The 224420-nt window shown below is 66.1% G+C and carries 206 protein-coding genes, 10 tRNA genes, 1 other RNA gene and 8 pseudogenes (2 of these 225 cut by a window edge); 125 read left to right on the forward strand and 100 right to left on the reverse strand.

The genetic code is table 11. From position 1 onward, the window contains the following. Positions 1-422, forward strand: the final stretch of a protein-coding gene (gene hrpA / locus QE444_RS11955) for an ATP-dependent RNA helicase HrpA (protein WP_309738702.1). Its footprint begins 3604 nt before the window's first position; only the last 422 of its 4026 coding nucleotides appear in the window; its start codon lies off the left edge, out of view; its stop codon occupies positions 420-422. A gap of 232 nt (positions 423-654) precedes the next feature. Here hrpA and QE444_RS11960 read toward each other — a convergent pair whose 3' ends face one another. After that, positions 655-1488 (reverse strand): DUF1206 domain-containing protein, encoded by an 834-nt coding sequence (locus QE444_RS11960; protein WP_309738704.1) that lies wholly within the window; start codon positions 1486-1488, stop codon positions 655-657. Positions 1489-1629: 141 nt separating this feature from the next. Between QE444_RS11960 and QE444_RS11965 the strand changes: the two genes are divergently transcribed. Continuing rightward, entirely contained in the window at positions 1630-2103 is a 474-nt protein-coding gene (locus QE444_RS11965; protein WP_309738706.1) for a GreA/GreB family elongation factor, read from the forward strand. Between the two features lie 418 nt (positions 2104-2521). Here the strand turns inward: QE444_RS11965 and QE444_RS11970 are convergent, their stop codons facing one another. From QE444_RS11970 to QE444_RS12005, 8 genes are all read right to left on the reverse strand, one after another. After that, the gene (locus QE444_RS11970; protein WP_285388492.1) at positions 2522-2809 is read right to left on the reverse strand and encodes a hypothetical protein; all 288 of its coding nucleotides are present in this window, start codon (positions 2807-2809) and stop codon (positions 2522-2524) included. Between the two features lie 14 nt (positions 2810-2823). Then, entirely contained in the window at positions 2824-3849 is a 1026-nt protein-coding gene (locus QE444_RS11975) for a TerC family protein (protein ID WP_309738710.1), read from the reverse strand. Between the two features lie 143 nt (positions 3850-3992). Then, a complete protein-coding gene (locus tag QE444_RS11980) occupies positions 3993-4424 on the reverse strand; it encodes a DUF4440 domain-containing protein (RefSeq protein ID WP_187979026.1) in 432 nt (143 codons plus the stop codon). Between the two features lie 163 nt (positions 4425-4587). Beyond that, the gene (locus QE444_RS11985) at positions 4588-4899 is read right to left on the reverse strand and encodes a DUF6482 family protein (protein ID WP_309738713.1); all 312 of its coding nucleotides are present in this window, start codon (positions 4897-4899) and stop codon (positions 4588-4590) included. A 125-nt stretch (positions 4900-5024) separates the two neighbouring features. After that, positions 5025-6077, reverse strand: coding sequence for a lipocalin-like domain-containing protein (locus QE444_RS11990; protein ID WP_280307086.1), 1053 nt, complete (start codon positions 6075-6077; stop codon positions 5025-5027). After that, positions 6067-8526 (reverse strand): FtsX-like permease family protein, encoded by a 2460-nt coding sequence (locus tag QE444_RS11995; protein WP_280307088.1) that lies wholly within the window; start codon positions 8524-8526, stop codon positions 6067-6069. The genes QE444_RS11990 and QE444_RS11995 overlap by 11 nt, the downstream gene beginning before the upstream one ends. Next, on the reverse strand, positions 8523-9197 hold the full coding sequence (locus QE444_RS12000; RefSeq protein ID WP_285388480.1) for an ABC transporter ATP-binding protein: 675 nt from the start codon (positions 9195-9197) through the stop codon (positions 8523-8525). Before QE444_RS12000 ends, QE444_RS11995 begins: the two co-directional genes overlap by 4 nt. A 63-nt stretch (positions 9198-9260) precedes the next feature. After that, the gene (locus tag QE444_RS12005) at positions 9261-9551 is read right to left on the reverse strand and encodes a hypothetical protein (RefSeq protein ID WP_187979031.1); all 291 of its coding nucleotides are present in this window, start codon (positions 9549-9551) and stop codon (positions 9261-9263) included. 255 nt (positions 9552-9806) lie between these two features. On the opposite strand from QE444_RS12005, the gene QE444_RS12010 reads away from it, so the two are divergent. The 3 genes from QE444_RS12010 to QE444_RS12020 all read left to right on the forward strand — a co-directional run bounded on the left by QE444_RS12010 (position 9807) and on the right by QE444_RS12020 (position 11572). Next, complete coding sequence (locus QE444_RS12010; RefSeq protein ID WP_280307091.1) at positions 9807-10580, forward strand: FKBP-type peptidyl-prolyl cis-trans isomerase; 774 nt, start codon at positions 9807-9809, stop codon at positions 10578-10580. Between the two features lie 150 nt (positions 10581-10730). Beyond that, complete coding sequence (locus QE444_RS12015) at positions 10731-11195, forward strand: YkvA family protein (RefSeq protein ID WP_280307093.1); 465 nt, start codon at positions 10731-10733, stop codon at positions 11193-11195. 5 nt (positions 11196-11200) lie between these two features. Next, complete coding sequence (locus QE444_RS12020; protein WP_133859354.1) at positions 11201-11572, forward strand: hypothetical protein; 372 nt, start codon at positions 11201-11203, stop codon at positions 11570-11572. 3 nt (positions 11573-11575) lie between these two features. Here the strand turns inward: QE444_RS12020 and QE444_RS12025 are convergent. Together QE444_RS12025 and QE444_RS12030 are read right to left on the reverse strand one after the other, a co-directional pair. After that, positions 11576-13322, reverse strand: a pseudogene (locus tag QE444_RS12025) (EAL domain-containing protein). Between the two features lie 92 nt (positions 13323-13414). Beyond that, positions 13415-15496, reverse strand: a complete 2082-nt coding sequence (locus tag QE444_RS12030) for a carboxy terminal-processing peptidase (protein ID WP_187979032.1) — start codon at positions 15494-15496, stop codon at positions 13415-13417. Between the two features lie 237 nt (positions 15497-15733). Here QE444_RS12030 and QE444_RS12035 point away from each other — a divergent pair, with 237 nt between their 5' ends. Further along, the gene (locus QE444_RS12035) at positions 15734-16696 is read left to right on the forward strand and encodes an NAD(P)H-quinone oxidoreductase (protein ID WP_187979033.1); all 963 of its coding nucleotides are present in this window, start codon (positions 15734-15736) and stop codon (positions 16694-16696) included. Between the two features lie 173 nt (positions 16697-16869). Here QE444_RS12035 and QE444_RS12040 read toward each other — a convergent pair whose 3' ends face one another. The 6 genes from QE444_RS12040 to QE444_RS12065 are packed head-to-tail and all read right to left on the reverse strand — an operon-like array spanning position 16870 to position 21971. Next, positions 16870-17523: an HAD family hydrolase gene (locus tag QE444_RS12040; RefSeq protein WP_309738724.1), complete on the reverse strand. Its 654-nt coding sequence runs from the start codon at positions 17521-17523 to the stop codon at positions 16870-16872. Next, entirely contained in the window at positions 17520-18509 is a 990-nt protein-coding gene (locus QE444_RS12045) for an ABC transporter ATP-binding protein (RefSeq protein ID WP_273862839.1), read from the reverse strand. The genes QE444_RS12040 and QE444_RS12045 overlap by 4 nt, the downstream gene beginning before the upstream one ends. After that, entirely contained in the window at positions 18506-19291 is a 786-nt protein-coding gene (locus QE444_RS12050; RefSeq protein ID WP_133859349.1) for an ABC transporter permease, read from the reverse strand. The genes QE444_RS12045 and QE444_RS12050 overlap by 4 nt, the downstream gene beginning before the upstream one ends. Next, positions 19278-20111: an ABC transporter permease subunit gene (locus QE444_RS12055; RefSeq protein ID WP_133859348.1), complete on the reverse strand. Its 834-nt coding sequence runs from the start codon at positions 20109-20111 to the stop codon at positions 19278-19280. Before QE444_RS12055 ends, QE444_RS12050 begins: the two co-directional genes overlap by 14 nt. Next, positions 20108-20905: an alkaline phosphatase family protein gene (locus tag QE444_RS12060; RefSeq protein ID WP_309738730.1), complete on the reverse strand. Its 798-nt coding sequence runs from the start codon at positions 20903-20905 to the stop codon at positions 20108-20110. Before QE444_RS12060 ends, QE444_RS12055 begins: the two co-directional genes overlap by 4 nt. A 4-nt stretch (positions 20906-20909) precedes the next feature. Continuing rightward, positions 20910-21971 carry an ABC transporter substrate-binding protein gene (locus tag QE444_RS12065; protein WP_187979036.1) on the reverse strand — a complete coding sequence of 354 codons (1062 nt, stop codon included), beginning with the start codon at positions 21969-21971 and terminating at the stop codon, positions 20910-20912. A gap of 182 nt (positions 21972-22153) precedes the next feature. Here QE444_RS12065 and QE444_RS12070 point away from each other — a divergent pair, with 182 nt between their 5' ends. Then, positions 22154-22891 carry a UTRA domain-containing protein gene (locus QE444_RS12070; RefSeq protein WP_187979037.1) on the forward strand — a complete coding sequence of 246 codons (738 nt, stop codon included), beginning with the start codon at positions 22154-22156 and terminating at the stop codon, positions 22889-22891. 7 nt (positions 22892-22898) lie between these two features. Here QE444_RS12070 and QE444_RS12075 read toward each other — a convergent pair whose 3' ends face one another. The 6 genes from QE444_RS12075 to minC all read right to left on the reverse strand — a co-directional run bounded on the left by QE444_RS12075 (position 22899) and on the right by minC (position 27604). Further along, positions 22899-24188, reverse strand: a complete 1290-nt coding sequence (locus tag QE444_RS12075; RefSeq protein WP_309738734.1) for a M18 family aminopeptidase — start codon at positions 24186-24188, stop codon at positions 22899-22901. A gap of 88 nt (positions 24189-24276) precedes the next feature. Further along, positions 24277-24855: a trans-aconitate 2-methyltransferase gene (locus tag QE444_RS12080; RefSeq protein ID WP_133859344.1), complete on the reverse strand. Its 579-nt coding sequence runs from the start codon at positions 24853-24855 to the stop codon at positions 24277-24279. A gap of 45 nt (positions 24856-24900) precedes the next feature. Beyond that, positions 24901-25536 (reverse strand): RluA family pseudouridine synthase, encoded by a 636-nt coding sequence (locus QE444_RS12085; protein ID WP_187979040.1) that lies wholly within the window; start codon positions 25534-25536, stop codon positions 24901-24903. 117 nt (positions 25537-25653) lie between these two features. Beyond that, positions 25654-25908, reverse strand: coding sequence for a cell division topological specificity factor MinE (minE, locus tag QE444_RS12090; protein WP_017642793.1), 255 nt, complete (start codon positions 25906-25908; stop codon positions 25654-25656). Next, the gene (gene minD / locus QE444_RS12095; protein WP_133859342.1) at positions 25905-26723 is read right to left on the reverse strand and encodes a septum site-determining protein MinD; all 819 of its coding nucleotides are present in this window, start codon (positions 26721-26723) and stop codon (positions 25905-25907) included. The genes minE and minD overlap by 4 nt, the downstream gene beginning before the upstream one ends. Positions 26724-26857: 134 nt before the next feature. Next, positions 26858-27604, reverse strand: coding sequence for a septum site-determining protein MinC (minC, locus tag QE444_RS12100; protein WP_133859341.1), 747 nt, complete (start codon positions 27602-27604; stop codon positions 26858-26860). Positions 27605-27755: 151 nt separating this feature from the next. On the opposite strand from minC, the gene QE444_RS12105 reads away from it, so the two are divergent. After that, positions 27756-28691: a lipid A biosynthesis lauroyl acyltransferase gene (locus tag QE444_RS12105; protein ID WP_187979041.1), complete on the forward strand. Its 936-nt coding sequence runs from the start codon at positions 27756-27758 to the stop codon at positions 28689-28691. Further along, positions 28692-29828, forward strand: a complete 1137-nt coding sequence (locus tag QE444_RS12110) for a patatin-like phospholipase family protein (RefSeq protein WP_285388462.1) — start codon at positions 28692-28694, stop codon at positions 29826-29828. Between the two features lie 3 nt (positions 29829-29831). Here QE444_RS12110 and QE444_RS12115 read toward each other — a convergent pair whose 3' ends face one another. Then, on the reverse strand, positions 29832-30548 hold the full coding sequence (locus QE444_RS12115; RefSeq protein ID WP_252977306.1) for a VacJ family lipoprotein: 717 nt from the start codon (positions 30546-30548) through the stop codon (positions 29832-29834). Between the two features lie 97 nt (positions 30549-30645). Further along, entirely contained in the window at positions 30646-31956 is a 1311-nt protein-coding gene (locus QE444_RS12120) for an alpha/beta fold hydrolase (RefSeq protein WP_133859337.1), read from the reverse strand. A 269-nt stretch (positions 31957-32225) separates the two neighbouring features. Between QE444_RS12120 and QE444_RS12125 the strand changes: the two genes are divergently transcribed. Beyond that, positions 32226-33071: a glycine betaine ABC transporter substrate-binding protein gene (locus QE444_RS12125; protein WP_371099721.1), complete on the forward strand. Its 846-nt coding sequence runs from the start codon at positions 32226-32228 to the stop codon at positions 33069-33071. A gap of 42 nt (positions 33072-33113) precedes the next feature. On the opposite strand, the gene folD is transcribed toward QE444_RS12125, so the two are convergent. Continuing rightward, positions 33114-33968 carry a bifunctional methylenetetrahydrofolate dehydrogenase/methenyltetrahydrofolate cyclohydrolase FolD gene (gene folD, locus QE444_RS12130; protein ID WP_133859336.1) on the reverse strand — a complete coding sequence of 285 codons (855 nt, stop codon included), beginning with the start codon at positions 33966-33968 and terminating at the stop codon, positions 33114-33116. 247 nt (positions 33969-34215) lie between these two features. Here folD and QE444_RS12135 point away from each other — a divergent pair. From QE444_RS12135 to QE444_RS12145, 3 genes are all read left to right on the forward strand, one after another. Further along, positions 34216-34292, forward strand: a tRNA-Arg gene (locus tag QE444_RS12135). A 35-nt stretch (positions 34293-34327) separates the two neighbouring features. Then, positions 34328-34403, forward strand: a tRNA-His gene (locus QE444_RS12140). Positions 34404-34454: 51 nt separating this feature from the next. Continuing rightward, positions 34455-34539 (forward strand) — tRNA-Leu (locus tag QE444_RS12145). 95 nt (positions 34540-34634) lie between these two features. Here QE444_RS12145 and QE444_RS12150 read toward each other — a convergent pair. From QE444_RS12150 to QE444_RS12160, 3 genes are all read right to left on the reverse strand, one after another. Further along, positions 34635-34820 (reverse strand): hypothetical protein, encoded by a 186-nt coding sequence (locus tag QE444_RS12150; RefSeq protein WP_133859335.1) that lies wholly within the window; start codon positions 34818-34820, stop codon positions 34635-34637. A gap of 178 nt (positions 34821-34998) precedes the next feature. Further along, on the reverse strand, positions 34999-35127 hold the full coding sequence (locus tag QE444_RS12155) for a hypothetical protein (RefSeq protein WP_260175664.1): 129 nt from the start codon (positions 35125-35127) through the stop codon (positions 34999-35001). Positions 35128-35202: 75 nt separating this feature from the next. Beyond that, positions 35203-35406 (reverse strand): hypothetical protein, encoded by a 204-nt coding sequence (locus QE444_RS12160; RefSeq protein ID WP_133859334.1) that lies wholly within the window; start codon positions 35404-35406, stop codon positions 35203-35205. A gap of 166 nt (positions 35407-35572) precedes the next feature. On the opposite strand from QE444_RS12160, the gene QE444_RS12165 reads away from it, so the two are divergent. The 7 genes and pseudogenes from QE444_RS12165 to QE444_RS23610 form a co-directional block, all read left to right on the forward strand. Beyond that, positions 35573-35935, forward strand: a complete 363-nt coding sequence (locus QE444_RS12165; protein ID WP_187979044.1) for a hypothetical protein — start codon at positions 35573-35575, stop codon at positions 35933-35935. 117 nt (positions 35936-36052) lie between these two features. Continuing rightward, entirely contained in the window at positions 36053-36838 is a 786-nt protein-coding gene (locus QE444_RS12170; protein ID WP_133859332.1) for a sulfite exporter TauE/SafE family protein, read from the forward strand. 141 nt (positions 36839-36979) lie between these two features. Beyond that, positions 36980-38842: pseudogene (locus tag QE444_RS12175) on the forward strand (PAS domain S-box protein); the annotation flags it as partial. Positions 38843-39007: 165 nt separating this feature from the next. Further along, positions 39008-39454 (forward strand): annotated as a pseudogene (locus tag QE444_RS23600) (methyl-accepting chemotaxis protein); the annotation flags it as partial. Next, complete coding sequence (locus tag QE444_RS12180; RefSeq protein ID WP_309738747.1) at positions 39451-40917, forward strand: chemotaxis protein CheW; 1467 nt, start codon at positions 39451-39453, stop codon at positions 40915-40917. The pseudogene QE444_RS23600 and the gene QE444_RS12180, both read left to right, overlap by 4 nt. A gap of 250 nt (positions 40918-41167) precedes the next feature. Then, a pseudogene (locus QE444_RS23605) lies at positions 41168-41938 on the forward strand (PAS domain-containing protein); the annotation flags it as partial. A gap of 105 nt (positions 41939-42043) precedes the next feature. Beyond that, positions 42044-42481: pseudogene (locus QE444_RS23610) on the forward strand (methyl-accepting chemotaxis protein); the annotation flags it as partial. On the opposite strand, the gene QE444_RS12190 reads toward QE444_RS23610, so the two are convergent. Together QE444_RS12190 and QE444_RS12195 are read right to left on the reverse strand one after the other, a co-directional pair. Further along, a complete protein-coding gene (locus tag QE444_RS12190; RefSeq protein ID WP_280307120.1) occupies positions 42478-43089 on the reverse strand; it encodes a histidine phosphatase family protein in 612 nt (203 codons plus the stop codon). The pseudogene QE444_RS23610 and the gene QE444_RS12190 sit on opposite strands and share 4 nt — an antisense overlap. Positions 43090-43094: 5 nt before the next feature. Then, the gene (locus QE444_RS12195) at positions 43095-44264 is read right to left on the reverse strand and encodes a GAF domain-containing protein (protein WP_187979048.1); all 1170 of its coding nucleotides are present in this window, start codon (positions 44262-44264) and stop codon (positions 43095-43097) included. A gap of 595 nt (positions 44265-44859) precedes the next feature. Here QE444_RS12195 and tyrS point away from each other — a divergent pair. From tyrS to QE444_RS12240, 9 genes are all read left to right on the forward strand, one after another. After that, entirely contained in the window at positions 44860-46104 is a 1245-nt protein-coding gene (gene tyrS / locus QE444_RS12200) for a tyrosine--tRNA ligase (protein ID WP_273862853.1), read from the forward strand. 10 nt (positions 46105-46114) lie between these two features. Then, a complete protein-coding gene (locus QE444_RS12205; protein ID WP_309738754.1) occupies positions 46115-46792 on the forward strand; it encodes an SDR family oxidoreductase in 678 nt (225 codons plus the stop codon). Between the two features lie 98 nt (positions 46793-46890). Next, positions 46891-47658, forward strand: coding sequence for an SDR family NAD(P)-dependent oxidoreductase (locus QE444_RS12210; protein WP_187979051.1), 768 nt, complete (start codon positions 46891-46893; stop codon positions 47656-47658). A 10-nt stretch (positions 47659-47668) separates the two neighbouring features. Then, positions 47669-48853, forward strand: coding sequence for an acetyl-CoA C-acyltransferase (locus tag QE444_RS12215; RefSeq protein ID WP_273862855.1), 1185 nt, complete (start codon positions 47669-47671; stop codon positions 48851-48853). Positions 48854-48867: 14 nt separating this feature from the next. Then, the gene (locus QE444_RS12220; RefSeq protein ID WP_158891100.1) at positions 48868-49653 is read left to right on the forward strand and encodes an enoyl-CoA hydratase; all 786 of its coding nucleotides are present in this window, start codon (positions 48868-48870) and stop codon (positions 49651-49653) included. Positions 49654-49718: 65 nt separating this feature from the next. Continuing rightward, entirely contained in the window at positions 49719-50621 is a 903-nt protein-coding gene (locus tag QE444_RS12225; RefSeq protein ID WP_273862857.1) for a LysR substrate-binding domain-containing protein, read from the forward strand. A gap of 183 nt (positions 50622-50804) precedes the next feature. After that, positions 50805-52112: an MFS transporter gene (locus tag QE444_RS12230; protein ID WP_280307129.1), complete on the forward strand. Its 1308-nt coding sequence runs from the start codon at positions 50805-50807 to the stop codon at positions 52110-52112. Continuing rightward, positions 52109-53362 (forward strand): amidohydrolase family protein, encoded by a 1254-nt coding sequence (locus QE444_RS12235; RefSeq protein ID WP_280307130.1) that lies wholly within the window; start codon positions 52109-52111, stop codon positions 53360-53362. Before QE444_RS12230 ends, QE444_RS12235 begins: the two co-directional genes overlap by 4 nt. A gap of 61 nt (positions 53363-53423) precedes the next feature. Beyond that, entirely contained in the window at positions 53424-53825 is a 402-nt protein-coding gene (locus tag QE444_RS12240; protein ID WP_187979057.1) for an ester cyclase, read from the forward strand. Here the strand turns inward: QE444_RS12240 and QE444_RS12245 are convergent. From QE444_RS12245 to QE444_RS12265, 5 genes are read right to left on the reverse strand one after another with little or no spacing between them, the layout of a single operon-like run. Beyond that, on the reverse strand, positions 53822-54841 hold the full coding sequence (locus QE444_RS12245; protein WP_273862860.1) for an AraC family transcriptional regulator: 1020 nt from the start codon (positions 54839-54841) through the stop codon (positions 53822-53824). The genes QE444_RS12240 and QE444_RS12245 overlap by 4 nt on opposite strands. Then, on the reverse strand, positions 54838-56220 hold the full coding sequence (lpdA, locus tag QE444_RS12250; protein WP_309738761.1) for a dihydrolipoyl dehydrogenase: 1383 nt from the start codon (positions 56218-56220) through the stop codon (positions 54838-54840). The genes QE444_RS12245 and lpdA overlap by 4 nt, the downstream gene beginning before the upstream one ends. A gap of 2 nt (positions 56221-56222) precedes the next feature. Next, entirely contained in the window at positions 56223-57509 is a 1287-nt protein-coding gene (locus tag QE444_RS12255) for a dihydrolipoamide acetyltransferase family protein (RefSeq protein WP_309738763.1), read from the reverse strand. A 1-nt stretch (position 57510) separates the two neighbouring features. After that, positions 57511-58569 (reverse strand): alpha-ketoacid dehydrogenase subunit beta, encoded by a 1059-nt coding sequence (locus QE444_RS12260; protein WP_187979061.1) that lies wholly within the window; start codon positions 58567-58569, stop codon positions 57511-57513. A gap of 4 nt (positions 58570-58573) precedes the next feature. After that, positions 58574-59806, reverse strand: a complete 1233-nt coding sequence (locus QE444_RS12265; protein WP_187979062.1) for a thiamine pyrophosphate-dependent enzyme — start codon at positions 59804-59806, stop codon at positions 58574-58576. 223 nt (positions 59807-60029) lie between these two features. Between QE444_RS12265 and QE444_RS12270 the strand changes: the two genes are divergently transcribed. Continuing rightward, complete coding sequence (locus QE444_RS12270) at positions 60030-60491, forward strand: Lrp/AsnC family transcriptional regulator (RefSeq protein WP_027597697.1); 462 nt, start codon at positions 60030-60032, stop codon at positions 60489-60491. Positions 60492-60506: 15 nt separating this feature from the next. Here QE444_RS12270 and QE444_RS12275 read toward each other — a convergent pair whose 3' ends face one another. Both QE444_RS12275 and QE444_RS12280 read right to left on the reverse strand, forming a co-directional pair. Beyond that, the gene (locus QE444_RS12275; protein WP_273862864.1) at positions 60507-60719 is read right to left on the reverse strand and encodes a hypothetical protein; all 213 of its coding nucleotides are present in this window, start codon (positions 60717-60719) and stop codon (positions 60507-60509) included. Between the two features lie 65 nt (positions 60720-60784). After that, positions 60785-61192 carry a response regulator gene (locus QE444_RS12280; protein WP_158891078.1) on the reverse strand — a complete coding sequence of 136 codons (408 nt, stop codon included), beginning with the start codon at positions 61190-61192 and terminating at the stop codon, positions 60785-60787. A gap of 398 nt (positions 61193-61590) precedes the next feature. Between QE444_RS12280 and QE444_RS12285 the strand changes: the two genes are divergently transcribed. Then, entirely contained in the window at positions 61591-63351 is a 1761-nt protein-coding gene (locus tag QE444_RS12285; RefSeq protein ID WP_187979064.1) for a glycoside hydrolase family 5 protein, read from the forward strand. Between the two features lie 62 nt (positions 63352-63413). On the opposite strand, the gene QE444_RS12290 is transcribed toward QE444_RS12285, so the two are convergent. The 7 genes from QE444_RS12290 to QE444_RS12320 form a co-directional block, all read right to left on the reverse strand. Then, positions 63414-63965 carry an ATP-dependent Clp protease proteolytic subunit gene (locus QE444_RS12290; protein WP_187979065.1) on the reverse strand — a complete coding sequence of 184 codons (552 nt, stop codon included), beginning with the start codon at positions 63963-63965 and terminating at the stop codon, positions 63414-63416. A gap of 148 nt (positions 63966-64113) precedes the next feature. Beyond that, a complete protein-coding gene (locus tag QE444_RS12295) occupies positions 64114-64914 on the reverse strand; it encodes a universal stress protein (RefSeq protein ID WP_158891073.1) in 801 nt (266 codons plus the stop codon). A gap of 138 nt (positions 64915-65052) precedes the next feature. Next, positions 65053-66204: an acyl-CoA dehydrogenase family protein gene (locus QE444_RS12300; protein WP_187979066.1), complete on the reverse strand. Its 1152-nt coding sequence runs from the start codon at positions 66202-66204 to the stop codon at positions 65053-65055. Positions 66205-66215: 11 nt separating this feature from the next. Then, a complete protein-coding gene (locus QE444_RS12305; protein WP_309738774.1) occupies positions 66216-67268 on the reverse strand; it encodes an enoyl-CoA hydratase/isomerase family protein in 1053 nt (350 codons plus the stop codon). After that, positions 67265-68161, reverse strand: a complete 897-nt coding sequence (gene mmsB / locus QE444_RS12310) for a 3-hydroxyisobutyrate dehydrogenase (protein ID WP_309738776.1) — start codon at positions 68159-68161, stop codon at positions 67265-67267. The genes QE444_RS12305 and mmsB overlap by 4 nt, the downstream gene beginning before the upstream one ends. A 13-nt stretch (positions 68162-68174) precedes the next feature. Beyond that, positions 68175-69689, reverse strand: coding sequence for a CoA-acylating methylmalonate-semialdehyde dehydrogenase (locus QE444_RS12315; protein WP_133859308.1), 1515 nt, complete (start codon positions 69687-69689; stop codon positions 68175-68177). Further along, positions 69686-71419 carry an AMP-binding protein gene (locus QE444_RS12320; protein WP_309738779.1) on the reverse strand — a complete coding sequence of 578 codons (1734 nt, stop codon included), beginning with the start codon at positions 71417-71419 and terminating at the stop codon, positions 69686-69688. The genes QE444_RS12315 and QE444_RS12320 overlap by 4 nt, the downstream gene beginning before the upstream one ends. Before the next feature lie 208 nt (positions 71420-71627). Between QE444_RS12320 and QE444_RS12325 the strand changes: the two genes are divergently transcribed. Both QE444_RS12325 and QE444_RS12330 read left to right on the forward strand, forming a co-directional pair. Beyond that, positions 71628-72584 carry a LysR family transcriptional regulator gene (locus QE444_RS12325; protein ID WP_309738782.1) on the forward strand — a complete coding sequence of 319 codons (957 nt, stop codon included), beginning with the start codon at positions 71628-71630 and terminating at the stop codon, positions 72582-72584. Positions 72585-72682: 98 nt separating this feature from the next. After that, positions 72683-73129, forward strand: a complete 447-nt coding sequence (locus QE444_RS12330) for a hypothetical protein (protein WP_178083865.1) — start codon at positions 72683-72685, stop codon at positions 73127-73129. Positions 73130-73154: 25 nt separating this feature from the next. Here QE444_RS12330 and QE444_RS12335 read toward each other — a convergent pair whose 3' ends face one another. Next, the gene (locus QE444_RS12335) at positions 73155-74105 is read right to left on the reverse strand and encodes a 2-hydroxyacid dehydrogenase (RefSeq protein ID WP_187979072.1); all 951 of its coding nucleotides are present in this window, start codon (positions 74103-74105) and stop codon (positions 73155-73157) included. A gap of 55 nt (positions 74106-74160) precedes the next feature. Further along, positions 74161-75468: an Nramp family divalent metal transporter gene (locus QE444_RS12340; protein ID WP_187979073.1), complete on the reverse strand. Its 1308-nt coding sequence runs from the start codon at positions 75466-75468 to the stop codon at positions 74161-74163. Between the two features lie 281 nt (positions 75469-75749). Here QE444_RS12340 and tig point away from each other — a divergent pair, with 281 nt between their 5' ends. From tig to QE444_RS12365, 5 genes are all read left to right on the forward strand, one after another. Beyond that, entirely contained in the window at positions 75750-77060 is a 1311-nt protein-coding gene (tig, locus tag QE444_RS12345) for a trigger factor (RefSeq protein WP_187979074.1), read from the forward strand. A gap of 90 nt (positions 77061-77150) precedes the next feature. After that, a complete protein-coding gene (gene clpP / locus QE444_RS12350; RefSeq protein WP_007162222.1) occupies positions 77151-77792 on the forward strand; it encodes an ATP-dependent Clp endopeptidase proteolytic subunit ClpP in 642 nt (213 codons plus the stop codon). A 109-nt stretch (positions 77793-77901) separates the two neighbouring features. Further along, positions 77902-79182 carry an ATP-dependent Clp protease ATP-binding subunit ClpX gene (clpX, locus tag QE444_RS12355; RefSeq protein WP_133859302.1) on the forward strand — a complete coding sequence of 427 codons (1281 nt, stop codon included), beginning with the start codon at positions 77902-77904 and terminating at the stop codon, positions 79180-79182. Positions 79183-79308: 126 nt separating this feature from the next. Next, positions 79309-81705 (forward strand): endopeptidase La, encoded by a 2397-nt coding sequence (gene lon / locus QE444_RS12360; protein ID WP_133859301.1) that lies wholly within the window; start codon positions 79309-79311, stop codon positions 81703-81705. Positions 81706-81879: 174 nt separating this feature from the next. After that, positions 81880-83736: a SurA N-terminal domain-containing protein gene (locus QE444_RS12365; RefSeq protein ID WP_309738797.1), complete on the forward strand. Its 1857-nt coding sequence runs from the start codon at positions 81880-81882 to the stop codon at positions 83734-83736. Positions 83737-83836: 100 nt separating this feature from the next. Here the strand turns inward: QE444_RS12365 and cysK are convergent, their stop codons facing one another. After that, entirely contained in the window at positions 83837-84811 is a 975-nt protein-coding gene (cysK, locus tag QE444_RS12370; protein ID WP_309738799.1) for a cysteine synthase A, read from the reverse strand. Between the two features lie 110 nt (positions 84812-84921). Between cysK and QE444_RS12375 the strand changes: the two genes are divergently transcribed. Next, on the forward strand, positions 84922-85755 hold the full coding sequence (locus QE444_RS12375) for a MoxR family ATPase (protein ID WP_309738801.1): 834 nt from the start codon (positions 84922-84924) through the stop codon (positions 85753-85755). An 8-nt stretch (positions 85756-85763) separates the two neighbouring features. Next, complete coding sequence (locus QE444_RS12380; RefSeq protein WP_280307155.1) at positions 85764-86939, forward strand: VWA domain-containing protein; 1176 nt, start codon at positions 85764-85766, stop codon at positions 86937-86939. A 39-nt stretch (positions 86940-86978) separates the two neighbouring features. Here QE444_RS12380 and htpX read toward each other — a convergent pair whose 3' ends face one another. Next, a complete protein-coding gene (htpX, locus tag QE444_RS12385; protein WP_309738804.1) occupies positions 86979-87857 on the reverse strand; it encodes a protease HtpX in 879 nt (292 codons plus the stop codon). Between the two features lie 193 nt (positions 87858-88050). Beyond that, positions 88051-89262 (reverse strand): pyridoxal phosphate-dependent aminotransferase, encoded by a 1212-nt coding sequence (locus tag QE444_RS12390; protein ID WP_133859296.1) that lies wholly within the window; start codon positions 89260-89262, stop codon positions 88051-88053. A 155-nt stretch (positions 89263-89417) separates the two neighbouring features. Here QE444_RS12390 and msrB point away from each other — a divergent pair, with 155 nt between their 5' ends. From msrB to QE444_RS12410, 4 genes are all read left to right on the forward strand, one after another. Continuing rightward, positions 89418-89819, forward strand: a complete 402-nt coding sequence (msrB, locus tag QE444_RS12395; RefSeq protein WP_309738808.1) for a peptide-methionine (R)-S-oxide reductase MsrB — start codon at positions 89418-89420, stop codon at positions 89817-89819. Next, positions 89816-90301, forward strand: coding sequence for a glutathione peroxidase (locus tag QE444_RS12400; protein ID WP_208690860.1), 486 nt, complete (start codon positions 89816-89818; stop codon positions 90299-90301). The genes msrB and QE444_RS12400 overlap by 4 nt, the downstream gene beginning before the upstream one ends. 105 nt (positions 90302-90406) lie before the next feature. Further along, positions 90407-91294: an ATP-binding protein gene (locus tag QE444_RS12405; RefSeq protein ID WP_280307159.1), complete on the forward strand. Its 888-nt coding sequence runs from the start codon at positions 90407-90409 to the stop codon at positions 91292-91294. Next, positions 91291-91779: a GAF domain-containing protein gene (locus QE444_RS12410; RefSeq protein ID WP_280307160.1), complete on the forward strand. Its 489-nt coding sequence runs from the start codon at positions 91291-91293 to the stop codon at positions 91777-91779. The genes QE444_RS12405 and QE444_RS12410 overlap by 4 nt, the downstream gene beginning before the upstream one ends. 25 nt (positions 91780-91804) lie before the next feature. Here the strand turns inward: QE444_RS12410 and QE444_RS12415 are convergent, their stop codons facing one another. Then, the gene (locus QE444_RS12415) at positions 91805-92572 is read right to left on the reverse strand and encodes a hypothetical protein (RefSeq protein WP_252977105.1); all 768 of its coding nucleotides are present in this window, start codon (positions 92570-92572) and stop codon (positions 91805-91807) included. Between the two features lie 171 nt (positions 92573-92743). Between QE444_RS12415 and QE444_RS12420 the strand changes: the two genes are divergently transcribed. The 6 genes from QE444_RS12420 to QE444_RS12445 all read left to right on the forward strand — a co-directional run bounded on the left by QE444_RS12420 (position 92744) and on the right by QE444_RS12445 (position 93341). Further along, positions 92744-92819: transfer RNA gene (locus QE444_RS12420), tRNA-Glu, on the forward strand. Positions 92820-92825: 6 nt separating this feature from the next. Beyond that, positions 92826-92901, forward strand: a tRNA-Gly gene (locus QE444_RS12425). Between the two features lie 64 nt (positions 92902-92965). Next, positions 92966-93041, forward strand: a tRNA-Glu gene (locus QE444_RS12430). Between the two features lie 4 nt (positions 93042-93045). Continuing rightward, positions 93046-93121: transfer RNA gene (locus QE444_RS12435), tRNA-Gly, on the forward strand. Between the two features lie 64 nt (positions 93122-93185). Next, positions 93186-93261: transfer RNA gene (locus QE444_RS12440), tRNA-Glu, on the forward strand. Between the two features lie 4 nt (positions 93262-93265). Further along, a tRNA-Gly gene (locus QE444_RS12445) sits at positions 93266-93341 on the forward strand. 91 nt (positions 93342-93432) lie between these two features. On the opposite strand, the gene QE444_RS12450 is transcribed toward QE444_RS12445, so the two are convergent. After that, entirely contained in the window at positions 93433-94428 is a 996-nt protein-coding gene (locus tag QE444_RS12450) for a sulfate ABC transporter substrate-binding protein (RefSeq protein ID WP_158896928.1), read from the reverse strand. A gap of 167 nt (positions 94429-94595) precedes the next feature. Here QE444_RS12450 and smc point away from each other — a divergent pair, with 167 nt between their 5' ends. The 11 genes from smc to QE444_RS12505 all read left to right on the forward strand — a co-directional run bounded on the left by smc (position 94596) and on the right by QE444_RS12505 (position 109904). Beyond that, entirely contained in the window at positions 94596-98081 is a 3486-nt protein-coding gene (smc, locus tag QE444_RS12455) for a chromosome segregation protein SMC (RefSeq protein ID WP_309738814.1), read from the forward strand. A 205-nt stretch (positions 98082-98286) separates the two neighbouring features. Then, positions 98287-99186, forward strand: a complete 900-nt coding sequence (zipA, locus tag QE444_RS12460) for a cell division protein ZipA (protein ID WP_273861674.1) — start codon at positions 98287-98289, stop codon at positions 99184-99186. Positions 99187-99300: 114 nt separating this feature from the next. Next, positions 99301-101685, forward strand: a complete 2385-nt coding sequence (ligA, locus tag QE444_RS12465) for an NAD-dependent DNA ligase LigA (RefSeq protein WP_309738818.1) — start codon at positions 99301-99303, stop codon at positions 101683-101685. 286 nt (positions 101686-101971) lie between these two features. Then, positions 101972-102068: signal recognition particle sRNA small type (ffs, locus tag QE444_RS12470), an RNA gene on the forward strand. A 186-nt stretch (positions 102069-102254) separates the two neighbouring features. Beyond that, the gene (locus tag QE444_RS12475) at positions 102255-102536 is read left to right on the forward strand and encodes a hypothetical protein (protein WP_273861676.1); all 282 of its coding nucleotides are present in this window, start codon (positions 102255-102257) and stop codon (positions 102534-102536) included. A gap of 178 nt (positions 102537-102714) precedes the next feature. Continuing rightward, positions 102715-104706, forward strand: a complete 1992-nt coding sequence (gene dnaX / locus QE444_RS12480; RefSeq protein WP_273861677.1) for a DNA polymerase III subunit gamma/tau — start codon at positions 102715-102717, stop codon at positions 104704-104706. Positions 104707-104739: 33 nt separating this feature from the next. Beyond that, complete coding sequence (locus QE444_RS12485) at positions 104740-105066, forward strand: YbaB/EbfC family nucleoid-associated protein (protein ID WP_007162246.1); 327 nt, start codon at positions 104740-104742, stop codon at positions 105064-105066. A 206-nt stretch (positions 105067-105272) separates the two neighbouring features. Next, entirely contained in the window at positions 105273-105872 is a 600-nt protein-coding gene (gene recR, locus QE444_RS12490) for a recombination mediator RecR (protein ID WP_309738828.1), read from the forward strand. Positions 105873-105970: 98 nt separating this feature from the next. Further along, a complete protein-coding gene (locus tag QE444_RS12495; protein ID WP_273861678.1) occupies positions 105971-106480 on the forward strand; it encodes a sigma-70 family RNA polymerase sigma factor in 510 nt (169 codons plus the stop codon). Next, positions 106477-107409 (forward strand): DUF4880 domain-containing protein, encoded by a 933-nt coding sequence (locus tag QE444_RS12500; RefSeq protein ID WP_309738831.1) that lies wholly within the window; start codon positions 106477-106479, stop codon positions 107407-107409. Before QE444_RS12495 ends, QE444_RS12500 begins: the two co-directional genes overlap by 4 nt. 77 nt (positions 107410-107486) lie before the next feature. After that, on the forward strand, positions 107487-109904 hold the full coding sequence (locus QE444_RS12505; RefSeq protein WP_405046423.1) for a TonB-dependent siderophore receptor: 2418 nt from the start codon (positions 107487-107489) through the stop codon (positions 109902-109904). A gap of 44 nt (positions 109905-109948) precedes the next feature. On the opposite strand, the gene fnr is transcribed toward QE444_RS12505, so the two are convergent. Next, entirely contained in the window at positions 109949-110680 is a 732-nt protein-coding gene (gene fnr / locus QE444_RS12510) for a fumarate/nitrate reduction transcriptional regulator Fnr (protein ID WP_007162251.1), read from the reverse strand. 63 nt (positions 110681-110743) lie between these two features. After that, positions 110744-112126 carry an oxygen-independent coproporphyrinogen III oxidase gene (hemN, locus tag QE444_RS12515; RefSeq protein ID WP_309738834.1) on the reverse strand — a complete coding sequence of 461 codons (1383 nt, stop codon included), beginning with the start codon at positions 112124-112126 and terminating at the stop codon, positions 110744-110746. Between the two features lie 112 nt (positions 112127-112238). Between hemN and QE444_RS12520 the strand changes: the two genes are divergently transcribed. Then, positions 112239-112886, forward strand: a complete 648-nt coding sequence (locus QE444_RS12520) for an alpha/beta family hydrolase (protein ID WP_309738836.1) — start codon at positions 112239-112241, stop codon at positions 112884-112886. On the opposite strand, the gene QE444_RS12525 is transcribed toward QE444_RS12520, so the two are convergent. Both QE444_RS12525 and QE444_RS12530 read right to left on the reverse strand, forming a co-directional pair. Beyond that, positions 112883-114451: a rhodanese-related sulfurtransferase gene (locus QE444_RS12525; protein ID WP_309738837.1), complete on the reverse strand. Its 1569-nt coding sequence runs from the start codon at positions 114449-114451 to the stop codon at positions 112883-112885. The genes QE444_RS12520 and QE444_RS12525 overlap by 4 nt on opposite strands. After that, positions 114448-115050, reverse strand: a complete 603-nt coding sequence (locus QE444_RS12530; RefSeq protein ID WP_273861682.1) for a cysteine dioxygenase — start codon at positions 115048-115050, stop codon at positions 114448-114450. The genes QE444_RS12525 and QE444_RS12530 overlap by 4 nt, the downstream gene beginning before the upstream one ends. A 251-nt stretch (positions 115051-115301) precedes the next feature. On the opposite strand from QE444_RS12530, the gene QE444_RS12535 reads away from it, so the two are divergent. The 7 genes from QE444_RS12535 (at position 115302) to QE444_RS12565 (ending at position 121877) form a co-directional block, all read left to right on the forward strand. Then, positions 115302-116081, forward strand: a complete 780-nt coding sequence (locus tag QE444_RS12535) for a class II aldolase/adducin family protein (protein WP_285388059.1) — start codon at positions 115302-115304, stop codon at positions 116079-116081. Further along, entirely contained in the window at positions 116078-117031 is a 954-nt protein-coding gene (locus QE444_RS12540; protein WP_187979096.1) for an ABC transporter substrate-binding protein, read from the forward strand. The genes QE444_RS12535 and QE444_RS12540 overlap by 4 nt, the downstream gene beginning before the upstream one ends. Before the next feature lie 5 nt (positions 117032-117036). Continuing rightward, complete coding sequence (locus QE444_RS12545) at positions 117037-118002, forward strand: ABC transporter substrate-binding protein (protein WP_309741983.1); 966 nt, start codon at positions 117037-117039, stop codon at positions 118000-118002. 203 nt (positions 118003-118205) lie between these two features. Beyond that, on the forward strand, positions 118206-119234 hold the full coding sequence (locus QE444_RS12550) for an ABC transporter substrate-binding protein (RefSeq protein WP_309738841.1): 1029 nt from the start codon (positions 118206-118208) through the stop codon (positions 119232-119234). A gap of 63 nt (positions 119235-119297) precedes the next feature. Then, a complete protein-coding gene (locus QE444_RS12555; RefSeq protein WP_309738842.1) occupies positions 119298-120140 on the forward strand; it encodes a MetQ/NlpA family ABC transporter substrate-binding protein in 843 nt (280 codons plus the stop codon). Beyond that, on the forward strand, positions 120137-121231 hold the full coding sequence (locus QE444_RS12560; RefSeq protein WP_309738844.1) for an ATP-binding cassette domain-containing protein: 1095 nt from the start codon (positions 120137-120139) through the stop codon (positions 121229-121231). The genes QE444_RS12555 and QE444_RS12560 overlap by 4 nt, the downstream gene beginning before the upstream one ends. Continuing rightward, the gene (locus tag QE444_RS12565; RefSeq protein ID WP_187979101.1) at positions 121224-121877 is read left to right on the forward strand and encodes a methionine ABC transporter permease; all 654 of its coding nucleotides are present in this window, start codon (positions 121224-121226) and stop codon (positions 121875-121877) included. Before QE444_RS12560 ends, QE444_RS12565 begins: the two co-directional genes overlap by 8 nt. Positions 121878-122036: 159 nt before the next feature. Here QE444_RS12565 and QE444_RS12570 read toward each other — a convergent pair whose 3' ends face one another. After that, the gene (locus QE444_RS12570) at positions 122037-123050 is read right to left on the reverse strand and encodes a GntR family transcriptional regulator (protein WP_309738848.1); all 1014 of its coding nucleotides are present in this window, start codon (positions 123048-123050) and stop codon (positions 122037-122039) included. 286 nt (positions 123051-123336) lie between these two features. On the opposite strand from QE444_RS12570, the gene QE444_RS12575 reads away from it, so the two are divergent. The 10 genes from QE444_RS12575 to QE444_RS12620 all read left to right on the forward strand — a co-directional run bounded on the left by QE444_RS12575 (position 123337) and on the right by QE444_RS12620 (position 133088). Beyond that, positions 123337-124692 (forward strand): amidase, encoded by a 1356-nt coding sequence (locus QE444_RS12575; protein WP_309738849.1) that lies wholly within the window; start codon positions 123337-123339, stop codon positions 124690-124692. Between the two features lie 73 nt (positions 124693-124765). Continuing rightward, positions 124766-125647, forward strand: coding sequence for a polysaccharide deacetylase (locus tag QE444_RS12580; RefSeq protein ID WP_133859270.1), 882 nt, complete (start codon positions 124766-124768; stop codon positions 125645-125647). A gap of 25 nt (positions 125648-125672) precedes the next feature. Then, on the forward strand, positions 125673-127031 hold the full coding sequence (locus QE444_RS12585; RefSeq protein ID WP_133859269.1) for an MFS transporter: 1359 nt from the start codon (positions 125673-125675) through the stop codon (positions 127029-127031). An 11-nt stretch (positions 127032-127042) separates the two neighbouring features. Then, complete coding sequence (locus QE444_RS12590) at positions 127043-127813, forward strand: SDR family NAD(P)-dependent oxidoreductase (RefSeq protein ID WP_133859268.1); 771 nt, start codon at positions 127043-127045, stop codon at positions 127811-127813. A 10-nt stretch (positions 127814-127823) separates the two neighbouring features. Further along, positions 127824-128573, forward strand: coding sequence for an SDR family NAD(P)-dependent oxidoreductase (locus QE444_RS12595; RefSeq protein WP_285388037.1), 750 nt, complete (start codon positions 127824-127826; stop codon positions 128571-128573). A gap of 9 nt (positions 128574-128582) precedes the next feature. After that, on the forward strand, positions 128583-128882 hold the full coding sequence (locus tag QE444_RS12600; protein WP_158897133.1) for a hypothetical protein: 300 nt from the start codon (positions 128583-128585) through the stop codon (positions 128880-128882). Next, complete coding sequence (locus QE444_RS12605; protein WP_309738856.1) at positions 128879-129868, forward strand: GTP-binding protein; 990 nt, start codon at positions 128879-128881, stop codon at positions 129866-129868. The genes QE444_RS12600 and QE444_RS12605 overlap by 4 nt, the downstream gene beginning before the upstream one ends. Continuing rightward, on the forward strand, positions 129865-131049 hold the full coding sequence (locus tag QE444_RS12610; RefSeq protein WP_309738859.1) for a signal peptide prediction: 1185 nt from the start codon (positions 129865-129867) through the stop codon (positions 131047-131049). Before QE444_RS12605 ends, QE444_RS12610 begins: the two co-directional genes overlap by 4 nt. 226 nt (positions 131050-131275) lie before the next feature. Further along, positions 131276-132367, forward strand: coding sequence for a dimethylsulfone monooxygenase SfnG (sfnG, locus tag QE444_RS12615; protein WP_285387996.1), 1092 nt, complete (start codon positions 131276-131278; stop codon positions 132365-132367). 118 nt (positions 132368-132485) lie between these two features. Beyond that, on the forward strand, positions 132486-133088 hold the full coding sequence (locus QE444_RS12620) for a class I SAM-dependent methyltransferase (protein ID WP_309738861.1): 603 nt from the start codon (positions 132486-132488) through the stop codon (positions 133086-133088). A 41-nt stretch (positions 133089-133129) separates the two neighbouring features. On the opposite strand, the gene QE444_RS12625 is transcribed toward QE444_RS12620, so the two are convergent. After that, the gene (locus tag QE444_RS12625) at positions 133130-133915 is read right to left on the reverse strand and encodes a MetQ/NlpA family ABC transporter substrate-binding protein (protein ID WP_309738863.1); all 786 of its coding nucleotides are present in this window, start codon (positions 133913-133915) and stop codon (positions 133130-133132) included. Between the two features lie 17 nt (positions 133916-133932). Continuing rightward, positions 133933-135300 (reverse strand): LLM class flavin-dependent oxidoreductase, encoded by a 1368-nt coding sequence (locus QE444_RS12630; protein WP_309738865.1) that lies wholly within the window; start codon positions 135298-135300, stop codon positions 133933-133935. Positions 135301-135560: 260 nt separating this feature from the next. Here QE444_RS12630 and QE444_RS12635 point away from each other — a divergent pair, with 260 nt between their 5' ends. The 7 genes from QE444_RS12635 to QE444_RS12665 all read left to right on the forward strand — a co-directional run bounded on the left by QE444_RS12635 (position 135561) and on the right by QE444_RS12665 (position 142239). After that, entirely contained in the window at positions 135561-136535 is a 975-nt protein-coding gene (locus tag QE444_RS12635; protein WP_309738867.1) for an aliphatic sulfonate ABC transporter substrate-binding protein, read from the forward strand. A gap of 371 nt (positions 136536-136906) precedes the next feature. Continuing rightward, entirely contained in the window at positions 136907-138277 is a 1371-nt protein-coding gene (locus QE444_RS12640) for an NAD-dependent succinate-semialdehyde dehydrogenase (protein ID WP_309738868.1), read from the forward strand. Between the two features lie 15 nt (positions 138278-138292). Further along, positions 138293-138712 (forward strand): cupin domain-containing protein, encoded by a 420-nt coding sequence (locus tag QE444_RS12645; protein ID WP_273861698.1) that lies wholly within the window; start codon positions 138293-138295, stop codon positions 138710-138712. A gap of 9 nt (positions 138713-138721) precedes the next feature. Beyond that, complete coding sequence (locus QE444_RS12650; protein ID WP_064309049.1) at positions 138722-138907, forward strand: tautomerase family protein; 186 nt, start codon at positions 138722-138724, stop codon at positions 138905-138907. A gap of 155 nt (positions 138908-139062) precedes the next feature. Continuing rightward, a complete protein-coding gene (locus QE444_RS12655) occupies positions 139063-140106 on the forward strand; it encodes a lactonase family protein (protein ID WP_280307201.1) in 1044 nt (347 codons plus the stop codon). Positions 140107-140169: 63 nt separating this feature from the next. Beyond that, positions 140170-141486, forward strand: a complete 1317-nt coding sequence (locus QE444_RS12660) for an MFS transporter (RefSeq protein WP_285387983.1) — start codon at positions 140170-140172, stop codon at positions 141484-141486. Positions 141487-141504: 18 nt separating this feature from the next. After that, positions 141505-142239: an ABC transporter substrate-binding protein gene (locus QE444_RS12665; protein ID WP_187979112.1), complete on the forward strand. Its 735-nt coding sequence runs from the start codon at positions 141505-141507 to the stop codon at positions 142237-142239. Positions 142240-142329: 90 nt separating this feature from the next. Here QE444_RS12665 and QE444_RS12670 read toward each other — a convergent pair whose 3' ends face one another. From QE444_RS12670 to acnA (QE444_RS12705), 8 genes are all read right to left on the reverse strand, one after another. After that, positions 142330-143391, reverse strand: a complete 1062-nt coding sequence (locus QE444_RS12670) for an AbrB family transcriptional regulator (protein WP_208691075.1) — start codon at positions 143389-143391, stop codon at positions 142330-142332. Positions 143392-143420: 29 nt separating this feature from the next. Next, positions 143421-144317, reverse strand: a complete 897-nt coding sequence (locus QE444_RS12675) for a LysR family transcriptional regulator (RefSeq protein ID WP_187979114.1) — start codon at positions 144315-144317, stop codon at positions 143421-143423. An 18-nt stretch (positions 144318-144335) separates the two neighbouring features. Then, entirely contained in the window at positions 144336-145607 is a 1272-nt protein-coding gene (otnK, locus tag QE444_RS12680) for a 3-oxo-tetronate kinase (protein WP_309738875.1), read from the reverse strand. 68 nt (positions 145608-145675) lie between these two features. Continuing rightward, positions 145676-146746, reverse strand: a complete 1071-nt coding sequence (locus QE444_RS12685; RefSeq protein ID WP_309738877.1) for an isocitrate/isopropylmalate dehydrogenase family protein — start codon at positions 146744-146746, stop codon at positions 145676-145678. Between the two features lie 225 nt (positions 146747-146971). Continuing rightward, positions 146972-147892: a GntR family transcriptional regulator gene (locus tag QE444_RS12690; protein ID WP_183630291.1), complete on the reverse strand. Its 921-nt coding sequence runs from the start codon at positions 147890-147892 to the stop codon at positions 146972-146974. Between the two features lie 141 nt (positions 147893-148033). Further along, positions 148034-149371, reverse strand: coding sequence for a citrate:proton symporter (locus QE444_RS12695; protein ID WP_309738879.1), 1338 nt, complete (start codon positions 149369-149371; stop codon positions 148034-148036). A 68-nt stretch (positions 149372-149439) separates the two neighbouring features. Next, entirely contained in the window at positions 149440-150183 is a 744-nt protein-coding gene (phbB, locus tag QE444_RS12700) for an acetoacetyl-CoA reductase (RefSeq protein WP_187979117.1), read from the reverse strand. 159 nt (positions 150184-150342) lie between these two features. After that, on the reverse strand, positions 150343-153030 hold the full coding sequence (gene acnA, locus QE444_RS12705) for an aconitate hydratase AcnA (RefSeq protein ID WP_309738882.1): 2688 nt from the start codon (positions 153028-153030) through the stop codon (positions 150343-150345). 232 nt (positions 153031-153262) lie between these two features. Between acnA (QE444_RS12705) and QE444_RS12710 the strand changes: the two genes are divergently transcribed. The 12 genes from QE444_RS12710 to QE444_RS12765 all read left to right on the forward strand — a co-directional run bounded on the left by QE444_RS12710 (position 153263) and on the right by QE444_RS12765 (position 165305). After that, complete coding sequence (locus QE444_RS12710) at positions 153263-153946, forward strand: TerC family protein (protein ID WP_187979119.1); 684 nt, start codon at positions 153263-153265, stop codon at positions 153944-153946. A 30-nt stretch (positions 153947-153976) separates the two neighbouring features. Further along, the gene (rraA, locus tag QE444_RS12715; protein WP_309738884.1) at positions 153977-154450 is read left to right on the forward strand and encodes a ribonuclease E activity regulator RraA; all 474 of its coding nucleotides are present in this window, start codon (positions 153977-153979) and stop codon (positions 154448-154450) included. 57 nt (positions 154451-154507) lie between these two features. Next, the gene (locus tag QE444_RS12720; RefSeq protein ID WP_187979121.1) at positions 154508-155173 is read left to right on the forward strand and encodes an aspartate/glutamate racemase family protein; all 666 of its coding nucleotides are present in this window, start codon (positions 154508-154510) and stop codon (positions 155171-155173) included. A 136-nt stretch (positions 155174-155309) separates the two neighbouring features. Then, positions 155310-156317 (forward strand): ABC transporter substrate-binding protein, encoded by a 1008-nt coding sequence (locus QE444_RS12725; protein WP_309738887.1) that lies wholly within the window; start codon positions 155310-155312, stop codon positions 156315-156317. Between the two features lie 26 nt (positions 156318-156343). Beyond that, positions 156344-157225 (forward strand): TauD/TfdA family dioxygenase, encoded by an 882-nt coding sequence (locus QE444_RS12730; RefSeq protein WP_309738889.1) that lies wholly within the window; start codon positions 156344-156346, stop codon positions 157223-157225. Between the two features lie 158 nt (positions 157226-157383). Then, positions 157384-158265 (forward strand): ABC transporter ATP-binding protein, encoded by an 882-nt coding sequence (locus QE444_RS12735; RefSeq protein WP_183630282.1) that lies wholly within the window; start codon positions 157384-157386, stop codon positions 158263-158265. Positions 158266-158280: 15 nt separating this feature from the next. Continuing rightward, positions 158281-159147: an ABC transporter permease gene (locus tag QE444_RS12740; protein ID WP_158896882.1), complete on the forward strand. Its 867-nt coding sequence runs from the start codon at positions 158281-158283 to the stop codon at positions 159145-159147. A gap of 532 nt (positions 159148-159679) precedes the next feature. Beyond that, complete coding sequence (locus QE444_RS12745) at positions 159680-160768, forward strand: LLM class flavin-dependent oxidoreductase (protein WP_309738892.1); 1089 nt, start codon at positions 159680-159682, stop codon at positions 160766-160768. A 70-nt stretch (positions 160769-160838) separates the two neighbouring features. Further along, complete coding sequence (locus tag QE444_RS12750; RefSeq protein WP_309738894.1) at positions 160839-161786, forward strand: ABC transporter substrate-binding protein; 948 nt, start codon at positions 160839-160841, stop codon at positions 161784-161786. After that, entirely contained in the window at positions 161783-163108 is a 1326-nt protein-coding gene (locus tag QE444_RS12755) for an LLM class flavin-dependent oxidoreductase (protein ID WP_309738896.1), read from the forward strand. Before QE444_RS12750 ends, QE444_RS12755 begins: the two co-directional genes overlap by 4 nt. Then, positions 163109-164290, forward strand: coding sequence for an acyl-CoA dehydrogenase family protein (locus QE444_RS12760; protein WP_309738898.1), 1182 nt, complete (start codon positions 163109-163111; stop codon positions 164288-164290). It begins immediately after the preceding gene. 121 nt (positions 164291-164411) lie between these two features. Beyond that, positions 164412-165305 carry a LysR family transcriptional regulator gene (locus tag QE444_RS12765; protein WP_280307219.1) on the forward strand — a complete coding sequence of 298 codons (894 nt, stop codon included), beginning with the start codon at positions 164412-164414 and terminating at the stop codon, positions 165303-165305. Between the two features lie 48 nt (positions 165306-165353). Here the strand turns inward: QE444_RS12765 and acnA (QE444_RS12770) are convergent. After that, positions 165354-168054 (reverse strand): annotated as a pseudogene (gene acnA / locus QE444_RS12770) (aconitate hydratase AcnA). A gap of 197 nt (positions 168055-168251) precedes the next feature. Between acnA (QE444_RS12770) and rlmM the strand changes: the two are divergent. Together rlmM and tusA are read left to right on the forward strand one after the other, a co-directional pair. Continuing rightward, a complete protein-coding gene (gene rlmM, locus QE444_RS12775) occupies positions 168252-169313 on the forward strand; it encodes a 23S rRNA (cytidine(2498)-2'-O)-methyltransferase RlmM (protein WP_285387952.1) in 1062 nt (353 codons plus the stop codon). Positions 169314-169369: 56 nt separating this feature from the next. Beyond that, a complete protein-coding gene (gene tusA, locus QE444_RS12780) occupies positions 169370-169609 on the forward strand; it encodes a sulfurtransferase TusA (protein WP_027597771.1) in 240 nt (79 codons plus the stop codon). Positions 169610-169865: 256 nt separating this feature from the next. Here tusA and QE444_RS12785 read toward each other — a convergent pair whose 3' ends face one another. From QE444_RS12785 to QE444_RS12795, 3 genes are all read right to left on the reverse strand, one after another. Further along, positions 169866-170516 (reverse strand): SGNH/GDSL hydrolase family protein, encoded by a 651-nt coding sequence (locus QE444_RS12785; RefSeq protein WP_187979131.1) that lies wholly within the window; start codon positions 170514-170516, stop codon positions 169866-169868. Between the two features lie 85 nt (positions 170517-170601). After that, a complete protein-coding gene (locus tag QE444_RS12790; RefSeq protein ID WP_309738906.1) occupies positions 170602-172755 on the reverse strand; it encodes a mechanosensitive ion channel family protein in 2154 nt (717 codons plus the stop codon). Positions 172756-172825: 70 nt separating this feature from the next. Next, complete coding sequence (locus QE444_RS12795) at positions 172826-174202, reverse strand: MATE family efflux transporter (RefSeq protein WP_273861720.1); 1377 nt, start codon at positions 174200-174202, stop codon at positions 172826-172828. A 130-nt stretch (positions 174203-174332) separates the two neighbouring features. Between QE444_RS12795 and pdxB the strand changes: the two genes are divergently transcribed. Beyond that, positions 174333-175496: a 4-phosphoerythronate dehydrogenase PdxB gene (gene pdxB, locus QE444_RS12800; RefSeq protein WP_309738909.1), complete on the forward strand. Its 1164-nt coding sequence runs from the start codon at positions 174333-174335 to the stop codon at positions 175494-175496. Positions 175497-175604: 108 nt separating this feature from the next. On the opposite strand, the gene QE444_RS12805 is transcribed toward pdxB, so the two are convergent. Together QE444_RS12805 and QE444_RS12810 are read right to left on the reverse strand one after the other, a co-directional pair. Next, positions 175605-175886: a pyrimidine/purine nucleoside phosphorylase gene (locus tag QE444_RS12805; protein ID WP_027597776.1), complete on the reverse strand. Its 282-nt coding sequence runs from the start codon at positions 175884-175886 to the stop codon at positions 175605-175607. A gap of 81 nt (positions 175887-175967) precedes the next feature. Continuing rightward, complete coding sequence (locus tag QE444_RS12810; RefSeq protein ID WP_309738912.1) at positions 175968-176519, reverse strand: exonuclease domain-containing protein; 552 nt, start codon at positions 176517-176519, stop codon at positions 175968-175970. 186 nt (positions 176520-176705) lie between these two features. Between QE444_RS12810 and QE444_RS12815 the strand changes: the two genes are divergently transcribed. Further along, positions 176706-176960, forward strand: a complete 255-nt coding sequence (locus QE444_RS12815) for a YkgJ family cysteine cluster protein (RefSeq protein ID WP_027597778.1) — start codon at positions 176706-176708, stop codon at positions 176958-176960. Positions 176961-177010: 50 nt separating this feature from the next. Continuing rightward, complete coding sequence (locus QE444_RS12820) at positions 177011-177610, forward strand: START domain-containing protein (protein WP_007162268.1); 600 nt, start codon at positions 177011-177013, stop codon at positions 177608-177610. Between the two features lie 165 nt (positions 177611-177775). Here the strand turns inward: QE444_RS12820 and msrQ are convergent, their stop codons facing one another. Together msrQ and msrP are read right to left on the reverse strand one after the other, a co-directional pair. Next, positions 177776-178387, reverse strand: coding sequence for a protein-methionine-sulfoxide reductase heme-binding subunit MsrQ (gene msrQ / locus QE444_RS12825; protein ID WP_273861722.1), 612 nt, complete (start codon positions 178385-178387; stop codon positions 177776-177778). Continuing rightward, a complete protein-coding gene (msrP, locus tag QE444_RS12830) occupies positions 178387-179397 on the reverse strand; it encodes a protein-methionine-sulfoxide reductase catalytic subunit MsrP (RefSeq protein ID WP_183630263.1) in 1011 nt (336 codons plus the stop codon). Before msrP ends, msrQ begins: the two co-directional genes overlap by 1 nt. A 213-nt stretch (positions 179398-179610) precedes the next feature. Here msrP and QE444_RS12835 point away from each other — a divergent pair, with 213 nt between their 5' ends. From QE444_RS12835 to QE444_RS12855, 6 genes and pseudogenes are all read left to right on the forward strand, one after another. After that, on the forward strand, positions 179611-180819 hold the full coding sequence (locus QE444_RS12835; protein WP_309738918.1) for a dihydroxyacetone kinase subunit DhaK: 1209 nt from the start codon (positions 179611-179613) through the stop codon (positions 180817-180819). 4 nt (positions 180820-180823) lie between these two features. Next, a complete protein-coding gene (locus QE444_RS12840; RefSeq protein ID WP_309738920.1) occupies positions 180824-181309 on the forward strand; it encodes a DAK2 domain-containing protein in 486 nt (161 codons plus the stop codon). Between the two features lie 349 nt (positions 181310-181658). Further along, positions 181659-181988, forward strand: a pseudogene (locus QE444_RS23615) (PAS domain-containing protein); the annotation flags it as partial. A gap of 93 nt (positions 181989-182081) precedes the next feature. Next, complete coding sequence (locus tag QE444_RS12845; protein ID WP_405046469.1) at positions 182082-183224, forward strand: methyl-accepting chemotaxis protein; 1143 nt, start codon at positions 182082-182084, stop codon at positions 183222-183224. A gap of 60 nt (positions 183225-183284) precedes the next feature. Then, complete coding sequence (locus tag QE444_RS12850; protein ID WP_187979139.1) at positions 183285-183896, forward strand: tRNA-uridine aminocarboxypropyltransferase; 612 nt, start codon at positions 183285-183287, stop codon at positions 183894-183896. A gap of 57 nt (positions 183897-183953) precedes the next feature. Beyond that, positions 183954-184130 carry a hypothetical protein gene (locus QE444_RS12855; RefSeq protein WP_187979140.1) on the forward strand — a complete coding sequence of 59 codons (177 nt, stop codon included), beginning with the start codon at positions 183954-183956 and terminating at the stop codon, positions 184128-184130. Between the two features lie 67 nt (positions 184131-184197). Here the strand turns inward: QE444_RS12855 and QE444_RS12860 are convergent, their stop codons facing one another. Both QE444_RS12860 and QE444_RS12865 read right to left on the reverse strand, forming a co-directional pair. Continuing rightward, the gene (locus QE444_RS12860) at positions 184198-184596 is read right to left on the reverse strand and encodes a YbaN family protein (protein ID WP_133859233.1); all 399 of its coding nucleotides are present in this window, start codon (positions 184594-184596) and stop codon (positions 184198-184200) included. A gap of 3 nt (positions 184597-184599) precedes the next feature. Continuing rightward, the gene (locus QE444_RS12865; protein ID WP_133859232.1) at positions 184600-185184 is read right to left on the reverse strand and encodes a YecA family protein; all 585 of its coding nucleotides are present in this window, start codon (positions 185182-185184) and stop codon (positions 184600-184602) included. Positions 185185-185346: 162 nt separating this feature from the next. Here QE444_RS12865 and recQ point away from each other — a divergent pair. The 3 genes and pseudogenes from recQ to QE444_RS12880 all read left to right on the forward strand — a co-directional run bounded on the left by recQ (position 185347) and on the right by QE444_RS12880 (position 190445). Further along, positions 185347-187486, forward strand: a pseudogene (recQ, locus tag QE444_RS12870) (DNA helicase RecQ). A 73-nt stretch (positions 187487-187559) separates the two neighbouring features. Next, positions 187560-187997, forward strand: coding sequence for a MarR family transcriptional regulator (locus QE444_RS12875; protein ID WP_007162293.1), 438 nt, complete (start codon positions 187560-187562; stop codon positions 187995-187997). Between the two features lie 240 nt (positions 187998-188237). Next, a complete protein-coding gene (locus QE444_RS12880; RefSeq protein ID WP_309738928.1) occupies positions 188238-190445 on the forward strand; it encodes a FimV/HubP family polar landmark protein in 2208 nt (735 codons plus the stop codon). Here QE444_RS12880 and QE444_RS12885 read toward each other — a convergent pair whose 3' ends face one another. Then, the gene (locus tag QE444_RS12885) at positions 190446-192644 is read right to left on the reverse strand and encodes a patatin-like phospholipase family protein (RefSeq protein WP_309738930.1); all 2199 of its coding nucleotides are present in this window, start codon (positions 192642-192644) and stop codon (positions 190446-190448) included. A 71-nt stretch (positions 192645-192715) separates the two neighbouring features. On the opposite strand from QE444_RS12885, the gene QE444_RS12890 reads away from it, so the two are divergent. Further along, positions 192716-193036, forward strand: coding sequence for a SelT/SelW/SelH family protein (locus QE444_RS12890; RefSeq protein WP_133859228.1), 321 nt, complete (start codon positions 192716-192718; stop codon positions 193034-193036). 2 nt (positions 193037-193038) lie between these two features. Here QE444_RS12890 and cspD read toward each other — a convergent pair whose 3' ends face one another. Then, positions 193039-193314 carry a cold shock domain-containing protein CspD gene (gene cspD, locus QE444_RS12895; RefSeq protein WP_133859227.1) on the reverse strand — a complete coding sequence of 92 codons (276 nt, stop codon included), beginning with the start codon at positions 193312-193314 and terminating at the stop codon, positions 193039-193041. Between the two features lie 221 nt (positions 193315-193535). Between cspD and clpS the strand changes: the two genes are divergently transcribed. Both clpS and clpA read left to right on the forward strand, forming a co-directional pair. Further along, positions 193536-193892 carry an ATP-dependent Clp protease adapter ClpS gene (clpS, locus tag QE444_RS12900; protein ID WP_007162298.1) on the forward strand — a complete coding sequence of 119 codons (357 nt, stop codon included), beginning with the start codon at positions 193536-193538 and terminating at the stop codon, positions 193890-193892. A 48-nt stretch (positions 193893-193940) separates the two neighbouring features. After that, positions 193941-196211 (forward strand): ATP-dependent Clp protease ATP-binding subunit ClpA, encoded by a 2271-nt coding sequence (gene clpA / locus QE444_RS12905; RefSeq protein ID WP_133859226.1) that lies wholly within the window; start codon positions 193941-193943, stop codon positions 196209-196211. 71 nt (positions 196212-196282) lie between these two features. On the opposite strand, the gene infA is transcribed toward clpA, so the two are convergent. The 3 genes from infA to aat all read right to left on the reverse strand — a co-directional run bounded on the left by infA (position 196283) and on the right by aat (position 198028). Then, positions 196283-196501, reverse strand: coding sequence for a translation initiation factor IF-1 (gene infA, locus QE444_RS12910; protein WP_002553999.1), 219 nt, complete (start codon positions 196499-196501; stop codon positions 196283-196285). A gap of 94 nt (positions 196502-196595) precedes the next feature. Next, a complete protein-coding gene (locus QE444_RS12915; protein ID WP_133859225.1) occupies positions 196596-197303 on the reverse strand; it encodes an arginyltransferase in 708 nt (235 codons plus the stop codon). Between the two features lie 35 nt (positions 197304-197338). Beyond that, positions 197339-198028, reverse strand: coding sequence for a leucyl/phenylalanyl-tRNA--protein transferase (gene aat, locus QE444_RS12920; protein ID WP_158895064.1), 690 nt, complete (start codon positions 198026-198028; stop codon positions 197339-197341). Between the two features lie 256 nt (positions 198029-198284). Here aat and QE444_RS12925 point away from each other — a divergent pair, with 256 nt between their 5' ends. Genes QE444_RS12925 through cysG form a run of 5 tightly spaced genes read left to right on the forward strand, consistent with a single transcriptional unit; the run spans position 198285 to position 205466 of the window. After that, positions 198285-200768, forward strand: a complete 2484-nt coding sequence (locus QE444_RS12925) for a DNA translocase FtsK (RefSeq protein WP_187979144.1) — start codon at positions 198285-198287, stop codon at positions 200766-200768. 17 nt (positions 200769-200785) lie between these two features. After that, complete coding sequence (gene lolA, locus QE444_RS12930) at positions 200786-201409, forward strand: outer membrane lipoprotein chaperone LolA (RefSeq protein ID WP_007162303.1); 624 nt, start codon at positions 200786-200788, stop codon at positions 201407-201409. Positions 201410-201418: 9 nt separating this feature from the next. After that, on the forward strand, positions 201419-202747 hold the full coding sequence (locus QE444_RS12935; protein WP_285387913.1) for a replication-associated recombination protein A: 1329 nt from the start codon (positions 201419-201421) through the stop codon (positions 202745-202747). 47 nt (positions 202748-202794) lie between these two features. Continuing rightward, positions 202795-204072 (forward strand): serine--tRNA ligase, encoded by a 1278-nt coding sequence (gene serS / locus QE444_RS12940; protein WP_017641767.1) that lies wholly within the window; start codon positions 202795-202797, stop codon positions 204070-204072. After that, on the forward strand, positions 204072-205466 hold the full coding sequence (gene cysG, locus QE444_RS12945) for a siroheme synthase CysG (protein WP_309738939.1): 1395 nt from the start codon (positions 204072-204074) through the stop codon (positions 205464-205466). Before serS ends, cysG begins: the two co-directional genes overlap by 1 nt. A 2-nt stretch (positions 205467-205468) precedes the next feature. Here the strand turns inward: cysG and QE444_RS12950 are convergent, their stop codons facing one another. From QE444_RS12950 to QE444_RS12980, 7 genes are all read right to left on the reverse strand, one after another. Then, complete coding sequence (locus tag QE444_RS12950; protein WP_309738940.1) at positions 205469-206470, reverse strand: glutathione S-transferase family protein; 1002 nt, start codon at positions 206468-206470, stop codon at positions 205469-205471. A gap of 65 nt (positions 206471-206535) precedes the next feature. Then, complete coding sequence (locus tag QE444_RS12955) at positions 206536-207519, reverse strand: glycosyl transferase family protein (protein ID WP_285387904.1); 984 nt, start codon at positions 207517-207519, stop codon at positions 206536-206538. Continuing rightward, positions 207516-207830 carry a TusE/DsrC/DsvC family sulfur relay protein gene (locus QE444_RS12960; protein WP_309738944.1) on the reverse strand — a complete coding sequence of 105 codons (315 nt, stop codon included), beginning with the start codon at positions 207828-207830 and terminating at the stop codon, positions 207516-207518. Before QE444_RS12960 ends, QE444_RS12955 begins: the two co-directional genes overlap by 4 nt. 2 nt (positions 207831-207832) lie before the next feature. Then, positions 207833-208132 carry a sulfurtransferase complex subunit TusB gene (tusB, locus tag QE444_RS12965; RefSeq protein ID WP_273861734.1) on the reverse strand — a complete coding sequence of 100 codons (300 nt, stop codon included), beginning with the start codon at positions 208130-208132 and terminating at the stop codon, positions 207833-207835. Continuing rightward, complete coding sequence (tusC, locus tag QE444_RS12970) at positions 208129-208485, reverse strand: sulfurtransferase complex subunit TusC (protein ID WP_309738946.1); 357 nt, start codon at positions 208483-208485, stop codon at positions 208129-208131. Before tusC ends, tusB begins: the two co-directional genes overlap by 4 nt. A 1-nt stretch (position 208486) precedes the next feature. Next, complete coding sequence (tusD, locus tag QE444_RS12975) at positions 208487-208882, reverse strand: sulfurtransferase complex subunit TusD (RefSeq protein WP_187979153.1); 396 nt, start codon at positions 208880-208882, stop codon at positions 208487-208489. Positions 208883-208931: 49 nt separating this feature from the next. Continuing rightward, complete coding sequence (locus QE444_RS12980; RefSeq protein WP_133859212.1) at positions 208932-209600, reverse strand: Bax inhibitor-1/YccA family protein; 669 nt, start codon at positions 209598-209600, stop codon at positions 208932-208934. A gap of 127 nt (positions 209601-209727) precedes the next feature. On the opposite strand from QE444_RS12980, the gene QE444_RS12985 reads away from it, so the two are divergent. Then, positions 209728-209815: transfer RNA gene (locus QE444_RS12985), tRNA-Ser, on the forward strand. A 438-nt stretch (positions 209816-210253) separates the two neighbouring features. On the opposite strand, the gene QE444_RS12990 is transcribed toward QE444_RS12985, so the two are convergent. The 11 genes from QE444_RS12990 to QE444_RS13040 all read right to left on the reverse strand — a co-directional run bounded on the left by QE444_RS12990 (position 210254) and on the right by QE444_RS13040 (position 219831). Beyond that, complete coding sequence (locus tag QE444_RS12990; RefSeq protein WP_285387872.1) at positions 210254-210475, reverse strand: hypothetical protein; 222 nt, start codon at positions 210473-210475, stop codon at positions 210254-210256. A gap of 289 nt (positions 210476-210764) precedes the next feature. Next, on the reverse strand, positions 210765-210914 hold the full coding sequence (locus QE444_RS12995) for a hypothetical protein (RefSeq protein ID WP_183630230.1): 150 nt from the start codon (positions 210912-210914) through the stop codon (positions 210765-210767). Positions 210915-211264: 350 nt separating this feature from the next. Then, a complete protein-coding gene (locus QE444_RS13000; protein ID WP_309738952.1) occupies positions 211265-211846 on the reverse strand; it encodes a hypothetical protein in 582 nt (193 codons plus the stop codon). A gap of 267 nt (positions 211847-212113) precedes the next feature. Beyond that, positions 212114-212350, reverse strand: a complete 237-nt coding sequence (locus QE444_RS13005; protein ID WP_309738954.1) for a hypothetical protein — start codon at positions 212348-212350, stop codon at positions 212114-212116. Positions 212351-212489: 139 nt separating this feature from the next. Beyond that, on the reverse strand, positions 212490-213395 hold the full coding sequence (gene folE2, locus QE444_RS13010; RefSeq protein WP_309738955.1) for a GTP cyclohydrolase FolE2: 906 nt from the start codon (positions 213393-213395) through the stop codon (positions 212490-212492). Positions 213396-213409: 14 nt separating this feature from the next. After that, positions 213410-214639, reverse strand: a complete 1230-nt coding sequence (gene zigA, locus QE444_RS13015; RefSeq protein WP_309738957.1) for a zinc metallochaperone GTPase ZigA — start codon at positions 214637-214639, stop codon at positions 213410-213412. A gap of 201 nt (positions 214640-214840) precedes the next feature. After that, positions 214841-215575: an SDR family oxidoreductase gene (locus QE444_RS13020; RefSeq protein ID WP_309738959.1), complete on the reverse strand. Its 735-nt coding sequence runs from the start codon at positions 215573-215575 to the stop codon at positions 214841-214843. A gap of 147 nt (positions 215576-215722) precedes the next feature. After that, positions 215723-216676 (reverse strand): LysR family transcriptional regulator, encoded by a 954-nt coding sequence (locus tag QE444_RS13025; protein WP_187979157.1) that lies wholly within the window; start codon positions 216674-216676, stop codon positions 215723-215725. Positions 216677-216768: 92 nt separating this feature from the next. Then, positions 216769-218289, reverse strand: a complete 1521-nt coding sequence (locus QE444_RS13030) for a tripartite tricarboxylate transporter permease (protein ID WP_309738961.1) — start codon at positions 218287-218289, stop codon at positions 216769-216771. Then, a complete protein-coding gene (locus QE444_RS13035) occupies positions 218286-218804 on the reverse strand; it encodes a tripartite tricarboxylate transporter TctB family protein (RefSeq protein WP_309738963.1) in 519 nt (172 codons plus the stop codon). The genes QE444_RS13030 and QE444_RS13035 overlap by 4 nt, the downstream gene beginning before the upstream one ends. Positions 218805-218832: 28 nt before the next feature. Further along, positions 218833-219831, reverse strand: a complete 999-nt coding sequence (locus QE444_RS13040) for a tripartite tricarboxylate transporter substrate binding protein (RefSeq protein ID WP_309738966.1) — start codon at positions 219829-219831, stop codon at positions 218833-218835. Positions 219832-220123: 292 nt separating this feature from the next. On the opposite strand from QE444_RS13040, the gene QE444_RS13045 reads away from it, so the two are divergent. From QE444_RS13045 to QE444_RS13060, 4 genes are all read left to right on the forward strand, one after another. Continuing rightward, the gene (locus tag QE444_RS13045) at positions 220124-221443 is read left to right on the forward strand and encodes an MFS transporter (RefSeq protein WP_309738968.1); all 1320 of its coding nucleotides are present in this window, start codon (positions 220124-220126) and stop codon (positions 221441-221443) included. Further along, entirely contained in the window at positions 221436-222386 is a 951-nt protein-coding gene (locus QE444_RS13050; RefSeq protein WP_273862517.1) for an amidohydrolase, read from the forward strand. Before QE444_RS13045 ends, QE444_RS13050 begins: the two co-directional genes overlap by 8 nt. Further along, entirely contained in the window at positions 222383-223396 is a 1014-nt protein-coding gene (locus tag QE444_RS13055; RefSeq protein ID WP_309738971.1) for a 4-hydroxythreonine-4-phosphate dehydrogenase PdxA, read from the forward strand. Before QE444_RS13050 ends, QE444_RS13055 begins: the two co-directional genes overlap by 4 nt. A gap of 92 nt (positions 223397-223488) precedes the next feature. Next, positions 223489-224420: the 5' portion of an L-rhamnonate dehydratase gene (locus QE444_RS13060; protein ID WP_285387842.1), read on the forward strand. The gene runs 244 nt beyond the window's last position; 932 of the gene's 1176 nt are visible here — the first part of the coding sequence; the start codon lies at positions 223489-223491; the stop codon falls past the right edge of the window.

Genomic DNA, 224420 nt, shown 5'->3' on the forward strand with positions numbered 1-224420 from the left:
AGCTCTGGCATGGCCTGCAGAAGAAATTCAAGGGTCGCATCGACCTGGCCCAGGCGGTGGCCCTCAACGACATCAAGGCGCAGCTGGGTAGCTTGGTCTATCCCGGGTTCGTCCGCGATACGCCGCTGGAATGGCTCAAGGAGTATCCACGCTACCTGAAGGCCATCGAGCAGCGCTTCGACAAGCTCGGCGGCCAGGTGCAGCGCGATCGCGTCTGGAGCGGCGAGCTGGCCGGTCTCTGGGAGCAGTATCGCGCCCGCGCCGCCAAGCATGGTCAGGAGGGCAAGCGCGACGCCAACCTAGAGCTCTATCGCTGGATGCTGGAAGAGTATCGGGTGTCGCTCTGGGCCCAGCAGCTGGGCACGCGGATGCCGGTGTCGGACAAGCGGCTGAACAAACAGTGGAGCCAGGTGGAGGCCTAGCGGTCATCCATCGGCGCCGCTCGGAAGATGTTCGAGCGATCATCCGTAGATCTCTGAGCCGCGCTGTCTGGGCGGCAACCTGGTGGTACGGCTGGCCGCGTGGCGGAGCGTCTCCCAGCATGGGTTGGCGCCCGCCGCCCGTCTTTCGCTCACTGTCCGGACGACTACTAGATGCTCTGGACGGACAGCCACCCAGCCACTGGCCCGCGATGTATGAACGTCTGGTGCGGGCCTAGCGTGGCAGCACCTGGCGCAGCGAGCCGCCCACATCCGGCAGGTCCATCTCGATACGCCGCCACCAGGCTTCCGCGAAGCTGTAGAAGGCAAAGGCAATCAGGCCCAGGCCTACCACCGACAACACCAGTCCGCCGAAGGGTAGATTCTGCAGGCCGTTCAGGGCGTCCTTCATGCCCGGCGGATGCAGCGCCTGGTAGCGCGAACCGCTGACCACCAGCAGGACGGCGATCTCGACGAAGGCCACGCCCCGAGCGATCAGGCCGAAGCGACCGATGGGCCGAATCAGGCGCAGCTGTTCGGGACTGGCTTGGAGATAACGTTCGAAGCTGGCCTTCCAGCCCTTCACGAAATGGGCGAGGCCCACCCCCAGGGGGATCAGTGCGGCGACGTAGACCAGCAGATTGGAATAGCGCCAGCCGAGGATCATCTGCAGCAGGTCGTTGGTTTCCCCACCCGAACCACCGCTCTGGCGCAGACCGCTGATCAGCAGCCCCAGGGCGAAGAAGGCCAGGGCGCCATAGGTGATGCCGCCCACCAGCAGGCCGGCGCGGATCACCAGGCCCTTGGGCTTGCTGCCATGGTCATCGACATCGCGGATGGCCTGGAGAATACGCCAGGCCGCGAAGGCGATCAGACCGATCACCACCAGGCCGACCAGAAAGTGTCCGAAGGGCTGGGCGAGCAGGGCTTCCAGGCTGTCGTGGCTGTCCGCCGGCTGGCCGGAGCCGCGTGCGGCGAGCAGCGCCAGGACGCCGATGATGAGATAGACGAGGCCACGAGCGGCGTAGCCGCCGCGAGCCAGCAAGGTAAGTCCGGTACGAGTGTGCATCTGTTATGCCCTGTTACATTCTGCCTTGTACTGACCGGTGGCCCGCGTGCGGGTTCTAATGGCCGGACGGACGTTCTCCGGGGACTGGCAGCGAGCGGGTTTTGGCCTTAGGCTCGCACCCTTTGCTCCGGCGACCGGTTCATGGACAAAGCGCGACTGCTTCCCCTCATTCTTCAGGCCCTGGAAGCCGACCGCGAGGTCATCAGCCAGCAACTGGCGGCCAGTCACGAGGCGGCCACCCACAGCGAAAGCAAGGCTGAGAACAAGTACGACACCCGCGGTCTGGAAGCGGCCTATCTGGCGGATGGCCAACGCCGTCGCCTGCACGAGATCGAGCTGGCCCTGGCGGCCTACCGGGCGCTGACACCCGTGGCCATGAACGACGGCATTCGCGTCGGTGCCCTGGTCGAGTTGACCACCGCGACGGCCAGCCGCTGGATGTTCCTCGGCCCGGATGCAGCGGGACTCAAGGTCAGGCTGGATGGCCACGATGTCCTGGTGATCTCGCCCCACGCACCCTTGGGTCAGGCATTGCTGGGGCGGGAGGAGGGCGATGAGGTGGCGGTGACGGTGGAAGGCAAGGTGCACCGGCAGGAGGTCCTGGCGGTGTATTAGCGTAGGACAGAGGTAACGTCCTGTCTCCATCGTGGCCTTGGCCCGCGCCTGTGGACTGGGCAATGGCGGCGGATCGCGAGCGTGCCGGTGCCGATGGAGATGAATGCCCGCCCGGATAGCTCCCTCTCCCCTCGGGAGAGTGTTGGGGTGAGGGTGCCTTCGCCACGAAGCCCCGGTGGAAAAGGCTACGCCGTTTTCCACGCTACGATCCCATGTGGTGCCGTTGATGGTAATCGCGGCCATGGGCCGCTCCTACAGACCTCGCTTAGGGGCGTCGACCATGTTGTGCGATTAGGGCAGTGCTCCAACCCTTCAGGTTAGCTGTAGGAGCGGCCGCATCGGCGGACCGCCATGGCCGCGATCAAGAGACGTTGAGGTCCGCCGTGATTCCAGGATTGCCGCCAGGGCGATCCCTCTCTCAGGTCTCCACTCCCTCCACCGGCCGGTTGGCCCTGGGCGGTGCCGCCTCTTCCTTTTCCGACTTCGGCCGATGCTGATCCAGCCAGGCGCGGCCCTGATTCTGGGCCTCGTCGACCTTCTTGTTCAGCTCGTCGAGCGTTCCACCGAGGGTTTCCCGCGCCTGTTCGCGAGCGGCTTCCTCCACCTTGGTGGCGAAGCTGTCCGCGGCCTTCTCGGCACTGTCGCAACCGCCGAGACCAAGTAGCAGGAGAATGCCGGCGAGTCCGAGGATGGCTCTGGTAGTCATGGTCGTCCGCTCCTTCACGAAGGCCTGTTCAGGGAGTCGCGCGGCTCATGACCGGCAGCGGTGGGCTTGGCCTCGCTGCGGGTCTTGTACAGCGACACCAGCACGCCACCGGCCAGCAGGCCCAGGGTCACGCTCAGGGAGATCGCCGGGGGGATCTTGCCGATGATGCCCACCAGGAAGATCTTGCAGCCGATGAACACCAGCACCAGCGCCAGGGCGTACTTGAGATAGGCGAAGCGATGGATCATCGCCGCCAGGGCGAAGTACAGGGCGCGCAGGCCAAGGATGGCGAAGACGTTGGAGGTGTAGACGATGAAGGGATCCTGGGTGATGGCGAAGATCGCCGGCACGCTGTCCACCGCGAACACCAGGTCGGCGCACTCGATCACGATCAGCGCCAGGAACATCGGCGTCACCCAGAGCACCGTCTTGCCGCTGGCATCGGGCTGGCGCACGAAGAAATGCTGGCCGTGCAGCTCGTCGGTCACGCGCAGCTTCTTGCGCAGGAATTTGATGAAGAAGTTGTCGTCGAGCTTGGGCTCTTCGTCCACCTTGGCGAACAGCATCTTGACCCCGGTGATTACCAGGAAGGCGCCAAAGACATAGAGGATCCAGTCGAACTGATGGATCAGGGCGGCGCCCAGGCCGATCATGATGGCGCGCAGCACGATCACCCCGAGAATGCCCCAGAACAGCACCCGGTGCTGGTATTCCCGCGGGATGGCGAAGAAGCCGAAGATCACCGCCATGAGGAAGACGTTGTCCATGGACAGCGACTTCTCGATCAGGAACCCGGTGACGTAGTCGAGGCTGGCATCGGCGCCCTTGAGCTGCCAGACGAAGAGGGCGAACAGCAGGCCCGCGGTGATGTAGCCCGCGGACAGCAGCAGGCTTTCCTTGACCTCGATGGGCTTGTTCTCCTTGTGGAGGACACCCAGGTCGAAGGCCAGCAGGGCGATGACGACGGCGAAGAAGGTCAGCCACATCCAGGTGGCGGTGCCGAGGAAGTCGGCGAAGAAGAATGCATGCAGGGCGTTCATGAGCCCCTCCTTAGTCAAGTTTCAAGACTATGACTCGACATGGCGGCACATACCGTCAGAGGGGCCCGGGTCACCAGGACAGGATTTCGAACTCGCGCACATTCGGCAAGGCTTGCAGTTTTACAAAATGCAACCGCTCTGGATCAGGCCTCTCGGGAGGAATGGTGGCCGGTGATCAGCCAGCGGCCGTCGATCTGCTCGAAGGTGAAGAGAAAGCGTGCGGGCACACTGATGACCTGCTCGCCATCGCGATAGTGGAAGACATAGAGGCCGCCGACCACCACGGTGCTGAGTTTGCTGCTGACCCTCTTCTTGAAGATCTCCACGTCGCACACCAGCCCCTCATTGGCGAGGAAATTGCGGAAATATTCCCGCCGGCTGTCCTCGCAGTCCCGCACCTCGTTGGAAAGCGTCGGCACCAGGATGGCGTCGGGCGCATAGAGCGCAAGAATGGCTTCCACATCGCGGGTGGCGACGGTCGCCGCCCAGGTGTGCAGGGCAGCCTTGGCGCCGGCGAGGCAGGCGATCTCTTCGTTGGAGCGAGCAGGCGCGTGGGCAGGACTGGCAACGGACACGGCGTCATCCTCAGGCGAACTTGATATTGTTATAGTATAACAATGTGTATTGGGCGAGTATTTGCCAAGGCCAGATCGTTGGAAGATGACGCCGGTCGGCGAGATCCGGGTCATGACGGGGCGGCGTCGCCGTCGGTAGCCGGCGACGGCGGAGGAATGCGGCTCAGCGATTCTCGACCTTCGAGCGCAGCGGGATCTCTTCGCGGGAATCGGTCTCGCTCACCGGCTGGCCGACCATCTCTTCATAGACCGCTGGCTGGGCGATGAACAGGCGCACCTCCTTGACGTCGTCGAGGATACGCCGGGCTTCTTCCACCGAGGCCACGTGCAGGGTCGCGCCCTTGTCATCGGCGACCGGTACCGAGGTGCCTTCCACCAAGGCATGGATGACGTAGGAGCCGCCTTCCATGGACACCAGGTTGACTTCCTTGACCGCGCCGGCCTTGACCTGCTGATTCAGCTCTTTGACATTCATCGACACACCTCGGTTATCACGCTAACGAGCCCTGCGCGGCGGCAGGGGGAGTTAGGGATTCGAGGCGAGGGCAGGGCTGGGAGTTCCGATGCGAGAGGCGGCCAGGGCGCGTTTTGCGGCTTTTTTCAGTACCCCGTCATTTCCAGATAGCCCACCCCCTTGGCGCTGCCCTCCACCCTTACCGGACCTTCCCAGTAGGGCGTGCCCAGGGCCATCCAGGCATCGGGGTTGACCGCCGCGATATGCAGATCGAGCTGCTGCCCCGGCAGGGTGATGGACCAGCGTACCGGCACCTCGCGTCCGGCGACCCTGTGGGTGGACTCCGGCGCCAGGCGGATATCGCCGGGATGTAGGGGCTGGTTGTGGCCGTCGGCACCGATCAGGTTGCCGAATAGATAGTGCTGGCCGTCGGCCTGGCGCAGGCGATAGAGCATCAGTTGGCGACCGTCGTCCAGGTGCAGGGAAAACCAGTCCCAGCCGAGCTGGTCCGCGGCCAGGTGCTGGCTGCTCCATTCGCGATCCAGCCAGGCCAGGCCCTTGACCGGCACACGCCGGCCTTCGATCTCCAATTCGCCCTGGGCCTGGAAGAACGGCTGGCTGTAGTAGTAGGACGCCTGGCCACTGGCGGATTTGCGACTCACCCCGCCTTCGCCCTGGAGCACCAGCGGGCCGCTGGCGGCGAGATTCAGCCGGTAGGCGAAGCCCGGACCCTGGGCCCGAACCTCGGCGCGTCCGTTCAGGTCTCCGCTCAGCCGCCAGTCGTCGATCCAGGCGGAAAAGGGCGCGGCGGTCACCCCGGCCTGGCCGATGCCGCCGCGACCCTGGGTCTGGGCGGAAAACTGGCGGGTCTCGCTGGTAAGGCCGGCATGGCCCAGCCAGAGGTTGCCGTTGCTCCAGCCGGGCTGGTCGGCGCCGGGGCGCAGGGCGCTGCGGAACAGCGTCCATTGCACGCCGTATTGATGGCCCTCGGCATCGCTGAGGTTGGCCGTGACGTACCACCATTCGATGCGGAAATCCGGGTGGGCGCCGTGATCGGCCGGAAAGCTGAAGACCTTGCCGGGCACCACCGCGGCGAAGTTCTCGCTGCCCTGGCCGAGGCCGGCGAAGCCTGCGGACGGCGGCTGCTCGTCGCAACCGGTGAGCAGCAGGAATGCGACCAGCAGGACCCTAGCGTTCATTACCGAGTTCTCGCAGCAGATCCAGCGGTTGACTGCGCTGCAGCCGAAGCAGGGGCCAGGCGGCCGCCAGCAGGGTTGCCAGCAGGGCAATGGCGGAGAGCGCCAACAGCTGGCCCGGAAAGACCTGCAGCGGCAATCGCCAGCCAAAGGCCTGGACGTTCACCACCGCCACCAGGCACCAGGCGAGCAGGATGCCCAACGGGATGGCCAGTGCCAGGGTCAGCAGGGCGAGCCCCAGCAACTGGCCCAGACTGAGCAGGATCAGCCGCGGACGCTCGATGCCCAGCGCCCAGAGTGGCGCGAGCTGGCCGAGACGGCGTTGCGCCTGGCCGAGCAGGGCGATGAACAGGGCAAGACCGGCCACCGCCAGGGTCAGGGCATTGAGCGCCGCGGTGGCGCTGAAGGTGCGCTCGAAGACCTGGTCGGCATAACGCCGCAGCTGACCCTGATCGATGGAGTGACTGGCGTCCAGCCCGAAGCGCTGCTGCAGCTCGCTGCGCAGGGCCTCCACCTGCGCCGGCGCCATGCGGACGACGATGCGCACTAGGGCGGCATCCGGCCACAGCGCCCGCAGGCGAGCCTGAGGCAGCAGCAGGTGGCCGCGCGGATTGCCATAGTCGGCATAGGTGGCGAGCACCGGGGCGGACCAGCGACCCTGGCTGCCCTGCAGCTCCAGCCGTTGCCCCTTGACCACCCCCAGGCGGCGGGCCAGTTGCTCGCTGAGCATCAGGCCATCACCGGCGAAGAACGGCGTCCAGGCCTCGTCGCCGGCATCGAGCAGCGGCCAGTGTCGCCGATAGAGATCGGCGTCGAGGATACCGCTCAGGGTAGATGGCTGGCCTTGAATACCCGTCTCCCGTTCGTACACCGGCAGTACCGCGCGCACGCTGGATTGGCGGGGCAGCCAGTCGAGCAGGGTCGCCGCCTGGGCAGCGTCCTGCGGGCGCAGATAGAGTTCGGCGGCCAGGCGCTGGTCGAGCCAGCCATCGAAGGTGCGGCGAAAACCCTCGGTCATGCTGCCGGCGCCGACATTGGCCGCCAGGGCCAGCAACAACGCCATCAGCGCCTGGGACAGTCCGGGCAACTGTTGTCGGGCGTCGGCCAGGAACCAGCGCGAAAGTGGCCTCCGTGCCCGCTTCAGCAGGAGATCCAGCAGGGCGCTCAGCAGCGGGGGCAACGCCAGCGCGGCAGCCAGCAGGAGGCAACCCAGCAGGGCCAGGCCGCTGGCCAGGCTGTTGCCGCCCAGCCAGAGGACCAGCGCCGCCAGGCCCACCAGCAGGGCACCCAGCGCCTGGCGACGCAGCCAGCGGCCATGGGCAGCGCGCCAGGCCTCGCCCTGGGCCAGGGCCAGCAGCGGTAGCCGCGCCGCGCGCCACAGACCATCGGCACCGGCCAGCAGGGCTCCACCCAGGCTGAGGCCGAGGCCGGCCAGCCACCAGGCCGGACTCAGGGTCAGGCTGCCGGCGATTTCGGCGCCGTAGAGGCCGCGCAGGCTGGCCGCCACATCGGGTAGCAACAGCGCCGCCAGAAGGTACCCGCTGGCAACCCCCAGGGCGCCCGCCCCCAGGGCGATCAGCGCCAGCTCCAGGGTCAGCGCCAGTACCAGGGTCGCGGCCGACAGGCCACAGGCGCGCAGGGTACGCAGTAGGGCCCGGCGCTGTTCCAGCGCCAGACCGGTCGCGGCATGGACAATGAACAGGCCGACGGCAAAGGCCAGCAGGCCGAGTGCCAGCAGGTTAAGGTGGAAGCTGTCGGTCAGGCGGTCCAGTTCGGCGCCCTGGTCATTCTCCACCCGTTGCAGGCTGACCCCGTCCAGGGTGGGCAGGGCACGTTGGAAGGTCTTTGGCAGGATCAGCCGGGAAAGCTGGTCTGGCGCGTCCAGCAGGCGCTGAGCCTGGCCGATGTCCATTACCAGGGTACCGGGCGCCAGGCCGGGGCGCGGCTGCAACGGTGGCAGCACCAGGCCATCGGCGCGATGCAGCACCGCGCCGGCCTGCAGCCGCCATTCACGCAGCGTCTCTGGCGCGATCCAGGTGGTCCCGGTCGGACCGAGGAAGTCGAACAGGGCCTCTGGCGGTGCGCTGGCCGTCACGCCGCGATCGCTGGGCAGACTGACCGGTTCGATGCCCAGCAGTGGCAGGGCGCCCTCGCGCTCGGCCAGGGTCAGGCGCCCCTGTAGGACGGGCGACACCGGCCAGCCCTGGCGGCGCAGTTCAACGAACAGCGCCTGGGGCAAGCGCTTGCCGTCGGGGGCTTCAAGACTCGACTGGTCGGCGCCGAAGAGGGCGCTGGCCTGGGCATAGCTCTGGCGGGCCTGGGCGTTGAGCGCCAGCACTCCGGTCAGCAGTGCGGTCGCCAGCCACAGGCCGGCGACCAGGCCGGCGAGTTGCAGGGGATGCCGCCGCCAGTGACTGACCAGGCTGTGCAGACTCCAGTAGAGCAGCCTCATGATGGGCCCACGGCTGCGCCGCCGAGACGTCCGCGTTCCAGTTGCAGGGTGCGATCGAGATGACTGGCGATACGCGCGCTGTGGGTCACCATCAGCAGGCTGCTGCCGGTCTCGGCCACCAGTTCCAGCAACAGGGCGAGGGCCTGGTCGCCACTGGCTTCGTCGAGATTGCCGGTGGGTTCATCGGCGAGCAGCAGGGGTGGCCGGGAGGCGAGCGCCCGCCCCAGGGCCACGCGCTGCTGCTGGCCGCCGGAGAGCTGTTCCGGATAGCGTTCCAGCAGGGTGGCCAGGCCCAGGCGTTCGGCCAGCTCGGCTTGCCAGCGCGGATCATGGCGGCCGGCCAGCCGGGCCTGGAAGGCGAGATTGTCGGCCACGGTCAGACTGGCGATCAGATTGAATTGCTGGAAGATCAGCCCGATGCCCTCGCGGCGCCAGGTGGCGAGGTCACGCTCGTTGAGGCTGGCGAGTGCCTGGCCCGCGGCCTGGATATCGCCTCGGTCAGGCCGGTCGAGACCGGCGACCAGATGCAGCAGGGTGCTCTTGCCACTGCCGGATTCGCCCATGAGCGCCAGACTCGCGCCCCGCGCCAGGCTCAGGTCCACGCCGCGCAGGACCGGCAGCGGCCCCTGGGGCGTGGGATAACTCTTGTGCAGATCGGTGATGGTCAGCATCGCGCCTCCAGCGCCGGTCGTGGTCTGCAATCGACCGGGCGCGGGCGGTGACGTTCAGCGCGGTCAGCGGCGCTTGGCCTTGCCCTTGCCAGCTTTTTCGTCTTCCTCGCGCTGCAGGCGTTCGCACTTGCGCACCATGTTCAGGTAGTACACGGCGCTGCCGGCGAACAGGATGATGGGCAGCGCCAGGGACATTTCCAGCAGGCTGCCGGGGAAGGCGCTGGGCACCCAGTGGTGATAGAGCAGGATGCCGATCGCCAGCAGCACCGAGTACAGCAGGCCGTAGCCGCCGGCCTTGCGCGATTCGCGGGCGAGGTCGAGGGGCGGGCGATTCAGATCGTTGGGCTCGAACATGGAGGTCTCTGGCAGGCACTGAAGAAGGCGCTAGTCTAGCGCCTGGACTCGCGCCGGTCGCCACTGCTCGGGCACCCCGGACAAGACGTCGCAGGGATTGCCCGCCGCTCGTTCACGCGATGTTCAGGCAGACCTAAGCTTGAAATCTTATCCTTTGCAGCCATTTAGAGGCCTGACGATGGCAAGCGAGCAGGTCTCCTTGTAAGCTCGATCAGTTATTTGAACGCGCACAATGCGCACGGATAAGGAATCAACATGAAACAGTATCGGTTGGCAGCAGCGGTGGCCCTGGTGGGTCTGGTTCTGGGCGGCTGCGACTCCAAGCCCAAGGTCGAGCTGGAAAGCCCGGCCCAGAAGGCGTCCTACGGCATCGGCCTGAACATGGGCAAGAGCCTGGCCCAGGAAGGTATCGATGACCTGGATCCCAAGGCCGTCGCCCTGGGTATCGAGGACGCCGTTGGCAAGAAGGACCAGAAGCTGACCGATCAGCAGCTGACCGAAGCCTTCGCCGCCCTGCAGAAGCGTGCCGAAGAGAAGATGACCAAGGTCAGCGAAGACAACGCCAAGGCCGGCAAGAAGTTTCTTGAAGAGAACGGCAAGAAGCCTGGTGTGATCACCACCGCCTCCGGCCTGCAGTACGAAGTGGTCAAGAAGGCCGACGGCCCGCAGCCCAAGCCCACCGACGTGGTCACCGTGCACTACGAGGGCAAGCTGGTCGACGGTACCGTGTTCGACAGCTCCATCAAGCGTGGCACCCCGATCGACCTGCCGGTCAACGGCGTGATTCCGGGTTGGGTCGAGGCGCTACAACTGATGCATGTCGGCGAGAAGATCAAGCTGTACATCCCCTCCGAGCTGGCCTACGGCGCCCAGAGCCCGAGCCCGGCGATCCCGGCCAACTCGGTGCTGGTGTTCGACCTGGAACTGCTCGGCATCAAGGACGCCGCTGCTGCCGACGCCGAAGACGCCCCGGTCGCTCCGGCTGCCGATGCGCCGGCCGCTGCCGAAAAGGCCCCGGCCAAGAAGTAAGCCGCTCCTGCTGTATCAGACGCCCTGCCTTGCAGGGCGTTTTACGTTGGGCGGCGGGAAACCCTGACGCAGCGGTGCGATCAAAGCTGGGGTGAAAAGCCCTGCGCCAAATGGGTTGCTGCCCTCCGTTCTCCATTGCTCGAGGTGTCCATGAAGCCGCCGAAGAATTTTGATCGCTATCTGGGTATCGCCCAGCGCCTGCTGATCCGTGGCCGCCTGCCGGCGCTGCTGCTCGGCGTCGCGCGCAAGACCAGCAAGCGTGGACTCAAGCTGGGCGAAGCCCGTGAGACCCTGGGGCTGTTCCATCAGTTGCTGCTGGCCTGGTGGCGCGGCGAGTATCGCGGGGTCAGCCGCAAGACGCTGCTGACCGTAGCCGGCGGCCTGGTCTATTTCCTGCTGCCTATTGACCTCATTCCCGACTGGGTGCCCATGTTCGGTCTGCTCGACGACCTCGCCGTGCTGGCCTGGGTCGGCAAGGCCTGCAGCGACGAGCTGGATGGCTTCCTAGCCTGGCGCGCCAACCGTACCGCAAGTCAGCAGGCGGCTCTGGCCGCGCTGCCCGACCGACACGAACGGCCGGCGGCGGGTGTCGCCCTCGATCAGCTGCGGGACTGAATGGCTTGAGCGTACGCATCAGTCGCCAGCACTGGCTGGCCTTGCTGGATGAACTGGAAAGTGCGCGGCGCAGCCGCAGCCTGCTGACCTATCGCTCGGTGATCGAACGGCTGGGGCTGCCCCAGCCGGCGATGGTGACTCTGACCACCGCTCTGGAGTATTTGGCGGCCCTCGACCGTCGCGAGGGCCGGCCCCTGCGCAGTGCGCTGGTGGTGAGCCAGAGCGGGACGCGCATCCCTCGTGAAGGTTTCTTCGACTGCGCCCTGCGCCTGGGTGCCCTGGACGGCTCGCCGCCGGTGAGCGATGCAGTCAGCTGGCACGCGGCCGAGGTGACCCGGGTATTCGACCACCGCTATCCCGACCATCGCCTTGAATAGGGTTCAAGCCCGCATCAGGTGCAGGCTGTAGCCGGGCACCCTCTTGGCGTTGCGCTTGGCTTCCGAGGCAAGGCCGGCCAGGCCGCTGGCATCCACCCGCTTGCCGGCCTCCTTGTCCAGCTCCACGACCCCCAGTGACAGCGACAGCAGCGGATACTCGCGGCGGCGGCCGTCTCTGTCGTAGGCGAGAAAGCAGCCGGCTTCCAGGTGCTCGCTGCGATAGAAATGCCGGCAGCGCTCCTGGAAGCCCGCCATCAGGCCGTTGAGTCGCTGTCGCCAGTCCGAGGAACCCAGCACCACCAGAAAGTCGTCGCCACCGATATGGCCGACGAAGTCCTGCTGCGGATCCAGGCGTTCGGAGAGGGTCTGCGCCAGCGAGAGCAGCACCTCGTCGCCCTTGGCGTAGCCATAGAGATCGTTGAAGGGCTTGAAGCCATCGATGTCGACGTAGCACACCACGGCTTCGCGCTGCTGATCCAGCAAGCGCGTGAGGCACTGCTGGATGGGCACGTTGCCGGGCAGCTGGGTGAGGGGGTTGGCGTGCTTGGCCTGCTGGATGCGCTGCTCGGTAATCAGCCGCAGGACATCCATCACCCGACCGACCCCGACATAGCGACCGCCCTCGGTAATGATGAAATCCTCTTCGATGCGCTGGCGTGCCCGCGCGGTGAGCAGCCGGCTGACCTGCTGCAGCGACTGGTTGGTTTCGGTGGCCAGGAAATCCTGGCTCATCAGCCGGGCGATGGGCTTGCGCGCGAACACTTCGTGGGCGAAGGGCTTGAGCAGCGCCGAACTCAGCTCGTGGTGATGGACGATGCCCACCGGGCGATCGTCCTCGTCCACCACCGCCAGGGTATTGAGGCTGGGTTGCAGGCGGAAGCGCTCCAGTACCTCGGGGATCAGCATGTCCTGGCCGACCGCGACCTGCTCGACCCTGAGGCTGGCGACGGTGGTCGCTTCCTCGGCGAAATCGGAACTGCGGGTGGTGATCACCGGCAGCAGGGTCTGGATCTCGCGCGGCGGGGCCGCCGTCGGGCGGCCCAGCAGATAGCCCTGCACCAGGTCGATGCCCATGCTAGCCAGGGTCGACAGCTCTTCGTGGGTCTCGATGCCCTCGGCGATCACCTGGGCCCGGGAGGCTTCGGCCATCTTCAGGATGGAGCCGACGAATTCGCGTTTCACCGCATCGCGGTGGATGGATTCGATGAAATGCCGATCGATCTTGACGAAGTCCGGGCGCAACTCCGACCAGCGCCGGAGGCTGGAATAGCCCGCGCCCAGATCATCGAGGGCGATGGAGAAGCCCATGGCGCGGTAGTGGTGCAGGGCGGTGGCCAGCAGCGCGAAGTCATCGATGGGCGCCTGTTCGGTCAGCTCGATCACCACCTGGGCCGGTGAGAGCCCCAGGCGCTGCAGCAGCTTGAGGGTCTGCCCCGACTGATGCGCCGGCTCCAGCAGGGTTTCCGGGCAGACATTGAGAAACAGCAGGCCATCCAGGGCCAGTTCGCGAAAGGTCTGGCAGGACTGCTGGCGGGCGGCGATTTTCCAGTTCGGACAGGCGACCGGCCTGGCGCGCGGTGGCGTAGAGGGGCAGGGGGGATTGCAGCGGAGTATTGGAGGCGCCGCGGATGAGCGCCTCGTAGCCGAGGATGCGTCGCTCGCTCAAGGACACTATGGGTTGAAAGAGCGAATGCAGCTCGCGGTTGGCGAGAATGCGATCCAACACCCCAGCCTGGTCGTTAAGCGTCATGGTTAGCCTGTAGAAACCCAGAAACGAAAATGCCCGGGGGTCGCACTTGGCGACCCCCGGGCATTTCACGACAGAGATATGACGCTTTGATGTCAGCGCTTGGGTGGTGTCTGACTCAGGTCGAGATAGTCCAGCAGTACATGACCCGACTCCATCAGGTAGGCGTCGTCCTGCGGCTTGGTCTTGTCGTCGTCGATCGCCGGGTTGTCCTCGTCGATCTTCTTCAGCTCCTTGAGCGGGGCTTCACCCTTGCCCTGGCGCCGCTGGTTTTCCATGGCCAGCTGGCGATTGTCCAGGGCGGTCTGCTCGGCCCGGCGCTTCTGCTCGTTGAGGCTGACGGTGGTGTCCGCCGCCAGCTCCTGGGCCAGCTTCAGGCGCTCGCCAGCGAAGATGAAGTCGGGATCCTTCTGCACCCGCACGTCATGGCGCTTGACCAGTTCCGGCAGGTAGTTGGCGAAGGGATTGCTCAGGCCGGTCACCGCCGGGGCGATGGTATCCCAGGGCATGGAATCGGGCAGGGCGCTCTCGCCGATCTGCTTGGTGTCCACCACCGCCGGGTAATCGATGTCCGGCAGGACGCCCTGATGCTGGGTGCTCTGGCCGGAGACGCGATAGAACTTGGCGATGGTCAGCTTCAGCTCGCCATGGTTCAGCGGCTGGATGGTCTGCACGGTGCCCTTGCCGAAGGTCTGGCCACCGACGATCAGCGCGCGGTGATAGTCCTGCATGGCGCCGGCGAAGATCTCCGAGGCCGAAGCGGACAGGCGATTGACCAGCACGGTCAGGGGGCCCTTGTAGAAGGCGCCGCCTTCGTCGTCGGCCAGCACCTCGACCTTGCCGTCGCCATTGCGCACCAGCACGGTGGGACCCTGGTCGATGAACAGCCCGGTCAGCTCGGTGGCTTCCTGCAGCGAGCCACCACCGTTGTTGCGCAGGTCGAGGACGATGCCGTCGACCTTTTCCTTCTGCAGCTCACCGATGAGCTTCTTCACGTCACGCGTGGTGCTTTTGTAGTTCGGATCGCCCGCGCGATAGGCCTTGAAGTCCAGGTAGAACGCCGGCACGTCGATCACGCCGAGCTTGTAGTGCTTGCCCTCGTGGGGCACGTCGATCACGTGCTTCTGCGCCGCCTGCTCTTCGAGCTTGACCGCTTCGCGGGTGATGGTGACGATCTTGGTCTTCTGGTCGTTCGGCGCATTGCTCGCCGGGATGATCTCCAGGCGCACCTTGGAGTTCTTGGGCCCGCGGATCAGCTTGACCACCTCGTCGAGGCGCCAGCCGATGACATCGACCATTTCGCCGTCACCCTGGGCGACGCCGACGATCTTGTCGGCCGGAGCGATCTGCTTGGACTTGTCGGCAGGGCCGGCCGGGACCAGGCGCAGGATCTGCACGTAGTCGTTGTCGTTCTGCAGCACTGCGCCGATGCCTTCCAGCGACAGGCTCATGTTGATGTCGAAGTTCTCCGCGCTTTCCGGCGAGAGATACTGGGTGTGCGGGTCGTAGGACTCGGCGAAGGCATTGATGTAGGTCTGGAAGACATCTTCGCCACGGGTCTGGTTGAGGCGCGCCAGCTGATTCTTGTACCTCTTGGTCAGCTGCTGCTGGATCTGCTGGTCGGTCTTGCCGGACAGCCGCAGGCGCAGCACCTCGTCCTTGAGCTTGCGATGCCAGAGATCGTCCAGCGCGGCGGTGTCCGCCGGCCAGGCCGCCTTCTCGCGATTGGTGTTGAAGGACTCGTCGACACTGAAGTCGAGCTTGCCGATGCCGGCGTTGAGCAGGCCCAGCCCATAGTTCAGCCGCTCGGTCATGCGCTGGGCATAACGGCGGTAGATGGCGAAGCCCGGTTCGAGATTGCCCTGCTTGAGGTAGTCGTCGAAACGGGTGCGCGAGGCATCGAATTCGCGGATGTCGGCGGCATTGAAATATAGCCGGCCGGGATCAAGCATCTTCAGATAGCTGTCGTAGATCTTGATCGACTGGGCATCGTTGAGCGGCGGCTTGCTGTAGTGGTGCCGCTTGAGCAGTTCGACGATGTTGAGGCTGGCGATAACCTGGTCGCGGTCGGGTTGCAGTTTCTCGGCGCCTACCGGCGCGTTGGGCTTGGCGAAGAGGGGCGTTGCGCTGACGCCAAGCAGGACAACGAGGGCGGTACGGGACAAGAGCTGCTTCATGTGTATTCGACTAATGCACGGAAAGGAATAGGCTATAGGCCCTTCCCGGCCCGGGCGGTTCCGCGGCCAGGGGAAGTATGACGGGCGCTGACGAAAGTCGTCTGACGGCGGTCTGAAGGGTAGCGGCGATCGGAGGGGAAGGCTGTGACAGCCCCGCGTCTTCCGGTCCGCTCGACTCCCGCAGAACCCGCCGGCGCAGGCGCTTTTCGTCAAAGCCTGAGCCACTATGGAGGCACCGTGAACGCATTGCAAGGTATCGAAGGGCAACTGGAATGGCAGTCACTGAGCGCTCGCGCTCTGGCGCCAGGGGAAATTCGCATCAAGGTGGCGGCCGCCGGCCTCAACCGTGCCGACCTGCTGCAACTGGCCGGCAACTATCCGCCGCCACCCGGCGCGCCGGCGACCCTGGGCCTCGAATGCGCCGGGGTGGTCAGCGAGACCACCGCGGATTCGCGCTGGCAGGTGGGTGATCGCGTCTGCGCACTCCTGGCCGGCGGCGGCATGGCCAGCGAGGTGGTTGTGGATGGGCGCCAGGCCGCTTCCGTGCCGGAAGGCCTGTCGTTGGTCGAGGCCGCGGCGCTGCCCGAGGTCTGGGCGACCGCCTGGAGCAACCTGTTCGACTTGGCCGCCCTGCAGCCGGGTGAAAAGGTGCTGCTGCATGCCGGTGCCAGCGGCGTTGGCTCGGCCGCCATCCAGCTGTGCAAGGCCTTTGGCAATCCCTGCTGGGTCAGCGTTGGTTCCCAGGATCGTCTGGCGCACTGCGAGCGCCTCGGCGCCGAGGGCGGGGTGCTGCGCAAGACCGATTTGGAAGGCCTGCGCGATTTCGCGCCCTTCCACGTCATCCTCGATCCGGTGGGGGCGAACTATGCGTCGCTCAACCTGGACCTACTGGGCCAGGATGGACGCTGGGTGCTGATCGGCCTCATGGGCGGTCGTCAGGCCGAGATGGATCTGGGCAAGGTACTGGGCAAGCGCATCCGCATCATCGGTTCGACCCTGCGCAATCGATCCGTGGAGTTCAAGGCCAAGACCATGAGATCCCTGGAAGCCAGGGTCTGGCCGCTGTTCGCCGAAGGCAAGCTGAACGTCAACCTGGAACGCCGCTTCGCCGCCCAGAACGCCGAAGCCGCCTTTGCCGCCCTGGAAAGCAACGAGGTGAACGGCAAGGTGGTGCTGGTGCTGGACGAGGGGTTGGAGTAGCACCCACGGCCAGGGTTATCGCGGCCATGGCGGTCCGCCGCTACGGTCGCTCCTACAGATCGAGTCCGCTGTAGGCGCAACTGTCTTCATCGCGGCCATGGGCCGCTCCTACGAGGGGCGATGCTTCTGTAGGAGCGGCCCATGGCCGCGATAACATAAGTGTCTTACTGACTCTACCGCCAGCTGAGGATCGGCCAGCCGGCCTGTGCCGCGCGCTCGCGCAATACCGGATCCGGGTTGACCACGTGCGGCTTGCCCACCGCTTCGAGCAGCGGCAGGTCGTTGCGGGAGTCGGAGTAGAAGCTGGCGTTAGCCAGCAGGCTGCAGTCGCCGCCGAGCAATTCCAGCAGCCGGGTCAGCTTGCCTTCGCGAAAGGTCATGACCCCTTCCACCTGGCCGCTGTAGACGCCGTGGCTGACCTGCAGGTCGATGGCCAGCACCTCTTCCACGCCCAGCCGCTCGGCGATGGGCTCCACCAGATGCACCCCGGAAGCCGAGACGATGATCACGCGGTCGCCGGCGGCGCGGTGGGCGGCGATGCACTTCATGGCGTCGCTGAAGATCAGCGGTTCGATGACGTCCTCGACCCAGGGACCGACCTCGAAATCCACTTCTTCGGGCGTGCGGCCCACCAGGGGTTCGAGGTGGAAAGCCATGTAGTCTTCCATGGCCAGTTCGCCCTGGGCGTAGGCCGCCATCAGCTCGCTGTCGCGCCGCACGAATGACTCGCGGTCGACCCAGCCGAGCACGCCCATCTGCTGGCTCCAGAGACTGGAACAGTCACCGTCGATAAGGGTTTCGTCGAGATCGAAAATCGCCAGGGTCATGCCACTTCTCTCAGGCTGTCGGAATCGACGGCCAGGGTGACGGCTGTGCCGTTCGCCTGCAAGGCCGACGGGCCATGGTTGAGAACGTCGACATTGAGTTCGCAGGCTTCGGTGGCGATCCGGTAGCGGATCACGTTGCCCAGCAGGCTGTGACTGACGATGCGGCCGCTGAAACCACCGGCGACGCCGAGCCTTATGGCCTCGGGACGAATCGCCACCTGTCCCTGGAAGGTCTGGCCGAACAGCCGGCTGGCCTGGTCGGCGCTGAGCAGGTTGTAGTTGCCGATGAAGCCGGCGGCAAAGGCATCCACCGGCGCGGTGTAGAGGGTCTCGGCATCGCCACTCTGGACGATGCGCCCGTCGCGCATCAGCACGATGCGATCGGACAGGGTGAGAGCCTCTTCCTGGTCATGGGTGACGAACACCGTGGTCAGCCCCAGCTCCTGCTGGATGGCGCGGATCTGCTCACGCAGGTGGCGGCGGATACGGGCATCCAGCGCCGAGAGGGGTTCGTCCAGGAGCAGCAGCCGTGGCCGCACGATCAGCGAGCGCGCCAGGGCCACCCGCTGGCACTGGCCACCGGAGAGCTGGTGTGGATAGCGTGTGGCGAAGCCTTGCAGTTCTACCAGGTTCAGGACCTCCTGCACGCGCTGCTGCACCTCATCCCGTGCCAGGCGCTGCATGCGCAGGCCGAAGGCAACGTTCTGCTCCACCGTCATGTTGGGAAACAGCGCATAGCTCTGGAACACCATGGCGATGCCGCGGCGCTGCGGTGGCAACTGGGTGATGTCCTGGTCGGCCAGCATGATGGCGCCACGGTCGACCTCGGTGAGCCCGGCCAGGCAGCGCAGCAGGGTGGACTTGCCGCAGCCCGAGGGGCCGAGCAGGGTCACCAGTTCGCCCTGTTCGGCATGGAATTCGATGTCGGTGAACAGGGTGTTGGCGCCGTAGCGCTTGTGCAGTCCCTTGACCGCGAGATAGCTCATGTCCGCTCCCGATTCAGGCGATTGGCGATCCAGGTCAGCAGCAGGACCGCGAGGAAATAGGAGATCACCAAGGCGCTGGTCAGGTGGCCACTGCCGTTGCGCAGGTTGTAGAGGTAGATCTGCAGCGTCTCGTAGCGCGTTCCCACCAGCAGGTTGGCGAAGACGAATTCGCCGATGAGAAAGGAAAAGGACAGGAACAGCGCCACCATCAGCCCGGTCCGCAGATTGGGCAGCACCACCAGCAGGGCGGCGCGCCAGGAGCTGGCGCCGAGCAGGTGGGCGGCGTCCATCAGGTCGCGCAGATTCAGCGCCTGGAGGTTGTTGCTGATGGCGCGGTACATGAAGGGCAGGGCGATGGTGAAGTAGCAGAACACCAGGATCCAAGGCGTGCCGGTCAGCGGCAACGGACCACTTGCGTAGAGCTGCAACAGACCAACCGCCGAGACCACCGGCGGTACGGCGAAGGGCAGCAGGATCAGCACGTTCATCAGCGCATCCAGCCGTGGAAAGTGATAGGCGACGGCGAACATGGCCGGCAGGATCAGCACGCAGGACAGGGCCAGGGCGCCAAAGCAGATCGCCAGGGAACGACCGAAGGCGGCGAGAAAGCGCGGCTCGCTCCACAGCTGCAGGTACCACTTGAAGGTGAAGCCCGCCGGCAGCAGGGTCGCCGACCACTGGGTGGCCAGGGAATAGAGGAGGGTCGCGGCCAGGGGCGTGAACAGGATCAGGAACAGGACCCAGACCACTGTCCGATGATAGAGGCGCTCAGTTCTGGACATGCCGACTCCGCCGTAGCAGCCACTGGTGGACGAGGGTGATCAGGGTCATGAAGGCCACCAGCAGCATGGCCAGCGCCGCGGCCAGGTTGGGCTCCAGATAGATGTCGCCGGAAACCAGGGCGGCGATGCGCACCGGTACCACGTTGAAGTTGCCGGTTGTGAGCGCATAGACCGTGGCGTAGGCGCCCAGGGCGTTGGCCAGCAGGATGATGAAGGTGCCGACCAGCGCCGGGCTGAGCACCGGCAGGCCGATGTGCCGCCAGTATTGCCAGGTGCCGGCGCCGAGCAGCGCCGCCGCGTCGCGCCAGTCCTGCTTGAGGGCTTCGAAGGCCGGGAACAGCAGCAACACCCCCAGGGGAATCTGGAAGTAGGTGTAGATGAGGATCAGTCCGCCCTTGGTGTAGAGGTTGAAGCCTTCGATCAGTCCGAATTGCTTGAGCGCCAGGGTCAGGCAACCGTTGATGCCCAGCAGGATGATGAAGGCGAAGGCCAGCGGCACCCCGGCGAAGTTGCTGGTCATGTTGGTGAAGGCCACCACGAAGCCGCGCAGCCGCGAGTCGACCCGGGTCAGCGAATAGGCGCCGAGCAGGGCGATGAGCAGACCGCAGACGCTGGACCAGAGCGAAATTTCCAGGGAGAAGCGGATGGCCTGCAGGTAAAAGGGCGAGCCGAGGATTTCGGCGTAGTTGCCCAGGCCCCAGCCACTTTCGCTGGAATTGAAGCTGTTGAAGGCGATCCAGGCCAGGGGCGCCAGCTGGAAGGCGCCGAACACCAGCAGGAAAGGCAGGATCAGCAGCAGGGCGAGCCAGGGCCGCTTCATGCCAGCAACTCCCGGCATAGCGGCTTGTCGTGGGCAAGACCCAGCAGCGTGCAGACGGTGCCGCAGATCTCCACCTGGCGCGGTGTGGCCTCGCCCAGGGAGAAGCCCGCGCCGAAGACGAACAGGGGCACCTCGCGTTCTTCCGGAAGCGTCCCGCCGTGACTGCGGTCGTCGTTCATGCCGTGGTCGGCGGTCACCAGCACCTGGTAGCCGGCGTCCAGCCAGGCGGGCAGGTAGTGGGACAGCAGGCCGTCGGCGCGGCGCGCGGCATTGCGGTATTCGGGGCTGGAGAGGCCGTGCCGGTGGCCGGCATCGTCGATGTTCATCGGATGGACCAGGAGGATGTCCGGCGCCTGGGTCAGGCGCAGGTGCTCGGCGTCGTCGAACAGATGGGAATCCGGGTAGTGGTCGGCGTAATAGAAGTGGCCGTGCTGGATCGGCAGGGCGGTGTCGCTGACATGCCTGTCCCGCGCTCGATCAAAGGGGCTGCGGTTGTAGAGTTCGCTGACCCAGTGATAGGCCGCCGCCGCCGTGGTGAGGCCGGCGGCCTGGGCCAGATGGAAGAGGCTGATCTGGTTGGACAGCCGATCCACGCCATTGTGGACGATGCCGCTGCTCACCGGGGGTACCCCGGTGAGCAGGCATTCGTAGAGCGGGCGGGAGAGCGAGGGCAACTCGCATTCCAACCGGTAGAGGCGACCCCGGCCAGCCAGGCAGAGCGCCTGGAGAAAGCCGAGTCCGTGTTCGGCGACCCTCAGGGCGAGTCCGTCCAGCACGACCAGGATGACCTTCATGACGTCACTGCTGCATGTTGATCAGAACGTGTTCCTGCCAGAGCCGCGGTAGGCGCTTGGAGGTTTCCTCCCAGGCCTTGGCGTCGGCGATGGGCCGGGCCTTGGCGTATTGCGCCTGGGGCAGCAGCTTGGCCTGGACGTCGGCCGGCAGGGTCAGGTGCTCGGCGCGGATCGGCCGGGCATAGCCCTGGGCCAGGTTGATCTGGCCGGCGTCGGAGAAGATGTACTCGCGGGCCAGTTTGGCGGCGTTGGGGTGCTTGGCGTACTTGTTGATGATGGTGGTGTAGCCGGAGGTCACCGAGCCATCGGAGGGGATCAGCACCTCGAAGCGAGTGCGATCGATCTGGTCGCGATAGCTCAGGGCGTTGAAGTCCCACACCACCCCGACTTCCACTTCACCCTTCTCGAGGTTGGCCACCACCGGGTTGGTGAAGGCCAGGCGACCCTGCTTGGCCAGCTTGGCGAAGAAGTCCAGCGCCGGCTTGATGTTCTTTTCGTCGCCGCCGTTGGCATAGGCCGCTGCCAGTACGCCACTCACCGCCTGGGAGGCGGCGCTGACGTCGCCGATGGTGACCTTGTAGTTGCCCTTGAGGAGATCGGCCCAGGAGTGGGGGACGTCCTTGACGGTCTGCTTGTTGACGATGAAGGCGATGGTGCCGGTGTAGGCCAGCGCCCAGTGACCGTCGCTGTCCTTGGCCCAGCTCGGTACCTGGTCCCAGGTGCTCGGCTTGTAGGGCTGGGTAACGCCCTTCTGCACGGCGATGGGGCCGAAGGAAGCACCGACGTCACCGATGTCGGCGGAGGCGTTCTCGCCTTCGGCGGCGAACTTGGCGATCTCCTGGGCGGAGCTCATGTCGGTATCCTGATGCTTGAGCCCATATTTCTGCTCAAGGTCCTGCCAGGTACCTTTCCAGTTTGCCCAGGTATCGGGCATGCCGACGCTGTTCACCTCGCCTTCCTTGCGGGCGGCGGCTTCGAGGGATTTGAGGTCGACGGTATCGGCGAAGGCGGTACCGGCCTGTAGCGCAACGGCAGTGGCCAACAAGGAAGCAAGCAGACGGGTCATACGGGTGCTCCAGGTGTTAGGGCTTGGTCTAGGTCAGCAAGACACAGGCCAATCTAGGACCGGGGTATGACGATTTGATGGCAATGCGCCCTGTTTCACCGCTGGCACGGGCGCTGCAGTCGTCACCAAGCCGTCATCTGGCCGTCTTAGTCTCCCAACAAACCCTAGTCGAGGCACTCCGGGTGCACCAATCCGAAACTGGTCTAGTCCAAAGAAGTGCGCCGGGTGCCGGTGCCATCCGCCAGGCATTGCAGGAGCAGATCGCCCATGGCCTGCTGCCGGCCATGGAGCGCCTGCCCTCCGAGCGCCAGCTGAGCGAGCTGTTCGCCACCACCCGTATCACCCTGCGCGAAGCCCTGCTGCAGCTGGAGGCCCTGGGGCTGATCTATCGCGAAGAACGCCGGGGCTGGTTCGTCGCCCCGCCACGGCTGGCCTACAACCCCCTGGCACGGACCCATTTCCACGCCATGGTGGAAGCCCAGGGACGGGTACCGGCGACCGAGGTCGTGGCGGCGCGGCAGATGCTGGCGTCCGCGGAGATCTGTCGCCTGCTGGAGTTGCCGGCGCTGTCCAGTGTCTATCAGATCCGCCGGGTGCGTCGGGTGGACGGCCGGCTGGTGCTCTATGTCGAGCACTACCTCAATGCCGCCTATTTCCCGGGCTTGCTGGAGCACGATCTGCAGCGCTCCCTCACCGAGTTGTATCTCGACCGCTACGACATTCGCTACGGCGAGGTGCGCTTCGAGATCCTGCCGACGGCGCTGCTGCCGGAGGCGGCCCAGGCGCTGCGGGTGGCGCAGGGCAGTCCGGCGCTGCACATCACCCGCATCAACCACGACCAGCAGGGGCGACTGATCGATTGCGACCTGGAATTCTGGCGGCACGACGCCATCCAGGTCAGGGTCGAAGTACCGGACTAGGCTGGCTTCAGAGCGGCAGTTCGCTGCTCGCATAGAAGGCCGTCAGCACCTTGATCAGATGGCCCAGGTCATGGCTGCCGGCCAGTTCGCGGATGGAGTGCATGGCGAAGGTGGGCAGGCCGATGTCCACGGTGCGCACCCCCAGCTGCCCGGCGGTGATGGGGCCGATCGTGGAACCGCACCCCATGTCGCTGCGCACCACGAAGCTCTGTACCGGCACCGCTTCGCGCTGGCAGAGGTCGCGGAAGAAGGCCGCGGTTTCGCTGCTGGTGGCATAGCGCTGGTTGGCATTCACCTTGATCACCGGGCCGCCGTTCAGTTTCGGGCCATGGTTGCCATCGTGCTTGTCGGCATAGTTGGGGTGCACGCCATGGGCGTTGTCGGCCGAGATCAGCAGCGAGCGCTGCAGGGTGCGGGTAAAGGCATCCCCGGCGGGCAGCAGGCGTTGCAGCACCTGTCCGAGGAAGGGACCGTCGGCGCCGCAGCAGGAGGTGGAGCCCACTTCCTCGTGATCGGTGCAGACCAGCACGGCGTTCTCGTCGCCCTCGTCGGCCAGCAGGGCTGCCAGGCCGGCATAGCAGGACAGCAGGTTGTCCAGACGAGCGGCGGCGATGAAGTCGTCATCCAGCCCGATCAGGGCGGCGGGCTGGACATCATAGAAGCTCAGTTCGAAATCCAGCACCTCGGCTTGGTCTATGCCGTGTTCCTGCTGCAGGCGCGCGGCCAGCAGGGCGCGGAAGTCGCGCCGCTCGCCGGCAGGCACCTGGGCCAGGATCGGTGGCAGCTCGTTCTGGGCATTGATGGCCCAGCCCTGATTGGCTTCGCGATTGAGGTGGATGGCCAAATTGGGAATGATCGCCAGCGGCTTGCGAAAGTCGATCAGCCGACTCTGCACCCGGCCCTCGGCACGATAGGTTACCCGGCCCGCCAGGGACAGGTCGCGGTCGAACCAGGGCGCCATCAGCATGCCGCCGTAGACCTCGACGCCCAGTTGCCAGAACCCCTGCCGCTGTAGCTCCGGCTGCGGCTTGACCTTGAGGCAGGGACTGTCGGTATGGGCGCCGACCAGGCGCAGGCCGCGTTCCAGCGGTTGGGCACCCAGGCGCACGGCGATCAGCGACGAATCGTTGCGGGTGACGTAGTAGCGGCCACCCGGCTGCACGGACCAGCTTTCTCGCTCGTCCAGGCGTTGGTAGCCGGCGGCTTCGAGACGGCGCGCGAGGGTTGCGGTGGCGTGGAAGGGCGTGGGCGAAGTGGAGAGGAAATCGATGAGGCCTTGGATCTGATCGGTACGCATGGACGACTCCGGACGACAAGGCGTCCAGTCTAGGTTCTGGACCCAGGGGAGTCGAGCGTAGCGCCCAGGGCGGACGGCAGCTCAGGGCTCAGCGGCGCTGCAGCACCAGGTGATGGATATGCCAGTGCTTGGGCCGCCCGACCGCGGTATGGCCGTCCTCCTCCTCCTCCCGCTGCAGGAGGACTTGCCAGTCCCGCAGCAGCTGTTGCAGGACCGCGGCGTCGACGACCGTCACCCCCTTGCTGGCCCAGCTGTCCCGCTCGCCGAACAACTGGCCGCAGAACAGCCCACCCGGGCGCACCGCCGCGGTGATCCCGGTCCAGAGCAGCGGGAAGCGCGCTGGCTCGCAAAAGGGCAGGGCGAAGCTGGAATTGACGAGGTCGCAGGGAGGGATTTCGAGCGTTTCAAAGCGTGCCTGGCGGGTTTCCAGGCGTTTCTGCAGCAGGGTCGGCGTGCGCTCGCGCAGGGTGCTCAGCGCCTCGGCCTCGGCATCCACCGCCAGCACCTGCCAGCCGCGTTCCAGCAGGACGAGGGTGTCGCGCCCGGTGCCACAGCCCAGATCCAGCGCCAATCCTGGCGGATCTGAGCGGGATGAGAGTGCCTGCAGCAGGGTCTCGCGCGGACCGCCCGCGGCAGTGGCGGTGTAGTAGGACGTCCAGTGAGACAAGCGGCACTCCTCTGGCTGAGTGCCTCAGTATGCCAGCGCCCAGGCTTAGAAAGGCGCGGGACTGGTAAAGCTCATCCGCTCGCCCGAAAGGGGGTGGGTCAGCGTCAGCAGGCTGGCGTGCAGGCAGAGGCGCGGCTGGGCCGCCAGCGCCTCGCCCTCGGCATAGAGCTGATCGCCCAGCAGCGGATGCCCGATGCTCAGCATATGGACGCGCAGCTGATGGGAGCGGCCGGTAATGGGCGTGAGCTCCACCCGGCTGTAGTGGCCATGGCGCTCCAGCACCTGCCAGAAGGTCAGGGCATGGCGTCCCAGTTCGTGATCCACCACATGGCGCGGCTTGGTCGGCGGGTCGTAGCGCAGCGGCAATTCGATGCGGCCGCTGTTGGCCTCCGGTTCGCCCCAGCAGAGGGCGATGTAGGCCTTTTCCGTTTCGCGATCATGGAATTGCCTGGACAGCTCGCGATGGCTGTCGGCGTCCCGCGCCAGCACGATGACGCCGGAGGTCTCCCAGTCCAGGCGATGGACGATGCGCGCCTCGGGATAGCCGTTTTCCTGCAGGCGGGTCACCAGGCAGTCGCGGTTGTCTTCGGCGCGACCGGGGACCGACAGCAGCAGGGTAGGCTTGTCGACCACCAGCAGGGCGGCGTCCTCGTGAATGATGCGAATGTTGGAGAGGGGCATGGGCTTCCTGGGGCCTGGCGGCGAATCGCGGCACCGCGCTGAGCAGGTACCGAGGATTCGCCATGGCTTAAACGCCAGCGGCGGCCCTGGGGCCGCCGCTGTCCTGCTGCGCTCGCCTTAGCGGTCGGGCAGGGTGATGTTGAGTTCGAGGATCGAGCAACTGCCCTGATTTTCCAGTTCGACCTGGATCTGGTCCTGCTCGATGGGCACGTACTTGCGGATCACTTCCAGCAGGTCTTTCTGCAATTGCGGCAGATAGTCCGGCTGCTCGTGGCGACCGCGTTCGTGGGCCACGATGATCTGCAGCCGCTCCTTGGCTATCGAAGCGCTGTTCTGCTTCTTCCGATCGCGAAAGAAGTCGAAGATGTTCATTCGCTACCACCCCCGAACAGACGTTGCAGGAAGCCTTTCTTCTTCACGTCGAGGAAGCGATAGGCCACTTCCTTGCCGAGCAGTCGTTCCACGGTATCACTGTAGGCCTGACCGGCGTCGCTCTGTTCGTCGAGAATTACCGGGATACCCTGGTTCGACGCCTTGAGCACCGCCTGGGATTCGGGGATCACGCCGAGCAGGCGGATGGACAGGATCTCTTCCACGTCCTCGACGCCGAGCATTTCACCCTTGGTGACGCGCTCGGGGTTGTAGCGGGTCAGCAGCAGGTGTTCCTTGATGGCTTCCTCGCCCTTTTCCGCGCGGCGCGACTTGCTGGCCAGCAGGCCGAGCATGCGGTCGGAGTCGCGGACCGAGGAGACTTCGGGGTTGGTCACCACGATGGCCTCGTCGGCGAAGTACATCGCCAGGTGAGCACCCTTCTCGATGCCGGCCGGGGAGTCGCAGACGATGAAGTCGAAGGTCTGCTTGAGTTCGTTGATCACGCGCTCCACGCCGTCCTGGGTCAGGGCGTCCTTGTCGCGGGTCTGGCTGGCGGCCAGCACGAACAGGTTCTCGAGACGCTTGTCCTTGATCAGGGCCTGACTCAGGGTGGCTTCGTTGTTGATCACGTTGACGAAGTCGTACACCACGCGGCGCTCGCAGCCCATGATCAGGTCGAGGTTACGCAGGCCGACGTCGAAGTCGACGATGACGGTCTTGTGGCCGCGCAGGGCGAGACCGGTACCGATGGCGGCGCTGCTGGTGGTCTTGCCGACGCCGCCCTTGCCGGAGGTGACTACGAGTACTTTGGCCAAACTGATTCACCTTGATCGAAAGGAATAACTGAAGCGACTCGATGCCCTCGGTGACGAGATTGCAGGCAGTGTCGCGCTTCGTGTTGCCGTTGGCGGCTTAGGCGCCAAGTGCGAAAAATTCGCGGAAGTATCCGTCAAAGACGGGTGATGTTCAACACATCTCCCACCAGACTGACCTGTACCGGATTGCCCCATTGTGGATGGCGTCGCAGGTCCTCGGCGACCTTGTACTGGCCAGCGATGGAGAGCAGTTCCGCGGTCAGCTGCTGGCAGAAAATCCGCGCTTTAGTATCACCTTTTACCCCGGCCAGCGCTCGGCCGCGCATGGGGCCGTAGACATGGATGTTGCCGTCGGCGAGCAATTCGGCGCCCGGGCTGACCGGCGCCAGCACCACCAGGTCACCGGCCGGGGCATAGAGCTGCACACCGCCGCGCACCGGGGCGGTGATGATCTTGGTCGGATTGATCGTCGGTGCGGCCGGTTTGGGCGGTTCCGCCGGCTTGACCGGCTCGCGATCGCGCGGTTCGACCTGGCGTTCACGCCCGCCGGAACTGACTGGCAGGATCGGCAGGTCGTAGTCGTTGGCGGCGGCCAGATCCCCGCTGCGACTGGCGCGCAGGGCCAGGGTGCGCAGGCCGTGCCGGCGGCAAAGGTCGAGGAGGGCGCCCAGGTCGAGCGGGCCGGCATCCTCGGCGAGCTTGTCGAGGCCCAGTACCAGCGGCGTTTCCTGGAAGAAGTTGGGGGCCTGGGCGACCTTCTGGGCCAGTTGCCGGTCCAGGCGCCCCAGGTCGTTGCGGAGAAGCTCCAGCACGGTCACGGCGAGCATGTTGCCCTTGAGCTGGAAGACGGAGTCGCTTTCGGAAGGATCGGCTGCGGTCATGGTGGGTACTTGTGCTTGGATGGCGGGACTTATAGCGGGATGCCCCGCGTGTCGCAACCCTCACCGGGTCTGGGGGACCATGACTGTGAAGGCTACGGGAAATCTGCGTGAGCCCTGTAGAATGGCGCGACTTTTTCATGCAGGAGTTCCGATGGAGCGGCCGTCTTTCCGCCTCGCCTTTCTCAATCCACGTTATTGGCCGCTCTGGCTGGGGCTGGGGCTGCTCTGGCTGCTGGTGCAACTGCCCTATGCCGTGCTGCTGCGACTCGGCCAGGGACTCGGCTGGCTCTTCTATCACGTCGCCGGTCAGCGCCGCGCCATCGCCCGCCGCAATCTGGAACTCTGCTTTCCCCGGCTCGACGAGCGGGCACGCGATCGCCTGCTGAGGCGCAACTTCGCCAGCAGCGCCATGGCCCTGCTGGAGATGGCCATGAGCTGGTGGTGGCCGCGGCAGCGCCTGGCCCGCCTGGCCCATATCGAAGGCCTCGAGCATCTGCAGGCCGCTCAGCGCGAAGGTCAGGGGGTGATCCTCATGGCGCTGCATTTCACCACCCTGGAAATCGGCGCGGCGCTGCTCGGGCAGCGGCACACCATCGATGGCATGTACCGCCAGCACAAGAATCCGGTGTTCGACTTCATCCAGCGCCGCGGTCGCGAGCGCCACAACCAGGACGCCACCGCCATCGAGCGCGAGGACGTCCGCGCCATGCTCAAGGTACTGCGCGCCGGACGGGCCATCTGGTATGCGCCCGACCAGGACTACGGCGCCAAGCAGAGTCTGTTCGTGCCGCTGTTTGGCATCCAGGCAGCCACGGTAACGGCCACCACCAAGTTCGCCCGCCTGGGGCGCGCACGGGTGCTGCCCTTCACCCAGGAGCGCCTGGCGGACGGTTCGGGCTATCGCCTGGTCGTTCATCCGCCGCTGGCCGACTTCCCTGGCGAGAGCGAGGAAGCCGACTGCCTGCGCATCAATCACTGGGTCGAGCGCTGCGTCAGCGAGTTGCCCGAGCAGTACCTCTGGGCCCATCGGCGGTTCAAGACCCGTCCGCCCGGCGAGCCCAAGCTCTATCCGAAGAAGAAGCGCTAGATGAGTCTGGGCGGCGAGCGGCGCACCGGGCTGATTCTGGCCGGCGGTGGCGCGCGGGCCGCCTATCAGGTCGGGGTGCTGCAGGTGGTGGCCGATACCCTGGCGGTCCGTTCCGAGAATCCCTTCCCGATCCTCGTCGGTACCTCGGCGGGCGCGCTCAACGCCGCCGTGCTGGGCTGCGGCGCCCTGGATTTCGGCCGTGCGGTGGATCGCCTGGCGGCGGTCTGGTCGAGCCTGGAAACGGCGATGATCTATCGCAGCGACTGGGTCGGGGCGAGCCGCCAGGCCGCGCGTTTCGGCCTGCAGACGCTGTTCGGCGCCTGGCGCCAGGAACCGCTGGCCCTGCTCGACAACGCGCCCCTGCGGGCGCTGCTCAGCCGCGAGCTGGATTTCTCCGGGATCACCGCGGCCTTGCGCCAGCGCGCCCTGCGAGCCGTGGCGGTCACGGCCTTCGGCTATGCCTCGGGCCAGGCGATGACCTTCTACCAGAGTCATGGCGCGCTCGATCCCTGGTTTCGTCATCGGCGCGTCGGGGTGCCGGCACGGCTGGCGGTCGACCATTTGCTGGCCAGCACGGCCATTCCACTGTTCTTTCCGCCGGTGAAGGTCGGGCGGGAGTTCCTGGGCGACGGTTCGGTACGGCAGACGGCGCCCATCAGTCCGGCGCTGCATCTGGGGGCGGAGCGTATCCTGGTGATCGGACTCGGCGCGCCTGGGGGTCACGAGCACGGACTGCAGGGTCGGCCGCCGACGGTGGCGCAGATCGGCGGTCATCTGCTCAACAGCACCTTCGTCGATGCCCTGGACAGCGATACCGAAACCCTCCGGCGCCTCAATCTGCTGAGTAGCGCCCTGCCGGCAGGGGACCCGGTCAGCGGACGCTTCTGCCGTCCCGTGGACATGCTGGTGATCTCGCCCAGCCAGCCGCTGGCGGACATCGCCATCCGGCACCGCAAACGCCTGCCACCGGCGTTGCGGCAGTTGCTACGGGGAGTCGGGGTGAATCGCCCTTCGGGCAGCGCGCTGCTCAGCTATCTGCTGTTCGAGGCGGCCTACTGCCAGGAACTCATGGCGCTGGGGCGGACCGATGCCCTGGCCCGCCTGCCCGAACTCCAGACCTTTCTCGCCAGCGCCTAGGCCTTATTCGGCGATCTGCAGTTCCCGCGCCTTGGTGTAGAAATAGCGGATCTTCTCGTACTCGAAGGGCGAGTTGAGCTGGCCGTATCTCATGTCGGTCACGTACCTGAGGTTGATGCCGCGCAGCACCATGATTTCCGGATGACGACCGCTTTCGTCGCTGACGTTGAGGAAGTTCACCTGGGCTTCAGCGGCGAAATCCACCGCCAGACCGCCGGTATCGCGCAGGTTGGACGGGCCGAGGACCGGCAGCATCAGGTAGGGGCCATTGCCAACCCCATAGAAGCCCAGCGTCTGGCCGAAGTCTTCCGGCTGCTTGATCAGCCCGACGCGAGTCGCCGGGTCCCACAGGCCGAACACCCCGATGGTGGTGTTGAGCAGCAGGCGGCCGGTGGTGTCCAGGGCGCGGCGGCCCTTGAACTGCAGCACGCTGTTGAGCAGGTTGTTGACGTCGCCCAGGTTGCTGAAGAAGTTGCTCACGCCCGAACGTACGAAGCGCGGGGTGATCCAGCGGTAGCCGTTGACCACCGGCAGCAGGACCCACTCGTCCAGCCGATAGTTGAAGTGGTAGACGTGGCGATTCCAGGATTCGAAGGGATCGTAGACGTCCAGGGCGACCAGGGACGCCCGTTCGAACTCGCGCTGGTCCAGACCCGGGTTGTACTTGAGGGTCGACAGCGGATTGCTGAAGCCATCGGCGCCCACCGGCGCGGCCGGCATGGTGTCCGAGCCGATGGTCAGGGTGGAGGAGGGCGGCGGACTCGATTCGGCGGCGAAGACCGAGGCACTGGCCATCAGGAGGAGAGCGAGCAGGGACTTAACCACGGGCGAAGAACTCCAGCATGGCGTTCGCGTTGACGCGGTAGTTGAGATTGCCGCAATGGCCGCCGTGGGGATAGACGGTCAAGCGATCGCCAAAGGTCTTGCGCAGGAAACCAAGGTCGCCCGGGCCGAGGATGATGTCGTCGGCATTGTGCATGACGCCGATCTTCGGGCTGCTCTTCAGGTAGTCTTCCAGCGCGACGAGGCTGGACTTGCGCGCCAGATCGTCGAGGTTCTGCCCCTTGAAGTTCTTCTGCCAGAACGGCATTACCTGCTCGGTCATGTAGCAGTCGAAATCGCACTGCAGCGAACGGGCGAAGAAGCGCGTCAGGCTGGTGCCCTCGCTGATGGGGTAGGTCGGCGGGGTGATCAGGCCGCGGCGGTTGATCAGGTCGGACGTGAAGGCGATGTCAGCCGCCGAGAAGCGGAAGGACGAGCCGATCAGCATGGCCAGTTCTTCGTTGCTCAGTCGCTCCGGCGAGCGCTGGAAATCGCGCACCACGGCGTCGTTGAAGTCGACGTAGCCCTTCTCCTGGAAGTAGCGGGTCAGCTTCGACAGGATCAGCTCGTAGAAGGTGCGGTTGTTGGTCACGCCCCTCACCTCGGTCTGCACCAGGCGATCCAGGTTGCGTACCGAGGTCAGCAGATTGACCGGCGGATTGACCATCAGCACCTTCTTGAAGTTGAAGCTGCGCTGGCTCTCGTCCAGGTAGGAGACGAAGGCGGCGTCCAGGCCGCCCAGGCTGTAGCCGGTCAGGTAGTAGTCGGTGACCGGCAGCTTGGGATGCTGGGCGCGTACCGCCTGCATGGCGCGATAGAGATCCTCGGCATCGTGCGGGGTGTAGCCCGGGGTAGCGGTGCGCGACACCGACACCATGAAGTCCCAGCTGGTGGGCGAGGACAGCTGCACCACGTGGTAACCGGCCGCGTAATACAGCCGCTTGAGGTATTCCTGGGTACTCGAGGAGTAGTTGGCCCCGGTACCGGCGATCAGGAAGATCAGCGGTGCCGGATGGTCCTGGCGGGCAAGACGGTAGTGGAATTTCTTCACCGGCCAGAAGTTGCCGGGCAGCTGGTATTCCCGTTCCGGACGCAGGTTGAGGCTGTAGTCATCCTGGTCGATGGTGCTTTCAGGCGGCAGCTCGGGACGGAATTTTTCCGGCGTGGTGACGATGGTGGCTTCGAAAGGATTGACCAGTGGATAGCCATAGGTGGCGGCATCCACTTCGGCGGCCGCGTGCGCGGTAGCCCAGAGACCGGAAAACAGCGCGCCCAGCAGGGCGGCGACGCGCAACGAAAGACGCATGGACAGAGTCCTTTCAGAGGGCTTGAGAGCGTAGGTAAGACAACGGCCCGCCAATAGGTTGCATCGGCAGGTGCAGGTTTCTGCGCGGCGTCGATTACAGAGCGGTCGCCGGGCTGCGTCAAGCGACATCGCATGTCGTGAAAAGTGCAGCTCCTGTCGCTAACCGGTCGTTATGCGTCGCCCAGACGGTAGTGGCCATCTTGCATTGCCCGAATGATGGGGGTGGGGCAACCGCCCGACTTCCATAGCGAGAGGACTGCTGCATGAGCATGGTGAAGAAACTGTTGGGAATAGGACTCGGTGTCGCGCTGACCTCGGCCATGAGCCTGGCCCAGGCGGCCAAGCCCGAAATCACCATCGGCTACGTCGATGGCTGGGCCGATAGCGTGGCCACCACCCATACCGCAGCTGAAGTGATCCGCCAGAATCTGGGCTACGAGGTCAAGCTCATGCCGGTGGCCGCCGGCATCATGTGGCAGGGCGTGGCGCGCGGCAAGCTCGACGCCATGCTGTCCGCCTGGTTGCCGGTCACCCATGGCGCCTACTACGAGAAGATGAAGGACCAGGTGGTCGATCTGAACGTCAACACCCCCGATGCCAAGATCGGTCTGATCGTGCCGGAGTACGTCAAGGCCAACAGCATCGCCGATCTGCAGGCGCAGAAGGCCGACTTCGGTGGTCGGATCGTCGGTATCGACGCCGGTGCCGGGGTCATGCTCAAGGCCGACCAGGCGATCAAGGACTATGGCCTTGACTACAAGCTGGTGGCCAGTTCCGGTAGCGGCATGATCGCCGAGCTGACCCGGGCCGAGAAGGACCAGAAACCGGTCGTGGTGACGGGCTGGGTGCCGCACTGGATGTTCGCCAAGTGGAAGCTGAAGTTCCTCGAAGATCCCAAGGGTGTGTTCGGCGGCTCCGAGCACGTGGACACCGTGGCCAACCCCGCGCTGGAAGCCAAGGCCAAGCCGGTCTGGGACTTCCTGAAGAAGTTCGCCTGGCAGCCGGGTGAGGTGAATGAGGTGATGCTGGCGGTGGAAGAGGGCAAGAAGCCGGAAGAGGCCGCCAAGGCCTGGATCGCTGCCCATCCGGATCGCGTGAAGTCCTGGCTGCCCTGAGGGTTGGCTGAATGAAAAACGGGCCCTGCGGGGCCCGTTTTGCTAGCTGTGCAGCTGCTCGGCCGCGTACAGCGTGTTTTCCAGCAGGCAGGCGCGCGTCATCGGGCCGACGCCACCGGGAACCGGAGTGATCCAGCTGGCGCGCTCGCAGGCACTGTCGAATTCCACGTCGCCCACCAGACGGCCATCGGCCTGGCGGTTGATGCCCACGTCGATGACGATGGCGCCGGGTTTGATCCATTCACCCTTGACCAGTCCCGGCTTGCCCACGGCGACGACCACCAGATCGGCCTGGCTGACGTGGTGTTCGAGGGAGCGGGTGAATCTGTGGGTCACGGTGGCGGTGCACCCGGCCAGCAACAGTTCCAGCGCCATGGGCCGACCGACGATGTTGGAGGCGCCGACCACCACCGCATCCAGCCCATAGAGGTCGACGCCGGTGCTGTGCAGCAGGGTCATGATGCCCTTGGGCGTGCAGGGGCGCAGCTGGGGATTGCGCTGTGCCAGACGACCCAGGTTGTAGGGATGGAAGCCGTCGACGTCCTTGTCGGTGCGGATGCGTTCCAGCAGCTGGGTGGCATCCAGGTGCGCGGGCAGCGGCAACTGCAGCAGGATGCCGTCGACGCTGGTGTCGTCGTTGAGCCGGTCGATCAGGGCTTCCAGTTCTGCCTGGGTAGTGCTGGCCGGCAGGTCATGGGCATAGGAGTCGAAACCGACCTCTTCGCAATCCTTGCGCTTGTGCGCCACATAGACGCTCGAGGCGGGATCGGTGCCGACCAGGATGACGGCGAGGCCAGGGGCGCGCAGTCCGGCGCTACGACGTTGAGAGACTCGCTGGGCAATATCCTGGCGCAGGCGGGCGGCAATGGACTTGCCGTCGATCAGTTGGGCGGTCATGGGCGATTTCTGGTGGTGACGGAAAGAGGTCGGCTATTTTCGCATGGACGGGCCCGCTGGCAACAGAGAAGCCTCTGCGGCGGCTAACTCATTCTTCTGCTTAAAAATTTTTTAAAAATTAGTTGACGGGCCGGCGGGAGCTTTATAACATTCGCCCCGCTTGCCGAGCACAGCCCAAGTCACTGACAAGGGCCAGGCAAGAGGCTTCTCACCAAGGAAGTCTCTGCTAGGGCAGCTGCCGTAACAGGCGCCCGTAGCTCAGCTGGATAGAGCATCCGCCTTCTAAGCGGATGGTCGCAGGTTCGAGTCCTGCCGGGCGCGCCATTGGCGGTTCGGCGACGGCAAGCACGTAAGATATGGTGGGCGTAGCTCAGTTGGTAGAGCACAGGATTGTGGCTCCTGGTGTCGTGGGTTCGATTCCCATCGTCCACCCCATATTCAGCGAACGCCAGACCTCGTGTCTGGCGTTCGTCTTTCAAGCGTCTCGCGGACGTGGTGGAATTGGTAGACACACCAGATTTAGGTTCTGGCGCCGCAAGGTGTGAGAGTTCGAGTCTCTCCGTCCGCACCAATCAAGATGCACAGCAGAAGACCGGCCCAGCGCCGGTTTTTTTGTGCCTGGGATTCAGGTGGCGGCCAGCGGGTGTCCAGTGCTGGTACCCGGTCTCAGTGCAGATGCCGCAGCAGCGGCGCACAGAGCGCGACGGCGAACGAGGTGCCGAACACCAGGGTCTTGGTCCACCTCTGCAGGTTGCGCTTGCGATTGCCCGGCGCGGAGGAGACCTCTGCCGTCGCAGGCTGATGATCCGGGCTGTCGAACAGGGTGATCGAGCGGGTCAGTTGGGTGCGCATGATCCGACCTCTTGCCGTCTGCACTAATTGTTATTGGCACTTTCAAGACTAATGCGGCGGGCGGGTAATGCAAGATGCGGGCGGATTCGGGGCGAGTGACGGCTGCGCGGTCGAACACTGACCCGGTCAAGGACGGCCTCGCAGCTGCTGCGGGAGTGACGCGACTGGCGACAAACGGTCAGTTGAAGGTCTCGGCCAGTAGGAACAGGGCGCCGCCGATGGCTCCGCCACTGAGCAGCACCAGGCTGATCAAGGCGCCCCCGACGAAGTGGGCGATGTCGTCACTGATTTCGTATTCCGCTTTCATGCTCGGCTCCAGAGGATGGCTGCCGCTACAGATAGCAGCCGCGCGTTACAGCGCGACGACGGCGGGCGTGCCGGGTTAGCTGGTCGCCCAGTTCAGCCAGAGGGTCTGCTCTTCGCTGAGCTGACCGACCTCGCGCAACGCCCGTTCGAGGTCTTCCCGGACCCGGCGCTTCAGGTCGGCATTGAGATCGACCTGGGCACTCTCCGCCAGACGATCGGCGAGCGAAAGGTCCGCGCTGAGCTGGCGCAACCGGGGGCCGATGAAATCCTTGTGCTGCATGAGCCGCTCCTGTCTCCTGATACCGCCGAGTGTGGCATGCGCCGCCTTTGACTGAACACAGACTGGAAAAATATTGTCTGACTTGATTGGTTAAAAGTCGGACTTTCGGCAGCTCATGTCGTTTTCAGGTCCGAGCTGTCAGCTTTTTCATAGGGAAGAAGAAATCATGAGCGGGACTTCAACTCGCAAGTTGCTGGTGTTGACCGCAGGTTTCGGCCTGCTGGTAGTGGCTGCAGTGGCAACCACCCACCGTAGCGATTCGACCAGCAGTGAGCCAGCCGTGGTGGCCACCACCACGCCCCCGGTAGCGGCCCACGCACCCACCACGGGTACCCATTCGGTCGCGGACGAACACAAGCAGGATCTTGAGAGCTTCCTGGCGCAGGCGAGCCTGGCGCCCTGCGGCACCGTCATGCCGGCGACCGTTACCGATCCCGCCTGCCGTGCCGCCATCGAGGCGCATGCTCGGCGCGCCGGCTATGGCGACGAAGAGGTCGCGGCCTATCTGAATGCCCACCAGAGCCGCTGACCCGGGAATCTAGTGTTATCGGTTATAAGCAAAGACCCTTTCAATATAGGTCGGTCTAACCTGAGTGGTTATCCTGTGCGGCCGCAAGATGAGCCGACAACGGCAATTGGGGCTGTAATGGAAGTAGGGGCGTTGGGCTTCGTGATCGCGGGGCTGGTGGTTGGCTTCATCGTTGGCATGACGGGCGTGGGTGGTGGCTCGCTGATGACCCCCATCCTGCTCTGGTTCGGGATCAACCCCGCGGCAGCGGTAGGCACCGATCTGCTCTATGCCGCCATCACCAAGGCGGGCGGCGTCTTCGTTCACCAGCGCAACCGCAACATCGACTGGACGGTGACCGGCTGGCTGGCCGCCGGCAGCGTACCCACCGCCGCCCTGACGCTACTCGCCCTGGCGCTGCTGCCCGGTGATCAGCACGCGACCAATGCCCTCATCAAGCATGCCCTGGGCATCGTGCTGCTTTTGACGGCCCTGGCCATTCTCTTCAAAAAGCAGATCTTCGCCTTTGCCAGCCGCCATGCCAGCGACAGATTTCACCTGAGTGCCAGGCGGCTCAACGCCCTGACGGTGCTTACCGGCGCAGTGCTGGGCTTCATGGTGACCCTGACTTCCATCGGCGCTGGGGCCCTGGGCACGGTGGCGCTGTTCCTGCTCTATCCGCTGATGGCGACCCGGCGCCTGGTCGGTACCGAGATCGCCCATGCGGTCCCCCTGACGCTGGTGGCGGGACTCGGTCACGCCGGGTTGGGCAATCTGGACTGGCATGTCCTGGGCTTTCTGCTGCTGGGGTCCTTGCCGGGGATTTTCCTGGGCAGCCATCTCTCCGGACGCGTACCGGATGGCGTGCTGCGGCCCTGTCTGGCGGTCATGCTGCTGGTCATAGGCGCCAAGCTGGTGGTCTGAACGTCGGGGGGAAACTTAAGGTCGTTCATCGGACGACTACTGGCAATCCGCCAGGAGAAAACATCTCTAGGATAGACGGTGTTCAATTTGTTATCGCGATTGCCGATAACCTGTTCGCCGAGTTCTCTCCTGGAGCTGCCCATGTTTTCCGCCTCTGCCGAATCCGCTGCTGTCGACGATGCCTCTGCCTATCATGCCCTGCGCCAGGCGCTGGACCGCTCCCTGGCGGTGATCGAATTCGATCTGCAGGGCACGATCCTTCACGCCAACGACAACTTCCTGCAGACCTTCGGCTATCGCCTCGACGAGATCAGCGGGCGACAGCACCGCCTGTTCTGTCCGCCCGGGGTGGCGGAGAGCGAGGACTATCAGGACTTCTGGGCGGCGTTGGCGCGCGGCGAGTTCCACAGCGGTGTCTATCGCCGCAAGCACAAGGACGGCACTCTGAGGTGGATTCGCGCCACCTACAATCCGTTGCTGGATGCGCAGGGGCGCCCGCAGCGCATCATCAAGTTCGCCACCGACATCACCGAGACGCGGCTGCAGGCGGTCGAGTACGAAGGCAAGATCGAAGCCATCCATCGCTCCCAGGCGGTGATCGAATTCGATCTGCAGGGCAACGTGCTCTGGGCCAATGACAACTTCCTCGGCATGACCGGCTATGCGCTGGACGAGTTGCGCGGGCGTCATCACAGCCTGATGTGCCCGGCCGAATACGCGCGTTCGGCGGAGTACGCCCTGCTGTGGAATCGCCTGGGGCAGGGTGTCTTCGATACCGGGGTCTACAAGCGCATCCGCCGCGATGGGCGACCGATCTGGATCCAGGCCACCTACAACCCCATCCTCGACAGCGACGGTCGACCCTACAAGGTGGTGAAGTTCGCCACCGATGTGACCGATGCGCAACTTCAGGCCGCCGAATTCGCAGGCAAGATGGCCGCCATCGACCGTGCCCAGGCGGTGATCGAATTCGATCTGCACGGCAACATCCTGACGGCCAACGAGAACTTCCTGTCGGCTCTGGGTTACAGCCTGGACGAGGTGCGTGGCAAGCATCACCGGATCTTCTGCGAACCCGAGCATGCCCGCTCGCCGGGCTATCGGCTGTTCTGGGAAAAGCTCGGCCGCGGCGACTTCGATGCCGGGCTGTACAAGAGACGCGCCAGCGACGGCCGCCAGGTGTGGATCCAGGCCACCTACAACCCCATCCTCGATGCTGAGGGCAAGCCGTACAAGGTGGTCAAGTTCGCCAGCGACGTCACCGAGACTCAGCTGCGCAACAGCGACTACGAAGGCAAGGTGGCGGCCATCGACCGATCCCAGGCCATCGCCGAATTCTCCCTCGACGGCACGGTGCTCGCCGCCAACCGCAACTTCCTGCTGGCCCTGGGTTACCAGACCGATGAAGTGGTGGGCAAGCATCACCGCATCTTCTGTCCCGACGACTATGCCCGCTCGGCGGAGTACCGGCTGTTCTGGGATAAATTGGCGCGGGGCGAATTCGACGCCGGGGTGTACAAGAGACGCAACAGCCGGGGCGAGGAGATCTGGATCCAGGCCACCTACAACCCGATCTTCGACGCCGACGGCAAGCCGTGCAAGGTGGTGAAGTTCGCCGTGGACATCACCGAAAGCCAGATTCGCAACAGCGATTATGCGGGCAAGGTGGCGGCCGTCGACCGCGGCCAGGCGGTGATCGAATTCGATCTGACCGGCAAGATCCTCGAAGCCAACCGCAACTTCCTGGCGACCCTGGGCTATCGGCTGGAGGAGATCCGCGGCCAGCATCACCGCATCTTCTGCGAGGCGGAGCACGTCGCCTCCGGCGAGTACCGCGAGTTCTGGGCGCGGCTGGCCCAGGGCGAGGTGTTTGGCGGGCGCTTCATGCGGCTGAGCAAATTCGGCCAGCGGATCTGGATCCAGGCCACCTACAACCCCATCTTCGACGCCGATGGGCAGGTGCACAAGGTGGTGAAGTTCGCCACCGACATCACCCGCCAGGTGGAGATGGAACAGCACGTGCGGCAGAAGATCGAGCAGATGAATCTTTCGCTGCACGCCCTGACCCGCTCCATCAACCAGATCGCCGAGACCACCGACGACGCCAACCGCATGGCCCGACGCACCCTGGAAGAAGCCGAGCGTGGTTCCCTGACCCTGACCCGCTCGCTGGACGCCATGGAGGCCATCGGTACCACGGCCGGAGGCATCCAGGACATCGTCCAGGTGATCAGCGACATCGCCAATCAGACCAACATGCTCGCCTTCAACGCCGCCATCGAAGCGGCTCGCGCCGGCGAGCACGGCCTGGGCTTCTCGGTCGTGGCCGATGAGGTCCGCAAGCTGGCCGAGAAGTCGTCCCAGGCGACCAAGGAGATCAACAAGTTGATCCTGGAGTCGGTCAAGAGCATCGCCCAGGGCAGTGAGATCTCGCGCAGCGTGGGCGAGGCCTTCGGCCTGATCGCCGAAGGGGTGGGCAAGACCCAGCAGTCCATCGAGGCCATCAACGGCTCCACCGCGGCCCAGCTCGACGATGCGGCGCGGGTCAATCAGCTGATCCAGGAACTGGACGCGGCCACCACCCTTTCGCCGGTGGTTGGGGGAGGACGGCCGTGACCCAGGGTGTGGTGCGGATCGGCGAACTGGAAGTCGCGCTGTCCGCCCAGGCCCTGGAACGCGTGGTGCCCTGGCCGGAGCGCCTGGCGCCTCATCCAAGTCCGGTGCCCTGGTTGCTGGGCCTCTTCGAGCTGGGCGGCCAGCCGCTGCCGCTGGTGGACGGCCATTGCCTGCTGGGGCTGCCGGCGGTCGAGCACGAGCGCCGGATCGCCGTGATCCGTCATGGGGGGGGACGCTTCGGCCTGGCCATCGATGGGGTGGTGGACATCCTCAAGCTGGCGGATGACGCCATCGTGCAATTGCAGGGGACGCCCGGGCGCCTGCTGGGGCGCGTCCATCTGCGCCCGGAAAGCGGCCGGCTGGTCCATCTGCTGGATCTGGACACCCTGGCCGCCTTGCCGGGCTTCGAGGTCAGTGCCGACAGGCCGCCGGCGCTACAGCGGCAGGCCGCCATTGGCACGGAAGCGGAGCGGCTCTATCTGCTGTTCGAGTGCGACGGGCGGCGCCTGTGCCTGGATGCGGCGGTGGTTCAGGAGCTGGTGGATCGACCGCAGCTGACGCCCAGCGAATTCGCCAGCGACAGCTGTCGCTACCAGGTGCAGCTGAGAGGCCAGGCCTTGCCGGTGCTGGAGCTGTCCGAGCTGCTGGGGCTGGCCACGTCCGCCCAGGCTCACCATGAGCAGCTGCTGGTGCTGGCGGCGGGCGACCGGGGTCAGTATCGGGTCGCCTTCGGCTTCCAGCGGCTGCTCGGCATGTGGCGGCGGGATCCGGCGCAGTGCGCGCCGCTGCTTGGCTTCGGGCTGGAGCAGCCCGGGCTGTTGCGCGGGGTGTTCAGCGCCGCGGAGGGCGAGGCGGCCATCGTGATCGATCACCTGGCCCTGGGGTGCCAGGAGGCGGCGGTGGCCTATGCGCGGATCTATCGCACCGATCGCGACCTGCTGCGCGAAGAGCGTCGTCAGGTCCGCCGTCAGCCGTGCCTGACCTTTCTCGCCGAATTGCTGTTCGCCGTCCCGCTGGAGCAGGTGGCGGAGGTCTTGCCGCTGCCGGCGCACTACCTACGCCTCGGCCAGCGGGATCCGCGGTTGCTGGGATTGATGGAGGTCCGCGGCCAGCAGATCACCCTGGTCTGCCTGCGGACCCTGGCCGGTGCGACAGCGGTGGAGTCCGGTCCCGGCGATCAGGTGATCGTGGTGGAAGGGCAAAGCCAGCGCCTGGGTTTCGTGGTGCAGCGGGTCGAGGCCATCGAGGCCTTTACCGAGTTGCGCGCCGATGCCCTGGCGCGCAGCTGGCAGTTGCCAGGGGAGGGCGGGGCAGTACCGGCGCAGCGGGCGCAGAGCTGGGTGGGCGTAGGATCCGCGGGCAACAGTCGCCAGGCGACCCTGATCGATCTCGGGGCGCTGGTGAAACGTCTGGAAGGTCAGGCCCGGCAGACCCTTCCGGAGCGCGTGGCTGCGACAGTTTGACGATACCGCTCGTCGCTTCGTCGAACGGTCGGGTAACGGATTACCCGTGGCTTTGTCGGCCACCGCAGGCGTCCCTCATCAAAGCGGTACCGGCAGGCTAGAGCGAGTGGTGTTTGCCGGGAGTCGCCAGACGGGGCGCGCCACCCGCGCCTCCTCTGCCGGAACCGGGTGCAGGCGTTCATCAGCGAGTTGTCAAGAAATTCCGCGGCGCGTCGAACCAGAGGAAGACACAACTTTCCTGGGTGATCCCATGTTCAACTCCGCACTCAAACGCCGCATCGCCGATCTCGAAGCCGAACTGTCCGAACACCGCCAGGTCAGCGCGGCCTTCCATCAGGATTCGCTGCATCTGCTGCTGGACGCCCAGGGCCGGATCGAGGATTTCAATGAGAACTTCGCGCTCTGCCTGGGCTACGCGCCTGGCAGCCTGACCGGATGGAAACTCGACGACCTCATTCCCGACTACATCAAATGCATGGACTGCTATCGGGATCTGAAGCGAAGCTTCAGCGAAGGTCACCAGGCCAGTGGCATCTATCGGCTGCTGCGCGGCACGGGCGGCGTTGCCTGGCTCTATGCGATCTGGACGCCGGTGCGTGACAGCCAGGGCCAGGTCAAGCAGATCCGCTGCTATGCCTACGACCGGACCGAGCAGGTGGAAGTCTCCACCGAGCACTCGGGCATCATCAATGCACTGCTGCGCTCCACCGCGGTGATCGAATTCGATCTGTCCGGTGAGGTGCTCACCGCCAACGAGCGCTTCCTGCAGGGCATGGGCTATTCGCTGGCGCAGATCGTCGGCAAGCACCATCGGATGTTCTGCAGCCGTGAAGAGGCCGAATCGGCCGACTATCGCGCCTTCTGGGAGCGGCTCAACCGGGGTGACTACGTGGCCAGTCGCTTCAAGCGCATCGACAGCCATGGCCGCACGGTCTGGCTGGAAGCCTCCTACAACCCGGTGCTCAACACCCGCGGCGAGCTGTACAAGGTCATCAAGTTCGCCACCGTCATCACCGAGCAGGTGGAGCAGGAGCTGGCGGTGGCCGAAGCCGCGCGGGTCGCCTTCGACATCTCCCAGACCACCGACGAAAGCGCCCGTCAGGGTGCGGCGGTGGTGCGGGACACGGTGGCGGTGATGACCCGCATCGCCGACGAGATCCAGGTCGCTGCCAACGGCATCGAGGACCTCGGCAAGCAGTCGCTGGTGATCAGCGCCATCGTCAAGACCATCAGCGGTATCGCCGAGCAGACCAATCTGCTGGCGCTCAACGCCGCCATCGAAGCCGCCCGGGCGGGCGAACAGGGCCGGGGTTTCGCTGTGGTGGCGGACGAGGTCCGGCAACTGGCCGGGCGCACCAGCAAGGCCACCGAAGAGATCGTCGGGGTGGTGCAGCAGAATCAGCAACTGGCGCAGACCGCGGTCAGCAACATGGCCGCCAGCCGCCAGCAGGCGGAGCAGGGGCTGCACCTGGCGAGCAACGCCGGGGTGCGCATCACCGAGATCCAGGAGGGCGCCCGCCAGGTGGTGGGCGCGGTCAGCCAGTTCGCCCGGCGGCTGAGTTAGGACTGCTCGTCCCAGCCAGGCGCGCTGTACCACGCATAACCGGTCGCATCGAGTTCCAGCCAGCGCCCCTGGTGGATGACCATCCGGGTCGCCACCTCAGTGCTGGCCAGACCGGTCGCCACCAGCAGGCTGCGGATCAGGGCGCCATGGGCCACCAGTAGCGTGGGACCCTGGAGTTCTTCCAGCAGCGGGCGCACCCGCTCGGCGGCATCGGCATAGCTTTCGCCACCGGGTACCCGGAAGGTATAGGGCTCGGCGACGCGTCGGGCGTGCTGCTCCGGATAGCGCTGGGCGATGGTCGGCATGTCCAGTCCCTCCCAGTCACCAAAGGCCTTTTCCGCCAGGCGCGCATCGCGGGCCAGGCTTCTTGGCGTGCCCGACAGCTGCGCCAGGATCAGATCGAGCGTCGCGCTGGCGCGTTGCAGCGGACTGCTCAGGCAGGCGAAGCGAGAGACGTCGAGGCGGTCGCGCAGGGCCAGGCCCACGGCTTCGGCCTGGGCACGGCCGCGCGCGTTGAGGGGTATGTCCTGGCGACCCTGGAGGCGACCACTGGCGTTCCAGTCGGTTTCGCCGTGACGGATCACCAGCAGGGGAGAAGGGAAGGGCAAGGGTATCAATCCAGAGCAGTGGGCAGGGTAAGGAGAAATCTCAGGTGGCCGGCTTCCAGGCGCGCGACCAGACTGCCGCCATGGCCGCGGGCGATTTCCTGGGCGAGATAGAGGCCCAGGTCCAGGCGGGCGGGCTGCTCGGAATCGGCCTGGGTCAGCAGCGGCTGGAACACCTGGTTCAGGGTTGCAGGCTCCACCACGGCGGTGCGGCTTTCCACGGCGAGGCGGTAGCAGCGTTCGTCGAGCACGCCGCGCAGCAGCAGGGTGCCACCAGCAGGGTTGCGGGATGCGACCCACTCCAGCAGCGCCTCCACCGCCTGCAACAGGCGCGGCAGGTCGAGGCGCAGGGCGGCGGGTAGCTCCGGCAACTCGCTGCCCAGGGTATGGTCGGGGAAACGCGTCTGCAGCCTGACGAGCAGGTCCAGGAGCCGTTCATTGGCGCCTGCCACCAGGGCCGGTTTCAGGGGCAGGCCATGGCCCAGGCGGACGCGCACGAAGTCGGCGGCCGCAGCGCTGCGTTCGGCCAGGCGCCGGGCCTCGGTCTGCCAGCGCTGCGCCTGGGAGGCATCCACGGGCGCGTCCTTGGCCAGCGCCTGCAGCGGATGCTGCAGATCCTCCTCCAGCAGCACCAGCAACTGTTCGCGCAACGGTGTGAGATCGAGGTCGCCACGCGGGCCGGGACTTTCTTCGCGACGCTGTTCTTCGCGGGCGAGGAGTTCGCCCAGCAGGCGGGCAAAGCCGTCCAGCGTAGCGATCACCGGGCGCTGCTCCAGCAGCGGTGCGGGTTGGGGATCAAAGGCGCACAGCGTGCCGAAGAAGGTGCCGTTGGGTCGAAACACCGGGACCGACAGGTAGCTCTTCCAGCCATAGAGGCCGGGCGCCGGGTGATCACAGTAGGTGGGGTTCTGGGTCACGTCGCTGATGATCACGGCGTCGTGGGAGGAGCGTACGTGGTTGCAGAGGGTGGATTCGAGGTCCAATTCGGCGCCGGGTTGCAGGCCGAAGGCGATGCGATCTTCCACCGCGCAGGCGATCCAGCGCTGCTCGGTGACCTCGGCGACGGTGGCGACCCCAAGGCCGCTGACATCACAGACGACGCGCAGGAGCGCCGCGACGGAATCCAGGGACGCCAGCAGCTCGATGCTTTCGACGGTGCTGGAGAGTTGGCTGGGCATGACGCTGTAGTTCTCTGACGGACACGGCCTGAACGCTAGGCCAAGAGACGCCGGACGGCAACCATCAGCTACGCCTCATTGAGGTTGTTCCAGGCCGAGGCTAGCCGATCAGGTCGGTCGCGTAGGCCAGCACCGTGAGGCAAAGCAGTAGCAGCAACAGATTGGCCGGGGTGATGCTTTTCATCGGTGGGATCCTCTCACGCAAGGGATGTTCCTTGTCCAGGTACACCTGGAAACGCCACGTTGGCGCGGGGGATCGCTAGGGGTGGAGCGGGTAGGTTCATCTCTGCGTCTCGATACTGCTGGCAAAGGACAGGTGTCGGAACGCCACTGTCGCCGTTCGTTCAGCGCCTGCCAGGGGAGGTGCGACATCTGGTCGAAGCGGCAGTGCGAGCGGTTCGCAGTTGCCAACCGCTGGGCAAGCCGGTAGCGTGACGCCCCATGCGAACCTTCCTTTGCCCAATCAGCGCCTATTACTACTACCTGATCAATATCGGGTGGTAGGTACTGCGCTGCATGACCGAACCGCCTAGGGCGGCTCGGTCAAGGCAACTTCTCCCGGTCTCCCTGGCACCGTCCAGCCACAGGAGACCCCATGGACAGCACCCAGCAAGACCTGCTCGCCACCCTCGAAGCCCGCGGCTTCGTGCACCAGACCACCGATCGTGACGGCCTCGCCCGTGCCTTTGCCAGTGGACCGGTGACCGGCTATCTTGGCTTCGACGCCACCGCCGACAGCCTCCACGTCGGCCACCTGCAGGGCCTGATGCTGATGCGCTGGCTGCAGCGCGCCGGCCATCCCATCCTCCTGCTGATCGGTGGCGCCACCACCCGCATCGGTGATCCCAGCTTTCGTGACAGTAGCCGCCCGGTGCTGACCGACGGCCAGATCGCCCTGAACATGGCCGGCATCGCCAAGGCTTTTCACCGCTATCTTGAAGTGGGCGATGGCCACGGCCGCGCCCAGGTGGTGGACAACGCCGAGTGGCTCGACGGCCTGGGCTACCTGGATTTTCTCGGCGCCGTCGGCCGGCACTTTTCCATCAACCGGCTGCTGACCTTCGATGCCATCAGGAATCGTCTCGACCGCGAGCACTCGCTGTCCTTCGAGGAATTCGGCTACACCCTGCTGCAGGCCTACGACTTCGTCGAGCTGTCGCGGCGCTACGGCTGCACCCTGCAACTGGGCGGTGCCGACCAGTGGGCCAACATCATCAACGGCGTGGAGCTGTCACGCCGGCAGGGCGGTCCCCAGCTCCATGGCCTGACCATGCCGCTGCTGGCCACCCGCGACGGCCGCAAGATGGGCAAGTCGGCCCAGGGCGCGGTCTGGCTCAACGAGGAGCGGCTGTCGGCCTTCGACTTCTGGCAATTCTGGCGCAATTGCGACGATGCCGACGTCGAGCGCTTCCTCGCCCTGTTCACCGAGTTGCCGCTGGACGAGGTGCGGCGGCTCGGCGCGCTCGGCGGTGCGGAAATCAATCTGGCGAAGAGCGTGCTGGCCAATGAGGCGACCCGGCTGGCCCATGGCGAGCGGGCGCAACGCGAGGCTGAGGCAGCCGCCGCCGAGGTATTCGCCGATCGCGACGGCGCCGGGCAGTTGCCGGAGGTCGCCCTAAGCCGCAGGCAACTGGACGCGGGCGTCACCCTGGTCGAGTTGCTGGTCGAGGCGGGAGTGCAACCGTCGCGCAGTGCGGTACGTCGACTGGCGGAAGGCGGCGGCCTGCGCCTGGACGAGCAACCGGTGATGGATCCCGATATCCGTCTGGCGCTGAGCGACGCGGGTCGGCGGGTGAGTCTGGGCAAGAAACGGCATCTGCGCATCACGTTGACCGACTGAGGAGAAGGCTATGAATGTCTGGGTGATAGGTGCCTCGCGGGGCATAGGGTTGGGGCTGGTGGAGCGCTATCTGACGCAAGGGGCTCAGGTTTTGGCGGTGGTGCGAACGCCGAATGCGGCGTTGGATACGATGGTCGCGGCCGCCAAGGGGCGGTTGCGGGTAGTGACCGGCGATCTGCGCGATCCCGACCTGGGCACGCGACTGCTGGACGAGCTGGGTGATGGCTCGCTGGAGCGGCTGATCGTCAATGCCGGCATCATGGGGCCGATGGAAGAGGACGGGCAGCGGGCGAGCGTCGCGGAGCTGGGCGAGTTGTTCCTCACCAATGCCGTGGCGCCCCTGCGGTTGCTGGAGGCCCTGGCACCGCGGATGGCCGCTGCCGGGGTGGCGGCCTGCCTGAGTTCGCAGATGGGCAGCGTCAGTCTGGCACGAGCCGCCGAAATGCTACTTTATGGCGCCAGCAAGGCAGCGCTCAACAGCCTGCTGCAGAGCTGGGTCGCCGGGCAGCAGCCGGCGTTCGCCGTGCTGGCACTGCACCCGGGCTGGGTGCGCACCGAACTGGGCGGGTCCAGCGCGCCGGTCGAGGTGGCCGATAGCGTCGCCGGTCTGGTGGCGACGATCGAGGCGCGGGCCGGCCAGCCTGGCTGCGCCTTTCTCGACTACCAGGGGCAGGTCCTGCCCTGGTGAACGAGGGGCCGGATCGCTCGCTGCGACTGAGCGCTCCGGCCCTTGTCCGACCCCGGCCGAGGATCGAAGATGAGTCCATCATCCTGGGGAGTGCCACCATGCGCATCGACGAGCAAACCTTTCTGGTAACCGGCGCCGGTTCCGGCCTGGGCGCCGCCACCGCTGAGGGACTGATCGCGGCAGGCGCCCGAGTGGCAATGCTGGATCTCCAGGCCGAGGCCGTGCAGGCCCAGGCCGAACGGCTCGGCGACCAGGCTCTGGCGCTGGCCGTGGACGTGACCGATGCCGAGGCCCTGAGCGCCGCCTTGGATGCCGTGCTGGCCCGCTGGGGCAGTCTGCAGGGGGCGATCAACTGCGCCGGCATCGTCGGCGGCGCACGCATCCTCGGGCGCAATGGTCCCCACGATCTCGCCGCCTTCGCGCGCATCATCAACGTCAACCTGGTGGGCAGCTTCAATGTCCTGCGCCTGGCCGCGGCGGCCATGGCCCAGGGTGAGGCCAATGTCGGCGGTGAGCGCGGCGTGATCATCAACACCGCCTCCATCGCTGCCTTCGATGGCCAGATCGGCCAGGCCGCCTATGCCGCCTCCAAGGGCGGCGTTGCCGCGCTTACCCTGCCGGCGGCGCGCGAACTGGCCGGGCAGGGCATCCGGGTCATGACCATAGCGCCGGGCGTCTTCGAGACGCCCATGATGGCCGGCATGACCCCCGAGGTACGCGACGCCCTGGCCGCCAATGTGCCCTTTCCGCCGCGCCTCGGCCGCGGCGAGGAATTCGCCGCCCTGGTCCGCCACATCATCGAGAATCCCATGCTCAACGGCGAGGTGATCCGCCTCGACGGCGCGCTGCGCATGGCCCCGCGCTAGGAGAATCGTCATGAACGACCCCATTGTCATCGTCGCCGCCGCCCGTACGCCCATGGCGGCCCTGGGTGGCGAACTGGCCGCGCTGTCGGCGCCGCAGCTTGGTAGCGCCGTGGTCCGCGCCGTACTGGAACGGGCGGGCTGGGCGCCGGAACGGGTCGACGAGGTGCTGCTGGGCTGCGTGCTGCCCGCCGGCCTCGGCCAGGCACCGGCACGCCAGGCGGCGCTTGGCGCCGGTCTGGCCCAGAGCACGCGCTGCACCACCCTGAACAAGATGTGCGGTTCGGGGATGCAGGCGGCCATCCTCGGCCATGACCTGTTGCGCGCCGGCAGTGGCGAGGTGGTGGTGGCGGGCGGCATGGAGAGCATGAGTCGCGCGCCCTATCTGCTGGAAAAGGCCCGCAGCGGCTACCGCCTCGGCCATGGCGCCCTGATCGACAGCATGTTTCTCGACGGCCTGGAAGACGCCTATGAACCCGGGCGCCTGATGGGCACCTTCGCCGAGGATTGCGCCGCGCGCCTGGGCATCGGCCGCGAACGCCAGGATGCCTATGCCCAGCAGTCCCTCGCCTGGGCGCGCCAGGCGCAGGCCAGCGGTGCCTTCGCCAGCGAGATCGTGGCGGTGGAGGTGGCGGGACGCAGGGAAACCCTGAGCATCGACACCGATGAGCAACCCCGCCGTGCCGATCCGGCACGCATTCCCACCCTCAAGCCGGCCTTTCGTGAAGGCGGTACCGTCACTGCGGCCAACGCCAGTTCCATCTCGGATGGCGCCGCAGCGCTGCTGCTGATGCGGGCCAGCACGGCAGCGCGCGAAGGGCTGAGGCCGCTGGCGACGATCCGTGGCCATGCCGCCCATGCCGGCGCGCCGGGCGACTTTCCCACCGCGCCCATCGGCGCCATCCGTACCTTGCTCGCGCGCATCGACTGGCAGCTGAGCGACGTCGACCTGTTCGAGATCAACGAAGCCTTCGCCGTGGTGGCCCTGGCCGCTCAGGATGCCTTGGGGCTGGACCCGGAACGCCTGAACGTGCACGGTGGCGCCTGTGCCCTGGGCCATCCCATCGGTGCTTCCGGTGCGCGCATCCTGGTCACCCTGATCCAGGCGCTGCGCCAGCGCGGTCTGCGCCGGGGCGTGGCCGCCATCTGCATCGGCGGCGGCGAGGCCACGGCCATGGCGCTGGAACTCAACGACTAGACAAGGACAAGACCATGAGCGAAGCCTCTACCGAATCGACCCTGCTGCTGGAGATCGAGGCGCGCGTCGCCCTCATCACCCTCAATCGCCCCAAGGCGCTCAACGCCCTCAATGCCCAGCTGCTCCATGAGCTGGATGCCATGCTGGCGCGCCTGGACGCCGATCCCGAGGTCGGTTGCGTGGTGCTCACCGGCTCGGCCAAGGCCTTCGCCGCGGGCGCCGACATCAAGGAAATGGCCGGGCAGGGCTATCCGCAGATCTACCTGGACGACTACTTCCGCGTCGCCGACCGCATCGCCGAGCGGCGCAAACCGCTGATCGCCGCCGTCGCCGGCTATGCCCTGGGCGGTGGTTGCGAACTGGCGCTGCTGTGCGACTTCATCTATGCCGCCGACACCGCACGCTTCGGCCTGCCGGAGATTACCCTGGGCGTGATTCCCGGCATCGGCGGTACCCAGCGGCTGACCCGCGCCCTGGGCAAGGCCAAGGCCATGGAACTGTGCCTGACCGGGCGGCAGCTGCACGCCGCCGAAGCCGAGCGTGCCGGGCTGGTCGCCCAGGTGTTTCCCGCCGACGAGCTGCTGGAGCGCACCCTGGAAGCCGCCCGCGGCATCGCCAGTCGTTCGCTGCCGGCGACCCTGCTGCTCAAGGAAAGCGTCAATCGCGCCTTCGAGACCAGCCTGGCCGAGGGCATCCGCTTCGAGCGCCGGGTCTTCCATTCGCTGTTCGCCAGCGCCGACCAGAAGGAAGGCATGGCGGCCTTCGTCGAGAAGCGGCCGGCGAAGTTCGAGCATCGTTGAGCACGCCCCGCGCCCGTCAGAGGCGCTAGACTGGCCGTTTCAGCTCAGTGTTGCAGAGCCTCCGGATGCGTATCGAGCCCTTGCCACCCCTGACCAATCTGATTGCCTTCGAGGCAACGGTCAGGCTCGGCAGCTTTACCCGGGCGGCGCTGGAACTCAACCTCACGCAGAGCGCCATCAGCCGTCAGGTGGCGCAGCTGGAGGCCTTTCTCGGTCGCGCGCTGTTTCGTCGAGAGCACAAGCGGCTGCACCTGACCGTCTCCGGGCAGCGCTATGCCGAGCGGGTTCAGCAGCTGCTCGCGGGTCTCGCGGAAACCACCGCGGACGTCATGGATATCAGTGGCGAGCAGCAGCTGGTGCTGGCCTGTTCCTCGGGCGTGGCCGCACTGTGGCTGGGCCCGCTGATCGGCCGCTTCGCCAGTGCCTTTCCCGGCATCGACGTGCGCCTGCGGGTGCTGGACAACCTCGATACCCTGCTCAAGCCCGAATTCGATCTGGCGCTCTATTTCCTGCGTGAGCCGCCGCCCCCAGGGTTGGCTGGCCGCCAGTTGTTTCCCGAGTGGGTAGGCGCCTATTGCGCGCCGGACTACCTGGGCGGGCGTCAGCTGTCACCCCCGGAGCTGCTCGACCGGTGCCTGCTGATGATCGAGGACGGTCAGCGGCGCTGGCTCTCCTGGGCGGAATGGTTCGCGCGGCTGGGCTATCCCGCCCCGCGGATCCGCCAGCGGCTCACCGTGAGTCAGTACCCCATCCTGGTCGATCTGGCGATTGCCGGCCACGGTATCGTCCTGGGTTGGCGCCCCATGATCGATGCCCACCTGCAGTCGGGTGCGCTGGTGGCAGCCTGTAGCGAATGCGTGCAGGGGCAGGGGGGGTACTACCTGCTGTGGCCGGGCGATCGCCAGCCGGGCCTGGCGGCGCGCCGTTTCGAGACCTGGCTGAACGACAGCCTGAGCGCGTCGCACTGATCGCTCTTGCATGCGTCAGGCGCATGCAAACCCCTGCAATCAGCGTTTTCCTGCGTCCCCGGTAGCCCCTTAAGCTCGGCGGCAGAGGGCGGAGATCCTCGTCCTGTTTCCTTTATCGAAACTGCCGTCGCCGGTGCAGGGACTCCCGAGTTTCCTGCGCGACTTGCATTCAGGGAGCCAACAATGCAGAGCGCTACGACCTTTCCGCAGCCGTCCGCCGCCCACCGCCGCCAGGCCAACAAGGCGGTGGTCGCAACCGTGATCGGCAACGGTCTGGAGTGGTTCGACTTCACCGTCTACAGCTTCTTCTCCGTGATCATCGCCAAGGTGTTCTTTCCGACCGCCAGCGAACTCACCTCCTACCTCCTGGCCCTGGCCACCTTTGGCGTCGGCTTCTTCATGCGGCCGGTCGGTGGCATCCTGCTCGGCATCTACTCCGATCGCCGCGGTCGCAAGGCGGCGCTGTCGCTGACCATCCTCTTGATGGCCGCCGGTACCCTGATCATCGCCGTGACCCCGGGCTATGCCCAGTGGGGGCTGTTCGCCCCGGCGCTCATCGTCTTCGCGCGCTTGCTGCAAGGCTTTTCCGCGGGTGGCGAGATGGGCAGCGCGACCGCCTTTCTCACCGAACACGCGCCCGCTGGGCAAAAGGCCTACTACTCCAGCTGGATCCAGGCCAGCATCGGGGTGGCGGTCGCCCTGGGTGCAGGCGCCGGCGCGCTGCTGTCGGCGTTGCTGACCCCGGAGCAACTTGAGAGCTGGGGTTGGCGCCTGCCGTTCCTGTTCGGCTCCCTGATCGGCCCCGTCGGTTTCTACATCCGTAGCCGCATCGACGAAACCCCTGCCTATGCCTCCGTCGAGCGTGCCCAGTCGCCGCTGCGGGAGGTAGTGCGCATCTATCCCCGCCAGACCGCCATTACCTTTTCCATGGTCGTGCTCTGGACGGTCTGCACCTACTCCGTGCTGTTCTACCTGCCGTCCTACTCTACTCGGGTGCTGGGCCTGCCCAGCGGCCTGGGCTTCACCGCCGGTGTACTCGGTGGCGTGGTGCTGCTGGTGGCAACGCCCCTGGTAGGGCGCCTGGCAGATCGCCATGGCAAGCGACCCTGGCTGCTGGGGTCGGCCGTGGCCATCTTCTGCGCCGCCTGGCCGCTGTTCTGGATGCTCAATCGCTGGCCGGGCCTGCCTTCCCTGCTGGTGTTCCAGGCCGTGCTGGGGCTGCTGATCTCCGGCTATCTGGGCGGTCTGCTGGCGGCCTTCGGCGAATTGTTGCCGACGCGGGTGCTCTCCACCGGACTGTCGGTGGCCTACAACTTCGCCGTGACCCTGTTCGGCGGCTTCGCCACCTTTACCGTGACCTGGCTGATCGCTGCTACCGACAGCCACCTGGCGCCAGCCTTCTACATCATGTTCGCCGCGGCCATCAGTGCCGGGGGCGCCGCGCTGTTCCGCGACGGCGCCAGCGGCCAACCCTCGGGAGAATCCGCATGACTCAAAACACCTCTCTACTACTGCGCAACGGCAAGCTGCTCGATCTGACCACCGGCACCCTGATCAGCGGTAAAGAAGTCCTGGTGGACGGTGAGCGCATTACCGCCGTACGCGACCAGAGCGCTGCGCCGCCGGCAGGTGTCACCGTCATCGATCTGGGCGGCCGCACCCTGATGCCGGGCCTCATCGATTGCCATGTGCATGTACTGGCGTCCAGTGCCAACCTGGGTTTCAACGCCCTGCAGCCCAACGCCATCATCATGTACCGCGCCTTGCCGATCCTGGGCGCGATGCTCGAGCGCGGTTTCACCACCGTCCGCGATGCCGGCGGTGCGGACTGGGCGCTGGCGCGCTCCATTGCCCTGGGACTGGTGCCGGGCCCGCGGATCTTCGCCTCCGGCAAGGCGCTGTCGCAGACCGGCGGCCACGGGGACATGCGGGCGCGTGGGGAGCTCCTGCTGAACGAGCCGTGCAGTTGCTGTTTCCGCGCCGGTGCCATCGCCCGGGTGGTGGATGGGGTGGACAACGTGCGCAAGGCGGTGCGCGAAGAACTGCAGCAGGGCGCCAGCCAGATCAAGATCATGGCCTCCGGCGGTGTTTCCTCACCTACTGATCCCATCGCCAATACCCAGTACAGCGAAGCCGAGATCTGCGCCATCGTCGAGGAAGCCGAGGCGGCCAACACCTATGTGATGGCCCATGCCTATACTGCCCGCGCCATTCGCCGCGCCGTGGCGTGCGGGGTACGCACCATCGAACACGGCAATCTGGTCGACCGGGATACGGCGCAGCTGATGCGCGAGCGGGGCGCCTTCGCCGTGCCCACCCAGGTGACCTACGAGATGCTCGCCGAGCACGGCGCGCGCTATGGCCTGCCGGCGGATTCCGTGGCTAAGATCGAAGATGTCCGTCTGGCGGGCCGTCGCGCCCTGGAATTCTTCGCCGAGGCGGGCGTGCCCATGGGCTACGGCTCCGACCTGCTGGGCGAGATGCACGAATACCAGACCCAGGAACTGCGCATCCGCGCCGAGGTGCTGGGCAATCTGGAGGCCTTGCGCAGCGCCACCAGTGTCGCGGCACGCATCCTTGAACGCGAGGGCGAACTGGGTTGTATCGCGACCGGAGCCCTGGCCGATCTGCTGGTCGTGGATGGCGATCCGCTGGCTGATATCTCCTGTCTGGTGGGGCAGGGCGAAAGACTCGACGTCATCCTGCAAGGTGGCCGTCTGGTGAAGAATCGCCTCGGGTAACGGGAGTCTTGCCGGACTGGCGCGGTCCCCTGTAGCAGTCAACGCCCATGGAGAACGTGTCATGCCCCTTGCCGCAACCGAACTCGGCAGCCACTACCAGGCCTACCTCGACTGCCTCAACCGCCAGGCCTGGACGGCGCTTGGCCGTTATGTCGACGACGCCGTCGAGCACAACGGCCGGCCCCTGGGATTGGCGGGCTACCAGGCCATGCTTGAAGGCGATCATGCCGCCATTCCCGATCTGCACTTCACCGTCCATCTGCTGGTGGTCGAGGCGCCTTGGCTGGCCGCGCAGCTGGATTTCGATTGCACGCCGCGCGGCGAGCTGTTCGGGCTGGCAGTGAACGGACGGCGCGTACGCTTCAGCGAACATGTCTTCTATCGTTTCGAGAACGGACGCATCCGCGAGGTGCGCTCGGTGATCGATACCGCCGCCATCGCTGCCCAGCTGGCCGACGGCTAACCCGCCCGGGTCTGGCGTTGGCGATAGCCGAGGGGACTGAGGCCCGTCCACTTGCGAAAGGCGCGCTGGAAGGAACGGGGGTCGGCGAAACCCAGGCGCAGGGCCAGCTCGTCCAGGGGCAAGGCGCCCTGGTCCAGCTGGCGACAGGCTAGCCGGCACCGGCGTTCGTCCTTGAGGCCCTGGTAGGTCTGGCCGCTCGCGGCCAGCTGGCGCCTCAGGGTGGCGGGGGCCAGGCCCAGGGCCTCGGCCAGGCTGACGGCGTCCGGCCAGTCCTCTGGTGCACAAGTACGCAACAGGGTGCGGATGCGGGTGATCAGGCTGGCGTCGTCGCGATAATGCACCAGCAGATTGCCCGGTGCGGCGGCTATGAAGCGGCGCGCGTCCGCGGCAGTACGGCGGATCGGCAGGCCCAGCACGGCAGCGTTTAGCACCAGGCAGTCTTCGCCGCGAGCGAAGCTCAGCTTGGAGCCGAAGCGCTGCCGATAGTCGGCCAGCAGTTCCGCTGGCGGCTCCTCGGCAGTCTGGCGGATTTCCTCCAGCGGCAAGCGACGGCCCACCAGCCAGCAGGCCAGGCCGTGCAGGATCAGCCAGAGGGTGAAGACGGCGAAGCTGCCCGGCAGACTGCCCAGGGCCAGCCGCAGGGTCACCTGCTCGCCATTGCGCTGCAGGCGCAGGTCGACGCCGAGGGTCAGCCGCAGGAAGTCGAGGCTTTGCCGCAGGGCATCGCCGAGGGTCGGTTGCAGGCGGGTGCTCTGGCAGAGAAAGGCAAAGCTGCCCGCCGGCAGCGGGCGCGGACCGAGAGCGAAGAATTCATCATCGAAACGCCGCGCCAGGCGATACCACAGCTGGCCGAATAGCGGCGCCGAAAGGCGCTCGCGGCCAAGCAGCAGGTCGGCTAGCTGGACGCCTTCGGCGGCTAGCAGGGCGTCTGGCGCCAGACCACTGCGCCGGCACAGCCCGGGCAGGGCCTCGTCGAGGATGCCCCGCGCCAGGCTGTCGCGCGGCAGGCCGGTCACAGATGCAGGGCCCGGCCCAGGGCCCGCAGCGCCGCTTCCTGCACCGCTTCGCCCAGGGTGGGGTGGGGATGCAGGGTGGCGGCGACGTCTTCCAGCTGCATGCCCATTTCCAGACTGTGGGAAAAGGCCGTGGCCAGTTCCGCCACCTGCTGCCCGGTGGCCTGCCAGCCGAGGATACGGTGGTCGTCCGCGCGGGCCACCACCCGCACGAAGCCTTCCGGCGCCTCCAGGGTGAGGGCACGGCCATTGGCGGCGAAGGGGAAGCTGACGACCTTGGTCTCCAGCCCCTGGGCCTTGGCCTGCTCGGGGGTGAGGCCGACCACCACGATCTCCGGATCGGTGTAGCAGACCGCCGGGATGGCCACCGGGGCGAAACGCCGCCGCTTGCCGGCGATCAGCTCGGCCACTACCTCGCCCTGGGCCATGGCGCGATGGGCCAGCAGGGGTTCGCCGGTAAGATCACCAATGGCCCAGACGTCGGTCATGCTGGTACGACAGCCGTCGTCGACGCGGATGTAGCGACCGTCGTAGTCCAGCGGCAGGCGCTCCAGGCCTTCGGTGCGGGGGCGGCGGCCGGCGGCGACCAGGATGCGCTGGGCCGGCAGAAGCTCTTCCCGACCGTCGCCACGGGTCATCCGCAGACCCGCGCCGTCCGCGGCCAGACCGGCGACGGTGCAGCCCAGGTGCAGCTCGATGCCCAGGCGTTCCAGCCGCTGCCGCAGCGGCGCCGTGAGCTCGGCGTCGTAGCCGGGCAGCAGACGCGACTGGGCTTCCACCACCGCGACCCGGGCGCCCAGCTTGCGATAGGCGATACCCAGTTCCAAACCGATATAGCCGGCGCCCACCACCACCAGGTGGTCGGGAATTTCCGTGGGTGACAAGGCCTCGGTGGCCGATATCACCGGACCACCGAAGGGCAGGCTGGGCAATTCCACCGAGGTGGAGCCCATCGCCAGCACCAGGTGCTCGGTACGGATGCGCAGCCGCTCGCCGCCGGCGCGCTGCACCTCGACGGTCTTGCCATCGAGGATTTCGGCCCAGCCCTCGATTACCGTCACGCCCTGCTTCTTGAGCAGGGCGGCGACGCCGGTGGTGAGACGATCGACGATGCCGTTCTTCCAGGCCACGGCCTGGCCAAGATCCAGCTCCGGGCGGCCGTGGCGGATGCCCAGGCTGCCATGCTCAGCGCGACCGCTGGCGCGATGATATTCCTCGGCGACATGGATCATCGCCTTGGAGGGAATGCAGCCGACGTTGAGGCAGGTACCGCCGAGGGCAGCGCCCTCCACCAGGGTGGTGGCGATGCCCAGCTGGGCGGCGCGCAAGGCGGCGACATAACCGCCGGGGCCGCCGCCGATGATGAGGAGTCGGGTGTCCATGGCTACTCCAGGAAAAGGGTGGCGGGTTGTTCGAGCAGCTGGCGCACGGCCTGGATGAAGCTGGCGGCGTCCTGGCCATCGATCAGCCGGTGGTCGAAGGAGGCGGACAGATTCATCAGCTTGCGTGGCACCACCAGGCCGTTGCGGAAGGCCGGGCGCTCGACGATGCGATTGACGCCGATGATGGCCACCTCGGGATGGTTGATGATGGGCGTGGAGGCGATGCCTCCCAGCGGACCGAGGCTGCTGATGGTCAGGGTCGAGCCGGACAGTTCGTCGCGACCGGCCTTGCCGCCGCGCACCGCGGTGGCCAGCCGGGCCACCTCCTGGGCGCAGCCCCAGAGATCCAGGGTCTCGGCGTGCCGTACCACCGGCACCGCGAGACCCTGTTCGCCCTGGGTGGCGATGCCCAGGTGCACGGTGCCATAGCGGGTCACGGTGCTGCTGTCTTCGTCGAAGCGCGCATTCATCTGCGGAAAGTCCCGCACCGCCACTACCAGGGCGCGCGCCAGGAAGGGCAGCAGGGTGAGATGGGCACGACGCCCCTGCCAGCGCTGGTTGAGAGTGGCTCGCAAGGCCTCCAGCTCGGTGACATCCACCTCTTCCACATAGGTGAAGTGGGGGATATGCCGCTTGGCGGCCTGCATCTTCTCGGCGATCTTGCGTCTCAGGCCGATCAGCGGGATGCGCTCCTCGCCACTGCGTTTCGCCAGGCCACCGCCGCCAGTGGCCGGTGGCAGTCCGGCGTCGCGTTGCTGCACATAGGCTTCCAGATCGCCATGCAGGATGCGCCCGCCCTGGCCGCTGCCGGTGAGGAAGCGCAATTCGATGCCCAGGTCCCAGGCGTGCTGGCGCACCGCGGGAGACGCCAGCGGCGGACTGCCGGGGGCCGGACGGGAAGCCGGTCGCTCGTCGTCGCGCGGGAGCTCCGCTTCCGGGCGTCGCGGAGCAGGGGCCGCTTCGGGCTTGGGCGCTTCCGCCTTGGGTGCTGGCGCCGGCGCGGCTTCCATCGGCACGGGGCGACTGGCCTCGCGCAGATTGCCGTCACCGGCCACCTCCAGGCGGATCAGCTCGGCGCCCACGGCCAGCACCTGGCCGGGCTCGCCGCCCAGGGCGACCACCCGGCCCACCACTGGGGAAGGGATCTCCACCATGGCCTTGTCGGTCATGACGTCGGCCAGGGTCTGGTCTTCGCCGACTTCATCCCCTACCGCCACGTACCACTTGACCAGTTCCACCTCGGCGATGCCTTCGCCGATGTCGGGCATCTTGATGACATGGGTACCCATCTCAGACCTCCATGACGCGCTTGAGCGCGGCGCCGACCCGGGACGGACCCGGGAAGTAGTCCCATTCCTGGGCATGCGGATAGGGGGTATCCCAGCCGGTGACGCGCTCGATGGGCGCCTCCAGGCGATGGAAGCAGTGCTCCTGCATGAGGGACACCAGCTCGGCGCCATAGCCGCAGGTGCGGGTGGCTTCATGGACCACCACGCAGCGGCCGGTCTTGTTCACCGAATCGGTGAGGGTCTGCAGGTCCAGCGGCCAGAGGCTGCGGATGTCGATCACCTCGGCATCGATGCCGGTCTCGGCGGCGGCCGCCAGGGCGACCCAGACGGTGGTGCCATAGGTCAGCACCGTGACCTGCTTGCCAGGGCGGACCACGGCGGCCCGTTCCAGCTCCACACGGTAATAGCCGTCTGGCACGGCGCTGGCCGGGTGGCCCGACCAGGGCGTTACCGGACGATCATGATGGCCGTCGAAGGGGCCGTTGTAGAGGCGCTTGGGTTCGAGAAAGATCACCGGGTCGTCGCTCTCGATGGAGGCGATCAGCAGGCCCTTGGCGTCGTAGGGATTGGAGGGCATCACCGTGCGCAGGCCGCACACCTGGGTGAACATGGCCTCGGGACTCTGGCTGTGGGTCTGGCCGCCATAGATGCCGCCGCCACAGGGCATGCGGAACACCAGCGGCGAGGTGAACTGGCCCACCGAGCGATAGCGCAGCCGCGCCGCCTCGGAGACGATCTGGTCGATGGCCGGGTAGACATAGTCGGCGAACTGGATCTCCGCCACCGGGCGCAGGCCGTAGGCGCCCATGCCCACCGCGGCGCCGGCAATGCCGTTCTCCGAGATGGGCGCATCGAACACCCGCGAGGCGCCATATTTGGCCTGCAGGCCCTCTGTGCAGCGAAAGACGCCGCCGAAGTAGCCGACGTCCTCGCCGAACACCACCACGTTGTCGTCGCGTTCGAGCATCACGTCCATCGCCGAGCGGATGGCCTGGATCATGGTCAGGGTGCTGCGGCTGCCGGCCTGGGTCGGCAGGTCGGTTTCCTGTTGTACGGTCATGGCGTCACTTCCCGAGCTGTTGGCGTTGGCGGCGCAGGTGCGGCGGCAGGTCCTGGTAGACCTCCTCGAACATGTCGGCGGCGCTGGGGGCGAGATCGCTGGCAAAGGTGCCATGGGCTTCGGCGGCCTTCTGCGCGGTCGCCACCTCGGCTTCCAGCTCGGCGGTCAGCGCCTGGTGCTGTTCGTCCGACCAGAGCCCGCGACCGATCAGGTGCGCCTTGAGCCGGTCGATGGGATCGCCCAGGGGGAAGTGCGTCCAGTCATCGGCGGGACGGTACTTGGACGGATCGTCCGAGGTGGAGTGGGGACCGGCGCGGTAGGTCACCCATTCGATCAGGGTCGGCCCCAGGTTGCGTCGGGCACGTTCGGCGGCCCAGCGCGAGGCGGCCAGCACGGCGAGGAAGTCGTTGCCATCCACCCGCAGGGCGGCGATGCCATAGCCGAGGCCACGGGTGGCCAGGGTGATGCCCTCGCCGCCGGCGATGGCCTGGAAGGTGGAGATGGCCCACTGGTTGTTGACGATGTTGAGGATCACCGGCGCCCGGTAGACGTGGGCGAAGGTGAGGGCGGCATGGAAGTCGCCTTCGGCGGTGGCGCCGTCGCCGATCCAGCCGGCGGCGATGCGGGTATCGCCCTTGATCGCCGAAGCCATGGCCCAGCCCACCGCCTGGATGTACTGGGTGCCCAGGTTGCCGGAGATGGAAAAGAAGCCGAGGTCGCGGTAGGAGTACATCACCGGCAGCTGGCGACCCTTGAGCGGATCCCGGGCATTGGACAACAGTTGGCAGATCATCTCGTCCAGCGGCGCCTCGCGGGCGATGAGGATGCCCTGCTGGCGATAGGTGGGGAAATGCATGTCGTCCGGGCGCAGCGCCAGGGTCTGGCCGACGGCAATGGCTTCCTCACCGAGGCACTGCATATAGAAGGAGAGCTTCTTCTGCCGCTGGGCCTTGAGCATCCGCGCATCGAACAGCCGCGTCTTGAGCATGGCCCTGAGGCCCTGCAGCAGCAGTTCGGGCGCTTCTTCGCTGGCCCAGGGGCCGACGGCGCGACCCTCTTCGTCGAGGATGCGGATCAGCTGGGTGGCCAGTTCCCGGGTATCCACCGGTGCCACGTCCACCGGCGGCCTTTCCGCACGACCGGCGGGGCAGAGTTGCAGGTAGCTGAAATCCGTGGGACGTCCCGGTCGGCCGCTGGGCTCGGGGACGTGCAGGCGCAGGGGAGGGTAGTCGCTCATGGCCGCCCCTCCAGCTGGATGAGGGTGCGGGCGGGTCGCAGGACGGGTTGGCCGTCCGGATGCGATGCAGGGTGCCACATGGTGGAGGCCTCGGCATTCTTGTTATTGGTCACCTGAGTATAGGCCGGCTCCACTAGCCGTTTTGCCGCAATTTCGGGATGGGCAGCCCGGGCTTTTGGTGCTATTGAACTCAGTACAAGAACAACAGTAGAGGTTTTGCACCATGGCTGGTCTGGATCGTATCGACCTGCGCATCCTCAATGCCCTGTCCGCCGATGGGCGGCTGAGCTGGCGCGATCTGGCGCAGAAGATCGGGCTGTCGCTGACCCCGACGCTACGGCGGGTCAAGCGTCTGGAGGAGGAGCGCTACATCCAGGGGTATCACGCCCAACTCGACGAGACCCGGCTGGCCGGCAGTGTCAGCGTCTTCGTCTCGGTGCGCCTGGAAAAGCAGTCCACCGACTACCTGCGCGCCTTCGAACGGGAGATCGTCAAGGCACCTCAGGTGATGAGCTGTTTCCAGATGACCGGGGATGCCGACTATGTGTTGCGAGTGGTGGTGCAGGATCTCGCGGCCTATCAGCACTTTCTGGCCGAGACCCTGACCTGCATTCCCGGGGTGGCCAGTGTGACCTCGGCCTTTTCGCTCAAGGCGGTGCTACTCAGGCCGGCGCCACCGCTCTGAGCGCAGGAGAAGCCGTTAGCGAATGCCGAGCGAGCTGCGGACCTGCTGCGCCTGAGCGGCACAATAGGCGCTATCACGCAGGCGCGCCATATCCAGCATCAGGGTCAGCCGGCGCTCGTCGCAGGAACGACCGAGCTGCACGGGCAGACCGCCATCCGGGGTCAACGGGCCAAACAGGCAATCGATGTTGGGCAATTGAGCGACGAACTGATGGGTGAGGGCGAGCATTGTTATTGTCCTAAGTACCAGGGTGGCGATGTGACACTATTCACATCGCCAAGGTTCCCAGGTCTTCAGGCGCTGGGCGTAACCGAATAGGCGACGCCGTTCACTGCATCGATCAGCTGACCGATGGACCAGGGCTTGGGCAGGAAGCGCACCTGGCATTTGATGCTTGCGGTGGACGGCGTTTCGTAGCCGGACATGACAATAATCGGCATGTCTGGCCAGCGCTGGCAGACCATGTTGGCCAGCTGCGCCCCGTCCATCGAACCCGGCATACGGATATCCGTGAGCAGCAGGTCGATGTTGGCGTCTTCCTTTTCCAACAGCGTCAACGCGGTGTCGGCGGAGTCAGCGGCGATGATGTTGAAGCCTTCGGGTTCGAGGATCTCGCGGACGAAATCCGCGACCAGTGGCTCGTCGTCCACCACCAGGAGAGTGGGTCGGAAGACAGGGGTTCCCGGCTGTTCTGCGCGCATGACTGGACCTTATATACAAGACGTTGCTGAGCCTTGGATAGCCGCGACCCAGGAAAATTCCCCAGTCTGAGCGTCAATGAATTTGGCGTCAGATTTCTGTCTTCAGGGTGCGATTATCTTGTCAGACGCAGCGTTTCGACACTGCGACCCCATGCCGCGCACATTTGGTTACGTTTGCCGTAAAGGCTCTAGGTCAGGGGTTTCAGCGTGACAGTGAAGCGGAAGGACTACTTTTGGGGTGAAAGGTTTCAGCCACCTGGCATATGACTTGTATTGGGTAAGGCAACTGCAGGACGCAGAGTGCTTTTTTTGTCACGTCCCAGTGGCCTTACCTAAACCCAGGCTTTGCTCGTACACAAAGGATATCGACGCCACGCCTCCCTGAGCAGTATCCGACCATGACGCCTATCCGCTCCTTCGCTACCGCCCTTCGTCGTCCGCTCGCCGCGGCCGCCACTGTTCTCGCGCTGTCCGCTGGCGTTGCCCAGGCCGAGCCTGTCAGCCTGGTCGGTCTGAATCTGTCGGGTGCGGGCTTCGCGCCCCAGGTGCTGCCCGGCATCAATGGCACCAACTACATCTTCCCGGTGGAGGCCTACTTCCAGCAGTGGAGCGCGCGGGGCGTCAAGCTGATTCGTTTCCCCATCATCTGGGAGCGCCTGCAACCCAAGCTGGGCGGACCACTGGACAGTGCCTACGTCGCCCTGGTGAACCAGACCTTCGGCTATGCGCAGAAGCACGGCATCAAGATCATCCTCGACCTGCACAACTACGCCCGCTATCGCGGCCAGGTGATCGGCACCAGCGGCGTACCCTATGCCCGCTATCAGGAGATCATGACCCACATCGCGCGGCAGTGGAGCGGCCAGTCCTCGCTGTACGCCTACGACATCATGAACGAGCCCCACGATGCCATGGCCTACTGGCCGACCGCGGCCCAGTACGGCATCAATGGCGTGCGCGCGGTGGACAGCACCCGCCCGGTCATCGTCGAAGGCAACGGCTGGTCGAGCGCGACCCGCTGGGCCGAATTCAACGACGCCCTGCTGGGGCTGAAGGATCCGGCCAACAACATCATCTTCTCGGCGCATTCCTACTTCGACGAGAACGCCGGCGGCAGCTACGACAAGACCGATGTCAACAAGCTCGACGCCAACTATGGCGTGACCCGGGTCAAGCCCTTCGTCGACTGGCTGAAGAAGAACAACAAGCGCGGCTACATCGGTGAATTCGGTGTCCCGGACAATAATCCGCGCTGGAATCTGCTGATGGACAACATGCTGGCCTACCTCAAGCAGAACTGCATCCCGGCCTCCTACTGGGCCGCCGGTCCCGGCTGGGGCAGCTACTTCATGTCGGTGGAGCCGATCAATGGCCAGGAGCGGCCGCAGTGGCCGACCCTGCGCAAGTACCTGGACGACAGCAGCTGCACTGCCATCGGTCCGGTCGCCAGTGGCAGCACCGCGCCGGCCACCGGCGGTAGCGCCACCGGCAACAGCGGTTCGGCAGGCGGCAGCGCCGGCGGCAATTCCGGCAGCGGCAGCAACACCGGCAACGCAGGCAACACCGGTAGCAATGCCGGTGTGCAGATTCCGCCGAGCACCGGGGCGACCGCCGGTACCGTGACCTCGGTGATCAACGACTTCACCAACCCGGACTGGCACAAGGGGGTGTTCCTCAAGAAGGCCGCGATCTCGGTACCCGGTACCGCGGTGAACCGCGCCGCCTTCAAGGCCGGTGCCTATCTCACCACCGCGGATGGCCAGGTGCGGCGGATTTCCGCGGTGCAGGTCGGCAACAGCCTGGGCGTCTTCACCGAGGGCACGCCCTTCAACGGCAACGCCGTGGGCTATCCCAAGACGGTGACCGTGTCGCCCACCGGCGTGACCAGCGCCGCCAGCGTCAGCAGCGCCATCAACGACTTCACCAACGCCGATTGGAATCGCGGTGTCTACCGTCGCGGCGCGGCCATCTCCATCCCGGCCACCGCGGCCAATCGTTCGGCCTTCAAGCTGGGTGGCTCGGTACGCCTCGTCAATGGCCAGATCCTCAAGATCAGCTATGTGCAGGAGGGCGCGAGCAACCTGGGGGTATTCTTCGACGCCAGCCGCCTGGATGCCAGCGTCGGCTACCCGAACACCCTGGTGTCCTTCAGCCGCTGATCTTCAGCAGCGGGCAATAAAAAACCCGGTGACCTTTGGCCACCGGGTTTTTTATTGCCCGCTTAAAGGTGGATGAAAGTGGTGACCTCACCCGGCTGTACCCGGCATTCGTCCACGGCATGGATCACCCCGGTGGTCAGGGCCGCTTCCGGACTCAGCAGCCGGGCGTTGGCCTTGAGGCAGCTGTAGATGTCCAGGGCTTCGGCGGCACCGGCCGTACGTTCGGCGACGATGCCGGCGTAGAGGTCCAGGTCGTAGTCCAGGCACATGGCGTATTCGGCCATGCGCGCATGGTCCACCGAGTTGTTCAGGTTCCAGTAGAAGGAATGGTAGAGGAACTTGCTGTGGCGACTGGCGGTGCGGTGTTCGCCGGCCAGGAACAGGATGTTGCCCATGGATTCGACGGTACCCAGGTTGTGGGTGTGCACCGGCAGCGGCAGGGACAGCAGGAAGTTGTACATCGTGAAGCCGTAGCTGCAGTCACCGCCCATGGTGGCGATCTTCAGCAGAATCCGCGAGGCATCCTGCTGGACCGCCTGGGAGCAATGGGCGATCAGCTGGCCGCAACTGGTGGAATTGATGGGACCGGTGAAATGGATGACATGGGTGCTCATGGTGCCTACCGACGCGCCGGGGAGCCCGGCGGAGGGCGGGGCTCTATAAGAGTTGCTTCGGCGACTTTCGGACGGGCTTGAGCGTGAAGGTCGGCTGGCCGACGAAGCGCGTCCCAGAAGGATGGACTGTGCCGTGACGCAACCAGGATCAGCGCAGCAGCAGCATCGGTACTTCGGTCTTGTGCAGCAGCTGGGTGGTGCGACTGCCGCGCAGGAAGCGCCAGACCGAGGAATGGCTGTAGGCACCCATGATCAGCAGGTCGGCCCGGCGTTCGTCGAGGTGGCGAGGGACGATGCGCTCCACGTCGCCATGGGCGACGGTGGTGTCGACCCGGCACCCGGCGCTGCGCAGCAGCAGCGCCAGGTCTTCCAGGCGCTTGCGCAGGATCGGATCGTCTTCGCCGACCCGCAGCAGCGTGCCGCTCATGCCGGTCAGCAGCGGACTGCGCGCCAGCGCCAGGATGCCCTGGTGGGTGGCTTCCCGACCGTCATAGGCGATGGTGAACTGGCGCGGGGGCTTGAAGGGGCCCGAGCAGATCAGGATCGGCCGGTGCACGGCGCGTACCACGGCTTCCAGCTGGCTGCCGATGCCGCTGTCCCCGGAGCGCTCGCCGCGCTTGCCGATCACCAGCAGGCGGGTATCCCCTTCGAGGGTCTTGAGGGTATCCACCAGTCCCTCGGGGCGGCGCAGGATCTGCGGTGCCGAGGTCAGGCCCTGCTGGAGGAGGCGCTGGCGGGCATTGAGCAGCAGCGCCTTGGCCATGCCGGCACCGACGTCATCGTCCAGATAGACCGGGGTACCGTTGGCGACCTTCTTGCCGCTACTGGCCGACTCCTGCACATGCAGCAGGGTGACGGGCGCATCCAGGCGTCGCGACAACCAGGCGGTGTGGTCGCAGACGCTTTCGGCGTGGGGGGATCCATCGATGCAGGCGAGCAGGGAGGCCATAACGGTATTCCTTGGCAAGACCGGGACCAGACACGATCCCTGTCCGGAGCGTAGCACCCGCCCGGCGCTGTCCAGATGACGCCTGGATGTCATCTTCGGCTTTTGCTGGACAGGTCACGGCCGTCATCCTGTACGCCCTCACATTTCGTAGCGATCGAGTTCCCGGGTGATCAGCAGGCGCTGGATTTCACTGGAGCCTTCGTAGATCTGGGTGATGCGGATATCGCGGTAATACTGCTCCACCGGATAGTCCTCCAGGTAGCCATAGCCGCCATGGATCTGGATGGCCTTGGAGCACACCCATTCGCCCGTCTCGGTGGCGAACAGCTTGGCCTGCGAGGCTTCGCTCAGGCAGGGCTGGCCAGCCGTGCGCAGTCGCGCGGCGTGCAGGATCAGCAGTCGCGCGGCGTTCAGGCGCGTATGCATGTCGGCCAGCATGTTGGCGATGCTCTGGTGCTGGATGATGGCCTTGTCGAACTGGATGCGCTCGCGGGCATAGCCCAGCGCCGCCTCGAAGGCCGCGCGGGCGATGCCCAGGGCCTGGGCGGCGATGCCGATGCGACCGCCCTCCAGATTGGAGAGCGCGATGGCCAGGCCCTTGCCGCGTTCGCCCAGCAGGTTGGCCGCCGGGATGCGGCAGTTGTCCAGGGTGACGGCGCAGGTATCGGAGGCGCGCAGGCCCATCTTGTGCTCGGTGCGTTCGACGCGAAAGCCGGGGGTGTCGGTGGGTACCAGGAAGGCCGACAGGCCCTTCTTGCCCAGTTCCGGATCGGTCACCGCGAAAACGATGGCCAGGCCGGCGCGGCGCCCGTTGCTGACGAATTGCTTGCTGCCATTGAGCACCCAGCTGTCGCCGTCGAGTACCGCGCGGGTGCGCAGATTGTGCGCCTCGGAACCGGCCTGGGGTTCGGTTAGGCAGAAGCAGCCGATCACCTTGCCGGCGGCCAGGTCGGGCAACCAGTGATCCTGCTGCGCGGCGCTGCCGTAGCGCAGCAGCGGGCCGCAGCCCACCGAACTGTGGATGCTCATCAGGGCGCCAAGGCTGCCGTCGCCGGCGGAGATCTCTTCCACGGCCAGGGCATAGGCGACGTAATCCAGGTAGGTGCCGCCCCATTGCTCGGGCACCACCATGCCCAGCAGGCCCAGCTCACCCAGCTGGGCGACCACGGCGTCGTCGATCCACTCGGCCTTTTCCCAGGCGCGGGCGTGGGGCGCGACCTCGCGGCGGGCGAAGTCGCGTGCCAGGTCGCGGATCATGCGTTGTTCTTCGGTGAGTTCGATGTCGTGCATGGGAGCCTCCCTCAGGAATGGCGAAAGTCGGAGAAAAAGGCCGCGACGCGACGGGGGTCCAGATCCTGCCAGCGGGCCGGATTCCAATGCGGCGTGCGGTCCTTGTCCACCAGCATGGCGCGCACCCCTTCGATGATCTCGCCCTTCTCGAACCAGCGGCGATCCAGGTGCAGCTCCAGGGCGAAGCACTGCTCCAGGGACAGCCCACCGCCCTGGCGCAACAGCTCCAGGGCGGTGGCGACCGCCAGCGGTGAACGGGCGTCCAGGGTGGCGAGGGTCTCCTGCGCCCAGTTGCGATAGGCGGGGCGCTGCTCCGCCTGCAGGCCGCTGCGCAACTCTTCGACGGTGGCCGCCGCGAAGTGCTCGGCGATGGCCGGGCGCAGCTCGGTCAGGCGCGCGGCTTCGGCCGGCGCCGCGGCGAACGCCTGCAGCAGCGCGGCCAGATCGGTCGGGCCCTGGGCGGTGGCCGCCTCCAGGCGCTGCAGCAGGTCGGCGTTGGCCGCTTCCGGAATGAAGACATCGGCCAGGCCGGCGGCCAGGGCGTCGGCCGGGCCGATCTGCACCCCGGTCAGGCCCAGATAGAGACCCAGCTGGTCGGGCAGGCGTGGCAGGAAATGACTGGCGCCGACGTCGGGGAAATAGCCGATGGCGGTTTCCGGCATGGCCATTCGGGTGCGCTCGCTGACGATCCGCAGCCGCGCCGCCTGCACCAGGCCCATGCCGCCGCCCAGCACCAGCCCATGGGCCAGCGCCAGGATGGGCTTGGGATAGCGGTGCAGTGCCAGGTCGAGGGCGTATTCCTCGGTGAAGAAGCTCAGGTGCAGGTCGTCGCCGCGCTGGTAGCTGTCGTACAGCGCCCGGACATCGCCGCCGGCGCAGAAGGCCTTGGGTCCGTTGCCGCGCAGCACGATCACCCGCACGGCCGGGTCCTGCTCCCAGTCGCGCAGCGCCCCGTGCAGGGCGCGCACCATCTGCAGATCCAGGGCATTGAGCCCGGTCGGGCGATCAAGGGTCAGATAGCCGACCCCGCCGCGTCTTTCCAACAGCACCTTGGCGTCGCTCATGCACCGTCCTCGTCCAGGTAGTCCTGGATGATGGCCGAGAAATCCAGGCTGCCGCCACCCGCGCGGCTGAATCTCTGATAGAGCTGCTGCGCGACCGCCCCAAGGATCACCGGCTGGCGCACGGCACGCGCCGCCTCGGTGGCCAGGCCCAGGTCCTTGAGCATGAGCTCGGCGGCGAAGCCGCCCTGGTAGCCGCGCGAGGCCGGCGCCTGGGGCAGCACGTCCGGATAGGGATTGTTGACCTCCGAACTCCAGCAGCGCCCGCTGCTGGTATTGATCACCCCGGCCAGGGTCTTGGCGTCCATGCCCAGGCGGGTACCCAGGGCCATGGCCTCGGCTACCCCGATCATGGAGATGCCCAGCAGCAGGTTGTTGGCGACCTTGGCCACCTGGCCGTTGCCACTGGCGCCGCAGTGCACCAGGTTGCGACCCATGGCGGCCAGCAGCGGCTGGGCACGCTGGAAGCCCGCCTCGCTGCCGCCGACCATGAAGGTGAGGGTGCCGGCCGCGGCGCCGCCGGTGCCGCCGGAGACCGGGGCGTCCAACACTTCCAGGCCGCGCTCGGCGGCGGCGCTGGCCACCGCCCGGGCGCTGAGCGGATCGATGGTGGAGGAATCGATCAGCAGGGTGCCCGGACGGGCCCGGGCGATCAGCCCGTCGTCACCGAGATAGACCGTCTTTACATGGGCGGCCGCGGGCAGCATGGTGATGATCACTTCCGCGCCACTTTCCGCCACGGCGGTAGGCGAGGCGGCAACCTCGGCCCCTTCGGCGCGCAGCGCTTCCAGCGCGGCGGCGGAGAGGTCGAAGACGGTCAGCTGATGGCCGGCCTTGAGCAGGTTGCGGGCCATGGGGGCGCCCATGTTGCCCAGTCCCAGAAATCCCAGATGCATGCTGGCGTCTCCCCTACTTGAGAGTGATGGTGGTGTTGACGACCCCGGCGCTGCCGACGTCCTGCTCGTCGGGCCAGCGCGTGGTGATGGTCTTGGTCTGGGTATAGAAGAGCACCGCCTGCTTGCCGTAGGGCCCCAGGTCACCCAGCTTGGAGGCGCGCGAACCGCTGAAGGAGAACAGCGGCACCGGTACCGGAATGGGCACGTTGATGCCGACCTGGCCGACGTCGATGTCTTCCTGGAAGCGCCGTGCCGCGGCGCCGGAGCGAGTGAAGAGGGCAACGCCGTTGCCGTTGGGGTTGGCGTTGATCAGGGCGATGGCCTCGTCGAGGGTGGCGGCGTGCATCACGCAGAGCACCGGTCCGAACAGTTCTTCGCGGTACAGGGTCATGTCGGTGGTCACCCCGGAAAACAGCGTCGGGCCGACGAAGTTGCCCTTCTCGTAGCGCTCGACCTGGATGTTGCGGCCGTCCAGCTCCAGGGTCGCGCCTTCGCTCAGCCCGCGCTCGATCAGGCCGCTGACCCGGTCCAGGGCCTGGCAGGAGATCAGCGGGCCGACGTCGGTGCCGTGCTCGTGACCCGCACCCACCTTGAGGCTGCGCGCCTTGGCCACCAGGTCCGGCACCCAGCTGTTGGCCTCGCCCACCAGCACCACCACCGAGACCGCCATGCAGCGCTGACCCGCCGCCCCGAAGGCGGCGCCCACCAGATTGGCCAGGGTCTGCTCGCGGGGCGCGTCGGGCATCACCACCGCATGGTTCTTGGCGCCCATCATGCACTGCACGCGTTTGCCGGCTTCGCTGGCGCGGCGATAGACGTGGGTGCCGACACGGGTCGAGCCGACAAAGGACAGCGCCTTGATGTCCGGGTGATCGCAGAGGGCGTCCACCACCGCCGGTCCGCCATGGACTACGTTGAGCACCCCGGGCGGCACCCCGGCTTCCAGCGCCAGCTCGGCCAGGCGCATGGTCACCAGCGGATCCTGCTCCGAAGGCTTGAGGACGAAGGTGTTGCCGCAGGCGATGGCCATGGGAAACATCCACAACGGAATCATCGCCGGGAAGTTGAAGGGGGTGATGCCGGCGCAGACGCCCAGGGGTTGCAGCAGGGTATAGGTGTCCACTCCGCTGGCGACGTTGTTGGCCAGCTCGCCCAGCTGCAGGTTGCCAATGGCCGCGGCGTGCTCCACCACCTCCAGGCCACGGAAGACATCGCCCTCGGCGTCGGCCAGGGTCTTGCCCTGTTCGGCGGTGAGCAACGCGGCCAATTCGCTCATGTGCTCGCGGATCAACTGCTGGTAGCGCAGGAAGATGCGCGCCCGGGCGCCGATGGGCGTCTTGCGCCAGGTGGCGAAGGCCGCCTTGGCACTGGCCACGGCGCGCTGCACCTCCTCGGCGGTGGCGAAGGGCACCCGCGCCAGCACCTCCTGGGTCGCCGGATTGATCACCTCGCGGCCTTCGCGGCTGGTGGAGGTGACGAATTGGCCGTCGATCAGCAGCGGCACGTCTTTGATGGCGGTCTGGGTCATGACAGGGATTCCTGAGCGGTGGCCGGGGCGGCCGGGGCAGGTTGAGCGGCGAAGTCTTCTTCGGCGTAGTCGTGGATATCGGGGGTGCCGCTGGCGCGGCGCTGGGCCTCGCCGAGGCGCAATTCGATGCGGCGGATCTTGCCGGACAGGGTCTTGGGCAGTTCGCTGACGAATTGCAGGCGCCGCACCCGCTTGTAGGGCGACAGGCAGCCACGGGCGAAACCGAGCAGCTCCTGCGCGAGCGCGGGCGAAGGCGCGTGATCGGCGGCGAGGATGACGAAGGCCTTGGGTACATTGAGGCGCAGGGGATCGGGGCTCGGTACCACCGCCACCTCCATCACCGCCGGATGCTCGATCAGGGCGCTCTCCAGTTCGAAGGGGCTGATGCGGTAGTCCGCCGACTTGAAGACGTCATCGGCGCGCCCGACGAAGGTGATGTAGCCCTCGGCGTCGCGCACCGCGGTATCGCCGGTGCGGTAGTGCCCGTCGCGCATCACCTCGGCGGTCTTTTCCGGGCTGTCCTCGTAGCCCAGCATCAGCCCGGCCGGCCGCGGTTGCAGGGACAGGGCCACCTCGCCGTCGTCGCCCGGTCGACCATCGGCATCCAGCAATTCGACGTGGCATCCGGGCAGCGGACGACCCATGGAGCCCGGCTTGAGCGGCTGTCCGGGGGTGTTGCCCACCAGCGCGGTGGTTTCCGACTGGCCGAAGCCGTCTCTCAGGGTCAGCCCCCAGGCCGCCTGCAGGCTGTCGATGATCTCGGGATTGAGCGGCTCGCCCGCACCGACCAGCTCCCGCAGGTCGAGTCGATCGCGATAGGCGGCGAGGTCCTCCTGGATCAGCATCCGCCATACCGTGGGCGGCGCGCAGAGGCTGGTGACCGGGTAGTGCGCCAGCACCTCCAGCAGCGCCTGGGGCTTGAAGCGCGGCACATCATGGATGAACACGCAGGCACCGGCGTTCCAGGGCGCGAAGACGCAACTCCAGGCATGCTTGGCCCAGCCGGGGGAAGAGATGTTGAGGTGCACATCGCCGGGTTGCAGGCCGATCCAGTAGAGCGTGGACAGGTGCCCGACCGGATAGCTGCTGTGGCTGTGCAGGACCAGCTTGGGCCGCGAGGTGGTCCCCGAGGTGAAATAGAGCAGCAGCGGATCCGTGGCGAGGGTAGGGCCGTCCGGCAGGAAGTCGCTGGCACAGGCGTCCGGCGCATAGGGCTGCCAGCCGGCCACCGACGCCCCGACGCAGATGCGGGTGAAGCCAGGATCCAGACTGGCGCAACGCTCCGTATGGGCGCTGCCCACCACCAGGTGGGCGATACGTCCGCGCTGCACGCGATCCTGCAGATCGGCATCGCTGAGCAGGGTGGTGGCGGGCACCACCACGGCGCCCAGCTTGAAGGCACCGAGCAGCGTCTCCCACAGCGCCACCTCGTTGCCCAGCATCACCAGGATGCGTTCGCCGCGACGCACACCCTGGGCGCGCAGGAAATTGGCGGTGCGATTCGACGCCTGGCGCAGCTCGGCGAAGCTGTAGCGCTCCTCCCGGCCCTCGGCATCCAGCCGCCACAGCGCCGGACCGGCATGCTCCTCGGCCAGGCGATCGAAATGGTCCAGCGCCCAGTTGAAGTGTTCCAGCTCCGGCCAGCGGAAATCGCGGACGGCCGTGGCGTAGTCGGTGCGATGGCGCAGCAGGAAGTCGCGCGCTTCACGGAAGGCGTCGCCGGCGGTCATGGGCGATACCCCGCGGCCTGCAGGGGCGGGAAGGAAGGGCAGCGTCCGGCCTGGCGCCGGGATGGGGCGTGCGGGTGGGTCATGGTGGTCTGCTCTTTATTGTTGTTGGCAGGCAGAGATTCGCGCCGTCACCGCTCGTGACGCGACCTGGTAAGCAGTATAGTTCCGGCAAAAGTCCCCTGGCTTCCGACAAAAACGCCCGACCGATATGCAAAAATCCAATAACCCGGCGGGACGTCTCGACTGGGACGATCTCAGATTCTTCCTCGAAGTGGCGCGCACCCAGAAGGCCAGCGCCGCCGCCCGGCGACTGGGGGTGGACTACACCACCGTTTCGCGGCGGATCGCCGCCCTGGAAAAGGCGCTGGGGGCGCTGCTGTTCGAGAAGTCGCGCAGCACCGGCTTCAGCCTCACCATGGAAGGACAGCGCCTGCTGGTGCACGCGGAAACCCTGGAAAGCACCCTGCAGACCGCCTGCGAGCAGATCTCCGACACCCGACTGGCGCCGTCCGGCCAGGTGCGCATCGGCGCCACCGAAGGCTTCGGCAGCTACTTCGTCGCGCCCCAGCTGAGCTTCTTCCATGATCGCTATCCCGGCATCACCCTGGAGGTGCTGCCGGTGCCGCACTTCGTCAACCTGTCGCGTCGTGAAGCCGACATCGCCATCACCCTGGAGCGGCCCGAGCGCGGGCCCTATGTCTGCCGCAAGCTCTGCGACTACCGCCTGCGGCTCTATGCCACTGCCGACTATCTGGCCAGCCACCCACCCGTCACGCAGCTGGCCGATCTGCAGCGCCACAGATTCATCACCTACGTCGACGATCTCGCCTTCAGCCCCGAGCTGCTCTATCTGGAGCGCATCCTGCCCGAGGCCAGCAGCGGCCTGCGCAGCACCAGCGTGATCGCCCAATACCAGGCGGCCCTGTGCGGGCACGCCCTGGCCATCCTGCCGTGCTTTGTCGCCGAACCCGATCCGCGGCTGGTGGCGCTCCTGCCGGAGCAGATCCAGATCACCCGGCAATTCTGGCTCTATTACCGCGAAGACCTGCGCCGCCTGCGGCGCATCACCCTGGTGACCGACTATCTGCGCGCCTGCACCGACGCCAATCGGGGCTTCCTGCTCGGTGAAACCCGCGCCCCGGTGCTGGGCTGGCCGGCATCCTGAAGCCCGTCGCCAATCGCTGCGGCACCCCGGGACCCGGCTGGGGTCTCAGAGCTGTCGGTCGTCCGTCGACGGCCTCCGGTGAACACATGGGAACGGCAATGGAACGATATCAGGCATTGAGTCAGGCGCTGAGCAAGGCGGCCGAGCGGGAAGAAGCCTACTGGCAGGGACTGGAGCGCCGTCTGCATGAATTGCCGGACTGCTTCACCCGCTACCTGGGACTCACCCCCGCGGATCAGGTGGATGCCGGGCTGGGCCTGGAAAAGCGCGTCGATGGCAATATCGTGCGCGAGCTGGAGGTCTATGCCCGTTACGACCTCACGGTGATCGTCGATGACCTCGCCGGCACCCCGCAGACCTTCGCCATCGGCCTGTCCTTCTTCTATACCAACGACCATTTCGTGCTGAAGGAGCGTGACGGCGAGTTCTCCGTCACCCTCGAACCCCAGGACGACCCCGATCGCTTCTGGGCCGAAGGCTGCCGCGAGATCTACGACTCCCTGGCCCGCCGTATCCGCGGCAAGACCCTGCCGGCCATCGAGTAGCACACTGGCCGGCAGGCATCTGCGGTCAGACCGGCGTGACCAGGCGACCCTCGGAGAAATAGCGCTCCACGTTGGCCAGTACCAGGTCGGCCATGGCCTGGCGGGTCTCGTGGGTACCGCTGCCGAGGTGCGGGGTGAGGACCACGTTGTCCAGCGTCAGTAGCGCGGCGGGCACCGCGGGCTCCTCGGCGAAGACATCCAGGCCGGCGCCGCCTAGGCTGCCGGCTTGCAAGGCGGCCACCAGGGCGGGCTCGTCGACCACACTCCCGCGGGCGATGTTGATGAGATAGCCACGGGGCCCCAGGGCGGCGAGGATTCGCGCATCGACCAGTCCATCGGTGGCCGGTCCGCCGGGTAGCGACAGGACCAGGAAGTCCGCCGCCTTGGCCAGGTCTTCCAGCTCGGCGTGATAACGATAGGGGACGTCCGGTTGCCGCTGGCGACCGTGGTAGGCCACCTCCATGCCGAAGGCCTCGACCCGGCGGGCGATGCTCTTGCCGATATTGCCCAGGCCGACGATGCCGCAAGTCTTGCCGGCCAGGCGCGAGGTCAGTGGAAACTTGCCCTGCTGCCAGTCACCGCGGCGCACGAAGCGATCCGCGGCGCTGATGCCCCGCGCCACATCGATCAGCAGGGCGAAGGCGGTGTCGGCGACGCAGTCGTCCAGCACGCCCGGGGTATTGCTCACCACCACGCCCAGATCCCGGGCGGCGGCGATGTCGATGCTGTCGTAGCCCACCCCGAAACTGAACACCGCCTTCAGGCCAGGCAGGGCGCTCATCAGCTCGCGCGTCGCGCCATACACCCCGGAGGTGACCAGGGCCACCACGTCCTGACCACGCGCGGCGAGCAGGGCGGACGGGTCGGGTGCTTCCCAGAGCCGCAGCACCTCATGGCGTGAAGTGAGGGCGTCCTGCAGGGCAGGCAGCAGCGGACCCACCTGCAGCAGCAGTGGACGTTCGTTCTGTTCAGGCATCTCTAGACTCCTTGAAGAAAGCGGGGGCGGCGAACCCGCCCCGAAACGGCAGGGCTCAGTCCAGCAACTGCAGGCCCAACTGGATCGCGACCCAGATCGCCAGCAGGGTGGCAAAGCCCAGCGCCAGATTCTCGAACCAGTTGTTGCGGTACTTGTCGCCCAGCAGCGACTTCTGGTTGGACATGATCAGCAGCCCCAGGGAGATCACCGGCAGGCCGACGATGTTGAGGGCATTCACGCCAATGGTCAGGGTCACGAAGTCGGGCATGCCCGGCAGCGACCATACCAGCGGCGTCACCAGGATGAAGAGCAGGAACCACCTGTGCGCCGGGTCCTTGTGAAAGGTCTTGCCATAGCGTTCGCGGCGTTCCGGACGGATGTGCTGCAGGGCATCGGTGATCAGCATGGGGAAGGCGGTGGTCTTGCCCACCACGCTGGCGAACAGGGTGGCGAAGACCCCGGTGAAGAAAATCAGCCAGCCGCCGGTGCCGAAGAACAGCTCCAGGGCCGCACCCAGGTCGCTCAGGGTATTCACCTGCAGGCCATTGGGTCTGAGGATCTCCACCCCGACCACCCAGATGGCTAGGTTGATGACGATGCCGACCACCACCGCGAAGAGCAGGTCGTTGCGCTGGATGCGCTTGTGTTCCGGGCCGGTCCAGCCCTTTTCCTTCATCACATAGGGATGCACGAAGTTGGCGATGGAGCCGGCCACGGCGCCGATCACCGATACGGCCACCAGCAGGGCGCCGTGCACGCCTTCGTCCGGCGGGATGCTGAAGCCGATGGTGCCGCGCAGGATTCCGCCCAGGTCCGGACCCGACATTACCGCCAGGGTGATGAAGGCCAGAGTCATGACGGCCAGCAACACCTTCATCACCCCCTCGATCAGCGCATAGAAGTTGCGGCCCACCAGCAGCCAGACCGCGATCACCACCGCCACCGAGCAGAGCAGCGGCTGGTCGAGGTGGAGCAGGGTGGCCAGGGCTTCGCCGGCGCCCTTGAGCATGTAGGCGTTGGTCAGGTGCCCCATGATCAGCGCATAGCCGAGCATGAACCAGGCGAACACCGGGTGCAGCTGGGCATAGCCTTCGAGGATCGACATGCCGCGGTTATTGCACAGCTGGAAACGGGCGATGATGTTGACGATGAGAAAGCGCAGCAGCAGGGACACCGCCAGCACCCACATCATGGCGTAGCCGTAGTTGGCCCCTGCCACCGAGGAGGTGATGAGGTCCCCGGCGCCCAGCCAGGACAGCACCGCAATGATGCCAGGCCCCAGCAGCTTCGCCAGGCGGCGCAGGCCGGAGCTCTGCTCCTTGCTCTCGGGTATGGATTTCTCGACGGAACCAGATTGGTCCATTAGGGCGGTTCTCCTAACGATTGTTGTTGTTGTGAATAGGGCCGGAGGCGGCCTCTTCGTTAGCTTGCCCTTCAGGGTTTAGCACTACATACGACGTCGTACAACTATATGCGGGCAACAAAATGTTGCTCTCGACGCGCTCGTTCAGGCTTCCTTCGGCAGTGCCCGTACGCACCGCTGGATCAAGCCAGGTGACTTCGCCTGAGACTGTCTCTAGAATGGTCGCCCTTGATTCTGGGGGGTCGGAGTGCCGGCCTGTTTCTGTGCCACGAGGAATATCCATGCAAGTTTCCGTTGAAAACACCTCTGCTCTCGAGCGTCGCATGACCATTGGCGTGCCGGCCGAGCGTATTGAAACCGAAGTGAACAAGCGTCTGCAGCAGACTGCACGGCGTGCCAAGGTTCCCGGTTTCCGCCCGGGCAAGGTCCCCATGAGCGTCATCCGCCAGCGCTACGAAGCCTCGGCTCGTCAGGAAGCCTTGGGTGATCTCATTCAGGAAACCTTCTACGAAGCCGTTGTCGAGCAGAAGCTCAACCCGGCCGGCGCACCCGCCGTCGAACCCAAGGTGTTCGAAAAGGGCAAGGACCTGGAATACGTTGCCACCTTCGAAGTCTTCCCCGAGTTCGAAGTCAAGGGCCTGGACGGCATCGAGATCGAGCGTCAGGACGCAAGCGTTGAAGACGCCGACATCGACAAGATGCTCGACGTGCTGCGCAAGCAGGGCACCCGTTATGAAGCCGTTGACCGCGCTGCCGCCAACGATGACCAGCTCACCCTGGACTTCGTCGGTACCCAGGACGGCGAAGCCTTCGCCGGTGGTTCCGCCGAAGGCACCAAGCTGGTGCTGGGCTCGGGTCGCATGATTCCCGGTTTCGAAGACGGCCTGGTCGGCGCCAAGGCCGGTGACGAGCGCGTGCTCGACCTGACCTTCCCCGAGGACTACCAGAACCTGGATCTGGCCGGCAAGGCCGCTCAGTTCAAGGTCACCGTCAAGGAAGTGGCCGCTCCCGAGCTGCCCGAACTGAACGAAGCCTTCTTCAAGCAGTTTGGTGTGGAAGAGACCACCGTCGAAGGTTTCCGCGCCGAAGTGCGCAAGAACATGGATCGCGAGCTGCGCCAGGCCCTCAAGACCAAGGTCAAGAACCAGGTCATGGACGGTCTGCTGGCCGCCAACCAGATCGACGTCCCGGCCGCCCTGATCAGCAACGAAGTGGATCGTCTGCGCGTTCAGGCAGTCCAGCAGTTCGGTGGCAACATCCAGCCCGAGCAACTGCCGGCCGAGCTGTTCAGCGAGCAGGCCAAGCGCCGCGTGCTGCTGGGTCTGATCATCGCCGAGATGGTCAAGCAGTTCGAGCTCAAGCCCGATGACGCCCGCGTCCGCGAGCTGATCGAGGAAATGGCTGCGGCCTATCAGGAGCCCGAGCAGGTAGTGAAGTGGTACTACCAGAACGAGCAGCAGCTGAACGAAGTGCGTTCGGTTGTACTGGAAGAACAAGTCGTGGATACTGTCCTCAAGCAGGCAAAAGTCACCGACAAGCAGGTCTCCTACGAGGACGCGGTCAAACCGGCCGAGGCTCCGCAAGCAGCCTGATCTGCCTCCAGTTGCTAGTTCACCTAAGCCAGCCTCGTGCTGGCTTATGTGTTTTTGACAGGTTATCCAGATAGGGAGCTAGTGCAGGACATGTCCCGCAATTCATACATGCAATCCATGCCCGATATTCAAGCCGCTGGCGGTCTGGTACCCATGGTGGTGGAGCAATCCGCCCGGGGCGAGCGCGCCTACGACATCTACTCCCGGCTGCTCAAGGAGCGGGTCATCTTCCTGGTGGGTCAGGTCGAGGACTACATGGCCAACCTGGTCGTCGCCCAGCTGCTGTTCCTGGAAGCGGAGAATCCTGACAAGGACATCCACCTCTACATCAACAGCCCGGGTGGTTCGGTGACCGCTGGCATGTCGATTTACGACACCATGCAGTTCATCAAGCCCGACGTCTCCACCATCTGCATCGGCCAGGCCTGCAGCATGGGCGCCCTGCTGCTGGCAGGCGGCGCCGCCGAGAAGCGCTTCTGCCTGCCGCATTCGCGGATGATGATTCACCAGCCCCTGGGCGGCTTCCAGGGTCAGGCGTCGGACATCGAAATTCACGCCCGTGAAATTCTGACCATCCGTGAGCGTCTGAACAAGGTACTGGCGCATCACACCGGTCAGCCCATGGACGTGATCGCCCGCGATACCGACCGTGACAACTTCATGAGTGGCCCCGAAGCCGTTGCCTACGGCCTGATCGACAAGGTCCTCGAGAAGCGCAACATCCCCGCCTGACCCCGCCTCGACCACCTGCCCAGGCGCCGTCGTTTGGGCAGGTAGGCTTGAAAAACCGTGCAATAGGCTCCATCTTGTTGATGTAAGCACATTCCATTGGATCGATCGAATGACAGATACGCGCAATAGCGACGATAACGGCAAGCTGCTTTACTGCTCCTTCTGCGGCAAGAGTCAGCACGAAGTACGTAAATTGATCGCTGGACCCTCCGTCTTCATCTGCGACGAATGCGTCGACCTGTGCAATGACATCATCCGCGAGGAAGTCCAGGAAGCTCAGGCCGAAAGCAATGCGCACAAGCTGCCAGCGCCGAAGGAAATCAGCGCTATCCTCGACCAGTATGTCATTGGTCAGCAGCGTGCCAAGCGGGTCCTCGCCGTTGCCGTCTACAACCACTACAAGCGTCTGAATCAGCGCGAGAAGAAAGACGACGTCGAGCTGGGCAAGAGCAACATCCTGCTCATCGGTCCGACCGGTTCGGGCAAGACCCTGCTGGCGGAAACGCTGGCGCGCCTGCTCAACGTACCTTTCACCATCGCCGATGCCACCACGCTGACCGAAGCCGGTTATGTGGGTGAGGACGTCGAGAACATCATTCAGAAGTTGCTGCAGAAGTGCGACTACGATGTGGAAAAGGCCCAGATGGGCATCGTCTACATCGACGAAATCGACAAGATCTCGCGCAAGTCCGACAACCCCTCCATTACCCGTGACGTCTCGGGCGAGGGTGTGCAGCAGGCCTTGCTGAAGCTGATCGAAGGTACCGTGGCTTCGGTTCCGCCCCAGGGTGGCCGCAAGCATCCCCAGCAGGAATTCCTGCAGGTCGATACCCGCAACATCCTGTTCATCTGCGGTGGCGCCTTCGCTGGCCTGGAAAAGGTCATCCAGAATCGTTCCACCAAGGGCGGCGGTATCGGCTTCAACGCCGAGGTGCGCAGCGTGGAGCTGGGCAAGAAGATCGGCGAATCCTTGCGTGACGCCGAGCCCGAGGATCTGGTCAAGTTCGGTCTGATTCCGGAGTTCGTCGGTCGTCTGCCGGTCATCGCGACCCTGGACGAGCTGGACGAGCCGGCGCTCATGCAGATCCTGACCGAGCCGAAGAACGCCCTGACCAAGCAGTACGCCAAGCTGTTCGAGATGGAAGACGTGGATCTGGAGTTCCGTCCCGACGCGCTCAAGGCGGTTGCCCGCAAGGCGCTGGAGCGCAAGACCGGTGCCCGGGGTCTGAGATCCATCCTCGAAGGCATCCTGCTCGAGACCATGTACGAGATTCCTTCGCAGAAGGAAGTCAGCAAGGTGGTCATCGACGAGAGCGTCATCGACGGGAGTTCCCAGCCGCTGCTCATCTACGAGAACAGCGAGCCCGCCAAGGCGGCGCCGGACGCGTGACAAAAGGGGCTTCGGCCCCTTTTTCATTTCAGCGACGGTTGTATTTTGCGGCGGCCAACCTCATGTTAGGAAAAACCGAGGCCTTAACCGCATCTGCGGCCGATTATTTGCCGAGACCCGTATCCCATGACTACGACGATAGAACTTCCCCTGCTGCCCCTACGTGACGTAGTGGTCTATCCCCACATGGTCATCCCATTGTTCGTCGGAAGGGAAAAGTCCGTCGAGGCCCTCGAAGCCGCCATGGCTGGCGACAAGCAGATCCTGCTGGTCGCGCAGAAGAATCCCGGCGATGACGATCCCGCCGCGGATGACATGTATCACATGGGTACGGTGGCAACCGTTCTCCAGCTGCTCAAGCTGCCCGATGGCACCGTCAAGGTCCTGGTCGAAGGCGAGCAGCGTGGCCGTATCGAGTCCTTCGTCGAAAGCCAGGCCTATGCCCGTGCGCTGGTCACGTTGATCGAGGACAGCGAAGCCCCGGATCGTGAATCCGAGGTTTTTTCGCGCAGCCTGATGAGTCAGTTCGAGCAGTATGTGCAGCTTGGCAAGAAGGTCCCCGCCGAAGTGCTGTCCTCGCTCAACAGCATCGAGGATCCCAGCCGCCTGGTCGATACCATGGCCGCCCACATGGCGCTGAAGATCGAGCAGAAGCAGGAGATCCTCGAGATCACCGAGCTGGGCGCGCGCGTCGAGCACGTGCTGGCCCTGCTGGATGCCGAAATCGACCTCCTGCAGGTGGAGAAGCGCATCCGCGGCCGCGTCAAGAAGCAGATGGAGCGCAGCCAGCGCGAGTACTATCTCAACGAACAGATGAAGGCCATCCAGAAAGAACTGGGTGACATCGACGAAGGACACAACGAGGTCGATGACCTCAAGCGTCGCATCGAAGCGGCTGGTCTACCCAAGGATGCCCTGACCAAGGCCAATGCCGAGCTGAACAAGCTCAAGCAGATGTCGCCGATGTCCGCTGAAGCCACCGTGGTGCGCTCCTACATCGACTGGCTGGTCAACGTGCCGTGGCAGGCCGAGAGCAAGGTCCGCCTGGACCTGGGCCGTGCCGAGGAAGTCCTCGACAAGGATCACTACGGTCTTGAAGAGGTGAAGGAACGCATCCTCGAATACCTCGCCGTGCAGAAGCGCGTGAAGAAGGTACGCGGCCCGGTGCTGTGCCTGGTCGGCCCGCCTGGCGTGGGCAAGACTTCCCTGGCCGAGTCCATCGCTCGCTCCACCGGTCGCAAGTTCGTGCGCATGGCCCTGGGTGGCGTGCGTGACGAAGCCGAGATCCGCGGTCACCGTCGCACCTACATCGGCTCCATGCCGGGTCGCCTCATCCAGAAGATGACCAAGGTCGGGGTGCGCAATCCGCTGTTCCTGCTCGACGAAATCGACAAGATGGGCAACGACATGCGTGGCGATCCTGCCTCAGCATTGCTCGAGGTTCTGGATCCGGAGCAGAACCACACCTTCAACGACCATTACCTCGAAGTGGACTATGACCTCTCCGACGTGATGTTCGTCTGCACCGCCAACTCCATGAACATTCCGGCGCCGCTGCTGGACCGCATGGAAGTGATTCGCCTGCCGGGCTATACCGAGGCGGAAAAGGTCAACATCGCCATCCGCTACCTGATTCCCAAGCAGGTCAAGGCCAATGGCCTGAAGAAGGGCGAGGTGGAGTTCGATGAAGACGCCCTACGCGACATCATCCGCTACTACACCCGCGAAGCGGGCGTTCGGAGCCTGGAACGGCAGGTCGCCAAGGTCTGCCGCAAGGTGGTCAAGCAGCACGCCCTGAGCAAGGAGCGTACCGCCAGCGTCACCGTGGACACCCTGGAGCACTGGCTGGGCGTGCGCAAGTTCCGCTACGGTCTCGCCGAGCAGCAGGATCAGATCGGTCAGGTGACCGGGCTGGCCTGGACCCAGGTGGGTGGCGAATTGCTGACCATCGAGTCCGCGGTCGTTCCCGGCAAGGGCCAGATGATCAAGACCGGCTCGCTGGGCGATGTGATGGCCGAGTCCATTACCGCGGCCCTGACCGTAGTGCGCAGCCGTGGCCGCAGCCTGGGTATTCCCAAGGACTTCCACGAGAAGCACGACATCCATATCCACGTTCCCGAAGGCGCGACGCCCAAGGACGGTCCGAGTGCCGGTATCGGCATGTGCACGGCGCTGGTCTCGGCTGCTACCCGCATTCCGGTACGGGCCGACGTGGCCATGACCGGCGAGATCACCCTGCGTGGTCAGGTTCTGGCCATTGGTGGCCTCAAGGAAAAGCTGCTCGCAGCCCACCGCGGCGGCATCCGTACCGTGATCATTCCGGAAGAAAACGTCCGGGATCTGCGGGACATTCCGGACAACATCAAGGCCGACTTGCAGATCAAGCCAGTCAAATGGATTGACGAGGTCTTGGAGGTTGCGCTGCAATACACGCCGGAGCCGCTTCCGGACGATGGTCCGGAGCTCGTCAGCAAGGACGAGAAGCGGGATCAGGAAGGCAAGGAGCGCGTCAGTACCCACTGACGGCGCACCTGGGCCTGATGGGCGGGCTGCCAGACGAGGTTGCTGGTGCTCCGCCGTCCTGCTGGATGCAAGGTCCTTGATCGATGAAAAGGCGCATCTCGAGATGCGCCTTTTCGCTATTTGCTATTCGACGATTTCGCCATGGCCGGTCCGGCCACAGCTCGTGGGGGGAACATGCTACAAAACATCAGGGACCGTTCGCAGGGATGGATTGCCAAAGTCATCATCGGATTCATCATCCTGCTGATGGCACTGACCGGCTTCGAAGCGATCATCCGCGCCACGGGTCACCAGGGCGCCGTCGCTCTGGTCAACGGCGACGAGATCAAGCAGACGGAGCTGGCTCAGGCCGTGGAGATGCAGCGTCGCCAGCTGCAGCAGCAATTGGGTCAGGGCTTCGATCCGTCCAGCCTGGATGATCGTCTGCTGCGCGAGTCCGCGCTCAAGGCACTGATCGACAAGCAACTGCTGCTGCAGAGCGCCAAGGCCGATCACTTCGCCTTTTCCGAACAGGCGCTGGATCAGCTGATCCTCAATACCCCCGAATTCCAGACCGAAGGGCGTTTCGATCCCCAGCGCTTCGATCAGGCCGTTCGCCAGATGAACTACAACCGCCTGCAGTTCCGCGATCTGCTGCGTGACGAGATGCTGATCGGTCAGCTACGCGCCGGCATCGTCGGCAGCAACTTCGTCACCGACGCCGATATCGAGGCTTTCGCCGCACTCGAACGCCAGACCCGTGATTTCGCCATGCGCACCGTCAAGGCCTCGCCGGCCGGCATCACGCCGACCCAGGACGAAGTCCAGGCCTACTATGACGGCCACAAGAACGCCTTCATGACGCCCGAACAGGTGGTCATCGAATATGTCGAGCTGAAGAAGGATGCCTTCCTGGCCAAGGCCAAGGTCGACGAAAGCCGCCTGCAGGCCGCCTACAAGTCCGAGATCGCCAACCTGTCGGAGCAGCGTGACGCCGCCCATATCCTCATCGAGGTCAACGACAAGCAGAACGACGACCAGGCCAAGGCCAAGATTCAGCAGATCCAGGAACGCCTGAAGAAGGGTGAGGACTTCGCCAAGCTGGCCAAGGAGTTCTCCCAGGACCCAGGTTCGGCGGCCAACGGCGGTGACCTCGGCTTCGCCGGTCGCGGCGTCTATGACCCGGCCTTCGAAGAGGCCTTGTATGCCCTGGCACCCCAGCAGGTGTCGGCCCCGGTGCGCACCAGCTTTGGCTGGCACCTGATCAAGCTGCAGGGTGTGCAGGCGCCGGAAGTACCCACCCTGGCCAGTGTCCGGCCGCGTCTGGAGCAGCAGCTCAAGGCGGAAGACGCCGACCGCCTGTTCGTGGAAGCGGGCCGCAAGCTGGAAAGCTCCGCCTATGAATCCTCCGACCTGAGCCAGCCGGCCCAGGAACTGGGTCTGCAGGTCAAGACCAGCGCTCCCTTCGGTCGTGAAGGAGGCGAGGGGCTGACCGCCAACCGTCAGGTGATCGAGGCGGCCTTCAGCGAGGACGTCCTGCGCAACGGCGCCAACAGCACCGCGCTGCAGCTCGATCCGGAGACCCTGGTGGTGATCCGCGACAAGGAGCATCGTACGCCGCAGCTGCAACCCCTGGATGCGGTCAGGAAGGAGATCGTAACCCGCCTAACCCAGGAAAAGGCCGCAGCCGCAGCCAAGCAGGCTGGCGAAGAACAGCTCAAGACCCTGCAGGCAGGTGGCAAGGCCGCCGCGGGTGACTGGCGTACCGTCGAAGCCGCCACCCGCAACCAGGAGGGCGTCGATCCCCAGGTGCTGCAGGCGGCCTTCCGCATGGCCAAGCCGGAAGCCGACAAGCCGTCCTATGCCGGCATCAGCCTGCAGAATGGAGATTTCGTGCTGATCCGCCTGCAGGGCGTAGGGGTACCCAAGGAAGCCCTGAGCGCCGAGGACAAGGCGTTGTACCGCCGCTACCTCGCCTCGCGCGCCGGACAGGTCGATTTCGCCGCCTACCGTCGGGCCCTGGACGCCAAGGCCGAGATCAAGCATCTCTGATACGAAAAAAGCCCGGGAAACCGGGCTTTTTCTTGAGTGGCGGTAAGGGGCTCAATGGCGGTCAACCCCGCAATGGAAGAGGGCTGTGGCCGGCAAAGTCCTACTGGACCAGCTCCTGCTCGTCGAACAGGTCATCGAACAACATGGTCGACAGATAGCGCTCACCGGAATCCGGCAGGATGACCACGATGGTCTTGCCCTGCATCTCCGGCGTCTCGGCCAGTCGGATCGCCGCGGCCATGGCGGCGCCGCAGGAAATGCCACAGAGAATGCCTTCCTCGCGCATCAGCCGCTGGGCCATCAGCTTGGCCTGCTCATCGCTCACCTGCTCGACGCGATCGACCATGGCAAGGTCCAGATTGCCGGGCACGAAGCCGGCGCCGATGCCCTGGATCTTGTGCGGGCTGGGTTTCACCTCGGCACCGGCGAGGGTCTGGCTGATGACCGGCGAGGTCTCCGGCTCGACGGCCACCGACAGGATCGGCTTGCCCTTGGTGTTCTTGATGAAGCGCGAGATGCCGGTCAGGGTGCCGCCGGTACCCACGCCAGCCACCAGTACATCGATGGCGCCATCGGTGTCGTTCCAGATCTCGGGGCCGGTGGTCTTCTCGTGGATGGCCGGATTGGCCGGGTTGTCGAATTGCTGCGGCATGAAATAGCGAGCGGGTTCGCTCTCGGCGATTTCCCGGGCCTTTTCGATGGCGCCCTTCATGCCCTTGGCCGGCTCGGTCAGCACCAGCTCCGCACCCAGCGCCTTGAGCACCTTGCGCCGCTCCAGGCTCATGGAGGCGGGCATGGTCAGCACCAGGCGGTAACCCCGGGCTGCCGCGACATAGGCCAGGCCGATCCCCGTATTGCCCGACGTCGGCTCCACCAGGCTCATGCCGGGCTTGAGCAGCCCCTTGGCTTCCGCGTCCCAGATCAGGTTGGCACCGATGCGGCACTTGACCGAATAGCCCGGATTGCGTCCCTCGATCTTGGCGAGCAGGGTGACGCCCTTGGGACCGAGACGATTGATGTAGACCAGCGGCGTATTGCCGATGGACTGGGCATTGTCAGCGAAGATGCGGCTCATGACGGATCCTGTACGGCGCGGAAAACTCGCAGCCTAGGCCTTGCGTCCGATGACGTCCAGCCCGGGCGCGGCATGCTATCGTCAGGCAAAACAGCTGCCGAGGATCAGTGATGGCCTTTCAGGGTACCGAGCGTTATGTGGCCACGGCCGAACTCAGTCTGGCGGTGAATGCGGCCATCCGGCTGGGGCGTCCGTTGCTGGTGAAGGGCGAGCCGGGCACCGGCAAGACGCTGCTGGCCGAGCAGGTGGCCCAGAGCCAGGGCGCGCGGCTGATCACCTGGCATGTGAAGTCCACCACCAAGGCGCAGCAGGGCCTCTATGAATACGACGCCGTGAGCCGCCTGCGTGATTCCCAACTCGGCGATCCCCGGGTGCAGGAGGTGGCGAACTACATCAAGCCGGGCAAGCTGTGGGACGCCTTTACCGCCGAGGATCCGGTGGTGCTGCTGATCGACGAGATCGACAAGGCCGACATCGAATTTCCCAACGATCTGCTGCTGGAACTCGATCGCATGGAGTTCCACGTCTACGAGACCGGCGAGACCATCCGCGCCCAGCGACGCCCGATCATCATCATCACCTCCAACAACGAAAAGGAGTTGCCGGACGCCTTCCTGCGTCGCTGCTTCTTCCATTTCATCCGCTTTCCCGAGCGCGAAACCCTCGAGCGCATCGTCCAGGTGCGCTATCCCGATCTCCAGCAGCGTCTGGTCCAGGAGGCCCTGGATCTCTTCCTCGACCTGCGCAGCGTGCCGGGGCTGAAGAAGAAACCGTCCACCTCGGAGCTGGTGGACTGGCTGGCGCTGCTGCTGGGCGATGAGGCGGCGCAGCGGGCACTGCATGGCGAGAGTGGCCTGCCGCCGCTGGCGGGCGCCCTGTTGAAGAACGAGCAGGATCTGCAGTTGCTCGAGCGCCAGGCCTTCATGCGTCGTCGGCGGAGCTGAGGAGAGGCATGTTCCTCGACTTCTTCACCCGACTCAGGGCGGCGGGCATCCCGGTGTCCCTGGGCGAACTGCTGGATCTGCATGCTGCCCTGGATGCGGGCCTGGTGGTGGCCGATCCCGACGCCTTCTATCTGCTGGCCCGTGCGGTGCTGGTCAAGGACGAGCGCTTCTTCGACCGTTTCGATCAGGTCTATGCCGGTGAGGTGGCCAGGTCGGAGCGCTCGGCGGATACGCAGGCGATTCCTGCGGACTGGCTGCGACTGGAGCTGCAACGGCGGCTGTCCGAGGAGGATCGCCAGCGGCTACTGGCGCTGGGTGGCCTCGATGAATTGCTCGCCACCCTGCAGCAGCGCCTCGGCGACCAGCGCGAGCGGCATGCCGGCGGCAACAAGTGGATAGGCACGGGAGGCACCAGTCCCTTCGGCAGCGGTGGCTACAATCCCTTCGGCGTACGCATCGGCGAGGCCGGTACCCGGCAGGGGCAAGCGGCCAAGGTCTGGGAGCAGCGCGACTACCGTAACCTGGACGATCGCGCGCCGCTGGACCGCCGCAACCTGCAACTGGCCCTGCGCCGGCTCAGGCGCTTCGCCCGCCAGGGCGCGGCGGCGGAATTCGATCTGGAGGGCACCGTCGCGGCCACGGCACGCGAGGGTGGTCTGCTGGACGTGCGCTATCGACCGGAACGGCACAATGCGACCAAGGTGCTGCTGCTACTCGATGTCGGCGGCTCCATGGATCTGCATGTGCGCCTGTGCAGCGAGTTGTTCAGCGCCTGTCGCCTGGAGTTTCGCCACCTGGAGTACTACTACTTCCACAATTGCGTCTATGAACGCGTCTGGCGTGACAATGCCCGGCGCCATGAGGAGGGGCTGAACACCGCCGACCTGCTGCGCCGCTATGGCGCGGACTACCGCCTGGTGATCGTCGGCGACGCCAGCATGGGGCCCTACGAGATCACCCATCCAGGTGGCAGCGTCGAGCACTGGAACGAAGAGCCCGGTGCCCTGTGGATCCAGCGACTCTGCCAGCACTTCCCACGGGCGGCCTGGCTCAACCCCTATCCCCAGGAGGGCTGGGCCAGCAGCACCTCGATCCAGCTGCTGCGCGAACTCATGGTCCAGCGCATGTTTCCCCTGACCGGCGAGGGGCTAGGCGAGGCCATTCGATCCTTGACTCGCCCATGAAAAAACCCGGCCGAAGCCGGGTTTTTTCATCGTTCGCGCTTAGCGCTGACCGTAGCGGCGCAGGGCCTCGATGCGGTCTTCCAGCGGCGGGTGGCTCATCAGCAGACCGGCCAGGCCGTTCTTCAGCGAGCCGTTGATGCCGAAGGCGTTGAGGGTGTCGGGCATCTGCACCGGGATACCCTGCTCGGCACGCAGGCGCTGCAGGGCGCCGATCATGGCATTGGGGCCGGCCAAGCGCGCACCGGCTTCGTCGGCGCGGAATTCGCGTTTTCGCGAGAACCACATGACGATGACGCTGGCCAGGATGCCCAGCACCAGTTCGGCGACGATGGTGGTCACGAAGTAGGCGATGCCGTGGCCTTCCTCGTTCTTGAAGATGGCCTTGTCGACGAAGTTGCCGAAGATCCGCGCGAAGAACATCACGAAGGTGTTCACCACGCCCTGGATCAGCGCCAGGGTCACCATATCGCCATTGGCGACGTGGCCGATCTCGTGGGCCAGCACCGCACGCACCTCTTCGGGCGAGAAGCGCTCCAGCAGGCCCTGGCTGACCGCGACGAGAGCGTCGTTGCGGTTCCAGCCGGTGGCGAAGGCGTTGGCCTCGTAGGCCGGGAAGATGCCGACCTCGGGGGTCTTGATGCCGGCTTCGCGGGCCAGCTCCTCGACGGTCTGCAGCAGCCACTGCTCATGGCGGGTCCGCGGCTGGCTGATGACCTCGGTGCGGGTGCTCATCTTCGCCATCCACTTGGAGATGAACAGCGAGACCAGCGAGCCGGCGAAACCGAACACGGCACAGAACACCAGCAGACTGCCATAGTTCTGACCGGTGTAGCGATCCACGCCAAGCACCTTCAAGGTGATGCTGGCAACGATCAGCACCGCCAGGTTGGTAGCCAGAAATAACAGAATGCGCATCATGGTGGGGTACAGCTCCTCACAGGTTTATCTGCCGGCTATATAAGGTTCGGCCCCGATCCATTCAACGTTTCCTCTATTGCAAACTGTGTCGTCGATGGTCTGGCCGTTCAGGCGATGGCGGTCACGCAAGGGCCGGCGCTGGTTGACGCCGCGGGTGGCGCCAACCGATGAAAGACCCGGAAATGCTTTACCGCTACTGGGAGTAGCCACCGAGGAAGTTGCCGATGCGGCCGATGGCCTGCTCCAGGTCATCGACGCGGGGCAGGGTGACGACGCGGAAGTGGTCGGGCCAGGGCCAGTTGAAGGCCGTGCCCTGGACCACCAGCAGCTTTTCCGAAAGCAGCAGGTCGAGGACGAATTTCTCGTCGTTGTGGATGGGACAGACCTTGGGGTCGATGCGCGGGAAGGCGTAGAGCGCGCCCATCGGCTTCACGCAGCTGACCCCGGGAATGTCGTTGAGCAGCTCCCAGGTGCGATTGCGCTGTTCCAGCAGGCGTCCGTGCGGCAGCACCAGGTCGTTGATGCTCTGGTAGCCGCCCAGCGCGGTCTGGATCGCATGCTGCGCCGGCACGTTGGCGCACAGGCGCATGTTGGCGAGGATGTCGAGGCCTTCGATATAGCTGTGGGCGCGATGCTTGGGGCCCGAGACGATCAGCCAGCCCGAGCGGAAACCGGCGACGCGATAGGACTTGGACAGCCCGTTGAAGGTCAGGCACAGGACGTCCGGTGCCAGGGAGGCGGTGGAGATGTGCTGGGCTTCGTCGTAGAGGATCTTGTCGTAGATCTCGTCGGAGAACAGCACCAGGTTGTGCCGCCGTGCCAGTTCGACGATGCCTTCCAGCACCTCCTTGGAGTAGACCGCGCCGGTGGGGTTGTTCGGATTGATCAGCACCAGCGCCTTGGTGTTGCTGGTGATCTTGGCTTCCATGTCCGCCAGGTCGGGGAACCAGCCCGCCTGCTCGTCGCACAGGTAGTGCACCGGCTTGCCGCCGGCCAGGCTGACCGCGGCGGTCCATAGCGGGTAGTCCGGCGCCGGGATCAGCACCTCGTCGTTGTTGTTGAGCAGCGCCTGCATGGCCATGACGATCAGCTCGGAGACGCCATTGCCGAGGTAGATGTCCTCGATGCCGACACCCTCAATGCGCTTCTGCTGGCAGTACTGCATCACCGCCTTGCGCGCGCTGAACAGACCCTTGGAGTCGCTGTAGCCCTGGGCGGTCGGCAGATTGCGGATGACGTCCTGCAGGATCTCCTCGGGCGCCTCGAAGCCGAAGGGTGCCGGGTTGCCGATGTTGAGCTTCAGGATGCGGTGGCCTTCCTCTTCGAGGCGCTTGGCATGCTTGAGGACCGGGCCGCGGATGTCGTAGCAGACATTGGCGAGCTTGTTCGACTTGGAGACCTGCATGGGGAAATGAATCCTGGAAAAGGGCGAGAAAGACTCGGCGGGAACGGACGCCGACCGGCGCTTGGCAGCATCCGGGGGCGGATGCCAGACTGAGCGGGAATCATACGGCTGCATCGCCTGTTACAAAAGATGCGCCGGCATCCAGCGAGGTCATCATGGAAAAAGTACAGCGTAGCCCGGAAGACTGGCGTGAGCGCCTGACCGACGATCAGTTTCGCGTCTGTCGCCTGGCCGCGACCGAAAGACCCTACACCGGCGCCTACTGCAATACCAAGACGCCCGGCGTCTATCACTGCGCCTGCTGCGAGCTGGCACTGTTCGACTCCAGCACCAAGTTCGATTCCGGCTGCGGCTGGCCCAGCTATTACGCGCCCATCGCTGCCGAGGCGGTACGGGAAAAGGAGGACTTCAGTCACGGCATGCACCGCGTCGAGGTGCTCTGCGCCCGTTGCGATGCACACCTGGGACACGTCTTTCCCGACGGTCCGCCACCGACCGGCCTGCGCTACTGCATCAATTCGGTGGCCTTGCAGCTGCAACCCAGGGTCTCCGCGTGATCAAGGACCTCCTCAGCCTGCCGTTCGAAACGGCTGACGGCCAGCGGGCCTGCCTGGCCGACTGGCCAGCGCGGGCCTATCTGGTGGTCAATACCGCCAGTCGTTGCGGCTTCACCCGCCAGTACGATGGCCTTGAGCTATTGCAGCAGCGCTATCTGGCCCAAGGGCTGCGGGTGATCGTCTTTCCCTGCAACCAGTTCGGCGGCCAGGAGCCTGGCAGCAATGCCGAGATCCAGACCTTCTGCCTGACCCGCTTCAACGTCAGCTTTCCAGTGATGGCCAAGCTCGACGTCAACGGCGACGGCGCCCATCCGCTGTTCGTCGCCCTCAAACAGGCGGCTCCGGGCCTCCTGGGCGGCGCGATCCGCTGGAATTTCACCAAGTTCCTGGTCACGCCGGCGCAGGGGCGCGTGCAGCGCTTCGCGCCCATCACCCGGCCGTCGCAGCTGGAAAAGCATGTCCGCCAGGCGCTGGCGTCCTAGCACCTGGTTCGTCCGGCCTTTGTCTGGAAGATAAAGGTCATACGATAATGCGCGGCCTGGCTGGCGGCTGGCCCGCTTCTCTTCTTGTCGTCAAGGATCATCCCTGTGAATGCCTCCCTAGAAGACTTTCTGCTCCACGCGCGGCAGGTGCTGGAGCGTCTCGAACCCCTGTTGCCCCATCGTCGCGAACCGCTGGACTGGCAGCGCTGCTATGCCGCGCGCTGGCGCCGGGAGGGCCATGGCGGCTATCTGCAGCCGCTCGAGGTCAATCTGGAACTGCGCCTGGCCGATCTGCTGGGTATCGATCGCCAGCGCGACCAGCTCGCCCGCAACACCCGGCAATTCGTGGCTGGACTGCCAGCCAACCACAGTTTGCTGTGGGGCGCGCGGGGCACCGGCAAGTCGTCGCTGATCCGGGCGTTGCTGGCGGAATATGCCGGTGAGGGTCTGCGGCTGATCGAAATCGAGCGTGACGATCTCGCCGATCTGCCCCGCGCCGTGGAGCAGCTCGCCGGTCAGCCGCAGCGCTTCGTGGTGTTCTGTGACGACCTTTCCTTCGATTCCGGCAGCGACGACTACCGGGTGCTCAAGAGCGTGCTGGATGGCTCCTTGGAGCAGGCGCCGGACAACGTGGTGCTCTATGCCACCTCCAACCGGCGTCATCTGGTGGCCGAACGACAGAGCGACAATGCCAACTGGGAGCACGTCGACGGCGAATTGCATCCGAGCGAGGCGGCCGAAGACAAGATCGCGCTGTCGGATCGCTTCGGTCTGTGGCTGTCCTTCTATCCCTTCACCCAGGATCACTATCTCGCCGTGGTGCGCCACTGGTGCGCGACCCTGGCCGGCAAGTCCGGCCTGCAGCTGGAGTGGTCCGAAGAAGCCGATCGCGAGGCCATCCGCTGGGCTTCCGGTCGCGGCAACCGCAATGGCCGCTGTGCCTATCAATTCGCCCGGCAATGGGTCGGGCTCAAACTGTTGGAGAAAGCATGACCGTAGAACTGACGGGCGTAGGGGCGGGACTCGAAGGCTACGCCATGCTGGCCGCCCAGGTGGAAGCCCTGCTGTCCGGTGAGCGCAATCTGGTGGCCAATGCCGCCCAGCTGTCGGCCTTCATCTATCAGGAGGTGCCGGACCTGAACTGGGCCGGCTTCTATTTCGTCGAGGGTGAGGACCAGCTGCTACTCGGGCCTTTCCAGGGCAAGGTGGCCTGCATGCGCATTCCCTTCAGCAAGGGCGTGTGCGGGGCCGCCGCCCGCGAGCGGCGTACCCAGCGCGTCGAGGATGTCCATGCCTTTCCCGGACATATCGCCTGTGACGCCGCTTCGCGCAGCGAGCTGGTGGTGCCGCTGGTCCAGGGCGGTCGCCTGATCGGCGTACTGGATCTGGACAGTCCGCATCCGGGGCGCTTCAGCGCAGCGGATCAGGCCGGTATCGAAGCGCTGGTAGCGGCCTTTCTGGTCGCGACCGACTGCTGATCGCCGGAGGAGGGCAGGGAAGCCCTCACTCGTAGTCGTTCTTCTTGCGCCAACTGTCGTCCTTGAGCGTGTCCACGCTGTCCGACAGCTCGTTGGAGCTGCTGCTGGCCTGCTCGACCATTTCGCTCTGCTGGCGTTTCACCTGGGTGATCTGCTCTTCCAGATGGGCCAGCAACTCGGTATAGCGCTCGGGTTGCTGCTGCTTGCGAATCTGCATGATCGCCCGCTCGTACGACTGCCGCGCCTGGATGTAGTGCTCGCTCTTGATCTGCTGTTCGGCCTGATAGCGGAAGAATTCCACATAGGTCGCCGTGAGCAGATAGCGCATCTCGCCGACCCAGCGCTGCGCTTCCTGGCCGTCGAGAATGCCGATCTGGTTGGCATGGGCGACGAGTGCATGGAGCATTTCCAGATAACCGCGGACTTCCTTGACCCGCGCCTCGGTATGCACCGGCCGGGCAGCGTTAGCGACTTCGATGTCGTCGCCCTTGGCCAGGGCTTCTTCCAGTTCGGTCTTGCGTGCGGTGAGGCTGGCGGAAGGCGTCTGCAGGGCGGCGAGGCGGGCGATCAGCCCCAGCTCGATGCGGTGAAACAGCTGCTTGAGCGCCGGGGTCATCAGCTGGCCGGGCAGGCTGCCGCCCAGCTGGGCGCAGCGCTTGATGCGGTCGGTGAGATCGGCGACCAGGCGCTGCTTTTCCAGGCGTCCCGCTTCGAGCTTCTGGTTGACGAAGGCGATCATGATCAACACGAGGATGCCAAGTCCCACTACCGCTGCAATCATCGTTGAGGACATGACCTTCTCCATGGTGCTTGCCCGCCGTTTGTCGTGCGAGCGAAGTCGTTGATTTGAAAAGTATTTAATCAGCTATTGACGCCCAGGGTAAGGCTCCCTAGAATGCGCGCACTCCCAACGGCGGCAAGCGTCAGCCGAGTGGTAGGTCAGGGTCCTCAGGGATTCTACCTGGTCCCCTTCGTCTAGTGGCCTAGGACACCGCCCTTTCACGGCGGTAACAGGGGTTCGAGTCCCCTAGGGGACGCCAAAAATTGCGGGAATAGCTCAGTTGGTAGAGCACGACCTTGCCAAGGTCGGGGTCGCGAGTTCGAGTCTCGTTTCCCGCTCCAAATACAATCCGGTTGCCCTCGGGCAGGCGGATGCAAGGTGAAAGGCCTTGCGGAAAGAGGTATCGTCCCCTTCGTCTAGTGGCCTAGGACACCGCCCTTTCACGGCGGTAACAGGGGTTCGAGTCCCCTAGGGGACGCCATATTGCGGGAATAGCTCAGTTGGTAGAGCACGACCTTGCCAAGGTCGGGGTCGCGAGTTCGAGTCTCGTTTCCCGCTCCAAACACAATCTCACGGTTTCATGACAGTGGGATGCAAGGTGAAAGGCCTTGTGGAAAGAGGTTTCGTCCCCTTCGTCTAGTGGCCTAGGACACCGCCCTTTCACGGCGGTAACAGGGGTTCGAGTCCCCTAGGGGACGCCATATTGCGGGAATAGCTCAGTTGGTAGAGCACGACCTTGCCAAGGTCGGGGTCGCGAGTTCGAGTCTCGTTTCCCGCTCCAAACACACAAAAACACCGCCTCAGGGCGGTGTTTTTGTGTGCGCGTCTTTCCGGTCCGCCAGACGCCCGGCATCAGGCCGGGCGCGAGCCGGTCACTGGGGCGTATAGATCTGGTCGAAGACCCCGCCATCGGCGAAGTGGGTCTTCTGGATGCCGCTCCAGGCACCGAATTCCTTCTGCGCATCGATCAGTTCGAGCTTGGGAAAGCGATCGGCGTACTGCGCCAGAATCTGGGCATTGCGCGGGCGCAGGAAGTTGTCCGCGGCGATCTTCTGGCCTTCGTCGGACCAGAGATACCTGAGGTAGTCCTCGGCCTCGGCGCGGGTGCCCTTCTTGTCGACGACACTGTCGACCACGCTCACCGGCGGCTCGGCCTGCACCGAGATGCTCGGATAGACCACCTCGAAGCCACCGCGACCGAATTCCCGCGCGATCATCTCGGCTTCGTTCTCGAAGGTCACCAGGACATCGCCCTGCTGGTTCTTCATGAAGGTGGTGGTGGCGGCGCGACCGCCGGTATCCAGGATGGGTACGTGCTTGAACAGCTCGGCGACGAAGCCGCGGGCTTTCTGCTCATCGCCACCAGGTTGGCGCAGGGCGTAGGTCCAGGCGGAAAGATAGGTGTAGCGACCATTCCCGGAGGTCTTGGGATTGGGCACGATCACCTGGACGCCATCCTTGAGCAGATCGGACCAGTCATGGATGCCCTTGGGATTGCCCTGGCGCACGATGAGTACCGTGGCCGAGGTGAAGGGCGCGCTGCGATCGGGCAGGCGGCTTTCCCAGTCCTTGGGCACCAGGCCGCGATCGGCCAGGGCCTGGATGTCGGTCGCCTGGTTCATGGTGATGACGTCGGCCTGCAGACCGTCGATGACCGCGCGCGCCTGCTTGCTGGAGCCGCCGTGGGACATCTGGATCACCGGCGTTTCGCCGTGCTCGGCTTTCCAGTGCGCCTGGAAGGCCGGATTGTAGTCCTTGTAGAAGTCACGCATCACGTCGTAGGAGACGTTGAGCAGCGGCGGGGCGGCCAGGATCTGGGTGCTGGCCGCCAGGGCGGCGGCGAGCAGGGTGAGGCGAAGGATCTGCATGGGGGCATCCTGCGAGTGGGGGTGCAGGACTATAGCCTGTCGTCCCGACAGCGTGCAGAACGCCTGGAAATAAGCTCATGCGCGGCGACGGCAGTCGTGGTCGCCAGTGGTAGACTTTCACCCTTTCGCCTGCGGTTGGCACGGCGCGGTGGACAAGGGCTCCTGATATGCGGTTGAGGTCGATCAAGCTGGCGGGATTTAAATCCTTCGTCGATCCGACGACGGTGAATTTCCCGAGCAACATGGCAGCGGTGGTCGGCCCCAACGGTTGTGGCAAGTCGAACATCATCGACGCCGTGCGCTGGGTGATGGGCGAGAGTTCGGCCAAGAATCTGCGCGGCGAGTCGATGACCGACGTCATCTTCAACGGCTCCAACAGCCGCAAGCCGGTGTCCCAGGCCTCCATCGAACTGATCTTCGACAACTCCGACCACACCCTGGTGGGGGAGTACGCGAGCTACGCGGAAATCTCCATTCGCCGGCGGGTGACCCGCGAAGGCCAGAACACTTATTTTCTCAACGGCACCAAGTGCCGCCGGCGCGACATCACCGACATCTTCCTCGGTACCGGCCTCGGCCCGCGCAGCTATTCGATCATCGAGCAGGGAATGATCTCCAAGCTGATCGAGGCGCGTCCGGAGGATCTGCGGCACTACATCGAGGAAGCCGCCGGCATCTCCAAGTACAAGGAGCGGCGGCGCGAGACCGAGAATCGCATCCGCCGCACCCAGGAGAATCTCGCCCGTCTTACCGACCTGCGCGAAGAGCTGGAGCGTCAGCTGGAGCGGCTGCACCGTCAGGCGCAGTCGGCCGAGCGCTTTCAGACGTTCAGGCAGGAGGAGCGGCAACTCAAGGCGCAGTTGCAGGCGGTGCGCTGGCGCGAACTGGATGGTCGCGTCGAGCAGCGCGAAAAGGTGATCCGCGACCAGGAGACCGCGCTCGAGGCCCTGACCGCCGAGCAGCGCCAGGCGGATGCCGGTATCGAGCGGCTGCGCGACGGTCATCACGAGCTGAGCGAAGCCTTCAACCTGGTGCAGGGCCGCTTCTACTCCCTGGGGGGTGACATCGCTCGCCTGGAGCAGACCATCCAGCATGGTCAGCAGCGCCAGCGGCAGTTGCAGGACGATCTGCGCGAAGCCGAACAGGCCCGCAGCGAAGCCGAGTCCCACCTGGAGCACGACCGGGTGCTGCTCGCCACCTTCGAAGAAGAGCTGGCGATGCTCGAGCCCGAGGAAGAGGCGGCCCGGGAGCTGGGCGAGGAGGGCGGTGCCGCGCTGGAAGAGGCGGAGCTGGCGCTGGCGGACTGGCAGCAGCGCTGGGAGGCACTCAGTGCGGCGAGCGTCGAGCCACAGCGGGAAGCGGACGTGCAGCAGGCACGCATCCGCTCGCTGGAACAGAGTCTGGAGCGCGGCACGGAACGTCGGCGTCGACTGCGCGACGAGCGCACCCTGCTGGGCGAGGACGGTCCGTCCGAGCGCCTGGTCATGCTGGAAGAGCAGATCGCCGAAGACGAGTTGCTGCTGGAAGGCCTGGCCGAGCAGGAATTGCAGGTCGCCGAGGGTTTGCAGCGGCTGCGGGAAGAATTGCTGGGGCTGGCGGGCGAGCAGAGTCAGCGTCAGGGCGAGTTGCAGCGGCTGGAAGGTCGCATCGCCTCGCTGGAGGCCCTGCAGCAGGCGGCCCTCGCTCCCACAACCGGGGTAGCCCAGTGGCTCGAAGCCGAAGGGCTCGACCAGGCGCCGCAGCTGGCCGACGAGGTGCAGGTCACCCCCGGTTGGGAACTGGCTGTGGAAACCGTGCTGGGTAGCGATCTGCAGGCGGTCTGCCTGGATGATCTGGCGTCTCTGCGGCTCGACACCTTCGCCAGTGGCGCCCTGAACCTCGCGCTGCCCGGTTCGGTAGCGGTGGCGGTGGGCAGCCTGCTGGAGCAGGTGCAGGCACCGCGCGACCTGTCGCCCTGGCTGGGTCAGGTGCTGATCGCGAACAGTTACGACGAAGCTCTGGCGCGGCGGCCGGCCCTGGCCCCGGGGCAGAGTCTGATCACGCCGGAAGGCTACTGGGTCTCCCGGCATTTCCTGCGTGTGCGGCGTGCCCAGGCGGCCGAAGGCAGTGTCCTGGCCCGCGGACGCGAACTGGAAGAGTTGCAGGCACGGCGCCTGGAGTTGAGCGAGGCGCTCGCCCTCCAGGAAGAACGGCTGGAGGATCGTCGCGCGGCCCAGCAGCGGCTGGAAGGCGAGCGTGAAGAGGCGCGGCGGCGCCAGCAGCAGGAGCAGCAGCGGCTGGCCGAGTCGCGCGCCCAGCTGTCCGCGCAACAGGCAAGGGCCGAACAGTTGAGCATCCGTCGCCGGCAGCTGGAGGCCGAGCTCAAGGATGTCGAGCAGCAGCTGGCGCATGAGCAGGAGGAGTTGGGCGAATGCCGGTTGCGCCTGCAGGACGCCCTCGACGCCATGGCCGTGGATACCGAGCAGCGCGCGCTATTGCAGGAACAGCGCGATCGTCATCGGCAGGCGGTGGAAGCGGCGCGCCAGCGCCAGCGCCAGGCTCAGGAACAACTGCATCAGCTGACGGTGCGGCTGACCACCCTGAGAGCCCAGCGTCAGTCGACCTTCCAGGCGCTGGAGCGGCTGGAGTTGCAGACCGCACGCCTCGGCGAGCGCTGCGAGCAGCTCAATCTCAACCTGGAGGAAGGCGGCGAGCCCCTCGATGAATTACGCCTGCGCCTGGAAGAGTTGCTGGAGCGACGTCTGCAGGTGGACGAGGAAATGCGCACGGCGCGGCTGGCGCTGGAGGATGCCGATCGGGAGTTGCGTGATTTCGAGCGGCGGCGGCTGCAGGCGGAACAGCAGGCGACGCTGCTGCGCGGCCAGCTGGAGCAGCATCGCCTGGAGTGGCAGGGCCTGGCGACCCGGCGCAGTGGCTTCGCCGAGCAGCTGGCGGCCAACGGCTACGACCTGCCGACGGTGATCGCGACCCTGCCTGTGGAGGCCAGCGAAGCCGCCTGGGAAGAGCAGCTGGAGGCGGTTGCGGCGCGTATCGCCCGGCTCGGGCCGATCAACCTCGCGGCCATTGACGAATATCAGCAGCAGGCCGAGCGCAAGACCTATCTGGATGCCCAGAACGCCGATCTGGTGGAAGCACTGGAAACCCTGGAAAGCGTCATTCGCAAGATCGATCGGGAGACCCGCAATCGTTTCAAGGACACCTTCGACCAGATCAATCATGGCCTGCAGGCCCTGTTCCCAAAAGTTTTCGGGGGTGGCAGTGCCTACCTGGAACTTACTGGGGAAGATTTACTCGATACCGGGGTTGCGATCATGGCGCGGCCGCCGGGCAAGAAGAACAGCACCATTCATTTGTTGTCGGGTGGCGAAAAGGCCCTAACGGCGCTGGCGCTGGTCTTTGCCATCTTCCAGTTGAATCCGGCGCCGTTCTGCATGCTCGATGAAGTGGATGCGCCCCTGGATGACGCCAACGTCGGCCGTTATGCCCGATTGGTCAAGAGCATGTCGGAGAAGGTGCAGTTCATTTACATCACGCACAACAAGATCGCCATGGAGATGGCCGATCAGCTGCTGGGGGTGACCATGCACGAACCGGGCTGTTCTCGGCTGGTGGCGGTGGATGTGGAAGAGGCGGTGGCCATGGTCGATGCCTAGTACCCCACAGCCTCGCGGCTTGGCGGTGTAAAGTTGGCAGCAGTCGTGCTAGCTTATGGCCGCGCTAGCGGTAAGTGGAAAAAGCTAGGAAGAACACTGACTTGGCGTAGGTTTCGGAGGTTTTGGAAAGACCTCGCAAGCGTCGACTTTCCAAAGTTTCCCGACGGGTGTCGGTCCATTATTTTCACAGGGGTATGTCTTTTTCATGGATATGGGTCTGCGCGAGTGGCTGATCATCATCGGCGTCATCGTCATCGCCGGTATTCTGTTCGATGGTTGGCGTCGCATGAGCGGCAAGGGCAAGCTCAAGTTCAAGCTTGACCAGTCGCTGAACAACCATCCGGAACACGAGGACGAGGATCCGGAAATCGTTGGCCCGACACGGGTGATAGAGCCCAAGGAGCCCTCCCTGGATGATCCGGGCGAGCCGACGCCACCGCGCTCCACCCAGCGCAAGCGCCGTGATGAACGCCGCGAAGAGCCCAGTGCCGACAGCTTCGACCTGTCCGCCAGCGATGAAAGCCTGGCAGGCCTGGCCGTCGATTCCGATGAAGTCGCCACCCGTGGTCGCGACAAGCCGCGCAAGGACAAGCCGCTGAGCAGCAAGGCACCCGAGCGCGAGCCGATCAGCGATCCCGTCGGCACGGGCAACAGCCAGGCGGCCATGGCGCCGGTGGACGAGGTGCTGGTGATCAACGTCATCTCCCGTGACGAGAAGGGCTTTTCCGGTCCAGCGCTGCTGCAGAGCATCCTGGAAAGCGGACTGCGCTTCGGCGACATGGATATCTTCCATCGTCACGAGAGCATGTCGGGCAATGGCGAGGTGCTGTTCTCCATGGCCAATGCCGTGCGTCCGGGCACCTTCGACCTGGATGCCATCGACGACTTCCATACCCCGGCGGTGAGCTTCTTCCTGGGTCTGCCCGGTCCGCGCCATCCCAAGCAGGCCTTCGACCTGATGGTGGCAGCGGCGCGCAAACTGTCGTCCGAGCTCAATGGCGAGCTGAAGGACGAGCAGCGCAGCGTCATGACCGCCCAGACCATCGAACACTATCGCCAGCGCATCGTCGATTTCGAGCGCAAGAGCCTGATGCTCAAGCGCTGATCGCGCCGGAGCGAACCAAGAGCAGCCTCGGCTGCTCTTTTTGTTTGTAAGTTTTGCCGCGGCGCCCTGGGTGCCGCCAGGGCCACCCCTGGGTGGCGACAGTGAGAGACCGCCATGACCGACGCCCAAGATGCCGTCAGCCGGATCGCCGCCCTGCGCAGCGAGATCGACGCCCACAACTACCGCTACTACGTGCTGGACGAGCCGAGCGTGCCCGATGCCGAGTACGACCGGCTGTTCGGCGAACTCAAGGCGCTGGAGGCCGAGCATCCCGAGTTGGTGACACCCGACTCGCCCACCCAGAGGGTGAGCGGCTCGGCCCTGGCCGCCTTTGGCACCATTCGCCATGAAGTACCCATGCTCAGCCTGGGCAACGCCTTCGCCGACGAGAACCTGCAGGATTTCGACCGCAGCGTGGGCAAGCGCCTGCGTGAGGAATTCGGCGAGACCGACTTCGCCGGACCGGATTCCGGTGTCGAGTACACCTGCGAGCCCAAGCTCGATGGGCTGGCGGTCAGTCTGCTGTACGAGAACGGCCTGTTGACCCGCGGCGCTACCCGCGGCGACGGTACCACCGGCGAAGACATCACCACCAATGTGCGCACCATCCGCAACGTCCCGCTGCGCTTGCAGGGCGAAGGGTGGCCGGCGGTGCTGGAGGTGCGTGGCGAGGTGTTCATGTCCCGTGCCGGTTTCGAGACGCTCAACGTCCGGGCCATGGAAAGCGGCGGCAAGACCTTCGCCAATCCGCGCAACGCCGCGGCCGGCAGTCTGCGCCAGCTGGATTCGCGGATCACCGCCCAGCGGCCGCTGGAGTTCTGCTGCTACGGTTTCGGGCGGGTCGAGGGCGGGACTCTGCCGGACACCCAGTACGACATTCTTCAGCAGCTCCGGGAGTGGGGCATTCCCATCAGTCGCGAACTGCGCAAGGTGCAGGGCGCTGAAGGTTGTCGGGCCTACTATCAGGACATCGGCCAGCGCCGCGATGCCCTGGCCTACGAGATCGATGGCGTGGTCTACAAGGTCAATCGACTCGACTGGCAGGGCGAGCTGGGTTTCCGCGCGCGGGAACCGCGCTGGGCGCTGGCGCACAAGTTTCCCGCCCGGGAAGAGCTGACCGAATTGCTCAATGTCGAATTCCAGGTGGGGCGTACCGGTGCCATCACCCCCGTGGCCCGGCTCAAGCCGGTGCAGGTGGCAGGCGTCACCGTGACCAACGCCACCCTGCACAACATGGACGAGATCGCCCGGCTGGGTGTGATGATCGGCGACAGCGTGATCGTGCGCCGCGCCGGCGATGTCATCCCGCAGATCATGCAGGTGGTGCCGGAGCGGCGACCGGCGGATGCCCGGCCGGTGGCGATCCCCACCCAGTGCCCGGTGTGCGGTTCGGCGGTGGAGCGTACCCAGCTGATCAAGCGCGGCAAGGGCAGGGAGTCGATCAGCGAAGGCGTGGTCTATCGCTGTGTCGGCCGCCTGGCCTGCCAGGCGCAACTCAAGCAGGCGATCATCCACTTCGCCTCGCGGCGCGCCATGGACATCGACGGTCTCGGCGATCGCATCGTCGAGCAACTGGTGGATCGCGACCTGGTGAAGTCGCCGGCCGATCTGTACACCCTGACCTACGAGCAGGTGGTCGCGCTGGAAGGCTTCGCCGAGGTGTCCAGTCGCAATCTGCTGGCGGCCATCGAAGCCAGCCGCCAGCCGGCGCTGGCCCGCTTCATCTTCGCCCTCGGCATCCCCGAAGTGGGCGAAGAGACCGCCAAGCGCCTGGCACGCGCCCTGGGCAGTCTGCAGCGCATTCGCGAGGCGCTGCCGGAGGTGCTGGTCTATCTGCCGGACATCGGACCGGAGGTGGCCTTCGAGATCCACAACTTCTTCCAGTCCGCGCACAACCGCGAGGTCCTGGAGGCGCTGCTGGCCAACGGCATCGCGCTGGCGGACGAGGGTGAGGTGCACGCCGAATTCTCCGGCTATGCCGCCTTCGCCGACTTCCTCGACCAGTTGCACATTCCCTCTCTGGGCAAGACCGGCGCCAAGACCCTGGCCGCTGCCTTTCCCAGCCTGGCGGCCCTGATCGAGGGCTCGCAGGACTGGCTGACCTTCAAGACCCTCGCCGGTCTCAACGAGCGGGCCAAGCAAGGGCTGCGTGAGTACTTCGCCGAGGCGGACAACGTCGCCCGGGCGCTGGCCATCGAGGCCCAGCTCAAGGCCTTCGGCATGCACTGGGAAAGCACCCGGCAGGCCGTGCAGGGCCTGCCGTTCGCCGGCCAGACCTGGGTGCTCACCGGAACGCTGGAGGCCATGAGTCGCGACGAGGCCAAGGAGCGCCTGGAGGCATTGGGCGCCAAGGTCTCGGGTTCGGTCTCGGCCAAGACCGCCGTGGTGGTCGCCGGTCCGGGGGCGGGGTCCAAGCTGACCAAGGCGAACGAGCTGGGAGTGAAGGTGCTGGACGAGGACGCCTTCCTGCAGATCCTCGAGGCCCAGGGCGTTCGCTAACGAGAGGAGCAAGCTCCGGTCGTGCGGACAATACCTGCGGCCGAGGCGGCTCGTCTTCACTGGATCTGGTACGGGTGGTCCTATCCTGGGGCCGCCTTGCTCAATACCCTTGTCTGGCTATCGCTAGCAAAAGGTCGTAGGCGTTTGATCCGGAGCGGGACAGTTTTGCCGTTCCAGGTATTATCCGTTGTCCCTTGGCGAACCTAAGTCCTTGTATGGCTTGCAACTTCGCCCCAACCGCGTAGAATGATGCACCTCACCTCAGGGTGAGGCGTTATGGTGGCTCTGTCGGTCCCCCCGCAACGATCAACCGTGAACCCGGTCAGGCCCGGAAGGGAGCAGCCGCAGCGGTGATGTCGTGTGCCGGGGTGTGGCTGGCGGGGCCACCTCCATTTCTGCCCCCCGCTTTTCCTCTTCCCGCTTTTCCCCTTCCTTTCCTGTCTCGCCTTACAGCGCTCGGCGAAGTACGCCACACGGCTTTCGTGATGAAATGCACTGTTTTGGTTCATGGCTCTGTGCCATCATGCGCACCGCACCATCATTACTGGACGAATGTCCAAGGATTCATCGTGAAGAACGGACTCGAAAGCGCAGGACGCGCCCTGAGCAATGGCCTCCATCCCTATCGTGTCGACTGCCGGCGCGACACCGAGGCGACGCTGGTCGCTCAGATCCACCACCCCTCCGAGCCCCTGCTGCTGATCAGGATCGACCTGACCAACGAGGAGGCAAGCAACCCCTTCAAAATGAACGCCATCGTGAGCCGCCTGCGCGGCCAGCTGGATGCCCTGGCAGCCTATGTTTCCAGCGTTGTCCTGGCCGACGGCGAAGACCACTGTCGACGTGCCTGAAACGGCTTTTTGCGTGCCGTTTTCCCTCCTGATCGCTTGAAAATGCGCCTGGCTGCCTCCATCTGGCAAGGTAGTCGCCGTCCGCGTGGCGGCGTCCCGATGCCACGCCGCGGGATGCAATCGCGGCCCCTCTTCGTTAGCATGTGCTCCCCCCACGTCTTCTCCTGATCAGGTCTCGATGAGTTACCAGGTTCTTGCGCGCAAATGGCGCCCGCGGTCGTTCCGCGAAATGGTCGGCCAGACCCATGTGCTCAAGGCGCTGATCAATGCGCTGGATAACGAGCGGCTGCACCATGCCTATCTGTTCACCGGCACCCGCGGGGTGGGCAAGACCACCATCGCGCGGATTTTGGCCAAGTGCCTGAATTGCGAAACCGGCGTCAGCTCGACGCCGTGCGGCAGCTGCTCGGTGTGCCGCGAGATCGATGAAGGCCGCTTCGTCGACCTCATCGAGGTGGACGCCGCCAGCCGCACCAAGGTGGAAGACACTCGCGAGCTGCTGGAGAACGTGCAGTACGCACCGTCCCGCGGTCGCTACAAGGTGTACCTCATCGACGAGGTGCACATGCTTTCCACCCACAGCTTCAACGCCCTGCTCAAGACGCTGGAAGAGCCACCGCCCCACGTCAAGTTCCTGCTCGCCACCACCGATCCGCAGAAGCTGCCGGTTACCATTCTCTCGCGCTGCCTGCAGTTCTCGCTGAAGAACATGCCGCCGGAGCGGGTCGTTGCCCACCTGCAGCAGGTGCTCGCCGCGGAAGGCATTCCCTTCGAGGACGATGCGCTCTGGCTGCTGGGTCGTGCGGCCGATGGCTCCATGCGCGATGCCATGAGCCTGACCGATCAGGCGATCGCCTTTGGCGAGGGCAAGGTGCTGGCCGCCGATGTGCGCGCCATGCTCGGGACCCTCGATCATGGCCAGGTCTATGACGTACTCCAGGCCTTGCTGGAAGGCGATGGTCGCGCCGTGCTGGACGCGGTTCGCCATCTGGCCGAGCAGGGCCCCGACTGGGGCGGGGTGCTGGCCGAGCTGCTCAATGTGCTGCACCGCGTGGCCATCGCCCAGGTGCTGCCCGATGCGGTGGACAACGGCCAGGGCGATCGCGAGCGGGTGCTGAGCCTGGCGCAGACGCTGCCGGCGGAGGATGTCCAGTACTACTACCAGCTGGGTCTGGTTGGCCGGCGCGATCTGCCGCTGGCTCCGGAGCCGCGCCATGGCTTCGAGATGGTCCTGCTGCGCATGTTGGCCTTCCGGCCTGCCGGCGCGGCGATTACCGAGCGACCGGCACTAAAGACGACGGGAGCCAGCCCGGCCACGGCTGACTCCAACCCCCGTCCGGTGGCCGCGGCGGTTCCGGTGGCCGCAACGCCTGCCCCCAGGCCTCAGGCAACCCCTGCGCCTGCTCCCGAGTCGTCACCTGCAAGTAATACCACCCCTATGGAAGTGCCGGTCGATCTTCCCTGGGAGGAGGCTGGGCAAGCAGAGGTCAAGGCGGCAGCGGCGCCAGCCCCCGCAGCGGTGATACAGGTCGCTGCGCCCGCCGCTCAGGCGGCGCCCAGCGCCGCGCCCACGCCACGGGTCGAGACGACGCCGGACGCCACGGTGATCGCCGAACTGCCGGCGGACACCGCTGGTGACGATCTGGATGGTGACGAAGAGCCGCCACCCGCCGAGGATTACTACGAGGTGGGGCTGGACGACTATCTCGACAGCCTCGGCGAGCCGACTGCCGAAGCGGTGGCCGCGGCGCCGGCGCCGGCGGTGCAACCGGCCACGGGCCTGGCAGCCGATTGGCAGGCGTTGTTCCCCGATCTCAAGCTGGGCGGACTGACCGCCAGTATCGCTGCCAACTGCACCCTGGTAGCCATGGACGGCGATCGCTGGCACCTGCATCTGGATCCGGCGCAGAGCGCCCTGTTCAATGCCAACCAGCAGCGCCGGCTCAACGATGCCCTGAACCAGCAGCAGGGACGCCCCATTACGCTCGAGGTCACCATCCAGACCCCCGAGCAGGAGACGCCCGCCCAGGCCGCCGCGCGGCGCCGGGCGGAGCGGCAGCGGCAGGCGGAGTTGTCGATCCAGGACGACCCGCTCATCCGCCAGATGATGCAACAGTTCGCCGCCACGGTGCGCGCGGGTACCATCGAGCCGGTCGACACCCAAGCCTGACCGGTTTTCCATTCATAGTTCGAGGTAGCAGACATGATGAAAGGTGGCATGGCCGGCCTGATGAAGCAGGCCCAGCAGATGCAGGAAAAGATGCAGAAGATGCAGGAAGAGCTGGCAAACGCCGAAGTGACCGGTCAATCCGGCGCCGGCCTGGTCAGCGTCGTCATGACCGGCCGACACGACGTCAAGCGCGTCAGCCTGGACGACAGCCTGATGCAGGAAGACAAGGAAATCCTCGAAGACCTGATCGCCGCCGCGGTGAACGACGCCGTGCGCAAGATCGAGCAGAACAGCCAGGACAAGATGTCCGGCATGACCTCCGGGATGCAGCTGCCGCCCGGCTTCAAGATGCCTTTCTAGGTTGTGTATAAAAAGTCGCCGAGCGAAGGTCAGGCGAGGCGAAAAAGGCTGAGGAAGCGGAGTTTACGAGTGGTAAATGAGCATTCCGAAGCCTTTTTCAACGAAGCATCACCGATGCGCAGGCACTTTTGATACAGAACCCAAGACGCTCCAGCTGCGGGTGTCCGTCGGGCGCCCGTTTCTCCCGCCTTCCAGTACGGTAGTCCATGAGCTTCAGTCCCCTGATTCGCCAATTGATCGATGCGCTCCGGGTCCTGCCCGGGGTCGGCCAGAAGTCCGCCCAGCGCATGGCCCTGCAACTGCTCGAACGCGAACGCCCGGGTGGCCAGCGCCTGGCCAGTGCCCTCAGCGCCGCCATGGAAGGGGTCGGGTACTGCCAGCGCTGCCGCACCCTGAGCGAAGACGAGATCTGCGGCTTCTGCGCCGACAGCCGCCGTGACGACAGCATCCTCTGTGTGGTGGAAGGCCCCATGGATGTCTTCGCCGTGGAGCAGACCGGCTATCGCGGACGCTACTTCGTGCTCAAGGGGCACCTGTCGCCCATTGACGGCCTGGGTCCGGACGCCATCGGCGTACCCGAGCTCGAACGGCGTGTCAGCGAGGGCGGTTTCCAGGAAATGATCATCGCCACCAATCCCACGGTGGAAGGCGAGGCGACCGCCTACTACATCGCCCAGCTGCTGGCGCCCAAGGGCCTGACCATTTCCCGCATCGCCCACGGCGTGCCCCTGGGTGGCGAACTGGACCTGGTCGATGGCGGTACCCTGACCCACGCCTTTGCCGGGCGCAAGCCGATAGCGCTCTAGCACTGCGCTGTCCCGTCGCTGCGAGACGGCGATAGGCCTGTATCTTGTGATCGAGAAGCATTATCATTATCGGAAGTCAGCTGCTTCCGAGGATGGTGATGCAGACGCTCGAGTCCGACCGGCACGGACATATCCGGACCCTCTACCTGGACCACCATGGCTGGCTGCGCGAGCGGCTGCAGCGGCGGCTGGGTTGCCTGGGGCAGGCGGCCGATCTGGCTCAGGACACCTTCGTGCGGCTTCTGGCCCGGGAAGCCGAGCTGGAACGCCTGCGTGAACCCCGTGCCTTCCTGGCGACCGTCGCCCAGGGCCTGCTGGCCAATCACTGGCGGCGCCAGGCCCTGGAGCGCGCCTATCTCGACGCGCTCGCCGCGCAACCGCAGGCCGTGCAGCCTTCGCCGGAAGCCCAGGCCCTGATCCTGGAAACCCTCACCGAACTCGATGCGCTGCTCGACCGCCTGCCCGGCCGGGTGCGCCAGACCTTCTTGCTGGCGCAACTGGAGGGGCTCACCTATGGCGTCATCGCCGAGCGGCTGGGCGTGTCGGAGCGGATGATCAAGAAGTACATGGCCCAGGCCATGCTGCACTGCCTGGAACTGGTGTCTTGAGCGCGCTGACGCCCGGTCGTGGCGGACCTCTGGAGGAGGCGGCGGTGTGGTTCGCCGAACTGGCTGCCGACGAGGTGGACCCCGTTACCGAGCGGGCCTGGGAACGCTGGTTGCAGGCGGATAGCCGCAACGCCGTGGCCTGGGCGCGGGTGGAGGAAATCAGTGCGCGCTTCACCGGTCTGCCTGCGTCCGGGCGAATGGCCCTGGCGCGGCGCGAGTCCCTGGGACGGCGCCGGGCGCTCAAGGTGCTGGGATTGGCCCTGGGTGGTCTGGCGCTGGGCTGGGCGCGGCCGGACGACTGGCGGCTGGGGCAGGGCGCCGACCTGAGCACGGCGGTCGGCGAGATCCGTGCCTTCGACCTGGCCGCCGGGGTGCACGTCTGGCTCAACACCGACAGCCAACTCGCGCGCGGGGCCACGGCGGATCACTGGCGCTTGCTGCGCGGCGAGGCGCTGTTCGAAAGCCGCGGGGGGACGGCTCCCATGGTGCTGGAGGCGACGCCAGGCCGGGTGCGCTTCTTGGCGGGTTGCTGCGCGGTCCAGGCGCGTGACGAGGGATTGGAGGTAGCAGCCTATCGTGGGGCTCTGCAGCTGCTGCCACGCCAGGCCCGGCCCGAGAGCCTGGCGCAAGGAGCCCGGGCGCTGATGACGGCTACCGCCGTACAGCCGCTAGGCCCGGTCGATCCGGGGCGGCAACTCTGGCGCCAGGGGCGGCTGGTGGTCGACGACTGGTCGCTGGCGGCGCTGGTGGCGGAGCTGGGTCGCTATCGACCGGGCCTGCTGACCTGCACCGCCACGGTGGCCCACTTGCGGGTAGTCGGCAGCTATCCGCTGGCGGATACCGACCGCGCGCTGGCGGCCCTGGCCGACAGCCTGCCGGTACGGGTGGAACGGCGCCTGCCCTGGTGGGTGCAGATCGTGCCCGCCTGAAAAAATATGGCGCGGGTGGTTCCCCTTTTTCGCGCTCGCGGGGCTTGGGGGAAACGATCTCCGTTTCGAGGCCCTCCATGCATCGCGATACCCGTTTCATCCTGCATCCGCTGCGCTGCGCCCTGCGCGTCTTCGCCCTGACCATGCCATTGGGCATCACCGGCCTGGCCATGTCCCCGGGCCTGGCCCAGGCGGCGCCCCTGGCGCAGGAATACCGCATCGAGGCGGGCAGTCTGGCCACGGTGGTGAGCACCTTCGCCGCCCAGAGCGGCGTACTGCTGTCGGCCCCCGCCCAGGGGCTGGAAGATCGGCGCAGTCCGGGGCTGCAGGGCCGCTACACACCGGCCGACGGCTTCCAGCAGATTCTCCAGGGCAGTGGCCTGCAGGCGGTGCGGCAGACCGATGGCAGTTATCGCCTGGAGTCGGCGACCGCGACCGGAGTGACCTCCCTGAGTGACACCACGGTGACCGGCTTCGCCCTGGGCAATGCCCTGGGCGAGACCGATGGCTACCTGGCGACCCATAGCGACGTGGCCACCAAGACCAGCAAGGGCCTGCTGGAAACCTCCCAGTCGGTCTCGGTGGTGACCCGCGAGCAGATCGATGACCAGGGTGCCAAGACCGTGCAGCAGGCCATTAGGTACACCCCGGGCATCTTCACCGGCCAGATCGGCGCCTCCAATCGCTACGACTACGTGGTGATGCGCGGCTTCGCCGACAACAGCGTCGATAATGTCTTTCTCGACGGCCTCAAGACCATGGGCGACAGCGGCACCTTCAGCTCGCTGCAGGTCGATCCCTATTTCCTCGAGCGCATCGACGTGGTGAAGGGGCCGGCGTCGGTGCTCTATGGCCGCAGCCTGCCGGGCGGTCTGGTGGCCCTGACCAGCAAGAAGCCGCTGTACCAGCCCTATCATCAGGTCCAGGCCACCCTGGGCAATCTCGGCCAGCATGGCGCCGGCTTCGATTTCGGCGGTCCGCTGGACGAGGAGGGGCGCATCGCCTATCGCCTGGTGGGTCTGGCGCAGCACAGCGACACCCAGTTCGACCATGTGGAAGAAGAGCGTTACGCCCTGGCGCCCAGCCTGGCCATCGACCTGAGCGACGATACCACCCTGACCCTTCAGGCCTATCTGCAAAAGGACCCGGATGGCGGCTACCACAGTGGCGTACCAGCCGAAGGCAGCCTCTATCGCCGCAATGGCCGCTACATCAGCAACCACTTTTTCGACGGCGAACCCGACCACGACAAATTCGAACGCACCCAGCAGATGGTTGGCTATCAGTTCGAGCACAGATTCAACGACGTCTGGAGCGCGCGGCAGAACTTCCGCTACGCCAAGTCGCGGGTCGAGCTGGAGCAGGTCTATGGCTACGGCTATGTTGGCGACAGCAACCTGCTCAATCGCTATTACTCCGGCGGCCGCGAGAACCTGCACGCCTATACCCTGGACAATCTGGTGCAGGCGGACTTCGACTGGGCCGGCAGCCGCCATACCCTGCTCGCCGGACTGGATTACCAGCGTCGCTGGACCCATGTGGATTGGCCCAGCGGCACGGCGGATGCCCTGGACGCCTTCGCGCCGAACTACGGTGGCCAGGTGACTATCTCCCCCGGCAGCGAGTACCGTCGCGAACTGCAGCAAACCGGCGTCTACCTGCAGGATCTCATCGAGCTGGATCGCTGGCGCTTTTCCCTGGGTCTACGCCAGGACTGGGTGGAAATCGGCATCGAGGATCGCCTGGCGGGCACCCGCAGCAGTGCGCGCCGTGGCCAGGCCAGCGGCCGTGCCGGAGCGCTCTATCTGTTCGACAACGGCCTGGCGCCCTACCTGAGCTATTCCACCTCCTTCAATCCCAACGCCTACAACGACGCCGCGGGCAATCCCCTGGAGCCCACCGAGGGCAAGCAGTGGGAGCTGGGCCTTAAGTACCAGCCGCCGGGCAGCGCCAGCTTCTATACCGCCTCGCTGTTCCATATCACCCAGGAAAACGTGGCGACCAAGCTGCCCCAGGAGGACTTCTATTCCTCGGTGGGCGAGATTCGCTCGCGTGGCCTGGAGCTGGAGGGCCATCTGCAGCTGGCCGAGCGCCTCAAGCTGCTGGGCAGCTACACCTTCACCGACATCGAGTACACCCAGGCGCTGGATGGCACCCAGGGCAACACGCCGAACCAGGCGCCTCGGCACCAGGCGTCGCTGTGGGGTGAGTACGAGCTGGCTGGACCGCTGGCAGGGTTCAGCATCGGCGCCGGCGCACGCTACGTGGGCACCAGTTGGGCGGACAAGGCCAACACTCGCAAGGTGCCGGCCTACACCCTGGTGGACGCCATGCTCGCCTATGACTTCACCCGTCTGGGGTTGCCGGGGCTGACCGCGCGGGTCAATGCCAACAACCTCATGGGCAAGGACTATGTGGCGTCCTGCTACAGCCTGGACTTCTGCTATTTCGGGGAGGAGCGCAACGTGACCGCGACGGTCAGCTACAGCTTCTAGACGGGCCGGGCGCCTGCCGCTGACTGAGCGGCAGGCGCCAGCCGTCAGCCTTCCAGCTGACCGCCCGCAAGGGCGCAGAGGCGGGCGGAGTCGAGGATGCGTACTTCCTTGCCCTCGGCCGCCAGCACACCGCTCTGCTGGAAGCGGGTGAACACCCGCGACACGGTTTCCACCGCCAGGCCGAGGAAGTTGCCGATCTCGTTGCGCGACATGCTCAGGCGGAATTGCTGGGCGGAAAAGCCGCGGGCATGGAAGCGCGCGGAGAGATTGACCAGGAAGGTGGCGATGCGCTCGTCGGCACTCTTCTTCGACAGCAGCACCATCATCTGCTGGTCGTCGCGGATCTCCCGGCTCATCACCCGCAGCAGCTGGCGGCGCAGTTGCGGCAGCTGTTCGGAGAGTTCATCCAGGCGCTCGAAGGGGATCTCGCAGACGGTGGTGGTCTCCAGCGCCCGGGCCGAGACCGGATAGCGCTCGGTGTCCATGCCCGACAGGCCGACCAGTTCGCTGGGCAGGTGGAAGCCGGTGATCTGCTCCTCCCCGGCATCGCTCAGGCTGCTGGTGCGCAGGGCGCCGGAGCGCACCGCATAGACCGAGCCGAAGGTATCGCCCTGGCGGAACAGGTGGTCACCCTTGGCCAGCGGCCGGCCGCGCTTGACGATCTGGTCAAGGGCATCCAGGTCTTTCAGATCGAGCGACAGCGGCAGGCACAGCGAGGCGAGGCTGCAATCCTTGCAATGGGCCTGGGCGTTGCGCAGCTTGAGGGGCTCGGTCATGGGGGAAGATCGCTTCTCGTCTGGTTCCAAAAGTCTAACTTTAGCAGTGGTGGCAGGCATGGGTCATATCACCTGGGAAAAGCGCTGCTTGTCATGGTCCGCCAGGTAGCGGTCGAACAGCATGCACAGGGCACGGATCAGCAGGCGGCCCGGCGCCAGCACCTGCACGCCGCGGGCATCGAGACGGATCAGGCCGTCGGCGGCCATGGCTTCCAGGTGCGGCCAGGCATCGGCGAAGTACTGGCGGAAATCCAGTTCGCAGCTGCGCTCGATGGCGGCGAAATCCAGCTGGAAATGGCAGATCAGCTGGGCGATCACCGCGCCGCGGATGCGATCGTCCCGCGAGCGACGCAGGCCGCGGGCCACCGCCAGTTCGCCCTGGCCCAGGCGTGCCTGGTAGCGGGCGAGGTCCGGGGTGTTCTGGCAGAGCACCTCGCCCACCTGGCTGATGGCGGAGACGCCCAGGCCGAGCAGGTCGCAATGGCCGTGGGTGGTGTAGCCCTGGAAGTTGCGCTGCAGGGTGCCGTCTTCCTGGGCGATGGCCAGGTCGTCGTCGGGCAGGGCGAAGTGATCCATGCCGATGTAGCGATAACCCGCGGCCAGCAGCTGTTCCACGGTGCGCTGCAGCATCTCCAGCTTGGCCGCGGGGTCCGGCAGTTCGCTGGCTTCGATGCGCCGCTGCGGCGGAAAGCGCTGCGGCAGATGGGCGTAGTTGAACACCGACAGCCGATGCGGCTGCAATTCCAGTACCCGCTCCACGGTGTGGGCGAAGCTGGCCGGGGTCTGTCGTGGCAGCCCGTAGATGAGGTCCAGGTTGATGGATCGATAGTCGAGGGCACGGGCGGCTTCCACCAGGGTGCGGGTGTCGTCGAAGGGCTGCAGGCGATTGATCGCCAGCTGCACCTGCAGGTCGAGGTCCTGGACGCCGAAGCTGACGCGGTTGAAGCCCAGCTCGCGGAGCAGGCCCATGGTGCTCCAGTCGGCCTCGCGCGGATCGATCTCGATGGAGTAGTCGCCGCGATCGTCGTCGGCCAGGGTGAAGTGGCGGCGCAGGTCGGCCATCAGCTCGCGCAGCTGCATGGGATTGAGAAAGGTCGGGGTGCCGCCGCCGAGGTGCAGTTGTTCCACCCGCTGCCTGCCATCCAGGTGCCGGCTGGTGAGGATCATCTCCTGGCGCAGGGCGTGGAGGTAGGCAACGCTGCGGCTGCGGTCCTTGGTAATGACCTTGTTGCAGGCGCAGTAGTAGCAGATGTTGGCGCAGAAGGGCACGTGCAGGTAAAGCGACAGCGGGCGTCCGGCCTGGCGGCTCAGGCGCAGGGCGCCGAGCAGGTCGAAGGGGCCGATGCCGTCGTGGAATTGCACGGCGGTGGGGTAGGAGGTGTAGCGGGGGCCGGCGCGATCGTAGCGGGCGATGAGGTCGGCGTCCCAGGCGAGGGCGGCTGTCATGCCGGGCTCCAGTGGTTTCGAGGCGCCCAGTGTGAGGGGCGGGCTCCGGGCTTTATTGATCCAGATCAATAAAGCCCGGGTTAAGCTCTGGCGTTTGGACGAGGAGTGGCCCATGGCAGACGAGTTGTACCTCGACAGCTTTCGCGAATGCCGACCCGCGGGTGAGCCCTTGGCGACCCTGTTGCTGGCCCATGGGGCAGGGGCGGGGATGGACAGCCCCTTCCTGCAGCAACTGGCCGAGGCGCTGGCCCGGTGCGAGATCCGGACCCTGAGATTCGACTTTCCCTACATGGCGCGAGCATGCGCCGAGGGCAAACGGCGCCCGCCGAATCCGGCCCCGGTCCTGCTGGAGCACTGGCGGGCCATAATCGCCACCTGGCGCGCGGCGGAAAGCGGACCGCTGTGGCTGGCGGGCAAGTCCATGGGCGGGCGGATGGCCAGTCTGCTGGCTGATGAACTGGGCGCGGCGGGCCTCATCTGCCTAGGCTATCCCTTCCACCCGGCGGGCAAGCCCGAACGGCTGCGCACCGACCACCTGGCGACCCTGGCAACACCGACGCTGATCGTCCAGGGCGAGCGGGATGCCTTGGGCTCGCGGGAGGAGGTGGCGGGCTATGCCCTGGCGCCAAGCATCGAGGTGCAGTGGCTCGCCACCGCGGACCATGATCTCAAGCCGCTCAAGCGCAGCGGCCTGAGCCATTCCCAGGCGCTGGTGGAGACGGCGGCCTGGGTGGCGGCCTTTGTGGGGACCAGCGGCTAGATGACCCGGAAGCCGCTGGTGCCATCCCGCCGCAACTGCTCGACCAGGCCGAATTCCCAGTCCAGGTAGGCCTGCATGGCCGCGCGCGGGGCGTCGGTGCCCTCGTAGGGGCGTCGGTAGCGATCGCGCCGGGTCGACAGCAGCCGCGTCTCGCCACCTTCCACCGGCAGGCCGGCGGCCAGCCAGGCCGCGGTGCCGCCCTCCAGCAGCAGGACCGGCCGGTCGGTGGTGGCCTGGACGTCGAGGGCGGCGAAGGCGGCCAGTTGGCCACTGCCACAGGTGAAGACATAGCGCTCGGCGGGTGGCAGCGCTGCCGGCAGATCGGCGCGCAGCACCCAGGCCGCGCCCGGGATGTGCCTCTGCACATAGTTGGCGCTGGCGGTGACATCCACCACCAGGGTGCCCGGCTCGGCCAGCCATTCCTGCAGCCGCCTCACCGAGATGCGCTCCACCGGCCCCGCCGTGGGCGCCGGTGCCTGCCAGGGGCCAGTGGCGCTCAGGGCGCCGGGCGGGATGGCGTCGACCACCGCCACCGTCCAGCCCATCTGTGCCAGCCAGGAGGCGCTCATGTTGGCGCGCACGCCGTCGTCGTCCACCAGCGCCAGGCGGGCGCCACGCACCGGGGCGCTGTGATCGGTCTCCTGGACCAGCTGGCCACCCGGTGTCGAGCGGGCGCCGGGCAGGTGGCCGGCGGCGAATTCCTCGGGGGGGCGCACATCGATCAGGTAGTTCGTGCGCTGGGCGTCGTTGCGCCAGGCTGCCAGTTCGCTGAAGGGCAGGCGGGCGACGCCGGCGCGATCGGCGACCTGGCGGGCGCGGGTCGCGGCGGTAGCCCGGGTCGCCGGACTCACCGCACCGAAGCGGCGTTGCTGGCCATGTTCCAGGGTCTGGCCGGCCAGGGTCCAGCCGATGGTGCCATTGCGCAGGGCGGCCACCGGATTCGGAATGCCGGCGTTGATCAGCGACTGGGCGCCGATCAGGCTGCGGGTACGGCCGGCGCAATTGACGATGACCCGGGTCCGCGGATCAGGTGCCAGTTCGGCCACCCGTAGCACCAGTTCGGCACCCGGCACGCTGATACCGCCAGGAATGCTCATGGTCTGGTATTCCTCGAAACGGCGGGCGTCGAGGATCACCAGATCGGCGTCCTGATCCAGCAGCGCCCTGACCTCCTCGGCGGGCAGCGAAGGGGTATGGCGCCGGGCTTCCACCAGTTCGCCAAAGGCCTTGCTCGGCACGTTGACGTCGATGAAGAGTTCGCCGCCGCTGGCGCGCCAGCCCGCCAGGCCACCTTCGAGCAGGGCCACGTCGGTGTAGCCCAGGGCGCGTAGGCGTTCGGCCGCGCGTTCCGCCAGACCCTCGCCATTGTCGTAAAGGGTAATGGCCACGTCGCGCCGCGGCAGCCGCGACCAGGCCTCCAGCTCCAGGCGCGACAACGGCAGATTGGCGGCCCACAGCGGATGGCCGGCGGCAAAGGGGTCTTCCTCGCGGACGTCGAGCAGGGCGACTTCGGTGCCGGCGAGCAGGGCCTGGCGGATGTCCTCGGCGGTGCGGATGGCGGTCATGGTGTGGCGGTCTCCTGGGACAGGTCCCACAGGTTGGGCAGCTGGCGATTGGTGTAGCCGGAGATGAAGGGCTTTTCCTGGCCATCCGCGGCATAGACGGCGCGGCGCACGGCGCCGATGTTGCCGCCATAGACGTGGATGCTTATGGAGGTGCGGTCGGCATAGGCGTTGCTGACCTGGTGGATGTCGCCCACCCGCGGCGAGACCGCTTCCACCTGGCCCGGCTCCAGGCGCACGGGCGCGCCTTCCGGCAGCAGGCGGCCGGCGGGGTCGCGGGCGAAGCCCTGGGCGATCTCGGCGCCGCGCAGCATGCCGATCAGGCCCCAGGTGCGGTGGTCATGCACCGGCGTGGCCTGGCCCGGACCCCAGACGAAACTCACCACCGAGAAGCGCTGGCGGGCATCGGCATGCAGCAGGTACTGGCTGTAGCGCTCGGGGCGGGGCAGGGCGCAGTCCTCGGGCAGCCAGTCGTCATGGCGCACCAGCTCGCCGAGCAGGGCGGCGCCGCGCTGCAGCAGCTGCGCTTCGGCAGGGTGTTCGTCGACCAGGGTGGCGAGGTCATGCAGGAACAGGCGCAGGCGGTCGAGCCTAGGGATCATGGCGAGCTCCACGGAGACGGCGGGTGGACAATGATCGCCATTAAAGCAAGGTCAGGGCCCAGCGCCTTAGATCGATTGGTTCTGTACTGAAAACAAGTTTTCGCATATTTATCTATTTTTGTTATCCAAAATGAGCATATTAGGTTATGCGCAATCGATATTTCCGTCTGGGTGACTCACAACGTTAGGTTCTAAGCAGACCAGGGCAACGCCCGTCGCCCTGGCGCCTCTTCTGCTTTCGGAGCCGCTGCATGACCGCCTTCCAGAACGCCCTCGCCAGCGTCCGCGCCCAGGTATCCGCCGCCGAATGGGAGGCGCGGGTCAAGCTCGCCGCCGCCTATCGCCTGGCTGCCCGCGAACGCTGGACCGACCATATCTACACCCACTTCTCGCTACGGGTGCCGGGCCCGGAAGCGCACTTCCTGATCAATCCCTTCGGCCAGACCTTCGACGAGATCACCGCCTCTTCGCTGGTAAAGGTGGACCTCGATGGCGAAATCGTCCTCGACCCCACCGGGCTCGGCATCAACCCGGCCGGCTACGTGATCCACAGCGCCATCCACCGTGCCCAGCCGGACCTCCATGCGGTGCTGCACACCCACACGGCCGCGGGCATCGGCGTCTCCGCTCAGCGCGGTGGGCTACTCATGCTTTCCCAGCACGCCATGAGGTTCTTCGGCCGCCTGGCCTATCACGGCTACGAGGGCGTGGCCCTGGATCTGGACGAGCAGAGTCGGCTGGTGGCCGACCTCGGGGCGCACCCGGCGATGATCCTCTGCAACCATGGGTTGCTGACCGTGGGCGCCAGTCTGGAAGAGGCCTTCTGGCACCTCTATTACCTGGAGCGTTCCTGCGCGGCGCAGCTGGCGGCCCAGAGCGGCGGTGCCGAGCTGGTGATCGCCGCGGACGCCGTGGCGCAGAAGGTCAGCGACCTCATCCCCGGCAACCTGGCGCGCGGCGCCCATGTCCGCCACTGGGAGGCGGCGGTACGCCAACTGGAGCGCCACGAGGGCCGGGAGTACGCGCAATGAGGCGCTTGCTTGCCACGCTGGGCCTGGCGCTGCTGCTGGGGCAGGCCCAGGCGGAGCCGGATCTCTCCGGGGTGACCCTGGTGCTGGGCGACCAGGCCCGCGGTCTGCGCGCCATGATGGAAGCCGCCGGTACCCTCGAAGGCGCGCCCTACCGCTACCGCTGGGCCAACTTCCAGGGCGCCGCGCCGCTGTTCGAGGCCCAGCGCGTCGGCGCGGTGGATACCTCCTATGCCGGCGACCTGCCGGTGCTGATGGCCGCGTCCGGCGGCGTGCCGCTCAAGCTCATCGCCACCAATGTCGGCTATCCCCAGGCCAACGGCCTGCTGGTACAGAAGGATTCGCCGATCCGTTCGGTCAAGGACCTCAAGGGGCGTACCGTGGTGGTGTCCTCGGCAAAGGGCAGCATCTCCCAGCATCTGCTGTATGCCGCCCTCGAAGAGGCTGGGGTCAGGCGCGACGAGGTGACGGTCAAGTTCGTGCTGCCCACCGATGCCAGCGCCGCCTTCAATGCCGGGCAGATCGACGCCTGGGCCACCTTCGATCCCTATCTCGGCATCGCCGAGCAGCACGGCGCCCGGCTGCTGCGCGATGGCCAGGGGCTGACCACCGCCCTGGGCTTTCTCACCGCCACCCCAGCGTCGCTGGAGGACCCGGCCAAGCGCGCCGCCATAGCCGATTTCGCCGGGCGCCTGGCCCAGGCGCGGGCCTGGGCGGTCGCTCATCCGCAGGATTATGCCCGGGTCTACGCCGAGCTGACGCGCCTGCCGGAAGGTGCCGCGGTGGCCATTTCCACCCGCACCTCCCGTGGCCTGCGTCCGGTGCAGCCGGCGGACGTCGCCGCGGTGCAGCAGGTGGCCGATCTCTTCAGCGAACTCCAGGTGCTGCCCAAACCGGTCGACGTCGCCGCCCTGGCCGATGCCAGTGTCTTTACCCAGGAAGCCAAACCATGACCCTCATCCGCCGTACCCTGCTGGCGCTGCCGCTGCTGCTCGCCGCCAGCGCGGCCCTGGCCGCCGAGACCCTGACCCTGCGCATCGCCGACCAGAAGGGCAACATGCGCGCCCAGCTGGAGGCGGCCGACGGCCTGCGCGACCTGCCGGGCTATCGCATCCAGTGGGCGGAATTTCCCGCCGCCGCGCCCCTCGCCGAGGCGCTCAATGCGGGCGCGGTGGATGTCGGCATCATCGGTGATGGCCCGCTGCTGTTCGCCCTGGCCGCCGGCGCGCCGGTCAAGGCCATCGCCGTGGACAAGTCCGATCCCTATGGCACGGCGGTGATCGTGCCGCGCGACTCGCCACTGCGGAGCGCGGCCGATCTCAAGGGCAAGCGCATCGCCACCGGGCGCGGCTCCATCGGCCATTACATCGCGCTCAAGGCGCTGGATTCCGTGGGCCTGACCGCCCGGGACGTGAGCTTTCGCTTCCTTGGTCCGGTGGACGCCAAGATGGCCCTGGCCAATGGCTCGGTGGATGCCTGGGCGACCTGGGAGCCCTATACCGCCCAGGCCGAGCAGGTCGACGGCGCCCGGGTGCTGGTCAGTGGTCGCGGACTCTGGGCGGGCAACAGCTTCCTGGCCGCCACCGATACGGCCCTGGCCGATCCGGCCCGGCGCGCGGCGCTGCAGGACTACCTCGATCGTCTGGCCGCTGCCCAGCGCTGGGGCTACGCCCACCTCGACAGCTATGCCAAGACCCTGGCGCAGATCATCGGCTTTCCCGAGGCGGTGGCCCGGCTGCAATTCGAGCGCCGCCAGCTGCACTGGGAACCCATTGACCGCCAGGTGGTGGCCGACCAGCAGGCGGCGGCGGATTTCTACCACCACAGCGGCCTGATACCGCAGCGTCTGGATGCGCAGGGGACCTTCGCCGAGGGGTTCCGGGTGGCCAAGCCGGACGCGCCGCGGCAGGCGGCGCGGGAGTAGAGCGGGGTGCAGGATGGTGTTGGGCTTCGCTTCGCTCCGCGCCAACCTACGTACGGCGGGTCGCCCCCTCTCCCTCCGGGAGAGGGCTGGGGTGAGGGAAAGTCCACACGTCGCTCGACCTATCCATATAACCCATCCTTATTTCAAAAGCGCTGAACATCTTGAGTAGGCTATAAGCCAAATCCATGGATGAGCGCACCCCGATGCCCCCACGTTTCCCCTTCACCCGTCGTCCCCTGGCCCTGGGGCTCGCGGCCAGTCTGCTCACCGGACTGGTCACCGCACCCCAGGTGGCCCAGGCCGAGGGCACCCTGCGCATCTCCGAACAATTCGGTGTGTCCTACGTGATCCTGCATGTGCTGCGTGACCAGCAACTGATCGAAAAGCACGGCAAGCAAGAGGGCGTCGACATCAAGGTCGACTGGATCAAGCTGTCCGGTGGCGCGGCCGTCAACGAGGCGGTGCTGTCGGGCGCGGTGGACGTCGGCTCCGCCGGGCTCGGGCCGCTATTCACGCTCTGGGACCGCACCCATGGTCGGCAGAACGTCAAGGCCGTTGCCAGCCTGGGGGCCTTTCCCAACTACTTGGTCACCAACAATCCGCAGGTGAAGACCCTGGCCGACTTCACCGCCAAGGACCGCATCGCCGTGCCGGCGGTCAACGTCTCGGTGCAGTCGCGCTTCCTGCAGTACGCCGCCGCCCAGGCTTTCGGCGAGAAGAACTGGAATCGCCTGGATCCCCTGACCGTGGCGGTGCCGCATCCGGATGCCACCGCGGCGGTGATCTCCCGCGGTACCGAGATCAACAGCCACTTCGCCAATCCGCCGTTCCAGGAGCAGGAACTGGCCAGCGGCAAGGTGCATAAAGTGCTCAGTTCCTATGACGTGCTCGGTGGCGCCGTCTCGCCCAATCTGGTGTTCGTCACCGAGAAATTTCGCCGGGACAATCCCAAGACCTACAAGGCCTTCCGTGAGGCCCTGGTCGAAGCAGGGCAGATCATCGAGAAGGACAAGGCCGCCGCCGCCCGTACCTACGTGAAAGTCGAGAATTCCCGCCTCGATCCGGCCCTGATCCAGCGGATCATCGAAAGCCCCGAGGTCAACTTCGACACGGCGCCGCAGAACACCCTGAAGCTGGCGGAGTTCATGTATCGCATCGGGGCCATCCGCAACCAGCCCAGCGGCTGGCAGGACTATTTCTTCGTCGACGCGCCCGATCAGAAGGGCAGCTGATCCCTTTTCCCTTACGGGTTCCACCGGACCACCGGACGAGCCCTCGACATCTCGAGGTCTCCCATGGCTATTCCTCCGTTTTTCCTGCGCCTCGGGCTGCTCCTGGCGAGCACGACCCTGGTGCTGTCCGCCCAGGCCGCCGAGCCGCAGAAGATTCGCCTCGGCATCAACGACAGTCCGCAGAATGCCGCCCTGGAGCGCGCCGCCGAGGTGGCGCGGGAAAGGGGCGTAGCGGTGGAAATCGTCGCCTTCAGCGACTGGAACACGCCGAATCTGGCGCTCGCCCACGGTGACATCGACGTCAACTACTTCCAGCATCAACCCTTCCTGGAAAACGCCAACGTCCAGAACGGCTACGGCCTGGTGCCCATCGCCTATGGCGTGGAAAACAAGGTCGGCCTCTATTCCAAACGCGTGAAAAGCTTTGCCGAGGTGCCGGACGGCGCTACCGTGGCGGTGGCCGACGATCCGGTCAACCAGGGCCGCGGGCTGCACCTCTATGCCCGCGCCGGCCTGATCCAGCTCAAGCCGGACACCGGGCGCAAGGCCAGCCTGCAGGACATCGTCGCCAATCCCCGCCAGCTGAAATTCATCGAACTGCCCGGTCCGCAACTGGCGCGGGTACTGGACGACGTGACCCTGGCGCAGAGCTATCCCTCCCATATCCTCGCGGCCGGCACCACGGACCCCAACAGTGCGCTGCTGTTCAGCGACGACGAGGCCAGCGGCCATCTCTATGCCCTGAGGTTCGTGACCAGGCCGGACAAAGCCGATGACCCGGCGATCCGCACCTTCATCCAGGTGTTCCAGAACGATCCGCGGGTGCGCGAGGCCATCGCCCAGGCCTATGGCAATCCGCAGCTCTACAGCCTGGCCTGGCTGAACCGGCAGGAGGCCGCCCGATGAGCAACGCGCTGCTCAGCACCGCACCGGCGCAGCCGCCCGTCGAACCCCAGACCGCCCCCGTGCGCGAGCATCTGCGCCTGAGCGGAGTACAAAAGATCTACACCGGCGGTGCGCTGCCAGTGACCGCGCTGGCCGACATCGACCTCAGCATCGCCCGTGGCGAGATCTTCGGCATCATCGGTCGCAGTGGCGCCGGCAAGTCCAGCCTGATTCGCACCCTCAATCGACTGGAAGACGTCAGTGCCGGCCAGGTACTGGTCGATGGCGTCGACCTCGGTACCCTGGAGGGCGACCGGCTGGTGGCGCTGCGACGGCGCATCGGCATGATCTTCCAGCACTTCAATCTGCTGGCCTCGCAGACGGTGCTGGAGAATCTGGCCTTGCCGCTCAAGGCCGCCGGATTTCGTCGCGACGAGATCGAAGCCCGGGCCCGGGAATTGCTCGAGCTGGTCGGGCTGCAGGGCAAGGAGCAGGTCTATCCCTCACGGCTGTCCGGTGGGCAGAAGCAGCGGGTGGGCATCGCTCGCGCGCTGATGCTCAAGCCCGAATTGCTGCTCTGCGACGAGGCCACCTCGGCGCTGGATCCGGAGACCACCCAGTCGATCCTGGCCTTGTTGCAGGACATCAATCGCCGCCTGGGGCTGACTATCGTGCTCATCACTCATGAGATGGCGGTGATTCGCCAGATCTGCGATCGGGTGGTGGTCCTGGAGCATGGCCGCATCGTCGAACAGGGCACGGTGTGGCAGCTGTTCGGCGCGCCCCAGGCAGAAGCCACCCGGGCGCTGCTGGCCCCCCTGGCGGCCCAGCTGCCGGCGGATCTGGCCAGGCGGCTCGCTGCCACCCGGCAACCGGGTGCCCGGGCCGTGCTGGAGCTCAGCTACGACGGCCAGGGTGCGGAGCCTGACTTCCAGGCGCTGGGCCAGGCCCTCGGCGCACCGGTCGAGCTGCTGCATGGCGGTATCGACCGCATCCAGGGCCATGCGCTGGGTCGCCTGCTGGTGGCGACCGCGGCGCCGGAGCGACGGCTGGCCAGCTTCCTGACCCAGACCGGGCTGTTCGCCCGGGCGGAGGTGCTGGGCTATGTCTGACTTCATGCTCAAGGCGCTGTGGAAGGCCTTTCTCGATACCCTGACCATGGTCAGCGTGTCCGCGGCCATCGTCTGGTTCGCCGGCATCGCCCTGGCGGTGGTGCTGGTCACCACCGGGCGCGGCGCCATCTTCGCCGCCCCCACCCTCAACCGGGTGCTGGGCACCCTGATCAACGCCTTTCGCGCCACGCCCTTCATCATCCTGCTGGTGGCCCTGATCCCGCTGACGCGGCTGATCACCGGGACCACCATCGGCGCCTGGGCGGCGGTGGTACCCATCACCCTCAGCGCCACGCCGTTCTTCGCCCGCATCGCCGAGGTCAGCCTGCGCGAGGTCGGCGGTGGGGTGATAGAAGCGGCCCAGGCACTGGGCTGCGAACGGCGGCACATCGTCTTCAATGTGCTCCTGCCGGAGGCGCTGCCCGGCATCATCGGCGGCTTCACCGTGACCCTGGTGGCCATGATCGGCGCCTCGGCCATGGCCGGCGCCATAGGCGCAGGGGGGCTTGGCGACCTGGCGATCCGCTATGGCTACCAGCGCTACGACACCCAGGTGATGGCCGTGGTGATCGCCATCCTGGTGGTGCTGGTGTGCGGCATCCAGTTCATCGGCGATCGCTACGTGCGGCACCTGCGGGCGCGCTAGTGTGGTGTTTCAGACGTTCGCGCAAGAGTTGGCGAGTGATTTTTTGGTCCTGGCTAGGCGCCGCGACGAGTCATAGCAGGGCTATGGCGAGAAGTGGCAACGCCGCCGGGGCCTAAAAAGCGCCGCCAAAATTGTGCAGATAACGTCTGAAACACCACACTAGCTCAGGCGCTCCAGATAGGCCGGCAATTCCGGGTCGGGCAGCACCGAGAGCACCTTGAGGCGCTGCAGGGTGCGGTCGCGACCGCGCAGGAGGTGATTGCGCAACTGGCTGGCGGCCGAGTCGGGACTGCCCACCAGCAGGGATTCCAGCACCAGGCGATGCTCCAGCAGCACCGCCTCGTCCAGCGGCGTGCCGAGCGACTGGTGGAAGATGCGCGAGACGTTCAGCGGACTCTGGCTGTGGGCGATCAGCTGGGCCAGCTTGCGATTGCGCAGGCCGGCCAGGCAGCGCCCATGCAGATCCGCCTCGATGCGCTCCACCGCGGTCCAGGAGGTGGGGGCAGGGTGGGCGGCCAGCTGCTCCAGTCGTTCGAGCATCGCCAGCAACTCGCCGCGCGCCAGCCCCGGCGCCGTCTGCAACAGCGCCTCGGGTTCCAGCAGGGCGCGGATCTCGTAGTCGTCGCGGATGGCCTGGGCGGTGAGCGGACCGGCCAGCCACTGGCCATAGGGTTCCTTTTCCACCAGGCCGCGATCGCGCAGGCGCATCAGGGCTTCACGCACCACGGCGCGACTGACGCCCAGGTGGTCGGCCGCCCGCTGCTCGTCCAGGCGGAAATGGCCGAAGAGCAGGGCGTGGCTGACACAGGCGGCGATCTCGTCGCCTACGCGCTCGCCCAGGGAGCGCGTATCGATCAGTTCGTCACCGCTGTCCAGCCCGAGCAACTGGCGGGTCAGCGGCTGGCGCTGCGGCTCGCCCGCAGTGCCGGCCGGATCGATCAGATAACCACGCCCTTCGAAGCGGCGGATCAGGCCTTCCTCCTGCAACAGCGTCAGCGCCTGGCGCACCGGTACCCGACTGGTGCCGAACAGCTGTGCCAGCGGCGCCTCGACCAGGACCAGCCCCGGCGCCGCGCGACCGGCCAGGATGGCTTCGCGCAGCGCACTGCGGATCATCGCGTAGCGCGCGGCGGTACGACTGTCATCGAGGGGGGCGGGGACTGCTGCCGACATCGGGGGCCTTCCGGAAACGAGATGAGAATTGTGGCACAGGCCTGCGGCCTTTCGCGCGTTACCGCCGGGGGTCAGGTGCACGCACGGTAACGGGGCAGGCGTTACGGTTCTGCACAAAGATGGATCTATTTAATTTAAGTACATTTTATTGACCCCTGTTGAAGAAAGGATCGAGCGACCTCTAAGCGCTGGCTTTGCGATCAAGCAGCAGCCTTTTTCTCAAGCTGGCACAAAGCCTGCTCTATCAAACGTACCAAATTATAAAATGTACGTTTAAGGAGCAGCCATGGATTCTGCCCACGCCCTGTCCCTGGATGCGGTCGGTCTCGGCAAGGCCTATGCCGCCGGTACCCTCGATCCGGTGGCGGTCTTCGAGGCGGCGCTGGCACGTGCCCAGGCATCCTCGGCCGTATTCATCACCCTGACCGCCGCGCGTGGACGCGCCGAAGCCCTGGCCGCGCGCGAGCGCTGGCAGACCGGGCAGCCGCGCTCGCCGCTGGATGGCGTGCCGCTGGCCTGGAAGGATCTGTTCGACCTGCAGGGCGAGGTCACCACCTGCGGCGCCGAGCTGCGCCGTCTGGCGCCACCGGCGGCCACCGATGCCGAGCTGGTGCAGCGCCTGAGCCAGGCCGGCCTGGTCAGTCTGGGCAAGGTCAATCTCAGCGAATTCGCCTATTCCGGAGTGGGGTTGAATCCTCATTTCGGCACGCCCGCCAATCCGCGGATGCAGGGCGAGGTGCGCATACCAGGGGGCTCTTCCTCGGGTTCGGCGGTGGCTGTCGCCGCTAGCATCGTGCCCCTCGCATTCGGTACCGATACCGCCGGTTCGGTGCGCCTACCGGCCGCCCTCAATGGACTGGTGGGCTATCGGCCCAGCCTGGGGCGCTATCCGGCGACCGGCATCTTTCCGTTGGCCGCATCCTATGACGTGCCGGGTCCGCTGGCGCGCAGCCTGCGCGATGTGCAGTGCCTGGATCGCCTGCTGACAGGCGCTGCCGCCCGACCGCTGCCGGCGCTGCCGGCGCTGCGCGTGGTGCTGGACCTGAGCGTGCTGGACGACTCCCGGGTGGAGCCGGCGGTGCGGGCCAATCTGCTGGCCGCCGCCGAGCGGCTGACCCGCGCCGGGGTGCGCGTGGAGCGCCGCGCCCGCACGGTCTTTGCCGATGCCCTGGAATTTCTCGCCGCAGAAGGTTGGCCAGGGGCCCTGGAAGCCTTCGCCCTGCACCGCGAGGTGCTCGACGGTCCCGCGGCCGCACGCCTGGACCCACGGGTGCGGCAGCGCCTGGAGCGGGCACGGGCCTTGCCCGATGGCCATCTGGCCGTTCTGCATGAACGCCGCGATCAGCTGCGGCAGCGCTTTGCCGCCGAATTCGCCGAGGCGCTGCTGCTGGTGCCGACGGTGAGCCGCGTGGCACCGCTGCTGGCTCCCCTGGAAGCCGACACAGACCTCTTCGCGGCCACCAATCTGGAGCTGCTGCGCCTGACCATGGCCGGCAGCCTGCTCGGCGCGCCGGGTGTCTCGCTACCCAGCGGCAGCGATGCCCAGGGCCTGCCCACCGGCCTGTTGCTGGTGGCCCCCGCCGCCGCGGACGAGCGCCTGCTCGATGCCGCCACGGCCGTGGAAGCCCTGGTCAGCGCCTGATTTCAAATGGCGGTGGCGGGGGCCCGGCTCCGTCATCGACCTGGGTTTCTTCCGGGTACTGGAGAGTGCAACGATGGCCAAAGAAATCTTCGTTTCCATCGGCGTCGACGTCGACGCGGTGGCGGGCTGGCTCGGTTCCTACGGCGGCGAGGATTCGCCCGATGACATCTCCCGCGGCCTGTTCGCCGGCGAGGTGGGGTCGCCCCGGCTGCTCAAGCTGTTCGAGCGCTACGGCCTCAAGACCACCTGGTTCATTCCGGGCCATTCGGTGGAGACCTTTCCCGAGCAGATGCAGGCGGTGGCCGCGGCAGGCCACGAGATCGGCATCCATGGTTACAGCCACGAGAATCCCATCGCCATGACCCCCGAGCAGGAGGAGGCGGTGCTGGACCGGTCCATCGAGCTGATTACCGCCCTGGCCGGCAAGCGCCCCACCGGTTATGTCGCGCCCTGGTGGGAATTCAGCCGGGTGACCAACGAGCTGCTGCTGAAGAAGGGCATCAAGTACGACCACAGCCTGATGCACAACGACTTCAGTCCCTACTACGTGAGGGTCGGCGACAACTGGACCAAGATTGACTACAGCCAGCAGCCCGAGAGCTGGATGAAGCCGCTGGTGCGCGGCCAGGAAACCGATCTGGTGGAGATCCCGGCCAACTGGTACCTCGACGACCTGCCGCCGATGATGTTCATCAAGAAGGCGCCCAACAGCCATGGCTTCGTCAATCCGCGCCACCTGGAAGAGATGTGGCGCGACCAGTTCGACTGGGTCTATCGCGAGATGGACTACGCCGTCTTCCCCATCACCATCCACCCCGATGTCTCGGGACGGCCGCAGGTGCTGCTGATGCTCGAACGCCTGATCGAGCATATCCAGGGTCACGCCGGGGTGCGCTTCGCCACCATGGACGAGATCGCCGACGACTTCCTGCGGCGCCAGCCGCGCCAGCGCTAAGCGCCCAGCCCACAGGTACAGGATCATGACCCTCCCTGCCGCCCCTTCGCTCCACCCGGAAACCGCCACGGCTGCTTGGAAACCGCAGCCGCTGTCTTCCGGTGATGTCCGCTACGCCACCTGGATCGCCTTCTTCGCCTGGGTGTTCGCCGTCTACGACTTCATCCTCTTCGGCACCCTGCTGCCGGTAATGGGTGGGCACTTCAACTGGAGCGAAGCCGAGCAGGCCGAACTCGCCACCTGGGTGGCGCTGGGCGGAGCCATCATCGCCTTCGCCATTGGCCCGCTGGTGGACCGGATCGGTCGCCGCGGCGGCATCATCGTCACCATCGGCGGCACGGCCGTGTGCTCGGCGCTGACCGCGCTGTGCGCCGGCATGGGCAAGGTGCCGCTGGTGCTGGTGCGTTCGGTGGCCGGCCTGGGCTATGCGGAGGAGGGGGTCAACGCCACCTACCTGACCGAGGTCTATGCGGCCTCCGATGATCCGCGGCTGATCCGTCGTCGGGGCTTCATCTACAGCCTGGTGCAGAGTGGCTGGCCGATCGGCGCGCTGATCGCCGCCGGGCTCACCGCCTTGCTGCTGCCGCACATCGGCTGGCAGGGCTGCTTCGTGTTCGCCGCCGTGCCGGCCTTCGTCATCGCGGTGCTGGCGCGCAAGCTCAAGGAAAGTCCGCAATTCCAGGTGCACGCCCGCATCCAGCGCCTGCGCCGCGAAGGCCAGGAGCAGGACGCCCGCAGCCTGGCCCGTGAATACGGCGTGGACTACGAAGAGCACGCCAAGGCCGGCGTGGCCATGGCCTTCAAGGGCCAGGCCCTGCGCCCGACCCTGGTATTGAGCCTGGCCATCCTGCTCAACTGGTCGGCGATCCAGGTGTTCAGCGTGCTGGGGACCTCGGTGATCGTCAGCGTGCACAAGCTCAGCTTCGAGAACTCGCTGTGGATCCTGGTGCTGTCCAACGCCGTCGGCTTCATCGGCTACCTGTTCCATGGCTGGCTGGGCGATCGCATCGGTCGGCGCAACACCGTGGCCCTCGGCTGGATGTGCGGCGGCGTGGCCTTCTTCGCCATGCTGCAGGCGCCCAGCCAGCTGGTACCGGTGGTGGCGCTCTACAGCCTGGGGCTGTTCTTTCTTACCGGCCCCTATTCGGCCATGTTGTTCTTCATGGGCGAAAGCTTTCCCACCAGCATCCGTGCCACCGGTGGCGCCATCGTCCACGCCATGGGACCGATCGGCGCCATCCTCGCCGGCCTCGGCATCACCAGCGTGCTCGGCAGCGGTGGCCAGTGGCACAGCGCCGCGCTGTGGTTCGGGGCGCTGCCGTGCTTTCTCTCCGGGTTGGTGATGTGGACCGCGCGCCACGTCGAACCCACCAGCCTCAAATGACAGGAGCTCCCATGACAGCTCATACCTCTCCCGTCGCCCTGATCACCGGTGCCGCCAGCGGCATCGGCCAGGCCCTGGCCGTGGCCTATGCCCAGCGGGGCGTGCGGGTGGTCGGCGGCTACTACCCGGGCGATCCCCATGACCCCGAAGACACCCGGCGGCTGGTAGCCGCCGCGGGTGGCGAGTGCCTGCTCGAACCCCTGGACGTCAGCGACAGCGCGTCGGTGGATGCTCTGGCCGATGCCGCCCTGGCGCACTTTGGCCGCCTCGACTATGCCGTGGCCAACGCCGGACTTCTCCGCGCCGCACCGCTGCTGGAGATGAGCGACGCGCGCTGGCACGAGATGCTCGACGTCGACCTCACCGGCGTCATGCGCACCTTTCGCGCCGCCGCGCGGCACCTGGGGGAGGGCGGCGCCCTGGTGGCCATCTCCTCCATCGCCGGTGGCGTCTATGGCTGGCAGGACCATGCCCATTACGCCGCCGCCAAGGCCGGGGTGCCGGGACTGTGTCGCTCGCTGGCCGTCGAACTGGCGCCGCGTGGCATCCGCTGCAACGCCGTGATTCCCGGTCTGATCGAGACGCCGCAATCGCTGGACGCCAAGAACTCCCTGGGTCCGGAGGGCCTGGCCAAGGCCGCCCGCAGCATTCCCCTGGGGCGGGTCGGCCGGCCCGACGAGGTGGCGGCGCTGGTGCGGTTCCTGACCAGTACCGAAGCCAGCTACATCACCGGCCAGAGTCTGATCGTCGATGGCGGTCTCACCGTCCGCTGGCCCGATTGAGGAGAAGAGCATGTTTGAGCTGACAGACCGCCGCGCCCTGGTGACCGGCGCGGCCAGCGGGATCGGCGCTGCCATCGCCCGCAGCTATGCCGCTGCGGGGGCGCACCTGGTACTGGCCGACCGCGACGCCGAGCGACTGGCGCAGGTGGCCACGGAATGCCGGGCCCTGGGCGCGTCGGTGACGGAGACCGTCGCCGACGTTGGCCAGCCGGATGGCGCCCGAGCCGGAGTGGACGCCTGCGTGGCGGCTTACGGCGGCATCGACATTCTGGTCAACAATGCCGGGATGCTGACCCAGGCACCCTGCGTCGACCTGTCCCTGGAACAGTGGAACGACATGCTGCGCGTCGACCTCACCAGCGTCTTTCTCGCCAGCCAGCGCGCCCTGCCGCACATGCAGGCGCAGCGCTGGGGCCGCATCATCAACGTCGCTTCCCAGCTCGGCATCAAGGGCGGCGCCGAGCTCTGCCACTATGCGGCGGCCAAGGCCGGGGTGATCGGCTTCACCAAGTCGCTGGCGCTGGAGGTGGGCCGCGACAACGTGCTGGTCAACGCCATCGCCCCCGGGCCCATCGAGACCCCGCTGGTGGATGGCATCAGCGCCGACTGGAAGGCGGCCAAGGCCCGCGAATTGCCGCTGGGCCGCTTCGGTCGCGCGGAGGAGGTGGCGCCGGTGGCGCTGCTGCTGGCCAGCGATCCGGGTGGCAATCTCTTCGTCGGCCAGACCCTGGGTCCCAATTCCGGCGACGTCATGCCCTAGGAGGTAGCCATGTGCGGACTGTGCGGCCTGCTCGGCCCGGATCTCCACTGGAGCGATCCGCTGGGCGATGACCTGCCCCGGCGGCGCGAGCGCCTGCGTCGGGTCGCCGCCATCAACCGGGTGGTGGCGCCGTTCCGGCTGACCGTGAGCGACGTCCAGGGCGCCTCCTACCTGATCCAGGGCCCGACCGGGCGCCAGGCCCTGGCCGAGGGCCTGGACGACCTCTGGCGCCAGGCCGAGGCGGTGCTGGGGCGACCGCTCGATCCCCTGGACCCGCGGGTGCTGGCGCCGCTGGAGTTGGCGCCATGAGCCTTGCCGTCAATGTCATCACCGGCTTTCTCGGCAGCGGCAAGACCACCCTGCTGCGGCGCCTGTTGGCCCAGGAAGCCCTGGGCGAGACGGCGCTGCTGATCAACGAATTCGGCGAGGTCGGCATCGACCACCTGCTGGTGGAAGAGGTGGCCCCGGACACCGTGCTGCTGCCCAGCGGCTGCGTCTGCTGCTCGGTGCGCGGCGATCTCAAGGCGGCGTTGCTGACCCTGCACGGTCGGCGCACCCGCGGCGAGATTCCGGCCTTTCGCCGGGTCCTGCTGGAGACCACCGGCCTGGCCGATCCGGGGCCGATCCTCGCCACCCTCAATCTCGATCCCCAGTTGCGCGGCCGCTTCCACCTGGGCTTGCTGGTGACCGTGGTGGACGCCGAGCACGCCGCGCTACAGGAGGGGCTGCACCCGGAGTGGCTCAACCAGGTCACCGCGGCCGACCGGTTGCTGCTGAGCAAGGCTGACCGGGCCGCGCCTGCCGTGCTGGAGCGGCTGGACCGGCAGCTGGCCCAGCTCAATCCCACCGCCACCCGGGCGCTGGCAGCTTCCGTGGTTAGCGGCGATGACCTGCTGCTGGGCGAGGGCCTGCGCGCCGCCGATCCGGCGGTCGAGGTCGGCCGCTGGCGGCTGTTCGCCGAGGTCGCCGAAGGCCGCCACGGCAGCGCCGAGGTCTGCTGCCTGGAGTTCGACCGGCCGCTGGACTGGATGGCCTTCGGGGTGTGGCTGTCGATGCTGCTAAGATGCCACGGGCAACGCATCCTGCGAGTCAAGGGCATCCTCGACGTGATCGACGCCAGCCAACCCATCGTCATCCATGGCGTGCAGCACAGCCTGCATCCGCCGGTGCACCTGCCGGCGTGGCCGGCGGGCGAACGCCGCTCGCGCCTGGTGTTCATCGTCCGTGACCTGGACACCGCGCTGCTCAGGCGCTCCTTCGCCGCCTTCATGGGCGGCCTGGGCCGGGCCGCATGAGCACGCCGCTGACCCTGAGGGTGCTGGGCACCTCGGTGACCCTGCTCGAACCCATCCGCCAGCGGGCGGAGGCGGAGCTGGGCATCCGCCTGGTCTACCAGATCCACGACGTCCAGACCGCCCAGCGCATCGCGGTGCTGGAGCCGGACAGCTACGACCTCTATGACCAGTGGTTCCACAACGTTGACTTCGTCTGGCCGGCGCGGGCGATCCAGCCCATCGACATCCGCCGCATCGCGCTCTGGGAAGAGATCAACGACCTGCCCAAGCGCGGCCGGCTGCATGCCACGGATCGCCTGGCGCCCGGCTGCCGGCCGTGCGACCGCCTCTATGTGCAGCACGATGGCAGCCTGGGCGGCCAGCCCAGCGAGCGGATCAGCATGCTGCCGCTGACCCACAACGCCGACAGCTTCGCCTATCGTCCGGAGAGCCTGCCTGCCGCCCTGGTGGGGCAGCAGGAGAGCTGGGCCTGGCTGATCGACGAAGGCTGGTGTGGCCACAGCGCCCTGCAGAGCGACGCCGCCATCGGCGCCCTGGACGCCGCCCTGGCGATCCAGGCGGCCGGTCTCGCCCGTTTCGACGACATCGGCAATCTGCGCCTGGAGGAGATCGACCGCCTGGCCGAGTTGCTGGTGGAGCGCCAGCGCCATCGGCATTTCGCGGCGTTCTGGTCCGACGACCGCAGCGCCGGCGAGCTGACCCTGGCCGCCGGGGTGGATATCCAGAGTCTCTGGTCACCCATGCTCATGGCCCTGCACCGGGCGGGGGTGGATTATCGGGTGGCGGTCCCGCGCGAAGGCTACCGCGCCTGGTTCGGTGGCCTGTCGCTGTCGCGCTGCGCGGAGGGGCGGGTGCGTGACGCCGCCTATGCCTACCTCAACTGGTGGCTGGCCGGCTGGCCCGGGGCGGTGATGGCGCGCCAGGGGTTCTATATCGCCAATCCGGTGCGGGCGCGGGATCACCTGAGCGCCGCCGAGTGGGACTTCTGGTACGGCGGCCTGCCGGCCCGTGAAGAACTCGCCGGCAGCGACGGCCTGCCGCTGATCGAGGTGGGCCAACGGCGCGAAGGCGGTTCCTATGCCGAACGCATGAGCCATATCGGGGTGTGGAATTCGGTGATGGACGAGCACAACTATCTGGTGCGGCGCTGGAGCGAATTCTTGCGCACCACGGCCGCCTGAGCCGACCGCTTCCGTGCGAGAAGGGCTTGCCAGACGCCTTGCTGCGCTGTTGCCCAGGCGACAGCAGCTGGACAGCTGCCCTTGGCGCTACACCTGAAATTGTCTTACATTTGTTCGCAAATTATTGATGTAGAACGAATTTTTGACTTGGTTCGGTTCTTGATAGAAGGCTCAGGGTCACTGTTTCGCTCGTCCTCGCGGCGAGCCCAACCCGGAGAGCCTTTGCATGTCGCAGAACCTCGTCAAATTCGCCTATTGGGTCCCCAACGTCAGCGGCGGCCTGGTGGTCAGCACCATCGAGCAGCGCACCCACTGGGGCATCGACTACAACCGCACGCTGGCCCAGCTCGCCGAGCGGGCCGGCTTCGACTACGCCCTGACGCAGATCCGTTTCACTGCCGGCTACGGCGCCGAATACCAGCATGAATCGGTGGCCTTCAGCCATGCGCTGCTGGCCGCCACCGAGCGGCTCAAGGTGATCGCCGCCATCCTGCCCGGCCCCTGGAATCCGGCGCTGGCCGCCAAGCAGCTGGCGACCATCGACCAGCTCACCAATGGCCGGGTCGCCATCAACCTGGTCTCCGGCTGGTTCAAGGGTGAGTTCCACGGCATCGGTGAGCCCTGGCTGGAGCACGACGAACGCTATCGGCGTTCCGAGGAATTCATCCGCGCCCTCAAGGGCATCTGGACGCAGGACAACTTCAGCTTCGCCGGCGACTTCTATCGCTTCCGCGACTACACCCTGAAACCCAAGCCGCTGCAGCAGCCCCATCCAGAGATCTTCCAGGGTGGCAGCTCGCGGGCCGCGCGGGACATGGCGGCGCGGGTCTCCGACTGGTACTTCACCAACGGCGGCACCCGCGAGGAGATTCGCGCCCAGGTGCAGGACCTGCGCGCCAAGGCCGCGGCGGAGGGGCGTGAGGTCAAGGTCGGGGTGAATGCCTTCATCATCGCGCGCGACACCGAGGCCGAGGCGCGCGAGGTGTTGCGGGAGATCGTGGCCAAGGCCAACCCGGAGGCGGTCAAGGCCTTTGGCGATGCGGCGCGCCAGGCTGGTGCTGCCAGCCCGGAAGGCAAGGGCAACTGGGCCGACTCCAGCTTCGAGGATCTGGTGCAGTACAACGATGGCTTCAAGCCGAACCTGATCGGCACGCCCGAGCAGGTCGCCGAGCGCATCGTGGCCCTCAAGGCCGAGGGCGTGGACCTGGTGCTGGCCGGTTTCCTGCACTTCCAGGAAGAGGTGGAGTACTTCGGCCAGCGCGTGCTGCCCCTGGTGCGCGACCTCGAAGCCCGGGCTGCGGCCCAGGCGGCGGCCTAGGCTGAGCCAGCCGAATCGAGGCCAGGCCAGACAAGGAAAGCTGCCAAGAGCGAGAGGCAGGGCCGGAAGCCGGCGGCTGGGTGGGCTAAGCTCCCGGGACAACCGGGGAGCCCACGCCATGAACAAGACCTCCTACAACGCCATCGCCGACACCTTTCGCCAGGCCCGCGTCAGCCTCAGGGACGACGAGCGTCGCTACCTGGAGGTGCTCCTGGAAAAGCTCGAACCCGGCGCCACCCTGCTCGATCTGGGCTGTGGCACCGGCACCCCGGTGGCCGCCGCCATCCTCGCCCAGGGGCATCGCGTGCTGGGGGTCGACCAGGCGGCCGCCATGCTGGCCCATGCGCGGCGGGAATTTCCCAAGCAGCGCTGGATCGAGGCGCGGCTGGAAACCTATGCCTGCGCCGAACGCTACCAGGGCGCGCTGCTGTGGGATTCGCTGTTCCATCTGGAGCGCCGCTGGCACGCGACGCTCCTGGCGCGAGTGATCGCCGGGCTCCCGCAAGGGGGACGGCTGATGCTGACGGCAGGCGGCTCGGCGGCGGATGCTTTCGTCGATACCATGTTCGACCAGCCGTTCTTCTACGACTCCCACCCGCCGGAGGAGCTGCGCGCCCTGCTCTTGGGGCAGGGCGTGCGCATCCTTATCGACGAATTCATGGACCTGCCAGACGGCGCCCGCAATCGCGGACGCTGTGCCTTCGTCGTAGAGAAGCTCTGACGGTCTTCAGGGGGAGTCTCGCTAAAGGCGCGGGGCGCGGATCACTCCTTCCAGCCCGGCTGGTAGAGGCTGCCGTGGGCCTGGTTCAGGGCGGCGCGGACCTTGGGCGAATGCTGGTAGAGGTCGATCAGCTTGGCCAGGCGCGGATCGTCCTTGTTGTCCGGGCGGGCGACGAACTGGATGACGTATTCGGGGTGGTCGAGGCCATCGAAGAGCAGGGCCTGGTTGGGATCTATGGTCTTGGCCAGGCGCAGGTAGTGCGGATAGCCCTGGGCCACGTCAACGTCGTCCAGCGAGCGGGCCAGCTGCACGGCCTCCAGTTCGACGATCTGGATATCGCGCGGATTGCCGGTGATGTCCGCCAGGGTGGCGTGGTAGCCGACGCCGGGCCTCAAGGTGATGAAGCCGGCCTTCTCCAGCAGCAACAGGCCACGGCCGCCGTTGATGGCATCGTTGGCGATGGCCACCCGCGCGCCCTTGGGGACCTCGGCTAGGGTGCGGTACTTCTTCGAATAGAGCCCGACGTTGTTGATGATCCCCGGCGCCACCGGCACCAGGTCATAGCCCGCGGTGCGCTTGGCGTTTTCCAGGAAGGGGATGTGCTGGTAGTAGTTGGCGTCGATGTCGTGGTTGGCGAGGCTGGTGTTGGGGGCGATCCAGTCGCTGAATTCGACGATCTCCACGTCCACCCCGGCGGCCTTGGCTTCCTGCACCGCCACTTCCAGTGGCGGGGCGAAGGCGGCGGTAGTGCCGATCTTGAGCGGCGCGGCCAGGGCCGCGGTGCTGCAGAGGCCGAGGGCGAAGAGCAGGGGCTTGAGGCGGGTCATGGGGCGTCCTTGAAAGGTCAGTCCTGGCGGAAACGGCTGCCGAAATGGCGGGTGTCGAGGTGGTCGCCGCGGCCGAACAGCTTGTGTCTGAAGCTGCCCTCGGCATAGGCGGTCTTGTAGCGACCCCGGCTCTGCAACTCCGGGATCACCAGGTCGATGAAGTCGCCATAGCACTCGGGGGTGACGGTGCGCGCCAGGTTGAAGCCGTCCAGCCCGGTTTCGTCGATCCAGCCGAGCAGGGCATCGGCCACCTGCCCGGGATCGCCGACCAGGGCGGTGTAGCGGCCACCGAGGGCGTGCTGCTCCAGCAGCTTGCGGCGGGTCCAGCCGGCGTCCTTGGCCACCAGGCGCTTGAGCGCCGACTCGATGGCCTCGGTCCGTTGCGGACGGATGGGTTCGTCGAGGCCATAGGCGGCGAGGTCTATGCCCACCGAAGCGGAGTGGTGGGCGACCCCGGCTTCGGGACTGGCGTAATGCAGGTATTCGGCGTGCTTGTCGCGGGCTTCGGCGGCGGTGGGGGCGACGATCACCGTGAGGCCCATGAACAGCTTGACGTCATCCGCGCGGCGGCCGGCGGCCACCGCCGCGCAGCGGACGCGCTCGACCTGGGCGCGGGTGGCGGCCTGGTCCTGCCCGGAGATGAACACGCACTCGGCATGGCGCCCGGCAAAGGCCAGGCCGCGATCCGAGGAGCCGGCCTGGAACAGCACCGGGGTGCGTTGCCGCGAGGGCTCGCAGAGGTGATAGCCCTCGACGTCGAAGAATTCGCCGTGGTGCGCGACCTTGCGCACCCGCTCGGGACGGGCATAGATCCGTTGGACGCGATCCCGGACCACGGCGTCGTCGGCCCAGCTGCCTTCGAGCAGCTTGTAGAGGACTTCCAGGTATTCGTCGGCCTGGTCGTAGCGGCGGTCGTGGGCGATCTGCCGGTCCAGGCCCATGGCGCGGGCGGCGCTGTCGAGGTAGCCGGTAACGATATTCCAGCCCACCCGCCCTTCGCTCAGGTGATCCAGGGTGGAAAGGCGGCGGGCGAAGGGATAGGGCGGCTCGTAGGTGAGGTTGGCGGTGAGGCCGAAACCCAGGTGCCGGGTGCTGGCGGCCATGGCCGAGACCAGCAGGAAGGGATCGTTGACCGGCAGCTGGATGGATTCGCGCAGGGTCAGGTCGACATTGCCGCCATAGACGTCGTAGACGCCCAGGATGTCGGCGATGAACAGCCCGTCGAACAGGCCGCGTTCCAGCAACTGCGCCAGCTCGGTCCAGTAGCCGAGGGTATGGTAGCGGCTGGAGGTGTCGCGCGGATGGGTCCAGAGACCGTGGTTGATGTGGCCCACGGTGTTCATGTTGAAGGCGTTGAGCAGCACCTGCTTGGCGGGGGCGGTCATGGGCTGGGCGCCCCCGAGGGGAGAAGAGTCCGGAGCATGGCCATGGGATCCTCGGGTTCAAGGCGAAAGGAGAGATCCGGTGGTCCGGTGGTTATACCTTAGCTTCAAGATATACAGCGCTCTAAATAGCTTTTCGGAATAACGTTAAGGCGGTCGCGGGCGTGGGGCTCGCCTCTAACCAAATTCCAAATCGGTATTAAGATGACCTTTGCTTATTCCTTACTGTGGCCGGCATCCATCCGCCGCCCGCTGAGGCATTCATGGCTGCTATCCGCTTTTCGTTTCGCGCAGGTCTTCTCCGCCGGGGCCTGCTCGCGCTGGGTCTGCTAGGCCTCGCCAGCGCCGTCCAGGCCGATACCAGCCTGCGTATCGGTTACCAGAAATCCTCCACCCTGCTGGTGCTGCTCAAGGAGCAGGGCACCCTGGAGCGGGATCTGGCAGCCAAGGGCATCTCCGTCAGCTGGCATGAATTCTCCAGCGGCCTGCCGCTGCTGGAATCCCTCAACGTGGGCAATGTGGATCTCTCCGCCGACGTCGCCGACACCGTGCCGGTGTTCGCCCAGGCGGCGGATGCCAAGCTCACCTATTTCGCCCGGGAAACACCATCGCCCCAGGCCCAGGCGATCCTGGTCCCGGAGGGCTCGCCGCTGCGGAGCCTTGCCGATCTCAAGGGCAAGCGCATCGCCGTGACCAAGGCCGCCGGTAGCCACTACCTGCTGATCGCCGCCCTGCAAAAAGCAGGGCTGACCTTCGCCGACATCCAGCCGGCCTATCTCACTCCGGCCGACGGTCGCGCCGCCCTGGAGAACGGCAAGGTGGATGCCTGGGTGACCTGGGAGCCCTTCGTCGCCAGCGCCCAGCGCCAGCAGCACCTTCGCATCCTCGCCTCGGGCGAAGGCCTGGCCAGCTACCAGCGCTATTACCTGGCCGCCACCCCCTATGCCCAGGCTCATCCCGAGGTGTTGGCCCTGGTCTTCGCCGAATTGCAGCGCACCGGCCAGTGGGTGAAGCAACACCCTGCCGCGGCGGCACGCATCCTCGGTCCGCAGTGGGGTCGCCTGGACGAGGCGACCGTCGAGCTGGCCAACGGCCGCCGCACCTACGATGTCCAGCCGGTCAGCCGCGCCGCCCTCGGCGAGCAGCAGCGCATCGCCGATGCCTTCCACGCGGCCAAGCTGCTACCCACTGCCGTGGACGCCAGCGCCGTGGAGGTCTGGGCTCCGACGTCGCCGTGAACCAACCGGGCTGATCAGACGTTCACGCAGGACCGGGCGAGCAACTTCGGGGCTTGTGACTTGCCCCGCTAAGTCAGGCCGCTCCGGTCGAGGATGCCCGCTTGAACCACGGCTCCTTACGCCGGGTGCCGGGTGCTGAGCGCTCGCACGTCGGACGAGGCTCCATCGACGCTGTGCCCATTACGCCAGGGCCTCAAGGTCGACTACCTCTTGCTCACCTTACCCCTTTGGTATAACGTAATTACAAAGTACCGAGTGATGATTTTGTAGCCGTCTCCTCTGGTTGGATTTCCTGAAGGCAATGGCTGCATTGTCCAAAGTCGTCGCAACGATTGTCTTTCGTTATAATAAAAAACATATGGAGTTCGTTCATGATCGAAGTCATCAACCCCGCCACCGGGGCTGCCATCGCGACCTACTACACCCACACGCCGGCCCAGGTCGAAGCGCGCCTGGCCCAGGCCGCTGCTGCGCAGCGGTGCTGGGCTGAGCGTCCCCTGGCGGAGCGCTGCGCGGCCCTGGTGCGCCTGGCCGCCGTCCTGCGCGCCGGGCGCGACACCTATGCGCGACTCATCGTCAGCGAGATGGGCAAGCCGCTGCTGGAAGCCGAGGCGGAGATCGAGAAATCCGCGCTCACCTGCGAGTTCTACGCCGAGCAGGCACCTGGCTTTCTCGCCGATACTCCTGTGGCCAGCGCTGCCGCCGATAGCCGGGTGGTCTACGATCCGCTGGGCGTGGTGCTCGCGGTGATGCCCTGGAACTATCCGTTCTGGCAGTTCGTCCGCTTCGCCGCACCGGCGCTGGCCGCCGGCAATGGCGCCATCCTCAAGCACGCCAGCAACGTGCCGGGCTGCGCCCTGGCGTTGGAGCAGGCGTTCGCCGAGGCCGACCTGCCCACTGGCTTGGTGGCAACGCTGCTGATCGAAGCGCGGGAAGTGGCCGGAGTGCTGGCCGATCCGCGCATCGCCGCCGTCACCTTGACCGGCTCCACCGCGGTCGGCCAGCAGGTGGCCAGCCAGGCCGGCGCACTGATGAAGAAGCAGGTGCTGGAACTGGGCGGCTCGGACCCCTTCATCGTACTGGCCGATGCCGACGTGGCCCTGGCCGCGCAGACCGCGGTCAAGGCGCGCTTTGGCAACGCCGGTCAGAGCTGCATTTCCGCCAAGCGCTTCATCGTCGCCGAGGCAGTGGCCGATGCCTTCACCGAGGCCTTCGCCACCGCTGCCGCCAGCCTGCGGCTGGGCGATCCGCTTGAGCGTGCCACCCAGATCGGTCCGCTGGCCCGCGCCGGTCTGCGCGAGGATCTGCAGCGCCAGGTGACGCTCAGTCTTGCCGAAGGTGCACGCCTGGTACTGGGCGGTACGCCCCTTCCAGGGCCGGGCTTCTTCTATCCACCCACCGTGCTCGACCAGGTGACCCCGGAGATGACCGTGGCCCGCGAGGAGACCTTCGGGCCAGTGGCCGCGATCATCCGGGTCGCCGACGAGGACGAGGCGATCCGCGTCGCCAACGCCAGCGAATTCGGCCTGGGCGCTGCCCTCTGGACCCGTGATCTGGCGAAAGCCCAGCGGCTCGCCCGGCGCCTCGAAGCGGGCGCGGTGTTCATCAATGCGCTAGTGGCTTCCGATCCACGGGTGCCCTTCGGCGGTATCAAGCAGTCCGGGTATGGCCGCGAACTGGGCGAGTGGGGCATTCGTGAATTCACCAACGTCAAGACCGTCTGGCAGGGCGCTCAGGCCTGACCCAAGGAGACTTTCATGATCAAGACCAATTCCGCTGCCTGGCTACTCAAACCCGAGGCCATCGCCAAGCACGACCGCGGCGGTGGCGCCGCCACCACGCCGCTGGTGACCGCGGGCCTGGGCGCGCGCACCTTCATCAACGGCTACACCGAATTCCAGGGTGGAGCGCAGATTCCCTTCCATTTCCACAACTGTGAAGAGAGCGTGATGCTGGTGGAGGGCCGGGCGATCTTCGATATCGATGGCCAGGAATTCACCATCGCACCCCAGGACGTCACCTATATCCCCGCTGGAGTACCCCATCGCTTTCGCAATGCCTCGGCGACCGAGCCCATGAAGATTCTCTGGATCTATGGCTCGGCCGACGCCACCCGCACCCTGGTAGAGACGGGTGAGACGCGCCCGATCGCCGCGGAACACCGTACCCAGTCCTAGGAGACATCCATGCCGGAAATCATCGTTCACGCCGTCAAGGGCCGTAGTGCCGAACAGAAGAAGTTGCTGATGAAGCGCATCACCGAGGCGGTGGTGGATAGCTTCGGGGTGGCTGCCGACCGCGTCATCGTGCAGATCGTCGAAGCCGAGCCGGAAGACAAGGCGCGCGGCGGCGTGCCCTACAGCGAACGCTGAAACAGCCACCTGGCAAGCGTTCGCCAGGCGCGAACGCTGCGTTGGCCAAAGGTCAATTTTCGCTGGGCAGCGGGTTGCCTAAGGTGGCGCAAGCAGGTCGGACGTTCGCCTTGGCGCGGACGTCGGACCCTTCCAGCCGGTGCCAGGAGAGCCCTATGTACGCCTATGTCGGCAGCCGAACCACCCGTGCCCGCCAGGCCCGCGGGGAGGGGATCAGCGTTTACCGGGTCACGCCCGCAGGCGCGCTGGAACTCGTCCAGGTGGTCGGCGACCTGATCAATCCGTCCTACCTGACCCTCAATCGGGCGGGTGACCGTCTCTATACGGTGCATGGCGACGAACAGGCGGTCAGCGCCTTCGCCGTCGACCGCCAGAGCGGTTGCCTAACCCTGCTCAACCGGCAAGCCAGCGGCGGTCGCAATCCCGTGCACCTGGCGCTGGCGCCGGACGATCGCCATCTGGTGGTGAGCAATCACCTCGGTCGCAGTCTCGCGGTACTGCCGGTGACCCTGGATGGCCGGTTGGAGCCGCTGGTCCAGCTGCTGGAGCTGCAGGGCGAACCCGGGCCGCACCGCCAGGAACAGCCCCATGCCAAGCCCCACTGCAATCCCTTCGACCCCAGTGGCCGCTTCGTGCTGGTGCCGGACAAGGGGCTGGACCGGATCTTCAGCTTCGCCTTTCACGACGGACGCCTGGTGCCGGTGGCCGAGGTGGCGACCCGCGAAGGCGCGGGGCCGCGGCATCTGGTCTGCCATCCGCACCTGCCGCGGGCCTATGTGGTCAACGAGCTGGATTCGACCCTCACCACCTATGCCTTCGCTGCCCGTTCCGGTGTCCTCGAACCCCTGGCCATCCACTCGACGCTGCCGGCCAGCTTCACCGGCAATAGCCGGGCAGCGGCCATCGAACTGGATCGCAGCGGGCGTCTGCTCTACACCTCCAATCGCGGTCACGACAGCCTGATGGTCTTCACGCTGGATCCCCGGAGCGGGCTGCCCACGCCGCTCGGCAGCCTGGCGAGCGGTGGCCGCACGCCACGCGCCTTCGCCCTGGCGCCGGATGGCCGCCAGCTGTTCGCCCTCAACGAAGACAGCGACAGCATCGTCACCTTCCTGGTCGACGAGACCCGGGGAATCCTCGAACCCACCGGCACGGCGGTGCGCTGCGGCAGCCCGGTGTGCCTGATCTTCAGCCGCTGAAGATCGTCGCCGCATCCCATAACAACAAGATCGGCCGCCCCGTTGCGGCCCTGTGAGGCCATCATGAACACCACCCCCGTGAGCCGGGACCAGGCCATCATCCGCAAGGTGACCTGGCGCATCATCCCCTTCGTCTTCCTGCTCTACATCGTCTCCTATCTGGATCGGGCCAACATCGGCTACGCGGCGTTGCAGATGAACGCCGAGCTGGCGCTGTCCAGCGAAGTGTTCGGCTTCGTCTCGGGTATCTTCTTCATCGGCTACTTCCTGTTCGAGGTGCCGAGCAACCTCCTGCTCGAACGCTTTGGCGCGCGGGTGTGGATCGCGCGCATCCTGCTCACCTGGGGGGTGATCGCCGCGGCCACGGCCTTCGCCCAGACCGCCATGCACCTCTATATCCTGCGCTTTCTGCTGGGGGTGGCCGAGGCGGGTTTCTTTCCCGGAATCATCGTCTACCTGACCTACTGGTTCCGCTCACGCGAACTGGCCACCACGGTGGCACTCTTCACCGCGGCGATCCCGGTGTCCTACGTCATCGGCGCGCCGCTCTCGACCTGGATCATGGACAACGTCCACTGGTTGGGCTGGAGCGGTTGGCGCTGGATGCTGTTTCTCGAAGGCATCCCGGCGGTGTTCCTCGGAGTGCTGTGCTATCTCTACCTCACCGATCGGCCCGAACAGGCACGCTGGCTGGCAGATGAAGAAAAGGTCTGGCTGCTCGCCGAGCTGGAGCGAGATCGCCAGGCGCGCAAGGACGTCAGGCATTTCGGCGCGCTCAAGGCCATGAGCAATCCCAAGGTGCTCTACCTGGCCTTCATCTACTTCGTCTACCAGTGCGGCAGCCTGGGTGTGGGTTACTGGATGCCGCAGATCATCAAGGGCTTCTCCTCCGCGCTGAGCCATACCCAGATCGGTCTGATCGCCACCATTCCCTACATCGTCGCCACCCTGGTGATGATCGCCTGGTCGCGACGTTCGGATCGCCACGGCGAACGGCGTCTGCACTCGGCCTTACCGCTGGCGGTCGCGGCGGTGGCGCTGGTGGGGGCCGGACTGGTGCGCGATCCCTACCTGGCGATCGGCTTGATCAGCCTGGCGCTGGCCGGTCTGTACAGCTTCAAGTCGCCGTTCTGGGCGCTACCGACGCTGTTTCTCAGCCGCTCCACGGCCGCGGTATCCATCGCCGTGATCAATTCCATTGGCAACCTGGGCGGCTTTGTCGGACCCTTCATGATCGGCATGGTGAAGGGCAATACCCAGAGCGCCTCGGCGGGCCTGCTGTTTCTCAGTGCGCTGCTGGCGATCGCCTTCATCATGACCCTGCTGATCCGTCTCGACCGTGGCGACGACGATACCCGCGCCGCTGCGGCCACCACCTGACCTCCAAGGAGTTCTCCCATGACCCCCAGCTCAGCGGTACTCGCGGACCTCGCCCCCCAGGGCGCGCTACGGACGGCGATCAACTACGGTAATCCGGTGCTGGCGCAGCGTGGCGCCGATGGCCAGCCGGCCGGGGTCTCCGCGGCCCTGGCCCACGCCCTGGCCGAGCGTCTGGGCGTGCCCGTGCAGTTCAGCACCTACGACGCCGCCGGCAAGGTCTTCGCCGCCCTCGAAGACGACGCCTGGGACCTGGCCTTCCTGGCCATCGAACCGGTACGGGCGGCGCAGATCGACTTCAGCCATCCCTACGTCATCATCGAGGGCACCTATCTGCTGCGGGACGCCGATCCCGCTCAGGGCGTCGCCGAGCTGGACCGGGCTGGCCGCCGTATCGCCGTGGGGCAGGGCGCCGCCTACGACCTCTACCTGAGCCGTACCCTGACCCAGGCCGAGCTGGTGCGGGCGCCGACCTCGGCAGCCGCCGTGGACTGGTTCGTCGACCAGGGCCTGGACGCCGCCGCCGGCGTGCGCCAACCGCTGGAGGCCTATGCCCGGGCTCACGCCGGCTACCGGGTGCTGGCCGACAGCTTCACCGAGATCCGTCAGGCCATGGCCGTGCCCAAGGGGCGTAGCGCTGGTGCGGCCTTCGTCCGGGATTTTCTCGACGAGCAGATCCGCAACGGCTTCGTCGCCCGCGAGCTGGCCGCCAGCGGTCAGTCCGAGGCACGAGTGGGACCGGCACTGGGCAGCTGACAGCATCCGGGCCGGGCTGCGGGCAAGGCCGCAGCCCCTCTCCTTGCCGCTCGCCACGCGTCCGACCGCGCTACGACGTTGCAGCGGGCGCTAGGGCGATTCCCTGGTCACCGGCTCAACCGAGCGTGCGCACCAGCGCCGATACAGCGGCTCGGCCACTGCCATCACCACCACCAGACGCAGAATCTGCATGGCGGTAACGGTGCCCACACCCAGCCCCAGGGCCTCCGCCGTCAGGTACATCTCGGTGGTGCTGCCCGGTGTCATGCCCAGGCCCAGGGTGGTGAAGGGCAGGGCGAATACCTGGGCCAGCAGCCAGGCGATCAGGAAGGTGGCGGCCAGGCAGAGCAGGGTGTAGAGGGTTGCCAGCAGCAGAAAGCGCGGCGAGCGGCGAAAGAAGGCGCGGTCGAAGTGGCACCCCAGGGTGACGCCGATGAGCATCTGGGCCAGGTGGCTCAGCGTCGGCGGCAGGCTGGTGACCAGGCCGCTGGAGGCGGTGACCAGGCAGCACAGGGCCAGGGGGCCGAACATCCAGGGATTGGGCCAGCCGCGGCGCTTCCAGGCCAGGGCCGCCACCAGCCCAGCAGCCAGCAGCGGTGCCAGCCAGCGCCAGTCCGGCGGCGGTGGGACATGGGCGGCCTGGGCGATACCCGGCACGCCCCAGAGCATGGCGGGCGGCACCACCAGCACGATGATCACCAGCCGCAGGGTATGGGCGGCGGCGACCTTGGGCGCATCGGCGCCATGGCGTTCGGCCAGATTGATCATCTCGGCGAAGTTGGCTGGCATGAAGGCGAAGAAGGCGGTCTTGCGTTCCGTGCCCAGGCGCTGCACGGCGGTGATACCCACCAGCGCCAGCAGTAGCGTGGCAACCGCTGCCAAGGCCATCAGCGGCAGGTGCCTGACGACCTCGGTCAGTACCGCCGGGGTGAAGTGCAGCCCAATGGCCGTGGCGATCAGCCATTGCCCCGCGGGGCGGCCGTGGGGAATGGCAGTGATGCGCCAGCCCAGGCAGCGGCAGAGGGTTACGGCGATCAGGGCGCCGGTGATCCACGGCAACGGCCAGTGCACCAGGCTGGCGAGCCAGCCGCCGAGCAGGCCGACGAAGGGGGTGGGCCACCAGGGGCGAGGGGCGAAGCGGGAAGTCGACATGGCGTTGTACAGGGATCCGGTTGCAGGGTTCAGGGGCGCAGATGACCGACGAAGGCCTTGGCTACCGGTGACAGCGCGCTATAGCGCCGCACCACTACGACGATGGCGCGACTGGCCCAGGCTTCGTCCAGTTCCAGGGCCACCAGTTTCATCGGCTTGAGATAGGGCCGCACGATGGACTCGGGCAGTACGCACAGGCCCAGGCGAATCGCCGCCAGCCGGCACATGGCCTCGAAGCTGCTGATGCGCACGCGTTGACGGATGCCGCGCTGGAGCAGCGCCGCCTGGCGCGAGAGCAGGGCGTTCATCGAGCTTTCCACGTGGGGGCCGATGAATTCGTGGTCCAGGGTCTCGGCGAAGCTTACCCGGTCACGCCCGGCCAGGGGGTGATCCGCAGCGGCGATCACCACCAGTCGCTCGCGGCGATAGGCGAAGGTCTCCAGGTCCAGGGCGGCGGTATCGGCCGCGACGATGCCCACGTCCGCCCGGCCTTCCGCGACCGCCTGGACGATGCTGCCACCCACCCGCTCCTCGATGTCGAAATCGACCCGCGGATAGAGGCCCATGAAGCTGGCGAGATCGGGAGTCAGGTGGTTGGTCAGCGCCGAGGTGATGGCTTGCAGGCGGATATGGCCGGTGGCGCCGCTGCCGTGCTCGTTGAGCTCCAGCTGCATGAGTCGCAGATCGCCATGCACCCGCTCCACATAGTGCAGCATGGTCTCGCCGGCCGGGGTGAGTCCCATGCCACGGGCGTGCCGGATGAACAGTGGCACCCCGACCTGGTCTTCCAGTTCGCTGATTCTCTTGCTCACGGCGGAGACGGCCAGATGGCAGAGCCGCGCGGCGCGGGTGACGTTGCGCTCCTGGGCCACCGCCCGGAAGACGTTCAGGCTGACCAGATCGTAGCGTGGCGCAGAGCCGCTCATGGGCGATCCTTGCAAGGGTCAGGGGGCGACGGCTAGGGCCCGTTCGAAGAAGTCCGGCGTGCCGAAATTGCCGGATTTGAGCGCCAGGACGATGGCCCCCCGGGCGCCGCTGCCCAGCGTCCAGGGTACGCCCGGGGCGATGGGTGCACCGATGCGCAGACTGTCAATGGCAAGTGCCTTGACCACTGCGCCCGAGGTTTCGCCGCCAGCCACTACCAGCCGGGTCACACCGCCTTCGTGCAGGCCCTGGGCGATGCGGGCCAGGGCGTCTTCCACCAGTTGGCCGGCGCGCTCCACGCCCAGCTGGGCCTGGGCCTTGCGCACCTCCCCGGGATCGGCGCTGCCGTAGATGAGTACTGGCTCGGAAGGCAGTCGCGTTGCGGCCCACTCCAGGGCAGCGCCGACCTGATCCTCGCCTGCGGCCAGGGCCAGCGGATCGAGGCGAAAGCCAGGCCGGTGCTCTAGCCAGAGGGCCACCTGGCCACGGGTCGCGGTGGAACAGCTGCCCGACAGCACGGCAGCCAGACCGGGCGCAGCCGGTAGGGCTGACGCTTCGGCATGGGCGGCCAGCAGACCCCGGCGACGGAAGTTGGCCGGCAGCCCCAGAGCCACGCCGGAACCGCCGGTGACGAGAGGATGATCCGCCACGGCTGCGCCTATGGCATGCAGATCGGCGTTGTCGATGGCGTCGACGATGACATGGCGGACGCCCTGCGCCTGGAGGTCGGCCAGGGCGGTGGCAATGGCTGCGCTGCCCTGGCGCACCTGGGGCAGGCGCAGCAGGCCCACGGAATGGGACGTCTGCGCCTGCAGCACCCGCACCAGGTTGCTGTCGGTCATGGGTGTCAGCGGATGGTGGCGCATGCCCGACTCGGCCAGGGGCTGGTCGCCGACGAACAACTGGCCGAGGTAAAGGGTTCGACCGTTTTCGGGGAAAGCGGGGCAGGCGATGCTCAGGCGCGCACCGAGGGCCTCGGCCAGGGCATCGGCGACCGGTCCGATGTTGCCGGCCGCGGTGGAATCGAAGGTGGAACAATACTTGAAGAAGAATTGCCGACATCCCAGCTCGCGCAGATAGGCCAGGGCCGCCAGGGACTGGGCGACCGCTTCGGCAGCGGGCAGGGTACGGGTCTTGAGGGCGACCACCACGGCATCGGCGTCGCTGGGCAGCGGACGGTCCGGCACGCCCAGTACCTGAACGGTGCGCATGCCCTGGGCCACCAGGGTACTGGCGAGGTCGGTACCGCCGGTGAAGTCGTCGGCGATGCAGCCCAGGAGCGGCGTGGCCATGGTGATTTTTCCTTGTTGTTATCCGGGATGAACGGGGCGCGCACGCCCCGGGAGACGCGGGTATGGCCTTAGCCGCGCAGGACCTGGGCCACCGCCTGGCCGAAGGCGGCGCAGCCCAGACTGCCGCCCAGGTCGGCCGTCCGCTTGGCCGGATCTTCCAGCACCTTGTCCACCGCCTGGTCGATCGCCGCGGCCGCTTCCTGAAGCTTGGCGTTGCCGCGGTGCTCGCCCATCCAGTGCAGCATCATGCCGATGGACAGGATCATCGACACCGGGTTGGCCTTGTCCTGGCCGGCGATGTCCGGTGCCGAGCCGTGCTGGGCCTGGGCGCAGCAGTGGATGTTGCTGGCCATGATCGAGCCGGCCAGGCCCAGGCTGCCGGAGAGTTCGCTGGCCAGGTCGCTGATGATGTCGCCATAGAAATTGGTGGCCACCAGCACGTCGAAGCGCTCGGGGTTGCGCACCAGGTGCGCGGTGGAGGCGTCCACCAGCAGGTCGTCCAGCTGCACCTCGGGGAATTCCTTGGCCACGTTGCGCACGCATTCCAGGAACAGGCCGTCGGTCATGTGGAAGCTGTTGGCCTTGTGGATGGCGGTGACCTTGCGACGGCGCTTCATTGCCAGCTCGAAGGCCTGGCGGGCGATGCGCTCGCTGCAGTGGCGGGTGATCTTGCGGGTCGACAGCGCCATGTCCGGTGAGGGCATCACCTCGCCCCAGCCGCGGCTCATGTTGCGATCCGGATAGAAGCCCTCGGTGGCCTCGCGCATGATCACCAGGTCCATGCTCTTGCCTTCCTTCATGTTGGAGGCGAGGAAGGGTCTGGTGCGCGCCGGGCGCACGTTGGCATAGAGATCGAGACCGATACGAAAGCCAGCGGAGACGTTGCGACCGCCTTTTTCGGGCGCCGGGTAGTCGGCATGGGACTGGGTGCCGAGGATCACGCCATCGTAGGTCTTGGCCTTTTCCAGGGTCTCGTCGCGCAGCGTGATGCCGTGCTTCTCCAGGCTGATGAAGCCGACGTCGTCGTAATCGAAGGTCAGTCCCAAGCCGAATTTCTCGTTGGCGACATCCAGCACGGACATGGACGCCTGGATGATTTCGGGGCCGATACCATCGCAGGGCAGGACCAGAATGCGCATTGTTTTCTCCTTGTAGATTCTGTGGGGAAGTCGGTCTGGTGGCTAAGTCGGCAAGGGTCAACGCCTGGCCAGAACGCTTTGTACTTTATGTCACCTAAAAACAATTCGTGCAATGGCGCAGGACAAAAAATGCGGTGCGATTCGTCGCGTGCGAACGCGGGCGCTCAGCGCCCGTGCGGAGGACGGGCGGGCAGGGGAAGTGAAGGGTTCAGGCAGGTGGGTAGATCAGGCGGGCTGCTTTGCCGCGTCTTCTTCGGCGGCTTCGAGCTGGCGATCCTGAGCAGCCTTGAGCCGGCTGACCACGTCGAGATGCTGGTGCAGGAACAGCGCCGCCTCTTCACGACTGCCGCCTTCGAGCAGGTCGAGGATGTGCAGGTGTTCCTGGCTCTGGCCGATCTGCCGCGAGCGTTCGACGTTGGAGCGATAGGCCATGAAGCGGCGCAACTGATTCTGCCGGCGGATGGCTTCGAGCAGGAAGACGTTGCCCGAGCAGCGCACCAGCAATTCGTGGAAGCTGGAGCCGATCTCGAACAGCTGCGCGCGGGACAGGGTGAAGAGCTCGCCGTCCAGCAATCGTTGCTGCCACTGGCGCGCCTGGGCGAAGGCGCGCTTGTCGATGCGGTAGCCCGGCTCGCGCAGGGCGAAGGGCTCGATGGCCATGCGGAAGCGATAGCTCTGGATATGGGCTTCGCTGTCATGCAGGAAGGTGTTGATCTCCCACCCCTGGCCAGGGCGGCGCTCGATCATGGCCTCGCTGGCCAGGCGATTGAGCACCTTGAGCAACTGGCCGCGGGGAATCTGGTAGCGGCGCAGCAACTCGGCCTCGAAGAAGCTGCTGCGGATGTCGCCGCGCAGCATGTCGTCCACCACCCGCAGATAGAGCTCCTCGTAGGGATCGTCCTCGCTGGGCAGGGCCGCCTGCTCGATGGTGCTGGCATTACGGGTCAGGAAGAAGCCGCGATTGGGCTCCTTGCGCGCCAGGCCCAGTTCTTCGAGAAGGGCAAAACCGCGGCGCACCGGTGAGCGGGAAACGCCCAGTTCCTTGGCGAAGGCCTCTTCGCGCAACGGATCACCGGCTTTCATCGAGCGGGCACGGGCAAGATCGATGATGCGCGGGGCGAGTTGTTCGGCGAGGTCTTTTTTCATCGGGAGTCTTCTGGACGACGGGTACCGGAGCGCAGGTACGGAAGAGGCTGGCCAGCCGGGTCTGGCGGATCGCCCTGACGTTACCATAACCACGGCCATCCGGAGCGGACGACGGCGCCGGACACACCGTCGCCGGGGCCGTCAGCGGGCCGAGTAGAGCGGGAACAGGCCGAGGGCCATGGAGACCGCCATGAGCAGAAAGCTCAGGGCGAACGCCCATTTCATGGTGTATTTCTGGTGGTCGCTGAACTCCACCCCGGCCAGGCCCACCAGCAGATAGGTAGAGGCCACCAGCGGACTGAGCAGGTGCACGGGCTGCCCGATCAGCGAAGCCCTGCCGATCTCTGCCGCACCGATGCCATAGGCCTCGGCCGCGTGGGCCAGCACCGGCAGTACGCCATAGTAGAAGGCGTCGTTGGACATGAAGAAGGTACCGGGGATGCTCAGCAGCGCGGTGATGGGCGCCAGGTAGTTGCCCCAGCTTTCCGGCAGGGCCCAGAGCAGCGAGCCGGACATCGCCTTGACCATGCCGGTCCCGGAGAGGATGCCGGCGAAGATGCCGGCGGCGATGAAGATCGAGATCTGCGTCAGGGCTGCGGGTGCGTGGGCCGAAATTCGCCGCCGCTGTTCGTCCATGTGCCGGTAGTTGATGGTCAGGGCGATGCAGAACGCGACCATGAACAGGATCGGCAGCGGCAGCAGTTCGATCACCAGGCAGGTCATCAGCGCCAGGGTCAGGAGGGCGTTGAACCAGAACAGCTTGGGCCGCCGCAGCTCGGCGTTTTCATCGCTCAGGGTGAGCAGATCACCCATGTCTTCATCCATACCCGTGGCGCGCAGGGGATTACCGCCCGGCGCCGCCAGCAGGCCCAGGCGGCGGCGCTCCTGCAGCCCCAGCCAGAACGCCAACGCCAGTACCCCGATGAAGCTCACGATCATCGGCGGGATCAGCGGGATGAACAGCTGGCTGGTTTCCACCTGCAGTGCGGCGGCGACCCGCGCCATGGGGCCGCTCCAGGGCAGCAGGTTGGTGACACTGGCAGCGAGGATGACCACGCAGGGCAGGATCAGCGGATTCAGCCGCAAGCGGCGGAACAGCGGCAGCATGGCGGTCAGGGTGATCATGTAGGTGGTGGAACCGTCGCCATCCAGGGACACCATGCCGGCCAGCAGGGTGGCGAAGAGCACCGCCTTGGCCGGATCGCCCTTGATCAGCATGATGAAGGTGCGAATGATGGGATCGAAAAGCCCGGTATCGAACATCAGGCCGAAATAGAGGATGGCGAACATCACCATGATGGCAGTGGGCGCAACCTTGCGCAGGCCATCGATCATCATCGGCCCCATCTCCGGCGCGAAGCCGCCGATGATGGCGAAGATGATGGGGATGATGGTCAAGGCCACCAAGGGCGGCAGCCGCTTGGTCATGATCAGCGCCATGAAGGTCACGATCATTCCATAGCCGAGCAGAGAGAGCATCTGTATCTCCTGATTCCAAAATACAACTTTTGTTGTGGTTGTCGTTGTGTTCGGTGGCGGAGTAGCGATCAGCTCATGTGAAGGCCGCCATTGAGGGAGAAGTCCGCGCCGGTGGCGAAGGCCGATTCGTCCGACGCCAGCCAGGAGCACATGGAGGCGATCTCTTCCGGCGTACCCAGGCGGCGCATCGGAATTTCATGAACGATGCGATCCATCTGCTCGGTCCGGGTGAGCGCCTTGAGCCGTGGCGTGGCGATGTAACCCGGCGAGACGGTATTGACCGTGACGCCGCGGGCTGCCAGCTCACGGGCCAGGGCCCGGGTGAAGCCGCGGATCGCCGACTTGGCGGTGGAATAGTTGACCTGGCCGACCTGACCGAGCTGGGCGTTGACCGACGAGATGTTGATGATCCGGCCCCAGCCGCGGGAGGTCATGCCGTCGATCACCTGCCGGGTGACGTTGAACAGCGAGTTGAGATTGGTATCGATGACGGTCTGCCAGTCACCCGGTTGCATGTCGCGGAACACCACGTTGCAGGCGGTACCGGCGTTGTTGACCAGCACATCGACGGAGCCGACCTCGTCGCGAATCTTGGCGAAGGCCGCCCGGGTGGATTCCCAGTCGGCCACGTTGCCTTCGGCGGCGATGAAGTCGAAGCCCAGCTTGCGTTGCTGTGCGAGCCAGTCGGTCTTGAGCGACGAGTCCGGGCCACAGCCGGCGATGACGGTGAAGCCATCCCGAGCCAGGCGTTGGCAGACGGCGGTTCCCAATCCGCCCATGCCGGCGGTAACGAAGGCGATGCGCTTGCTCATGTATTGCTCTCCTGTTGTCGTTCTTGTCGGGCGTGAGCCATGTAAGGCACGGTAAGACGAATCCAATTGTCTTGTAAATACACAAAATACAATTTAGGGATAAATGACCGGTCCAAGGTGGCTGTAGGGTTAGGGCCTCGGTGTACCGAGGCCCCTGGTTCAACTCCCTTGTTCGCCGAGGCTCTTGCGGATCACATAGGGCAGGATGCCGCCCTGACACAGGTAGAGCAGCTCCTGGCTGGAATCCAGCGGCAGTTCGAGGGCCACGCTGTCACTCCGGCCGTCCGGACGGATGATCTGCAGCGTGATGGAATTGATCCCTACCCGCAGTTCATCCAGGCCAGCGAAGTCCAGGCGCTCGTCGCCGGTCAGACACAGGCTCTCGGCGGTTTGCCCGGCCGGGAAGCGCACTGGAAAGATGCCCATGCCGATCAGGTTGCTGCGGTGGATCCGCTCGAAGCTCTGCGCCACCACCAGCCTGACGCCCAGGGTGGCCTGGGCCTTGGCCGCCCAGTCGCGACTGGAGCCGGCGCCATAGTTGATGCCGGCGAACACCACCAGCGGCGTGCCTTGGCGGACCCAGCTGAGGGCGGCGTCGTATACCGGCAATACCTCGCCGTCGGCTGCTCGCGCCCAGCCGCCCTGGCCCGGATGCGCCGGCAGCAGGCGATTCTTCACCGCGCGGTTGACGAAGGCACCGCGCATCATCACCTCGTGATTGCTGCGCCGGGTCGAGTATTGATTGAGGTCTTCCGGCGCCTCGCCATGGTCCACCAGCCAGCGACCGGCCGGGCTCTCCAGGGGAATGGCACTGGCGGGCGAGATGTGGTCGGTGGTGATGTTGTCGCCCAGCACCATCAGCGCCCGGGCGTCGCGCACGGCCAGCGACGCCGGCGGCTCCGGGGTTATGCCCTGCAGATAGATCGGACGGCGCAGATAGGTGGAGCTTGGCGACCAGGGAAAGCGCACGCTGCCCTCGGCCGACAACGCCTGCCAATGGTGGGTGCCGTCCCAGAGGGTGGCGTTGCGCTGGCGGAACAGTTCGGGCCGCACCGTTGCGCGGACCAGGGCCTGGACTTCGTCATCGTCCGGCATCAGGTCGCGCAGGTAGACCGGCTGACCGGTTTGATCCAGGCCCAGCGCGGCCTGTTCGAGATCGACGTCGATGCTGCCGGCGAGGGCATAGGCGACCACCAGAGCCGGCGAGGCCAGGTAGCCGAACTGCGCCTTGGGATTGACCCGGCCTTCGAAATTGCGATTGCCCGAAAGTACCACCACCGTCTTCAGGCCCTGGTCGGCGAAGGCCTCTACATGGGCTTCGAAGGTGCCCGAGTTGCCGATGCAGGTCATGCAGCCGAAGCCGGCCAGCTCGAAGCCGAGCGCGGCGAAGTCGCTCAGCAGATCGGCTTCACCCAGATAATCGGCCACCACCCGGGAGCCGGGTGAGAGCGAGGTCTTCACCCAGGGCTTGCGGGTCAGGCCGCGCATCCGTGCTCGTCGCGCCAGCAGCCCGGCCTGGATCATCTGGCTCGGATTGGCAGTGTTGGTGCAACTGGTGATGGCGGCGATGGAGATGGCGCCGTGGGTCAATGGCTGGCCAAAACTCGGCTCGAAGTAATCCGCTGCGGCTTGGCTGGAGCGGGCGATCAGTGCCGCAGCCGGTTCGGCGCGGAGCTCGGCGCGAAAGGAGTTGGCGGCTTCAGCCAGTGGCTGCCACTGGTGCGGCTGGTGCGGGCCAGCCACGCTGGGCTCTATGCTGGCGAGGTCCAGATGAATGACCTCGGTGAAAACCGGTTCGGGATCTCCGTCGTGGCGCCATAACGTTTGGGCTTCCAGGTAGGCGGCTACCCGCTCGCGCAGCTCGGGGCTGCGGCCGGTGAGCGCCAGATATTCCATGGTGACGGCATCGAACGGAAAGAACACCACGGTCGCGCCGTATTCCGGCGCCATGTTGGCCAGGGTGCCGCGGGCGGCCCAGCTCAGGCCCGACAGCCCCGGTCCGCAGAATTCGACGAACTTGCCCACCACGCCGCGCTGACGCAGCAACTGGGTGACTTTCAAGGAAAGGTCGGTGGCAGTCACTCCCGGACGCAGCGCGTTGGTCACGCGGATACCGATGACCTCGGGAAAGCTGATCGGTACCGGTTCGCCCAGCATGGCCGCCTGGCCTTCCAGACCGCCGACGCCCCAACCCAGGATGCCGATGGCATTGATCATCGGTGTATGGCTGTCGGTGGCGACCATGCCATCCGGGTGCAGCAGCGGCTGGCCGTCACTGGTCTCGCTCTCCCAGACCACGGTGCCCAAGGACTCCATGTTGACCTGGTGGATGATGCCGGTGCCTGGTGGCACCACCTTGAAGTTGTCCAGGCTCTTCTGTGCCCACTTGATGAACTGGTAGCGCTCGGTGTTGCGGCGATAGTCGATGTCCAGATTGGCTTCCACCGCACCTGGCTCGGCGAAGCGCTCGACGATCACCGAGTGATCGATGGTCAGCACCGCCGGGATGCGCGGATTCATCCGGCTCGGATCGCCGCCCAGTTCGGCCACCATGTCGCGCATGCCGGCGAAGTCGGCCAGGGCGGGCAGGCAGGTGGTGTCATGGAACATCAGGCGGTTGGGCAGGAAGGGCGCCTCGCATGGCGGGCCTTCACCGCGGGCCCGGGCCAGCACCGGCGGTAGCGCCTCGGGAAAGCAGCGGGCGACGTTTTCCACCAGCAGGCGCAGGGAATAGGGCAGGCGGGCCAGGGCGTCGGCGTCGAACAGGCGCTTGAGATCGGCATAGGCGTACTGCCGGTCACCGAGGGTGAGCTGGCCGGTATAGGCGGAATCCAGGGCAAACTTCATGGGCTATCCGGTCCAATTGCGAGAAGGTAGAGAGGTAGGGGAATGCTAGGAGAGCCGGCATCACCCGGAAATTGGTATCTGGCCAACGCAGCGTTCTCGGTCCGCGAACGCTGGATTTCAGGCTTGGCAAATATTGTTCTGTATTGATATAAAAGACAATATTAATGACCTGAAATCATTGCGGGCCGCTGCTGCCCAAGGGACGTCAGCCCCCAAATAGACGAGGTCCACCTTGCTTACCGCCCTGTCCGATCCGGTCTTCCTGACCAGTCTGCTCCAGATCGTCATCATCGATATCCTGCTTGGCGGCGATAACGCCGTGGTCATCGCCCTGGCCTGTCGGCGCCTGCCGGACGCGCAACGTCGCAAGGCCATCCTGGGTGGCGTGGCCGGGGCCGTCATCCTGCGCATCCTGCTGCTGTTCGTCGCCAGCTACGTGCTGGGCTGGCCGCTGCTCAAGGTGGTGGGCGGCGTGCTGCTGCTGTGGATCGGCATCAAGCTGCTGGTGCCCGAAGACGACGAGGCCGACGTCAAGGCCGGTACCACCCTGGGCCAGGCGATCTGGATCATCATGGTGGCCGATGTGGTGATGAGTCTGGATAACGTCATCGCCGTGGCCGGCGCGGCTCAAGGCCATCTGGGCCTGGCCGTCACCGGGGTGCTCATCAGCATCCCCATCATCATCTTCGGCAGCCAGCTCATCCTGAAGCTCATGGAAAGGTTTCGCTGGCTGGTGGTGGCCGGCGCGGCACTGCTCGGCTGGATCGCCGGCAAGCTGATTGCCAGCGATGAACTCCTGCAGGGGTGGCTCGGTACCGGTGACATGCACTGGGTCCCCTATGCCGCCGGCGTCCTCGGCGTCTTCATCGTGGTCGTGACCGGCCAGTTGCTGGCACGGCGAACGGTAACGGCCTGACCGATCTTTCGACCATCAAGGAGCACCACCATGACCTTCAAGACCACCGACCTCTGCGACGCGCATGGTGACCAGGCGCGGGTCCTGCAGCCGATCTTCCAGGACCTGGGCGGCCGCACCGATTTCGCCGGACCGGCGCTGACGGTCAGGTGCTTCGAGGACAACTCGCGTATCAAGGAACTCAGCCAGCAGCCGGGCGAGGGGCGCGTGCTGGTGGTCGATGGCGGTGGCAGCGACCGCTGCGCGCTGCTCGGCGACATCATTGCCGAGGACCTGGTGAAGAACGGCTGGGCCGGTGCGCTCATCTATGGTCAGGTTCGCGACAAGGCGGTGCTGACCGGGTTGCCGTTGGCCATCAAGGCGCTGGGCGTCTCGCCGCGCAAGTCGGTCAAGCGTAACAAAGGCCAGGTCGGCGAGCCGGTGACCTTCGCCGGGCAGACGATCCGCAGCGGCGATCAGCTCTACGCCGACGCCGACGGCGTGATCATCCTCGACGTCCGCTAGGCGCTTCCGCCAGCTACCCGTCGCCGTTCAGGCGGCCCTTCCTGGAGCGCTATCACCATGACCGCCGCCAAACGCATCTTTCTGATTCACGCCACCCGCATCGCCATCGAGCCCATCAACGCGGCCTTCGCCCAGGATTGGCCCCAGGCGCTGCGCTTCGATCTCTGGGACGATTCGCTGTCGAAAGACGCCAGCGCCGCTGGCGGCAGTACGCCAGCGCTGGACCAGCGCATTCAGGACCTGGCCGAGCATGCCTTTCGCGCCCAGGCCGACGCCGTGCTCTTTACCTGCTCGGCCTTTTCCAGCGCCATCGAAGCCTGCCAGCGCCGCTATCAGCGACCGATCCTCAAGCCCAACGAGGCCATGGTGCAGGAGGCCCTGGCCAGGGGCGGTCGCATCGCCGCCCTGACCACCTTCGGCCCGGCGGGCGCGGCCATCGTCAGCGACTTCGAGGTCGAAGCAAGCCGCCGCGGCCAGACGGTAGATATCTCACCAATCCTTTGCGAAGGCGCGCTGGAAGCCCTGCATGCGGGAGACCAGGCCCGCCACGACGCCCTTATCGCGGCGGCTGCAGAGCGGCTACGCGGCGACTATGACGTGCTCTGTTTCGCACAGTTTTCCATGACCGCCGCGCAATCGGCCAGCGAAGCCGCCTGGGGCGGCTCGGTGCTTACTACGCCGGCCAGCGCCGTGCGGCGCCTGCGACAGCTGCTTGAAGGCTAGGACCTTTCCAGCGGTCGAATTCACCCGGTCCTGCATCTCCGTGCATATGGTTAGTCAAATTCCGTCTTTACCAAAAGTTATAACAGCTCATTAGCCTATAACGCTTTCGGGTAGCCAGTCGGCACGGAGCGGGATGATGAGCAGGGTAGGGAAGGGATTGGCGGTTATCGCCGCGGTGGTGGGTGCCCTGGGTTTCGCGGGCAATGCCGCCGCCGAGGGCAGGATCAGCATCGCCCAGCAATTCGGCATCGGCTATCTGATCCTCGACGTGGTACGCGATCAGCAGCTGATCGAAAAGCACGGCAAGGCCGCCGGGCTGGACATCCAGGTGGACTGGAACAGCATCTCCGGCGCCACCGCCATGAACGAGGCGCTGCTGGCCGGCGCGCTGGACGTGGTCTCCGCCGGGGTACCGCCGATGCTGACCGTCTGGGATCGCACCCGCGGCCGGCAGAACGTCAAGGCCATCGCCGCCCTGGGCGCCATGCCCAACTACCTGTTGAGCAATCGCGCCGAGGTCAGGTCGATCAGCGACCTGACCGACCAGGACCGCATCGCCGTGCCGGCGGCGGGCGTGGGCTTCCAGTCGCGCACCCTGCAGATCGAGACGGCCAAGGTCTTCGGCGACGCCCAGTTCAAGAAATTCGACGCCATCAGCGTGAGTCTGCCGCACCCCGATGCCAGCGCCGCCCTGATGGCGGGCGGCGCGGAGATCACCACCCATTTCTCCAGCCCGCCGTTCCAGTACCAGGCGCTGGAGAATCCCCGAGTCCATCGCATCCTCAGCAGCTACGACGTCCTCGGCGGACCGGGCACCTTCAACGTGCTCTACACCACCGAGAAATTCCACGACGAGAATCCCAAGACTTATCGCGCCTTCTATGACGCCCTGGTGGAGGCCGCCGCCTTCATCCGCGCCAACAAGGCCGCGGCCGCCGAGGCCTATATCCGCGTCGAGCATTCCAAGCTGCCGCTGGCCCTGGTGCAGCGCATCGTCGGGGACCCGGAGATCGATTTCACCGTCGAGCCCCAGCGCACCTTCGTCTACGCCCAGAAGCTGCATGAGCTGGGCGTGCTGAAACACCAGGCTGCCGCCTGGCAGGACTACTTCTTCCCCGAAGCCCACGAGCGTCCCGGCAGCTGAGCTGGACCACCAAGGAGAACACTCCCATGACCCTCGCATCCCCCCGTCCGGCCGCCGGCGAGACTTTCGAGATCCGTCCCTTCGGCAACCTGGGGGCCGAGATCCTCGGCATCGATCTGGCCCAGCCGCTCAATGCCGAAGACTTCGCCCATGTCCATCGCGCCCACTTGGACCACCATGTGGTGGTGTTCCGCGACCAGCGCATCACCCCCGCGGAGCAGATTGCCTTCAGCCGCCGCTTCGGTGAATTGCAGATCCATGTCCTCAAGCAATTCCACCTGGCCGGCCACCCGGAGATCCTCATCGTCTCCAACATCGTCGAAGACGGCCAGCCCATCGGCCTGGGCGATGCCGGTAAGTTCTGGCACTCGGACCTCTCCTACAAGGAATTGCCGAGCCTGGGGTCCATGCTGCATGCCCAGGAGTTGCCGGAGGAGGGCGGCGATACCCTCTTCGCCAACATGCACCTGGCCTACGACACCCTGCCGGCGGCGCTCAAGCGCCAGGTCGACGGCCTGCAGGCGGAGCATTCCTACACCGCCACCTATGCCAAGCCGAAGTTCGAGGGCAACTGGCGGCCGACCCTGACCGCCGCGCAACTGGCCGAGGTCAAGGCGGTGGTGCATCCGGTGGTGCGCACCCATCCGGAAAACGGCCGCAAGGCGCTGTTCGTCAGCGAGGGCTTCACCACCCATATCGTCGGCCTGCCGGAAGACGAGAGTCGCGAGTTGCTGGCCGAGCTGCATGCCCACAGCGTCAAGCCCGAGCACCTCTATCGCCACCAGTGGCAGCCCCACGACCTGGTGTTCTGGGACAACCGCTCGCTGCTGCACCTGGCGGCCGGTTGCCCCAATCATCTGCGGCGCAAGCTGTATCGCACGACCATCCAGGGCGATGCACCTTTTTGAAAGCTTGCTCAAAGTCTGCTGCGCGTCGGCCAAACCGCGTTGAAAAGCCCGTCGGAATGCTCATTTACCACCCGTAAATTCCGCTTCCTCCGGTCTTTTCGCCTCGTTTGGCTTTAGCTCGCAAAACTTTGAGCAACCTTTAAATACCGGAGACGACCATGAATGCCCCTCTCGCTTCCCGTCCGCACCTGACCCTGGCGCAGACCCAGCCGCTGCTGCAGGTGCAAGATCTCGACCTCGAATACCGCACTCGCGAGCGCCGGGTGCGGGCTACCCACCAGGTGTCCTTCGAGGTGCATGGCGCCGACCGTTTCGTGCTGCTCGGGCCGTCCGGCTGCGGCAAGTCGAGTCTGCTCAAGTCGGTGGCGGGTTTTCTGCCGCCGCTGCACGGCGAGATCCGCCTGGATGGCCAGCCGATCAGGGGCCCTGGACCGGATCGCATCGTGGTGTTCCAGGAATTCGACCAGCTGCCGCCGTGGAAGACGGTGCTGGAGAACACCATGTTCCCGCTGCTCGCCAGTCGCCAGGCCAGTCGTGGTGAGGCGCGCGAGCGGGCGCTGCATTACCTCGACAAGGTCGGCCTGGCGCGCTTCGTCGATGCCTATCCGCATCATCTCTCCGGCGGCATGAAGCAGCGGGTGGCCATCGCCCGCGCCCTGGCCATGCAGCCCAAGATCCTGCTGATGGACGAACCCTTCGCTGCGCTGGATGCCCTGACCCGGCGCAAGATGCAGGAAGAATTGCTGGCGCTCTGGGACGAGGTGCGCTTCACCCTGCTGTTCGTCACCCACTCCATCGAAGAGGCGCTGGTGGTGGGCAATCGCATCCTGCTGCTGTCGCCCCATCCGGGCCGGGTCCGCGCGGAACTCAACTGCCACCAGTTCGGCCTCGAAGACTTCGGCGGCGCCGAATTCCAGAGTACCGCACTGCGCATCCACAACCTACTGTTCCCCGACGACGTTCAGACCCTGCCACCGGAGGTCGCCGACGAGCGCCTGCGCCTGCAGCAGGCCATCGTCCAGGGGCGCATTTCCTACTAGTTTCGAGGTAGACCCATGACTCGACAGCCCCCGGTGCGGGCCGAATACCAACGGGACCTCGCGCCCCTCGACGACCTGCCGCTGGCGGTCGAGCTGCCCCTGGTGACGCGCCTGTGGAGCCAGGCCTGGCTACGCAAGCTGGTGATCCTGGCGATCCTGATGCTGGCCTGGGAAGTGGCCGCCCGCTGGCAGGGCAACGACCTGCTGCTACCCAGCTTCCTGCAGACCGCCGCGGCCTTCTGGGATGGCCTGGTGACCGGCGAATTGCCGGCCAAGGTCGCCATTTCCCTCGGCACCCTGCTCAAGGGCTATCTGCTGGGCGTGGTCCTGGCCCTGGCGTTGAGCGCCCTGGCCGTGTCCACCCAGTTCGGTCGCGACCTGCTCGGCACCCTGACCTCTATGTTCAACCCGCTGCCGGCCATCGCCCTGCTGCCCCTGGCGCTGCTCTGGTTCGGCCTGGGCGAGAACAGCCTGGTGTTCGTGCTGGTGCATTCGGTGCTCTGGCCCATGGCGCTCAACACCTACTCGGGCTTTCTCGGCGTTTCCGACACCCTGCGCATGGCGGGGCGCAACTACGGCCTCAAGGGGCTGAGGTACGTCGGGCTGATCCTCATCCCGGCGGCGCTGCCGGCCATCGTCTCGGGCCTGAAGATCGGCTGGGCTTTCGCCTGGCGCACCCTGATCGCCGCCGAGTTGGTATTCGGTGCCTCCAGCGGCAAGGGCGGCCTGGGCTGGTACATCTTCCAGAATCGCAACGAGCTCTACACCGACCGCGTCTTCGCCGGCCTCGCCGCGGTGATCATCATCGGCCTGCTGGTGGAAGGCCTGGTGTTCGCCACCCTGGAACGGCTGACGGTGAAGAAGTGGGGCATGCAGCGGTAGGGTCTTCCCCGGCCTGTTGGGCTTCGCTGCGCTCAACCCAACCTACGGGATAGCACCGTAGGTTGGGTTGAGACGGCTCCACCGTTGAAGGGCAACAGACCACCGGGTCTGCCGCGGTAGGAACGCCTCTCAACGCTCGCTCGGACCGCCCCCTTTCCCTCTGGGAGAGGGCTGGGGTGAGGGCACCCTTCGCAGCGAAGTCCTCCAGTGGAAAAGGCTGCGCCGTTTTCCACACTACGGCGGCTGATCGCGGCCGTGGGCCGCTCCTACAGTAGCCGGATATCCCGTAGGAGCGGCCCATGGCCGCGATCAGCACAATGCTGAAGTCTCGTAGGAACGGCCACGTGCCGGACCGCCAAGACCGCGATAGAAAATCTAGTACTCCATGTCTTTAAATGCGCCTTATAAATAAATCTCGCATTAGGATATGCGCATAAGGAATTTCCTTCTTATGCCTTGCCTGCCTAAGGTGAACCCCAGCCAACGCCTTCCCGGAAGGCGTCCCCTTTACCTCGGCACGAGATTCACCACCATGAGCGTTCAGTTCCTCGGCATGATCGGCCATCGCCTCACCTCGGAGATCATCGCCCCCTCCGGTCCCATCTTCGACAAGGGCTATGTCACCCGCTTCGCCCAGGCCCATGAGCAGGCCGGCTTCGATCGCATCCTGGTGGGCTACTGGTCCGATCAACCCGATGGCTTCCTGGTCACTGCCCTGGCCGGGCAGGCGACGCAGACGCTCAAGTTCCTGCTGGCCCATCGGCCCGGGTTCGTCGCCCCGACCCTGGCGGCGCGCAAGCTGGCGACCCTCGACCATCTGCTCGACGGCCGCCTGGCGGTACACATCATCAGCGGCGGCAGCGACGGCGAGCAGCGCAAGGACGGTGACTGGCTCGATCATGACCAGCGCTACGCCCGCACCGAGGAATTCCTCGACGTGGTGCGCCAGGAGTGGACCAGCACCCAGCCCTTCGACCACGAGGGCGAGCACTACCGGGTGGCGAAGGGCTTCTCCGCCATCAAGCCGCTGCAGCAGCCGAGTCTGCCGGTCTATTTCGGCGGCTCCTCGCCAGCCGCCCTGCGGGTGGCCGGCAAGCACGCCGATGTCTTTGCGCTCTGGGGCGAGTCCCTGGCCCAGACCCGCGAGACGATCGCTGCGGTCCGCGCCGAGGCGGCGCGCCATGGCCGCACCCCCAGCTTCAACGTCTCCTTCCGGGTGATCCTCGGCGACACCGAGGACGCTGCCTGGGCCAAGACCGAGGCCATTCGCCAACAGGCCAAGGCGCGCCTGGCCGCGGAAGGCGCCGTGCATCCGGCCAAGCCGGAAGCGGTCGGGGCCCAGCGCCTGCGCGATACCGTGGCCCTGGGCGATCGCGTGGATCGCCGACTCTGGACCGGTATCGCCGCCCTGGTCGGTGGCGGGCACAACTCCACCGCCCTGGTGGGCACCGCCGAGCAGGTGGCGGATGCCTTGCTGGACTACTACGACCTGGGCGTGGACAGCTTCCTGATCCGCGGCTTCGATCCGCTCAACGACGCCGTCGAATACGGTCGCGAGCTGATCCCCCTGACGCGTGAGAAGGTCGCCGCGCGCCTGGCCGCCGCCCGTCGCACCGGCTGAAGCCTGCTGACCCACCCACCGCGCGACCGTACCCACGGAGCGCTCCCGATATCTTCGAGGAGACGCCTTCGTGATCAAGGGATTGCTATTCGCCGCCGGCCTGCTGGCCGGCACCTCCGCCAGCCTGGCCCAGGCGGTCACCCTCACTATCGGTGACCAGTTCTACTACAGCAGTACCCTGCTGGAGCAGGCCGGTGAGCTGAAGGATCTGCCGTACCAGATCCAGTGGAAGAGATTCAACGCCGGGGGGCCGGTGGTGGAAGCGCTCAATGTCGGCTCCATCGACCTGGGCATCGTCGGCGACACCCCGGTGATCGCTCTGGCCGCGCGCGGGGGACCGGTCAAGGTGGTGGCGGTGACCCGCAACCGCCCGGACGGCACCGCCATCGTGGTCGGCAAGGATTCGCCGATCAAGACGGTGGCGGACCTGCCCGGCAAGCGCGTGGCTATCTGGAAGGGCTCCTGGAGCCAGCAGCTGGTCTATTCGGCGCTGGAACAGGCCGGACTGCCCAGCGACGCCCCGCGCTACAGCTACCTGATGCCCACCGAGGCCGTGGCCGCCCTGAGCCAGGGCACCCTGGACGCCACCGCCACCTGGGAGCCCTATGTCAGCATGGTGGAACGCCAGGGCGGACGGGTGCTGGTCACCGCCAAGGACCTGATGCCAGCGCCGGTCTATGTGGTGGCCAACACCCAGCACCTGGACGAGAACCGCGCCGCCATCGGCGATTTCGTCGCCCGCCTGCAACGCGCCCGCAGTTGGGCGCGCGACCACGTCGACGTCTATGCCCAGGCCTGGGCCAGGCGCAACAACTCCGATCAGGCCATCGCCGAACGCTGGTTCCGGCGCGACGCCACCTGGGTCGAACCAATCAGCGCCCAGACCCTGAGCGATGGCCAGGAGACCGCCGACTTCCTGGTCAAGGCCGGGGTGTTGCCACAGCCCTATGACGTCGAGTCGCTCTATGACCAGAGTTTCAATCGCTACCTGCAAGCGCCCCGGGAGGCTAGCCGATGAGTCGCCACCTGCACCTCGCCGGCTTCCTGCTGGCCGGCCCGGTGGTCCATAGCCATGCCGTCTGGCGCCACCCCGAGACCCAGGGCGACTTCCTCGACCCGGACTACTACGTCCGCGCGGCCAAGGCGCTGGAGGAGGGGCTGTTCGACTTCCTGTTCTTCGCCGACCGCCTGGCCGTGGGCGACCAGCTCGGCGGCTCGCGGGAAACCGCTCTGCGCCTCGGCGCCCAGGACGCCACCCGACTCGACCCCTTGCCGCTGCTCTCCTACCTGGTGGCCCATACGCGCCACCTGGGGCTGGGTTGCACCCGCTCCACCACCTATTACGAACCCGCCCACGTGGCCCGGGCCTTCGCCACCCTCGACCACCTGTCCCGCGGGCGCGCCGCCTGGAACATCGTCACCTCGATGAACGACAGCGAGGGCCGGCTGTTCGGCAAGGAGCGCCACCTGGAACACGACCTGCGCTACGACCGCGCCGACGAATTCGTCGAGGTGGCCGTCAAGCTGTGGCGCAGTTGGGGACCCGCGGGGCTGCGCCTGGATCGGGACGCCGGCGTGCTGGCCGATCCCGCGCAGGTGCGCGCCCTCGATCACCAGGGCGACTGGTTCCGCGTGGAAGGCCCGCTCAATATCCCGCGCAGTCCCCAGGGGCGCCCGGTGCTGATCCAGGCCGGTTCCAGTGGTCGCGGCCGGCGCTTCGGCGCGCGCTGGGCCGAGGCCATCTTCACCATCCAGCCGAATCTCGCCGCCATGCGCGCCTTTCGCGACGACGTCCGCCGCCAGGTGCGGGAGCAGGGGCGGTCGCCGGATGGCTGCAAGATCCTTACCTCGGTCATGCCCTTCATCGGCGGCAGCGAAGCCGAGGCGCGCGCCAAGCAGGAAAGACACAACGCCCTGGCGCAACCGGAGGTGGGGCTGATCACCCTCTGCTCACAGCTCAATATCGACCTGTCGCGCTTCACCCTGGACACCGCCCTGGGCGAGGTGGTCGAGGTCGGCGACCTGCCGCCGGCCGCCGCCGAAAAGCTGCTGGAGCTGGGACCGCGCACCACCCTGGCCGAACTGGGTCGCAGCTACGCCGCCAGCGTCCGGGTGCCGCAGCTGGTGGGTACCGCTGCCCAGATCGCCGACCAGCTGGCCGAGTGGTTCGAGGCCGGCGGCTGCGACGGCTTCGTGATTTCCCCCGGTTACCTGCCGGGTTCCTTCGTCGAATTCAGCGAGAGCGTGGTGCCGCATTTGCAGCGTCGCGGGCTGTTCCGGCGCCAGTACCAGGGTTCGACCCTGAGAGATCACCTGGGCCTCGGCCCCCTGGAGGACTAGATGAGCACGATCGAGGATGCCGCTGGCTGGCTGACGCTGGCCCGCGAGATCGGCGCGGAATTCGCCGCGAGGGTGGTGGCCGACGAACGCGACCGCATTCGTCCCGACGCCCAGCTGCAACGACTCAAGGACAGCGGCCTGACCAACCTGGTCATACCCGTGCGGCTCGGGGGTGCCGGCCAGCCCTGGTCGCTGGCCATGCGGGTGCTGCGCGAGATCGCCGCCGGCGACGGCTCGGTCGGCCTGCTCTTTGGCTATCACCTGCTCAATACCGTGAACCTGCGCCGCGAACCCCAGCCGCGGCGCGATCGGCTGCTGGCGGAGATCGCCGAGGGACGGCTGTGGCTGGCCGGGGTGGTCAATCCACGCGACGACGACATCCTCGCCACGCCGAGTCCTGGCGGCGGTTATCGCCTGACCGGGCGCAAGGGCTTCTGCAGCGGCGCCGCCTTTGCCGATCGACTCACCATCAGCGCCCTTGACCGGGAGAGCGGTGCACGCCTGATGGTCACCCTGCCGGCGGACCGGCCCGGACTGGCCTACGCCGGTGACTGGGACCACTTCGGCGTGGCCCGCAGCGACAGCGGCAGCTTCACCCTTGACGACGTCTGGGCCAGCGCGGAGGAGGTCCAGGTCTGCGACCTGGAAGACGCTGGCGATTTCGCCGCGGTCATCCGCACCCCGGTCAACCAGTCGGCCTTCACCCAGTACTACCTGGGCGCCGCCCAGGGCGCGCTGCGCGAGGCGCGGCGCTATCTGCATGCAGAAGCGCGGCCTTGGGTGCATTCCCTCGCCGCCAGCGCCAGCGAGGATCAACTGGTGTTGAGCCAGGTGGGCGAACTCTGGATCGCCCTGCAGGGCGCCGTGGCCCTCGCCGAGGTGGCGGCACGGCGGGTGGATGACCTGCTCGACGCCGATGCCGCCTTTACCACCGACCTGCGCGGCGAGACGGCCATCGCCGTGGCCAGCGCCAAGGTGCTGGCCGCCCGCACCGCCCTGGACGTCACCACCCGGGTATTCGACGCCCGGGGTGCCCGCGCCACCCACAACCGCCTGGGCCTGGATCGCTTCTGGCGCGACGTGCGCACCCACAGCCTGCACGACCCCCTGGCCTACAAGGTGCTGGAGGTCGGGCGCTATGCGGTCAATGGTCAGTACCCTGCGATCCTTGCCTACACCTGACTAAAGCTGGTCTGCTCTGGATTCACCCATTAGCTGGCGCAACGCTAAACCCAAAACAGGCGAGGGGGGCTGCGTTATGCTTGAGGCGCATGTCCAGCCACGGGAAGTCAGACGCCTCCTCATGAAGACCGACGATATCGAAGCCTTTGTCGCGGTGCTCCGCAGCGGCTCCCTCAATGCCGCTGCCCTGTCCCTTGGGCTCACTCAGCCGGCCATCACCCGCCGGCTGCAGAGCCTGGAACAGGATCTGGGTGTCGAGTTGCTCGACCGCCACACCAAGCCGCTCAAGCCAACCCGTCTGGGTCAGGAGGTCTACGGCCACTGCCGCGCCATCCTGCGCGAGATGGACGCCCTGCGCGAACGGGTGGCGGGCGATGCCCCGCCGTCCGGGCTGTTGCGCCTGGGCGTGCCCCAGACCCTGGGCGATGCGCTGTTGCTGCAGGCGGTACGGGAGATCCGCGCCCGCTATCCGGAGTTGCGCCCCCAGGTGGCGACGGGCTGGGGCAGTGTGCTGGTCAGCCGTATCGAGCATGGCGAGCTGGACGGCGCCCTGGTGCTGTTTCCGGCCAACAAGGTGTTCCCCGACAACATCGAGGCCCAGGCCCTGGGCGCCATGCCGCTGCAGGTGGTCTGTGCCCGCGACCAGGCGCCGGCCAAGGCGCAGCGGCTGGCCGATATCCAGGGCCAGGGCTGGGTACTCAACCCCGACGGCTGTGGCTTTCGCGCCAGCCTGCAACGGACCCTGGCCGAGCAGGGCCAGGCGCTGCGCATCAACCTGGAGACCTATGGCACCGAACTCCAGCTCGGCCTGGTGGCGGACGGTCAGGGCCTCGGCCTGGTCCCGGCACCGCTGCTGGCCTGCAGCGCCCACCGCGAACGCCTGGCGGTGATCCCGCTGAAGGACTTCAAGCCGGAAATCCAGCTGTGGCTGATCCACCCGCGCTTTCTCGGACCCTTGCAGGAGGTGGTCGAGGGGTTTGGGCGGGAGGCGAGTCAGCTGTTGGCAGCCTCCTGACAGCAGAACGCCCGGCAGCCAGGCTGCCGGGCGTCCGTTGACGCTGGCTCAGGCCGCCGGCTTCGCCAGGAACTCCCGCAGCACGTAGTGCAGGATGCCACCGGCCTTGAAGTAGTTCACCTCGTTGAGCGTATCGATGCGGCACAGCACCTCGATGCTGTCCAGGCTGCCATCTTTACGGGTGACTTCCAGGGTTAGCGGCATGTGCGGTCGCAACTCTACACCGTCGATGCCCAGCACGGCGATCTTTTCCTGGCCGGTCAGTCCCAGGGACTTGCGGTCCACGCCGTCCTTGAACTGCAGCGGCCAGCACGCCCATGCCCACCAGGTTGGACCTGTGGATGCGCTCGAAGCTCTCGGCGACCACGGCCTTCACGCCCAGCAGATTGGTGCCCTTGGCCGCCCAGTCACGGGAAGAACCGGTGCCGTATTCCTTGCCGGCGATGATGACCAGCGGGGTGTTTTCCAGTTCGTACTTCATGGCCGCGTCATAGATCGACAGCTTTTCGCCCGTGGGGACGTGGAAGGTATTGCCGCCTTCCTCGCCACCGAGCATTTCGTTCCTGATGCGGATGTTGGCGAAGGTGCCTCTCATCATGACTTCGTGGTTGCCACGGCGCGAGCCGTAGGAGTTGAAGTCGGCATAGTCCACGCCATGCTCGGCCAGGTAGCGGCCAGCGGGGCTGTCCTTCTTGATGTTGCCGGCAGGGGAGATGTGGTCGGTGGTGACCGAATCACCCAGCAGCGCCAGGATGCGGGCATCGTGGATGTCGGCGATGCGTGGCGGATCGCCGGCTATGGTCTCGAAGAAGGGCGGATTCTGGATGTAGGTGGAGTCGGCATCCCAGACATAGGTCTCGGCGTCCGGCACCTGGATCGCCTGCCACTTCTCGTCACCGTCGAATACAGCGCCGTATTGCTTGTGGAACATGGCGGTGTCGAGCTTCTGCACGGCGTCGGCCACCTCCTGCTGGGTGGGCCAGACGTCTTTCAGATAGACCGGCTGACCGTCATTGCCGGTGCCCAGTGGCTCCTGGGTCAGATCGACCTTGACGCTGCCGGCCAGCGCATAGGCCACCACCAGCGGCGGCGAGGCCAGCCAGTTGGTCTTGACCAGCGGATGCACCCGGCCTTCGAAGTTACGGTTGCCGGAGAGTACCGAGGCTACGGTGAGGTCGGCGTCCTGGATGGCCTTTTCGATGGGATCGAGCAGCGGACCGGAGTTGCCGATGCAGGTGGTGCAGCCATAGCCGACCAGGTCGAAACCGAGGTCGTTGAGATAGGGGGTAAGGCCGGCGGCGTTGTAGTAGTCGGTCACCACCTTGGAGCCGGGGGCGAGGGACGACTTGACCCAGGGCTTGCGCATCAGCCCTTTTTCCGCAGCCTTCTTCGCCAGCAGACCAGCGGCCATCATCACGCTGGGGTTGGAGGTGTTGGTGCAGGAGGTGATGGCGGCGATCACCACGGCACCGTCCTCCAGCTGGAAGGTCTGGCCATCGAGCTGGACTTCCACGCCACTGCCAGCCTTGGGGGCCTCGGCTTTTTTCGGCGCCAGGGCAGTGAAATCGCCAAAGGTCTTGGCGACCTCGCCGAGCAGCACACGATCCTGCGGCCGCTTGGGGCCGGCCAGGCTGGACTGGACTTCGCCCATGTCCAGCTCCAGTACGTCGGTGAACACCGGCTCGTCACCGGGATTGCGCCACAGGCCCTGGGCCTGGGTGTAGGCTTCCACCAGTTGCACGGTCTCTTCGGGGCGACCGGACAGGCGCAGGTAATCCAGGGTGATCTGGTCCACCGGGAAGAAACCGCAGGTGGCGCCGTACTCCGGCGCCATGTTGCCGATGGTGGCGCGGTCGGCCAGGGGCAGGGTGGCCAGGCCATCGCCGAAGAATTCGACGAACTTGCCCACCACGCCCTTCTTGCGCAGCATCTGGGTCACGGTCAGCACCAGATCGGTGGCGGTGATGCCCTCGCGCAGCTTGCCGGTGAGCTTGAAGCCCACTACCTCGGGGATCAGCATGGACACCGGCTGGCCGAGCATGGCTGCCTCGGCCTCGATGCCGCCCACGCCCCAGCCCAGCACGCCCAGGCCATTGATCATGGTGGTGTGGGAGTCGGTGCCGACCAGGGTGTCGGGGAAGGCATAGGTGCGGCCGTCCTCGTCCTTGGTCCAGACGGTGCGGCCCAGGTACTCCAGGTTGACCTGGTGGCAGATACCGGTGCCCGGCGGGACCACGCGGAAGTTGTCGAAGGCGTTCTGGCCCCAGCGCAGGAAGGCATAGCGCTCGCCATTACGCTCCATCTCGATCTCGACGTTCTCGTGGTAGGCGTTTTCGCTGGCGTAGCGATCCACCATTACGGAGTGGTCGATCACCAGGTCGACGGGAGAAAGCGGATTGATCCGCTGCGGATCGCCACCGGCCTTGGCCACGGCTTCGCGCATGGCGGCCAGGTCGACCACTGCCGGTACGCCGGTGAAGTCCTGCATCAGCACCCGCGCCGGCCGGTACTGGATCTCGCGATTGGCGGAGCGGGTCTTGGTCCAGTCGGCCAGGGCCTGGAGGTCCTCGCCGGTAACGGTCTGGTTGTCTTCCCAGCGCAGCAGGTTCTCCAGCAGCACCTTGAGGGATTTGGGCAGCTTGTCGAGATTGCCCAGGGTCTGGGCCGCGTCGGGCAGGCTGTAATAGTGGTAGGTGCGCTCACCGACCTGCAGGGTCTTGAGGCTTTTGAGGCTGTCCAGGGCTGGCATCAGGGGTCTCCTTATCGACGCTTCGACGGTTGCCCGCTGGCCGTACGAGCCTCGAAACGTGAAGGAGACCCGTACCAGCGCTGGGCGGACTGATTTTTCTAGGTGTAGTACTGGACCGATAGGCGCCGCCGGCGTTCCCCAGCGGGCGCGCTGGGGTATAGTGCGCGCCCTGCGTGACCCCTTGAGGAAGCCCCGTCGTGAATACCCTGTTGCTGCTGTGCCGTACCGGATTCGAAGGCGAGGTCTGCGCCGAGCTCGGCGAGCGGGCGGCGCTGCTCGGCGTGGCCGGTTATGCCAAGGGCAAGCCGGGTGCGGCCTATGCCGAATTCGTCTGTGGCGACGCCGAGGGTGCCGCCCGGTTGATGCAGAACATCACCTTCGCCGAGCTGATCTTTCCCCGTCAGTGGTCCCGTGGCGCCTTTCTCAGCCTGCCCGAGCAGGACCGCATCGGCCCGCTGCTGGAGCTGCTGGCCGACTATCCTGTCTGCGGCAGTCTGGCCCTGGAGATGCCCGACACCAACGATGGCAAGGCGCTCTCCACCTTCTGCAAGAAATTCGAGCGCCCCCTGACCCTGGCGCTGCGCAAGGCCGGCCGCCTGGTGGATGATGCCCGGGCGCCACGGCTGCAGCTGACCTTTCTCAGCGGGCGCGAGGTTTTCGTCGGCGTGGTCGAACCGGGCAACGCCGCGCTCTGGCCCATGGGCATCCCGCGGCTGAGGTTTCCCCGCGAGGCGCCCAGTCGTTCGACCCTCAAGCTGGAAGAGGCCTGGCACCACTTCATCCCGCGTGCCGATTGGGAAACCCGCCTGTCCTCCGAGATGCGCGCCGTCGATCTGGGCGCCGCCCCGGGTGGCTGGACCTGGCAGCTGGTGGCCCGCGAGATGTTGGTGACGGCGGTGGACAACGGCCCCATGAACGAGGCGCTGATGGATACCGGCCTCGTCGAGCACCTGCAGGTCGACGGCTACGCCTTCGTGCCCAAGCGCCCGGTGGACTGGATGGTCTGCGACATCGTCGAGAAGCCCGCGCGCACCGCGGCGCTGATCGAGCGCTGGATCGGCGAGGGCCACTGCCGCGAGGCGGTGGTCAATCTCAAGCTGCCGATGAAGCAGCGCTATCGGGAAGTGGCCGGCATCCTCGAACGCCTGCACGCCCATTTCGCCGATCGCGGTCAGCGGGTCGCCATCGGCTGCAAGCAGCTCTACCACGACCGCGAGGAAGTGACCTGTCATCTGCGCCGCCTGGATCGGAAACCCTAGGCCGCCATCAGGCTCTGAATGCAGATCGCTGTAACCGTTCTATCCCTGGAGACCCCATGACCCTCGAAGCCGATGCCACCCTCGACGCCAGCGGGCTGAACTGCCCGGAGCCGGTGATGATGCTGCACAACAAGGTGCGCGACATCGCCCCCGGCGCCCTGCTCAAGGTCATCGCCACCGATCCCTCCACCCAGCGCGACATCCCCAAGTTCTGCGTCTTCCTGGGCCATGAACTGGTGGAAAAGAGCGAAGGGGAAGGGCGTTATCTGTACTGGATTCGCAAGAAGGTGGAGTGAGGGTACTCCGCCTGGGCCGAGAGGGTGCCATCGTCGAAGCCCGATGGTTTCGGCCTGTTGGGCTTCGCTTGCGCTCAACCCAACCTACGATGCACCGCCGCTTGGGCCCGGCTCTCGTAGGTTGGGTTGAGACGGCTCCATCGTCGAAGCCCAACGGACCGATGCCAAGGGAGCCGTAGCGTGGAAAACCGCGCAGCGTTTTCCACTGTGTGGTCTCGCGTCCGCGGACAAGGCTGCGCCGTTGTCCACGCTACGCTCAGGCGCTTGCGGCCGTTCTGACCACCCCCACCAGATGCTCCCCCAGCCGCCGATGCTGGTCCGCCTCGAAATGCACGCCGTCCACGGGACTCACTTGGATGATCTCGCCCGCATCGACGAAGGCCGCGCCCTGGGCCTCGGCCACCTGACGATAGCGCGCGGCCAATTGGCGGGACTTGGCCGCGCCGCCGGCGAAGATCTCGCCGAGAAAGCCCACTTCCTCGATGGGCGCCGGCGCCATGACAATCAGCCTGGGTGTGGCGCCGCCCGGGCCGGCATTGCAGCGCCTGATCTCTTCCAGCAGCACCTGCAACGCACTGGCGATGTCCGCGGGCGTCACCGACAGCCGCGCCTTGAGATCGTTGGTGCCGAGCATCAGCAGCAGGACGTCCACCGGCAGCTGACTCTCCAGGCAGGGTCGGAGATAGGTGAAGCCGTTCTTGTGGTGGCCGTCGATGGGATCGTCATGCACCGTGGTCCGTGCTGGCAGGCCTTCCTCGATCACCCGCCAATCGGCGCCCAGCCCGTGGGCCAGTACGCCGGGCCAGCGTTCGTCCCAGCCGAAGCGTTCGAGCACGCCGGGCTGGGTCAGGGGGCGGGTGCCGTGGGTGTTGGAGTCACCATAGCAGAGCAGGGTACGCAGGGGCATGTCGGGGACCTCGCCAGGACAGAGTAACGTCCACCCTAGAGGCTTTTCCGCAGCGCCGCGAGAACCGACGGTCGTGGCAGCGACCTCAGCCTTCGCTCGGCGCTTCGTTCCCCCGGGCCGCCTGATCCAGCGGCGAGCCGCCTACCTCGTAGCGCACGTTCATGCGTGGCGAGGCCAACTCGATGCCGGCGTCGTCCAGGTAGCGCTTGAGCCTGAGGTTGAAGGCCCGCGAGACCTCCCACTGCTTGATCGGCGCGGTCTTGAAGCGGAATCTCAGGATCGCCATGCCGGAATCGAAGCTCTCCACCCCCTGCAGCTCCAGCGGCGACCAGATGTCTCGGCCGATGAAGGGATCCAGGCGCAGTGTGCGACCCACTTCCTGGACCATCTCGATGGCCTTGTCCACCGACAGCGCCTGGGGAATCGGCAGGCGGAAGATGGCGTAGCCGAATTGCCGCGAGTAGTTCTGGATGCTCTTGATCTCGCTGAAGGGGATGGTGTGGACGATGCCATCGATATCCCTCAGTCGCACGGTGCGGATGGTCAGGCCCTCGACGGTGCCCAGGTGATTGCCGACGTCGACGTAGTCGCCGATGGCCAGGGAGTCCTCGATGATGATGAACAGCCCGGTGATGAGGTCGGCCACCAGGCTCTGGGCGCCGAAGCCCACCGCCAGGCCGATGACGCCGGCACCGGCCAGCAGCGGGGTGACGTTCACGCCCATGTTGGCCAGGGCGACGATCAGGGCGATGACGAAGATGGTCAGGAACAGCACGTTGCGGATCAGCGGCAACATGGTCTGGGCGCGGGCATTGTTCGGGCTGACGCGATGCAGATTGAGGCCGCGGTGGATGGCGGTGTCGGCCAGGATCCACACCAGCCAGGCCAGCAACAGGGTGCCACCCAGGCCAAAGAACTTGCTGGCGACCGCATGGCCGTCGCCCTGGCTGAATCTCAGCAGCGAGAGATTCCAGGCGCGCAGGGCCAGCTCGATCCCCACCAGCCAGATGACGATGCCCAGCACCAGCACGAAGAAGGCCCGCAGCCGTTCGGCATAGGCCTCCTGGATGCGGCCGTGCGGTCGCCGGCGCAGCAGCCGCGCCCGCACCAGGGCGTTGAGGCCCAGGGCGGCGCCCATGGTCACGGCGAACAGCAGCGCCCGGCGCAGGGCGTCGCTGGTATCGCCGGCGGAGACGAAGGTGGCCACCACCGAGACCGCCACCAGGATCAGCAGCGGCAGGTGCCAGAGGCGGGCGATCAGATGGCGCACGCCCTGCAGACCGTGCAGCGCCTGACGCTTGGCCAGCGGCTGATTGCGGATCAGGTGGGCGATGGGCCGGCGGAATCTCAGGGCGAACTGGGCGGTGAGCAGCGCCGCGCAGATGTTGGCGCCGATGGCGATGACCGCCGCCAGGTGTGGCCCCAGGGTCTCGGCCAGGTGCGGATCGCTGGCGGCGCCACCCAGGGCGGCCAGGCTGCCGATGATCCATAGCGGGCGAAAGGCGCGGCGGCGCAGGATCAACAGCGCCCGGCTGCGATGGGCGCCGCTGGGCAGGGAGCAGATCACCACCACCGTTGCCGCGAACAGCGGGCCGATGACGGCGGCATAGGCCAAGGTGACGGCCACCGTCTTGCCCAGGGAGTCCGGCATCCACAGGGATACCAGCAGGGTGATGACGAACGCCAGCAGCCAGGGTGCCAGCTTGCGCAGGGCGAAACGCACCAGGTCCAGGGTCCGCGGTCTGAGCGGAAGCTCCTCGGAGAGCCTGAACCTGATGCGCAGCCGATGACTGATGCTTTTCAGGCCCAGGGCGCAACCGGTCCAGAAGGCCAGGGTGATGACGAAACCCGAAAGCAGGTTGAGGCGCTGCTCGGGCGCCGGCGCCAGGGCGGCCAGCTCGGCGCCCGCCTGGTCCAGCTGGTACTGCCAGCGCTCGCGCAGGTTGTCACGCTGCAGCTGTTGCTCGACCACCGTCATGGTGTCGGTGATCAACCCGATCACGCCCTGGGAGGCGCTGGGTTCGGCCTTGGCCTGGGCCGCCTGCAGCTTCTTGAGATCCGCCAGCAGACGATTGCGCTGCTGCTCGCTTTCCAGGGTCTTGATCACTTGGTCTAGGGACGGGCCGAATTGCGGATCGACCTGATCCTTCTGGGCGCCCGGCAGCCCGGGGAGGGCAGCCTGGACCGGGCCGATGAGCAGGAAGCAGAGGCAAAACAGCTGTAGCAGGCGAAAGATCATCGAAGCCGCACGCTCGCGAAAGGGGGAAACGCCCGTCCTGAACGGCCTGGGGCCGTCCGACGAGAGGGGGTCAGTGTAGCAAGGGCTTGGCGCTGTGGATGCGTCGCCGGGCACTGCGCGCCAGCCGCACCGACAGCAGGATGGCCGCGCAGGTCAGTCCCAGTACCAGACCCTGCCAGAGGCCGGCCGGACCCCGCGGTGCCCCGAACCAGTCGCTCAGCCCCAGCGCCCAGCCCACCGGCAGGCCCACGCCCCAGTAGGCCAGCAGGGTGATGACCATGGTCGCGCGGGTGTCCTGGTAACCACGCAGGGCGCCCGCGGCGGTCACCTGGATGGCATCGGAGAACTGGAAGATGCCGGCAAACACCAGCAGCGAGGCCGCCAGCTGGATCACCGCCTGGTCCTGGGAATAGAGGCCGGCGATAGCCGTGCGCGCGGTCAGCATCAGGGTGCAGGAAACGCAGGCGCAGAGCAGCCCGGCGGCCATGCCGACCCCGGCGGAAAAGCGCGCCTCGCGCGGCTCGCCGCGCCCCAGCGCCTGGCCAACCCGCACTGTCACCGCCATGCCCAGGGCCAGGGGCACCATGAACACCAGACCGGAGAAGTTGAGCGCCACCTGGTGCCCGGCGACCACGGTCGGACCCAGCTCGCCGATCAGCAGGGCCACCACGGAAAAGATGCTGGATTCGGCGAACACCGCGATGCCGATGGGCACGCCGATGGCCAGCAGGGCGCGCAGCGTTGGTCCGTGCGGTCGCTCGAAGCGGGCGAAAATGGCGCAGGCGCGATATCGCTCGGTGCGGATGATCGCCAGCATGGCCAGCAGCATCGCCCACATCACCGTGCCCGAGGCGAAGCCGCACCCGGCGCCGCCCAAGGCTGGCAGGCCCAGGTGCCCATGGATGAAGATCCAGTTCAGCGGCACGTTCAGTGCCAGCCCGGCAAGGCCCACCAGCATCGCCGGCCGGGTACGCCCGAGGCCGTCGCTGAAGCAGCGCAGCACATAGTAGAAGGCCGTGGCGGGCAGGCCCAGGGCGATGCCCTTGAGATAGAGCAGGGTCGGGCCGATCAGCTGGGCGTCGACATGCATCGCCACCAGCAGCGGTCGGGCATTGAGCAGCAGCAGGCTGGCGATGAGGCCACACCCCAGGGCCAGCCAGAGCGCCTGGCGCACCAGCGGACCGATCTCCTGGCTGCGCCCGCCGCCGTGGCGCTCGGCCACCTTGGGCGTGGTCGCCAGCAGGATGCCGGTCATCAGCAGGAACACCGGAATCCACACGGAGTTGCCCAGGGCGACGGCGGCGAGGTCCAGCGGGCCGACACGGCCGGCCATGACGGCGTCGACGAAGCCCATGGCCGAATGGGAGAGCTGGGCGATGACGATGGGCGCGGCCAGGGAGAGCAGGGCGCCGAATTCACGTCTGATGCGGGGCAGGGAGGCGGTCACTTGATCGTTCGGTCAGCTTCGGGGCCGATAGTCTAGTCCTCATGGCCCGGGTGGCAACCCTCGCGGCGACCGTTGCCGGCTGCCGCTGGCCTGCTAAAGTGCCGGTCCCCGCCCTTGCGAGTGCCCAGGCATGCACATTCTCGCCGACGAAAACATACCGCTGCTGGACGCCTTCTTCGGCCCCCACGCCACCCTCGAACGCCTTCCCGGTCGCGCCTTCGACCGCGCCGCCGTGAGTCGCGCCGATGCGCTGCTGGTGCGCTCCATCACCCGCGTCGACGAGACGCTGCTGGCCGGATCTCGGGTCGGCTTCGTCGGCACCTGCACCATAGGTACCGATCATCTGGACCTCGGCTATCTGGATCAGGCGGGTATCCGCTGGAGCAATGCGCCTGGCTGCAATGCCCGCGGCGTGGTGGACTGGGTGCTCGGCGCCTTGCTGGCGCTGGCCGATGGCGCTGGCGCCGACCTGGCCCGGCGCACCTATGGCATCGTCGGCGCCGGCCAGGTCGGGGGCCGCCTGGCCGAGGCGCTGCGCGGACTGGGCTGGACGGTGCTGGTCTGCGATCCACCACGTCAGGCGACCGAGCAGGGCGACTTCCACAGCCTGGACGAGTTACTGGAGCGCTGCGACGTGCTCTGTCTGCACACCCCGCTGATCCGTGATGGCGAGCAGCGCACCTTGCACCTGTTCGATGGCGCTCGCCTGGCGAGGTTGCGTCCGGGCAGCTGGCTGCTCAATGCCTGCCGGGGCGAGGTAGTCGACAACGCCGCGCTGCGTGCCCATCTGGCTGGTGGTGCCGAGCTGGCGGTGGCGCTGGATGTCTGGGAAGGCGAGCCGGGTATCGATCCTGAATTGGCCCGTCTCTGTCAGCTGGTGACGCCCCATATCGCCGGGCACAGCCTGGAAGGCAAGTGGCGCGGCACGGCGCAGATCTACGCGGCCTTCTGCGCCTGGACCGGGGAAACACCGCGGCTGGGTCTGAGCGACCTGTTGCCGCCGCAGCAGCTGGAGCGCCTGGTGTTTGGTGCGGATACGCCCGAGGCGACGGCCTTCAGGCGCGTCTGTCGTGCGGTCTATGACCCGCGCGACGACGATGCGGCGCTACGCGCGACCCTCGCCTTGCCGGCCCAGGCGCGGGCTCAGGCGTTCGACGCCCTGCGCAAGGGCTATCCCGTGCGTCGGGAGATTCCGGGGCTGGTGCTCGAAGGGACGGGCGTGGCTCGGCTGGCGAGGGCCCTGGGCTGCGACTGGCGACATGGCGACGACTCCGAAAGCGGCGGTGTCGCTTAGGACCGAGGCGAAGCGGAAGCGTTCAGGCGGGACAACGGACTCCCGCCACCCGGCCCACGCGGCCGAATGACGGAGCCCAAGACGAGGGAGCCGTACGGCTCCCCGAGCTTAGTGGTATTCGCAGAGATAGGCGGTGTCTTCCGCGACCTTGAGCTGGAACTTCGCATTGGCCGGCACGGTGAACTGGCTGCCCGCGGCGAAGGTTTCCCAGGTCTCGCTGCCCGGCAGCTTGACGGTCAGGGCGCCGGCCACCACGTGCATGACTTCCAGCTGGCTGGTGCCGAATTCGTATTCGCCGGGGGCCATGACGCCCAGGGTGGCAGGCTTGGACTTGAGGCTGAAGGCGATGGATTTGACGGTGCCGTCGAAGTATTCGTTGACCTTGAACATCGGATTTCCTTGTGCGAGAGCGGTTGGGACCGTCGCGAGTATGCCCAAGGCCGAGGCCCACTGTCACCGCTCCAGACGAGGCTAGCGCGCGAGGGCCGGCAGGCTGGCGGGTATCAGCTTGGCGGTGTTGCGCGCGTCGGTCTCGGCGCGGTGCAGTACCCCGGTAAAGGCCAGTCCCGCCGATTCCAGGGCGGCGGTGAGGCCCAGCGGACGTGCCAGACCACGGGCCTTGGCGAAGGCCTGCTTGAGATTGCGATGCGGGACCCGGGCGAGGTGGGTGTGCAGATCGTATTCGCGCCAGGCCCGCTCCAGCAGACGGCGGTCGAAATCGCCCCAGCTGCACCAGCCGGCGAGAGTGGTCTCATAGGCGCCCAGCCAGGCCTCGAACGTCGGCCAGGTGCTTTCCAGGGGCTCTGCGCTATCGACATCGGCCTGGCTGATATGGGTGAGATCGCGGCAAAAGGGCGTCAGCAGCGGCAGCCGCCGGGGCTGGACGAAACTCTGATAGCGATCGAGCTCCTGGCCCGCCGCATCCACCATCACCGCGCCGATCTCGATGATCTCCATCAACTCCAGTGGCCAGCCGCCTTCGTCGGTGGTCGCTTCCAGGTCCAGCACCAGCCAATGCTTCATCGTCACGCCCTCGGGCCAGCCGCCTCGCTCATCGCAGATAAGACGGTGGAAAGGCCGCGGGGTTGCGTGGCGAGGTGCGAATGAATGTTACATTCATGACTCGATGGCAGCATCTGGTCACGATTCGCTTGTGAGGCCCCGGCCTTGCTCTTAAGCTTGAAGCCTCTTTATCTGCGAGTTTCACCCATGGAGTGCCGTCCGGGTTGTGGCGCCTGTTGCATCGCGCCCTCGATCTCCTCACCGCTGCCACGCATGCCCCAGGGCAAGCCCTCCGGGGTGCGCTGCGCCCATCTGGACAGCACCAACCGCTGCGACCTGTTCGGCTCGCCGCTGCGCCCGGCGGTGTGCGGCGGCTTCCAGGCCGAGCTGGCGTTCTGCGGCACCAGCAGTGCCGAGGCGATGGCCATCCTGCTGCGCCTCGAAGGTGAAACCGCCGCCTGATCCGGTTTTGAATTGCGCTCTCCGACAACCACAACAACAAGGGACGTCCCATGCACAAGCCGCTTCGCTCCATCCTCGCCCTGACCCTGCTCGCAGCCACCGGCCTGGCCCAGGCCGAGGACTGGCAACTCGCCAAGCAGGAAGATGGCATCCAGGTCTATACCCGCGCCGTCGCCGGCTCCAAGTACAAGGCCTACCGCGGCGTGGTCCAGATCAAGGCCGATCCGGCCACCATCGCCAAGCTGCAGGACGACCCCGTGGGTTCCTGCAAATGGATCTTCCGCTGCCAGTCGCTGCAGGTGCTCAAGCGTCAGGACAACCAGGCCTGGACCTACATGCGCATCGACATGCCCTGGCCGGTGACCGCCCGTGACGTGGTGCTGCACATCACCGAGCAGAAGACTCCCGATGGCGGCTTCACCCGCACCCTCGAAGGCCAGCCGGACTATCGTCCCGCTGCCGACGGTTACGTACGGGTCGCGAGCTTCCAGGGCCAGTGGCGCGTGGTGCCGAAGAACGGCGGCTCGGAAGTGACCTACGAGGCCCAGAGCGAGCCGGGTGGCAGCGTGCCGTCCTGGCTGGCCAACAGCTTCGTGGTGGATGCCCCGCTCAACACCCTGAAGGGCTTGCGCCAGGCCGCGCAGCGCTGATCGACCGCCCTCGGGCAGCGGCCTGGCCCACTGGCGCCAGGCCCGTTCAATACCACCCCTTTGCCAAACCGTGGCGGTCCATCCGCATACCTCAACAGCTGTTTTTAATACCACCCCTTTAGATTCGAGGCATGGAGGGTCAACCCTCTGCCTGGGCGGTGGTAATCAGCGAGCAGGGACGGCCGCTGCCCGACTTCGCCTTTTACGGCGCCAGCCATCTACCAGGCGGAAGGCCAGCAGGGCGGCGCCGATAGCGGCGTAGAGCGCCCACTCTTCCAGGTCCGAGCGTACGATCCAGAGGTAGTGCAGCAGCCCAAGGCCCAGCACCAGGTAGGCCAGCCGGTGCAGCTCCTTCCAGCGCTTGCCCAGGCGGCGCATGGCGGGGCGATTGGATGTGACGGCCAGAGCCAGCAGGATCAGCAGCGCCGCGGCACCGACGATGATGTAGGGCCGGCGCTGCAACTCCACGCCCAGTTGCGACAGGTCGAAGCCCAGCACGAACGCCAGGTAGCCGAGGAAGTGCAGCAGGGCATAGGTGAAGGTCCAGAGGCCGAGCTGGCGGCGGATCACCGGCCAGAGCTTCCAGCGGGTGAGGCGCGACAGCGGCGTCAGACTCAGCGTCAGCAGCAGCAGCACCAGGGCGCCGGTCCCCAGCTTGTCCACCAGCGCCTTGCCCGGGTCCGGACCTAGGGCGAAGATCCAGGCCTGGTACAGCCACCACAGCGGCGGGCAGAGTGCGGCGACAAACACCGCGACCCGCCAGAGCAGCAATCCCATCAGTAGTTTCTCCGCAGATCCATGCCGCTGTAGAGCGAAGCCACTTCCTCGCCATAGCCGTTGAACATCAGCGTCGGCCGCACGTTGGGGCTGAACAGGCCACTGGGCAGGCGCCGTTCGCGGGCCTGACTCCAGCGCGGGTGGTCCACTTCCGGATTGACGTTGGCATAGAAGCCGTACTCGTTGGGCGCCATGCCCTGCCAGGTGGTGCGTGGCTGCTCGGCCACCAGGCTGATGCGGACGATGGACTTGATGCCCTTGAAGCCGTACTTCCAGGGCACGATCAGCCGCAGCGGCGCGCCGTTCTGGTTGGGCAGCACGCGGCCGTACATGCCCACCGTCATCAGCGTCAGCGGATGCATGGCCTCATCCAGGCGCAGGCCTTCGACATAGGGCCAGTCCAGCAGGGCGAAGCTGGAATTCATGCCGGGCATGTGCTGCGGGTCCTTGAGCGTCTCGAACTTCACGTAGCGCGCCTTGCCGGTGGGTTCGACGCGCTTGAGCAGGCTGGCCAGCGGAAAGCCAAGCCAGGGGATGACCATGGACCAGGCCTCGACGCACCTCATGCGGTAGATGCGCTCTTCCAGGGTGTCGGGGCCGAAGAGGTCTTCCAGCCCGTAGGTGCCGGGCTTGCCCACCTCGCCATCGACCACCACGCTCCAGGGCTGGGTGGGCAACTGCGCAGCATGGGCGGCGGGATCGCTCTTGTCCGGCCCGAATTCATAGAAGTTGTTGTAGTGGGTAGCGTCCTTGAAGGGCGTGATGTCCTCGCCCTTGACCGTGGCCGCCTGCCAGCGGGTATCAGGCAGCTTGCGTTCGAACCAGTCCGGGCCCTTGGCGGCTTCGACGTCGCCATAGCTGGAAGCGGCCGCCAGCGCCCAGCCGGGCAGGGCGGCGCCGGCGAGCAGGGCGCCGCTGGCACCGAGCAGCTGGCGCCGGGACAGGTAGACGGCTTCGGGGGTGATCTCCGACCCCAGGCAGGCAGAGCGCGGAACGATCTTGATCGGCATGACGGACCTCGGTGGGGTGCGCTCGCAGGAGAGCGGCTGGCTAACAGCGTGAGACATCCCGGTCGTGAAAAGCTTCCGACGCCAACGATAGCCTGCCGTCCCGGTCCGGCGGAAGGCCGTTGCGCGCCTGTCAGCCGGCCGTTCAGGTCGCTGCCAGGCAGGCCCGGGACCCCGTGCCATACTGCGGCGACCTCTCGCCCTCAGGAGTCCCCGATGAAGAAGCTGATCAATAGCCCCACCGCTGTGGTTCGCGAACTGCTCGAAGGCCTCGTCAGCCTGGATCCCGGCCTGGCCCTGCTGGCCGAGGAGCAGGTCATCCTGCGCCAGCCCCTGGCCGCTACGGGAGATCGCCCGGTCGCGGTGATTTCCGGCGGCGGCAGCGGCCACGAACCGGCCCATGCCGGCTATGTGGGCGAGGGCATGCTGACCGCCGCGGTGGCGGGAGACGTCTTCACCTCGCCCAGCGTCGATGCCGTGCTGGCGGCCATCCGGGCGGCGGCCGGTCCCGCGGGCGCCCTGCTGGTGGTCAAGAACTACACCGGCGACCGCCTCAACTTCGGCCTGGCCGCCGAACTGGCGCGCAGCGAAGGCATTCCGGTCGAGACGGTGCTGGTGGCGGACGACGCCGCCTTGCGCCATACCGTGGCGCCGGAAAGGCGCCGCGGTATCGCGGGTACCGTGCTGATCCACAAGCTCGTGGGCGCAGCGGCCGCCGCCGGGCGCCCCCTGGCCGAGGTAGCTGCGCTGGCCCGCGCCGCGAGTGCCGAATTGCGCAGCATGGGTGTCGCCCTGGGTGCCTGCACGGTGCCGGCGGTGGGGCATCCGGGTTTCCAATTGGCGGACGACGAGGTGGAATGGGGCCTCGGCATCCACGGCGAGCAGGGCGTCGAGCGCGGTCCCCGACTGGGCGCCGACGGCACCGTGGCGCGGCTGCTGGATACCCTCCTCGAAGACGGCGGCTATCCCGCTGGCACGCGCCTGGCGCTGCTGGTCAATGGCCTGGGCGCGACGCCGCCGCTGGAGCTCGCCCTGGTAGCACGGGCGGCGCTGAGCCAGTTGCGCCAGCGGGGCCTGGTGGTGGAACGCGCCTGGACCGGTACCTTCCTCAGCGCCCTGGACATGCCCGGCTGTTCGCTGTCGCTGCTGCCGGTAGACGAGGCGCGCCTGGCGCTGCTTGATGCGCCAACCTGGGCGCGGGCCTGGCCGGGTGACGGCGCGGGTCCCGGCGGCGTCCACCCTGCTGCCCGCACCCACTGCGGCAGCCGAAACTACTCCTCATACCCCCGGTCCCCTGGCAGAGCGTCTGCAGGCGGGGGCCGCTGCGATCGTCGCCAGCCTGCTGGCCAACGAGGCCCGCCTCACCGATCTGGACAGCCGCGCCGGGGACGGCGACCTGGGCACCAGCCTGGCCCGTGGCGCTGAAGCCATGCGCGCCTTGCCCGCCAGCGTCTGGTACACCCCGGCCAGCGCCCTGGCAGCCACCGGCCAGGCACTGCGCCGGGCCATCGGTGGCAGCTCCGGACCCTTCTACGCCTGCGCCCTGATCCGCGCCGCTCAACTGCTGGACAGGGTGGAACGACCCACGCTGGCGCAATGGGCCCAGGCCCTGGATGGTGGCGTCCAGGCCCTGGCCGAACTGGGTGGCGCCCAGCCGGGCCAGCGCACCATGCTCGATGCCTTGCGCCCGGCAGCGGATGCCCTGCTGGCCGCTGCCCAGGCGGGCGCCAGCCCGGCACAGGCCTTTGCCGCGGCGCTCGCCGCCGCCCGCCAGGGCGCCGAGGCCACCGCGGAGATGCTGCCGGCCCAGGGCCGCGCCAGCTACCTGGGCGAACGCGTCCGCGGCATTCCCGATGGCGGCGCCGTAGCGGTGGTCTGTTGGCTGGAGGCCCTGGAGCCCGTGATCACCGGCTAGGCCATTTATCGCCCTGGCGGGTCGCGTGGCGATCGGGACAGCCAGGGCGCCCAGGAAGGTCGACACGCATCCCGGATCCACCTGGGCGCTCGGCCAGCCGCGCTATCCGGTCAGGCCCTGGAGCTCCTCGTGAAAAGCCAAGTGCCTCGCCTGGCGCCAGGTCAGCCAGGCCCCTGAGCGAACCGCTTATCAAAACATTTCAGCGCATCCTTAAAGCCCAGATGCAACATGCCGATAGTTAGTATGACGATAACCAAATGGTTACCGTTGGCGCCTGTGCTGGCAGTTGGCCACCATTGAACTGGTTGATGTCGCACGGAGTAGATAACCCGCTAGATAAGGCACCCGCATGCGCACGAATTTGCCGGTCACCCAGCAAGGCCGTACCTTCAAGCAAGAGGAACGACTCATCTCCACCACTGATCTGCAGGGGAACATCACCTACTGCAACGAGGCCTTCATCGCCATCAGTGGCTATACAAGGGAGGAGCTGATCGGCAGTCCGCACAATCTGGTGCGTCATCCCGACATGCCGCCACCGGTGTTCGGCCACATGTGGGCGACCCTCAAGGAGGGCAAGCCGTGGATGGGCATCGTCAAGAATCGCTGCAAGAACGGCGATTTCTACTGGGTGAGCGCCTATGTCACCCCGATCCTCGAACAGGGCCGGGTGATCGGTTACGAATCCGTGCGTTCGCTGCCCAGCACCAGCGAAGTCCGTCGCGCCGGCGAGCTCTATGCCCGCATCAATGCCGGCAAGGCCCCCGTGCCCATGACGCGCCGCCTGGGCAGCGCCATCGCCGCCTGCTGGTCGACGGTGGCGGCCACCGGGGTGATCCTGAGTGGCCACTTCCTGCTCGACGACACGACCCAGGCGGTCCTCATCGTCGCGGCGCTCCTGGGTATCAGCGGTCATCAGCTCTATCGCCAGCGCGCCAGCATCGAGCGCATCCTCGCCGATCATCCGAAGATGTTTTCCAGTGCCGTCGTGGCCCCGACCTACAGCGACCAGTGTGGTGCCCCGGCACGCCTGGATCTGGCGCTGCACAGCGAAGCCGCGCGCCTGCAGACGGCCCTGACCCGGCTGGCCGACGTGGGCGACAGCGTGCGCGTCAAGGCGCGCGAATCCTCCCAACTGGCCCAGTCCGAGGCCGAACTGCTGGATCAGCAGCGCCACGAGACCGACCAGTCCGCCGCGGCCATCACCCAGATGACCTCCACCATCCACGAGGTCTCGCAGAACGTCCAGGAGACCGCTCAGGCGGCGGCCAACGCCGAGAGCCTGGTGCACTCCGGGCGTGACAAGGCCGAAGAGAGCCTGACGTCCATGCGCGAACTCGGCGCGGCGGTCAGCGACATCGGCCAGGCCGTAGGCGAGCTGGCCAGTTCGACCCAGAGCATCGGCAGCGTCGCCGATGTCATCACCGCCATCGCCGAACAGACCAACCTGCTGGCGCTCAACGCCGCCATCGAGGCCGCCCGTGCCGGTGAGGCCGGTCGCGGCTTCGCCGTGGTGGCCGACGAGGTCCGCTCGCTGGCCTCGCGTACCCGTGAATCCACCGAGCAGATCCATCAGATCATCGCCAACCTGCAGGCCAATGCCGACCGCGCCGTGGCCACCGCCAGTCGCGGCGAAGAGACCTCGCGCCAGAGCGAACGCCATTCGGCGGCGGTACGCGAGTCTTTGGAAGGCATCAGCGAATCGGTCAGCCTCATCACCGCCATGAGCCAGCAGATGGCCACCGCGGTGGAAGAGCAGAGCCACGTCTCCGAAGACATCAACCGGCAGATCAGCCGCATCGCCGATCTTTCCGATCACAGCTCGGCCCAGGCCCGTCGCGGCTCGGAGCTGAGTCGTGAACTGGAGGGCATGGCCGACTACCTGCACGACCTCACCGCCCGCTTCAATCGCTGAGTCGGGGAGGGCGGCGGTGATCCGGTATGATCGCCGCCCTGATTCGCTCCGGAAGTCCCGATGTCCCGTCCCGCTTGCGCGCGCTGTCAGCGTCCCCTGTCACTCTGCCTGTGCGCGCTGATCCCGTCGCTGACCAGCCGCACGCGGGTGCTGTTGCTGCAGCATCCCAGCGAGCGGCGCCATCCGCTCAATACGGCGCGCCTGGCCGCCCTGGGGCTCGGCAATGCGCAGCTGGAGATTGGCGAGACCTTTCCCGACCTGCCGCTCTGGCTCGCCGATCATGACGCCTGGCTGCTGTTTCCCGGCCCCGAGGCGATCACGGTCGATCTCTTGCCGCCTGCTGCCGTGACCAAGGCACCACGGCTGCTGGTGATTCCCGACGGCACCTGGCGCAAGGCGCGCTTGCTGCTGCACGTCAATCCACTGCTGGCGGCCCTGCCCAGGCTCACCCTGCCGCCTGGCGCGCCCTCGCGCTACCGGGTGCGCAAGGCCCCGGCGCCGGATGCGCTGTCGACCGTGGAGGCCGTGGTCGCGGCGTTGAATGCGCTGGAGGCGCCGCGCCGCTTCGATGCCCTGCTGGCGCCGTTCGAGGCGCTGATCGACGGCCAGATCGCCGCCATGGGCCCGGAAACCTTTGCACGCAATCATGGCGGAGCAGAGCCGCGCGACTGAGGGAATTACCCGGGTGCCGGACCACTCTACCTAGAGAGTCAGCAGAGGAGTCACCCCATGTCCCGCTTTCCGATCCGCCAGCTCGACGCTTTCTCCCGCTTTGTCGCCCTTGCCATGCCCCGTGCCGGCGGCGAGCCCGATCAACCTGATCCGGCGCCCATCCAGCCCAGCGAGCCGGGCGAGCCCACCGTTCCCGATCAGGCACCGCCCACCCCCATGGCCAGGGCCGCCTGACGCCGCCAGCGTCACCCACGAAAAAGGGCGATCATCGCTGATCGCCCTTTTTCATGCCTGACGGTGGCTAGCGCCGGGTCTTCTGCCTGAGCAGGTAGACCGTCACCGCCGCGCAACTGGTGAAAGCCGCCACCCGGGCCCAGACGTAGGGCACCAGCCAGCAGGAAAACCCGACGCTGATCCACATGGCGACAATGGCGTAAACCTTGCCCTTGAGCGGGATGCCGTCGCCTTCCAGATAGGGTTTGACCCAGGGCCCCAGCCACCTGTGGTTAATCAGCCACAAGTAGAACCGCTCCGAACTGCGCATGAAGCAGGCTGCGGCCAGCAGCAGGAAGGGCGTAGTGGGCAGCAGCGGCAGAAAGGCACCGATGATGCCCAGGGCCACGCTCAGCCAGCCGATGCCCAGCAGCAGGTAGCGGACCCAGCCCTTGCGCTGGCGGGGTCTCGGAGTGGCCTCATCCATTGCTCAGTGACGCGGCTTCAGCAGCGCCGGCTTTTCATCGGGGGAATGGCAGAGCAGGAACAGCTGGGTCAGCAATTCCGGAATCTGCACCATCATGTCGGCAACCAGGCGGCGGTCCTGGGCGATCTCGGCGAATTCCGGCTGCTCATCGAACAGACCCGAACCCACCATGATCGGCAGCAGCAGCTCGCTGACTTCGTCTTCGGCGTCCTCGAACCACACGGCTTCGCGCAGGAACACCCCTTCCATGAAACCGATGCACCAGCCGCGCAACTCGGAATCGTCCGGCTCCGGACCGAGCTCCAGGTCGCACGGCAGGTCCAGCTCTTCGTCGCTGCCCAGCACGCGCAGGATATGCGCCTTGAGCTGCACCAGGGAGCGCTCGATCTCTTCCTGCTGGGCGGCATCGCGATACTGCGGTGGCTCGGCGAAGAGCGCATCGATCCATTCGCGTTCGGGAACCTCTTCCGGGCAGATGGACAGGGCGGTCAGGTAGCCATGGGCGGCTACGTAGTCGAGCGCTTCTTCGTGCAGATCGTCTGCATCGAGAAAATCGCGCAGACGGGTCAATTGTTCGGCGAAGGACATCGGCTACTTACCTCGGAAAGGATTCGAAAGGGCAGAACGGCCGGAATTGTAGACGAGCGCCCGGGTCACGTCGAACTCGACGGCCTGGGGCCGGCCGACGGAAAAGCACCGCCGCAGTGACCCCGGCATCCGTATAATGGCCTTTCCATTCGAGGAGGCTTCATGTCAGAACCCGCGCTGCGCATCCTTAAAGACGTCTTTGGCTACGACGCGTTCCGTGGCAACCAGGCCCGGATCATCGAGCGTGTGGCCAGCGGTGGCGATGCGCTGGTGCTGATGCCCACGGGCGGCGGCAAGTCCCTGTGCTACCAGGTGCCGGCGCTCCTGCGGCCCGGCGTGGCCGTGGTGGTCTCGCCGCTTATCGCGCTGATGGACGACCAGGTCGCCACCCTGCTGGAACTGGGTGTGTCAGCGACCGCGCTCAACTCCACCATGACCGGCGAACAGCAGCGAGCCGTCGCCGCGCAGCTGGAGCGCGGCGAGATCAAGCTGCTCTATCTCGCGCCCGAGCGCCTGGTCCAGCCGCGCATGCTGGACTTCCTCAAGCGCCTGCCGATCGCCCTGTTCGCCATCGACGAAGCCCACTGCGTATCCCAGTGGGGGCATGACTTCCGTCCGGAATACATGCAGCTCGGACAACTGGCCGAACACTTCCCCGGCGTGCCGCGCCTGGCGCTCACCGCCACCGCGGATTCCCGCACCCGCGAAGAGATGGCCAGCCGCCTGCATCTGGAAGAGGCCGAGCGTTTTCTCTCCAGCTTCGATCGCCCCAACATCTTCTACCGCATCGTGCCCAAGGAAGCGCCGCGCAAGCAGCTGCTGGCCTTTCTCGCCGAGCGTCGCGGCGATGCCGGCATCGTCTACTGCATGTCGCGCAAGAAGGTCGAGGAGGTGGCCGAGCAGCTCAGCAACCAGGGCTTCCCCGCCTTGCCCTATCACGCCGGCCTGCCCAACGACGTGCGCGCCGCCAACCAGAAGCGGTTCCTCAACGAGGAAGGGCTGATCATGGTCGCCACCATCGCCTTCGGCATGGGCATCGACAAGCCCAACGTGCGCTTCGTCGCCCACCTCGATCTGCCCAAGAGTCTGGAAGCCTACTACCAGGAAACCGGCCGGGCCGGTCGCGATGGCCTGCCCGCTGACGCCTGGATGGCCTACGGCCTGCAGGATGTGCTGCTGCTGCGGCAGATGATGCAGAACTCCGAGGGCGACGAGCGCCACAAGCGCATCGAGCGGCACAAGCTCGAAGCCATGCTGGCGCTGTGCGAGGAAACCCGTTGCCGGCGCCAGGTGCTGCTGGCCTATTTCGACGAGCACCTGCCCCAGCCCTGTGGCCATTGCGACAACTGCATCGACACCGTCGAGACCTGGGATGCCACCGAGCCGGCGCGCCAGGCGCTGTCGGCCATCTACCGCAGCGGTCAGCGCTAATGGGGTAGGGCACCTGGTCGACATCCTGCTCGGTCGCGAGACCGAAAAGATCACCAGCCTCGGCCACCAGCGGCTGGCCGTGTTCGGCCTGGGCAAGGCCCGTGGCGAAGACGAGTGGCGCACCCTGTTCCGCCAGCTGGTGGCCCGCGGCCTGGCCGAGGTGGATGTCGACGGCTATGGCGGCCTGCGCCTGACCGAGAGTTGCCGGCCGCTGCTGCGCGGCGAGGTGCGCATCGAATTGCGCCGTGACCCCAAGCCCCAGCGTGGGCGGAGCAGCAGTGGCAGCGGCTCGGCCAGTGCCGCCAGCCAGCTGGTGCGCGCCGACGAGCGCGAACTATGGGAGGTCCTGCGCACCCTGAGACGCAAGCTGGCCGAAGAGCATTCGGTGCCGCCCTATGTGATCTTCCCCGACGCCACCCTGCTGGAGATGCTGCGCAGCCAGCCGCGCTCGCTGGACGAGATGAGCCGCGTCAGCGGCGTGGGCGCGCGCAAGCTGGAGCGTTATGGCCAGGCTTTCCTCGACGTCCTCAATGACGGCGACGCCGCGCCGCCTCCGGTCGCTGACGTGCGCCACGAGGTGCTGACGCTGGTACGCGCCGGCATGACGCCCGAGCAGGCTGCGCGGCAGCTCAATTGCTCGGAAAAGAATGTCTATGCACTATTGGCCGAAGCCATCGCCGGGCAGCAGATCGCCCTGGAACAGGCCCTCGACCTGCCAGAGGATCTGCTGGCGGAAATCCAGGATGCCTTCCTCGAAGACGAGGGCGAGTTGCCGCCGGTCGCCCATGTCGCCGCGCGCTTCGAGGGGCGGGTGACGAGTGGCGCGCTGTACTGTGTGCGGGCAGCCTTGCAGGCGGAATTGGCGGACTAGCGAGGCGCGGCGGTTGCCCCGCCCTGCCTGTAACCAGAATAATGAGAAAATCCAAGTACAAGGTTTAGCCTGAATGACCCCTACCGATCCACACCTGTTTGGCCGCCAGATCTTCCACGTCTCCCGTGCCTGGCGCGCCGAGCTAGACCGGCGCCTGAGCCACCTGGGGCTGTCTCAGGCGCGCTGGCAGGTGTTGCTGAACCTGGCCCGGATGAAGGGTGTCCAGCCTACCCAGCGTGAGCTTGCCCAGAGCATCAGCATCGAGGGGCCGACCCTGGCACGGCTGCTGGACGGCCTGGAAAAGCAGGGTCTGGTCAAGCGTCTGGCGGTCACCGAGGACCGTCGCGCCAAGCGCATCATGCTGACCCAGGAAGCCGGTCCGCTGATCGAGAAGATCGAGACCATCGCCGAAGCCCTGCGCAAGGAACTGCTCAGCGGCCTCGATGATGAAGAGATCGCCATCTGCCAGCAGGTGCATCAGCGCGTCCTGGCCAATCTCGAGCGCGGCTGACCGCCGTCTGGCGGCTGGCGTCGCCCGGGTGCCTCCGCCCAGCCCCGAGGTCGGATCTGGCCGGAGCGTCTGGCATCGCTACTGGCGCCAGACGCCACCCCCCGGCCGCTTTATTGCGTGCGGGGCCATCGGTTTGCCGTCTGTCGGTATCGATGCTACGTTCCAGCGTAGCGGAGGCGATTTTTGTGAGCCACCGCGCTAAAACACCGGTTTCCTCGAATACCTGACGCAGCGGTATCCATGGTCGCGAAACGCCGTCCCCTTGCCTTTGTTCTTCTGTCGGCCGCCGCGCTGACCCCTCTTCCTCAAGCGGCGTTCGCGCTCGGCCTGGGGGGCATCACCCTGCAGTCTTCGCTCAACGAACCTCTGCGTGCGCGGATCGAGCTGGTCAATATCGGCGATGCCGGTGCCGAGGACTTCCGCATCCATCTGGCGGCGAACGAGGCCTTCGCCCAGGCCGGCGTGGATCGCACCCAGTTCCTCGACGATCTGAAGTTCACCCCACACCTGCGCACGGCGGCGGGCAGCTATGTCGAGGTGACCTCGCGCCGCTCCCTGGTCGAGCCCTATCTGGGTTTCATCGTTCAACTGGAACAGCCGGGCGGCAAACAGCTGCGCGAGTTCACCCTGCTGGTGGATCCGCCGCGCAGTGGTGGCGCACCCACCAGCGTTGCCAGTACCGTCCCGGCGGCGCCCGCTCGCGCCGCCGCCCCGGCCGCCGATCCGGTGGTCCGCCAAACCGTATCTGCACCGCGTCAGGGGCTGACGCCTTCGCCAGACCTGGCCGCCGGGGAGGGCGTCTATCAGACGCGTCCCAGGGACACCCTCTGGAGCATCGCCAAGCGCCTGGGGCCAATGGCCAATCGATCGGCCGAGCAGCTCATGGCCGATCTGTTCGCCCTCAATCCGGCGTCCTTCGCCAACAATGATCCCGGACGGCTCAAGGCTGGCCAGCGCCTGCGCCTGCCCGTGGGTGTCAGCGAACCTGCGCCGCGACAGCCGGTAGCGGCCAAGACCACGCCGCCCGCGCCCAGCCCGGTACCCGCCGCACCGGTCGCCACGGCGCCCGTCCTGGCACCGGCACCTGCTGCGCCAGCGCCTGCCGCAGCACCTGTCGCTGCGCCGGCACCGGCACCGGCACCGGCACCGGCACCGGAATCAGTGGCGCCGCCAGTAGTGGCGCCGCAGCCGGCTGGAAGCTCTGCGGAAGACACCAAGCCCCTGCTGGTGACGCAGGATCTCGGGCGTCAGGTCGGCGATCTGGAAGGTCAGCTGACTCAGCTGCAGGAGCGTTACGACGCACTGCTGGCCCAGAAAGAGGTGATGATCGAGCAGCTCCAGCAGGACCGTGAAGGTCTGCAGCAGCAATTGAAGCAGGCGCGTTCGGTGGCCCTGTCCACGCCGACGCCCGCCCCCGCGCCGCCGTCACCGGAAAGCCCTGCCGCTCAGGCGGCGCCCGTCGCCTCCAGTCCTGCCGCGGGCAGTACCGACGAAGGTCTGTTGTCACTGCGCTCGCTGTTGTTAGCGGGTGGCGCGGCCCTGCTGGCCCTGGCCGGTGTGCTCTGGTGGCGCCGGCGGAAGGCGGAAGGCGTCGTCTTTGACGACGCGGATGACGTCGAAAATGTCGAAATGGTCGAGCCCTTGCCCGAGCCTGTGCTGGCCGCTACCCAGCCGGTGGTTGCCAAGTCTAGGGCCAAGCCCGCAGCCGTCGCCGCCAGCCCGGCACCGGTCGACGATCATGCCGGTCGTGCGGAGATTTACATCGCCTATGGCCGCTACGGCCAGGCGCGGGAAGTGCTGGAAAGCGGCCTGGCCGAAGATGATCGGCGGCAGGATCTGCGGCTGCTGCTGCTCCGGGTGCTGGCCACCCTGGGCGAGGCTCCGGCATTCAGGGAGCACGAACAGCGTTTTCTGGCGCTGGGAGGAGTGGCTGCGAGTCTGGCGGTGCTGCATGCCCAGTTTCCCGGGATGTCCGCCGATCCGGTGGAGCCCCTGCTGGAGGACGATCTGGACCTCGACCTGCCGGCCTTCGATGCGCCGGCCAGTGAATGGTCGGCGGAATTGCAGTTTGCCGAGCCGGCGGTACCTGCGCCGGTGACCGAAGAGCACTACGATCTGGATCTGGCGGATCTGAGTCTCGATGAAGCCATCGCCCTGACCGAAGAGCTGGACGCCGATTCCGGGTGGAAGCAGGTCGATGCCCTGGAAGTCTCCCTGGAAGACGACTTCCCTGAAGGCCTGGGCGAGTTGCCGGCGGTCATGGAGCTGGACCTGAGTCTCGACGAGCACTTCATGGCCGATGCCATTGCCCGGCGGTTTGCCGAGGCCGAGGCCTGTCTCGATCAGGGCGACGTTCAGCACGCCACCTCGCTGTTGCAGGAAATCGTCAGCGAAGGCAGCGACAGCCAGCGCGAGCGGGCCGAGATCCTGCTCTCGCGCATCGCCTGATCAGAAGCTGTTACCCAGGTTGATGTAGAAGGCGTGTTCGCCCTGGTCGCTCAGGCCATAGGTGAACCTGAGCGGTCCCAGCGGGGTGTCCAGTCCGAGGAACAGGCTGGCCGCGCTGATGTTGCCGCTGTCGTAGTCGTCATCCCGATTCCAGATGCGTCCCTGTTCCAGGCTGCCGCCCAGATAGACCGGGGTGTCCAGCGGGAACAGCGAGCGCTGCGTGAGCTGGTGGTAGTAGATCAGCCGCGCCAGGCCGTAGTTCTGGCCGGAGAGGGCATCCTGCCGATAGCCCGAGAGCTGCCAGGCACCTCCCAGCAGGAAGCTGCTGGTTACCACGTTGGTGTCGCTGTCCGTCGACAGGGTGCGCCCCAGGCCGCCTCCCAGCACGAAGGTGTTGTAGCCATAGCTGAGCGCCTTGTTCAGGTGCAGGTCCAGCTGCCGGTAGCGCGAATCCGAGCCCAGGCTCGGATCGAACTGCTTGAGCGTCAATGCCAGGTCCTGGCCCTCCCGCGGGAAGTTCACGTCGTCCAGGTCGTCCAATGAATAGCGCAACTCGTAGAAGCCTTCGGTAAAGGATTCCTCCGGCGTGTCGCGCGGTCCGACATGCACCTTGGTACTGCCCCAGTCATGGCCGATACCCAGGCGCACCTCGGCCTTGTTGCCGATCTGCCAACCCACGTTGAGGCCGAAGCCATAGCGCTCGCGGCGGTATTCGGCGATGGGGTCGTTGCGCTCCAGTTGCTCGATGTTGCGGGCCTCGCCGCCGACGTAGGGTGCGATGAAGTAGCGTGAGCCCACATCCAGGGGTTGGTAGAACTCGCTGTAGAGTTCCTGGTGATCACCGATCTGCATCCGGGTCAGCCATTCGCCGCCCAGGCGGTTGAGGCCGTTGATGCGATAGCTGGCGCCGAAGTTGAAAGCGCTGTCGCCCCGCAGGTCGTCAGACAGATTCAGGCCCAGCCGCAGGAAGTCCGTACCGCTGCGCTTGCCGCGGGCATAGATCACCAGCACGTTGTCGCCAGGGCCGTCCCGGCGGATGCGGTATTCCACCTGGTCGAAATAATCCAGCCCGTAGAGGGTGCTCATGTCGTCCTGCAGCCGCTCGACATTGAGGGGTTCGCCCAGGCGCTGGCGGATGTAGTGACGAATGACCTCGTCTTCGACCTTGGAGTCGTTCTCGATGCGGATGGCGTCGATGACCGGAGTGCGGCTGCTGGGCGCGCGAGCCGCTGCCACGGCCGTGGAACGCTCGCTTTTCGCGTCCTTGCGCAACACCGCCAGTTCGCTCGCCATGGCCATGGTCGCCCGATAGCCGGCATCGATCAGCGCCCTGACCTCGCTGAAGTCGGCGCTGGTGTAGCTGGCCAATGGCGGCTGGATCAGCAGGTCTTGCTTGCCCAGAGTCGCCAGCTGCGCCTGGGAATTGTTGCGCGTCATCAGGGTGGTGGACTGATTGAGCACGTCCAGCACCGTGGTCAGGTCCCGGCGCTTGAGCAGGGGAGTGCCGATGTCGACCACCACTACCCGCTGCGCGCCCATGTCCCGCGCCACGTCGATGGGGATGTTGTCGACCATGCCGCCATCCACCAGCAGCCGACCGTCGATTTCCACCGGCGCGAATACCGCCGGAATCGACATGCTGGCGCGGATCGCTCGGGGCAGATGACCATGATCGAAGACCACCTTCTCGCCGGTGGTGATGTCCGTGGCCACGGCGCGGAAGGGGATGGCCAATTGGTTGAAGTCCCGGGTATCGCTGGTATGCACGAACAGCTTTTCCAGCATCATCCCCAGGTTCTGGCCCTGGATCACCCCGATGGGCAGGCCCAGGGTGCCGTCATCCCGAAAGCTGAGCTTCTGCTTGACCAGGAAGTCCCGGTCATCCTGCTTGCGCCGGAAGGGCACGTCCTTGCGTGGCGGCTGGTCGGACAGTACCTGGCCCCAGTCCATGTCAAGCGCGATGCGTTCCAGTTCCTCGGCGCTGTAGCCGGCGGCATAGAGGCCGCCGATTACCGCACCCATGCTGGTGCCGGCAATGGCGTCGACCTGGATGCCCTGTTCCTCCAGGGCCTTCAGCACGCCGATATGCGCCAGTCCCCGGGCGGCACCGCCAGACAGCACCAGGCCGACCTTCGGCGGCGGAGCACTCCAGGCCAGGGCGGACAGGAGAAGGCAGGCTACCAGCAGCAACAGGCGCATAGGACGGACCACGTGGCGGATGGAATCGGGGGCTGCGTATTATAGGGAGCCCAGGCCTTGCGAGGTGTACCGTGGCGGACGCCAGACCTATCATCACCATCCACTACTGCACCCAGTGCCAATGGCTGCTGCGCTCGGGCTGGTTGGCCCAGGAGCTGCTCAGCACCTTCGGTACCGATCTGGGTGGAGTGACGTTGCTACCGGGAACCGGTGGCGTGTTCGAGGTCGCCTGTGGCGGAGAGGTGCTCTGGGAGCGGAAGAGGGATGGCGGCTTTCCCGATGCCAGAGCGCTGAAGAATCGGGTCAGGAACCTGCTGTTTCCGGAGCGCGACCTGGGGCACAGCGAAGGTCAGCGGCGCGAAGGGGGAGATGGCGCCCCCGAAGGGGCGTGAGATCAGGCTTCCGTACTGACTGTATCCCGCACATCGAGGGTATTGGTGGCCGGCGCTGCGGCGGGTGCGCTCACTTCGGCCGCGCGAATCTCGACCGCGTGCAGGCCCTTGGGGCCCTGCACGATATTGAAGTTGACCGCTTGGCCCGCCTTCAGCGTGCGGTAACCGTCCATCTGGATGGCCGAGTAATGAGCGAATAGGTCTTCATCACTGTTATCTGCAACGATGAAGCCATATCCTTTGGCGTTATTGAACCATTTGACCTTGCCACTGAGCATACCGGCTCCCTCTGCAAAGGACTCCAAGCCTGGAGTATCATTCGACTACAGTTCCAGTGAATCCACACAGACGCCACTACAACGGAACCCTTGGTACCTCGTCGGTACAGGATGTTTGTAACACCCTTTCAGCCTTAGTCAAGGCAAGGCACTAGGCGGCTGAGACGTGGATCAAGCTCTTTTTTTCCTGCTATTCATCCCGTAATTCGGAATCGATCAGAATGCGTGTAATCGACCCCATCCGACTGGCGGCGGACGACAACGAACATCAGGACGGCGACAACGGCGGCCTGGCGGTGCAGGAGGCAAAACCTGCACTAAAACGGCCAGCCAGATATCGAGTTCTGATGTATAACGATGACTACACCCCGATGGAGTTCGTCGTCGAGGTGCTGGAGCGCTACTTCAGCATGAACCGCGAAGCGGCTACCCAGGTGATGCTTACTGTGCATACTCAGGGAAAGGCAGTCTGCGGAACATTTACTCGCGATGTCGCTGAAACCAAGGCCATGCAAGTCAATCAATATGCCAGGGAGTGCAACCACCCGCTGCTGTGTGAAATCGAAATCGAAAGTTAGATCTGTGCTGCTTGGGCTACTGTGCTGCTTGGGCTATGAGGTGAAGCTATGTTGAATCGTGAGCTCGAAGTCACCCTGAATCTCGCCTTCAAGGAGGCGAGGACGAAGCGTCATGAATTCATGACCGTTGAGCACCTCCTGCTGGCGCTGCTGGACAATGAAGCGGCGGCCACCGTGTTGAGAGCCTGCGGCGCCAACATCGATCGTCTGCGACGCGATCTGTTGGAATTCATAGATTCCACCACACCCCTGATCCCACAGCAGGACGACGAGCGCGAAACCCAGCCGACGCTGGGTTTTCAGCGTGTTCTCCAGCGTGCGGTCTTCCACGTCCAGAGCTCGGGCAAGCGCGAAGTGACCGGGGCCAACGTCCTGGTCGCCATCTTCAGCGAGCAGGAAAGCCAGGCGGTGTTCCTGCTCAAGCAGCAGAGCGTGGCGCGGATCGACGTGGTCAATTTCATCGCACATGGCATCTCCAAGGTGCCAGGGGCAGCACCCGAAGCCGAGCAGGATCAGGACGCTGCCGAGGAGGAGGGTGCCGAACCCAGCTCCTCCAACAATCCGCTGGAAGCCTATGCCAGCAACCTCAACGAGCAGGCTCGCCAGGGCCGTATCGATCCGCTGGTGGGGCGTGAGTCGGAAGTCGAGCGCGTAGCCCAGATCCTTGCCCGGCGCCGCAAGAACAACCCGCTGCTGGTGGGCGAGGCTGGCGTCGGCAAGACCGCCATCGCCGAAGGTCTGGCCAAGCGCATCGTCGACGGTCAGGTCCCTGATCTGCTGGCCGACAGTGTGGTTTATTCGCTCGATCTCGGCGCGCTACTGGCCGGGACCAAGTATCGCGGCGATTTCGAAAAGAGATTCAAGGCTCTGCTGGCAGAGCTGAAGAAGCGGCCCCATGCCGTGCTCTTCATCGACGAGATCCATACCATCATCGGTGCCGGCGCGGCCTCGGGTGGGGTGATGGATGCCTCCAACCTGCTCAAGCCGCTGCTGTCCTCCGGTGAGATTCGCTGCATCGGCTCCACCACCTTCCAAGAATTCCGCGGCATCTTCGAAAAGGATCGGGCACTGGCTCGGCGCTTCCAGAAGGTCGATGTCGTCGAGCCTTCGGTGGATGATACCTACGGCATCCTGCGCGGCCTCAAGGGGCGCTTCGAGCAGCATCACCACATCGAGTACACCGACGAGGCGCTGCGTGCAGCAGCCGAGCTCGCTGCGCGCTACATCAACGACCGGCACATGCCCGACAAGGCCATCGACGTCATCGACGAAGCCGGTGCCTACCAGCGCCTGCAGCCCGAAGACCGTCGTGCCGAGCGGATCGACGTGCAGCAGGTCGAGGACATCGTCGCCAAGATTGCGCGGATTCCCCCGAAGACCGTCAACAGTTCCGACAAGGAGCTGCTGCGCAACCTGGAGCGCGACCTCAAGCTGACCGTCTTTGGTCAGGACCTGGCCATCGAATCCCTGTCCACCGCCATCAAGCTGTCCCGTGCGGGGCTGAAATCACCGGACAAGCCGGTTGGTTCCTTCCTCTTCGCCGGCCCTACCGGCGTGGGCAAGACCGAGGTTGCCCGGCAGCTGGCCAAGGCCATGGGTGTCGAGCTGGTGCGCTTCGACATGTCCGAGTACATGGAGCGGCATACCGTGTCGCGCCTGATCGGTGCGCCTCCCGGCTATGTCGGTTTCGACCAGGGTGGTCTGCTGACCGAAGCCATCACCAAGACGCCGCACTGCGTGCTGCTGCTTGATGAGATCGAGAAGGCCCACCCCGAGGTCTTCAACCTGCTGCTGCAGGTCATGGACCACGGCACCCTGACGGATAACAATGGTCGCAAGGCCGACTTCCGCAACGTGATCCTGATCCTGACCACCAACGCCGGTGCCGAGACCGCTTCCCGTGCCTCCATCGGTTTCACGCTGCAGGATCACACCACGGATGCCATGGAAGTCATCAAGAAGAGCTTCACGCCCGAGTTCCGCAATCGTCTGGATACCATCATCCAGTTCGGCCGCCTGAGCACGGAAGTCATCAAGAGTATCGTCGACAAGTTCCTCACCGAACTCCAGGCGCAGCTCGAGGACAAGCGTGTCCAGCTCGAAGTCACAGATGCCGCCCGCAGCTGGCTGGCGGAGCGTGGCTACGATGTGCAGATGGGTGCTCGTCCCATGGCGCGCCTCATCCAGGACAAGATCAAGCGGCCGCTGGCCGAGCAGATCCTGTTCGGGGACCTGGCCGACCACGGCGGTATCGTCCACATCGACGCGGTGAACGACGAGCTGGAATTCGAGTTCGAGACCACCGCCGAACCTGCCTGAGGGCAGGTCGCGATTTACAATCGCTCATGAAAAAGCCCGGCATAGCCGGGCTTTTTCATGAAAGGATTCGCTTAACGCGCGCGGTAAGTGATCCGGCCCTTGCTCAGATCGTAAGGCGTCAGCTCCACGCGAACCTTGTCGCCGGTCAGGATGCGGATGTAGTTCTTACGCATCTTTCCGGAGATGTGCGCGGTGACGACGTGCCCATTTTCCAACTCCACGCGAAACATGGTGTTGGGAAGGGTGTCGACGACAGTACCTTCCATTTCGAAGCTGTCTTCTTTCGACATATATAGAAAAGCCCTCGGTGACAAGATAGGCCCAGAGCAGTCCGGGCGAAAAAGGCCCATATTCTGACAGAAATTCAGAAAAAGCGCTATTTCGTCAGGCTAGGGCAACCCAGCGCTGATTGACGAAGAGCTCAATGGGGCGATACTCGGTCTTATAAGACATCTTGCGACACCCTTTGATCCAGTAGCCGAGATAAACCGCATCGAGACCGAGGCGGCGGGTTTCGGCGACCTGCCAGAGGATGCCGAATACACCCAGGCTGCGCTTCTCTTCGCTAGGGTCGTAGAAGGTGTAGACCGCCGACATGCCGTTGGGCAGCACATCGGTCACCGCGATGCCGATCAGGCGGTCTTCCACCCGCATCTCGTAGAAGAAGGCGTAGGGCAGGTGGCTGACCAGGAAGGTGGAGAACTGGCCGCGGCTCGGCGGGAACATGTCGCCGTCGGCGTGGCGTTCGCTGATATAGCGGGCGTAGAGCTGATAGCGCTCTTCAGTGAAACCCGGGTCGCAGCGCGTAACCCTGATGTCGAGATTGCGCTTGAGTACGCGCGTCTGCTTGCGGCTGGGGCGAAAGCGAGCGACGGGGATGCGGGCGGGAACGCAGGCTTTGCAGAGCTGGCAGTGGGGGCGGTAGAGGTGATCGCCGCTGCGGCGGAAGCCCAGTTCGGACAACTCGGCGTAGATCTGACCGTTCATGGGCTGCGAGGGGTCGAGAAACAGCGTGGTCGCCTGCTCGTTGGACAGGTAACTGCAAGCGTGAGGCTGGGTTGCGTAAAACTTGAGTCTCGCCAGCTCGGTCATGTCGAATCTCTACATAAGCCTGGCTTGAGTGTAAGTCACCCGTGGAAGGTAGGCCAGGCGGCCATGCTGGCCTGATCCAGGTATTTGGCCAGGTATTCAGCAAAGCGTTCCCGAGAGAGACTGCTCGCGCCGAGACTCTCCAGGTGCGCGGTTTGCATCTGGCAGTCGATCATCACGAAGCCCCAGGCGGCCAGGTCCCGTACCAGGGTCACGAAGCCGATCTTGGAAGCGTTGTCAGCGTGGCTGAACATGGACTCGCCAAAGAACAGCTTGCCCATGGCGATGCCGTAGAGACCGCCGACAAGCTGGTCGCCGTCCCAGACTTCCACGGAATGAGCCCAACCCTGGGCGTGCAGCTCCTGGTAGGCCTGGCGCATCTCCACGGTGATCCAGGTGCCGTCGGCATCGCGTCGCGGACCGGCGCAGGCCTGGATTACCCTGGCGAAGGCCTGATCATAGGTGACGCGCAGCGGCGTCTTGCGCAGCGTCTTCGCCAGGCTGCGGGAGACGTGCAGGTCCGGCGGGAACAGTACCGTGCGGGGATCCGGCGACCACCAGAGCAAGGGCTGACCGGCCTGGTACCAGGGAAAGCAGCCGTGACGATAGGCGCCGATCAGGCGTGCCGCGCTCAGGTCGCCACCGATGGCCAGGAGGCCGTTGGGTTCGCGCAGCGCCTGCTGCAGGGGCGGGAAGTCAGGGCTTGCGCGGGTCAGCCATTTCACCATGGTAGGGGAGGGCGCCTTCTGATGGGTGGAGCCGAAGGGGTGCGGCTTGTGCGTAACAAGCTCAAGAAATCGTCATAACTCTTTGTCAGGACAACGAAAGAATGCTCCAATGTTGTGCCTGAAGGCGGTTCCGGTACGGCCGTCCGCTATCGTGCCATGTTTCGCCGCGGGACTGTAGAAGCAGGGCCCGGGCGATCTAGAATGGCGCACTGTTTTTGATTCACGGTCACACGTTCCGTGTGCGGGAAAAGCGCGCTTGAAGCAATCCAGTTCTGTCAGCCACGTCAACCAATGGCGTGAGCATCTGCATTATCGTCTCAAGGAGGTGGTGCTCATCGCACTGGCCGCCTTGTGCCTGTATCTGCTCATGGCTCTGCTGAGCTACGACCCCTCCGATCCGGGCTGGACCCACACCAGCCGCATCGATCAGGTCCATAACACCGCAGGCCGCGCCGGCGCCTGGCTGGCCGACGTGCTGTTCATGGCACTCGGCTACTTTGCCTTCGTGTTCCCCGTCCTGCTCGCCGTCAAGACCTGGCAGATCTTCCGCAAACGGCACCTGCCCTGGGAGTGGAGCGGCTGGCTGTTTTCCTGGCGGCTGACCGGTCTGGTCCTGCTGGTGATCTCGGGTTCGGTACTGGCCTATATCCATTTCCATGCGGTCTCGGCGCTGCCGGCGTCCGCTGGCGGCGCGCTGGGCGAGAGCCTGGGGCAGCTGTCGGTCGCCGCCCTCAATGTCCAGGGCAGCACGCTGCTGTTCCTCGCGCTCTTCCTGCTGGGATTGACAGTCTTCACCGATCTGTCCTGGTTCAAGGTGATGGATTTCACCGGTAAGGTCGTACTCGACTTGCTGGACCTGGTGCAGGGTGGCTTCAGCCGCCTGGCCGGCGGTCGCCGTCAGGCTCCGGAACTTGACGTCTTCGACGAGCCGGTGTCGCCGCCGGTTGCGCGCAAGAGCAAGGCCCGCGAGGTACCGATTCCCGTCGCCGATGAAGACCTCGACGATCTGCTCGATGTCGCGCCGCCGCCACGGGTGGAGCGTGCTGCGCCGCGCATCGAGATGCCCGCGCCCAGTCGCTTTGTCGCCGAAGCACCCGAGTCCGCGCCTGTGGCTGCCGCGCCTGTCCCAGCGCCGGCCAGTGTCGCCATGCCCACGCCGCCGCCGCGCAAGGCGGCGCCTGTACCGGCTGCGGCGTCCTATTCGCCCGCGGCTGTCGTGGTCCGGGTCGACGCGGATCTGGAAGGTACCCTGCCGCCGCTGTCGATCCTGGATCGCGCGGAGAAGAAACAGCAGAGCTATTCGCCGGAATTCCTCGAGAACATGTCGCGCCTGCTCGAGGTCAAGCTCAAGGAGTTTGGTGTCGAGGTCATCGTGGAGAGCGTGCATCCCGGTCCGGTGATCACCCGCTTCGAGATTCAGCCGGCGGCCGGCGTCAAGGTCAGCCGCATTTCCAACCTGGCCAAGGACCTGGCGCGTTCGCTCGCCGTGTTCAGTGTCCGGGTGGTGGAAGTCATTCCCGGCAAGACCACCGTGGGTATCGAGATCCCCAACGAGGATCGCCAGATGGTGCGCTTCTCCGAGGTCCTCGAATCGCCCGAGTACGCGGCGGCCAAGTCGCCCGTCACCCTGGCCCTGGGTCATGACATCGGTGGCAAGCCGGTTATCACCGACCTGGCGAAGATGCCGCACCTGCTGGTGGCCGGTACCACGGGTTCCGGTAAGTCGGTGGGCGTGAACGCCATGCTCCTGTCGATCCTGTTCAAGTCGAGCCCGGAAGACGCTCGCCTGATCATGATCGATCCCAAGATGCTGGAGCTCTCGATCTACGAGGGCATTCCACACCTGCTGTGTCCGGTGGTCACCGACATGAAGGAGGCCGCCAACGCCCTGCGCTGGAGCGTGGCGGAGATGGAGCGGCGCTACAAGCTGATGGCGGCCATGGGCGTACGTAACCTGGCCGGCTTCAACCGCAAGGTGAAGGACGCCGAGGACGCGGGTACGCCGCTGACCGATCCGCTCTATCGTCGCGAGAGCATGGACGACGAGGCACCGCTGCTGAAGACGCTGCCGACCATCGTGGTGGTGGTGGACGAATTCGCCGACATGATGATGATCGTCGGCAAGAAGGTCGAAGAGCTGATCGCGCGGATCGCGCAGAAGGCGCGGGCGGCCGGCATCCATCTGATCCTGGCTACCCAGCGGCCCTCGGTGGACGTCATCACCGGTCTGATCAAGGCCAACATCCCGACGCGGATGGCCTTCCAGGTGTCGAGCAAGATCGACTCCCGGACCATTCTCGACCAGGGCGGCGCCGAACAGTTGCTCGGGCACGGTGACATGCTCTATCTGCCGCCGGGTACCGGCCTGCCGATCCGCGTCCATGGCGCCTTCGTGTCCGACGACGAGGTCCATCGCGTCGTCGAGGCCTGGAAGGAGCGCGGCGCCCCCGACTACATCGAAGACATCCTCAGCGGTCCGGACGAGGGCGGTGGTGCGGGCTTCGACGGCGGCAGCGGCGAGGGTGGCGACAGCGACGAGGACGATCCGCTCTATGACGAGGCCGTGCGCTTCGTCACCGAGAGTCGTCGGGCCTCGATCTCCGCGGTCCAGCGCAAGCTCAAGATCGGTTACAACCGGGCGGCACGGATGATCGAAACCATGGAAATGGCCGGTGTCGTATCGCCCATGAACACCAACGGCTCGCGCGAGGTCACAGCGCCTGCCCCGGTGAGAGACTGACATCCATGAGGACCTCGATGCACAAGCTGCGTTGCTTCGCCCTGGCCGCCCTGGCCGCCGTAAGCTTTTCCGCCCATGCCGACCAGGCGTCGGTGGGTCGCCTGTCGCAACTGCTGGACAAGGCCCAGACCCTGACCGCGCGCTTTTCGCAGCTGACCCTGGATGGTTCGGGTACTCGCCTGCAGGAAACCGCCGGCAACATGAGCCTCAAGCGTCCCGGGTTGTTCCGCTGGCATTCCGATGCGCCCCAGGAGCAGCTGCTGGTGTCCGACGGCAAGCAGGTCTGGCTGTACGATCCGGACCTGGAACAGGTCACCATCCGCAAGCTGGACCTGCGCCTGACCCAGACGCCGGCGTTGCTCTTGTCGGGTGACATTTCCAAGATCGAAAGCAGCTTCGACGTCACCAGCAAGGATGCCGGCAACGTCGTCGACTTCGTGCTCAAGCCCAAGACCAAGGACACCCTGTTCGACAGCCTGCGGCTGTCGTTCCGCAACGGCGTGATCAACGACATGCAGTTGATCGACGGTGCCGGTCAGAGAACCAACATCCTTTTCTTCAACGTCAAGCTCAACGAGCCGGTGGCCGCGTCCCAGTTCACCTTCCAGGTGCCCAAGGGAGCCGACGTCATCCAGGAGTGATCGCACCCCATGGATCTCTTCAGCAGCGCACCCGTCGGGCAGCCCTTGGCTGCCCGCATGCGTCCCGCGAGCCTCGATGAATACGCGGGTCAGCAACACCTGCTGGCGCGGGGCAAACCTCTGCGCGAGGCGCTGGAGCAGGGCGCGCTGCATTCGATGATCTTCTGGGGGCCGCCAGGGGTGGGCAAGACCACCCTGGCGCGGCTGCTGGCCCAGGTTTCCGATGCCCATTTCGAAACGCTCTCGGCGGTGCTTTCCGGGGTCAAGGAGATCCGCCATGCGGTGGAGGTGGCCAAGCAGCAGGCCGCCCAGTATCGCCGCCGCACCATCCTCTTCGTCGACGAGGTGCATCGCTTCAACAAGTCGCAGCAGGATGCCTTCCTGCCCTATGTCGAAGACGGCACCCTGATCTTCATCGGGGCGACCACTGAAAATCCCTCCTTCGAGCTCAATAACGCGCTGCTCTCGCGGGCGCGGGTCTATGTGCTCAAGAGTCTGGACGACGAGGCCCTCGGCGGCCTGGCACGCCGGGCTCTGACCAGTGCCAAGGGGCTGGGTGAGCGACGGCTGAGTCTGCCGGACGACGCCCTGGCGCTGCTGCTGGCCGCCGCCGACGGCGATGGCCGGCGGCTGCTCAATCTGCTGGAGAATGCCGCGGACCTGGCCGAGGACGGTGGCGTCCTGGACGCCGAACTGTTCCAGAGTCTGCTGGGCGATCAGCGCCGCCGCTTCGACAAGGGCGGCGAAGCCTTCTACGACCAGATCTCCGCGTTGCACAAGTCGGTGCGCGGCTCCAATCCCGATGGCGCCCTCTACTGGTTCGCCCGGATGATCGACGGCGGCTGCGATGCGCTGTACATCGCCCGGCGCGTGGTGCGGATGGCCAGCGAAGACATCGGCAACGCCGATCCGCGCGCCCTGAGCCTGTGCCTGGACGCCTGGGATGTCCAGGAGCGCCTGGGTAGTCCGGAAGGCGAGCTGGCCATCGCCCAGGCGATCGTCTATCTGGCCTGCGCGCCCAAGAGTAACGCCGTCTATATGGGCTACAAGGCCGCCCTGGCCGACGTGCGCCAGAACGGCTCGCGCGAGGTGCCACTGCACCTGCGCAATGCGCCGACCAAGCTGATGAAGAACCTCGGCTATGGCGACGAATACCGCTATGCCCACGATGAGCCCGAAGCCTATGCCGCGGGTGAGGACTACTTTCCCGAAGAACTCGAGCCGCGCCGCTACTATGAGCCGGTTCCCCGTGGGCTGGAGCTGAAGATCCGCGATAAACTGCAGCACTTGGCGGACCTCGACCGGTCCAGCCCGCGCCAGCGCCGACCGCGTTCCTGACACCCCGCCCGCGCGGCTGCCCCCATTCCTAAGCAAGAGACACGGACATGCTTGATTCGAAACTGGTTCGCACCCAAACCGAGGAGGTGGCCGCACGTCTGGCGACCCGTGGCTACGTTCTCGACGTCAGCCTGGTGGAGTCGCTGGAAGCCCGTCGCAAGGCCGTGCAGACCCGCACCGAGACCCTGCAGGCCGAGCGTAATGCCCGCTCCAAGGGGATCGGCCAGGCCAAGGCGCGTGGTGAGGACATCGCGCCGCTGCTGGCCGAGGTCGATCGCATGGGCAGTGAACTGGAAGAAGCCAAGCGCGAGCTGGATCTGGTCCAGGGCGAACTGGATGCCCTGCTGCTGGGCCTGCCCAACCTGCCCGACGCCTCGGTGCCGGTCGGCAAGGACGAAGACGACAATGTCGAGGTCCGTCGCTGGGGTACACCGCGCGACTTCGATTTCGAGATCAAGGACCACGTTGCCCTGGGCGAGACCCACGGCTGGCTGGATTTCGAGACCGCTGCACGGTTCTCCGGCGCCCGCTTCGCCGTGATGCGCGGCCCCATCGCGCGTCTGCACCGTGCCCTGGCGCAGTTCATGCTCAACCTGCACACCGGTGAGCATGGCTACGAAGAGACCTATACCCCCTATCTGGTGCAGGCCGAGACCCTGCAGGGCACCGGTCAGCTGCCCAAGTTCGAGGAAGACCTGTTCAAGATCGGCCGCGAAGGCGAGAGTGATCTCTACCTGATCCCCACCGCCGAGGTGACCCTGACCAATCTGGTCGCCGGCCAGATCCTCGATGCCAAGCGCCTGCCGCTGAAGTTCACCGCCCATACCCCGTGCTTCCGCAGCGAAGCCGGGGCCTCGGGTCGCGACACCCGCGGCATGATCCGTCAGCACCAGTTCGATAAGGTGGAGATGGTCCATATCGTCGAGCCGAGCACCTCCTTCCAGGCCCTGGAAGAGCTGACCGGCCACGCCGAGACCGTGCTGCAGCGGCTGGAACTGCCCTACCGGGTGCTGTCACTGTGCACCGGCGACATGGGTTTCGGCGCCACCAAGACCTACGACCTGGAAGTCTGGGTGCCGAGCCAAGGCAAGTATCGCGAGATCTCGTCCTGCTCCAACTGCGGTGACTTCCAGGCGCGCCGCATGCAGGCCCGCTACCGCAACGCCGAGGGCAAGCCCGAGTTGGTGCACACCCTCAACGGCTCCGGCCTGGCCGTGGGTCGTACGCTGGTCGCCGTGCTGGAGAACTATCAGCAGGCCGACGGCAGCATCCGCGTCCCCGAGGTGCTCAAGCCCTACATGGGTGGCCTCGAGGTCATCGGCTGATGGATTACCTGCCGCTCTTCCACAAGCTCGATGGTCGTCCGGTACTGGTGATCGGCGGGGGCGATATCGCCTTGCGCAAGAGCGTGCTGCTGGCCGAAGCCGGCGCACGCATCACCCTGGTGGCGCCGGAAATCGAGCCGGAGGTACGTGCCTTCGTCGAGGCGCGGGGCGGCAGTTGCCGGGTCGAGCGCTATGCGGCTGGCCATCTCGCCGGGCATTGCCTGGTGATTGCGGCCACCGACGATGACGAGGTCAACGAGACCGTGTCCCACGACGCCCAGGCCCTGGGCCTGCCGGTCAACGTGGTGGATGCGCCCAAGCTGTGCACCGTGATCTTCCCGGCCATCGTCGATCGCTCGCCCCTGGTGATCGCCATTTCCAGCGGCGGTGACGCCCCGGTGCTGGCGCGCCTGGTGCGCGCCAAGCTGGAGAGCTGGATTCCAGCGACCTATGGCCAGCTGGCACAACTGGCCCAGCGCTTTCGCGCCCGGGTGAAGACCCGCTTCGCCGATCTGCAGGCGCGGCGGATCTTCTGGGAAGAGGTGTTCCAGGGCGAGGTCGCGGAAAAGGTCTTTTCCGGCCAGCCCCAGGCTGCCGAGCAACTGCTGGAAGCCAAGCTGAGCAGCGAAACGGCTACCTTTCGCGGCGAAGTCTATCTGGTCGGCGCCGGTCCCGGTGATCCGGACCTGCTGACCTTCCGCGCCCTGCGGCTGATGCAGCAGGCTGACGTGGTGCTCTACGATCGCCTGGTGGCGCCGACCATCCTCGACATGTGCCGCCGCGATGCCGATCGCATCTATGTCGGCAAGCGGCGCGCCGAGCATGCGGTGCCCCAGGACGATCTCAATCGCCTGCTGGTCAAGCTGGCCCGGGAGGGCAAGCGGGTGCTACGGCTGAAGGGAGGTGATCCCTTCATCTTCGGCCGCGGTGGCGAAGAAATCGAAGAACTGGCAGCCGAAGGCATTCCCTTCCAGGTGGTGCCGGGCATCACCGCGGCCAGTGGTTGTGCCGCCTATGCCGGCATTCCCCTGACCCACAGAGACCATGCCCAGTCGGTGCGCTTCGTTACCGGCCATCTCAAGGACGGCTCGGCCGATTTGCCCTGGACCGATCTCGTGGCGCCGGGACAGACCCTGGTGTTCTACATGGGCCTGGTGGGGCTGCCGACCATCTGCGCGCAACTCACTGCCCATGGCAAGGATCCGGCAACGCCGGCGGCGCTGGTGCAACAGGGCACCACGCTCAATCAGCGGGTGTTCACCGGTACCCTGCAGGATCTGCCGCAATTGGTGGCCGAGCACGAGGTCCACGCGCCGACCCTGGTGATCGTCGGCGAGGTGGTCGCGCTACGCGAGAAGCTGGCCTGGTTCGAAGGCGACCAGGCGGCGGTCTGATCTCAGGCTGCGCCCTGGATGCCGGCACTGCTCAGGGCCTCGCGGCCATGGGGAAGGTCCAGCTCCAGGGCCGGCCCCTTGGGCACGATAGCGGTCGGGTTGATCTGCGCATGACTGCCGTAGTAGTGGTGCTTGATGTGCTGGAAGTCCACGGTCTCGGCGATCCCCGGCCACTGATACAACTCTCGCAGCCATCCCTGTAGCGCCGGATAATCCCGAATGCGCCGCAGGTTGCACTTGAAGTGGCCGTGATAGACGGCGTCGAAGCGAATCAGGGTGGTGAACAGGCGCCAATCGGCTTCGGTCAGCCATTCGCCGGTGAGATAGCGCTGGGTCTGCAGCAGCTTTTCCAGGTCGTCCAGGGTGGCGAAGACCTCGTCGAAGGCCTCTTCGTAGGCCTCCTGGGTGGTGGCGAAACCGGCCCGGTAGACACCATTGTTGACCGTCGGATAGATACGGTCGTTGAGGGCATCGATGCGACCGCGCAGGGCCTGTGGGTACAGATCCAGGCGATTGCCGGTCAGGTCATCGAGGGCGCCATTGAACATGCGGATGATCTCGGCGGATTCGTTGCTGACGATGCGCTCTTGCTGGCGATCCCAGAGCACCGGGACGGTAACCCGCCCGGTGTAGTCGGCCTGGTCGCGCTGATAGAGCTGGTAGAGGCGGTCGAGGTGATAGAGATCGTCACCACTGGCGCCCCTGGCCAGGTCGAAGGTCCAGCCTTCCTCACGCATCAGCCAGCTGACCACCGAGACGCCGATCAGATCTCTGAGGCCCTTGAGCTGGCGATAGATCAGGGTGCGGTGCGCCCAGGGGCAGGCCAGGGACACATAGAGGTGGTAGCGACCGGCTTCCGGGGCATGGCGTGCGGCGCCTTGCGGAATGGCTTGCTCGGGGCGGGCGATCCAGTCGCGACGCTGGGCTTCTTCCCGTTTGAAATGGCCATCCTTGCCATTGTCATACCACTGGTCCTGCCACTGTCCATCGACCAACAAGCCCATATCGTCATCCTCCGCTGCGTTGCGGTTAGGAACCCGGGGAGCCGCTCCGGGTTCCTGAGGCGACGTCAGAGCGTGCGGTCGCGCGCCTCCCAGCGCCGCTCGGCTTCGCTCTGGGCACTCGCCTGCTCCTGACCCAGGGCGCGCAAGGCCACGGCCAGGGTGGCGATGACCGCCAGGCGCCCATAGGGATCTTCCGCTTCACCTCGCCAGGTGGCGGCCAACAGGGCCGGATCGAGGCGCTCCGGCTTGACCTGGCGACGCTCGGTCAGCGCCGGCCAGCTTTCGTCCCAGGCTTCGCCAGCACGGGTGCCATAGAGATGGGCGATGACATCGGGATTGCGCTCGACTTCACCGCCTTCGCCCTTGATGACGATGCTGTCGTCAGCCAGCAGGCGACTGGCCTCGCGATGCACCTCCTGGTAACCCGGGTGGAAGATGCTCTGCAGGATGCAGCGCGCCTGGCTGGGGTTGAGCAGCCGTACCAGGGAATGGATCGGCGAGCGCAGGCCGAGCTCGGCCTTGAGATCGATCATCCGCTGCAGGGCCGGCATCCAGGCGGCCAGCGGCAGGAAGGCCGGCTGATCGCGATCGAGCAGGGCGCCGACGTCCTGCCAGTCAGTGGCGGTCGGCATCCCCAGGTCGGCCAGGCACTGTTCGGTATAGAGTCGGCCCGCGGTGTGGGTACCGCCGCCATGCATGACCACCCGCACGCCGCTACCGGCCAGGCATTTCACCGCCAGCAGGTACCAGGGCAGATGACGCTTCTTGCCGGCGTAGGAGGGCCAGTCGAGGTCGACCGTGAAGCCTGGCGGCTGCAGCCGCGCGCGGACGGCGCGGGTGAAGCCCGCCAGCTCCTCGGCACTCTCTTCCTTGTGCCTGAGCAGCATGAGAAAGGCACCGAGCTGGGCATCGGTCACCCGGTCGTCGAGGATCAGGCCCATGGCCATTTCCGCCTCGGCCTCGGTCAGGCTGCGGGCGCCGCGCTTGCCCTTGCCCAAGGCCCGGACATAGACGGCGAAGGGATGTTCTTCGGGCGTGGTGAAGGTCATAGACAGTTATCCGGTTTCGGCAGGCCGGCCAGTTTGGCGCCGAGCTTGGCCGGCGCGCCCTTGAACAGCAGGTTGAGCTGCAGACTGGTGCCCAGTTCCGGACCCAGCGTCTGGGCAATGTACTTGATCAGCGGCCGATTGGCCGGCGCAAGCTGGAAGTGGGCGTAGAAGTCACGCAGCGCCTGCAGCACCTGCCAGTGGCGCTCGGTCAACTCGATGCCCTCCTTGAGTGCCAGTTGCTGGGCCACTTCCGGACTCCATTGCGAGAGGTCGCGCAGATAGCCTTCGGGGTCGAGGTCGAGAGGAGGCATGCTCAGGTCCAGCTGATGACCTTGGCGCAGCTCACGCTCAGGTCGACGAAAGTGGGGTAGTCGATCAGGGTCACGGCTCGTTCGGGGTGCAGGCGACGGGCCTGGACATCCTCCGCCAGGGCATAGAGGGCTGCCTCGGCCGGAAGTCGGGCCAGGCACTCGGCTGCAACGCTGCCAGGGCGCAGGGCCTCGACCGCGGCGCCGGTGAGCAGAACGGCGTCCTCGCTACCGACCCAGCTCAGGCCGTCCAGGGCGCCGGCGTCCAGCAGCGGCGAGCGGGAAAACAGGTGCAGGGTAGTCAAATGGAAATCACCTGGTCGTATTCATGAATCAGCGCTGCCAGGGCGTCGGGCTCCAGGGGCGTCACCCAGGCGGGCAACTGCGCGGGGGTGATGCCCAGGCGTTGCAGGGCGGTGGCTTCGGCGTAGATGGCCTCGACACCGAACAGCGGCAGCGCGGAGAGATTGGCACTCAGGTCCTTTTGCTCCAAGGCAGCGCTGTCGGTCGCCAGCAACTGGGTCACGCCAGGACCGGCGAACAGCAGCGCCAGGGGCAGTTCGAAGGCACCGCCGGCCAGTACGATATCCAGGGCCTCGCGCGGACCGGGGCCGCTCAGTGCCGGCTGGCGGGAGATGACGAGGGTGCTCTTGGCCATGCTAGTCGCCTCCAAAGCAGAGCAGGCGATCGGCGTCCTGCACCGCTTCATGCAGTTGGCCAAGGCCGGACAGCTGCCAGGGCGCACGCACGTTCACCGCGCCCTCACGTTCGTAGCGTCGTGCCTCGTTCTCGTCCAGCAGCCCACGCTTGAGAGCGGCGGCGATGCAGACCACCGCATCGATCTGGTGGCGTTCGATCAGCTCGCGCCAGCGCGCGGGCAGATCGGATTCGTCCTGGCCGCTGACCAGGGCATGGGAGGCGTTATGGACGCCGTCGCGATAGAGAAACAGGCGCGACAGCTCGTGACCCTCGGCCAGCAGCGCCTCGCAGAAGCGCAGGGCCCGCCGCGCCGAGGGCGCCTGGGGTGGAGAAAGGACAACGATGGCAAATTTCATGGATGTAAAAAGGCCCGCCGAAGCGGGCCTCTCGGGCTACCGCTGGTGATCAATCGTTGCTGCTGGCAAATCCGAAGATCTGCAGCAAGCTGATGAACATATTGTAGATCGAGACGTACAGGGTAATGGTAGCCATGATGTAGTTGTCTTCGCCGCCATGCACGATGGCACTGGTCTGCAGCAGGATGGCCGCGGCGGCGAACAGCACGAAGCCCGCACTGATGGCCAGTTGCAGACCGCTGATCTGGACGAAGAAGGACAGCACCACGGCGCCCAGCAGGATCCAGAAGCCCGCCATCAGGAAGCCGCTGAGGAAGCTCATGTCCTTGCGACTGATCAGGGCGTAGGCCGACAGACCGAAGAAGGCCAGGGCGGTCATGCCGGCGGCGGAGGCGATCACGCTGCCCCCGTTGGGCAAGCCCAGGTACATGTTCAGGATCGGGCCCAAGGTGTAGCCCATGAAGCCGGTCAGGGCGAAGGTGCTCACCAGACCCCAGCCGCTGTCGCGGGTCTTCACGGTCAGGAAGAACAGGCCATAGAAGCCGATCAGGACGACAAAGATGTTGGGGTAGGGCAGCCGCATCTGCTGCGAGACGAAGGCGACCAGGCCGCTGAACGCCAGGGTCATGGCCAGCAGGGCATAGGTGTTGCGCAATACACGGCTGACGTCCCGCGGTTGCGCGATGGCAGGGTTATAGGCGTATTGACGCTCGTTCATGGTGTACTCCAAAGCTAGATTAACGGTGTGATGTACCGTACGACCCCGAAGATAGCAAATGTTGCTTAAGGATCGCTTGCGACTGTTTGACAGTGTGTTGCCATCAGGTACTATGCGCCCCTCTTACGGAAGTGTGGCCGAGTGGTTTAAGGCAGCGGTCTTGAAAACCGCCGACTCGCAAGGGTCCCAGAGTTCGAATCTCTGCGCTTCCGCCACCTTCGAAGCCCCGTTCTTACGGGGCTTTTTGCTGTCTGCAAGGTCGGATTTCAAAGCCCGCTGGATAGGTAAAAAAAAGGAAGAGTTCCGAAACCCTTTCGAGACAGCTCCGATGCCTGACCTTCTATGGCAATCGATCCCAATGAAGCTGACCATTGTGTAGCTACCTGGGAGCGAGAGCTGAGTAGGGGCGAGGGGAACTGCCTTTTTGAGATCAGCAGGCAGGACGGTCGGGGTCAGGACGTGCGAAACGTCGACGACCGATCAGTCGCCCGCTGAGGCTACCGGTACCAATCGTGCGTGATCATCAGCAGGCCGCCATGGCCACCACAAAGATGGTTGCCAGCCCGATACACATGGCGCCCAGGGTGAGCGCCAGCAAGCCCTGATCGCCAGCTAACGACCTTGGACGAATGAGTGCAGATTTCAGCGGGACGTTATTTATCCGGCAGTGGGGCCTGGACTCGAAGAGCGTCACTGTCCTTGTTAACTGATAGCGCAACTGAAATATCCTTTTCAGTTTCGGTGCCGGGCTGCGGAGCCCAGCTATTGGCTGCGATTGTGGCTTCAGCGAAGCTCAACAGCAAGACAATTGCTGAGACGCAGGTTCCTATGGCAATCGCATTGATCACCTTCTGTTCTTTCACAGGCGCATTCATGTTGATTGCCTAGTACGGGTCCACTTCAAGTGAGGAAGTCTGACAACCGGAAACGGCAGAAGTGCGGGCGTTCATCAGGCATTGGAAGGTGGCCGTTGCACTCACCACCATGGGAAGGAGTCACCAGTCAGTTAGAGGTCGCAGTCGGCAACCTCCGGTCTGGCTGGCACGCTGCCAGATCACGCTCGGCACGGCCGCTTCACTTCCCGCTGGGCTACCAACTAGGAACGTTTCTGGATTCGGTATGACGGCCGAGACCTACGTCTATCCCTTGAAGCTACCAAAGTCTTCACTGATATTTCCGCCACTCGCGATATTTCTCACCGATGATCTGGTTCAGCGCCTTGGGCTGCTGGCACTCGACGCCGGCCAGGGGGTTCGGCTCGCACAGGGTGCTTCTGTTGGAGTAATGACTGCAGCCCAGGAGCACTACGGTCATTCCCACTAACGTCATGTATTTCACGGGGTCTCCACGATTCTGAAGTGCCGGAAGCTGGCGGTCATTTTCGAGCTTTGGCCCGACAGGGGCTGATGGCTGCAGGTAGGGCTCGGGCCGTGGATACCGATCTCGCTCGAGATCGCTGTCTGGCGACCCTGTACCCCGGTCTTCCTGCTCCGGCGCGCCTTCGCCACTGAATCCCTGCAGCTTAGCTGAAATACTTCACGCTTCTCGGCGTTCATTATCGATAGCTATGCCTTGCGGTCTGCTGTGGATCCTGCTCCAGCACCTGTGGACATGAAAAAGCCCGCGCGAGGCGGGCCTTTTCCCAAGCAAAGTGCAGCGTTCAGTCAGGGCGTGTTGCCCTTGGCCAGGGCGCCAGCGATGGCCGGTGCATCTATGGCATTGGTCAGGACCTGGGTCCCCGAGAGGATGAGATTGTTGGTCGGACCGCTGCCTTTGATCTCGTCGCTGGCAAGAACCCTGCCCTGGTCGTCGAGGACCTGGGTGATGACGTCATAGTCGAAGCGGACGCGCATGTAGGCGTCGGATTTCCACTCGCGCAGTTTCAGCACCAGCAGCTTCTGGCCCTGGGGGGCACGGTCGCTGGTCTGGCTGGGCAGGGCGGTGATGGCGGCGCGGGCCAGGGCCTTTTGCACGGCGTCCTGCAGATCGGCGGAAAGGGGGCTGCCACTGTAGGTCCGGACGCTCCAGGGGTTGTAGTAAAGGCCGCGGATGTTGCCGACGTAGGTGGCGTCCTTGTTCTGGGCGACTACATAGGGGCGCTCGTCGATTACCGCGACGGCGACCGGCTTGTCGGCCGTGACGCTGAGTTGCGGGGCGGTCTGGCGGTAGTCGATCTTCTGGCCGATGGCGCAACCGGCCAGTTGCAGCGCAGCGAAGGTGATGAACAAAAGCTGAGACGGCTTCATGCGAAACTCCTTTTTCGAAAGGCGCGCAGTCTAAGCCATCAGATCCGTCCTGCCAAAATAATGTGATGCAAGTCACTAAATTTCTGGATGGTCGCCAGTCGGCTGCCGGGCTCTGCAACCGCGTGGATGCGCCTGGCAGGCTCATCAGTGGGGTAGGCAGGACCTAGGGTTGCCTGCCTTTCAGTAGTCGGGACTCACGCAGCCTCAAGGGAAGGGACAGAGCTCGAGGACAAGACAGTCCCCCGACTCTACCCCGACCCGGGCGGGCTACAGCGTCTTCTTGTATTCCTTGTCCATCTTCTTGTCTTCACGGTGGCGTTCCTTGTCCAGATGGGTATCGGTGCGGTCGGCTTCGTCGGCGGCATGGTCCCCGCCCTTGTCGACCTCCTTGCGGTCATGGCGGGCGTCCTTGCTCACGTCACGGCCGTCCTGGCGGACGCTCTTTTCCACTGGGCTTTCGGCCAACGCGACGCCTGTGCCGAGCACACTCAGGAGAACGGTCATGGTTGCTGCGGTAAGGCGTGATTTCATCGAGAAGCGCTCCTGGGTTGAAACAGCGGGAGTGGTCGCCCATGGCGACTGCTTCCTCGCAGTAAAGCGCTAAAGCGGCCGTCTTGAAAGGAAGGCAGCAGAGAGGCTCTGGTCAAGCGGGCGAGCTGGAGGCCCAGGCGGACGCATCGTGCGGATGCAGACTCTCCAGATGGCGCACCTGGATGCTCACGTCCTGGTGGCTGTCACGCAGGGCGACCAGCAGGCGGCGGGCGGCGTCCTCGACGAACATCAGGTTGCTGCCATTGAGCGCGGCGAATGCCTGTTCGTCGGCGCGCTTGACGGCGGTCTGCACCGGCGTGCCCAGGGCCTGTTCGCACTGGTCGATCAGGGGCAGCAGGCCGAAGTCGGCTGCATCTGCCAGCAGGCTGATCCGTACCCGGGCCAGGCTGCGCTGGCTATGCGGGGTGGCCAGGGAGGCGTGACGCCTCAGCCAGTGGGCGACGGTGGCTGGATCGAGCGGCGTGGCGGCCCCGTGTTCGGCGAGAAAGGCCCGTTCGATCAGTTGCCGGGACAGGGCGGCGGAGCAGGGGCAGGTGGAGGCGTAGAGGATCTCGACGCGGACACTGAGCTGGAAAACACCGGCCACCCAGCTCGCTTCCATACGCACGGGATAGCGTTTCCAGCCGCTCAGCCCGGTGGTCATCAGCGCAGGACGGCGAATCAGCAGGGCGAAGTCCAGCCGCAGGCGGGCGGCGCGGGAGTCGCAGCTGCGATGGCTGGCGACCATGTCGCTCAGCAGCAGACGCAGGCGCTCGGGCGTCAGGAGGGCTTCTACGCTCAGGCGATCCAGCAGTTGATAGAGCCGGGACATATGAATGCCCTTGGCGGTGGCCGTGGGCAGGTCGACCTGGACGTCGGCGCTGGCGGGCAGCAGGCGGCCGAGTTCGTCCTTGCCGAGACGGATCGGCAGGTCGATACCCTGCATGCCAACCCAGTCGAGGGCGGCGGGCAGGGTGGCGGTCTCGCTGAGGGAGACGTCGGGCAGAATGGCATTCATGGGCAGGGCTCGACTCAGTGGGGATCGGCGGCCTGGGGCCAGTCGCTGAAGGGGTTGTGCAGGTGCGTCCAAGCCGCGGGGCCGGCGGCGAGTTCGCCGTCGGTCAACAGACAGGCGTCCAGGCGGGCGCGCAGATCAACGTCGTCCATGTCCATGCCGATGAGTACCAGTTCCTGCCGGGCATCGCCAACGCCTTCATGCCATTTTTCCTTGATGAGGGCGACGCTCTCTTCATCCTCTGGCCATTGCTCAGGCGGTACCGCGGCCCACCAGCGACCGGCCACGCCATGGCGGGCGACGGCGCCGGCCTGGGACCAGGTGCCGGCATGGGCGGGATGGCTTGCCAGCCAGAAATAGCCCTTGGAGCGGATCACGCCGGGCCATTCCTGCTCGACCAAGGCGAAGAAGCGTTCGGGGTGGAAGGGGCGACGGGCCTGGTAGACGAAGCTCGAGATGCCGTATTCCTCGGTCTCGGGCGTGTGTTCGCCGCGCAGCTCCTGCAGCCAGCCCGGCGCCTGGGCAGCTTTATCGAAGTCGAACAGGCCGGTCTGCAGCACCCGCTCCAGGGGCACGGCGCCAAAGCTCGTCAGCTCCAGTCGCGCGCGGGGATTGAGGCTGCGCAGGATGGCCAGCAGGCGATCACGTTCCGCCGGCTCGACCAGGTCCAGCTTGTTCACCACCAGCACATCGCAGAATTCGATCTGCTCAATCAGCAGGTCGACCACGGTGCGTTCGTCTTCCTCGCCCAGGGATTCGCCGCGGGATTCCAGGAGGTCGCTGGAGGCGTAGTCGCGCAGGAAGTTGAAGGCATCCACCACGGTGACCAGGGTATCGAGCTGGGCGACATCGCCGAGGCAGCGCCCGTCATCGCCGGCGAAGGTGAAGGTCTCGGCCACGGGGAGCGGCTCGGAGATCCCGGTGGATTCGATGACCAGCTGATCGAAGCGGCCATCGCGGGCGAGGCGTTCGACTTCCAGCAGCAGGTCTTCGCGCAGGGTGCAGCAGATGCAGCCGTTGCTCATCTCCACCAGCTTCTCCTCGGTGCGCGACAGCTCGGCGCCGCCGTCGCGGATCAGGGCGGCGTCGATGTTGACCTCGGACATGTCGTTGACGATGACCGCCACCCGCCGGCCTTCGCGGTTGTTGAGGATGTGGTTGAGCAGGGTGGTCTTGCCGGCGCCGAGAAAGCCGGACAGCACGGTGACAGGGAGTTTCTTGCTGGGGAGGCTGGCTTGAGTGGTCATGATCGTCACGGCTAGGTGAGGTCGCAGGGCAGGGCATCCCTGGACCGGGATGATTGGGGATTTATCATATGTTATAACATAACATTTATGGAGGGTTAAGGGCAGCTGCTGTCTCGTCCGGCGTCCTATCCAGCTAACGGGTAGGGTGGCTCAAGCGGCCCGCCACGAATCCAGGTGAGCTGCCCTGAGCGACAGCGCTACCTAGACGTGCTGACCGCCGTTGATATGGATCTCGGCGCCGTTGATGTAGCAGGAGCGTTCGCTGCAGAGAAAGTAGATGGTCTCGGCCACTTCGTCGGGGGTGCCCAGGCGCTTGAGCGGGACCTCGGCTTCCACCAGGCCGTCGGTACCGGGCGAGAGGATGGAGGTGGCGATCTCGCCCGGTGCTATGGCGTTGGCGCGGATGCCACGGGGGCCGAACTCATGGGCCAGTTCGCGGGTGAGGGCGGCCAGGCCCGCCTTGGAGGCGGCATAGGCGACGCCGGCGAAGGGATGCACCCGGGAGCCGGCGATGGAGGTGACGTTGACGATGCTGCCTTGCGCCGCTTCCAGCTCGGGTAGCAGGGCGCGGGCCAGCAGGGCGGTGGAGACCAGGTTGACGTTGAGCACCTGGGTCCAGGTTTCGGCATCCGAGGCCAGCACGCCGAGGCGACTGCCATCGGTTCCCTTGGGCGAGATCCCCGCGTTGTTGACCAGCGCGTGCAGCTTGCCACTCGGCAGGCGCTCGCGGACGGTGGCGACCAGGCGATCGATCTGGGAGAGGTCGGCGAGATCGGCCTGGATGTGTGCGTCGCGGGCTTCCGGCCAGGCGCATTCCTCGGAGAACGGCTGGCGGGAGACGGTGAGCAGACGCCAGCCCAGGCTGCGGAACAGTTTGACGGTGGCGTGACCGATCCCGCGACTGGCGCCGGTGAGCAGCATGGTGCGCTGGGTCATGGGCGACCCCGGCAGGCAGCGGGGCGGGCGACGGGCGACAGGACGGCCATGGTAGGTGACTCCGGTGTCTGGCAGGCCGGTTCACTATGCCCAAGCGGGGTGAGTGGGGCAATCGATGGGCGTTGCAGGTCAGCCTGAGTTGGAGGCTCAGCCGTCGTCGTGCTTCAGCCGCCCATGCTCGCTGCGCACCGCCACCATGAAGGTCTGCATGGCCGAGGACTGCACCCGGTGCCGGCGACGGATCAATCCATAGGGCGGCAGCCGCGGCTCGAAGGCGATGGGCAGCACCGCCAGCAGGTGACGACCGGGGTAGTCGTTGACTACCGACAGCGGCGTCACGCCGAGCATGTCGGTCTGCTGCACCAGCGCCAGCAGGGTCATGATGGAGGTGGTCTCGACGATGCTGCCGGGGATATCGACGCGGGCATCGTGGAAGGCCTGGTTGATGATCGCCCTCATCGGGCTGGGGTGCTGCTGCAGCACCCAGGTGTGTTCCTGCAATTCGCCCCAGGTGAGGTGGGTGGCCTGGGCCAGGGGATTCTGGGCGCCGGCGATCACGCAGAGCACCTCTTCGCCGAGGCTGTCGAACAGCAGTTCCTCGGCGCGGGCGCCAGTGGGGATGCGCCCCAGAACCACGTCCAGCTGGTCCTGTAGCAGCGCCTGGACCAGCACGTCGCTGGTATCCACCTGGATTGACATGGACAGCCGCGGATGACTCTGCTTGAGCGTGGCGATGGTACGGGTCAGCAGCCCCGATGCCAGCGCCGGGATGGCGCCTACCGCGACCCGGCCGAGATTGCCCGATTCCAGCGCGACCAGCTCCTCGCGCATGCCAGAGAGTTCGGCGAAGACCATCCGCGCGTAGTAGATCACCGTCTCGCCAAAGGCCGTGGCGCGCATGCCCCGCGGCAGTCGCTCGAACAGCCCCACGCCCAGCAGGCTCTCGATCTCGTGGAGCATCTTGGTGGCGGCCGGCTGGGTCATGCCGATGTCGTCGGCGGCGCGGCGCAGCGAGCCGAATTCCGCCAGCGCCAGCACCAGGCGCAACTGGCGCAGGCGCAGACGGCTGTGGATGGTATGGGCATCGGGAATACGCGTCATGCTGGCGGACCTGGGTACCGGGAAGCCGGCTAGGGTAGCGCAAGCGTCCAGGCCTGGCATCGGTGGGGTGCGTCCGTGCCAGGCCGGGGCATTCACAACGGCCGTACCTTGACCCGCGGCTGGCCCGGGCGCAGCGCCTGCAGTCCCCGCGCCAGCAACGGCCAGCAGAGCATCAGCAGCGCCGCGGTGGTCAGACTGCCCACCAGCGGGTTGGACCAGAAGATGCCCAGCTGGCCGTCGGAGAACAGCATCGACTGGCGGAAGGCGTCCTCGGCCTTGTCACCCAGCACCGCCGCCAGCACCAGCGGGGCGATGGGATAGCCGAGCTTCTTGAAGGCATAGCCGAGGATGCCGAAGCCGAGCATCAGCCAGACGTCGAACAGACTGTTGTGCACCGAGTAGGCGCCGATCACGCAGACGGTGAAGATGATCGGCGCGATGATGCAGAAGGGGATCCGCAGAATGGCGGCGAACAGCGGCACCGTCGCCAGCACCACGATCAGGCTGACCACGTTGCCCAGGTAAATGCTGGCGATCAGGCTCCAGACGAAATCGTGCTGTTCGGTGAACAGGGTCGGCCCCGGATGCAGGCCCCAGATCATCAGGCCGCCGAGCATCACCGCAGCGGTGGCGGAGCCGGGGATGCCCAGCGTCAGCATCGGTAGCAGGGCGCTGGTGCCGGCGCTGTGGTCCGCGGTCTCCGGGGCGATCACCCCTTCCAGTTCGCCCTTGCCGAAGCCGTCGCGGTTCTTCGAAAAGCGTCGCGCCAGGCTGTAGCTCATGAAGGAGGCGGCGGTAGGGCCACCGGGCGTCACACCCATCCAGCAGCCGACCAGGGCGCTGCGCAGCCAGGTCAGCCAGTAGCGCGGCAGCTGTTTCCAGGTGCCGAGCACGGTGCGCAGGGTGATGCGCGCCTGCTCGCCACGAAAGACCAGGCCTTCCTCCACGGTGCAGAGAATCTCGCCGATGCCGAACAGGCCGATCACCGCCACCTCGAAGCTGATGCCCGACAGCAGCGCCGGCTGGTCGAAGGTAAGGCGCAGATTGCCCGACACCGTATCCATGCCCACCGCCGCCATGGCGAAGCCGATCATCATGGCTGCCACCGTCTTTAGCGGCGGATTCTTGCTCATGCCGATGAAGGTGCAGAAGGCCAGCAGGTAGACGGCGAAGAATTCCGGCGAGCTGAATTCCATGGCGAAGGCGGCGATGCGGCTGGAGAGGAAGGTCAGCAGCAGCACCCCGACCAGGGCGCCCAGCAGCGCCGAGGTGAAGGCCGCGGTCAGGGCCTCGCCCGCGCGGCCCTGGCGGGCCAGCGGATAGCCGTCGAAGGTGGTGGCCACCGACGAGGGTTCACCCGGGATGTTGAACAGGATCGAGGTGATGGAGCCGCCGAACAGCGCACCCCAGTACATGCAGGAGAGCAGGATGATGGCCGAGGTCGGGCTCATGGTGAAGGTCAGCGGCAGCAGCAGGGCGACGCCGTTGGGCGCGCCCAGGCCGGGCAGCACCCCGACCAGGATGCCGAGCAGCACGCCGATCACCATCAGCGCGATGTGATGGAAGGACAGGATCAGGCCCATCCCGTGCATCAGGGAATCGAATTCGCTCATGACAGGCTCCTCAGCTGGCGGGCGAGGTCGACCAGGGGCCCGGCATCCAGCGGCACCTTGAACCAGAGGGCGAAGATCAGATAGCTGGCGAGGCTCACGCCGCCCGCGATGGCGAGGATCTGCGAGGCGCCGTAGCGCCTTTGCCGCTGGCGATCCCGCGCCATGAACCAGGCGATGAACAGGAAGGCCGTCAGGTAGAGGCCCAGCAGGGGTAGGGCGACGACGAAGGCCAGCATCGGCAGGAACACCCGCAGCACCTGGCCGAAGGCGGCGCGCTTGACGAAGCTGGTGCGTAACGCCTGCCAGCGCCACAGGGTCTGCAGCGCCGTGGCCAGGCTGGCCAGGCTCAGCAGCAGGCCGATGTAGAAGGGGAAGTAGCCCGGCTCGGGGCCGGCATCGCCCCAGCCGATACCCTGTTCCAGACTGCCAATCATCACGATGCCACCGAGTCCGGCGGTAAAGGCCGCCAGGCCCAGCTCCACCCAGCGGGTGGTGATCAGGGAATCTCCGGCCATGGCCGTCTCTCCTGTGTCGATGCGCCGATCAGCGCTTGAGCCAGCCCGCGGCCTCGAACACCGGGGTGACCCGGGCGCTGTCCTGGGCGATGTAGTCCTGCAGCGCCTGGCCTTCGAGGAAGGTCGGCACCAGGGCATTACGCTCGATGTAGGCCTTGAACTCCGGTGTCTGGCTGACCTTGCGCAAAAGCTCCACATAGAAGGCGCGCTGTTCGTCGCTGACGCCGCCGGGCAGCAGCACGGTACGCGGGAAGCGGTATTGATCGATGCCCAGGCCCTGCTCCTTGCAGGTGGGCACGTCGGACCAGGCCTGGGTCTCGGTGACCTTGGCGGTATAGGCCATGCGCGTCTGGCTGAATACGCACAGCGGCACCACCTGCCCACCACGCCACTGGCTCAGGCTCTCGCTGGGGTTGTTGACGTTGGAGGTGATGTGCTTGCCGGCCAGCTGGGTCGCCGCCTCGCTGCCGCTCTTGAAGGGGATGTAGGTGAGCTTGGTACCTTCGGTGCGATTGAGCAGCAGGGTCAGCGTCTGATCGACGTCCTTGGACTGGCTGCCCCCCATGCGCTTGCCGGCGGGATCCTGCTTGATGGCTTCGATGTAGCCACGGGCGTCTTTCCAGGGCGCGTCGGCGTAGCTCCAGAGAATGAAATCGTCTTCCGCGATGGCCGCCACCGGGGTGAGGTCGGCGAGCTGGTAGCCAAGCTTGGCGGTCAGCGGCAGCAGATAGACGTTGTTGGTGGCGATGACGAGCTTGTCCGCCTCGCCCTTGGCCAGCTTCATCTCCAGGAAGGCCTCGGCGCCATTGCCGCCGCCCTTGTTCATCACTACGGTGCTGGCGTCGAGCAGCTTGTGCTGGGTGATGATCGACTGAATCAGCCGACCGAGCTGGTCGGTGCCGCCACCGGGGCCGCCGGCGACGACGATTTCCACCTTGCCCTCGGGCTGCCAGGCGGCTTGGGCCACGGGAGGCACCGCAGCGGCCAGGCACAGGGGGAGGGCGGCGAGCAGGGAGATGCTGCGCATGGGACTACCTCTTTCTTGTCGTTGTTTTGGGTGGGCCGAGTGTGCGCAGTCCTGGGCAGGCCTGACCACTCAAAATAAGGCATGCACCGATAGCCTGAGGTTATGTCTCGCAGATCACCTTGTCCCGGGCCGCATGGCACGCGGGCTACAGCGAACGGACACGGTCAACCTATATCCTGAGGCTATACACCTATGCGCAGATTTGATTAGACGGTTATCGATCTGGGTCCGATAGTCGATCTCGCCAGCCGGCAGCTGAACACCCATAACAAGAATCCCAGGGGTCCATGCCATGCTCTCGACGTCCCGTTCCTCACGCATTGCCGATGCCGCCGTGCCCAAGGCGCTGCAGGCCTCCCGCGTCCGCTGGCGCATCTTCGCCATCATCTTCGGCCTGACTGTCATCAACCTGGTGGACCGCGTGTCGCTGTCCATCGCCATGCCCACCATCGCCCGCGAATTCCAGCTGACGCCGGCCATGCAGGGCCTGATTCTCAGCAGCTTCTTCTGGGCCTATGCGCTGCTGCAGATTCCCGGTGGCTGGCTGATCGACCGCTATGGCCCGCGCCGGGTGATCGGCTGGTCCACCGGCCTCTGGGGCGTCTTCCAGACCCTCGCCGCCTTCGCCACCGGCGGGCTGTCGCTGATCTTCGCCCGGGTCGCCCTGGGCGCCGCCGAGGCGCCGCTGTTTCCGGCGGGTGGCAAGCTCAACTCCCTCTGGCTGGCCTCCAGCGAACGTGGGCGTGGCGCGGTACTGATGGATTGCGGCGGACCGCTGGGCGTCGCCCTGGGCGGTCTGCTCATCGCCTACCTGATCGCCGTCTTCGGCTCCTGGCGCACCGCCTTCTTCGTCGCCGGTATCGCCACCCTGGCCATGGCCTGGCTTGCCTGGCGCTACCTGAGGGACGACCCGGCCGCCCACCCCGGCGTCAATGCCGCCGAGCTGGCGCGCATCAACGAAGGTCGCACCACCTCGATGGCCCAGGCCGCCAAGGCTGGCGCCCGGGGCCTGGGCATCGCCCGCCGCTCCCTGGCCGGCATCCTCATCGGTCGCGCCAGCTGGGCCATGGTGTTCTTCGGCCTGCTGACCTGGGGCCCCAGCTATCTGGCCCAGGCCCGTGGCTTCGACATCAAGGGCATAGGCGCCGCCACCTTCGTCATCTTTCTCTGCGGGGCGGCCGGCTCCCTGGTCGGTGGCTTCCTCTGCGACCTGCTGGTGCGCAAGGGCGTGCGCCGTGGCCTCGCCGCCAAGGGGCTGCTGTCCTGCTCCGGCCTGGTGGCGCTGGCAGCCTTCCTGCTGCTGCCGCGGCTGACCGATCCCTATGCCGCCGTGGCGCTGCTGTCGCTCACCGCCTTCTTCCTCATGTGGGGCAGCCTCTACTGGAGCTTTCCGGCACTGCTGGCCGCGCCGGCACGGGTCGGCCTGATCGGTGGGGTGATGAATCTGGCCGGCAGCCTGGGTGGCATCGCCGTGCCCATCCTGGTCGGCCTGCTGCTGCAGCACCTGGGTGGCTACCCGGCGGTGCTGGGCTTCTTCGCCCTCTGCTCCGGCCTGTTCATCCTCGGCACCCTGCTGATCGCCCTGGACACCCAGGAGCTGGCCCATGACTGAGCTCTACAGCGGACCCATCGTCGATGCCCATCATCACTTCTGGGAGCCCGGGCGCAATTTTCACCCCTGGCTGTCCGGTGCGGAAACCATCCCGTTTCGCTATGGCGATTACAGCGCCATCAGGGGCGACTATCTGCCGGAGCACTATTTCGCTGACGCGGCGGGCCATGACGTGGTCCAGACCGTCTATGTCGAGACCGAGTGGGATCCCCGCGATCCCCTGGGTGAGACCCGCTACATCCACGACCTGGCGCGCCGTCATGGCGTGCCCAATGCGGTGGTTGCCCAGGCCTGGCTGGATGCCGAAGACGCCGCCGAGCTGCTCGCCGCCCAGGCCGCCTTCGAACGGGTGCGCAGCGTGAGACACAAGCCCGGTGGTCCGGCGCGTCCCGAAGACGTCGGCAGCCAGCGTACCCTGATGAGTGACGACAGCTGGCGCCGGGGCTATGCCCAATTGCAGCGCCATGGCCTGCACTTCGATCTGCAGACGCCCTGGTGGAATCTCGACGAAGCCTGTCGCCTGGCGCGGGACTTCCCGGCTACCCAGCTGATCCTCAACCACACGGGGCTGCCGTCCGATCGCAGCGCCGAAGGTCTGGCCGCCTGGCGCGCGGCCCTGGCCCGCCTCGCCGAATGGCCCAACGTGGCGCTGAAGATCTCCGGCCTGGGCCTCGCCGGCCAGCCGTGGCGCGCCGAGGACAACGCCTGGATCGTCCGCGAGGCCATCGCCGTCTTCGGTGCCGAGCGGGCCATGTTCGCCAGCAACTTTCCCGTCGACCGCCTGTGCGGCAGCTACGACACCATCATCGGCGGCTTCAAGCGTCTGGTGGCCGAGCTGCCTGCCACCGCGCAGCGCCAGCTCTTCCACGACACCGCCCGGCGCCTGTATCGCCCGGAGGCCGACGTCATCCGCCTGGACACCTACCTGAGGACTTCCGCATGAGCAATTCTCCGCTTCCCCGCCTGGCCCTGGTGCTGGGCGACCCGGCCGGCATCGGTCCCGAACTGATCGCCCGCCTGCTGGCCGATCCCGAGGTGCGCAGCCGCGCCCGCCTGGTGCTGATTGCCGACGAGGAGGAGGCCCGTACCGGCATGCGCATCGCCGGTTGCGAATACCCCTATCGCCGCATCGACAGCCTGGATGCCCTCGATTTCCAGGACGACATACCCCTGCTGTATCCCTACCACGGCGCCGCCGAGGGCGCCTTCCCCCGCAGCGAGGCCAGCGCCGTTGGTGGCCGCTACAGTCTGGACACCCTGGCCGTCGCCCTCGACCTGACCCGGGCCGGGCACACCGACGCCATCCTCTTCGGTCCGCTGAACAAGACCTCGCTGCACCTGGCGGGCATGGGCCATAACGACGAGCTGCACTGGTTTGCCGAGCACCTGGGCTACCAGGGGCCATTCTGCGAATTCAACGTGCTCGACGACCTCTGGACCTCGCGGGTGACCTCCCATGTCGCGCTCAAGGAGGTCCCCGGCCTGCTCAGCGAGGAGCGGGTAATCGAGGCGATCCAGCTGATCGACAACGAACTCAAACGTAGCGGCCTCGCCCGACCGCGCATCGGTGTCTGCGGGCTCAATCCGCACAATGGCGACAACGGCAGCTTCGGCCGCGAGGAGCTCGACCTCATCGGCCCGGCCGTGGAGCGTGCCAGGGCGCTGGGCATCGCCGCCGACGGTCCCTATCCGGCGGACACCATCTTTCTCAAGGTCCAGGGCGATAACCGCGCCTTCGACGCCGTGGTGACCATGTACCACGACCAGGGCCAGATCGCGATCAAGCTGATGGGCTTTTCCCGCGGGGTGACGGTGCAGGGTGGCCTGCCCATTCCCATCGCCACGCCCGCCCACGGCACCGCCTTCGACATCGCCGGCCAGGGCCGCGCCAACGTCGGCGCGACCCGTCAGGCCTTCGAGATCGCCTGTCGCCTGGGCGCGTCTCGTCACTGATAGCTACCGGGGCGCTCCAGGCGCTACCTGAATTCGCCGAACCGGCTCGTGGAGCCGGCCGGCCTGACTCATGCTCGAAAAAGGAAAGTCCGATGAAAATCACCAGCGTCCGCACCCGCGTCTTCGAATGGAAAGGCAAGGTCGTCCCGCCCCAGGCGCACTTCTGCACCAACGCCACCGACATCCTCTATGAGCGCGGCGACGCCATGGGCTCCTTCCGCTTCCACGGCTGGCTGGTGGTGGAGATCGAGACCGACAGCGGCCTGGTCGGTCTGGGCAACTGCGCCCTGGCGCCACGAGTGGCCAAGGAGATCATCGATCTGTACCTGACCCCCATCGTCATGGGCCAGGATCCCTTCGATAACGAATACCTCTGGCAGAAGATGTATCGCCGCACCCACGCCTGGGGCCGCAAGGGCATCGGCATGGCCGCCATCTCCGCCGTCGACCTGGCGCTCTGGGACCTCATGGGCAAGGCGGTAGACAAGCCGGTGTTCAAGCTCCTGGGCGGTCGCACCAAGGAAAAGATTCCCTGCTACGCCTCCAAGCTCTACGCCAACGACAATCTGGATCTGTTCCTGGAAGAGGCCCAGGGCTATCTCAACCAGGGCTTCGACGCCCTCAAGATGAGATTCGGCTACGGTCCCAAGGACGGCCCCGCCGGCATGCGGCGCAACCTCGAGCAGGTGCGCGCCTTGCGCGAACTGGCCGGGCCCGACGTCGACATCATGCTGGAGTGCTACATGGGCTGGACCCTGGAATACGCCCGCCGCATGCTACCCAAACTGGCAGAATTCGAACCGCGCTGGCTGGAAGAGCCGGTCATTGCCGATGACATCGAGGGCTACGTCGAACTCAAGAAGATGGGCATCATGCCCATATCCGGCGGCGAGCACGAATTCACCTCCTACGGTTTCAAGGACCTGCTCGAACGCCGCGCGGTGGACGTCATCCAGTACGACACCAACCGCGTTGGCGGCATCACCGCCGCGCGCAAGATCAACGCCCTGGCCGAAGCCTGGTC

It is taken from the genome of Pseudomonas sp. SORGH_AS_0199 (genome assembly GCF_031453735.1).
Lineage (GTDB): Bacteria > Pseudomonadota > Gammaproteobacteria > Pseudomonadales > Pseudomonadaceae > Chryseomonas > Chryseomonas aestiva.

What these genes read in the sequence shown, in the direction of transcription:
- QE444_RS12040 (WP_309738724.1), bottom strand. Translation starts at nt 17,523, where the DNA reads ATGACCCTGGCGATTTTCGATCTCGACGAAACCCTTATCGACGGTGAC.
- QE444_RS12610 (WP_309738859.1), top strand. Translation starts at nt 129,865, where the DNA reads ATGAGCACGCCGCTGACCCTGAGGGTGCTGGGCACCTCGGTGACCCTG.
- folE2 (WP_309738955.1), bottom strand. Translation starts at nt 213,395, where the DNA reads ATGAATGCCATTCTGCCCGACGTCTCCCTCAGCGAGACCGCCACCCTG.
- QE444_RS12670 (WP_208691075.1), bottom strand. Translation starts at nt 143,391, where the DNA reads ATGTCGACTTCCCGCTTCGCCCCTCGCCCCTGGTGGCCCACCCCCTTC.
- QE444_RS12695 (WP_309738879.1), bottom strand. Translation starts at nt 149,371, where the DNA reads ATGCTCTCTCTGCTCGGCTATGGAATGATCGTGACCTTCATGGCGCTG.
- QE444_RS12505 (WP_405046423.1), top strand. Translation starts at nt 107,487, where the DNA reads ATGCATCGCGATACCCGTTTCATCCTGCATCCGCTGCGCTGCGCCCTG.
- QE444_RS11970 (WP_285388492.1), bottom strand. Translation starts at nt 2,809, where the DNA reads ATGACTACCAGAGCCATCCTCGGACTCGCCGGCATTCTCCTGCTACTT.
- QE444_RS12380 (WP_280307155.1), top strand. Translation starts at nt 85,764, where the DNA reads ATGTTCCTCGACTTCTTCACCCGACTCAGGGCGGCGGGCATCCCGGTG.
- QE444_RS12450 (WP_158896928.1), bottom strand. Translation starts at nt 94,428, where the DNA reads ATGCAGATCCTTCGCCTCACCCTGCTCGCCGCCGCCCTGGCGGCCAGC.
- QE444_RS12330 (WP_178083865.1), top strand. Translation starts at nt 72,683, where the DNA reads ATGGAACGATATCAGGCATTGAGTCAGGCGCTGAGCAAGGCGGCCGAG.
- QE444_RS13040 (WP_309738966.1), bottom strand. Translation starts at nt 219,831, where the DNA reads ATGCGCAGCATCTCCCTGCTCGCCGCCCTCCCCCTGTGCCTGGCCGCT.
- QE444_RS12815 (WP_027597778.1), top strand. Translation starts at nt 176,706, where the DNA reads ATGGAGTGCCGTCCGGGTTGTGGCGCCTGTTGCATCGCGCCCTCGATC.
- QE444_RS13025 (WP_187979157.1), bottom strand. Translation starts at nt 216,676, where the DNA reads ATGACGCGTATTCCCGATGCCCATACCATCCACAGCCGTCTGCGCCTG.
- QE444_RS12075 (WP_309738734.1), bottom strand. Translation starts at nt 24,188, where the DNA reads ATGCGTACCGATCAGATCCAAGGCCTCATCGATTTCCTCTCCACTTCG.
- QE444_RS12550 (WP_309738841.1), top strand. Translation starts at nt 118,206, where the DNA reads ATGCCCCCACGTTTCCCCTTCACCCGTCGTCCCCTGGCCCTGGGGCTC.
- QE444_RS12850 (WP_187979139.1), top strand. Translation starts at nt 183,285, where the DNA reads ATGTCCCGTCCCGCTTGCGCGCGCTGTCAGCGTCCCCTGTCACTCTGC.
- QE444_RS12955 (WP_285387904.1), bottom strand. Translation starts at nt 207,519, where the DNA reads ATGACCTTCACCACGCCCGAAGAACATCCCTTCGCCGTCTATGTCCGG.
- QE444_RS13020 (WP_309738959.1), bottom strand. Translation starts at nt 215,575, where the DNA reads ATGACCCAGCGCACCATGCTGCTCACCGGCGCCAGTCGCGGGATCGGT.
- cysG (WP_309738939.1), top strand. Translation starts at nt 204,072, where the DNA reads ATGGATTACCTGCCGCTCTTCCACAAGCTCGATGGTCGTCCGGTACTG.
- QE444_RS12325 (WP_309738782.1), top strand. Translation starts at nt 71,628, where the DNA reads ATGCAAAAATCCAATAACCCGGCGGGACGTCTCGACTGGGACGATCTC.
- QE444_RS12300 (WP_187979066.1), bottom strand. Translation starts at nt 66,204, where the DNA reads ATGCACGACATCGAACTCACCGAAGAACAACGCATGATCCGCGACCTG.
- QE444_RS12810 (WP_309738912.1), bottom strand. Translation starts at nt 176,519, where the DNA reads ATGAAGCATTGGCTGGTGCTGGACCTGGAAGCGACCACCGACGAAGGC.
- QE444_RS13050 (WP_273862517.1), top strand. Translation starts at nt 221,436, where the DNA reads ATGACTGAGCTCTACAGCGGACCCATCGTCGATGCCCATCATCACTTC.
- QE444_RS12410 (WP_280307160.1), top strand. Translation starts at nt 91,291, where the DNA reads ATGACCGTAGAACTGACGGGCGTAGGGGCGGGACTCGAAGGCTACGCC.
- QE444_RS13005 (WP_309738954.1), bottom strand. Translation starts at nt 212,350, where the DNA reads ATGACCGTTCTCCTGAGTGTGCTCGGCACAGGCGTCGCGTTGGCCGAA.
- QE444_RS12085 (WP_187979040.1), bottom strand. Translation starts at nt 25,536, where the DNA reads ATGCCCCTCTCCAACATTCGCATCATTCACGAGGACGCCGCCCTGCTG.
- cysK (WP_309738799.1), bottom strand. Translation starts at nt 84,811, where the DNA reads ATGAGCCGCATCTTCGCTGACAATGCCCAGTCCATCGGCAATACGCCG.
- QE444_RS12340 (WP_187979073.1), bottom strand. Translation starts at nt 75,468, where the DNA reads ATGGACCAATCTGGTTCCGTCGAGAAATCCATACCCGAGAGCAAGGAG.
- QE444_RS12585 (WP_133859269.1), top strand. Translation starts at nt 125,673, where the DNA reads ATGACCCTCCCTGCCGCCCCTTCGCTCCACCCGGAAACCGCCACGGCT.
- QE444_RS12235 (WP_280307130.1), top strand. Translation starts at nt 52,109, where the DNA reads ATGACTCAAAACACCTCTCTACTACTGCGCAACGGCAAGCTGCTCGAT.
- QE444_RS11960 (WP_309738704.1), bottom strand. Translation starts at nt 1,488, where the DNA reads ATGCACACTCGTACCGGACTTACCTTGCTGGCTCGCGGCGGCTACGCC.
- QE444_RS12335 (WP_187979072.1), bottom strand. Translation starts at nt 74,105, where the DNA reads ATGCCTGAACAGAACGAACGTCCACTGCTGCTGCAGGTGGGTCCGCTG.
- QE444_RS12745 (WP_309738892.1), top strand. Translation starts at nt 159,680, where the DNA reads ATGAGCGTTCAGTTCCTCGGCATGATCGGCCATCGCCTCACCTCGGAG.
- msrQ (WP_273861722.1), bottom strand. Translation starts at nt 178,387, where the DNA reads ATGGGATTGCTGCTCTGGCGGGTCGCGGTGTTTGTCGCCGCACTCTGC.
- QE444_RS12015 (WP_280307093.1), top strand. Translation starts at nt 10,731, where the DNA reads ATGAAGCCGCCGAAGAATTTTGATCGCTATCTGGGTATCGCCCAGCGC.
- QE444_RS12495 (WP_273861678.1), top strand. Translation starts at nt 105,971, where the DNA reads ATGCAGACGCTCGAGTCCGACCGGCACGGACATATCCGGACCCTCTAC.
- QE444_RS12860 (WP_133859233.1), bottom strand. Translation starts at nt 184,596, where the DNA reads ATGGATGAGGCCACTCCGAGACCCCGCCAGCGCAAGGGCTGGGTCCGC.
- fnr (WP_007162251.1), bottom strand. Translation starts at nt 110,680, where the DNA reads ATGACCGAGCCCCTCAAGCTGCGCAACGCCCAGGCCCATTGCAAGGAT.
- QE444_RS12260 (WP_187979061.1), bottom strand. Translation starts at nt 58,569, where the DNA reads ATGACCGTACAACAGGAAACCGACCTGCCGACCCAGGCCGGCAGCCGC.
- QE444_RS12790 (WP_309738906.1), bottom strand. Translation starts at nt 172,755, where the DNA reads ATGATCTTTCGCCTGCTACAGCTGTTTTGCCTCTGCTTCCTGCTCATC.
- smc (WP_309738814.1), top strand. Translation starts at nt 94,596, where the DNA reads ATGCGGTTGAGGTCGATCAAGCTGGCGGGATTTAAATCCTTCGTCGAT.
- QE444_RS12305 (WP_309738774.1), bottom strand. Translation starts at nt 67,268, where the DNA reads ATGAGCGACGCCAAGGTGCTGTTGGAAAGACGCGGCGGGGTCGGCTAT.
- QE444_RS12535 (WP_285388059.1), top strand. Translation starts at nt 115,302, where the DNA reads ATGACCGCCTTCCAGAACGCCCTCGCCAGCGTCCGCGCCCAGGTATCC.
- lon (WP_133859301.1), top strand. Translation starts at nt 79,309, where the DNA reads ATGACTACGACGATAGAACTTCCCCTGCTGCCCCTACGTGACGTAGTG.
- QE444_RS12725 (WP_309738887.1), top strand. Translation starts at nt 155,310, where the DNA reads ATGAGCAGGGTAGGGAAGGGATTGGCGGTTATCGCCGCGGTGGTGGGT.
- QE444_RS12865 (WP_133859232.1), bottom strand. Translation starts at nt 185,184, where the DNA reads ATGTCCTTCGCCGAACAATTGACCCGTCTGCGCGATTTTCTCGATGCA.
- QE444_RS11965 (WP_309738706.1), top strand. Translation starts at nt 1,630, where the DNA reads ATGGACAAAGCGCGACTGCTTCCCCTCATTCTTCAGGCCCTGGAAGCC.
- QE444_RS12240 (WP_187979057.1), top strand. Translation starts at nt 53,424, where the DNA reads ATGCCCCTTGCCGCAACCGAACTCGGCAGCCACTACCAGGCCTACCTC.
- QE444_RS12010 (WP_280307091.1), top strand. Translation starts at nt 9,807, where the DNA reads ATGAAACAGTATCGGTTGGCAGCAGCGGTGGCCCTGGTGGGTCTGGTT.
- QE444_RS11990 (WP_280307086.1), bottom strand. Translation starts at nt 6,077, where the DNA reads ATGAACGCTAGGGTCCTGCTGGTCGCATTCCTGCTGCTCACCGGTTGC.
- QE444_RS12820 (WP_007162268.1), top strand. Translation starts at nt 177,011, where the DNA reads ATGCACAAGCCGCTTCGCTCCATCCTCGCCCTGACCCTGCTCGCAGCC.
- QE444_RS12060 (WP_309738730.1), bottom strand. Translation starts at nt 20,905, where the DNA reads ATGAAGGTCATCCTGGTCGTGCTGGACGGACTCGCCCTGAGGGTCGCC.
- msrB (WP_309738808.1), top strand. Translation starts at nt 89,418, where the DNA reads ATGGAAAAAGTACAGCGTAGCCCGGAAGACTGGCGTGAGCGCCTGACC.
- QE444_RS12485 (WP_007162246.1), top strand. Translation starts at nt 104,740, where the DNA reads ATGATGAAAGGTGGCATGGCCGGCCTGATGAAGCAGGCCCAGCAGATG.
- QE444_RS12415 (WP_252977105.1), bottom strand. Translation starts at nt 92,572, where the DNA reads ATGTCCTCAACGATGATTGCAGCGGTAGTGGGACTTGGCATCCTCGTG.
- folD (WP_133859336.1), bottom strand. Translation starts at nt 33,968, where the DNA reads ATGACCGCCCAACTGATCGACGGCAAGTCCATTGCCGCCCGCCTGCGC.
- lpdA (WP_309738761.1), bottom strand. Translation starts at nt 56,220, where the DNA reads ATGGACACCCGACTCCTCATCATCGGCGGCGGCCCCGGCGGTTATGTC.
- acnA (WP_309738882.1), bottom strand. Translation starts at nt 153,030, where the DNA reads ATGAAGTTTGCCCTGGATTCCGCCTATACCGGCCAGCTCACCCTCGGT.
- QE444_RS13035 (WP_309738963.1), bottom strand. Translation starts at nt 218,804, where the DNA reads ATGGCCGGAGATTCCCTGATCACCACCCGCTGGGTGGAGCTGGGCCTG.
- QE444_RS12275 (WP_273862864.1), bottom strand. Translation starts at nt 60,719, where the DNA reads ATGCTCGCCCTCACCCATCAGTTCGTCGCTCAATTGCCCAACATCGAT.
- QE444_RS12220 (WP_158891100.1), top strand. Translation starts at nt 48,868, where the DNA reads ATGAGCGAAGCCTCTACCGAATCGACCCTGCTGCTGGAGATCGAGGCG.
- QE444_RS12390 (WP_133859296.1), bottom strand. Translation starts at nt 89,262, where the DNA reads ATGCAGGTCTCCAAGTCGAACAAGCTCGCCAATGTCTGCTACGACATC.
- dnaX (WP_273861677.1), top strand. Translation starts at nt 102,715, where the DNA reads ATGAGTTACCAGGTTCTTGCGCGCAAATGGCGCCCGCGGTCGTTCCGC.
- minC (WP_133859341.1), bottom strand. Translation starts at nt 27,604, where the DNA reads ATGACCGCAGCCGATCCTTCCGAAAGCGACTCCGTCTTCCAGCTCAAG.
- QE444_RS12045 (WP_273862839.1), bottom strand. Translation starts at nt 18,509, where the DNA reads ATGAGCTATCTCGCGGTCAAGGGACTGCACAAGCGCTACGGCGCCAAC.
- QE444_RS12805 (WP_027597776.1), bottom strand. Translation starts at nt 175,886, where the DNA reads ATGTTCAAGGTCAACGAATACTTCGACGGCACCGTCAAATCCATCGCC.
- QE444_RS12645 (WP_273861698.1), top strand. Translation starts at nt 138,293, where the DNA reads ATGATCAAGACCAATTCCGCTGCCTGGCTACTCAAACCCGAGGCCATC.
- QE444_RS12170 (WP_133859332.1), top strand. Translation starts at nt 36,053, where the DNA reads ATGGAAGTAGGGGCGTTGGGCTTCGTGATCGCGGGGCTGGTGGTTGGC.
- QE444_RS12665 (WP_187979112.1), top strand. Translation starts at nt 141,505, where the DNA reads ATGACCCCCAGCTCAGCGGTACTCGCGGACCTCGCCCCCCAGGGCGCG.
- QE444_RS12215 (WP_273862855.1), top strand. Translation starts at nt 47,669, where the DNA reads ATGAACGACCCCATTGTCATCGTCGCCGCCGCCCGTACGCCCATGGCG.
- QE444_RS12375 (WP_309738801.1), top strand. Translation starts at nt 84,922, where the DNA reads ATGGCCTTTCAGGGTACCGAGCGTTATGTGGCCACGGCCGAACTCAGT.
- QE444_RS12685 (WP_309738877.1), bottom strand. Translation starts at nt 146,746, where the DNA reads ATGCGCATTCTGGTCCTGCCCTGCGATGGTATCGGCCCCGAAATCATC.
- rraA (WP_309738884.1), top strand. Translation starts at nt 153,977, where the DNA reads ATGACCTTCAAGACCACCGACCTCTGCGACGCGCATGGTGACCAGGCG.
- QE444_RS12760 (WP_309738898.1), top strand. Translation starts at nt 163,109, where the DNA reads ATGAGCACGATCGAGGATGCCGCTGGCTGGCTGACGCTGGCCCGCGAG.
- QE444_RS12165 (WP_187979044.1), top strand. Translation starts at nt 35,573, where the DNA reads ATGAGCGGGACTTCAACTCGCAAGTTGCTGGTGTTGACCGCAGGTTTC.
- QE444_RS12595 (WP_285388037.1), top strand. Translation starts at nt 127,824, where the DNA reads ATGTTTGAGCTGACAGACCGCCGCGCCCTGGTGACCGGCGCGGCCAGC.
- QE444_RS12230 (WP_280307129.1), top strand. Translation starts at nt 50,805, where the DNA reads ATGCAGAGCGCTACGACCTTTCCGCAGCCGTCCGCCGCCCACCGCCGC.
- QE444_RS12875 (WP_007162293.1), top strand. Translation starts at nt 187,560, where the DNA reads ATGACCCCTACCGATCCACACCTGTTTGGCCGCCAGATCTTCCACGTC.
- QE444_RS12225 (WP_273862857.1), top strand. Translation starts at nt 49,719, where the DNA reads ATGCGTATCGAGCCCTTGCCACCCCTGACCAATCTGATTGCCTTCGAG.
- QE444_RS12530 (WP_273861682.1), bottom strand. Translation starts at nt 115,050, where the DNA reads ATGATCCCTAGGCTCGACCGCCTGCGCCTGTTCCTGCATGACCTCGCC.
- clpS (WP_007162298.1), top strand. Translation starts at nt 193,536, where the DNA reads ATGCGTGTAATCGACCCCATCCGACTGGCGGCGGACGACAACGAACAT.
- QE444_RS12540 (WP_187979096.1), top strand. Translation starts at nt 116,078, where the DNA reads ATGAGGCGCTTGCTTGCCACGCTGGGCCTGGCGCTGCTGCTGGGGCAG.
- QE444_RS12625 (WP_309738863.1), bottom strand. Translation starts at nt 133,915, where the DNA reads ATGACCCGCCTCAAGCCCCTGCTCTTCGCCCTCGGCCTCTGCAGCACC.
- QE444_RS12270 (WP_027597697.1), top strand. Translation starts at nt 60,030, where the DNA reads ATGGCTGGTCTGGATCGTATCGACCTGCGCATCCTCAATGCCCTGTCC.
- recR (WP_309738828.1), top strand. Translation starts at nt 105,273, where the DNA reads ATGAGCTTCAGTCCCCTGATTCGCCAATTGATCGATGCGCTCCGGGTC.
- QE444_RS12885 (WP_309738930.1), bottom strand. Translation starts at nt 192,644, where the DNA reads ATGCGCCTGTTGCTGCTGGTAGCCTGCCTTCTCCTGTCCGCCCTGGCC.
- QE444_RS12315 (WP_133859308.1), bottom strand. Translation starts at nt 69,689, where the DNA reads ATGACCCAGACCGCCATCAAAGACGTGCCGCTGCTGATCGACGGCCAA.
- QE444_RS12660 (WP_285387983.1), top strand. Translation starts at nt 140,170, where the DNA reads ATGAACACCACCCCCGTGAGCCGGGACCAGGCCATCATCCGCAAGGTG.
- QE444_RS11995 (WP_280307088.1), bottom strand. Translation starts at nt 8,526, where the DNA reads ATGAGGCTGCTCTACTGGAGTCTGCACAGCCTGGTCAGTCACTGGCGG.
- otnK (WP_309738875.1), bottom strand. Translation starts at nt 145,607, where the DNA reads ATGGCCACGCCGCTCCTGGGCTGCATCGCCGACGACTTCACCGGCGGT.
- QE444_RS12650 (WP_064309049.1), top strand. Translation starts at nt 138,722, where the DNA reads ATGCCGGAAATCATCGTTCACGCCGTCAAGGGCCGTAGTGCCGAACAG.
- QE444_RS13030 (WP_309738961.1), bottom strand. Translation starts at nt 218,289, where the DNA reads ATGAGCGAATTCGATTCCCTGATGCACGGGATGGGCCTGATCCTGTCC.
- QE444_RS11985 (WP_309738713.1), bottom strand. Translation starts at nt 4,899, where the DNA reads ATGAATGTCAAAGAGCTGAATCAGCAGGTCAAGGCCGGCGCGGTCAAG.
- QE444_RS12320 (WP_309738779.1), bottom strand. Translation starts at nt 71,419, where the DNA reads ATGACCGCCGGCGACGCCTTCCGTGAAGCGCGCGACTTCCTGCTGCGC.
- zipA (WP_273861674.1), top strand. Translation starts at nt 98,287, where the DNA reads ATGGATATGGGTCTGCGCGAGTGGCTGATCATCATCGGCGTCATCGTC.
- ligA (WP_309738818.1), top strand. Translation starts at nt 99,301, where the DNA reads ATGACCGACGCCCAAGATGCCGTCAGCCGGATCGCCGCCCTGCGCAGC.
- tusD (WP_187979153.1), bottom strand. Translation starts at nt 208,882, where the DNA reads ATGAAATTTGCCATCGTTGTCCTTTCTCCACCCCAGGCGCCCTCGGCG.
- tig (WP_187979074.1), top strand. Translation starts at nt 75,750, where the DNA reads ATGCAAGTTTCCGTTGAAAACACCTCTGCTCTCGAGCGTCGCATGACC.
- QE444_RS12115 (WP_252977306.1), bottom strand. Translation starts at nt 30,548, where the DNA reads ATGCCGGCCGCGCCGGTGGGCGCCGATGGCTTCAGCAATCCGCTGTCG.
- msrP (WP_183630263.1), bottom strand. Translation starts at nt 179,397, where the DNA reads ATGCCGATCAAGATCGTTCCGCGCTCTGCCTGCCTGGGGTCGGAGATC.
- aat (WP_158895064.1), bottom strand. Translation starts at nt 198,028, where the DNA reads ATGGTGAAATGGCTGACCCGCGCAAGCCCTGACTTCCCGCCCCTGCAG.
- QE444_RS12050 (WP_133859349.1), bottom strand. Translation starts at nt 19,291, where the DNA reads ATGTCCAGAACTGAGCGCCTCTATCATCGGACAGTGGTCTGGGTCCTG.
- QE444_RS12565 (WP_187979101.1), top strand. Translation starts at nt 121,224, where the DNA reads ATGTCTGACTTCATGCTCAAGGCGCTGTGGAAGGCCTTTCTCGATACC.
- QE444_RS12000 (WP_285388480.1), bottom strand. Translation starts at nt 9,197, where the DNA reads ATGCTGACCATCACCGATCTGCACAAGAGTTATCCCACGCCCCAGGGG.
- QE444_RS12265 (WP_187979062.1), bottom strand. Translation starts at nt 59,806, where the DNA reads ATGAGCGACTACCCTCCCCTGCGCCTGCACGTCCCCGAGCCCAGCGGC.
- QE444_RS12880 (WP_309738928.1), top strand. Translation starts at nt 188,238, where the DNA reads ATGGTCGCGAAACGCCGTCCCCTTGCCTTTGTTCTTCTGTCGGCCGCC.
- clpA (WP_133859226.1), top strand. Translation starts at nt 193,941, where the DNA reads ATGTTGAATCGTGAGCTCGAAGTCACCCTGAATCTCGCCTTCAAGGAG.
- QE444_RS12690 (WP_183630291.1), bottom strand. Translation starts at nt 147,892, where the DNA reads ATGAAAAAAGACCTCGCCGAACAACTCGCCCCGCGCATCATCGATCTT.
- serS (WP_017641767.1), top strand. Translation starts at nt 202,795, where the DNA reads ATGCTTGATTCGAAACTGGTTCGCACCCAAACCGAGGAGGTGGCCGCA.
- QE444_RS12765 (WP_280307219.1), top strand. Translation starts at nt 164,412, where the DNA reads ATGAAGACCGACGATATCGAAGCCTTTGTCGCGGTGCTCCGCAGCGGC.
- QE444_RS12580 (WP_133859270.1), top strand. Translation starts at nt 124,766, where the DNA reads ATGGCCAAAGAAATCTTCGTTTCCATCGGCGTCGACGTCGACGCGGTG.
- QE444_RS12525 (WP_309738837.1), bottom strand. Translation starts at nt 114,451, where the DNA reads ATGACCGCCATCCGCACCGCCGAGGACATCCGCCAGGCCCTGCTCGCC.
- QE444_RS12655 (WP_280307201.1), top strand. Translation starts at nt 139,063, where the DNA reads ATGTACGCCTATGTCGGCAGCCGAACCACCCGTGCCCGCCAGGCCCGC.
- QE444_RS12730 (WP_309738889.1), top strand. Translation starts at nt 156,344, where the DNA reads ATGACCCTCGCATCCCCCCGTCCGGCCGCCGGCGAGACTTTCGAGATC.
- QE444_RS12735 (WP_183630282.1), top strand. Translation starts at nt 157,384, where the DNA reads ATGAATGCCCCTCTCGCTTCCCGTCCGCACCTGACCCTGGCGCAGACC.
- QE444_RS12105 (WP_187979041.1), top strand. Translation starts at nt 27,756, where the DNA reads ATGGAGCGGCCGTCTTTCCGCCTCGCCTTTCTCAATCCACGTTATTGG.
- QE444_RS12195 (WP_187979048.1), bottom strand. Translation starts at nt 44,264, where the DNA reads ATGCCCAGCCAACTCTCCAGCACCGTCGAAAGCATCGAGCTGCTGGCG.
- infA (WP_002553999.1), bottom strand. Translation starts at nt 196,501, where the DNA reads ATGTCGAAAGAAGACAGCTTCGAAATGGAAGGTACTGTCGTCGACACC.
- QE444_RS11975 (WP_309738710.1), bottom strand. Translation starts at nt 3,849, where the DNA reads ATGAACGCCCTGCATGCATTCTTCTTCGCCGACTTCCTCGGCACCGCC.
- QE444_RS12935 (WP_285387913.1), top strand. Translation starts at nt 201,419, where the DNA reads ATGGATCTCTTCAGCAGCGCACCCGTCGGGCAGCCCTTGGCTGCCCGC.
- QE444_RS12555 (WP_309738842.1), top strand. Translation starts at nt 119,298, where the DNA reads ATGGCTATTCCTCCGTTTTTCCTGCGCCTCGGGCTGCTCCTGGCGAGC.
- QE444_RS12030 (WP_187979032.1), bottom strand. Translation starts at nt 15,496, where the DNA reads ATGAAGCAGCTCTTGTCCCGTACCGCCCTCGTTGTCCTGCTTGGCGTC.
- QE444_RS12755 (WP_309738896.1), top strand. Translation starts at nt 161,783, where the DNA reads ATGAGTCGCCACCTGCACCTCGCCGGCTTCCTGCTGGCCGGCCCGGTG.
- QE444_RS12620 (WP_309738861.1), top strand. Translation starts at nt 132,486, where the DNA reads ATGAACAAGACCTCCTACAACGCCATCGCCGACACCTTTCGCCAGGCC.
- cspD (WP_133859227.1), bottom strand. Translation starts at nt 193,314, where the DNA reads ATGCTCAGTGGCAAGGTCAAATGGTTCAATAACGCCAAAGGATATGGC.
- QE444_RS12675 (WP_187979114.1), bottom strand. Translation starts at nt 144,317, where the DNA reads ATGAGCGGCTCTGCGCCACGCTACGATCTGGTCAGCCTGAACGTCTTC.
- QE444_RS12980 (WP_133859212.1), bottom strand. Translation starts at nt 209,600, where the DNA reads ATGAACGAGCGTCAATACGCCTATAACCCTGCCATCGCGCAACCGCGG.
- QE444_RS12160 (WP_133859334.1), bottom strand. Translation starts at nt 35,406, where the DNA reads ATGCAGCACAAGGATTTCATCGGCCCCCGGTTGCGCCAGCTCAGCGCG.
- QE444_RS12990 (WP_285387872.1), bottom strand. Translation starts at nt 210,475, where the DNA reads ATGAATGCGCCTGTGAAAGAACAGAAGGTGATCAATGCGATTGCCATA.
- QE444_RS12720 (WP_187979121.1), top strand. Translation starts at nt 154,508, where the DNA reads ATGACCGCCGCCAAACGCATCTTTCTGATTCACGCCACCCGCATCGCC.
- QE444_RS12950 (WP_309738940.1), bottom strand. Translation starts at nt 206,470, where the DNA reads ATGGGCTTGTTGGTCGATGGACAGTGGCAGGACCAGTGGTATGACAAT.
- QE444_RS12285 (WP_187979064.1), top strand. Translation starts at nt 61,591, where the DNA reads ATGACGCCTATCCGCTCCTTCGCTACCGCCCTTCGTCGTCCGCTCGCC.
- QE444_RS12855 (WP_187979140.1), top strand. Translation starts at nt 183,954, where the DNA reads ATGTCCCGCTTTCCGATCCGCCAGCTCGACGCTTTCTCCCGCTTTGTC.
- QE444_RS12915 (WP_133859225.1), bottom strand. Translation starts at nt 197,303, where the DNA reads ATGACCGAGCTGGCGAGACTCAAGTTTTACGCAACCCAGCCTCACGCT.
- clpX (WP_133859302.1), top strand. Translation starts at nt 77,902, where the DNA reads ATGACAGATACGCGCAATAGCGACGATAACGGCAAGCTGCTTTACTGC.
- zigA (WP_309738957.1), bottom strand. Translation starts at nt 214,639, where the DNA reads ATGACCACTCAAGCCAGCCTCCCCAGCAAGAAACTCCCTGTCACCGTG.
- QE444_RS12280 (WP_158891078.1), bottom strand. Translation starts at nt 61,192, where the DNA reads ATGCGCGCAGAACAGCCGGGAACCCCTGTCTTCCGACCCACTCTCCTG.
- mmsB (WP_309738776.1), bottom strand. Translation starts at nt 68,161, where the DNA reads ATGCATCTGGGATTTCTGGGACTGGGCAACATGGGCGCCCCCATGGCC.
- QE444_RS12995 (WP_183630230.1), bottom strand. Translation starts at nt 210,914, where the DNA reads ATGACCGTAGTGCTCCTGGGCTGCAGTCATTACTCCAACAGAAGCACC.
- QE444_RS12740 (WP_158896882.1), top strand. Translation starts at nt 158,281, where the DNA reads ATGACTCGACAGCCCCCGGTGCGGGCCGAATACCAACGGGACCTCGCG.
- QE444_RS12295 (WP_158891073.1), bottom strand. Translation starts at nt 64,914, where the DNA reads ATGGCCTCCCTGCTCGCCTGCATCGATGGATCCCCCCACGCCGAAAGC.
- QE444_RS12560 (WP_309738844.1), top strand. Translation starts at nt 120,137, where the DNA reads ATGAGCAACGCGCTGCTCAGCACCGCACCGGCGCAGCCGCCCGTCGAA.
- tusC (WP_309738946.1), bottom strand. Translation starts at nt 208,485, where the DNA reads ATGGCCAAGAGCACCCTCGTCATCTCCCGCCAGCCGGCACTGAGCGGC.
- QE444_RS12570 (WP_309738848.1), bottom strand. Translation starts at nt 123,050, where the DNA reads ATGTCGGCAGCAGTCCCCGCCCCCCTCGATGACAGTCGTACCGCCGCG.
- QE444_RS12125 (WP_371099721.1), top strand. Translation starts at nt 32,226, where the DNA reads ATGGTGAAGAAACTGTTGGGAATAGGACTCGGTGTCGCGCTGACCTCG.
- QE444_RS12600 (WP_158897133.1), top strand. Translation starts at nt 128,583, where the DNA reads ATGTGCGGACTGTGCGGCCTGCTCGGCCCGGATCTCCACTGGAGCGAT.
- QE444_RS12575 (WP_309738849.1), top strand. Translation starts at nt 123,337, where the DNA reads ATGGATTCTGCCCACGCCCTGTCCCTGGATGCGGTCGGTCTCGGCAAG.
- QE444_RS13045 (WP_309738968.1), top strand. Translation starts at nt 220,124, where the DNA reads ATGCTCTCGACGTCCCGTTCCTCACGCATTGCCGATGCCGCCGTGCCC.
- minE (WP_017642793.1), bottom strand. Translation starts at nt 25,908, where the DNA reads ATGAACATCTTCGACTTCTTTCGCGATCGGAAGAAGCAGAACAGCGCT.
- QE444_RS12785 (WP_187979131.1), bottom strand. Translation starts at nt 170,516, where the DNA reads ATGCCCCTGCGTACCCTGCTCTGCTATGGTGACTCCAACACCCACGGC.
- QE444_RS12960 (WP_309738944.1), bottom strand. Translation starts at nt 207,830, where the DNA reads ATGCCTCCTCTCGACCTCGACCCCGAAGGCTATCTGCGCGACCTCTCG.
- sfnG (WP_285387996.1), top strand. Translation starts at nt 131,276, where the DNA reads ATGTCGCAGAACCTCGTCAAATTCGCCTATTGGGTCCCCAACGTCAGC.
- QE444_RS12110 (WP_285388462.1), top strand. Translation starts at nt 28,692, where the DNA reads ATGAGTCTGGGCGGCGAGCGGCGCACCGGGCTGATTCTGGCCGGCGGT.
- QE444_RS12150 (WP_133859335.1), bottom strand. Translation starts at nt 34,820, where the DNA reads ATGCGCACCCAACTGACCCGCTCGATCACCCTGTTCGACAGCCCGGAT.
- QE444_RS12630 (WP_309738865.1), bottom strand. Translation starts at nt 135,300, where the DNA reads ATGACCGCCCCCGCCAAGCAGGTGCTGCTCAACGCCTTCAACATGAAC.
- phbB (WP_187979117.1), bottom strand. Translation starts at nt 150,183, where the DNA reads ATGAGCAAGCGCATCGCCTTCGTTACCGCCGGCATGGGCGGATTGGGA.
- QE444_RS12120 (WP_133859337.1), bottom strand. Translation starts at nt 31,956, where the DNA reads ATGCGTCTTTCGTTGCGCGTCGCCGCCCTGCTGGGCGCGCTGTTTTCC.
- QE444_RS12840 (WP_309738920.1), top strand. Translation starts at nt 180,824, where the DNA reads ATGCGCGCCTTGCCCGCCAGCGTCTGGTACACCCCGGCCAGCGCCCTG.
- QE444_RS13055 (WP_309738971.1), top strand. Translation starts at nt 222,383, where the DNA reads ATGAGCAATTCTCCGCTTCCCCGCCTGGCCCTGGTGCTGGGCGACCCG.
- QE444_RS12255 (WP_309738763.1), bottom strand. Translation starts at nt 57,509, where the DNA reads ATGGGTACCCATGTCATCAAGATGCCCGACATCGGCGAAGGCATCGCC.
- QE444_RS12205 (WP_309738754.1), top strand. Translation starts at nt 46,115, where the DNA reads ATGAATGTCTGGGTGATAGGTGCCTCGCGGGGCATAGGGTTGGGGCTG.
- QE444_RS12590 (WP_133859268.1), top strand. Translation starts at nt 127,043, where the DNA reads ATGACAGCTCATACCTCTCCCGTCGCCCTGATCACCGGTGCCGCCAGC.
- QE444_RS12640 (WP_309738868.1), top strand. Translation starts at nt 136,907, where the DNA reads ATGATCGAAGTCATCAACCCCGCCACCGGGGCTGCCATCGCGACCTAC.
- QE444_RS12835 (WP_309738918.1), top strand. Translation starts at nt 179,611, where the DNA reads ATGAAGAAGCTGATCAATAGCCCCACCGCTGTGGTTCGCGAACTGCTC.
- QE444_RS12605 (WP_309738856.1), top strand. Translation starts at nt 128,879, where the DNA reads ATGAGCCTTGCCGTCAATGTCATCACCGGCTTTCTCGGCAGCGGCAAG.
- QE444_RS12210 (WP_187979051.1), top strand. Translation starts at nt 46,891, where the DNA reads ATGCGCATCGACGAGCAAACCTTTCTGGTAACCGGCGCCGGTTCCGGC.
- QE444_RS13000 (WP_309738952.1), bottom strand. Translation starts at nt 211,846, where the DNA reads ATGAAGCCGTCTCAGCTTTTGTTCATCACCTTCGCTGCGCTGCAACTG.
- QE444_RS12520 (WP_309738836.1), top strand. Translation starts at nt 112,239, where the DNA reads ATGGCAGACGAGTTGTACCTCGACAGCTTTCGCGAATGCCGACCCGCG.
- QE444_RS12365 (WP_309738797.1), top strand. Translation starts at nt 81,880, where the DNA reads ATGCTACAAAACATCAGGGACCGTTCGCAGGGATGGATTGCCAAAGTC.
- QE444_RS12290 (WP_187979065.1), bottom strand. Translation starts at nt 63,965, where the DNA reads ATGAGCACCCATGTCATCCATTTCACCGGTCCCATCAATTCCACCAGT.
- QE444_RS12155 (WP_260175664.1), bottom strand. Translation starts at nt 35,127, where the DNA reads ATGAAAGCGGAATACGAAATCAGTGACGACATCGCCCACTTCGTCGGG.
- QE444_RS12065 (WP_187979036.1), bottom strand. Translation starts at nt 21,971, where the DNA reads ATGACCCGTCTGCTTGCTTCCTTGTTGGCCACTGCCGTTGCGCTACAG.
- htpX (WP_309738804.1), bottom strand. Translation starts at nt 87,857, where the DNA reads ATGATGCGCATTCTGTTATTTCTGGCTACCAACCTGGCGGTGCTGATC.
- QE444_RS12635 (WP_309738867.1), top strand. Translation starts at nt 135,561, where the DNA reads ATGGCTGCTATCCGCTTTTCGTTTCGCGCAGGTCTTCTCCGCCGGGGC.
- tusA (WP_027597771.1), top strand. Translation starts at nt 169,370, where the DNA reads ATGACCCTCGAAGCCGATGCCACCCTCGACGCCAGCGGGCTGAACTGC.
- clpP (WP_007162222.1), top strand. Translation starts at nt 77,151, where the DNA reads ATGTCCCGCAATTCATACATGCAATCCATGCCCGATATTCAAGCCGCT.
- QE444_RS12845 (WP_405046469.1), top strand. Translation starts at nt 182,082, where the DNA reads ATGACGCGCCGCCTGGGCAGCGCCATCGCCGCCTGCTGGTCGACGGTG.
- pdxB (WP_309738909.1), top strand. Translation starts at nt 174,333, where the DNA reads ATGCACATTCTCGCCGACGAAAACATACCGCTGCTGGACGCCTTCTTC.
- QE444_RS12005 (WP_187979031.1), bottom strand. Translation starts at nt 9,551, where the DNA reads ATGTTCGAGCCCAACGATCTGAATCGCCCGCCCCTCGACCTCGCCCGC.
- tyrS (WP_273862853.1), top strand. Translation starts at nt 44,860, where the DNA reads ATGGACAGCACCCAGCAAGACCTGCTCGCCACCCTCGAAGCCCGCGGC.
- QE444_RS12055 (WP_133859348.1), bottom strand. Translation starts at nt 20,111, where the DNA reads ATGAAGCGGCCCTGGCTCGCCCTGCTGCTGATCCTGCCTTTCCTGCTG.
- hemN (WP_309738834.1), bottom strand. Translation starts at nt 112,126, where the DNA reads ATGACAGCCGCCCTCGCCTGGGACGCCGACCTCATCGCCCGCTACGAT.
- lolA (WP_007162303.1), top strand. Translation starts at nt 200,786, where the DNA reads ATGCACAAGCTGCGTTGCTTCGCCCTGGCCGCCCTGGCCGCCGTAAGC.